General features: G+C 59.6%; 195 protein-coding genes, 3 tRNA genes, 2 rRNA genes, 1 other RNA gene and 2 pseudogenes (2 of these 203 cut by a window edge). 83 read left to right on the top strand and 120 right to left on the bottom strand.

Translation table 11 applies throughout. The annotated features are described in order from the left end of the window. On the bottom strand, positions 1-323 hold the 5' end (the start) of the coding sequence (locus AC0J41_RS02775) for a MerR family transcriptional regulator (protein ID WP_473014501.1). 637 nt of this gene lie to the left of the window's left edge; the window shows 323 of its 960 coding nt (coding positions 1-323); the start codon lies at positions 321-323; the stop codon falls past the left edge of the window. A gap of 211 nt (positions 324-534) precedes the next feature. On the opposite strand from AC0J41_RS02775, the gene AC0J41_RS02770 reads away from it, so the two are divergent. From AC0J41_RS02770 to AC0J41_RS02745, 6 genes are all read left to right on the top strand, one after another. Next, complete coding sequence (locus AC0J41_RS02770; protein ID WP_473014500.1) at positions 535-1104, top strand: antibiotic biosynthesis monooxygenase; 570 nt, start codon at positions 535-537, stop codon at positions 1102-1104. 179 nt (positions 1105-1283) lie between these two features. Beyond that, positions 1284-1994 carry a dihydromonapterin reductase gene (gene folM, locus AC0J41_RS02765; protein WP_473014499.1) on the top strand — a complete coding sequence of 237 codons (711 nt, stop codon included), beginning with the start codon at positions 1284-1286 and terminating at the stop codon, positions 1992-1994. Positions 1995-2015: 21 nt separating this feature from the next. Continuing rightward, on the top strand, positions 2016-2576 hold the full coding sequence (gene folE, locus AC0J41_RS02760; protein ID WP_025109431.1) for a GTP cyclohydrolase I FolE: 561 nt from the start codon (positions 2016-2018) through the stop codon (positions 2574-2576). Further along, the gene (folX, locus tag AC0J41_RS02755) at positions 2577-2948 is read left to right on the top strand and encodes a dihydroneopterin triphosphate 2'-epimerase (protein WP_025109432.1); all 372 of its coding nucleotides are present in this window, start codon (positions 2577-2579) and stop codon (positions 2946-2948) included. A gap of 68 nt (positions 2949-3016) precedes the next feature. Further along, positions 3017-3313, top strand: a complete 297-nt coding sequence (locus AC0J41_RS02750) for a DUF1244 domain-containing protein (RefSeq protein WP_473014498.1) — start codon at positions 3017-3019, stop codon at positions 3311-3313. Next, entirely contained in the window at positions 3306-3644 is a 339-nt protein-coding gene (locus AC0J41_RS02745; protein ID WP_128615114.1) for a HopJ type III effector protein, read from the top strand. Before AC0J41_RS02750 ends, AC0J41_RS02745 begins: the two co-directional genes overlap by 8 nt. A 105-nt stretch (positions 3645-3749) precedes the next feature. Here the strand turns inward: AC0J41_RS02745 and trxB are convergent, their stop codons facing one another. After that, positions 3750-4712: a thioredoxin-disulfide reductase gene (gene trxB / locus AC0J41_RS02740; RefSeq protein WP_003221727.1), complete on the bottom strand. Its 963-nt coding sequence runs from the start codon at positions 4710-4712 to the stop codon at positions 3750-3752. A gap of 311 nt (positions 4713-5023) precedes the next feature. Between trxB and cysZ the strand changes: the two genes are divergently transcribed. Both cysZ and AC0J41_RS02730 read left to right on the top strand, forming a co-directional pair. Continuing rightward, a complete protein-coding gene (gene cysZ / locus AC0J41_RS02735) occupies positions 5024-5776 on the top strand; it encodes a sulfate transporter CysZ (protein ID WP_025109435.1) in 753 nt (250 codons plus the stop codon). A gap of 55 nt (positions 5777-5831) precedes the next feature. Continuing rightward, positions 5832-7031 (top strand): glycosyltransferase family 4 protein, encoded by a 1200-nt coding sequence (locus AC0J41_RS02730; protein ID WP_473014497.1) that lies wholly within the window; start codon positions 5832-5834, stop codon positions 7029-7031. 122 nt (positions 7032-7153) lie between these two features. On the opposite strand, the gene AC0J41_RS02725 is transcribed toward AC0J41_RS02730, so the two are convergent. The 3 genes from AC0J41_RS02725 to AC0J41_RS02715 form a co-directional block, all read right to left on the bottom strand. Next, on the bottom strand, positions 7154-8257 hold the full coding sequence (locus tag AC0J41_RS02725) for an NADH:flavin oxidoreductase (RefSeq protein WP_473014496.1): 1104 nt from the start codon (positions 8255-8257) through the stop codon (positions 7154-7156). Positions 8258-8414: 157 nt separating this feature from the next. After that, a complete protein-coding gene (locus tag AC0J41_RS02720; protein ID WP_473014495.1) occupies positions 8415-8897 on the bottom strand; it encodes a glutathione peroxidase in 483 nt (160 codons plus the stop codon). Positions 8898-9020: 123 nt separating this feature from the next. Next, positions 9021-9506 carry an FKBP-type peptidyl-prolyl cis-trans isomerase gene (locus tag AC0J41_RS02715; protein WP_025109439.1) on the bottom strand — a complete coding sequence of 162 codons (486 nt, stop codon included), beginning with the start codon at positions 9504-9506 and terminating at the stop codon, positions 9021-9023. On the opposite strand from AC0J41_RS02715, the gene AC0J41_RS02710 reads away from it, so the two are divergent. From AC0J41_RS02710 to AC0J41_RS02700, 3 genes are all read left to right on the top strand, one after another. Next, entirely contained in the window at positions 9475-9801 is a 327-nt protein-coding gene (locus AC0J41_RS02710) for a DUF3565 domain-containing protein (protein ID WP_081794848.1), read from the top strand. The genes AC0J41_RS02715 and AC0J41_RS02710 overlap by 32 nt on opposite strands. Before the next feature lie 61 nt (positions 9802-9862). Next, entirely contained in the window at positions 9863-11962 is a 2100-nt protein-coding gene (gene pta, locus AC0J41_RS02705) for a phosphate acetyltransferase (protein WP_473014494.1), read from the top strand. After that, positions 11963-12868 carry an acyltransferase gene (locus AC0J41_RS02700; RefSeq protein WP_025109442.1) on the top strand — a complete coding sequence of 302 codons (906 nt, stop codon included), beginning with the start codon at positions 11963-11965 and terminating at the stop codon, positions 12866-12868. Between the two features lie 207 nt (positions 12869-13075). On the opposite strand, the gene cysN is transcribed toward AC0J41_RS02700, so the two are convergent. From cysN to AC0J41_RS02685, 3 genes are all read right to left on the bottom strand, one after another. Beyond that, positions 13076-14974: a sulfate adenylyltransferase subunit CysN gene (cysN, locus tag AC0J41_RS02695; protein WP_473014493.1), complete on the bottom strand. Its 1899-nt coding sequence runs from the start codon at positions 14972-14974 to the stop codon at positions 13076-13078. A gap of 9 nt (positions 14975-14983) precedes the next feature. Beyond that, entirely contained in the window at positions 14984-15901 is a 918-nt protein-coding gene (gene cysD / locus AC0J41_RS02690; RefSeq protein ID WP_008085033.1) for a sulfate adenylyltransferase subunit CysD, read from the bottom strand. A 251-nt stretch (positions 15902-16152) separates the two neighbouring features. Further along, entirely contained in the window at positions 16153-16911 is a 759-nt protein-coding gene (locus AC0J41_RS02685; RefSeq protein WP_473014492.1) for a Nif3-like dinuclear metal center hexameric protein, read from the bottom strand. Positions 16912-17014: 103 nt separating this feature from the next. On the opposite strand from AC0J41_RS02685, the gene algW reads away from it, so the two are divergent. Beyond that, complete coding sequence (algW, locus tag AC0J41_RS02680) at positions 17015-18169, top strand: Do family serine endopeptidase AlgW (RefSeq protein WP_473014491.1); 1155 nt, start codon at positions 17015-17017, stop codon at positions 18167-18169. Positions 18170-18284: 115 nt separating this feature from the next. Here the strand turns inward: algW and hisC are convergent, their stop codons facing one another. The 10 genes from hisC to AC0J41_RS02630 form a co-directional block, all read right to left on the bottom strand. Beyond that, positions 18285-19337: a histidinol-phosphate transaminase gene (hisC, locus tag AC0J41_RS02675; protein WP_473014490.1), complete on the bottom strand. Its 1053-nt coding sequence runs from the start codon at positions 19335-19337 to the stop codon at positions 18285-18287. A 2-nt stretch (positions 19338-19339) separates the two neighbouring features. Further along, on the bottom strand, positions 19340-20665 hold the full coding sequence (gene hisD, locus AC0J41_RS02670; RefSeq protein WP_473014489.1) for a histidinol dehydrogenase: 1326 nt from the start codon (positions 20663-20665) through the stop codon (positions 19340-19342). Positions 20666-20790: 125 nt separating this feature from the next. Then, positions 20791-21426, bottom strand: coding sequence for an ATP phosphoribosyltransferase (gene hisG / locus AC0J41_RS02665; protein ID WP_003221711.1), 636 nt, complete (start codon positions 21424-21426; stop codon positions 20791-20793). Between the two features lie 124 nt (positions 21427-21550). Further along, positions 21551-22816: a UDP-N-acetylglucosamine 1-carboxyvinyltransferase gene (gene murA, locus AC0J41_RS02660; protein WP_025109449.1), complete on the bottom strand. Its 1266-nt coding sequence runs from the start codon at positions 22814-22816 to the stop codon at positions 21551-21553. Positions 22817-22838: 22 nt separating this feature from the next. Continuing rightward, the gene (locus AC0J41_RS02655; protein ID WP_008070578.1) at positions 22839-23078 is read right to left on the bottom strand and encodes a BolA family protein; all 240 of its coding nucleotides are present in this window, start codon (positions 23076-23078) and stop codon (positions 22839-22841) included. A gap of 116 nt (positions 23079-23194) precedes the next feature. Next, entirely contained in the window at positions 23195-23500 is a 306-nt protein-coding gene (locus tag AC0J41_RS02650) for an STAS domain-containing protein (RefSeq protein WP_025109450.1), read from the bottom strand. Beyond that, positions 23497-24150 carry an MlaC/ttg2D family ABC transporter substrate-binding protein gene (locus AC0J41_RS02645; protein ID WP_025109451.1) on the bottom strand — a complete coding sequence of 218 codons (654 nt, stop codon included), beginning with the start codon at positions 24148-24150 and terminating at the stop codon, positions 23497-23499. The genes AC0J41_RS02650 and AC0J41_RS02645 overlap by 4 nt, the downstream gene beginning before the upstream one ends. Before the next feature lie 11 nt (positions 24151-24161). Then, a complete protein-coding gene (gene mlaD, locus AC0J41_RS02640) occupies positions 24162-24629 on the bottom strand; it encodes an outer membrane lipid asymmetry maintenance protein MlaD (RefSeq protein WP_007967220.1) in 468 nt (155 codons plus the stop codon). After that, positions 24629-25426 (bottom strand): lipid asymmetry maintenance ABC transporter permease subunit MlaE, encoded by a 798-nt coding sequence (gene mlaE / locus AC0J41_RS02635; protein WP_473014488.1) that lies wholly within the window; start codon positions 25424-25426, stop codon positions 24629-24631. The genes mlaD and mlaE overlap by 1 nt, the downstream gene beginning before the upstream one ends. Next, positions 25426-26235 carry an ATP-binding cassette domain-containing protein gene (locus AC0J41_RS02630; protein WP_003221703.1) on the bottom strand — a complete coding sequence of 270 codons (810 nt, stop codon included), beginning with the start codon at positions 26233-26235 and terminating at the stop codon, positions 25426-25428. Before AC0J41_RS02630 ends, mlaE begins: the two co-directional genes overlap by 1 nt. A gap of 275 nt (positions 26236-26510) precedes the next feature. On the opposite strand from AC0J41_RS02630, the gene AC0J41_RS02625 reads away from it, so the two are divergent. From AC0J41_RS02625 to AC0J41_RS02580, 10 genes are all read left to right on the top strand, one after another. Further along, positions 26511-27485 (top strand): KpsF/GutQ family sugar-phosphate isomerase, encoded by a 975-nt coding sequence (locus AC0J41_RS02625; RefSeq protein ID WP_473014487.1) that lies wholly within the window; start codon positions 26511-26513, stop codon positions 27483-27485. After that, a complete protein-coding gene (locus AC0J41_RS02620; protein ID WP_025109454.1) occupies positions 27485-28009 on the top strand; it encodes a KdsC family phosphatase in 525 nt (174 codons plus the stop codon). The genes AC0J41_RS02625 and AC0J41_RS02620 overlap by 1 nt, the downstream gene beginning before the upstream one ends. An 8-nt stretch (positions 28010-28017) precedes the next feature. Then, the gene (lptC, locus tag AC0J41_RS02615) at positions 28018-28590 is read left to right on the top strand and encodes an LPS export ABC transporter periplasmic protein LptC (protein WP_102356078.1); all 573 of its coding nucleotides are present in this window, start codon (positions 28018-28020) and stop codon (positions 28588-28590) included. After that, a complete protein-coding gene (lptA, locus tag AC0J41_RS02610; protein WP_025109456.1) occupies positions 28577-29122 on the top strand; it encodes a lipopolysaccharide transport periplasmic protein LptA in 546 nt (181 codons plus the stop codon). The genes lptC and lptA overlap by 14 nt, the downstream gene beginning before the upstream one ends. Further along, positions 29122-29847 carry an LPS export ABC transporter ATP-binding protein gene (gene lptB, locus AC0J41_RS02605; RefSeq protein ID WP_007967211.1) on the top strand — a complete coding sequence of 242 codons (726 nt, stop codon included), beginning with the start codon at positions 29122-29124 and terminating at the stop codon, positions 29845-29847. Before lptA ends, lptB begins: the two co-directional genes overlap by 1 nt. 188 nt (positions 29848-30035) lie before the next feature. Further along, on the top strand, positions 30036-31529 hold the full coding sequence (locus tag AC0J41_RS02600) for an RNA polymerase factor sigma-54 (RefSeq protein WP_025109457.1): 1494 nt from the start codon (positions 30036-30038) through the stop codon (positions 31527-31529). Positions 31530-31602: 73 nt separating this feature from the next. Continuing rightward, a complete protein-coding gene (gene hpf, locus AC0J41_RS02595) occupies positions 31603-31911 on the top strand; it encodes a ribosome hibernation-promoting factor, HPF/YfiA family (RefSeq protein WP_025109458.1) in 309 nt (102 codons plus the stop codon). A 12-nt stretch (positions 31912-31923) separates the two neighbouring features. After that, on the top strand, positions 31924-32388 hold the full coding sequence (gene ptsN / locus AC0J41_RS02590) for a PTS IIA-like nitrogen regulatory protein PtsN (protein WP_025109459.1): 465 nt from the start codon (positions 31924-31926) through the stop codon (positions 32386-32388). Positions 32389-32390: 2 nt separating this feature from the next. Next, positions 32391-33248: an RNase adapter RapZ gene (gene rapZ / locus AC0J41_RS02585; protein ID WP_025109460.1), complete on the top strand. Its 858-nt coding sequence runs from the start codon at positions 32391-32393 to the stop codon at positions 33246-33248. Positions 33249-33263: 15 nt separating this feature from the next. Next, on the top strand, positions 33264-33539 hold the full coding sequence (locus tag AC0J41_RS02580) for an HPr family phosphocarrier protein (protein WP_008085079.1): 276 nt from the start codon (positions 33264-33266) through the stop codon (positions 33537-33539). Positions 33540-33577: 38 nt separating this feature from the next. Here AC0J41_RS02580 and AC0J41_RS02575 read toward each other — a convergent pair whose 3' ends face one another. The 6 genes from AC0J41_RS02575 to pmbA form a co-directional block, all read right to left on the bottom strand. After that, positions 33578-34471: a ZIP family metal transporter gene (locus AC0J41_RS02575; RefSeq protein ID WP_473014486.1), complete on the bottom strand. Its 894-nt coding sequence runs from the start codon at positions 34469-34471 to the stop codon at positions 33578-33580. Between the two features lie 30 nt (positions 34472-34501). Then, entirely contained in the window at positions 34502-35113 is a 612-nt protein-coding gene (locus AC0J41_RS02570) for a superoxide dismutase (protein ID WP_473014485.1), read from the bottom strand. Between the two features lies 1 nt (position 35114). Then, entirely contained in the window at positions 35115-35555 is a 441-nt protein-coding gene (locus AC0J41_RS02565; RefSeq protein WP_025109464.1) for a hypothetical protein, read from the bottom strand. Between the two features lie 27 nt (positions 35556-35582). Continuing rightward, positions 35583-36959 (bottom strand): class II fumarate hydratase, encoded by a 1377-nt coding sequence (locus AC0J41_RS02560; protein ID WP_473014484.1) that lies wholly within the window; start codon positions 36957-36959, stop codon positions 35583-35585. Beyond that, positions 36940-37347, bottom strand: coding sequence for a FagA protein (locus tag AC0J41_RS02555; RefSeq protein WP_103521624.1), 408 nt, complete (start codon positions 37345-37347; stop codon positions 36940-36942). The genes AC0J41_RS02560 and AC0J41_RS02555 overlap by 20 nt, the downstream gene beginning before the upstream one ends. Before the next feature lie 250 nt (positions 37348-37597). Next, positions 37598-38944: a metalloprotease PmbA gene (pmbA, locus tag AC0J41_RS02550; RefSeq protein WP_025109467.1), complete on the bottom strand. Its 1347-nt coding sequence runs from the start codon at positions 38942-38944 to the stop codon at positions 37598-37600. A 108-nt stretch (positions 38945-39052) separates the two neighbouring features. Here pmbA and yjgA point away from each other — a divergent pair, with 108 nt between their 5' ends. After that, positions 39053-39577, top strand: coding sequence for a ribosome biogenesis factor YjgA (gene yjgA / locus AC0J41_RS02545; protein ID WP_025109468.1), 525 nt, complete (start codon positions 39053-39055; stop codon positions 39575-39577). Between the two features lie 51 nt (positions 39578-39628). On the opposite strand, the gene tldD is transcribed toward yjgA, so the two are convergent. The 8 genes from tldD to mreB all read right to left on the bottom strand — a co-directional run bounded on the left by tldD (position 39629) and on the right by mreB (position 50825). Then, complete coding sequence (gene tldD, locus AC0J41_RS02540; protein WP_473014483.1) at positions 39629-41071, bottom strand: metalloprotease TldD; 1443 nt, start codon at positions 41069-41071, stop codon at positions 39629-39631. A 4-nt stretch (positions 41072-41075) separates the two neighbouring features. Continuing rightward, a complete protein-coding gene (locus tag AC0J41_RS02535) occupies positions 41076-41936 on the bottom strand; it encodes a carbon-nitrogen hydrolase family protein (protein WP_473014482.1) in 861 nt (286 codons plus the stop codon). A gap of 58 nt (positions 41937-41994) precedes the next feature. Beyond that, positions 41995-45798, bottom strand: coding sequence for a YhdP family protein (locus tag AC0J41_RS02530; protein ID WP_473014481.1), 3804 nt, complete (start codon positions 45796-45798; stop codon positions 41995-41997). 75 nt (positions 45799-45873) lie between these two features. Further along, positions 45874-47331, bottom strand: a complete 1458-nt coding sequence (rng, locus tag AC0J41_RS02525; protein ID WP_025109471.1) for a ribonuclease G — start codon at positions 47329-47331, stop codon at positions 45874-45876. Positions 47332-47389: 58 nt separating this feature from the next. After that, a complete protein-coding gene (locus AC0J41_RS02520) occupies positions 47390-47986 on the bottom strand; it encodes a Maf family protein (RefSeq protein WP_025109472.1) in 597 nt (198 codons plus the stop codon). Between the two features lie 37 nt (positions 47987-48023). Then, a complete protein-coding gene (gene mreD / locus AC0J41_RS02515) occupies positions 48024-48515 on the bottom strand; it encodes a rod shape-determining protein MreD (protein WP_102356064.1) in 492 nt (163 codons plus the stop codon). After that, a complete protein-coding gene (gene mreC, locus AC0J41_RS02510) occupies positions 48515-49645 on the bottom strand; it encodes a rod shape-determining protein MreC (protein WP_473015966.1) in 1131 nt (376 codons plus the stop codon). Before mreC ends, mreD begins: the two co-directional genes overlap by 1 nt. Positions 49646-49787: 142 nt before the next feature. Continuing rightward, a complete protein-coding gene (mreB, locus tag AC0J41_RS02505; protein ID WP_002555108.1) occupies positions 49788-50825 on the bottom strand; it encodes a rod shape-determining protein MreB in 1038 nt (345 codons plus the stop codon). A gap of 211 nt (positions 50826-51036) precedes the next feature. Between mreB and gatC the strand changes: the two genes are divergently transcribed. From gatC to AC0J41_RS02475, 6 genes are all read left to right on the top strand, one after another. Continuing rightward, complete coding sequence (gene gatC / locus AC0J41_RS02500; RefSeq protein WP_007901429.1) at positions 51037-51324, top strand: Asp-tRNA(Asn)/Glu-tRNA(Gln) amidotransferase subunit GatC; 288 nt, start codon at positions 51037-51039, stop codon at positions 51322-51324. 16 nt (positions 51325-51340) lie between these two features. Then, entirely contained in the window at positions 51341-52792 is a 1452-nt protein-coding gene (gatA, locus tag AC0J41_RS02495; RefSeq protein ID WP_473014480.1) for an Asp-tRNA(Asn)/Glu-tRNA(Gln) amidotransferase subunit GatA, read from the top strand. A 10-nt stretch (positions 52793-52802) separates the two neighbouring features. Beyond that, entirely contained in the window at positions 52803-54248 is a 1446-nt protein-coding gene (gene gatB, locus AC0J41_RS02490; RefSeq protein WP_473014479.1) for an Asp-tRNA(Asn)/Glu-tRNA(Gln) amidotransferase subunit GatB, read from the top strand. Positions 54249-54396: 148 nt separating this feature from the next. Further along, complete coding sequence (locus AC0J41_RS02485) at positions 54397-54771, top strand: septal ring lytic transglycosylase RlpA family protein (protein ID WP_025109477.1); 375 nt, start codon at positions 54397-54399, stop codon at positions 54769-54771. 46 nt (positions 54772-54817) lie between these two features. Beyond that, positions 54818-55879 (top strand): calcium/sodium antiporter, encoded by a 1062-nt coding sequence (locus tag AC0J41_RS02480; protein ID WP_473014478.1) that lies wholly within the window; start codon positions 54818-54820, stop codon positions 55877-55879. Further along, positions 55876-56256 carry a carboxymuconolactone decarboxylase family protein gene (locus AC0J41_RS02475; protein ID WP_473014477.1) on the top strand — a complete coding sequence of 127 codons (381 nt, stop codon included), beginning with the start codon at positions 55876-55878 and terminating at the stop codon, positions 56254-56256. Before AC0J41_RS02480 ends, AC0J41_RS02475 begins: the two co-directional genes overlap by 4 nt. Before the next feature lie 117 nt (positions 56257-56373). Here the strand turns inward: AC0J41_RS02475 and AC0J41_RS02470 are convergent, their stop codons facing one another. From AC0J41_RS02470 to kdgD, 5 genes are all read right to left on the bottom strand, one after another. Next, positions 56374-57315 carry an AEC family transporter gene (locus AC0J41_RS02470; RefSeq protein WP_473014476.1) on the bottom strand — a complete coding sequence of 314 codons (942 nt, stop codon included), beginning with the start codon at positions 57313-57315 and terminating at the stop codon, positions 56374-56376. A gap of 170 nt (positions 57316-57485) precedes the next feature. Further along, positions 57486-59039 (bottom strand): galactarate dehydratase, encoded by a 1554-nt coding sequence (gene garD / locus AC0J41_RS02465; protein ID WP_473014475.1) that lies wholly within the window; start codon positions 59037-59039, stop codon positions 57486-57488. 11 nt (positions 59040-59050) lie between these two features. Further along, complete coding sequence (locus AC0J41_RS02460) at positions 59051-60415, bottom strand: MFS transporter (protein ID WP_473014474.1); 1365 nt, start codon at positions 60413-60415, stop codon at positions 59051-59053. Positions 60416-60514: 99 nt separating this feature from the next. After that, positions 60515-61960, bottom strand: coding sequence for an aldehyde dehydrogenase family protein (locus AC0J41_RS02455; protein ID WP_473014473.1), 1446 nt, complete (start codon positions 61958-61960; stop codon positions 60515-60517). Between the two features lie 59 nt (positions 61961-62019). Further along, positions 62020-62931 carry a 5-dehydro-4-deoxyglucarate dehydratase gene (kdgD, locus tag AC0J41_RS02450; protein ID WP_473014472.1) on the bottom strand — a complete coding sequence of 304 codons (912 nt, stop codon included), beginning with the start codon at positions 62929-62931 and terminating at the stop codon, positions 62020-62022. Positions 62932-63167: 236 nt separating this feature from the next. Between kdgD and AC0J41_RS02445 the strand changes: the two genes are divergently transcribed. Both AC0J41_RS02445 and AC0J41_RS02440 read left to right on the top strand, forming a co-directional pair. Continuing rightward, on the top strand, positions 63168-64472 hold the full coding sequence (locus tag AC0J41_RS02445) for a phospholipase (RefSeq protein WP_473014471.1): 1305 nt from the start codon (positions 63168-63170) through the stop codon (positions 64470-64472). 11 nt (positions 64473-64483) lie between these two features. Continuing rightward, a complete protein-coding gene (locus AC0J41_RS02440) occupies positions 64484-64672 on the top strand; it encodes a hypothetical protein (RefSeq protein ID WP_025109486.1) in 189 nt (62 codons plus the stop codon). A 414-nt stretch (positions 64673-65086) separates the two neighbouring features. Here AC0J41_RS02440 and AC0J41_RS02435 read toward each other — a convergent pair whose 3' ends face one another. The 4 genes from AC0J41_RS02435 to AC0J41_RS02420 form a co-directional block, all read right to left on the bottom strand. Beyond that, positions 65087-65836 carry a FadR/GntR family transcriptional regulator gene (locus AC0J41_RS02435; RefSeq protein ID WP_024164483.1) on the bottom strand — a complete coding sequence of 250 codons (750 nt, stop codon included), beginning with the start codon at positions 65834-65836 and terminating at the stop codon, positions 65087-65089. A gap of 194 nt (positions 65837-66030) precedes the next feature. Further along, positions 66031-67758 (bottom strand): ABC transporter ATP-binding protein/permease, encoded by a 1728-nt coding sequence (locus AC0J41_RS02430; RefSeq protein ID WP_025109488.1) that lies wholly within the window; start codon positions 67756-67758, stop codon positions 66031-66033. 96 nt (positions 67759-67854) lie between these two features. Further along, the gene (locus tag AC0J41_RS02425) at positions 67855-68415 is read right to left on the bottom strand and encodes a response regulator transcription factor (protein ID WP_003221630.1); all 561 of its coding nucleotides are present in this window, start codon (positions 68413-68415) and stop codon (positions 67855-67857) included. Continuing rightward, positions 68408-69670 (bottom strand): ATP-binding protein, encoded by a 1263-nt coding sequence (locus tag AC0J41_RS02420; RefSeq protein WP_025109489.1) that lies wholly within the window; start codon positions 69668-69670, stop codon positions 68408-68410. The genes AC0J41_RS02425 and AC0J41_RS02420 overlap by 8 nt, the downstream gene beginning before the upstream one ends. A 313-nt stretch (positions 69671-69983) precedes the next feature. On the opposite strand from AC0J41_RS02420, the gene AC0J41_RS02415 reads away from it, so the two are divergent. Then, positions 69984-70703: an SIMPL domain-containing protein gene (locus AC0J41_RS02415; protein WP_025109490.1), complete on the top strand. Its 720-nt coding sequence runs from the start codon at positions 69984-69986 to the stop codon at positions 70701-70703. Between the two features lie 188 nt (positions 70704-70891). On the opposite strand, the gene AC0J41_RS02410 is transcribed toward AC0J41_RS02415, so the two are convergent. Then, on the bottom strand, positions 70892-71080 hold the full coding sequence (locus AC0J41_RS02410; protein WP_025109491.1) for a hypothetical protein: 189 nt from the start codon (positions 71078-71080) through the stop codon (positions 70892-70894). Between the two features lie 703 nt (positions 71081-71783). Between AC0J41_RS02410 and AC0J41_RS02405 the strand changes: the two genes are divergently transcribed. From AC0J41_RS02405 to AC0J41_RS02365, 9 genes are all read left to right on the top strand, one after another. Next, positions 71784-73385 carry an ABC transporter substrate-binding protein gene (locus AC0J41_RS02405; RefSeq protein ID WP_473014470.1) on the top strand — a complete coding sequence of 534 codons (1602 nt, stop codon included), beginning with the start codon at positions 71784-71786 and terminating at the stop codon, positions 73383-73385. A gap of 260 nt (positions 73386-73645) precedes the next feature. Beyond that, positions 73646-75271, top strand: a complete 1626-nt coding sequence (locus AC0J41_RS02400) for an ABC transporter substrate-binding protein (protein ID WP_473014469.1) — start codon at positions 73646-73648, stop codon at positions 75269-75271. Between the two features lie 301 nt (positions 75272-75572). After that, positions 75573-77171 carry an ABC transporter substrate-binding protein gene (locus tag AC0J41_RS02395; protein ID WP_473014468.1) on the top strand — a complete coding sequence of 533 codons (1599 nt, stop codon included), beginning with the start codon at positions 75573-75575 and terminating at the stop codon, positions 77169-77171. Between the two features lie 176 nt (positions 77172-77347). Beyond that, positions 77348-78760, top strand: a complete 1413-nt coding sequence (locus AC0J41_RS02390; protein ID WP_473014467.1) for an OprD family porin — start codon at positions 77348-77350, stop codon at positions 78758-78760. A 78-nt stretch (positions 78761-78838) separates the two neighbouring features. Further along, positions 78839-80434, top strand: a complete 1596-nt coding sequence (locus AC0J41_RS02385) for an ABC transporter substrate-binding protein (RefSeq protein ID WP_025109496.1) — start codon at positions 78839-78841, stop codon at positions 80432-80434. Positions 80435-80507: 73 nt separating this feature from the next. Then, positions 80508-81518: an ABC transporter permease subunit gene (locus AC0J41_RS02380; protein WP_025109497.1), complete on the top strand. Its 1011-nt coding sequence runs from the start codon at positions 80508-80510 to the stop codon at positions 81516-81518. 10 nt (positions 81519-81528) lie between these two features. Beyond that, positions 81529-82455, top strand: coding sequence for an ABC transporter permease subunit (locus tag AC0J41_RS02375; RefSeq protein ID WP_003221608.1), 927 nt, complete (start codon positions 81529-81531; stop codon positions 82453-82455). 10 nt (positions 82456-82465) lie between these two features. Further along, positions 82466-83434, top strand: a complete 969-nt coding sequence (locus AC0J41_RS02370; protein ID WP_025109498.1) for an ABC transporter ATP-binding protein — start codon at positions 82466-82468, stop codon at positions 83432-83434. Further along, positions 83434-84414, top strand: coding sequence for a peptide ABC transporter ATP-binding protein (locus tag AC0J41_RS02365; protein ID WP_025109499.1), 981 nt, complete (start codon positions 83434-83436; stop codon positions 84412-84414). The genes AC0J41_RS02370 and AC0J41_RS02365 overlap by 1 nt, the downstream gene beginning before the upstream one ends. Positions 84415-84614: 200 nt before the next feature. On the opposite strand, the gene AC0J41_RS02360 is transcribed toward AC0J41_RS02365, so the two are convergent. The 3 genes from AC0J41_RS02360 to AC0J41_RS02350 form a co-directional block, all read right to left on the bottom strand. After that, positions 84615-84869, bottom strand: coding sequence for a hypothetical protein (locus AC0J41_RS02360; protein ID WP_025109500.1), 255 nt, complete (start codon positions 84867-84869; stop codon positions 84615-84617). Positions 84870-85026: 157 nt separating this feature from the next. Further along, complete coding sequence (locus AC0J41_RS02355; protein ID WP_473014466.1) at positions 85027-86256, bottom strand: MFS transporter; 1230 nt, start codon at positions 86254-86256, stop codon at positions 85027-85029. Between the two features lie 1101 nt (positions 86257-87357). Beyond that, entirely contained in the window at positions 87358-88941 is a 1584-nt protein-coding gene (locus tag AC0J41_RS02350; RefSeq protein ID WP_025110426.1) for a peptide chain release factor 3, read from the bottom strand. A 357-nt stretch (positions 88942-89298) separates the two neighbouring features. Between AC0J41_RS02350 and AC0J41_RS02345 the strand changes: the two genes are divergently transcribed. The 7 genes from AC0J41_RS02345 (at position 89299) to AC0J41_RS02315 (ending at position 96921) form a co-directional block, all read left to right on the top strand. Next, positions 89299-89988, top strand: a complete 690-nt coding sequence (locus tag AC0J41_RS02345) for an ABC transporter permease (protein WP_172667905.1) — start codon at positions 89299-89301, stop codon at positions 89986-89988. Positions 89989-90009: 21 nt separating this feature from the next. Continuing rightward, complete coding sequence (locus AC0J41_RS02340) at positions 90010-90903, top strand: glycine betaine ABC transporter substrate-binding protein (protein ID WP_473014465.1); 894 nt, start codon at positions 90010-90012, stop codon at positions 90901-90903. Positions 90904-90915: 12 nt separating this feature from the next. After that, positions 90916-91569: an ABC transporter permease gene (locus AC0J41_RS02335; protein ID WP_025110428.1), complete on the top strand. Its 654-nt coding sequence runs from the start codon at positions 90916-90918 to the stop codon at positions 91567-91569. Beyond that, positions 91566-92723, top strand: a complete 1158-nt coding sequence (locus AC0J41_RS02330) for an osmoprotectant ABC transporter ATP-binding protein OsmV (protein ID WP_473014464.1) — start codon at positions 91566-91568, stop codon at positions 92721-92723. The genes AC0J41_RS02335 and AC0J41_RS02330 overlap by 4 nt, the downstream gene beginning before the upstream one ends. A gap of 642 nt (positions 92724-93365) precedes the next feature. Continuing rightward, positions 93366-94529: a type III PLP-dependent enzyme gene (locus AC0J41_RS02325; RefSeq protein WP_025110430.1), complete on the top strand. Its 1164-nt coding sequence runs from the start codon at positions 93366-93368 to the stop codon at positions 94527-94529. A gap of 296 nt (positions 94530-94825) precedes the next feature. Next, the gene (locus AC0J41_RS02320) at positions 94826-95890 is read left to right on the top strand and encodes an alpha-xenorhabdolysin family binary toxin subunit A (RefSeq protein ID WP_473014463.1); all 1065 of its coding nucleotides are present in this window, start codon (positions 94826-94828) and stop codon (positions 95888-95890) included. 29 nt (positions 95891-95919) lie between these two features. Continuing rightward, positions 95920-96921 (top strand): alpha-xenorhabdolysin family binary toxin subunit B, encoded by a 1002-nt coding sequence (locus AC0J41_RS02315; RefSeq protein WP_473014462.1) that lies wholly within the window; start codon positions 95920-95922, stop codon positions 96919-96921. A gap of 16 nt (positions 96922-96937) precedes the next feature. Here AC0J41_RS02315 and AC0J41_RS02310 read toward each other — a convergent pair whose 3' ends face one another. Both AC0J41_RS02310 and AC0J41_RS02305 read right to left on the bottom strand, forming a co-directional pair. Continuing rightward, positions 96938-97714 (bottom strand): tetratricopeptide repeat protein, encoded by a 777-nt coding sequence (locus AC0J41_RS02310; protein ID WP_473014461.1) that lies wholly within the window; start codon positions 97712-97714, stop codon positions 96938-96940. After that, positions 97711-98391: a Fe2+-dependent dioxygenase gene (locus tag AC0J41_RS02305; protein WP_473014460.1), complete on the bottom strand. Its 681-nt coding sequence runs from the start codon at positions 98389-98391 to the stop codon at positions 97711-97713. The genes AC0J41_RS02310 and AC0J41_RS02305 overlap by 4 nt, the downstream gene beginning before the upstream one ends. A gap of 206 nt (positions 98392-98597) precedes the next feature. Between AC0J41_RS02305 and AC0J41_RS02300 the strand changes: the two genes are divergently transcribed. After that, positions 98598-100943: a TonB-dependent receptor gene (locus AC0J41_RS02300; RefSeq protein WP_473014459.1), complete on the top strand. Its 2346-nt coding sequence runs from the start codon at positions 98598-98600 to the stop codon at positions 100941-100943. A gap of 251 nt (positions 100944-101194) precedes the next feature. Next, the gene (locus AC0J41_RS02295) at positions 101195-103723 is read left to right on the top strand and encodes a PepSY domain-containing protein (RefSeq protein ID WP_473014458.1); all 2529 of its coding nucleotides are present in this window, start codon (positions 101195-101197) and stop codon (positions 103721-103723) included. 127 nt (positions 103724-103850) lie between these two features. Here AC0J41_RS02295 and AC0J41_RS02290 read toward each other — a convergent pair whose 3' ends face one another. The 4 genes from AC0J41_RS02290 to ptsP form a co-directional block, all read right to left on the bottom strand. Beyond that, entirely contained in the window at positions 103851-105392 is a 1542-nt protein-coding gene (locus AC0J41_RS02290) for an alkaline phosphatase D family protein (RefSeq protein ID WP_473014457.1), read from the bottom strand. 168 nt (positions 105393-105560) lie between these two features. Further along, positions 105561-107294: a PTS fructose-like transporter subunit IIB gene (locus AC0J41_RS02285; RefSeq protein WP_473014456.1), complete on the bottom strand. Its 1734-nt coding sequence runs from the start codon at positions 107292-107294 to the stop codon at positions 105561-105563. An 11-nt stretch (positions 107295-107305) separates the two neighbouring features. Further along, entirely contained in the window at positions 107306-108247 is a 942-nt protein-coding gene (gene pfkB, locus AC0J41_RS02280; protein ID WP_473014455.1) for a 1-phosphofructokinase, read from the bottom strand. Beyond that, complete coding sequence (ptsP, locus tag AC0J41_RS02275) at positions 108247-111108, bottom strand: phosphoenolpyruvate--protein phosphotransferase (RefSeq protein ID WP_473014454.1); 2862 nt, start codon at positions 111106-111108, stop codon at positions 108247-108249. Before ptsP ends, pfkB begins: the two co-directional genes overlap by 1 nt. Before the next feature lie 306 nt (positions 111109-111414). Between ptsP and cra the strand changes: the two genes are divergently transcribed. Together cra and AC0J41_RS02265 are read left to right on the top strand one after the other, a co-directional pair. After that, on the top strand, positions 111415-112410 hold the full coding sequence (cra, locus tag AC0J41_RS02270; protein WP_025110441.1) for a catabolite repressor/activator: 996 nt from the start codon (positions 111415-111417) through the stop codon (positions 112408-112410). 3 nt (positions 112411-112413) lie between these two features. Continuing rightward, positions 112414-113190 (top strand): TatD family hydrolase, encoded by a 777-nt coding sequence (locus tag AC0J41_RS02265; protein WP_025110442.1) that lies wholly within the window; start codon positions 112414-112416, stop codon positions 113188-113190. Here the strand turns inward: AC0J41_RS02265 and AC0J41_RS02260 are convergent, their stop codons facing one another. From AC0J41_RS02260 to AC0J41_RS02240, 5 genes are all read right to left on the bottom strand, one after another. Beyond that, on the bottom strand, positions 113191-113580 hold the full coding sequence (locus AC0J41_RS02260) for a hypothetical protein (protein ID WP_025110443.1): 390 nt from the start codon (positions 113578-113580) through the stop codon (positions 113191-113193). 237 nt (positions 113581-113817) lie between these two features. Then, positions 113818-114522, bottom strand: a complete 705-nt coding sequence (locus AC0J41_RS02255) for a methyl-accepting chemotaxis protein (RefSeq protein ID WP_473015965.1) — start codon at positions 114520-114522, stop codon at positions 113818-113820. A 1522-nt stretch (positions 114523-116044) separates the two neighbouring features. Further along, the gene (gene ampE, locus AC0J41_RS02250; RefSeq protein WP_473014453.1) at positions 116045-116884 is read right to left on the bottom strand and encodes a regulatory signaling modulator protein AmpE; all 840 of its coding nucleotides are present in this window, start codon (positions 116882-116884) and stop codon (positions 116045-116047) included. Further along, entirely contained in the window at positions 116881-117441 is a 561-nt protein-coding gene (ampD, locus tag AC0J41_RS02245) for a 1,6-anhydro-N-acetylmuramyl-L-alanine amidase AmpD (RefSeq protein ID WP_473015964.1), read from the bottom strand. The genes ampE and ampD overlap by 4 nt, the downstream gene beginning before the upstream one ends. Positions 117442-117505: 64 nt before the next feature. Beyond that, positions 117506-119692, bottom strand: coding sequence for a DUF1631 domain-containing protein (locus tag AC0J41_RS02240; protein WP_473014452.1), 2187 nt, complete (start codon positions 119690-119692; stop codon positions 117506-117508). A 424-nt stretch (positions 119693-120116) separates the two neighbouring features. On the opposite strand from AC0J41_RS02240, the gene nadC reads away from it, so the two are divergent. Then, the gene (nadC, locus tag AC0J41_RS02235) at positions 120117-120965 is read left to right on the top strand and encodes a carboxylating nicotinate-nucleotide diphosphorylase (RefSeq protein ID WP_025110448.1); all 849 of its coding nucleotides are present in this window, start codon (positions 120117-120119) and stop codon (positions 120963-120965) included. 51 nt (positions 120966-121016) lie between these two features. Here the strand turns inward: nadC and AC0J41_RS02230 are convergent, their stop codons facing one another. After that, positions 121017-121316 carry a DUF6388 family protein gene (locus tag AC0J41_RS02230; RefSeq protein WP_473014451.1) on the bottom strand — a complete coding sequence of 100 codons (300 nt, stop codon included), beginning with the start codon at positions 121314-121316 and terminating at the stop codon, positions 121017-121019. A gap of 276 nt (positions 121317-121592) precedes the next feature. Here AC0J41_RS02230 and AC0J41_RS02225 point away from each other — a divergent pair, with 276 nt between their 5' ends. Beyond that, on the top strand, positions 121593-122087 hold the full coding sequence (locus tag AC0J41_RS02225) for a hypothetical protein (protein ID WP_473014450.1): 495 nt from the start codon (positions 121593-121595) through the stop codon (positions 122085-122087). A gap of 6 nt (positions 122088-122093) precedes the next feature. Here AC0J41_RS02225 and AC0J41_RS02220 read toward each other — a convergent pair. The 16 genes from AC0J41_RS02220 to rlmE all read right to left on the bottom strand — a co-directional run bounded on the left by AC0J41_RS02220 (position 122094) and on the right by rlmE (position 137615). Beyond that, a tRNA-Thr gene (locus AC0J41_RS02220) sits at positions 122094-122169 on the bottom strand. Between the two features lie 129 nt (positions 122170-122298). Beyond that, complete coding sequence (gene pnp, locus AC0J41_RS02215) at positions 122299-124404, bottom strand: polyribonucleotide nucleotidyltransferase (RefSeq protein ID WP_025110451.1); 2106 nt, start codon at positions 124402-124404, stop codon at positions 122299-122301. 193 nt (positions 124405-124597) lie between these two features. After that, positions 124598-124867 (bottom strand): 30S ribosomal protein S15, encoded by a 270-nt coding sequence (gene rpsO, locus AC0J41_RS02210; protein ID WP_003221553.1) that lies wholly within the window; start codon positions 124865-124867, stop codon positions 124598-124600. A 141-nt stretch (positions 124868-125008) separates the two neighbouring features. Then, positions 125009-125926 carry a tRNA pseudouridine(55) synthase TruB gene (truB, locus tag AC0J41_RS02205; protein ID WP_217864381.1) on the bottom strand — a complete coding sequence of 306 codons (918 nt, stop codon included), beginning with the start codon at positions 125924-125926 and terminating at the stop codon, positions 125009-125011. 4 nt (positions 125927-125930) lie between these two features. After that, on the bottom strand, positions 125931-126332 hold the full coding sequence (gene rbfA / locus AC0J41_RS02200; RefSeq protein WP_007953741.1) for a 30S ribosome-binding factor RbfA: 402 nt from the start codon (positions 126330-126332) through the stop codon (positions 125931-125933). 159 nt (positions 126333-126491) lie between these two features. Beyond that, complete coding sequence (infB, locus tag AC0J41_RS02195) at positions 126492-129011, bottom strand: translation initiation factor IF-2 (RefSeq protein ID WP_473014449.1); 2520 nt, start codon at positions 129009-129011, stop codon at positions 126492-126494. Positions 129012-129038: 27 nt separating this feature from the next. Beyond that, on the bottom strand, positions 129039-130520 hold the full coding sequence (gene nusA / locus AC0J41_RS02190) for a transcription termination factor NusA (RefSeq protein ID WP_003221546.1): 1482 nt from the start codon (positions 130518-130520) through the stop codon (positions 129039-129041). A gap of 47 nt (positions 130521-130567) precedes the next feature. After that, on the bottom strand, positions 130568-131026 hold the full coding sequence (rimP, locus tag AC0J41_RS02185; protein ID WP_007915250.1) for a ribosome maturation factor RimP: 459 nt from the start codon (positions 131024-131026) through the stop codon (positions 130568-130570). Between the two features lie 138 nt (positions 131027-131164). Continuing rightward, a tRNA-Met gene (locus AC0J41_RS02180) sits at positions 131165-131241 on the bottom strand. Between the two features lie 97 nt (positions 131242-131338). Beyond that, positions 131339-131424, bottom strand: a tRNA-Leu gene (locus AC0J41_RS02175). 22 nt (positions 131425-131446) lie between these two features. Further along, complete coding sequence (secG, locus tag AC0J41_RS02170; RefSeq protein WP_016986497.1) at positions 131447-131833, bottom strand: preprotein translocase subunit SecG; 387 nt, start codon at positions 131831-131833, stop codon at positions 131447-131449. 4 nt (positions 131834-131837) lie between these two features. After that, entirely contained in the window at positions 131838-132593 is a 756-nt protein-coding gene (gene tpiA / locus AC0J41_RS02165; protein ID WP_008088336.1) for a triose-phosphate isomerase, read from the bottom strand. Positions 132594-132658: 65 nt separating this feature from the next. Next, complete coding sequence (gene glmM, locus AC0J41_RS02160; RefSeq protein ID WP_473014448.1) at positions 132659-133996, bottom strand: phosphoglucosamine mutase; 1338 nt, start codon at positions 133994-133996, stop codon at positions 132659-132661. A 16-nt stretch (positions 133997-134012) separates the two neighbouring features. Further along, positions 134013-134864 carry a dihydropteroate synthase gene (gene folP, locus AC0J41_RS02155; protein WP_473014447.1) on the bottom strand — a complete coding sequence of 284 codons (852 nt, stop codon included), beginning with the start codon at positions 134862-134864 and terminating at the stop codon, positions 134013-134015. A gap of 8 nt (positions 134865-134872) precedes the next feature. Next, positions 134873-136783 (bottom strand): ATP-dependent zinc metalloprotease FtsH, encoded by a 1911-nt coding sequence (gene ftsH, locus AC0J41_RS02150; RefSeq protein WP_025110455.1) that lies wholly within the window; start codon positions 136781-136783, stop codon positions 134873-134875. Positions 136784-136985: 202 nt separating this feature from the next. After that, a complete protein-coding gene (gene rlmE / locus AC0J41_RS02145; RefSeq protein WP_025110456.1) occupies positions 136986-137615 on the bottom strand; it encodes a 23S rRNA (uridine(2552)-2'-O)-methyltransferase RlmE in 630 nt (209 codons plus the stop codon). A 101-nt stretch (positions 137616-137716) separates the two neighbouring features. Between rlmE and AC0J41_RS02140 the strand changes: the two genes are divergently transcribed. Next, positions 137717-138025 (top strand): YhbY family RNA-binding protein, encoded by a 309-nt coding sequence (locus AC0J41_RS02140; RefSeq protein ID WP_003221534.1) that lies wholly within the window; start codon positions 137717-137719, stop codon positions 138023-138025. Positions 138026-138034: 9 nt separating this feature from the next. On the opposite strand, the gene AC0J41_RS02135 is transcribed toward AC0J41_RS02140, so the two are convergent. From AC0J41_RS02135 to grpE, 8 genes are all read right to left on the bottom strand, one after another. After that, positions 138035-138439 (bottom strand): MFS transporter, encoded by a 405-nt coding sequence (locus tag AC0J41_RS02135; RefSeq protein WP_473014446.1) that lies wholly within the window; start codon positions 138437-138439, stop codon positions 138035-138037. A gap of 28 nt (positions 138440-138467) precedes the next feature. Then, positions 138468-138944, bottom strand: a complete 477-nt coding sequence (gene greA, locus AC0J41_RS02130; protein WP_003221530.1) for a transcription elongation factor GreA — start codon at positions 138942-138944, stop codon at positions 138468-138470. Then, complete coding sequence (carB, locus tag AC0J41_RS02125; RefSeq protein WP_025110458.1) at positions 138941-142162, bottom strand: carbamoyl-phosphate synthase large subunit; 3222 nt, start codon at positions 142160-142162, stop codon at positions 138941-138943. Before carB ends, greA begins: the two co-directional genes overlap by 4 nt. Before the next feature lie 125 nt (positions 142163-142287). Further along, positions 142288-143424 (bottom strand): glutamine-hydrolyzing carbamoyl-phosphate synthase small subunit, encoded by a 1137-nt coding sequence (carA, locus tag AC0J41_RS02120; protein WP_007953761.1) that lies wholly within the window; start codon positions 143422-143424, stop codon positions 142288-142290. A 257-nt stretch (positions 143425-143681) separates the two neighbouring features. Beyond that, positions 143682-144488: a 4-hydroxy-tetrahydrodipicolinate reductase gene (gene dapB / locus AC0J41_RS02115; RefSeq protein WP_473014445.1), complete on the bottom strand. Its 807-nt coding sequence runs from the start codon at positions 144486-144488 to the stop codon at positions 143682-143684. Between the two features lie 9 nt (positions 144489-144497). Next, entirely contained in the window at positions 144498-145622 is a 1125-nt protein-coding gene (gene dnaJ / locus AC0J41_RS02110) for a molecular chaperone DnaJ (RefSeq protein WP_003221522.1), read from the bottom strand. 297 nt (positions 145623-145919) lie between these two features. Next, positions 145920-147836 carry a molecular chaperone DnaK gene (gene dnaK / locus AC0J41_RS02105; RefSeq protein WP_025110460.1) on the bottom strand — a complete coding sequence of 639 codons (1917 nt, stop codon included), beginning with the start codon at positions 147834-147836 and terminating at the stop codon, positions 145920-145922. A gap of 102 nt (positions 147837-147938) precedes the next feature. After that, positions 147939-148505 (bottom strand): nucleotide exchange factor GrpE, encoded by a 567-nt coding sequence (grpE, locus tag AC0J41_RS02100; RefSeq protein ID WP_025110461.1) that lies wholly within the window; start codon positions 148503-148505, stop codon positions 147939-147941. A 240-nt stretch (positions 148506-148745) separates the two neighbouring features. Here grpE and recN point away from each other — a divergent pair, with 240 nt between their 5' ends. Beyond that, the gene (gene recN, locus AC0J41_RS02095; RefSeq protein ID WP_025110462.1) at positions 148746-150419 is read left to right on the top strand and encodes a DNA repair protein RecN; all 1674 of its coding nucleotides are present in this window, start codon (positions 148746-148748) and stop codon (positions 150417-150419) included. A gap of 88 nt (positions 150420-150507) precedes the next feature. Here recN and fur read toward each other — a convergent pair whose 3' ends face one another. Further along, complete coding sequence (fur, locus tag AC0J41_RS02090; RefSeq protein ID WP_003221515.1) at positions 150508-150912, bottom strand: ferric iron uptake transcriptional regulator; 405 nt, start codon at positions 150910-150912, stop codon at positions 150508-150510. 97 nt (positions 150913-151009) lie between these two features. Here fur and AC0J41_RS02085 point away from each other — a divergent pair, with 97 nt between their 5' ends. Then, a complete protein-coding gene (locus tag AC0J41_RS02085) occupies positions 151010-151540 on the top strand; it encodes an outer membrane protein assembly factor BamE (protein ID WP_102358335.1) in 531 nt (176 codons plus the stop codon). 60 nt (positions 151541-151600) lie between these two features. Here AC0J41_RS02085 and AC0J41_RS02080 read toward each other — a convergent pair whose 3' ends face one another. From AC0J41_RS02080 to AC0J41_RS02070, 3 genes are read right to left on the bottom strand one after another with little or no spacing between them, the layout of a single operon-like run. Beyond that, positions 151601-151915, bottom strand: a complete 315-nt coding sequence (locus tag AC0J41_RS02080) for an RnfH family protein (protein ID WP_473014444.1) — start codon at positions 151913-151915, stop codon at positions 151601-151603. Further along, positions 151908-152342, bottom strand: coding sequence for a type II toxin-antitoxin system RatA family toxin (locus AC0J41_RS02075; protein ID WP_025110465.1), 435 nt, complete (start codon positions 152340-152342; stop codon positions 151908-151910). The genes AC0J41_RS02080 and AC0J41_RS02075 overlap by 8 nt, the downstream gene beginning before the upstream one ends. 7 nt (positions 152343-152349) lie before the next feature. Next, positions 152350-153753 carry a sodium-dependent transporter gene (locus tag AC0J41_RS02070; protein WP_025110466.1) on the bottom strand — a complete coding sequence of 468 codons (1404 nt, stop codon included), beginning with the start codon at positions 153751-153753 and terminating at the stop codon, positions 152350-152352. Between the two features lie 119 nt (positions 153754-153872). Between AC0J41_RS02070 and smpB the strand changes: the two genes are divergently transcribed. Beyond that, positions 153873-154355 carry an SsrA-binding protein SmpB gene (gene smpB, locus AC0J41_RS02065; protein ID WP_003221505.1) on the top strand — a complete coding sequence of 161 codons (483 nt, stop codon included), beginning with the start codon at positions 153873-153875 and terminating at the stop codon, positions 154353-154355. A gap of 134 nt (positions 154356-154489) precedes the next feature. Here smpB and AC0J41_RS02060 read toward each other — a convergent pair whose 3' ends face one another. After that, complete coding sequence (locus AC0J41_RS02060; RefSeq protein ID WP_025110467.1) at positions 154490-155257, bottom strand: GntR family transcriptional regulator; 768 nt, start codon at positions 155255-155257, stop codon at positions 154490-154492. Between the two features lie 261 nt (positions 155258-155518). On the opposite strand from AC0J41_RS02060, the gene AC0J41_RS02055 reads away from it, so the two are divergent. From AC0J41_RS02055 to AC0J41_RS01985, 15 genes and pseudogenes are all read left to right on the top strand, one after another. Continuing rightward, the gene (locus AC0J41_RS02055; RefSeq protein WP_025110468.1) at positions 155519-157213 is read left to right on the top strand and encodes a lactate permease LctP family transporter; all 1695 of its coding nucleotides are present in this window, start codon (positions 155519-155521) and stop codon (positions 157211-157213) included. A gap of 160 nt (positions 157214-157373) precedes the next feature. Then, entirely contained in the window at positions 157374-158198 is an 825-nt protein-coding gene (locus tag AC0J41_RS02050; protein ID WP_473014443.1) for a (Fe-S)-binding protein, read from the top strand. Next, positions 158195-159649 (top strand): LutB/LldF family L-lactate oxidation iron-sulfur protein, encoded by a 1455-nt coding sequence (locus AC0J41_RS02045; RefSeq protein WP_473014442.1) that lies wholly within the window; start codon positions 158195-158197, stop codon positions 159647-159649. The genes AC0J41_RS02050 and AC0J41_RS02045 overlap by 4 nt, the downstream gene beginning before the upstream one ends. Further along, complete coding sequence (locus AC0J41_RS02040) at positions 159649-160320, top strand: LutC/YkgG family protein (RefSeq protein WP_473014441.1); 672 nt, start codon at positions 159649-159651, stop codon at positions 160318-160320. The genes AC0J41_RS02045 and AC0J41_RS02040 overlap by 1 nt, the downstream gene beginning before the upstream one ends. Continuing rightward, positions 160317-163127: an FAD-binding and (Fe-S)-binding domain-containing protein gene (locus AC0J41_RS02035; protein WP_473014440.1), complete on the top strand. Its 2811-nt coding sequence runs from the start codon at positions 160317-160319 to the stop codon at positions 163125-163127. The genes AC0J41_RS02040 and AC0J41_RS02035 overlap by 4 nt, the downstream gene beginning before the upstream one ends. Positions 163128-163256: 129 nt before the next feature. Next, positions 163257-163535: a hypothetical protein gene (locus AC0J41_RS02030; protein ID WP_025110473.1), complete on the top strand. Its 279-nt coding sequence runs from the start codon at positions 163257-163259 to the stop codon at positions 163533-163535. A 96-nt stretch (positions 163536-163631) separates the two neighbouring features. Further along, positions 163632-164021, top strand: a transfer-messenger RNA (tmRNA) gene (ssrA, locus tag AC0J41_RS02025). Positions 164022-164208: 187 nt separating this feature from the next. Continuing rightward, positions 164209-165465: an integrase domain-containing protein gene (locus AC0J41_RS02020; protein WP_473014439.1), complete on the top strand. Its 1257-nt coding sequence runs from the start codon at positions 164209-164211 to the stop codon at positions 165463-165465. Positions 165466-165779: 314 nt separating this feature from the next. After that, entirely contained in the window at positions 165780-166526 is a 747-nt protein-coding gene (locus tag AC0J41_RS02015) for a hypothetical protein (protein WP_473014438.1), read from the top strand. A 12-nt stretch (positions 166527-166538) separates the two neighbouring features. Beyond that, positions 166539-167669, top strand: a complete 1131-nt coding sequence (locus AC0J41_RS02010; protein ID WP_473014437.1) for a hypothetical protein — start codon at positions 166539-166541, stop codon at positions 167667-167669. A gap of 18 nt (positions 167670-167687) precedes the next feature. Next, positions 167688-167915 (top strand): annotated as a pseudogene (locus AC0J41_RS02005) (integrase); the annotation flags it as partial. A gap of 1668 nt (positions 167916-169583) precedes the next feature. Further along, on the top strand, positions 169584-170984 hold the full coding sequence (locus AC0J41_RS02000) for a YfjI family protein (RefSeq protein WP_473015963.1): 1401 nt from the start codon (positions 169584-169586) through the stop codon (positions 170982-170984). Continuing rightward, positions 170968-171327 carry a hypothetical protein gene (locus AC0J41_RS01995; protein WP_473014436.1) on the top strand — a complete coding sequence of 120 codons (360 nt, stop codon included), beginning with the start codon at positions 170968-170970 and terminating at the stop codon, positions 171325-171327. The genes AC0J41_RS02000 and AC0J41_RS01995 overlap by 17 nt, the downstream gene beginning before the upstream one ends. Beyond that, complete coding sequence (locus AC0J41_RS01990; RefSeq protein WP_473014435.1) at positions 171305-172285, top strand: integrase domain-containing protein; 981 nt, start codon at positions 171305-171307, stop codon at positions 172283-172285. Before AC0J41_RS01995 ends, AC0J41_RS01990 begins: the two co-directional genes overlap by 23 nt. Beyond that, positions 172282-172587: a hypothetical protein gene (locus tag AC0J41_RS01985; RefSeq protein WP_473014434.1), complete on the top strand. Its 306-nt coding sequence runs from the start codon at positions 172282-172284 to the stop codon at positions 172585-172587. The genes AC0J41_RS01990 and AC0J41_RS01985 overlap by 4 nt, the downstream gene beginning before the upstream one ends. Here AC0J41_RS01985 and AC0J41_RS01980 read toward each other — a convergent pair. The 7 genes from AC0J41_RS01980 to AC0J41_RS01950 all read right to left on the bottom strand — a co-directional run bounded on the left by AC0J41_RS01980 (position 172543) and on the right by AC0J41_RS01950 (position 182882). Continuing rightward, the gene (locus tag AC0J41_RS01980; protein WP_473014433.1) at positions 172543-173802 is read right to left on the bottom strand and encodes a restriction endonuclease subunit S; all 1260 of its coding nucleotides are present in this window, start codon (positions 173800-173802) and stop codon (positions 172543-172545) included. The two genes, AC0J41_RS01985 and AC0J41_RS01980, sit on opposite strands and share 45 nt — an antisense overlap. Next, entirely contained in the window at positions 173803-175437 is a 1635-nt protein-coding gene (locus AC0J41_RS01975; protein ID WP_473014432.1) for an HsdM family class I SAM-dependent methyltransferase, read from the bottom strand. Next, the gene (locus tag AC0J41_RS01970; RefSeq protein WP_473014431.1) at positions 175431-178541 is read right to left on the bottom strand and encodes a type I restriction endonuclease subunit R; all 3111 of its coding nucleotides are present in this window, start codon (positions 178539-178541) and stop codon (positions 175431-175433) included. The genes AC0J41_RS01975 and AC0J41_RS01970 overlap by 7 nt, the downstream gene beginning before the upstream one ends. 28 nt (positions 178542-178569) lie before the next feature. Further along, positions 178570-178776 (bottom strand): helix-turn-helix domain-containing protein, encoded by a 207-nt coding sequence (locus tag AC0J41_RS01965; RefSeq protein ID WP_473014430.1) that lies wholly within the window; start codon positions 178774-178776, stop codon positions 178570-178572. Between the two features lie 264 nt (positions 178777-179040). Beyond that, positions 179041-179616, bottom strand: coding sequence for a primase 1D-like protein (locus tag AC0J41_RS01960; protein WP_473014429.1), 576 nt, complete (start codon positions 179614-179616; stop codon positions 179041-179043). Continuing rightward, the gene (gene dgt, locus AC0J41_RS01955) at positions 179613-181085 is read right to left on the bottom strand and encodes a dGTPase (protein WP_473014428.1); all 1473 of its coding nucleotides are present in this window, start codon (positions 181083-181085) and stop codon (positions 179613-179615) included. The genes AC0J41_RS01960 and dgt overlap by 4 nt, the downstream gene beginning before the upstream one ends. A 756-nt stretch (positions 181086-181841) precedes the next feature. Further along, the gene (locus AC0J41_RS01950) at positions 181842-182882 is read right to left on the bottom strand and encodes a DMT family transporter (RefSeq protein ID WP_473014427.1); all 1041 of its coding nucleotides are present in this window, start codon (positions 182880-182882) and stop codon (positions 181842-181844) included. 261 nt (positions 182883-183143) lie between these two features. Here AC0J41_RS01950 and AC0J41_RS01945 point away from each other — a divergent pair, with 261 nt between their 5' ends. Then, positions 183144-184550 (top strand): DUF2252 domain-containing protein, encoded by a 1407-nt coding sequence (locus tag AC0J41_RS01945; RefSeq protein ID WP_473014426.1) that lies wholly within the window; start codon positions 183144-183146, stop codon positions 184548-184550. 90 nt (positions 184551-184640) lie between these two features. Here the strand turns inward: AC0J41_RS01945 and AC0J41_RS01940 are convergent, their stop codons facing one another. Continuing rightward, entirely contained in the window at positions 184641-185213 is a 573-nt protein-coding gene (locus AC0J41_RS01940) for a GNAT family N-acetyltransferase (protein ID WP_025110517.1), read from the bottom strand. A 323-nt stretch (positions 185214-185536) separates the two neighbouring features. On the opposite strand from AC0J41_RS01940, the gene rimJ reads away from it, so the two are divergent. Next, on the top strand, positions 185537-186124 hold the full coding sequence (rimJ, locus tag AC0J41_RS01935; RefSeq protein ID WP_473014425.1) for a ribosomal protein S5-alanine N-acetyltransferase: 588 nt from the start codon (positions 185537-185539) through the stop codon (positions 186122-186124). Between the two features lie 69 nt (positions 186125-186193). Beyond that, the gene (locus AC0J41_RS01930; RefSeq protein WP_473014424.1) at positions 186194-187633 is read left to right on the top strand and encodes an ArnT family glycosyltransferase; all 1440 of its coding nucleotides are present in this window, start codon (positions 186194-186196) and stop codon (positions 187631-187633) included. A gap of 77 nt (positions 187634-187710) precedes the next feature. Here AC0J41_RS01930 and pmrG read toward each other — a convergent pair whose 3' ends face one another. Next, positions 187711-188382 carry a lipopolysaccharide core heptose(II)-phosphate phosphatase PmrG gene (gene pmrG, locus AC0J41_RS01925; RefSeq protein WP_473014423.1) on the bottom strand — a complete coding sequence of 224 codons (672 nt, stop codon included), beginning with the start codon at positions 188380-188382 and terminating at the stop codon, positions 187711-187713. 254 nt (positions 188383-188636) lie between these two features. On the opposite strand from pmrG, the pseudogene AC0J41_RS01920 reads away from it, so the two are divergent. Beyond that, a pseudogene (locus AC0J41_RS01920) lies at positions 188637-189698 on the top strand (methyl-accepting chemotaxis protein); the annotation flags it as partial. Next, complete coding sequence (locus tag AC0J41_RS01915; RefSeq protein WP_371262359.1) at positions 189693-190556, top strand: methyl-accepting chemotaxis protein; 864 nt, start codon at positions 189693-189695, stop codon at positions 190554-190556. The pseudogene AC0J41_RS01920 and the gene AC0J41_RS01915, both read left to right, overlap by 6 nt. A 245-nt stretch (positions 190557-190801) precedes the next feature. On the opposite strand, the gene AC0J41_RS01910 is transcribed toward AC0J41_RS01915, so the two are convergent. The 7 genes from AC0J41_RS01910 to AC0J41_RS01880 all read right to left on the bottom strand — a co-directional run bounded on the left by AC0J41_RS01910 (position 190802) and on the right by AC0J41_RS01880 (position 201219). Next, a complete protein-coding gene (locus AC0J41_RS01910) occupies positions 190802-191227 on the bottom strand; it encodes a hypothetical protein (protein ID WP_473014422.1) in 426 nt (141 codons plus the stop codon). Between the two features lie 142 nt (positions 191228-191369). After that, positions 191370-192743 carry a DUF1329 domain-containing protein gene (locus AC0J41_RS01905; RefSeq protein WP_025110523.1) on the bottom strand — a complete coding sequence of 458 codons (1374 nt, stop codon included), beginning with the start codon at positions 192741-192743 and terminating at the stop codon, positions 191370-191372. Positions 192744-192893: 150 nt separating this feature from the next. Continuing rightward, a complete protein-coding gene (locus AC0J41_RS01900) occupies positions 192894-194849 on the bottom strand; it encodes a DUF1302 domain-containing protein (RefSeq protein WP_473014421.1) in 1956 nt (651 codons plus the stop codon). 47 nt (positions 194850-194896) lie between these two features. Continuing rightward, positions 194897-196192: a phospholipase gene (locus AC0J41_RS01895; RefSeq protein WP_473014420.1), complete on the bottom strand. Its 1296-nt coding sequence runs from the start codon at positions 196190-196192 to the stop codon at positions 194897-194899. Between the two features lie 241 nt (positions 196193-196433). Continuing rightward, on the bottom strand, positions 196434-198002 hold the full coding sequence (locus tag AC0J41_RS01890) for an FGGY-family carbohydrate kinase (RefSeq protein WP_473014419.1): 1569 nt from the start codon (positions 198000-198002) through the stop codon (positions 196434-196436). A gap of 20 nt (positions 198003-198022) precedes the next feature. Continuing rightward, positions 198023-199618: a glycerol-3-phosphate dehydrogenase/oxidase gene (locus AC0J41_RS01885; RefSeq protein ID WP_473014418.1), complete on the bottom strand. Its 1596-nt coding sequence runs from the start codon at positions 199616-199618 to the stop codon at positions 198023-198025. A gap of 5 nt (positions 199619-199623) precedes the next feature. Continuing rightward, the gene (locus tag AC0J41_RS01880) at positions 199624-201219 is read right to left on the bottom strand and encodes an FAD-binding oxidoreductase (RefSeq protein ID WP_473014417.1); all 1596 of its coding nucleotides are present in this window, start codon (positions 201217-201219) and stop codon (positions 199624-199626) included. Between the two features lie 211 nt (positions 201220-201430). On the opposite strand from AC0J41_RS01880, the gene gliR reads away from it, so the two are divergent. Further along, positions 201431-202447, top strand: a complete 1017-nt coding sequence (gene gliR, locus AC0J41_RS01875) for an AraC family transcriptional regulator GliR (protein WP_025110529.1) — start codon at positions 201431-201433, stop codon at positions 202445-202447. Positions 202448-202622: 175 nt separating this feature from the next. Here gliR and AC0J41_RS01870 read toward each other — a convergent pair whose 3' ends face one another. The 7 genes from AC0J41_RS01870 to mdaB form a co-directional block, all read right to left on the bottom strand. Beyond that, a complete protein-coding gene (locus tag AC0J41_RS01870; protein WP_473014416.1) occupies positions 202623-202991 on the bottom strand; it encodes a glyoxalase superfamily protein in 369 nt (122 codons plus the stop codon). A 118-nt stretch (positions 202992-203109) separates the two neighbouring features. Beyond that, complete coding sequence (locus AC0J41_RS01865) at positions 203110-204567, bottom strand: N-acyl-D-amino-acid deacylase family protein (protein WP_473014415.1); 1458 nt, start codon at positions 204565-204567, stop codon at positions 203110-203112. Position 204568: 1 nt separating this feature from the next. Further along, positions 204569-205429 carry a MurR/RpiR family transcriptional regulator gene (locus tag AC0J41_RS01860; protein ID WP_105709252.1) on the bottom strand — a complete coding sequence of 287 codons (861 nt, stop codon included), beginning with the start codon at positions 205427-205429 and terminating at the stop codon, positions 204569-204571. A gap of 15 nt (positions 205430-205444) precedes the next feature. After that, positions 205445-206794, bottom strand: coding sequence for a GntP family permease (locus AC0J41_RS01855; protein ID WP_473014414.1), 1350 nt, complete (start codon positions 206792-206794; stop codon positions 205445-205447). Positions 206795-207224: 430 nt separating this feature from the next. Beyond that, positions 207225-208118, bottom strand: a complete 894-nt coding sequence (locus AC0J41_RS01850) for an NAD-dependent epimerase/dehydratase family protein (protein ID WP_473014413.1) — start codon at positions 208116-208118, stop codon at positions 207225-207227. Positions 208119-208221: 103 nt separating this feature from the next. After that, positions 208222-209133 (bottom strand): LysR family transcriptional regulator, encoded by a 912-nt coding sequence (locus AC0J41_RS01845; protein WP_025110535.1) that lies wholly within the window; start codon positions 209131-209133, stop codon positions 208222-208224. Positions 209134-209282: 149 nt separating this feature from the next. Further along, positions 209283-209873: an NADPH:quinone oxidoreductase MdaB gene (mdaB, locus tag AC0J41_RS01840; protein WP_473014412.1), complete on the bottom strand. Its 591-nt coding sequence runs from the start codon at positions 209871-209873 to the stop codon at positions 209283-209285. A 182-nt stretch (positions 209874-210055) separates the two neighbouring features. On the opposite strand from mdaB, the gene AC0J41_RS01835 reads away from it, so the two are divergent. After that, positions 210056-210370, top strand: coding sequence for a putative quinol monooxygenase (locus tag AC0J41_RS01835; protein WP_025110537.1), 315 nt, complete (start codon positions 210056-210058; stop codon positions 210368-210370). On the opposite strand, the gene AC0J41_RS01830 is transcribed toward AC0J41_RS01835, so the two are convergent. Then, a complete protein-coding gene (locus tag AC0J41_RS01830) occupies positions 210360-211124 on the bottom strand; it encodes a sulfite exporter TauE/SafE family protein (protein ID WP_473014411.1) in 765 nt (254 codons plus the stop codon). The two genes, AC0J41_RS01835 and AC0J41_RS01830, sit on opposite strands and share 11 nt — an antisense overlap. Before the next feature lie 214 nt (positions 211125-211338). On the opposite strand from AC0J41_RS01830, the gene AC0J41_RS01825 reads away from it, so the two are divergent. Both AC0J41_RS01825 and AC0J41_RS01820 read left to right on the top strand, forming a co-directional pair. After that, positions 211339-212220, top strand: a complete 882-nt coding sequence (locus AC0J41_RS01825) for a LysR substrate-binding domain-containing protein (RefSeq protein ID WP_473014410.1) — start codon at positions 211339-211341, stop codon at positions 212218-212220. Positions 212221-212485: 265 nt separating this feature from the next. Then, positions 212486-212836: a cupin domain-containing protein gene (locus AC0J41_RS01820; RefSeq protein ID WP_003221437.1), complete on the top strand. Its 351-nt coding sequence runs from the start codon at positions 212486-212488 to the stop codon at positions 212834-212836. 94 nt (positions 212837-212930) lie between these two features. On the opposite strand, the gene mmsB is transcribed toward AC0J41_RS01820, so the two are convergent. After that, a complete protein-coding gene (mmsB, locus tag AC0J41_RS01815) occupies positions 212931-213818 on the bottom strand; it encodes a 3-hydroxyisobutyrate dehydrogenase (protein ID WP_473014409.1) in 888 nt (295 codons plus the stop codon). Between the two features lie 9 nt (positions 213819-213827). Further along, entirely contained in the window at positions 213828-215354 is a 1527-nt protein-coding gene (locus AC0J41_RS01810; protein ID WP_025110541.1) for a CoA-acylating methylmalonate-semialdehyde dehydrogenase, read from the bottom strand. Between the two features lie 149 nt (positions 215355-215503). Between AC0J41_RS01810 and AC0J41_RS01805 the strand changes: the two genes are divergently transcribed. Then, positions 215504-216451: a LysR family transcriptional regulator gene (locus AC0J41_RS01805; protein WP_424798841.1), complete on the top strand. Its 948-nt coding sequence runs from the start codon at positions 215504-215506 to the stop codon at positions 216449-216451. Here AC0J41_RS01805 and yfiB read toward each other — a convergent pair. The 8 genes from yfiB to AC0J41_RS01765 all read right to left on the bottom strand — a co-directional run. Then, positions 216448-216942: an outer membrane lipoprotein YfiB gene (gene yfiB, locus AC0J41_RS01800; protein WP_025110543.1), complete on the bottom strand. Its 495-nt coding sequence runs from the start codon at positions 216940-216942 to the stop codon at positions 216448-216450. The two genes, AC0J41_RS01805 and yfiB, sit on opposite strands and share 4 nt — an antisense overlap. A gap of 5 nt (positions 216943-216947) precedes the next feature. Beyond that, positions 216948-218216 carry a diguanylate cyclase DgcN/YfiN gene (dgcN, locus tag AC0J41_RS01795; protein WP_025110544.1) on the bottom strand — a complete coding sequence of 423 codons (1269 nt, stop codon included), beginning with the start codon at positions 218214-218216 and terminating at the stop codon, positions 216948-216950. Further along, positions 218213-218788: a regulatory sequestration protein YfiR gene (gene yfiR / locus AC0J41_RS01790; RefSeq protein WP_025110545.1), complete on the bottom strand. Its 576-nt coding sequence runs from the start codon at positions 218786-218788 to the stop codon at positions 218213-218215. The genes dgcN and yfiR overlap by 4 nt, the downstream gene beginning before the upstream one ends. Positions 218789-218907: 119 nt before the next feature. Next, positions 218908-221007 carry an exodeoxyribonuclease V subunit alpha gene (recD, locus tag AC0J41_RS01785; RefSeq protein WP_473014408.1) on the bottom strand — a complete coding sequence of 700 codons (2100 nt, stop codon included), beginning with the start codon at positions 221005-221007 and terminating at the stop codon, positions 218908-218910. After that, positions 221004-224693: an exodeoxyribonuclease V subunit beta gene (gene recB, locus AC0J41_RS01780; protein WP_473014407.1), complete on the bottom strand. Its 3690-nt coding sequence runs from the start codon at positions 224691-224693 to the stop codon at positions 221004-221006. Before recB ends, recD begins: the two co-directional genes overlap by 4 nt. Then, on the bottom strand, positions 224690-228142 hold the full coding sequence (recC, locus tag AC0J41_RS01775) for an exodeoxyribonuclease V subunit gamma (protein ID WP_473014406.1): 3453 nt from the start codon (positions 228140-228142) through the stop codon (positions 224690-224692). The genes recB and recC overlap by 4 nt, the downstream gene beginning before the upstream one ends. Positions 228143-228296: 154 nt before the next feature. After that, a 5S ribosomal RNA gene (rrf, locus tag AC0J41_RS01770) occupies positions 228297-228412 on the bottom strand. Between the two features lie 159 nt (positions 228413-228571). Then, positions 228572-230686 (bottom strand): 23S ribosomal RNA (locus AC0J41_RS01765) (it continues 777 nt past the right edge of the window).

Genomic DNA, 230686 nt, shown 5'->3' with positions numbered 1-230686 from the left:
GTCACCTGGTCATCGGAAATGATGTGCGCCAGTGCCTTCAGCGGCTCGGTCTTGGCCAGAATCTTGCCAACCTTGCTGACCGCCACTCCACGGTCGATCCACTCGACAATGCTGCGCACACGCTCAATATCGGTCATCGAATACAGCCGATGCCCACTTTCGGTGCGTACCGGCTCAATCAAACCGTAGCGACGCTCCCATGCCCGCAGCGTGACCGGATTCACCCCGGTCAGCCGTGACACTTCACGAATGGGGAACAGCTCTTCACGCTCGAGCGCGACAGATGCCTGCGAGGCAGGGTTAACGTCCGTGATAACAGCCATTTGCAGGTGAGTCCGCTCGATTGATTTGGATCCCATTCTACATCCGATGCACGTCATCGGTTCAACCCATGAACAGAGACGAAAGTCTCTGAAACTGTCATCAAAATCAGGAATAATCCTTGCTTGTTGAAAAGCGCAGGCACCTACCCCCAGCCTGCGTATTGCGAAACTCCTACCCGGAGCGACGCACTCGGAAATACGGAGATACACAATGTCTACTTCCCCTGTCACGCTGATGGTTGCGCGTCGCGTCGCCGACGGCCGCTATCAGGACCTGATTGCCTGGCTGCGCGAAGGCGAACAACTGGCCACTGACTTTCCCGGTTACCTGGGTTCCGGCGTGCTCGCTCCGCCGCCCGGTGACAACGAATTCCAGATCATTTTCCGCTTCGTCGACGAGCACACCCTGCACGCCTGGGAGCACTCGGCCTCGCGCACCGCCTGGCTGACGCGGGGCAGCGATCTGTTTGCGCATCCCAAAGAGCATCGGGTCAGCGGCATCGAAGGCTGGTTCGGCGCAGCAGGCCAGCGACCACCGCGCTGGAAACAGGCCGTGGCGATCTGGCTGGCGTTCTTCCCGGTGTCGCTGCTGTTCAACTTTGTCCTCGGGCCCTTGCTCGGCGAGTTGAGCCTGTTGCCTCGCGTATTGATCAGCACGGCGTGCCTGACACCGCTGATGGTTTATTTCTTTATTCCGCTGTCGACACGGTTGCTGGCCGGTTGGCTGAACAGCGTTCCGGCACGTCGACTGCCTGTTGAACCGGTCTCTCAAAACCGTTGAGATTCCATGTGGGAGCGGGCTTGCTCGCGAAAGCGGTGTGGCATTCAACAATGCCGATGACTGATACACCGCTTTCGCGAGCAAGCCCGGCTCCCACAAAAGCACAACACCCGTCTTGCGATAGGTCGGCAACCCGCGTCGCTGTTATAGTTTTGCTCTCACCGCGACGCGAGCCGTTCATGACCACTTCTTCCGCCCCGATCCTCATTACCGGTGCCGGCCAGCGTGTCGGCCTGCACTGTGCGCGGCGCCTGCTCGAAGACGGCCATCGCGTCATCTTCACTTACCGCAGCGAACGTCCGGGCGTGCAAGCCCTGCGTGATCTTGGCGCTGTCGGGGTGTTCGCGGACTTTTCCAGCGAAGCCTCCATTCTTGCCTTCATCGAAGAATTGAAAACCCATACCGACAACCTGCGCGCCATCATCCACAACGCTTCCGAGTGGCTGGCGGAAACTGTGGACAACGAAGCCGACGCCTTTGTGCGCATGGTCAACGTGCACATGCTCGCGCCCTACCTGATCAATCTGCACTGCGCCGACCTGCTCAAGCGCTCGACGCCTGCAGACATCATCCACATCAGCGACGACGTCACCCGCAAGGGCAGCAGCAAGCACATCGGTTATTGCGCCAGCAAGGCCGGGCTCGACAGCCTGACCCTGTCCTTCGCCGCGCGTTATGCGCCAGTGATCAAGGTCAACGGCATTGCGCCGGCCCTGCTATTGTTCAATCCCGACGACGACGCGGCGTACCGTGCCAAGGCCCTGGCGAAATCCGCGCTGGGCATCGAGCCCGGCAGCGAAGTGATCTACCAGAGCCTGCGCTATCTGCTCGACAACCCCTATGTCACTGGCACGACCCTGACCGTCAACGGCGGACGGCACGTCAAATAAGCTGCTGCGCGAGGACCTCCCATGACCCGTTCCCTGCCCGAGAATTACCGCGAGATCCTGATCGGCCTCGGTGAAGACCCCGACCGCGAAGGCCTGCTCGATACGCCCGTGCGCGCGGCCAAAGCCATGCAATACCTGTGTCATGGCTACGAACAGAGTGTGGATGAGATCGTCAACGGCGCGCTGTTCGCCTCCGACAGCGACGAGATGATCATCGTCGCCGACATCGAGTTGTACTCGTTGTGCGAACATCACCTGCTGCCCTTCATCGGCAAGGCGCATGTGGCTTATATTCCAACGGGCAAGGTGCTGGGGCTGTCGAAGATCGCGCGGCTGGTGGACATGTTCGCCAGGCGCCTGCAGATTCAGGAAAACCTCACCCGGCAAATCGCCGATGCAGTACAGCAAGTCACCGATGCCGCCGGTGTTGCGGTGGTCATCGAGGCCCGGCACATGTGCATGATGATGCGCGGCGTCGAGAAACAGAATTCGACCATGAACACCTCGGTCATGCTCGGCGCGTTCCGCGACTCGAGCAACACCCGCCAGGAGTTCCTGCAATTGATTGGACGGAGCAAGTAAATGTCACAACTTCAACCGGGAATGGCGCGCATCCGGGTCAAGGATCTGCGCTTGCGCACCTTTATCGGGATCAACGAGGACGAGATCCTCAACAAACAGGACGTGCTGATCAACCTGACCATCCTGTACGCCGCGCAGGAAGCGGTGCGTGACAACGACATCGATCACGCACTGAACTACCGCACCATCACCAAGGCGATTATCGCCCACGTGGAGGGCAATCGCTTTGCGTTGCTCGAACGTCTGACCCAGGAGTTGCTGGATCTGGTGATGACCAACACCGCCGTGCTGTACGCCGAAGTCGAAGTCGACAAGCCGCATGCACTGCGATTTGCCGAGTCGGTGTCGATTACCCTCGCCGCCAGCCGCTGAGTGCGTCTGGCGCTTCAAGCGTCAGACTTTTATCATCCGCGCCACGATTTGACTGCACAGAGCCCATCATGACCGAGCAACAACGCCTCGAACTCGAAGCCGCCGCCTTCCGCCGGCTGGTCGCCCACCTGGACAGCCGCAAGGATGTGCAGAACATCGACCTGATGAACCTTGCCGGTTTCTGCCGCAACTGCCTGTCCAAGTGGTACAAGGCCGCCGCCGATGAACAGCAGATCGAGGTCAGCCTCGACGACGCCCGTGAAGTGGTATACGGCATGCCCTACGCCGAGTGGAAAGCCCAATACCAGCAAGAAGCCAACGCCGACCAACAGGCGGCGTTCGCCAAAGGAAAACCCAATGAGTGATTTGAACACCCTGCGCGCCAGCCTCAAGAGCGGCGAACACGTTTTCGCCGACACCCTGGCCTTCATCGCCGCCGGTTACGACTACCAGCCGCAAGCATTCAACAACGGCGGCGTGGAAAACGCCGCCGGGCAGAACGAAGGTTCGTGCAAGACGTTGGGTCTGGCGCTGCTGGAAGGCCTGAGCGATGAGGAAGCGCTGCTGGCATTCGGCGAGCATTACCGCTCGGTACTGGCGACGCCTGAAGGCAGCGACCACGGCAACATTCGGGCGCTGATCCAGCACGGTCTGGCTGGCGTCAAATTCACCGCCCAACCCCTGACCCGCCGCTGATTTCAGTCGCAGCCCCAATCGCCCGCTCCCACACTGGTCAGGCGGTGTAGCTGAAAATGAGGGCATAAAAAAACCGGCCGAAGCCGGTTTTTTTGTATCTGCGATTTAGAACGAAGCGTTCTGCAGACCGTCCAGGTAACGCTCGGTGTCCAGTGCCGCCATGCAGCCGGCGCCGGCCGAGGTGATGGCCTGACGGTAAACGTGGTCAGCCACATCACCGGCGGCGAAGATGCCTTCGACGCTGGTTGCAGTGGCGTTGCCGTCACGGCCGCCCTGCACCACCAGGTAACCGTCTTTCAGAGTCAACTGGCCTTCGAACAGCGAAGTGTTCGGAGTGTGGCCGATAGCGATGAACACGCCGTCGACCTTGATTTCGTCGAAGCTGCCATCGTTGTTCTTCAGGCGCGCACCGGTCACGCCCATGTTGTCGCCCAGCACTTCATCGAGGTTGGCGTTCAACTTGAGGATGATCTTGCCTTCGGCCACGCGGGCGTTGAGCTTGTCGATCAGGATCTTCTCGGCGCGGAAGGTTTCGCGACGGTGGATCAGGGTCACGGTGCTGGCGATGTTGGCCAGGTACAGCGCTTCTTCAACAGCGGTGTTGCCGCCGCCCACCACAGCCACTGGCTTGTTGCGGTAAAAGAAACCGTCGCAGGTTGCGCAGGCCGAAACGCCTTTGCCCATGAACGCTTCTTCCGACGGCAGGCCCAGGTAGCGAGCGCTGGCACCGGTGGCGATGATCAGCGCATCGCAGGTGTAGGTCGCGCTGTCGCCGGTCAGGGTGTATGGCTTGGCGGCGAAGTCCACGGCGTTGATGTGATCGAAAACGATCTCGGTTTCAAAACGCTCGGCGTGCTCGCGCATCCGCTCCATCAGTGCCGGGCCGGTCAGACCGTGCACGTCGCCCGGCCAGTTGTCGACTTCGGTGGTGGTGGTCAGTTGACCGCCAGCCTGCATGCCGGTGATCAGCAGTGGCTTGAGGTTGGCACGGGCGGCGTAGACCGCAGCGCTGTAACCGGCAGGGCCGGAACCGAGAATAATCACTCGCGAATGACGGACTTCAGACATGACCTGCTCCTGTTGACCGGGCCGAAAGACTGGCGCGGAACGCCGGACTGCCGGCGGGAATAAAAAAGGACTGTGGATAACCTTGGGGAAGGCATGAGCTCGACAGTCCTGTAAAAAGTTGGGTGCAGCGTATCGAGGGGGGCAAGATTAAGGAAATACGGTTTAACAATCCAGCTCATAGGTGGTCTCTATGCGCAGACACTGACGAGATGGACGTCTTTGTTACAGTCAATGTCGATCGCTCTGCCGCGCTTTCGCACGTGTTGCAAAGCCGGTAAGGTCGGCGCGTTTTCCCTTGCTCGGAGCACCCTATGCCCGCCCCTGTCCTGTCCGGCCCGCAATACCTGCGCGAAGGCCTCAAACTGGTCCTCAGCCCCGGCCTGCGCCTGTTTGTGTTGCTGCCGCTGGCGATCAACCTGGTGCTGTTCGTCGGATTGATCTATCTGGCCGGCCATCAGTTCAGCCTGTGGGTCGACAGCCTGATGCCGTCGCTGCCCGACTGGCTGAGCTTCCTCAGCTACATCCTCTGGCCGCTGTTCGTGGTGCTGGTGGCACTGATGGTGTTTTTCACCTTCACCATGCTGGCCAACGTCATCGCCGCGCCGTTCAACGGCTTTCTCGCGGAAAAGGTCGAAGTGGTGGTGCGCGGCACCGACGACTTCCCGGCGTTCAGCTGGGGCGAACTGATCGCGATGATCCCGCGCACCCTCGCCCGGGAAATGCGCAAACTCGGCTACTTCCTGCCGCGAGCGATCGGCCTGTTCATCCTCTCGTTCATCCCGGTGGTGAACATCGTCGCCGCGCCGCTGTGGCTGCTGTTCGGCGTGTGGATGATGGCGATCCAGTACATCGACTACCCGGCAGACAACCACAAACTGGGCTGGAACGAGATGCTCGCCTGGCTGCGCCAGAAACGCTGGCAGAGCATGAGCTTCGGCGGCATCGTCTATCTGGTGCTACTGATCCCGGTGGTCAACATCCTGATGATGCCAGCCGCTGTAGCGGGTGCGACGTTGTTCTGGGTGCGTGAACGCGGTGCGGAGAACCTCGTCACCCAGCGCTGAGCCGGTCACGGACAGCCCGGTCACAAATCCATCATCCGAACGTCACAGGCACGACATGGCCTCAGCCGACACTGAGGTCATGACGACAGCTCTACATATCACCCTGATCAGCGAAACCTTCCCACCGGAAATCAACGGGGTGGCCAATACCCTTGGCCGCTTGTGCGATGGATTGCGCGCGCGTGGGCATCAGGTGGAGCTGGTGCGGCCGCGTCAGGCGGGCGATCCGCAGCGCACCGAGGATGACGCGCTGTTGCTGTGTCGGGGTTGGCCGCTGCCCGGGTATCCGGGGCTGCAATGGGGCCAGTCGTCGATGCACAAGCTGTTGCGACGCTGGAAACGCCATCGCCCGGACGTGCTGTACATCGCCACGGAAGGCCCGCTCGGCTTGTCGGCATTGCGTGCAGCGCGGCGCCTGGGGATCTCGGTGGTCAGTGGCTTTCACACCAATTTCCAGCAGTACACCAACCAGTACGGGCTGGGTTTGCTGACGCGCTTGCTGACCCATTATCTGCGCTGGTTCCACAACCGTTCGGCGATGACTCTGGTGCCGAGTGTCAGCCAGCGCCTGGAGCTGGAGCGCCGGCATTTCGACCGCCTCGCCTTGCTCTCCCGAGGCGTGGACAGCCAGTTATTTCACCCGGCCAAGCGGCTGAACGGATTGCGTGAGCAATGGGGCCTGAGCGAGCAGGACATTGCGGTGATTCACGTAGGACGTCTGGCCCCAGAGAAGAACCTGGGCCTGCTCAAGCGCTGCTTCGACAAACTCCGCAGCACTTATCCACAGCGCAACCTGAAGCTGATTGTGGTCGGCGACGGACCGCAACGGCTTGTGCTGGAAAAGGACCTGCCGGAGGCGATTTTCTGTGGTTCGCAACGCGGTGAAGCGCTGGCGGCACACTACGCCTCGGGCGATTTGTTTCTGTTTCCGAGCATGACCGAAACCTTCGGCAACGTGGTGCTCGAAGCACTGGCTTCAGGTCTGGGCGTGGTGGCTTACGATCAGGCGGCAGCGGCGCAGCACATCCGCCATGGCTACAACGGCATGTTGGCGATGCCCGGTGATGAAGAGGCGTTCTGCGATGCGGCGGCGTGGTTGCTGGAAGAGGATGAAACGTTGCGTTGCGTGCGCCTGAATGCGCGCCAGCATGCCAGTCGCCAGGGCTGGGCGGCGATCATCGAGCAGTTTGAAAAGCATTTGCGCGGGGCTTGTGTGGGGGAGCAAGTGGTGCCGCATGCGCAGACATTGCCCTGAATCCTTGCAGACTTCAGAACCGCCTTCGCGAGCAGGCTCGCTCCCACAGGGGGATCTTCGGTGAACACCAGAGAAACCTGTGGGAGCGAGCCTGCTCGCGAAGGGGCCAGTGAAACCGCCGCTTAAACCAGCGTCATCAACGCCTCACGGCTGAACGGCAAGATGTCCTGCTCACGCCCTTCGCGGACTTTCAGCGCCCAGTCCGGATCCACCAGCAGCGCGCGGCCTACCGCCACCAGGTCGAACTCGTCGTTGTTCAGACGCTCCAGCAGTTTCTCCAGACTGGCCGGTTGCGCGACCTTGTCGGTGTTGACCATGAACTGCAGGAACTCGCCATCCAGGCCGACGCTGCCGACGGTAATGGTAGGCTTGCCGGTCAGCTTGCGCGTCCAGCCGGCCAGGTTCAGCTCGGAACCGTCGAACTCCGGCTCCCAGAAGCGCCGCGTCGAGCAGTGAAAAATATCCACACCGGCCTCGGCCAGCGGCTTGAGGAACTCACCCAACGCCTCCGGGGTTTGCACCAGCCGCGCGGTGTAATCCTGCTGTTTCCACTGCGAGAAGCGGAAGATGATCGGGAAGCCTTCACCGACTGCCGCGCGCACCGCTTGAATCAATTCGATGGCGAAACGCGAACGGTTGGCCAGGCTGCCGCCATACTCGTCGGTGCGCTGGTTGCTGCCTTCCCAGAAGAACTGGTCGATCAGGTAACCGTGGGCGCCGTGGATTTCCACGCCGTCCATGCCGATGCTTTGCGCATCCCTGGCGGCTTGTGCGAACGCTGCAATCACATCCTGAATGTCTTGTTTGGTCATGCCGTGCACCACGACCTGACCTTCCTTGAGTTTTTCCGACGGACCATAACCCGGCACGCTGGCGTCCGGCTCGGTGCCGATGCGGCGAACGCTGCCCACGTGCCACAGTTGCGGAACGATCTTGCCGCCCTCGGCATGCACCGCGTCGACGACTTTTTTCCAGCCGGCCAACGGTGCTTCACCAAAGAACTGCGGCACGTTCGGATAGCCGTTGGAGGCGATGTGGCCAACGGTGGTGCCTTCGGTAATGATCAGGCCGACGCCGGCAGCAGCCCGACGACGGTAGTATTCGATGACTTTTGAGTTCGGTACGCCGCCCGGAGAAAACGAGCGGGTCATTGGCGCCATGACCACACGGGTCGGCAGTTCGAGGGCACCGAGATGGAACGGTTTGAACAGGGCTTGAACAGGCATCGGGAAGCTCCACGAAAACGTTATCGACAGGCATGAACCTATATGACGGCGATAATATGCAGGACTGCACCCGGGCGATAGCACTATTGATCAGAATGATTAAGGCTCAAAAGGCAGGCGAAAAAAATCGCAGCCCGAGGGCTGCGATCCGCTTGTTTCAGCTCAGCGCTTTTTCAATCGCATGAACAATGCTCGGATCATCCGGCGCCGTGCGCGGTGAGAACCGCGCCAATACACGGCCGTCCTTGCCGAGCAGGAACTTCTCGAAATTCCAGGTGATGTCACCGGGGAACTCCGCGCCCTCGCCCGCCAGCAAGCGGTAGAGTTGATGGCGCTCGTGGCCGTTGACTTCGAGCTTGCTCGACAACGGAAATGTCACCCCGTAGTTGAGGCTGCAGAACGCTTGAATTTCCTGTTCTGTACCTGGTTCCTGACCGGCAAACTGGTTGCACGGCAGGCCCAGCACACTGAAACCTTTGCCTTTGAACTGCTGATAGAGGTTTTCCAGCGCCGCGTACTGTGGGGTCAAGCCGCATTTGGAGGCGACGTTGACCACCAGCACGACTTGGCCCTTGAAAGGCGCCAGCGGTAGCTCCTGACCATCCAGGGCTGTCAACTTAAGGTCGTGAAAAGCACTCATGACGTACTCCAGGATTCCCGTGTTCTACTCGAAACAGCCACTTGGCGAGACCACCAAGGACAGCCGCGGACTAAAAAGGCGCCCGCAGGCGCCTCTCCAGTACTCGAAGCTTAGCGCAGAAAATCAGTGGTGATGGCCACCTTCGCCATGGACGTGACCATGAGCGATTTCTTCCTGGCTGGCGTCACGGATATCAACGACCTTCACTTTGAAGTTCAGGCGCTGACCGGCCAGTGGGTGGTTGCCGTCGACGGTAACGTCGTCGCCGTCCAGGTCACGGATGGTCACGATCTGCATCTGGCCGTCCGGCGCCGAAGCGTGGAACTGCATGCCGACTTCCAGCTCGTCAACGCCTTCGAACATGCTGCGGCTCAGGGTGCTGACCAGTTCGGCAGCGTATTCGCCATAAGCGTCTTCCGGTTCAACGGAGACTTCCAGTTCGTCACCAACAGCTTTACCTTCCAGGGCTTTTTCCAGGCCCGGGATGATGTTGCCTGCGCCTTGCAGGTAGACCAGCGGAGCGCCGCCGGCGGAGCTGTCGATGACCTCACCAGCGTCGTTGGTCAGGGTATAGTCGATGGAGACAGCCTTATTGGCGGCGATCAGCATGGGGCGAGACCTTTTGCATAAGAATATAGAAAGGCCAAGTTTAGCGAAGCAATCGCGCGAAAGCGAACACAACCCTGACAAACGGGGTTCGACGATCGAAGGCTTCCATCAGGACGAAGACGGACACTGGGTGGCCGAGCTTTCCTGTGGCCACACTCAGCACCTGCGTCATCAGCCGCCGTGGCAATCGCGCACCTGGGTTCTGGACCCGGCGCAACGTATTGAAAAAATAGGCCAACCCTTTGCCTGCGGTTGGTGCGCACAAGGCTCGGTTAGCGATAACCTTGGCGACTGAATTTCGGTAGATGGCCAGCCATAGGGCCTTCACCATTGCCATGCACCCTTAGAGAATCCGCATGCAAACTTTTTTTATCGCGCCCACCGATTTTGGCGTGGGTCTGACCTCCATCAGCCTCGGGCTGGTGCGTACCCTGGAGCGGGCCGGACTGAAAGTCGGCTTCTTCAAACCGATTGCCCAGCCACATCCGGGCGACACTGGCCCTGAACGCTCCACCGAACTGGTAGCGCGTACCCACGGCCTGAAACCGCCGCAGCCACTGGGCCTGGCGCATGTCGAGCGGATGCTTGGCGACGGCCAGCTCGATGAACTGCTCGAAGAAATCATTGCCCTGTATCAGCAGGCCGCCATCGGCAAAGACGTGCTGGTGGTCGAAGGCATGGTGCCGACCCGCAGCGCCAGTTATGCCGCGCGGGTCAATCTGCACCTGGCGAAAAGCCTGGATGCCGAGGTGATTCTGGTCTCGGCGCCAGAAAACGAAGTGCTCGCCGAGCTCTCCGGTCGCGTCGAATTGCAGGCGCAATTGTTCGGTGGCCCGAAAGACCCGAAAGTCCTCGGCGTGATCCTCAACAAGGTCAAGACCGACGAGAGCATGGACGCCTTCGCCACGCGTCTGAAAGAACATTCGCCATTGCTGCGCAGCGGTGATTTCCGCCTGCTCGGCTGCATCCCGTTCCAGCCGGAACTCAATGCGCCGCGCACCCGTGACGTCGCCGACCTGATGGGCGCGCAGGTGCTCAATGCCGGTGACTACGAAACCCGGCGCATGACCAAAATCATTATTTGCGCGCGAACCATGCGCAACACCGTGGAGCTGCTCAAGCCCGGCGTGCTGGTGGTGACCCCGGGCGATCGCGACGACATCATCCTCGCGGTCAGCCTCGCGGCACTCAACGGCGTACCGCTGGCCGGCCTGTTGCTGACCAGCGACACCCTGCCCGACCCGCGCATCATGGACCTGTGTCGTGGCGCGCTGCAGGCCGGTTTGCCGGTGCTTTCGGTGAGCACCGGCTCCTACGACACCGCCAACCTGCTCAATGGCCTGAACAAGGAAATCCCCATCGATGACCGCGAGCGCGCGGAGATCATCACCGATTTCGTCGCCAGTCATCTCGATGCCAAGTGGCTGCACCAGCGCTGTGGCACGCCGCGAGAAATGCGCCTGTCGCCAGCAGTATTTCGCTATCAACTGATTCAACGGGCGCAGTCGGCGAACAAACGCATCGTCCTGCCCGAAGGCAGCGAGCCACTCACCGTGCAAGCGGCGGCGATCTGCCAGGAGCGCGGAATCGCCCGTTGCGTGTTGCTGGCCAAACCCGAGGACGTCGAAGCCGTGGCCCGCGCCCAGGGCATCGAGCTGCCGCCAGGCCTGGAGATTCTCGATCCGGACCTGATCCGCGAGCGCTATATCGAGCCGATGGTCGCCCTGCGCAAAAGCAAAAGCCTCAATGCGCCAATGGCCGAACAACAGCTGGAAGACACCGTGGTGATCGGCACCATGATGCTCGCGCTGGATGAAGTCGACGGGCTGGTTTCGGGCGTGATCAACACCACCGCCAACACCATCCGCCCGGCCCTGCAACTGATCAAGACCGCGCCGGGCTGCACCCTGGTGTCGTCGGTGTTCTTCATGTTGTTCCCGGAAGAAGTGCTGGTCTACGGCGACTGCGTGATGAACCCGCACCCAAGTGCCACGGAGCTGGCCGAGATTGCCCTGCAAAGCGCCGACTCCGCTGCGGCATTCGGCATTACCCCGCGGGTGGCGATGATCAGTTACTCCAGCGGCGAATCCGCCAGCGGTGAAGAAGTCGAGAAGGTGCGCGAGGCCACCCTGCTCGCCCACGAGCAACAGCACTCGCTGCTGATCGACGGCCCACTGCAATACGACGCCGCCGCCAACGCAGAAGTCGCCCGGCAACTGGCGCCGAACAGCCAGGTGGCCGGTCGCGCCACGGTGTTTGTGTTCCCTGACCTGAACACCGGCAACACCACCCACAAAGCCGTGCAGCGCAGCGCCGATTGCGTCAGCCTCGGGCCGATGCTGCAAGGCCTGCGCAAACCGGTGAACGATCTGCCGCGCGGCGCGCAGGTCGACGACATCGTCTACACCATCGCCCTCACCGCGATTCAAGCTGCCAACCGACCTATGGATGTGTAAATGCTGGATTTTCTCCCCGCACCGCTGCGCGGCGTGATCGCCTCACTGCTGTTGGCGCTCAATACGATACTGCTGTGCTCGTTTCTGTTCTGTGTGGCGCTGATCAAAGTGCTGCCCTTCGACCTCGCCCGACGCGCCTCGCTGTGGCTGATGAGCCACACCCACGAGGCATGGATCAGCAACAACAAAGCCTGGATGAACCTGGTGCGGCGCACGCGCTGGCACATCAGCGGCCTGCAAGGGCTCGACTATCAGCACTCGTATCTGATCACCAGCAACCATCAGAGCTGGGTCGACATTCTGGTGTTGCAGTACGTGCTCAACCGGCGTATTCAACCGCTGAAATTCTTCCTCAAGCAGGAACTGATCTGGGTCCCGGTGATCGGTCTGGCGTGGTGGGCGCTGGGCTTTCCGTTCATGAAGCGCTACTCCAAGGCGTATCTGGAAAAGCATCCGGAGAAGAAAGGCAAAGACCTGGAAACCACCCGCAAGACCTGCGCAAAATTTCGCGATAACCCGGTAGGAATTTTCAACTTCGTCGAAGGCACGCGCTTCACCGAAGGCAAGCATGCGCAGCAGCAGTCGCCTTTCAAATACCTGCTCAAGCCCAAGGCTGGCGGCATTGCCTTTGTGCTGGATGCGATGGGTGAACAGCTGGAATCGATCGTCAACGTGACCATTCACTATCCAGGCGGCCGCCCGGGGTTCTGGGACCTGCTGTGCGGCAATGTGCGCGACGTGGTGGTGCACTTTGAAGAACTGAAAATCCCTCAGCAATTCATCGGCAAGAACTACGATCAGGACGGCGAATACCGCCTGCAGTTTCAGGGCTGGATCAATCAGCTGTGGCAGGACAAGGATGCGCTGCTGGAACAGATGCACCGCGAATACCCGGAGCGCCGCTGACTCGGGATGATCTGTGCTGAACACCCTTGTGTATTCAATAGAGACCCCATGTCTTGCTCGCGAAAACGGTGGGTCAGCCGGCAACGATGCTGAATGACACACCGCCTTCGCGAGCAAGCCCGCTCCCACAGTTTTGACCAGGTTGGCCCGAAACAAAAAGCCCGCCGATGATTGCTCATCGGCGGGCTTTTTGTTTTCAGCTAACGCTTAGATCGCGCCACGCTTGCGCAGCAGATCCAGCACTTGCTTGACGCTTTCTTCCAGCGACAGCGACTGGGTGTCGATCACCAGATCAGCATTCAGCGGCACGTCATACGGGAAGGATTCGCCCGGAATGTTATCGCCACCGGCAGCATACAGCCCTTGCGGATCACGCTCGGCACACACAGCAGGCGAAGCCTGCACGTAGACGGTCAGCAGACGATCCTTGCCGATCAGGTCCTTGGCCTGTTCACGACCTTCAGCACTCGGCGCGACGAACGCGGCCAGGGTCAGCAGACCGGCTTCGTTGAACTGACGCGCCACGTGCGCGGCACGACGCCAGTTCTCGGTACGGCCGGCACGATCCTGTGGCAGACCTTTGTTCAGGTCGTGACGCAGGTTCTGCCCGTCGAGCACAAACACCGCACGGCCCATGTCGAACAACTTGCGCTCGACGGCGTAGGCCAGCGTGCTCTTGCCCGCGCCTGACAGGCCGCTGAACAGCACGGTCGCCGGTTGCTGACCGAAACGCTGTGCACGTTCTTCGGTAGCCACATGGGCCAGCTTGCCGTGGTGCGTGGCAGTACCGTGGCTCACAGGCTGAGCGACGATCATGCCGGCGCCGACGGTGCCGTTGGTCAAGCGGTCGATGATGATGAACGCGCCGGTGGTGCGGTTGCTGTCGTAACCGTCGAGGGCGATCGGTGCGTCGAGCGCGATCTTCACCTTGCCGATTTCGTTGAGCTGCAGTGCGCTCGCAGGACCTTCTTCCAACGTATTCACGTTGACCTTGTTGACGATGCTGGCGATGGAGCCCGGCACGTAACTGGTGGCGCGCTTGATGTCGTATTTCTTGCCCGGCAGCATCGGTTCTTCAGCCATCCACACCAGCATCGCTTCGAAGCTGTCGGTGACCGGCGGCACGTTGTCGGCATGCACCAGCAGGTCGCCCCGGGAGATGTCGATTTCGTCTTCCATGGTCAGCGTCACCGCTTGACCAGGACCGGCGTGCTCCAGCTCGCCTTCGAAGGTGACGATGGATTTCACGCGGCTGCTCTTGCCCGACGGCAGAACAACCACTTCGTCGCCCTTCTTGACGATGCCGCTGGCGAGGGTGCCGGCGAAACCGCGGAAATTCAGGTTAGGACGGTTGACGTACTGCACCGGGAAACGCAGATCGGTGAAGTTGCGGTCGCCCGCCACTTCCACGGTCTCGAGAATTTCCATCAGCGACTGACCTTTGTACCAAGGCGAGCGCTCGGATTTGTTCACCACGTTGTCGCCCTTCAGCGCCGACATCGGCACGAAGTGCATGCTGGTCGGCTTCATCTTCAAGCCTTCGGCGAACTTCAGGTAGTCGGCCTTGATCGACTCGAACACGCCTTCGTCGAAGTCCTTGAGGTCCATCTTGTTGATGGCGACAACGATGTGCTTGATGCCGAGCAACGAGGCGATGAAGCTGTGGCGACGGGTCTGAGTCTGCACGCCGTAGCGGGCGTCGACCAGGATGATCGCCAGGTCACAGGTGGATGCACCGGTGGCCATGTTGCGGGTGTACTGCTCATGGCCAGGGGTGTCGGCGATGATGAATTTGCGCTTGGCGGTGGAGAAGTAGCGGTAGGCGACATCGATGGTGATGCCCTGCTCACGCTCGGCCTGCAGACCGTCGACCAGCAACGCCAGGTCGATGTCGTCACCGGTGGTGCCGACTTTCTTCGAATCGCGGGTGATGGCTTCCAGGTGATCTTCGTAGATCATCTTGGAGTCGTGCAGCAGGCGCCCGATCAGGGTGCTCTTGCCGTCATCGACGTTACCGCAGGTCAAAAAGCGCAGCAGCTCTTTACGTTCGTGCTGGCCCAGGTAGGCGAGGATGTCCTCGCTGATCAAATCAGATACGTGCGACATGACAACCCCTTAGAAATAGCCTTGACGTTTTTTGTCTTCCATGGAGCCAGCGCCATCGTGGTCGATGACCCGGCCCTGGCGCTCGGAAGTTCGCGTCAGGAGCATTTCCTGAATGATGTCCGTCAGCGTCTCGGCTTCGGACTCCACCGCGCCCGTCAACGGGTAGCAGCCAAGGGTACGGAAACGCACTTTCTTTTTGACGATGCGGGCTTTGTCCTCGTCGGACAGGTGCTCGAGGATGCGCTCGTCGTCAATCATGATCAGCGTGCCGTTCTTCTCGATCACTTCACGCTCGGCGGCGAAGTACAGCGGCACAATCGGGATGCCTTCGAGGTAGATGTACTGCCAGATGTCCAGCTCGGTCCAGTTCGACAAAGGGAACACACGAATGGATTCGCCCTTGTTGACCTTGCCGTTGTAGACGTTCCACAGCTCAGGGCGCTGGTTCTTCGGGTCCCAGCGGTGCTTGCTGTCGCGGAACGAGTACACGCGCTCTTTCGCGCGGGATTTCTCTTCATCGCGACGGGCGCCGCCAAAGGCTGCGTCGAAACCATGCTTGTCGAGTGCCTGCTTCAGGCCTTCGGTCTTCATGATGTCGGTGTGCTTGGCGCTGCCGTGGGTGAACGGGTTGATGTTCTGCGCCACGCCGTCCGGGTTGATGTGAGTGATCAGGTCCAGGCCCAGTTCTTCGACCATCTTGTCGCGGAACTTGTACATCTCCTGGAATTTCCAGCGGGTGTCGACGTGCATCACCGGAAACGGCAGTTTGCCCGGGAAGAACGCCTTGCGTGCCAGGTGCAGCATCACGGCGGAGTCTTTACCGATGGAGTACAGCATCACCGGGTTGTCGAACTCGGCGGCCACCTCGCGGATGATGTGGATGCTTTCCGCCTCCAGCTGTTTCAGATGCGTCAGTTTGTCGACCATGGCTACTCACGAAAGCTTTCTTATGAACGGCCAGCGGGCCGTGTTCGAGCGGGGAATCCTAGCACAGCGTCCTTCTTCTAATCAGGGCGCAAGCTAGAACGAAAGGGCATATGAATATGCCTGCCAGTTCGGCCGATGAGGTCTCTGTAGGAGTGAGCCTGCTCGCGATAGCGGACCGTCAGTCACTTCTGCACTGAAGCTGAAATGGTCATCGCGAGCAGGCTCACTCCTACAGGGAAAAGGGGTGCTTTTCAGATCGGATTCGGGCAATCGATGAAAATGTGCTCAAGAGCGAAGCGCTTCGCCAGATAGTCACCCAACGCCTGCACGCCGTAGCGTTCGGTGGCGTGGTGGCCGGCGGCGATGAAGCTGATGTCGTTTTCCCGGGCGCTGTGGAAGGTCTGTTCGGAAGCTTCTCCGCTGAGGAACAGATCGACACCCGCCGCCACGCCCTGATCGATGTAGCCCTGGCCGCCTCCAGTGCACCAGCCGACCCGACGAATCATCGCGCTGCCTTCGACCAGCAGTGGCTCACGGCCCATGGCGTCTTTCACCTTGCGGGCGAAGTCACGCGGGGTCATGGGCTCGCTCAACGAACCGACCAGTCCGACAATCTTGAGGTTGTCCGGGTCCAGCGGCCCTTCGACGGTAATGTCCAACTGACGTGCCAGTTGCACGTTGTTGCCGACCTCCGGGTGCAGATCCAGCGGCAGGTGATAGGCGAGCAGACTGATGTCGTGCTTGAGCAGCGTCTTCAAGCGACGCTGCTTCATGCCGGTGATGCATGGGTTCTCGCCTTTCCAGAAATAGCCGTGATGCACCAGGATCAGATCGGCCTCGGCGTCCACCGCGGCGTCGAGCAAGGCCTGGCTGGCAGTCACACCGCTGACGATGCGCATCACCTGCGGACGACCTTCGACCTGCAAACCGTTGGGGCAATAATCGGCAATTTTTGCACTGCCAAGGTAACGGTCGGCTTCTTCGACCAGGGTGCTGAGGGCGACGGCCATGAAAGACTCCTGAAAATCCCGTTCAGAGGCGCGCGCGGCCTCGTATAATGCGCGACATTATGGGCGGTCTGACCCCGCCTGCAACTTTTCCAGGACGTGCTTAATGCTCAAGGCGCTGCGTTTTTTCGGCTGGCCGCTGTTGGCCGGCGTGCTTATCGCTCTGTTGATTATTCAGCGTTACCCGCAGTTGGTCGGGCTCCCGAGCCTCGACGTCAACCTGCAACAGGCCCCACAAACCACCAGCGTGCAACAGGGGCCCGTGTCCTATGCGGACGCCGTGGTCATCGCCGCACCGTCGGTGGTCAACCTCTACACCACGAAGGTGATTGCCAAACCGGCGCACCCGTTGTTTGAAGATCCGCAGTTCCGGCGCTTCTTCGGTGACAACTCGCCGAAGCAGAAACGCATGGAATCGAGCCTCGGATCCGGTGTGATCATGAGCCCGGAAGGCTACATCCTGACCAACAACCACGTGACCACAGGCGCCGATCAGATCGTTGTCGCGCTCAAGGATGGTCGCGAAACCCTCGCACGAGTGATCGGCAGCGATCCGGAAACCGACCTCGCGGTCCTGAAGATCGACCTGAAAAACCTCCCGGCCATCACCGTCGGCCGCTCCGACAACATTCGCATCGGCGACGTCGCACTGGCCATCGGTAACCCGTTCGGTGTCGGCCAGACCGTGACCATGGGCATCATCAGCGCCACCGGGCGTAACCAGTTGGGCCTGAACAACTACGAAGACTTCATCCAGACCGACGCGGCGATCAACCCGGGCAACTCCGGCGGCGCGCTGGTCGATGCCAACGGCAACCTCACCGGCATCAACACCGCAATCTTCTCCAAGTCCGGCGGCTCGCAGGGCATCGGTTTCGCGATCCCGGTGAAACTGGCGATGGAAGTGATGAAGTCGATCATCGAACACGGCCAGGTGATTCGTGGCTGGCTCGGCATTGAAGTACAACCGCTGACCCAGGAACTGGCCGAATCGTTTGGCTTGTCCGGGCGTCCGGGGATTGTCGTGGCGGGGATCTTCCGCGATGGCCCGGCGCAGAAGGCCGGCCTGCAGTTGGGTGACGTGATTCTGAGCATCGACGGCGAGCCGGCGGGCGATGGTCGTCGGTCGATGAACCAGGTGGCGCGGATCAAACCGACCGACAAGGTGACCATTCAGGTGATGCGCAACGGCAAAGAGCTGAAGCTGACCGCTGAAATCGGTCTGCGCCCGCCTCCGGCGCCAGTGAAAGAAGAAGAGTAAGCACAAAGCAGTGTGGGAGCGAGCCTGCTCGCGAAGAGGCCTCGACGTTCAACATGGATGTTGAATGAGAAAGCGCTTTCGCGAGCAGGCTCGCTCCCACAGGTTCAGCCGTGCTTCAGAGGTCGCCGAGGCCGTAGATCAATGCCTGATTCTGCTCCGGCGTACCGATCGAAATCCGCAGGAACTGCGCAATCCGCGCCTGCTTGAAGTGGCGCACGATCACGCCCTGCTCACGCAGCTTGGCCGCCAGCCCCGCCGCATCATGCTGCGGATGCCGGGCAAAGATGAAGTTCGCCGCCGAAGGCAGCACTTCAAAACCTTTGGCCTGCAACTGCGCAATCACCCAGTCGCGACTCTCGATGACCAGACGGCAGGTCTTGTCGAAGTACTCGCGATCTTCGAATGCAGCGGCAGCGCCGACGATCGCCAGACGATCCAGCGGGTACGAGTTGAAGCTGTTCTTGATCCGCTCCAGCGCTTCGATCAGATCCGGATGCCCTACCGCCAGACCAACGCGCAGGCCGGCCAGCGAGCGCGACTTGGACAGGGTCTGGGTCACCAGCAGGTTCGGGTAGCGGTCCACCAGGCTGATCGCCGTTTCGCCGCCAAAGTCGATGTACGCCTCATCCACCACCACTACCGAATCCGGGCTGGCCTTGAGGATCTGCTCGACTGCCTCCAGCGCCAACAGACAACCGGTCGGTGCATTCGGATTCGGGAAAATGATCCCGCCGTTGGGTTTGGCGTAATCCGCCGGGTTGATCTGGAACTGTGCATCCAGCGGCACGGCATCGAACTGGATGCCGTACAGACCGCAGTACACCGGGTAGAAGCTGTAGCTGATGTCCGGGAACAGCAGCGGCTGATCGTGCTGTAGCAGACCGTGGAAAATGTGCGCCAGCACTTCATCCGAACCGTTGCCGAGGAACACTTGATTGTTTTGCACGCCGTAGTATTTCGCGACGGCCGTTTTCAGCAGATCACTGTTCGGGTCCGGGTACAAACGCAGGTTGTCGTTGAGTTCGACCTGCATCGCGGCCAAGGCCTTTGGTGAAGGGCCATACGGATTTTCGTTGGTGTTGAGCTTGACCAGTTTGGTCAGCTTCGGTTGTTCGCCCGGCACGTAAGGCACCAGATCCTTGACGAACGGGCTCCAGAATTTACTCATGTTCAGTTCCCCTTCTGTTCGTCTTTGATGCGGTATTCGGCGCTGCGTGCGTGCGCGCTCAGCGATTCGCCACGGGCCAGCACCGAAGCGGTCTTGCCCAGCTCGGAAGCACCGGCTTCGGAGCAGAAGATGATCGACGAACGCTTCTGGAAGTCATACACGCCCAGCGGTGAGGAGAAACGCGCGGTGCCGGACGTCGGCAACACGTGGTTCGGGCCGGCGCAGTAATCGCCCAGCGCCTCAGAGGTATGACGCCCCATGAAGATCGCGCCGGCGTGGCGGATCTGTGGCAGCCAGGCTTGTGGGTCAGCGACCGACAACTCCAGGTGTTCCGGGGCGATGCGGTTGGCGACTTCAATGGCTTGCGCCATGTCTTTCACGTGAATCAGTGCACCACGGCCATTGATCGAGGTTTCGATGATGGTCGCGCGATCCATGGTCGGCAGCAGTTTGTCGATGCTCGCCGCAACCTTGTCGAGGAACTCGGCGTCCGGGCTGACCAGAATCGCCTGCGCGTCTTCGTCGTGCTCGGCCTGGGAGAACAGGTCCATGGCGATCCAGTCCGGATCGGTCTGGCCGTCGCACACCACGAGGATTTCCGAGGGGCCTGCAATCATGTCAATGCCGACCTGACCGAACACGTGGCGCTTGGCGGTGGCGACATAGATGTTGCCCGGGCCAACCACTTTATCGACTTGCGGCACGCTTTCGGTGCCGTAAGCCAGAGCGGCAACCGCTTGTGCGCCACCGATGGTGAACACCCGGTCAACGCCGGCGATGCACGCGGCCGCCAGCACCAGTTCGTTGATCTCACCGCGTGGAGTCGGCACAACCATGACCACTTCGGTCACACCCGCCACCTTGGCCGGAATCGCATTCATCAACACCGACGACGGATACGACGCCTTACCGCCGGGTACGTACAGGCCTGCGCGATCCAGTGGCGTGACCTTCTGGCCGAGGACAGTGCCGTCAGCCTCGGTGTAGCTCCAGGAATCCTGCTTCTGTTTTTCGTGGTAGCTGCGCACGCGGGCGGCGGCTGTCTCCAGCGCTTCGCGTTGCGCCACGGTGATGCGGGTCAGGGCCAGTTCCAGACGCTCGCGCGGCAGGATCAGGTCAGCCATCGAAGCGACTTCGAGGCCATCGAACTTCTGGGTGAACTCGACCAGCGCCGCGTCACCGCGCTCGCGCACAGCCTTGATGATGTCCAGCACCCGCTGATTGACCGAGTCGTCAGACACACTTTCCCAGCTCAGCAGATGATCCAGATGATGCGCGAAATCCGGGTCAGCAGCGTTGAGTCGGCGAATTGCAGTCGGTGCGGTCATAGCGAGAGCCTCATAGGAATGGCAAAAACTCAGGCGCCCTAACTTAGCAGTCGTTTCCGCTTGGGCACCTGAGATTCTGGCTATGAGGCGGATAGACGGGCGCGACTCAAGGTCGCGCAGGTACATCAGCCGCGGTGTCGAGACTCCACTGCCTTGCGCAGGGTGTCGATCAACGCCTGGATTCGGGCGTGTTGCATTTTCATCGAAGCTTTATTGACCACCAGACGCGAGCTGATCGTGGCGATCAGTTCCTGAGGTTCCAGGCCGTTGGCGCGCAGGGTGTTGCCGGTGTCGACCACGTCGATGATCTTGTCAGCCAGACCAATCAGCGGCGCCAGCTCCATCGAGCCGTAGAGCTTGATGATGTCGACCTGACGGCCCTGTTCGGCGTAGTAACGCTTGGCCACGTTGACGAACTTGGTCGCCACACGCAGACGGCCCTTGGGCTCGGCAGCGCCGATCTTGCCGGCGGTCATCAGCTTGCACTGGGCAATCTGCAAATCCAGTGGCTCGTACAGGCCCTGGCCGGTGTATTCCATCAGCACGTCTTTACCGGCGACGCCGAGGTCGGCCGCGCCATGCTCGACATAAGTCGGCACGTCGGTGGCACGCACGATCAACAGACGTACGTCATCCTGAGTGGTAGGGATGATCAGCTTGCGGCTCTTGTCCGGATTCTCGGTCGGCACGATGCCTGCTTCAGCGAGAAGCGGCAGGGTGTCGTCAAGGATGCGGCCCTTGGACAGTGCGATGGTCAACATGGGAAACGTCAGTCCTTATCAAGGTACTCATGTCCGGTCGCAATCGGCGCCAGACACACATCGAGCCGGAAACCGGCTCGACTCATAATCTCAGTGGACACGTCCCTGTGTCCCAATGCAGTGATTAGCCCGGAACGCGACGGATCTTGGCGCCCAGCATCTGCAGTTTTTCTTCGATGCACTCGTAACCACGGTCGATGTGGTAGATGCGGTCGATCAGCGTGTCGCCTTCGGCAACCAGTGCCGAGATCACCAGGCTGGCCGAAGCTCGCAGGTCGGTGGCCATTACTGGCGCGCCCTTGAGGACTTCAGTACCGGTAACGATGGCGGTGTTGCCTTCGACCTGGATCTTCGCGCCCATGCGGTGCAGCTCGTACACGTGCATGAAACGGTTTTCGAAGATCGTCTCGATCACTGCACCGGTGCCTTCGGCAATGGCGTTGAGCGAGATGAACTGGGCCTGCATGTCAGTCGGGAATGCCGGGTACGGCGCAGTGCGCACGTTCACTGCTTTCGGGCGTTTGCCGTGCATGTTCAGCTCGATCCAGTCTTCACCGGTGGTGATTTCTGCGCCGGACTCACGGAGCTTTTCCAGAACTGCTTCGAGAATGGTCGGATCAGTGTCCTTGACCTTCACTCGACCACCCGTGACCGCAGCGGCCACCAGGTAAGTACCGGTTTCGATACGGTCAGGCATGACCTTGTAGAAACACGAACCCAGGCGCTCAACGCCATCAATGGTGATGGTGTCGGTACCAGCGCCGGATACCTTGGCGCCCATGGCGTTGAGGAAGTTCGCCAGGTCGACCACTTCAGGCTCACGCGCAGCGTTCTGCAGCACGCTGCGGCCTTTGGCCAGGGCCGCCGCCATCATGATGTTCTCGGTACCGGTCACGCTGACGGTATCGAAGAAGAAGTGTGCACCGCGCAGGCCGCCTTCTGGCGCCTTGGCCTTGATGTAGCCGCCTTCGACGTCAATGACCGCGCCCATGGCTTCGAGGCCACGGATGTGCAGGTCGACCGGACGCGAACCGATGGCGCAACCGCCAGGCAGTGCGACTTCGGCTTCACCGAAACGGGCAACCATCGGGCCCAGTACCAGGATCGACGCACGCATGGTTTTCACCAGCTCGTACGGGGCGATCAGGGTCTTGATGGTGCGCGGGTCGATTTCGACGCTGAGCTTCTCGTCGATCACAGGCTCGATGCCCATGCGACCGAACAGCTCGATCATGGTGGTGATGTCGTGCAGGTGCGGCAGGTTGCCAACGGTCACCGGGCCATCGCACAGCAGAGTGGCAGCCAGAATCGGCAGGGCGGAGTTCTTCGCCCCGGAGATACGGATTTCGCCATCAAGACGAACGCCACCGGTAATAATCAATTTATCCATAAGAATCTCGACGCCCTAGGGCTCAGGTGCGCTCGGCCCAGGCCGCGCTGCTGAAAAATTTCATAGTGACCGCGTGGATGCTGCCATCAGCAATCCAAGGGTTCAAATGGGCATAGATGCTCTGCTGACGCTTGACCGGGCTTAACGCCGCCAGTTCATCGCTAATCACGTTCAGTTGGAAATTGCAGCCTTCGCCTTCAACTTCTACCTGAATTCCTGGCAGCTTCCCTTCAAGGAAGCTCTTCACTTCTACGGCCTGCATGCTCAACCTCAATCGGCGCCCTGTGCGCACGGGTCGGACATCATACAAAAAAGCCCCGCGCCTGCGAACCCCGCATTGGCAGGACTCTGACGGGGGGCTTCTTTATCGATGCGGGTTCAGGGGTGCGCCAGCAACTCGGTCAGCTCACTGACCTGAGCGATTTCGCGCATGTCTTCCGGCATCGCGCGGATGCTCACGGCCTTGCCGGCCGCCTGGGCATCGCGCATGAAGCACAGCAGCAACGACAAACCGACGCTGCTGGACTTCTTGACTGCCGAGCAATCGATCACCAGCGCTGCAGCCTTGCTGGACTTGATCAGCGCCTGGCCTTCCTTGCGCAGGTCCGGACCTGTGCGGTAGTCCAGCACTCCGCTGAGCAATAGCTCGTCGACATCACTCATACGAACTGCCGCCTCATTCATTGCGCTGGCTTCGCGGCAGCTTTGTCGGTTTCTTCCTTGGCCTTGGCGACTTCACCGGCCCAACCGTTGATGGTCTTGTCCAGATCGTTGCCATTGCGCTGCATCGCATCGGCGAACTGATCACGGAACAGCTTGCCGATGTTGATGCCGTTGATGATCACATTGCGCAGTTTCCACTCGCCATTGATCTTCTCCAGCGTGTACTGCACAGGGTAGATCGCGCCGTTGCTGCCTTTGACGGTCATGCCGACGCTGGTGCGATCGCCCGATTCGTCCTTGGCTGGATCAACCGTGATGCCCTGGTTGTTGTACTCGAGCAAGGCGTTGCCGTAGAACTGGAACAGGCCTTTCTTGAAGTTTTCCTGGAAGGTCTGCATCTGCGCAGGCGTCGCCTTGCGCGAATACTTGACCGTCATGATGCTCTTGGAAATGCCTTCGGCATCGACCACCGGACCGACAATCGTGTTCAGCGCGGCATAGAAGTCAGCCGGATCCTGCTTGTACTTCGCTTTGTTGGCCGACAGATCGGCCAGCATACGGTTCGTGGTGTCCTGAACCAGATCGTGCGCCGACTGTCCGGGCGCAGCGTTGGCCAGCAACGGCACTGCCGCGAGCAACACCAACAGGCCACGTCGCAAGGTAGAGATCATTCAAAAGCTCCTCATTTGGCGTCTTTGCTAACGGTATTGAGCAGGAATTTACCGATCAGGTCTTCCAGTACCAGAGACGACTGCGTGTCGTGGATGGTTCCACCATCCTTCAGGCGGGTGTCTTCCCCGCCTACGCTGATACCGATGTACTTCTCGCCCAACAGGCCAGCGGTCAGGATAGACGCTGTGGAGTCAGTCGGCAGGTTGTCGACCTTTTTATCCACTTGCAGGGTCACCCGACCGGTGAAGCTGTCGCGATCCAGATCGATTGCCGTGACCTTGCCGATGGTCACACCGGCCATGGTCACTTTGGCTCTGACCGTCAAACCGGCGATATTGTCGAAATAGGCATACAGTTTATACGTGTCGGTGGTCGAAGTCGGAGACAGGCCACTGACCCGCAGAGCAAGCAGCAACAAGGCCAGGATCCCTGCCAGCAGGAACAGGCCGACACCGATTTCCAGGGTGCGGTTTTGCATCAGAAATCTCCAAACATCAAAGCGGTCAGAATAAAGTCCAGGCCCAGTACTGCCAGCGAGGCGAATACCACGGTCTTGGTGGTGGCACGACTGATACCCTCGGAAGTGGGCTCACAGTCATAGCCTTGGAATACGGCGATCCAGGTCACGACGAAGGCGAAAACGATACTTTTGATGACGCCGTTGAGCACATCGCTGGTGAAGTTCACGCTGTTTTGCATGTTCGCCCAGTAGGAGCCTTCATACACTCCAAGCCAGTCGACAGCCACCCACGAACCGCCCCAGATACCCACCACGCTGAAAATCATCGCCAGCACCGGCAGGGAAATGAAACCGGCCCACAGACGCGGGGCAATAATGTATTTGAGCGGATCGACACCGATCATTTCCAGGCTGGAAAGCTGTTCGGTGGACTTCATGTTGCCGATTTCGGCCGTCAGCGCCGAACCTGCACGCCCGGCAAACAGCAACGCCGTCACCACCGGCCCCAGCTCGCGCAGCAACGTCAGGGCCACCATCTGCCCCACCGCCTGCTCCGAACCGTAGCTCGACAGAATACTGAAGCCCTGCAGCGCCAGCACCATGCCGATGAAAACCCCGGACACGACAATGATCACCAGCGACATCACGCCGACCGAGTGCAGTTGCTTGACCAGCAGGCCGAAACCGCCGCTGATGCCACCGCGACCGAGCAGTGCGTGAAACAGGAACAGGGTCGCGCGGCCAAACACCGCAACGGCGTCGATCGCCGTCTCGCCGAATCGGCGTACGCGTTCTATTAATGAAATTCTGCGCATCAGCGCTTCCCCAGAAGATCTGCGCGGTAATCCGTCGCTGGAAAATGGTACGGCACCGGGCCATCGGGGTTGCCGGTCATGAACTGGCGGATACGCGGCTCATCCGAATTCATCAACTCGTCCGGCGTGCCCTGCCCCAGCACCTGACCATCACCCACTACATAGATGTAGTCAGCGATGCTCGCGGTTTCGGCCAGGTCGTGGGAGACCACGATACTGGTGATGCCCAGCGCATCGTTGAGCAGACGGATCAGGCGGACCAGTACGCCCATGGCGATCGGATCCTGACCGACGAACGGTTCGTCATACATGAGGATCTGCGGGTCGAGTGCAATCGCACGGGCCAGGGCGACACGACGCTTCATGCCTCCCGAAAGCTCGTCGGGCATCAGCTCGATCGCGCCGCGCAGACCGACCGCCTGCAATTTGAGCAGGACGATGTCGCGGATCATCTCATCCGGCAATTGGGTATGAACACGCAGGGGGAAAGCGACGTTCTCGAAAACATCGAGATCGGTGAACAGCGCGCCACTCTGAAACAGCACGCCCATGTGCTTTCGCGCATCGAACAGATCACTGCGCGACAGCGTCGGCAGGTTCTGACCGTTGACCCAGACTTCCCCGCTGGAGGGACGCAATTGCGCACCCATCAAACGCAGCAAGGTAGTCTTGCCACACCCGGAAGGCCCCATGATGCCGGTGACCTTGCCACGCGGGATGCGAATATCGACGTTATTGAAAATGCTGCGCGCACCGCGCTTGAAGGAGACTCCCTTCAGCTCGACCGCGTAGGCGTTATCGGCACTCATCTAAACTCCTTGCGATGCAGCCTCTCACTCGGACGCCTGGCTTTCCTTGGAAAGCACATACCTCGCGGGCGGGCCGAACTGGCGGCGAACTATATCACTGCAAACGCCAAGCGCCCAAGGCCCATGCCCGTCCGCGTTCAGCGATATGACAGGCCTGACGGCACTTTTTAAGTGTTTTGGTTACGAGGAATGACAAAGCACGACGAACTTACGTGAGGCTTTTCAACATAACCGCTATAATCGCCGCCTTTTCATCGGGCTATACGATTTCTGACATGAGCCAATCCAGCGACCTGATTCAATCGGCACAACGCACCATCCGCCTCGAAGTGGAAGCCGTACAAGGCTTGTTGCCCCATATCGACGCCGATTTCGTACGCGCTTGCGAGATGATTCTGGCCAGCAAAGGCCGTGTGGTCGTGGTCGGCATGGGCAAGTCCGGGCATGTCGGCAACAAGATTGCCGCGACCCTGGCCAGCACCGGCACCCCGGCGTTTTTCGTCCACCCGGCCGAAGCCAGCCACGGTGACATGGGCATGATCACCCGCGACGACGTGATCCTGGCCTTGTCCAACTCCGGTTCGACCAACGAAATCGTCACCCTGCTGCCACTGATCAAACGCCTGGGTATCCAGTTGATCAGCGTGACCGGCAATCCTCAGTCGCCGCTGGCCAAGGCCGCCGAAGTCAACCTCAACGTGCATGTCGAGCACGAAGCCTGTCCGCTGAACCTGGCGCCGACTTCCTCGACAACCGCCGCGCTGGTCATGGGCGACGCACTGGCCGTGGCACTGTTGGAAGCCCGTGGCTTTACCGCTGAAGATTTCGCGTTTTCCCACCCGGGTGGTGCGCTGGGCCGACGTCTGTTGCTGAAAGTGGAAAACGTCATGCACGCAGGCCAGGAACTGCCGCAGGTGCAACGCGGCACCCTGCTCAAGGACGCACTCATGGAAATGACCCGCAAGGGTCTGGGCATGACCGTGATCCTTGAGGCCGACGGCAAACTGGCCGGGATCTTCACCGACGGCGACTTGCGTCGCACGCTGGATCGCAGCATCGACATCCGCAGTGCCACCATCGACCAGGTCATGACCGCACACGGCAAGACTTCACGGCCCGAGATGCTCGCTGCCGAAGCCCTGAAAATCATGGAAGACCACCGAATCAACGCCCTGGTGGTCGTGGACGAAGAAGATCGCCCGATCGGCGCCTTCAACCTCTCCGATCTGCTGCGTGCAGGAGTGATGTAATGACAACCGACCTGCTGCAGCGCGGCAAAGCGATCAAACTGGCGGTGTTCGACGTCGACGGTGTGCTCACTGACGGGCGCCTGTATTTCCTCGAAGACGGCAGCGAATTCAAGACCTTCAACACCCTCGACGGCCAGGGCATCAAAATGCTGATGAACGCCGGTGTCGAAACCGCGATCATCAGTGGCCGCAAGACCCCGGTGGTTGAGCGCCGGGCGAAAAACCTCGGTATCCCGCACCTGTTTCAGGGGCGCGAAGACAAATTGGTGGTTCTGGACGGTCTTCTGCAGCAACTGGGCCTAAGCTATGAACAGGTCGCCTATCTCGGTGACGACTTGCCAGACCTGCCGGTCATCCGCCGCGTAGGCCTGGGCATGGCCGTCGCCAATGCCGCCGATTTCGTACGCGAGCACGCCCATGGCGTCACGCGGGCCCGTGGTGGCGAAGGTGCCGCCCGCGAATTCTGCGAATTGATCCTGCGCGCCCAGGGCCGCCTCGATGCGGCCAATGCCGCGTACCTGTGAGCCAAAACATGTTTAGCAAAAAATTTCGCAACTTCCTGCTGTTCGGCTGCATCGCTGCAATGTTTGCAGCGGTCGGCTACTGGAACATCAGCCCTGAACGCTTCCTCGACAAACCCCCGGTCAAGGTCGAAGACACGGCCATCGACTGGTACGCGACCAACACGCATACCCTGCAATACCTTCCAGACGGCAAGCTGCAGTACGAAATGACGTCCGACAAGGCCGAGCACCTGAAAGCGACGGACGTGACCCTGGTCACCAAACCCGACCTGAACATGTTCCGTGGCACCGAGTTCCCGTGGCACGTGACCAGCGAGCGCGGCGAAGTCAATCCTGACGGCACCCAGGTAGAACTGATCGACTCGGTACGCATCAAGCGCACCGATGAAAAGAACCGCGACACCCTGATCACCAGCACACGCATGACGGTGTTCCCTCAGCAGCAATATGCGCAGACCGAGCAACCCGTTAGAATCGACGGTGCTGGCGGTGTATCGACTGGCGTGGGAATGAAGGCGTATTTGAAGGAAAGCAGGATACACCTGCAATCGAACGTAAGAGGACAGTATGAGGCTCGTTAAAACCCTCCCTATTTTGCTCAGTCTGGGCGCAGCACTGGGAAGCGTGAGCGCCTGGGCTCTGCCGAACGATCAGCAGCAACCTATCCGCATTCAGGCCGACGACGCCCAACTGGACGACAAGAATGGCATCGCCACCTATAAAGGTGACGTGATCATCACCCAGGGTTCGATGATCGTTAAAGGCAACACGGTGACCATCACCCGCACCCCGACCGGTGACATCGACGTCGTGACGTCGGTGGGCAACCTTGCCTACTTCGAGCAACTGCAGACCCAGGGCGATACCAAGCCTGTACAGGGCTGGGGCGTGACGATCCAGTACCACGCCGCGCAAAACCGCGTCGTGCTGATCGACAAGGCCAAGGTTGTCGACAAGGACAACAACACCACCCAAGGCGAGAAAATCGTTTACGACACGGTGAGAAAACTGGCCAGCGCCGGTCGCGCTACCGGCAATAAAGTCACCGAAACGCGTCCGCGCATCGACATGGTGATCCAGCCGAAGAAGAAAACCGACGAGAAGACCCAGTAATGGCAACTCTGAAAGCTCAGCACCTGGCCAAGGCCTATAAAAGCCGCCAGGTCGTGCGTGACGTCAGCCTGTCGATCGACAGCGGCCAGATCGTCGGCCTGCTCGGCCCGAACGGCGCCGGCAAGACCACCTGCTTCTACATGATCGTCGGCCTGGTGCAGGCCGATCAGGGCCGCGTGCTGATCGATGATCTGGACGTCAGCCACCAGCCAATGCACGGCCGCGCCAAGGCCGGTATCGGCTATCTGCCGCAAGAAGCGTCGATCTTCCGCAAACTGTCGGTGGCCGACAACATCATGGCCATCCTCGAGACCCGCACGGAACTCGACAAGGCCGGTCGTCGCAAGGAGCTGGAAAGCCTGCTGCAGGAATTCCACATCAGCCACATTCGCGACAACCTGGGCATGAGCCTGTCCGGTGGTGAGCGCCGCCGGGTGGAAATCGCCCGCGCCTTGGCCACCGCACCGAAATTCATCCTGCTCGACGAACCGTTCGCCGGTGTCGACCCGATCTCGGTCGGCGACATCAAGCAGATCATCCACCACCTCAAGGCCAAGGGCATCGGTGTACTGATCACCGACCACAACGTGCGTGAGACCCTGGATATCTGCGAAACCGCCTACATCGTCAACGACGGTCAACTGATCGCCGAAGGTGACGCCGCGACCATCCTGGCCAACGATCTGGTCAAGGAAGTGTACCTGGGCCACGAGTTCCGCCTCTAAAGCGCAATCGCATTCGGCCAGCCGTCCGAGTGCTGTAACGTTGAAGCGAAGTTTTATACGCTTTTATTGTTACAGCGCTCTAGGCAAACACGACAGTTTCAGGCATATAATTTGCTTAAGTTTGGCGCTCCGGCGCCCTGTAGTGGATGGCGCATGCGCGCCGGCGAATAAGGTGTTAAGCCCCTGCCATGAAACCATCGCTAGTCTTGAGAATGGGCCAGCAGCTGACGATGACACCGCAGCTGCAACAGGCCATCCGCCTGCTCCAATTGTCGACCCTGGACCTGCAACAGGAAATCCAGGAGGCCCTGGAATCCAATCCGATGCTCGAACGCCAGGAAGAAGGCGACGACTTCGACAACTCCGATCCTTTGGCCGACAACGCCGAACAAAAGCCCAACACCGAGATTCAGGAACCCTCCTATCAGGAAACCGCACCGACGGTGGACAACCTGGAAGATGGCGAATGGAACGAGCGCATCCCTAACGAATTGCCCGTCGACACCGCCTGGGAAGACGTCTACCAGACCAGCGCCAGCAGCCTGCCCAGCAGCGATGATGACGAGTGGGACTTCACCACCCGCACTTCCGCCGGGGAAAGCCTGCAAAGCCATCTGCTGTGGCAATTGAACCTGGCGCCGATGTCCGATACCGACCGCCTGATCGCCGTGACCCTGATCGACTGCATCAATAATCAGGGCTACCTCGACGAAACCCTTGAAGAAATTCTCGACGCCTTTGATCCGGAGCTCGACATCGAGCTGGACGAGATCGAGGCCGTGCTGCACCGCATCCAGCAGTTCGAACCGGCCGGCATCGGCGCCCGCAACCTCGGCGAATGCCTGCTGCTGCAACTGCGCCAGCTACCAGCCAAGACCCCGTGGCTGAACGAAGCCAAGCGTCTGGTCAGCGATTACATCGATCTGCTCGGCAGTCGCGACTACAGCCAGTTGATGCGGCGCATGAAGCTCAAGGAAGATGAACTGCGCCAGGTCATCGAACTGGTACAGAGCCTCAACCCACGCCCGGGTTCACAAATCGAATCGACCGAAGCCGAGTACGTGGTGCCCGATGTCATCGTGCGCAAGGACAACGAACGCTGGCTGGTCGAGCTGAACCAGGAATCGGTGCCACGCCTGCGGGTCAACGCCCAGTACGCCGGCTTCGTGCGCCGTGCCGACACCAGCGCCGACAACACCTTCATGCGCAATCAGTTGCAGGAAGCGCGCTGGTTCATCAAGAGCCTGCAAAGCCGCAACGAAACCCTGATGAAGGTCGCCACCCAGATCGTCGAGCATCAGCGCGGCTTCCTGGAATACGGCGACGAAGCCATGAAGCCGTTGGTCCTGCACGACATCGCCGAGGCGGTGGGCATGCACGAATCGACGATTTCCCGGGTCACCACCCAGAAATTCATGCATACCCCGCGCGGTATTTATGAACTGAAATACTTTTTCTCCAGCCACGTCAGCACCTCCGAAGGCGGCGAATGCTCGTCTACAGCGATCCGCGCGATCATCAAAAAACTGGTTGCAGCGGAAAATCAGAAAAAGCCGTTGAGTGACAGCAAGATCGCTGGTTTACTGGAGGCACAAGGCATTCAGGTGGCTCGCCGCACCGTCGCCAAGTACCGTGAATCCCTCGGGATCGCGCCTTCGAGCGAACGCAAGCGGTTGATGTAAGCCACGTTACAGCGTTCCAGTGGCAGGCTATTCAGCCTGCCGCTTTATGCACTGGCAACGAAGGAGAAGCTGTATGCAAGTCAACATCAGTGGACACCAACTGGAAGTGACCGAACCGCTGCGCACCTACATCAACGAGAAACTCGAACGATTGGAGCGCCATTTCGACAAGATCACCAACGTGCAAGTCACGATGTGCGTCGAAAAGCTGAAGCAGAAAATCGAAGCCACCTTGCATATTCCCGGCAGCGAAGTGGTCGCCAACGCAGAAGATACCGACATGTACGCTGCGATCGACTCACTGACCGACAAGCTGGATCGCCAACTCAAAAAGCATAAGGAAAAGACCCAGAGCCTCCTTCAGGGCGCAACAGGTCGTTAACACCCCCAACCCATGATCCGACTTGAAAGTATCCTGACCCCCGGCCGTTCCCTGGTGAACGTGCCGGGCGGCAGTAAAAAGAAAGCCCTCGAACAGATTGCCAACCTGATCGCCCGCGAAGTGCCGGATCTGGAGATGCAGGACGTCTTCGAAGCGCTGATCGCCCGTGAGAAACTCGGCTCCACCGGTTTCGGCAACGGCATCGCCATTCCCCACTGTCGCCTCAAAGGCTGCGAAGCGCCTATCAGCGCATTGATGCACCTTGATGCCCCCATCGATTTCGATGCAATCGACGGCGCACCGGTTGACCTGCTGTTTGTTCTGCTGGTCCCGGAAGCAGCCACCGATGCTCACCTGGAATTACTGCGCCAGATCGCCAGCATGCTCGATCGCAAGGAAGTGCGCGAAAAACTGCGTAGCGCACCGAGTAACGAAGCCTTGTATCAGGTCGTCCTGAGCGAGCAGAACGGTCACTAATCATGCGTTTGATCATCGTCAGCGGCCGCTCCGGCTCGGGTAAAAGTACCGCCCTGGATGTCCTTGAGGACAACGGCTACTACTGCATCGACAACCTGCCGGCCGGCCTGTTGCCTGAATTGGCCGAGCGCGCCCTGATTCACACCGAACTGGCCCAGCCGCTGGTGGCCGTCTCGATCGATGCCCGCAACCTGCCGAGCCATCTGTCGCGCTTCCCGGAGCTGTTGGAAGAAGTCCGCAGCCGCCACATCCAGTGCGATGTGCTCTATCTGGATGCCGATGAGGAAACCCTGCTCAAGCGTTTCTCGGAAACCCGTCGGCGCCACCCACTGAGCACTGCCAATCGCTCGCTGGCCGAAGCCATCAATGACGAAACCGCCCTGCTCGGTCCGATTGCCGACCTGGCCGACCTCAAGGTCAACACCACCAACCTGAATCTGTACCAGCTGCGCGACACCATCAAGCTGCGCCTGCTGAACCAACCGGAGCCGGGCACGGCCTTTCTGGTCGAGTCGTTCGGCTTCAAGCGCGGCATGCCGGTGGATGCCGATCTGGTGTTCGACGTACGCTGCCTGCCCAACCCGTACTGGAAGCCGGAACTTCGCGCGCAATCGGGTCTCGATGCACCGGTCGCCGATTACCTGGCGGCGCAGCCCGAAGTCGAGGAGATGTTTCAGGACATCTACGGCTATCTGAATAAATGGCTACCGCGCTTCGCCGCGAGTAACCGCGCCTACGTCACCATTGCCATTGGCTGCACCGGCGGGCATCACCGCTCCGTTTACCTGACTGAACGCCTGGGTCAGGCCCTGCAGAAAACCCTGAAGAACGTCCAGGTTCGCCACCGCGACCTCACTTAAAGGATTCACACCGCGATGCCTGCTCTGGAAATCGAAATCATCAACAAACTGGGCTTGCATGCCCGCGCGTCGGCCAAGTTCGTTGGCGTGGCGGGCCAGTACCCGGATTGCACCATCAGAGTGGGTCGCACCCCTGAAACCACGGTGGATGGCAAAAGCATCATGGCGATGATGATGCTCGCCGCCGGCAAGGGCACGAAAATCTATCTGAGTACTGAAGGCCATCAGGAGCAGGAAGCGCTGGATGCACTGGTGGCGTTGATCAACAACTACTTCGACGAAGGTGGTTGATTCAGTGTGTCGAGGGAGCCTGCTCCCTCTCTCATCCTTCAGCCCAGCGCCGTATCCATCACCATCATCAGACAGAAACCGATCAGCAAGCCAAGACTGGCGAGCTTGTCGTGACCATTGCGTCGCGACTCGGGGATCACCTCATGAGTCACCACCAGCAACATCGCCCCCGCCGCCAGCGCCAGTCCCAACGGCAGTAGCAGCTCTGCCAGACTGACCAGCCACGCACACAGCAGTGCAAACACCGGTTCGACCAGACCCGATGCCGCGCCGATCAAAAACGCCCTGACCCGTGACATCCCCGCCCCGGCCAGCACCAGCGCAATCACCAGACCTTCCGGCACATCCTGCAAGGCAATGCCCATGGCCAGACTGTCGGCATCCGGCATGCCACCACCAGCGGAGACACCGACCGCCATGCCCTCCGGAATGTTGTGAGCAATGATTGCGAAGACGAACAGCCAGATTCGCGGTGGAATTACCGGGTGTTCAAGGGAGCCAACAAGCGTTTCCGGTGAAGCGCCGGACAACCGCAAATCCACCAGGTAAAGGCCGAACGCACCGAGCATGATGCCCAGGCAGATAAGACCACTGGCGCCCCACGGGGTCATGCCCAGGCTTTGCGCGGCGGCAATGCCCGGCACGATCAGCGAAAACGCCGTCGCGGCCAGCATCACCCCGGCGCCAAACCCCAGCAGGGTATCGCTGAGCATCTGCGGCATCCGCCGGATCACCAGTACCGGCACCGCACCGAGCGCCGTGCCGAGTGCGCAGATCGCCCCGCCTTGCAACGCCCGGGAAAGCCTCGGTTCCAGATCCAGCCATTGCAGTCCGTGAGCGACCAGCAAGGTCATGCCCGCCAACAGCAAGAGCGACCCCACCGCGTAACGAAACATACGCCCACTTCCGATCGCCAGTGTTTCAGTGCCCATAGCCAGCCTTGGATTGTTTTTATAGAAGACTTAAACCAGTGCGGCTTTGTAGCGCGCAGCGACTTCAGGCCAATTGATCACGTTGTAGAACGCATTGATGTATTCCGGACGACGGTTCTGGTAACGCAGGTAGTAGGCGTGTTCCCAGACATCGAGACCGAGAATCGGCGTATTGCCGTTCATCAACGGGCTGTCCTGGTTGCCGCTGCTTTCCACGATCAGTTTTTTCTCCGGGGTCACGCTGAGCCAGGCCCAGCCACTGCCGAAACGGGTCAGCGCGGCTTTGGTGAACGCCTCTTTGAAACTGTCCAGACCACCCAGTTGTTCATCGATGGCCTTGGCCAGTGCGCCATCGGGCTTACCGCCGCCGCTTGGCACCATGACTTCCCAGAACAACGAGTGATTGGCGTGACCGCCGCCCTGATTGATCACCGCTGCACGGAGTTTTTCCGGCAATTGCTGAACGCTGGAGACCAGTTTTTCCACCGGCCACTCGGCGTATTCAGTGCCTTCTACAGCGGCGTTGAGGTTATTGATGTAAGTCTGGTGATGCTTGGTGTAGTGGATCTCCATGGTCTGCGCATCGATATGCGGTTCCAGGGCGTCATAGGCGTACGGCAAGGCGGGCAAGGTAAAAGCCATTTCAGTGGACTCCATGATGATGTGCGGCTGGCGCGCGGCGTGCGTTGCCGGTATCCGGGTGCAGCAGGCGCTGGGTGCGCGGGTATTCGCCGTGTTCGCTGATGAAATTCAGCAGTTCGACATAGGTCTTGCTGCTCTGGCGCAACGCCGCTTCACGCAAGGCCGGGCGCAAGCGCTCGTCCTGCATGGTCTGCAACAGCCGTTGGTGGATCGCGCAGAGATACTCGGCGCTCTCCTCCGGCTGATTCAGGCGCAGGTGCAGGTCCGCCAGGTTGTGATGAGAGATGACACAGGCCGCCACCGCTTCGTCGGCATCGGCCCAGCGCTCGAACAACACTTGCGCCAGGGCCAGGGCTTGCAGGTAAGCCTCGCGGGCATCGATCAGCTCGCCCAGCATGAAGCAGCGATTGGCCCGTTCGATCGTGCGTTTCCAGTGCTCCATGGTGAGCCTCCAAAGCAGTTGCGGTGATTACACGCCGCCGGCGGTGAGTTTCTCGGGATTGAGCAACTCTTCCAGCTGATTGCGCGACAGGTCGGTGTGCTCCAGCGCGACGTCGATCACCGGGCGCCCCTGTTTGTAGGCCTGCTTGGCGATTTCCGCGGCTTTCTGGTAGCCGATGATCGGGTTGAGCGCGGTCACCAGAATCGGGTTGCGCGACAACGCTTCCTTGAGCCGCGACTCGTTGACCTTGAAGCTGGCGATGGCTTTATCACCGAGCAAACGACTGGAGTTGGCCAGCAATTCGATGCTGCTCAGCAGGTTCTGGGCGATGATCGGCAGCATCACGTTCAGCTCGAAGTTGCCCGACTGCCCGGCGATAGTGATCACCGAGTCATTGCCGATAACCTGCGCAGCGACCATGGCGGTGGCTTCCGGAATCACCGGATTGACCTTGCCCGGCATGATCGACGACCCCGGTTGCAGACCCTCAAGCTCGATTTCACCGAGGCCGGCGAGTGGGCCAGAGTTCATCCAGCGCAGGTCATTGGCGATTTTCATCAGCGACACGGCGGTGGCCTTGAGCTGACCGGAGACGGCGACAGCGGTGTCCTGCGAACCGATCAGCGCGAACAAATCCTTGCCCGGGGTGAATTGCACATTGGTCAGTTGGTTCAACTGGCGGCTGAAACGTGCGGCGAATTCAGGATGCGCGTTGATTCCGGTACCGACCGCTGTGCCGCCCTGAGCCAGCGATTGCAGGCTTGGCAGCAAGTCCTGCAAGTGACCGATGTTGGCCTTGAGTTGCTGCGCCCAGCCATTGAGCACCTGGCTCATGCGCACCGGCATCGCGTCCATCAGGTGCGTACGGCCGGTTTTGACGTGGTGATGCACTTGCGCGGATTTCTTTTCGATCACCTGCACCAGGTGCAGCAGCGCGGGCAGCAATTGCTCGTGCAAAGCCAGGGCAGCGCTGACGTGGATGGTGGTCGGGATGATGTCGTTGCTGCTTTGGCCGCAGTTGACGTGATCGTTGGCATTCACCGGCTCGTCGAGCAGACGGCTGGCGAGGGTGGCGATCACTTCGTTGGCGTTCATGTTGGAGCTGGTGCCGGAGCCGGTCTGGAAGATGTCCACCGGGAAGTGCTGCATGAAATCGCCTTCGAGCAGGCCCTGGGCCGCGTCGCTGATGGCTTTGCCTTGAGCGGCGCTGAGCTGATTGAGTTCGACGTTGGCCCGGGCAGCGGCGGCTTTGGCAAGGATCAACGCGCGAATGAATTGGGTTGGCATCGGCTTGCCGCTGATCGGGAAATTATCCACTGCGCGCTGGGTTTGCGCGCCGTAGAGAGCGTCCACCGGCACCTGCAGTTCGCCCATGCTGTCGCGCTCAATACGTGTCTTGGTCATCTGAAAATCCTTGCACCAGTTCAATAAGAGGAATCGAGGGAAGCAGTTCGCAGGTGGCGAGCTGCCAGGTGTAGCGCTGCCAACGCTGGAGCCGGCAGTTGCACAGCGACAGGCGCTCCATTTCACGCAACGGGCGCCAGGCTTGATCGAGACAGAGGCTGCGCCAATGCCACGGCAACGCAATGTCGGTGGCCGTGTCGAGCAGCAAACGGAAGGAGGTTTCAGCGATGGTCCAGGGAGACGTTGCCGTACAGCAGGCCAGATAACGGCCTTCGGCCAGGTAGTGTTCGATCAGGCGCGGCTCGTCAGGATCCATCGCGCAACGGATCTGGCGACTCATCCAGCGCCAGCTTTCGAGGTACGGCTGCTCGTGCAAGGCAGAACTCATGATCCGGGACTCGTTCGCAGATGAGATTTATTATTAGATGATAATGAGAACCAAAACAAGCGTGGCGAGTTACGAAGAGTCCATTGTGGGAGCGAGCCGGCCCGCGAAGGCGTCGTGTCAGTACCCCTGCGGTCGGCAGTCAAATCGCTTTCGCGAGAAGGCTCGCTCCCACATGGTTTTGTGTGCGGCCAATAAAAAAGGCGCGCCATCCGAGGGGATGGTGCGCCTTTTTGCGTAACGGAATCGGGGCTTAGCTGCCCGCGACCGTCATCCGCTCGATCAACACCGAGCCCGTACGAATGTTGCTGCGCAGCTCCAGATCATTTCCGACCGCAACAATCTGCTTGAACATGTCGCGCATGTTGCCGGCGATGGTCACTTCCTGCACCGCGAACTGGATTTCGCCGTTCTCGACCCAGAAACCCGCCGCTCCGCGCGAATAGTCGCCGGTGACCATGTTCAAGCCATGGCCCATCAATTCGGTGACCAGCAGCCCACGGCCCATACGGCGCAGCAGCGCCGCCTGATCCTCATCGCCGTGCGTCACGAACAGGTTGTGCACGCCGCCAGCGTTGGCGGTACTCGGCATGCCGAGTTTGCGTCCGGAGTAGGTGCCAAGAATGTACGACACCAATTCGCCCTTCTCGACGAACGGTTTGGCGTAGGTCGCCAGGCCATCACCGTCGTAAGACGCACTGCCCATGGCGCGCATCAGGTGTGGACGTTCGTCGATGGTCAGCCACTCCGGAAACAGCTTCTGCCCCAGCGTGCCTTCCAGGAACGACGATTTGCGGTACAGACTGCCGCCAGACACCGCCGACAGGAAGCTGCCAAACAACCCGCCCGCCAGCTCTGCGGAAAACAGCACCGGCACTTCGCAGGTCGGCACAGGACGCGCGCCCAGACGGCTCGCCGCCCGTTGCGCGGCACGTTGGCCGATGCTCACCGGATCGGCCAGCAAATTGCCCTGACGGCTGACGTCGTACCAGTAATCGCGCTGCATCTGGCCGTCGGCCTCGGCGATCATTACGCAGCTGAGGCTGTGCCGGGTCGACGCATAGCCACCGATGAAACCGTGACTGTTGCCATACACACGGCAGCCCTGATGGGTGCTGAGGGTGGTGCCGTCGGCGTTCTTGATCCGCGCATCGGCATCAAACGCGGCGGCTTCACACAGCAATGCCTTCTCGATCGCCTGCTCCGGAGTGATGTCCCATTCGTGGAACAGGTCGAAATCCTGCTGATCCCTGGCCATCAGTGCCGCATCGGCCAGGCCCGAGGCTTCATCTTCAGAGGTATGCTTGGCGATGGCCAGCGCCGCCGCGACCGTTTCGCGAATCGCATCAGGCCCGGTGGCAGACGTGCTGGCCGAGCCTTTGCGCTGACCCACGTACAGGGTGATGCCAAAGCCCTGGTCACGGTTGAACTCGACCGTCTCGACCTCACGCTGGCGTACTGACGTCGACAGCCCCTGCTCCAGCGACACCGCTACTTCGCAGGCACTGGCGCCCTGGCGCTTGGCTTCGGCGATGATCTGCTCGACCTGTTCCTGCAGTGCCGGCAATGCCTGCGGGCCGACGCTTTGAACTGCACTCATGCTCATCTCCACTCAAATTCTGCTTTCGGCTGGGGTCATCGAGCGACCGGGCCGGACAAGCGGCCCCCGACTGGTTATCATGGCGGCGTTTCTTTGCGGACTGCCACCATGGTTGATTCTTACGACGACTCCCTCGATACGGGAGAAAAAAGCAAATCTCAGGTCAAACGCGAGCTGCATGCTCTGGTTGACCTTGGCGAGCGCCTTACAACACTCAAGCCCGACTTGCAGGCAAAACTGCCATTGACCGACGCTTTGCGCCGAGCCTTGGCCGATGCGCCCAAGCACACCGCGAACATCGCGCGTAAACGGCACTTGCAGTTCATCGGCAAACTGATGCGCGATCAGGACACTGACGCGATTCTGACGTTGCTCGATCAACTCGATGCCTCCACCCGTCAGTACAACGAGCGTTTCCACAACCTCGAACGCTGGCGTGACCGCCTGATCGCCGGTGACGATGCCGTGCTGGAGAAATTCGTCGTCGAGTACCCGGACGCCGATCGCCAGCAATTGCGTTCCCTGATCCGTCAGGCTCAGCACGAGGTTGCGCAAAACAAACCTCCTGCTTCCAGCCGCAAGATCTTCAAGTACATCCGTGAGCTGGACGATACCCAACGCGGCCTGCGTTGATATTCGCCATCGGGTGGCCGCACTGTGCGCCACCCGCAGCTCCATCCCCGTTTATGCGCCCGTGCCGCCCACGGTGATCGCATCAATCTTCAGTGTTGGCTGACCAACACCCACCGGCACCGACTGTCCGTCCTTGCCGCACGTGCCCACACCGCTGTCCAGCGCCAGATCGTTACCGACCATCGACACCCGGCTCATCGCCTCGGGGCCATTGCCGATCAACGTCGCGCCCTTCACCGGAGCGGTAATCTTGCCATCCTCGATCAGGTACGCCTCGCTGGTGGAGAAGACGAACTTGCCGCTGGTGATGTTGACCTGACCGCCGCCGAGGTTGGCGCAGTAGATGCCTTTCTTCACCGAAGCAATGATTTCCGCCGGATCGCTTTCGCCACCGAGCATGTAGGTGTTGGTCATGCGCGGCATCGGCAGATGCGCGTAAGACTCGCGGCGACCATTGCCGGTACGGGCCACGCCCATCAGACGCGCGTTGAGCTTGTCCTGCATGTAGCCCTTGAGCACGCCGTTTTCGATCAGCGTGGTGCACTCGGTCGGGGTGCCTTCGTCGTCGACGCTCAGCGAACCGCGACGACCACTCAGGGTGCCGTCATCGACGATGGTGCACAGCTTGGAGGCAACCATTTCGCCCATGCGCCCGCTGTAGGCGGAGCTGCCCTTGCGGTTGAAGTCACCTTCCAGACCGTGGCCGACCGCTTCGTGCAGCAACACGCCAGACCAGCCAGAACCCAACACCACCGGCAAGGTACCGGCCGGTGCAGGAATTGCTTCCAGGTTCACCAGCGCCTGACGCAACGCTTCCCGGGCATAGCCCATGGCGCGGTCTTCGGCGAGGAAATAACGATAGTCGGTCCGCCCGCCACCGCCATGTCCGCCGCGCTCGCGACGGCCATTCTGCTCGACGATCACGCTGACGTTGAAGCGCACCAGCGGGCGCACATCGGCGGCCAGGCCACCGTCGGTGGACGCCACCAGAATCCGCTCCCAGACCCCGGCCATGCTCACGCTGACCTGCTGAATACGTGGATCAAGGGCGCGGGTGGCAACGTCGATGCGCTTGAGCAGCTCGACTTTTTCGGCGCGGCTCAGCACTTCCAACGGGTTGTCCGGCGCATATAACTGCGCGACATCCTGGGTGCTGAACGCCTGCACCGTGCCGTTCTGCCCGGCACGGGAGATCGAGCGCGCGGCACGGGCCGCAGCGCCGAGGGCTTCGAGGGTGATCGCGTTACTGTAGGCGAAACCGGTTTTTTCACCAGACTGCGCACGCACGCCGACGCCTTGGTCGAGGTTGAAACTGCCTTCCTTGACGATTCCGTCTTCCAGCGACCACGACTCGGAGATCTGGCCCTGGAAATACAGATCGGCAGCATCGATGCCCGGGCCTGCCAGATCGCCGAGCACGCCTTGCAGGCTCTCGATCGTCACGCCGCCGGGCGCCAACAGGTGATCACTGACTGAGGACAACAACTCGCTCATAGGTTTACGCCTTAAATTCATGTTCTGAAGCAGGCCGCTGTGCGCCCTGCGAGAAAAACCGCCGATGACTCGTCACCGGCATTCGCGCCCTGATAGACGCTTGTTCATCACTGTCGCGTTCGGCCAACAACACCGCTTCGCCTTGATCCTGATGCGCCAGCACACGGCCCCACGGGTCGATGATCGCCGCGTGACCGAAGGTTTCCCGTGGCCCCGGATGGGTTCCGCCCTGCGCTGCCGCCAACACATAACATTGAGTCTCGATGGCGCGGGCGCGAATCAGCACGTCCCAGTGCGCCGCACCGGTCACCGCGGTGAAGGCCGACGGGGCGGTGATCAACTCGGCACCGGCAGCGCGCAACTCGCTGTACAGCTCCGGGAAACGCAAGTCGTAACACACCGTCAGACCGACTCGGCCGACCGGCGTGTCCGCCACCACGACGCCGCTGCCATAAGCATAGTCATCGGATTCACGATACCGCCCGCGATTGTCCGCCACATCGACATCGAACAGGTGCAACTTGTCATACCGCGCAACGATTTCACCCTGATCGTTGACCAGCAGCGAGCAGGCGTGGGACTTGGCATCCGGCTGCCCGAGCGGCGGCAACGGCAACGTGCCGGCCACTATCCATAACTTGAGGTCGCGGGCGGCCTGTTTCAACCATGGCAGGATCGGCCCATCGCCGAGCGCTTCGGCGCGGCCGATGTCGGCGATGTCGCGACGGCCCATGGCGGCGAAGTTTTCCGGCAGCACTGCGAGCTTCGCCCCGCCGGCCGCAGCCTGCTCGAGCAGGCGTCGGGCCTGGGCCAGATTGGCCAGCACATCGCTCTGGCTGACCATTTGAATCACCGCTAAAGACATGGCGCACTCCGCAACAGGTATGCGGCCATGCTACTCCATAGGCTCGGGATGTGGCTGTTCAAAAAGGCTTGTCGAAGGTGATTTTCGGCTCTTTCCACGGGCCTTTGACGGTGTATTTGACGCTGGCGAAGCGCGCCACGCGGTCGCCGATCAGCTTGTCGATCAGGAACAACGCCCCGCCGACCGCCGGTGCGCCGACGATCAACGCGGCAATCGGCAGGTTGTTGGTCACCGGCAACGTCACCAGCAACTTGGCATCGACCTGTTCACGGACCAGATCCAGCGTGCCGTTGAGCTCAATGTTGCTCGACGGCCCGGTCAGGCGGATCGGCTCGCGGGTGTCATAGACACCGGCGTTGGCCACCAGCAGGCCCTTGACCCGGTCATAGCTCAAGCCCTTGCCAAACAGGTCGGAGAAGTCCAGACGCAGACGGCGGCCGATGGAGTTGAAGTTGAGCAGACCGAACACCCGCAGTGCCTGCGCGCCGCCCTCAACTTCGACGAACTGACCTTTATTGAGCGAGGCATCCAGCGTGCCGGAGAAGCGCTTGGTCGCCAGCCATGCCGGCGAGCCTGGCCAGCGGCCATCGACGTCCATATGGAATTCTTCGCTGGTCACGCTCGGTGCGAACCCCCAGCCCTTGAGTACATCGGCGAGGTTCTTGCCACTGATCCGCCCCTTGAACCAGCTGTTGGTCGAGCCCGGCGCACCTTCCCAGCCGCCATTGCCCTGCAACAGGATGCCCTTGAGGCCCATGTCGAGGTTGTTCAAGGCGATGCCTTTGGCGGTCGGGCGGACCTTCAGCGACCAGCCACCGACCAGATCCTGGCCCTGGTACAACTGATTGATGGTGATATCCAGCGCGGGAATCTTCGTCGGGTCGACGGAAACCAGCGGGTCGGGCGAATTCTCGTCGGCCTGCACCGTCGGATCCGGCGCCGGAAGCCGCACGTATTGCAGATTGACCGCAATCGGTGCGCCTTTGGCATCGGGAAGGCTGGCCGAGCCCTTGGCCTGCTGACTGTCGAGCGACAGATTCCATGCCCATGGCTTGCGATTGACCTGCACTGCGGCCTGATCAAGCGTGGTGCCAAATGCGGTGAGCTTGCCCACTTTGAAGTCGGCGCTGTTAAGCAGTTGCTTGGCGCTGCCCCCCGGATCGTTACCGGCGTATTTATTGACCAGATCCTGCCACGGCGCGACGTCCAGCTCCGACAACACACCGCGTATGCGCAGGCCTTTGGCGTCCGGCAGGACCGCGTCGCCGGTGCCGAGGAACAGCTCGCCCCGACCATCGGCGATATTGCTCGGCGGCGCGGCGAAGGTGAAGCTGGCCAACTGATCGTAACTGACCCAGTAGCGCCGCTCCGGGCCTTGCAAGGTCATGCGGAACACCGTGTCACGCCCCTGCTGGGCCGACATGCCGAACGGTGCCGGCAGATCCACCGCAACACCTTTCATGCTGGAACTGACCGTCAGTTGACTGTCAGTGCCGTCCAGGTTGACCTGCAACTGATAGGGAATAGTCCCTGACACCGGCAACGGCTGGGTCACACCCAGCCAGTCAGTGAGCTTCTTGACCTCGACCTGCCCGGAAGCCGCGACCCGAGTCTTGAGCCTGTTCGGGCTGCCATCAGCGAAAATCTGCGCCGTCACTGGCTTGTCGAAAGCCCTGGCGGCGATATTCTGCCCGCTCAAACCCTTGGCACTGTCGAAGCGGAAATCGCCCTTGAGCTGGCTCAGTTCAAGCTTCGGCTCGGCCAGTTTCAGGCGCGCATTGGCAGTTTTGAAGTCGACGAGAATCTTCGGCAGATCGCCCTTTTCCAGCGGAATGTCGAGTTTGACCTTGCCCTGCAGATCGCCCTCGCCTTCCCATCCGGCAAAGGTTTCGCCAGTACCGATCGGCGCGGTCTGCAAAATTTTCAAGCCATCGCCCAGCCCGCCGGCAAACCCGCCATCGAGGAACAGATGCGTATGTTGCCCGGCCGGCACATGGGGAATGTTGACGAAAACATCGCTGACCCGGGTGTCGAGCAACTGGCCCTTGTCAGCGACAATGCGAACACCGTTGTCCTCGATGAACACGTCGCCGCTGACCTTGCTCACGTGCGGCCAGCCCGGCTGGAATGCCAGCTCGGCGTCATGCACCTTGAAGAACAGACTGATGCTGCGATCGACGTCTTTGGCGTTCTTGTTCAGCGAGCCCTGGTACTGGAAAAAGCCCTGATCCACCGCGCCCTTGAGGATTGCCGTGCGCAGCCACTCGTCGAGCGCCGGGCTGAGGACTTCTGGCAGATACTTGGCGGTGTAGCGTCCGTCGCCATCGACCAGGCCGACGCGCAGATCCATGTAGTCTTCCTGGGTATGATCAAAGTGCAGGCGGATCAGGAAGTCGCCGGCAATCTTGCCTTCTTCGCCCAGCACTTTCAGGTACGGCGCGATCAGGGTGAAACCGTCTTTGTCGAGTTTCCAGGTCAACCGGGCGTTGGCCTGAATGTATTGCCATGGCTTGGCGAAGATCGGGTCCAGGTGCAGGACGAAATCCTTGCTGTCCATGCGCAACTCGCCACCGTCGAGGTTGCCGCTGAGACTGCCACTGACGTTTCGCGCCGCCGGGGCACCGTGATAGGCATCGAACCCGACCTGATCCAGATTGGCAGCGAAGCTGAATTTCGAGCCGTCGGTGGCATTGGGACGAAAATCCAGCAGCACGTTGCGCAGCCCACCCGTCACCTGCAAGTGCTCGACGACAGTGGCGAAGCCTTCCGGCAGTGGCCCCAGCGCATTGAGCAGCGGGGTGATCGGCGTCAGATCGAGGCGGTCCGCCTGCAGATGCCAGAGTTCGTCAACTTTATCGGTGACCGCCGTCTGCTTGAGCTGCACATGGGATTCCCAACGGGTCTCTCCGAGGTTCATTGCCAGTGAGTCGAGGGTCACCGTCGCGCCGTCATCGTCGCGCTGGTAATAACCGTTGAGCGCCAGATTGTTGATCCGGATCGGCTTGCGTTCGGCGTAGGCGCCGGTCAGTTGTGGCGCGTTCAAACGAATGGCGGCGCTCTGCAGGGCGCCGTCATTCCAGTTCACCCAGAGCTCGCCGCCGGCCTTGATCTCGGAAAAATTCCACTGCTGGGTCAAACGCTCGGGCAACCACTTGGACCAGTCGCTTTGCGGCAGGCTGACATAACCTTCCACCGAGCTGTCCGGCAACTGCTTGGGGCGAATCCGGGTGCGCAGGCTCATGGCCACAGGCTGCCCATCGGGCAAGGTCAAACGCGCATCGAGACGCTGACGACTGGCCCCGGTTTTCAGATTGAGGCCGACGTAGGTGAAGGTCATCGGGGCCTGATCCAGCGGCTGCAAGGTCACCTGACTGTCGAGCACCGACAGCTGCTGAATCATCTGCGAGCGATCGAACAGTTGCTCGGGATCCAGCGGCTGATCGTTCTGCACCGGCAAACCTTCCAGCGCCCAGCTGCCATCCTGCGCTTCCTTGAGGCTGATTTTCAGGCCGTTCAATTCCAGATGGGCGATACGCACTTCGCGCGCCAGCAGGCTGCCCCAGAGGTCCGGCACCGCGCGTACCCGGTCCAGACGCAAGGCATTCGCGCCATCGCCGACCATCACGTCATGGGCCAGAAGGATCGGCGCAAATCCGCTCCAGTTACCTTCCAGCTCGCCGATGCGCAGCGGCATGCCGAGGGCCGCACTGGCCTTGTCTTCGATGTCGGTGCGGTACTCCGCCACCAGCGGCGTCAGTTCCCGACCGAGGCTGACGTACAACGCCATCAACACCAGAACCAACGCGCACAGGCCCAGCCCCCAGCGGGTGAGTGCGGCCAAAATGCGTGTCAGACGCTCCATGTCAGTTGGCTCCCATGGCGAAAAAACTGCGAAAAGCTGAGGCCAGCCGTTGTGGATTAAATGTGCCGCAGGGGATCAGAGCAGCACCACATCATATTGTTCCTGGGAATACATGGTTTCGACCTGAAAGCGTATGGTGCGCCCGATGAATCCTTCAAGCTCGGCGACGTTACCGGATTCTTCATCGAGCAGTCGATCCACAACTTTCTGGTTCGCCAGGACGCGATAGCCCTCGGCCTGATAGGCGCGGGCTTCACGCAGAATCTCGCGGAAGATCTCGTAACAGATGGTTTCCGGGGTCTTCAGCTTGCCGCGCCCCTGGCAACTGCTGCATGGCTCGCACAACACTTGCTCCAGACTTTCGCGGGTGCGCTTGCGGGTCATCTGCACCAGGCCCAACTCGGTGATGCCGATGATGTTGGTCTTGGCGTGGTCGCGCTCCAGCTGTTTTTCCAGGGTACGCAGCACCTGGCGCTGGTGCTCTTCATCTTCCATGTCGATGAAGTCGATGATGATGATCCCGCCCAGATTGCGCAGCCGCATCTGCCGGGCAATCGCGGTGGCGGCTTCGAGGTTGGTCTTGAAAATGGTTTCTTCGAGGTTGCGATGACCGACGAACGCCCCGGTGTTGACGTCGATGGTGGTCATGGCTTCTGCCGGATCGACCACCAGATAACCGCCGGACTTGAGCGGTACTTTGCGCTCAAGGGCTTTCTGGATTTCATCTTCGACGCCGTACAGGTCGAAAATCGGCCGTTCGCCCGGATAATGTTCCAGACGGTCGGCGATCTCCGGCATCAGCTCTGCGACGAACTGCGTGGTTTTCTGGAAGGTTTCCCGGGAGTCGATGCGGATTTTCTCGATCTTCGGGCTGACCAGATCGCGCAGCGTGCGCAGGGCCAGGCCGAGGTCTTCATAAATCACGCTCGGCGCGCCGATGGTCTGGATCTGCGCGTTGATCTGATCCCACAGGCGCCGCAGGTAGCGAATGTCCATGAGGATTTCATCGGCCCCGGCGCCTTCGGCGGCAGTACGCAGGATGAAGCCACCGGCCTCTTTGATCCCTTCCTTGGCCACGCAATCGCTGACCACCTGCTTGAGGCGCTCGCGCTCGGCTTCGTCCTCGATCTTCAGGGAAATGCCGACGTGAGCGGTGCGCGGCATGTACACCAGATAGCGCGAAGGAATCGACAGCTGTGTAGTCAACCGCGCGCCTTTGGAACCGATCGGGTCCTTGGTGACTTGCACCACCAGGCTCTGTCCTTCGTGCACCAGCGAGCTGATGCTCTCGACCGCCGGCCCTTCGCGCAGGGAAATTTCCGAAGCATGAATGAACGCCGCGCGATCCAGACCGATGTCGACGAAAGCCGCCTGCATGCCCGGCAGCACACGCACGATCTTGCCTTTATAGATGTTGCCGACGATCCCGCGTTTTTGCGTGCGCTCGACGTGGACTTCTTGCAGCACACCGTTTTCGACCACCGCCACACGCGATTCCATCGGCGTGATGTTGATCAGAATCTCTTCACTCATGGCAGGGTCTCGTTCAGGCATGTTCACGATAATGGCCGCATCTTGATTCGTACGACGCTCATTGCGCGTGCAGGTTTTGCCAACAGGGTATGCCGAAATGGCCCAACAGTTCTGCGGTTTCGCAAACCGGTAGCCCGACCACGGCCGAATAGCTGCCATTGAGGCCCGCGACAAACACCGCGCCCAGGCCCTGAATGCCATAACCGCCGGCCTTGTCCCGAGGCTCGCCGCTGGCCCAATAGGCGGCGGCTTCGTCGCGGCTGATCGGGCGAAAGCGCACCAGGCTGCGCACCACTCGCGACTCACAACGCTCGCCTTCGAGCACGGCAATGGCCGTCAGCACTTCATGCTCCTTGCCGGACAACATCATCAGCATGGCGCATGCCTCGGCTTCGTCCACCGGTTTGCCAAGAATTTTGCCGTCGAGCACCACGGCGGTGTCCGCCCCCAGCACGCAAAACGCCGCGGCAGATGCGAGCGTGCGCCGACCGGCCTCGGCCTTGCCGCGCGCCAGGCGCTCGACATAGGCCGAAGGCGATTCTTCGGCTAGCGGGGTTTCATCGATGTCCGCACTGATGGCGGAGAACGGCACGCCGATCTGCGTGAGCAATTCACGCCGGCGCGGCGATCCTGAGGCGAGGTACAGCGGCTTCATCAAAACATCTCCCTGTTCAGTGCCCAGCCTCACCGGATCAATTGATTTTGTAGCGCCGGCGCAATCCACGCAAAGCGAAGCTGACCCAAGGCCAGAGCAGCGCGCTGGTCAATGCCGGCAACACCAGTGCCAGGGTCGGTTGGCGGTTGCCGGTCAGGGCACTGAGCCACAGCTGAACCAGTTGCGCGAGACCGAAGATGACCAGGATGACCAGGCATTGCTGCCATATCGGGAACATCCGCAGGCGTTGCTGCAATGACAGCACCAGGAACGTGATCAGGGTCAGGATCAAGGCGTTCTGACCGAGCAGATCACCCTGCAGCACGTCTTCGGCCAGCCCCAGGCAAAACGCCGTGACCATGCCGACCGTATGCGGCATATACAAGGCCCAGAATGTCAGGAGCAAGGCCAGCCACAGCGGACGCAGGATTTCCATGAAAATCGGTAATGGCGACACACTGAGCAGTATGCCAATCAGAAACGTCAGCCAGACAATCCAGCCGTTACGCGATGCGGTAGCCCCGACCATTATTCTTGTCTCCCGGTAGTTGCCGGTGCGGTGACAGGCGGTTTGGCCGCCGGTCGGGCAGCAGGCTGACTCGCCGGTGGCTTACTGGCTGCAGGTGGTTTTGCAGCAGCGGGCGGTTTGCTTGCAGCGGGCTTGGCCGGTGGAGTACTGGCAGCAGGGGCAGCCGCTGGCGTCGCCGTGGCAGGCGTGATTGCGGCGGCCGGCGGGGTCACGGTTTTAGGCACTGTTGCGGGAATCACCGGGCCACCGCCCTGCGCATCGAGGTTTTCCTGGGCCTGCGCCGCATCGTTGGCACGCTCTTCGGCCGTGCGGTTGTCGCTGAACACCAGCAGCATGTAGCGGCTGCGGTTCAGCGCAGCCGTCGGTACGGCACGAACGATGGCAAACGGCTGGCCGGAATCGTGGATCACTTCCTTCACGGTCGCGACCGGGTAGCCTGCCGGGAAGCGTTGTCCGAGGCCGGAGCTGACCAGCAGATCGCCTTCCTTGATGTCAGCCGTGTCGGCGACATGGCGCAATTCCAGGCGTTCAGGGTTGCCGGTGCCGCTGGCAATCGCCCGCAAACCGTTGCGATTGACCTGCACGGGAATGCTGTGGGTGCTGTCAGTGAGCAGCAGCACGCGGGAGGTGTACGGCATCAACTCGACTACTTGCCCCATCAGACCACGCGCATCGAGCACCGGCTGACCGAGGACCACGCCATCACGCTCACCTTTATTGATGATGATGCGGTGGGTGAAGGGATTGGGGTCCATGCCGATCAACTCGGCCACTTCAACCTTTTCGTTGACCAGCGCGGAGGAGTTGAGCAACTCGCGCAGCCGAACGTTCTGCTCGGTGAGGGCGGCAAGCTTCTGCATGCGGCCCTGCAGGAGCAGGTTTTCGGTCTTGAGTTTTTCGTTTTCGGCGACAAGCTCGGTACGACTGCCGAACTGGCTGGCGACGCCTTCCCACAAACGTCCGGGCAGGTCGGTGATCCAGTAGGCGTCCATCAGCACCAGCGACATCTGGCTGCGTGCTGGCTTGAGCAGACTGAAACGGGCATCGACCACCATCAGTGCAACCGATAACACGGCCAGCACCAACAGGCGGACGCCCAACGAAGGGCCCTTGGCGAAAAGCGGTTTAATAAGCCGCTCCTCCCAGGCAAATGTTCTGTTTATTCATACGGCATCAAACCGGCCTGGATGAAGACTGACAGAAGATAAACGCCAACAGGCAGCACTACAAAGTGCTGCCTGCGCGCTCACCCACGTATTGCAAACCGGCGAGTTATTCGCTGGAGAGCAGGTCCATGGTGTGTTTGTCCATCATTTCCAATGCACGGCCACCGCCGCGAGCAACACAGGTCAGCGGGTCTTCGGCAACGATCACCGGCAGACCGGTTTCCTGGGCCAGCAACTTGTCGAGGTCACGCAGCAGCGCGCCACCACCGGTCAGCACCAGGCCACGCTCGGCGATGTCGGAAGCCAGTTCCGGCGGCGACTGCTCCAGCGCACTTTTCACGGCCTGAACGATGGTTGCCAGGGACTCTTGCAGAGCTTCCAGCACTTCGTTGGAGTTCAGGGTGAATGCGCGTGGAACGCCTTCGGCCAGGTTGCGGCCGCGAACGTCGACTTCGCGAACTTCGCCGCCCGGGTAGGCCGTGCCGATTTCCTGCTTGATGCGCTCGGCAGTCGATTCACCGATCAGGCTGCCGTAGTTGCGGCGCACGTAGGTGATGATCGCTTCGTCGAAGCGGTCGCCGCCAACGCGTACGGATTCGGCATACACCACGCCGTTCAGGGAGATCAGCGCGATTTCAGTGGTACCACCACCGATATCCACGACCATCGAGCCGCGAGCTTCTTCGACCGGCAGGCCGGCACCGATCGCAGCGGCCATTGGCTCTTCGATCAGGAACACTTCACGAGCACCGGCACCAAGGGCCGATTCACGGATGGCACGACGCTCAACCTGAGTGGATTTGCATGGAACGCAGATCAGCACACGAGGGCTAGGCTGCAGAAAACTGTTTTCGTGAACCTTGTTGATAAAGTATTGCAGCATCTTTTCGCAGACGCTGAAGTCGGCAATGACGCCGTCCTTCATCGGACGAATGGCAGCAATGTTGCCCGGCGTACGGCCGAGCATGCGCTTGGCTTCGGTGCCGACAGCAACGACACTTTTCTGGTTACCGTGTGTCCGAATGGCCACAACCGATGGCTCATTCAGGACGATACCGCGCTCGCGCACGTAAATAAGGGTGTTGGCAGTGCCCAGGTCAATGGAAAGATCGCTGGAAAACATGCCACGCAGTTTCTTGAACATGGGAAAGGGACCCTAGGCAACGCGTGGGTAAAAAAGTGCGGCAAACTCTAACAACGACAGGGATTTTGGGCAAGGCGCCAATATGTTAAATTGGCCGCTTTTCTGTGCACCAAGCCCCACAATCGCGGCCTTATGACCGTAGAAGTGCGGTAGTGTTCCGACAATCTAACACACGGACGCCGTCCGTTCTGTTTTCCACAGGAGAATCCCGATGGCGCTAGAACGCTCCGACGTGGAAAAAATCGCACATTTGGCCTGCCTTGGCCTCAATGATGCCGATCTTCCACACATTACTTCCGCCCTCAACAGCATTCTCGGGCTGGTCGACGAAATGCAGGCCGTCAATACCGACGGTATCGAGCCTTTGGCCCACCCGCTGGAAGCCAGTCAGCGCCTGCGCGCCGACGTCGTGACCGAGACCAATCACCGCGAGGCTTACCAGTCCATCGCACCAGCGGTCGAAAACGGCCTGTATCTGGTTCCGAAAGTCATCGACTAAAGGGAAAGAGCCTGCAATGCATCAAATGACTCTGGCCGAGATCGCCCGCGGTCTCGCCGATAAAAAGTTTTCCTCCGAAGAGCTGACCAAAGTCCTGCTGGCGCGTATTACCCAGCTCGATCCGCAGCTCAACAGTTTCATCAGCCTCACCGAAAAGCTGGCCCTCGAGCAGGCGAAAGCCGCCGACGCACGCCGGGCCAACGGTGAGAGCGGCGCCCTGCTCGGCGCGCCGATCGCCCACAAAGACCTGTTCTGCACCCAGGGCATTCGCACTAGCTGCGGCTCGAAGATGCTCGACAACTTCAAGGCGCCCTACGACGCCACCGTGGTTGCGAAACTGGCCGCTGCCGGCGCTGTGACCCTGGGCAAGACCAACATGGACGAGTTCGCCATGGGTTCGGCCAACGAGTCGAGCTGGTACGGCGCGGTAAAAAACCCGTGGAACCTGGAACACGTACCGGGCGGCTCGTCCGGCGGTTCGGCGGCGGCCGTTGCCGCTCGTCTGTTGCCGGCGGCGACGGCTACCGACACGGGTGGTTCGATCCGTCAGCCGGCGGCATTCACCAACCTCACCGGCCTGAAACCGACCTACGGTCGCGTTTCGCGCTGGGGCATGATCGCTTACGCCTCCAGCCTCGATCAGGGCGGCCCGTTGGCGCGCACGGCCGAAGACTGCGCAATTTTGTTGCAAGGTATGGCCGGCTTCGATCAGAACGACTCCACCAGCATCGATGAGCCAGTGCCGGATTACTCCGCCAGCCTCGGCGATTCGCTGCAAGGCCTGCGCATCGGCGTGCCGAAGGAATACTTCAGCGCCGGTCTCGACCCGCGCATCGCCGAGCTGATCCAGAACAGCATCAAAGAGCTGCAGAAGCTCGGTGCCGTGATCAAGGAAATCAGCCTGCCGAACATGCAACACGCAATTCCTGCGTACTACGTGATCGCGCCGGCAGAGGCCTCCTCGAACCTGTCACGTTTCGACGGCGTGCGTTTCGGCCATCGCTGCGAGCAGCCGAAAGACCTGATTGACCTGTACAAGCGTTCTCGTGGCGAAGGCTTCGGCCCGGAAGTCCAGCGCCGGATCATGGTCGGTGCCTACGCCCTGTCCGCCGGTTACTACGACGCCTACTACCTGAAAGCGCAGAAGATCCGTCGCCTGGTGAAGAACGACTTCATGGCTGCCTTTAATGAAGTCGACATCATCCTCGGCCCGACCACGCCAAACCCGGCCTGGAAGCTCGGCGCCAAGAACAGCGACCCGGTCGCTGCCTATCTGGAAGACGTCTACACCATCACCGCCAACCTCGCGGGCCTGCCGGGCCTGTCGATGCCGGCCGGTTTTGTCGACGGTCTGCCGGTTGGCGTGCAGTTGCTCGCTCCATATTTCCAGGAAGGCCGTTTGCTCAATGTTGCGCACCAGTATCAGTTGAACACTGACTGGCACACCCGCACCCCAACCGGCTTCTGAGGAGACACACATGCAATGGGAAGTCGTGATCGGGCTGGAGATTCACACTCAGCTCACTACCCGGTCGAAAATCTTTTCCGGTAGTTCCACCACGTTCGGTTCCGAGCCGAACACTCAGGCCAGCCTGATCGACCTGGGCATGCCTGGCGTTCTGCCGGTGCTGAACCAGGAAGCCGTGCGTATGGCGGTGATGTTCGGTCTGGCGATTGATGCCGAGATCGGTCAGCACAACGTGTTCGCCCGCAAGAACTACTTCTACCCGGACCTGCCGAAGGGCTATCAGATCAGCCAGATGGAATTGCCGATCGTCGGCAAGGGCCACCTGGACATCGCGCTGGAAGACGGCACCGTCAAACGTGTCGGCATCACCCGCGCGCACCTGGAAGAAGACGCCGGCAAGAGCCTGCACGAAGAATTCAACGGTGCCACCGGCATCGACCTGAACCGTGCCGGCACGCCGCTGCTGGAAATCGTTTCCGAGCCTGACATGCGCAGCGCCAAGGAAGCCGTGGCTTACGTCAAGGCGATCCACGCGCTGGTACGCTACCTGGGCATCTGCGACGGCAACATGGCCGAAGGCTCGCTGCGTTGCGACTGCAACGTGTCGATCCGTCCCAAGGGCCAGGTCGAGTTCGGCACGCGCTGCGAGATCAAGAACGTCAACTCGTTCCGTTTCATCGAGAAGGCGATCAACTCCGAGATCCAGCGTCAGATCGAGCTGATCGAAGACGGCGGCAAAGTGATCCAGCAAACCCGTCTGTACGATCCGAACAAGGACGAGACCCGTCCGATGCGTTCGAAAGAGGAAGCCAACGACTACCGTTACTTCCCCGATCCGGACCTGCTGCCAGTGGTCATCGAAGAGTCGTTCCTGGGTGAGGTGCGCGCCACCCTGCCGGAACTGCCACCGCAAAAACGCGAGCGCTTCCAGAGCCAGTTCGGTCTGTCGGCCTACGACGCCAACGTGCTGGCCACCAGCCGTGAGCAAGCGGACTACTTCGAGAAAGTCGCAGCCATCGGCGGCGACGCCAAACTGGCGGCGAACTGGGTGATGGTCGAGTTGGGCAGCCTGCTCAACAAGCAAGGCCTGGACATCGACGAGTCGCCGGTTTCGGCTGAACTGTTGGGCGGCATGCTGCAGCGCATCAAGGACAACACCATCTCCGGCAAGATCGCCAAGGTGGTGTTCGAGGCGATGGCCAACGGCGAAGGCAACGCAGACGAAATCATCGCCAAGCGCGGCCTCAAGCAAGTGACCGACACCGGCGCGATCTCCGCGGTGCTGGACGAAATGCTCGCGGCCAACGCCGAGCAAGTTGAACAATATCGTGCGGCTGATGAAGCCAAGCGCGGCAAAATGTTCGGCTTCTTCGTCGGCCAGGCCATGAAAGCCTCCAAAGGCAAGGCCAACCCGCAGCAAGTGAACGAACTGCTGAAAAGCAAGCTCGAAGGCTGATGTAAATGGAGCCAGCCTTAAAGCCTGGCGCCATCCCTTGTAGGAGTGAGCCTGCTCGCGATAGCGATTTGACAGTCACTTTTCCGGTGTCTGACATTGCGCTATCGCGAGCAGGCTCACTCCTGCATTTGATTCGGAAATCCTTTGAATGAAGCGTCTGTTCAGCCTTTGCGCCCTACTCTCTTTACTGGCGGGTTGCGCCAGCAACGACATCATCGACCCGCACGGTTACGACCAGACCGGCGTCGCCTCCTATTACGGCGCCAGACACCACGGTAAACGCACCGCCAGCGGCGAAGCGTTCAACCAGCATTCCCTGACCGCCGCCCATCGCCAACTGCCGTTCGGCACGCGGGTGAAGGTCACCAACCTGAAAAACGACAAATCCTGCATTGTGCGCATCAACGATCGCGGACCGCACACCCGCGGCCGCCTGATCGATGTCTCGCGTGAGGCGGCCGAGCGTCTCGGCATGCTCGGCAGCGGCACGGCGCGGGTTCGCATACAGGCTCTCGACGACTGATGGAGCGCTGACTATTTTTGCTCTGGCCGATTTACCGCTGATCAACGTGATCGAACTGCTCAGCGGCCTGTTTCTGCTGATCATCGGCGCCGAACTGATGGTACGCGCCGCCGTGCGTCTGGCTGCGCGCTTGCATGTGCGCCCGCTGATCATCGGCCTGACCATCGTCGCTCTCGGCAGCAGCGCCCCGCAAATGGCCGTCAGCCTGCAGGCGACACTGGCACACAACCCCGACATCGCCGTCGGCAGTGTGATCGGCAGCAGCATCTTCAACATCCTCGTGACCCTCGGTCTGTCGGCGCTGATCATTCCGCTGCGCGTCTCGCGGCAACTGGTGCGTTTGGACATCCCGCTGATGATCGGCGCCAGCCTGCTGGTGTTCGTCCTCGCGTGGAATGAACAGATCGGCCGCCTCGACGGCATTCTGCTGCTCGCGGCGCTGGCGCTGTATCTGGGCCTGCTGCTGCGCCAGTCGCGGCACTCGGCCCGGCCGCATTCCGAGTTACCGCACACGCCGCACGCATCGTGGTTCGGCAGCTTGCTGATGATCGCCGCCGGCCTGGCGCTGCTGGTGTTCGCCGGGCATTTGCTGCTGGGCGCAGCGGTGGCGGTGGCGACCGACCTGGGCTTCTCCGAGCGAGTGATCGGCCTGACCGTGGTCGCGGTCGGCACCTCACTGCCGGAACTCGCCACCTCGCTGATCGCCGCATTGCGCGGCCAGCGTGACATTGCGGTGGGCAACGTGATCGGTGCCAACCTGTTCAATCTGCTGGGGGTGCTCGGCATCACCGCGCTGATCGCGCCGACGCCATTATCGGTGTCGCCCAACGCGCTGGATTTCGACTTGCCGGTGATGCTCGGCGTCGCGGCGCTGTGCCTCCCCGTGTTCTATTCCGGCTACCGCGTGACCCGCGCCGAAGGTTTGCTGCTGCTGGGTTTGTACCTGGCGTACGGGTTGCATGTGGTGTCGTTCACCACCGGTATGCCGCTGGCCGGCAAACTTGAAAAACTGATGCTGTTTTACGTGCTGCCAACGCTGCTGGCGTTCCTGTTGTTCACGTCCATACGCGCCTGGCGCCGCCAACACCACAAGAGGGATGTGCCATGACCGATTCGAAGAAATCCGGGGTTGAAATCCGCCGTCAGGTAATGGGCGATGCGTTCGTTGATCGCGCGCTGGGCAATGCCACCGAGTTCACTCAGCCGTTGCAGGATTTCGTCAATGAACACGCCTGGGGCGGCGTGTGGAATCGCGAAGGCCTGCCGCTGAAAACCCGCAGCCTGATCACCCTGGCAGCACTGACGGCATTGAAGTGCCCGCAGGAATTGAAAGGCCACGTGCGCGGTGCGCTGAACAATGGCTGCACAGTGGAAGAGATCCGCGAGGCGCTGCTGCACTGCGCGGTGTATGCCGGGGTGCCGGCGGCGATTGATGCGTTTCGCGCGGCGCAGGAAGTGATCGATACCTATCAGAAGCCTGAGTGATTTGGCGTCTGTGAAATAGCTATCGCGAGCAGGCTCACTCCTACAGGGAAACGCATTCCAAATGTAGGAGTGAGCCTGCTCGCGATGGGGCCGGTCCATTCCCTACAAACCCCAGAGTCAGATCCAGCCACCCCACTGCAACACAAAGATCCCGACATTGGTGGTCACCGCCGCCATCAGCGTGGTCAGCACAATGATCGCCGCCGCCAGCTCATGATTGCCCTGCGCCGCCCGGGCCATGACAAAACTGGCCGCCGCCGTCGGGCTGCCGAAATACAGAAACAGAATCCCCAGCTCCGCCCCGCGAAAACCCCACAGCCACGCCCCCAGTGTTGCCAGCACCGGCAGGCCGATCATCTTCAGCAGGCTGGAGCTGAGCGCCATGCTGCCGCTCTGGCGCAGCGCCGCCAGCGACAACGTGCCGCCGATGCAGATCAGCGCCAGCGGCAAGGTGGTCTGCGCCAGATACTGGCCGGAGGTTTCCAGCCAGCCCGGCAGGCTGATCTTGAACCAGGCAAACGGCGCCGCGGCAATCACGCTGATGATCGGCGGGTTGCTGAACACGCTTTTGCAGATGCTCCACGGATCGGACTTGATCACCGGGCTGTACACCGCCAGCACGATGGTCGACAGGGTGTTGTAGAACAGGATCACCAGCGCCGCGAGAATCGCCCCGAGGGAAATCCCGTAGTCGCCGTACATGCTCGCCGCCAGCGCCAGGCCGATCACTCCGTTGTTGCCGCGAAACGCGCCCTGGGTGTAGATGCCGCGATCCTCGCGCGGGCAACGGAAAATCGCCCAGCCCCACGCCAGGGCGAAACTCGCCAGCGTGGCGAGCGCGAAGTAGATCAGCAGTGCTGGTTGCAAAGCAGCGTGCAGATCCGCATGCAGGATCCCGAGAAACAGCAGCGCCGGCATGCTGACGTTGAACACCAGCGACGAGGCGGTGTGAATGAAGTTGTCGTTGATCCAGTCGATGCGTTTGAGCAACACCCCGAGAAACAGCATGGCGAACACCGGCGCGGTGATGTTCAGGGTTTCGAGGAAGATTGCCAGCATGCCGTGGGAGCCTTTGGGTGAGCGTTCGTCAGGAGGCTAATGATAAGCCAGCCGATCCTTCGGCGTCTGTGAGAACGCTTTCGCGAGCAAGCCCGCTCCCACAGGGATCTCATTTACACCGCAGATCAAATGTGGGAGCGGGCTTGCTCGCGAAGAACCATGACACGATGTCAGGTAATCGGCGCCGGGTTGAACAGGGTGATGTCGTTATGCAGCTTGTGCTTCTCCGTCCAGGTCTGCTGCTTGCCGCTCGCCACATCCAGGTAGTAGTGAAACAACTCCCACCCCAACTCCTCGATGGACGCACGCCCGGTCGCAATCCGCCCGGCGTCGATGTCGATCAGATCCGGCCAGCGTTGCGCCAACTCGGTCCGGGTCGAAACCTTGACCACCGGCGCCATCGCCAAGCCATACGGCGTGCCGCGCCCGGTGGTGAACACATGCAGGTTCATCCCCGCCGCCAGTTGCAACGTGCCGCAGACAAAATCACTGGCCGGCGTCGCGCAGAAGATCAGGCCCTTGCGCTTGAAACGTTCGCCCGGGCCGAGCACGCCGTTGATCGCGCTGCTGCCGGATTTGACAATCGAGCCCAGCGACTTCTCGACGATGTTCGACAACCCGCCCTTCTTGTTGCCCGGCGTGGTGTTGGCGCTGCGGTCCGCTTCGCCCTTGGCCAGGTAACGGTCGTACCAGTCCATCTCGCGCACCAGTTCCTCGGCAACGGTCCTGGTTTCGGCGCGGGAGGTCAGCAGGTAGATCGCATCGCGCACTTCCGTGACTTCGGAAAACATCACCGTCGCCCCCGCACGCAACAACAAGTCCGAGGCGTAGCCCAGCGCCGGATTGGCGGTGATTCCGGAAAACGCGTCACTGCCACCGCACTGCATGCCGAGGATCAGCTCGGAAGCCGGCACGGTTTCGCGGCGGCGCTGGTCGAGCTTCTTCAAACGGACTTCGGCCAGCGCCATGATCTGCTCGATCATCTCGGTGAAACCGTGACTGGAATCCTGCAGGCGATACAGCCACGGCTCGCTCAGATCGACCGACGCATCGTCCTCGTGCATCACCTGCCCTGCCTGCAACTTCTCGCAGCCGAGGCTGATCACCAGTGCTTCGCCGCCCAGGTTCGGGTTGCGCGCCAGGTTGCGCACGGTGCGGATCGGGATGTACGCATCGGTAGCGGTGATCGCCACGCCGCAGCCATAACTGTGGGTCAGTGCCACCACGTCATCGACGTGCGGATATTTCGGCAGCAGCTCGTCCTTGATGCGTTTCACCGCGTGATCGAGCACGCCGGTGACGCACTGCACGGTGGTGGTAATCCCGAGAATGTTACGCGTGCCGACGGTGCCGTCGGCATTGCGATAACCCTCGAAGGTGAAGCCTTCCAGCGGCGCCTGTGCGGCCGGTACTTCGGTGGACAGCGGCAGGCTGTCCAGCGGCGGCGCGGTCGGCATGCGCAGTTGATCTTCCTTGACCCAACTGCCACGCGGGATCGGCTGCAACGCATAGCCGATGGTCTGGCCGTAGCGAATCACCTGGCCGCCCTCGGGAATGTCTTCGAGGGTGACCTTGTGGCTCTGCGGCACAAAGTCCACAGTCAGCAGACCGTCCGGGAATTCGGTGCCGGCCGGCACGCCCTGGTCATTGACCACAATCACTACGTTGTCCCGCTCGTGTAGGCGGATGTAGCGCGGCGAGTCGGAATGTTCAATCAACTGCATGACGCCGCTCCTCAGGAATGCGCTTGAGACAATTTGCCGGTGATTTCAGAACCACCGTTGGTTGGCGGCTCTTTGAGCACCACCCGTTTGATCGGACCGACGATTACCAGATAGCTGAACACCGCGACCAGGGCGTTGGCGCCAACAAACACCAGCGCCCATTTGAACGAACCGGTGGAGCTGATGATGTAGCCAATAACGATCGGTGTGGTGATCGACGCGATGTTGCCGAACATGTTGAACAGACCACCACTAAGGCCGGCGATCTGCTTCGGCGACGTGTCGGAAACCACCGCCCAGCCCAGCGCACCGACGCCTTTGCCGAAGAAGGCCAGGGCCATGAAGCCGACCACCATCCATTCGATATCAACATAGTTGCAGGCGACAATACTGCTCGACACCAGCAAGCCACCAATGATTGGCGCCTTGCGAGCGAAGGTCAGCGAATGGCCCTTGCGCAGCAGGTAATCGGAAATCACCCCGCCGAGCACGCCACCGATGAAACCGCAGATTGCCGGCAGCGAAGCAATGAAACCGGCTTTGAGAATGGTCATGCCGCGCTCCTGCACCAGGTACACCGGGAACCAGGTCAGGAAAAAATAGGTAATGCCGTTGATGCAGTACTGGCCCAGATACACGCCGAGCATCATGCGGTTGGTCAGCAACTGACGGATGTAGTCCCACTTCGGTCCATCAGACTTTTTGCCTTGTTTCTGGTCCATGTTGACCATGCCGCCGTTGTCAGCGATGAACTGAACTTCGGCGTCGTTGGCCATAGGATGTTGACGCGGGCTGTGGATAACCTTCAGCCAGATCAGCGAGAAGACGATGCCGAACACGCCCATGACGATGAACACGTGTTCCCAGCCGAAGGTGTAGACGATCCAGCCCATCAGCGGAGCGAACAGCACGGTGGCGAAGTATTGCGCCGAATTGAAGATCGCCGAGGCGGTGCCACGTTCTGCGGTCGGGAACCAGGCGGCGACAATACGCGCGTTACCGGGGAACGATGGCGCTTCGGCCAGGCCCACCAGAAAGCGCAGCATGAACAGCGCGACAATCGCCGTGGACATGCCGAACTCACCGACAAAACCTTGCAGCACGGTGAACAGTGACCAGCAGAAGATGCTCAGGGCATAGACTTTTTTCGAGCCGAAGCGATCGAGCAGCCAGCCACCGGGAATCTGCCCGGCGACGTAGGCCCAGCCGAATGCAGAGAAGATATAACCGAGGGTGACCGCGTCGATACCGAGGTCTTTTTGCAGGCTGGAACCGGCGATGGCGATGGTCGCGCGGTCGGCGTAGTTGATCGTGGTCACCAGGAACAACATGAGCAGGATCAAATAGCGGACGTGAGTCGGCTTGGACGATTGCATGTAGATGTACTCCCACTGATTATTTTTATGCGCGGGTGAATCTTCTTGGGTCTGTCATCTGTGGGGGCTGCAAGCCAGCCCCCACAGCTATTGCAGCTATCAGGAGCCGATGTAGGCAGTTTTCACAACCGTGTAGAACTCTTGCGCATAGCGGCCTTGCTCACGTGAGCCATAGGATGAACCCTTACGGCCACCGAACGGAACGTGGTAATCGACACCGGCCGTCGGCAGGTTGACCATCACCATCCCGGCCTGGGAATGACGCTTGAAGTGGTTGGCGTATTTCAGCGAGGTGGTGGCGATACCGGCCGACAAGCCGAACTCGGTGTCGTTGGCCATCGCCAGCGCAGCGTCGTAATCGGCGACGCGAACAATGTTGGCCACCGGGCCGAAGATCTCTTCACGGCTGATGCGCATCGACGCTTCGCTGTCGGCAAACAACGTTGGCGCGAGGAAGTAGCCTTCGGTGTCGCAGGTCACCAGACCACCACCGCTGACCACGCGCGCACCTTCGCTCTGGCCGATGTCGATGTACTTCAAGTCCTGTTCCAGCTGCGCCTGCGAGACCACCGGACCGATGTCGGTGCCGGACTTCAGCGCGTGGCCGACCTTGATCGACTGCATGCGCTCAGCCATCGCTTCGACAAACTTGTCGTGAATCCCGGCGGTGACGATCAAGCGGCTCGACGCCGTGCAACGCTGGCCGGTGGAGTAGAACGCGCTCTGCACCGACAGCTCGACCGCTTGTTTGAGGTCAGCGTCGTCGAGAATGATCTGCGGGTTCTTGCCGCCCATTTCCAGCTGCACCTTGGCTTGGCGCGAGACGCAGTTGACCGCGATCTGCCGGCCCACGCCCACCGAACCGGTGAAGCTGATGCCGTCGACTTTCGGGCTGTTGACCAGCGCTTCCCCCACCACCCGACCGCTGCCCATCACCAGGTTGAACACGCCGGCGGGGAAGCCTGCGCGAGAGATGATTTCGGCCAGCGCCCAGGCGCAACCCGGCACCAGATCCGCTGGTTTCAGTACCACGCAATTGCCGTAGGCCAGGGCCGGAGCGATTTTCCATGCCGGGATCGCCATCGGGAAATTCCACGGGGTGATCAGGCCGACCACGCCAAGGGCTTCGCGGGTCACTTCAACGTTAACGCCGGGGCGCACCGACGGCACGTAGTCGCCGGACAGACGCAGGCATTCACCGGCGAAAAATTTGAAGATGTTGCCGGCGCGGGTCACTTCGCCGATGGCTTCGGGCAGAGTCTTGCCCTCCTCCCGGGCCAGCAAAGTGCCAAGTTCTTCGCGACGGGCGAGGATTTCCGTGCCGACTTTATCCAGCGCATCGTGACGGGCCTGAATGCCCGAGACCGACCAGGCCGGGAACGCCGCACGCGCAGCATCGATGGCCGCGTGCACCTGAGTCAGGTCAGCCTTGGCGTAGTCGCCAATGGTGTCGCTCAACTCGGACGGGTTGATGTTGGCCGAGTAATCGGCACCGGCGACCCATTCACCGTTGATGTAGTTGTCGTAACGCTTGGAATCAGCCACAGAACATTCTCCTCTGTACGCAAAAGCCGCTGATTGCTCAGCGGCCTTGTGGGTCGGTGTTATTGCGCGCCTTGTTTGTCGATCAGCGCGGCGAGCATTTCGTACTCTTCGCCGGTCAGGTCAGTCAGCGGCGCCCGCACCGGGCCTGCGTCATAGCCGGCAATTTTTGCCCCGGCCTTGACGATGCTCACGGCGTAGCCGGCCTTGCGATTGCGGATGTCGAGGTACGGCAGGAAGAAGTCGTCGATGATCTTGCCGACGGTGGCGTGATCTTCACGGGCAATCGCGTGGTAGAAGTCCATCGCGGTTTTCGGGATGAAGTTGAACACCGCCGACGAGTAAACCGGCACGCCGAGGGCCTTGTACGCGGCGGCATAGACTTCAGCGGTCGGCAGGCCGCCGAGGTAGCTGAAGCGGTCACCCAAGCGACGACGGATCGACACCATCAACTCGATATCGCCCAGGCCGTCCTTGTAACCGATCAGGTTCGGGCAGCGCTCGGCCAGACGTTCCAGCAGCGCCGCGTTCAGACGGCAGACGTTGCGGTTGTAGACCACCACGCCGATGTTCACCGATTTGCACACCGCTTCAACGTGGGCGGCAACGCCGTCCTGGCTGGCTTCGGTGAGGTAGTGCGGCAGCAGCAGCAAACCTTTGGCGCCCAGGCGCTCGGCTTCCTGTGCGTACTCGATGGCCTGCCGGGTCGAACCGCCGACACCGGCCAGAATCGGCACGCTGGTGGCGCAAGTATCGACCGCGGTCTTGATGATTTGCGAATACTCGCTGGCCGCCAGGGAGAAGAATTCGCCAGTGCCGCCCGCCGCGAACAAGGCCGAAGCACCGTACGGGGCCAGCCATTCCAGACGCTTGATGTAACCGGCGCGGTGGAAATCGCCCTGGGCGTTGAAATCGGTGACCGGGAACGACAGCAGACCGGCGGAGAGGATGGACTTCAGTTCTTGTGGATTCATTTTTCGAACACCCTGGGTAGCAACATTTCTTGTGAGTTTTATCGTTCAGCCAGCGCTGAAGTTGTAGGTCATCGTACAACCTAAAAAATAACCGTCAACTGCATTTCATCGTCGCCCGGCATTTTTTGTCAGACAAGATTCTTTCTTGACGTAGGAAAAATCTCGTCTAGGATCGATTTAGCTGTATGTATATACAGTTAAATTGAATCCACCGACGACATATCAAGGAGAAAGAAATGTCCGGACTGCACCCCAAACCACAGGAAAGACCCAAGCCGGTTATCGCCCGTTTCGATGATCTGTTCACCCCAACCGGCATCCACTTCAGCGCCGACAACCCGCATCTGGTGCTGCACATTGCCGATGCTCACAGCGATGTCGAACCGGCCACCGCCGTACCGGGCAAACCGTTCAAAGGCAAACCGCAATTACGCTTCGAAGGCGGCGAGCACACGGCCATTGGCGACAACACACTGCTGCGCTTCGTCGAAAACGCCGAACCGATCCGCGCGCAAAATGTGCAATTGCACTTGCCTAACGGCCTCGCCCTGACTTACGGCCAGGTCGTGGCGCTGGCCGGAGATTTCTACGCCGTGGTCGACCGGCCGATCAACGAAGGTGCGACCCCGGCCGATCGCCTGAACCGCTTCAACGCTGCATTCGATTCCCTCGCGGTGCTGCCGGCCTCCCGCGCCGAGGCGCCGCAGATCCTCGCGGTCATGCAAAAAGAGATCGACGCAGTTAAACAGGCGATCAAGGATGGCAAACAACCGCACGAAGCCTACGATGCACTGGGAGATACGTTGTCCGAAGAGTGGAACAAACTCACCGGCGGCGGCAGTTTCGTCTCCGCGCTGTTCCCCCTTGGGCGTTACCTGAAACTGGCGGCGAACAACGCCGATCACTTCGGCGAATGGGCAAAACTGGCTTACATCGCCGGCCATACCGCTGCATTGCAGACCGCCGTCGCGGCCCGCGCCAATCACGATGAACAACAACTGGAACGGGCCTACGCAATGAACGCGTTCGCCGACCACTTCCTCACCGACCTGTTCTCCTCCGGCCACCTGCGCGTGCCACGCAAAGAGATGGCCGCGGTGGTGACCCCGAGCGATCTCGGCTCGCTGGTGACTCGTTTCATGCACGACGAAGACAGCAAATTCGGCCTCAAGGTGCGCAATGCTCATGGCGATCAATGGCGCGCCTATGGTGACAAACGCTACTTCGAGGCCAGTGATGCGGACAACCGCACCCAGGTCAATCTGGCGGTGCAGGCCTCGGCGGATGAGATCTTCGCCGCCTACCTCAGCGGCAACGTGCCCGCGCCTTCGGCGTTCGCCGCGCTGCAACGGCTGCCGGACCTGACGGCGGTACTGAATCTTTCCGGCAACTTCTCGCCGCTGTTCCGCGTCGAGGGCGGCAAGGTGCTGCGGCGCAAAGACGTGAACAACCTCAACGATACCGCCACCATCGACGACTGGTGGGGCTGGAGCACGTACCTGCTGCTCAAGGACTACCACCCGACCGGTAACGTCAATTAAGGAGAATCACCATGACGATCAAATTGAAACTGGAACTGGCGTCGGGCCAGTCGCTGCAAGGTGCACCGCTGGAGTTGCTGGCCGACGGCAAGCCGATTGCGCGAGGGGTTGTGGATAAATCGGGAGAAGTGGCGTTTGCTGCCAAGCCTGGTAACGCGAAACTGGCAGTGAGGGTGGATCGTTCGATATTGCCGCGCTGAACTCACCGGCCCCTTCGCGAGCAAGCCCGCTCCCACACTTGAAATGCATTCCAAAGTGAAAGCGGGCTTGCTCGCTTTGAATCTCAACTACTTCCCACAATCTGGGGTCGCCGAGAGTCCAAAGTGGGAGCGGGCTTGCTCGCGAAGGCGGTGTATCAGCAACACATGGCTCAGATCTGCAAACTCCTGCATTGAATCTCGGCTGCCTCCCACAATCTGGGGTCGCCGAGAGTCCAAAGTGGGAGCGGGCTTGCTCGCGAAGGCGGTGTATCAGCAACACATGACTCAGATCTGCAAAATCCTGCATTGAATCTCGGCTGCCTCCCACAATCTGGGGTCGCCGAGAGTCCAAAGTGGGAGCGGGCTCGCTCGCGAAGGCGGTGTATCAGCAACACATGACTCAGATCTGCAAACTCAACCCCGCTGCGCCTGCGCCTCTTCATGCGCCTGACGTAACCGTTCACGGCTATTGGTCAGGTGCAGACGCATCGCCGCCCGCGCCGCATCGGAATCCTGGCGGGCAATTGCCTCGTAGATTTCCTCGTGCTCACGGCTCAGGCGGTTCATGTAGTGCTGCTGATCATCATGGGCCAGCCGCGCCGAATTCAGCCGCGTACGCGGAATGATGCTGGTGCCCAGGTGAGTCATGATGTCAGTGAAGTAACGGTTGCCGGTGGACAGGGCGATTTCCAGGTGAAAGGCGAAGTCCGACGCCACCGCATCACTGGCGTGCGCGACGCTGTCGTTCAGCGCATCGAGGGCCGCGCGCATGGTCGCCAGTTGCTCGGGGCTGCGACGTTGCGCGGCAAGGCCGGCGGACTCCACTTCCAGGCTGATGCGCAATTCCAGAATCGCCAGCACGTCGCGCAGGGTGACCACCGTGGCCGGGTCGATGCGAAAGCCGCTGGGGCTTGGCGTATCCAGCACAAACGTGCCGATACCATGACGGGTTTCCACCTGGCCTGCAGCCTGCAAACGGGAAATTGCCTCGCGCACCACGGTGCGGCTGACACCATGCTCCTGCATGATCGCCGACTCAGTGGGCAGCTTGTCGCCACGCTTGAGCAGACCGTCGCGGATCTGCTCGGTCAGCACCGTCACCAGCTCCTGAGCCAGGCTGCGGCGCTTGCGCGGGAGGCGAGGGGTGTCGATCGGGTTTTCCATGGTCAACGTCTGGTCTCGAAAATTCGGCTTGGTTCGCATCATAGCGCAGGCGGGTTGTACGATCACTGTCGAGTCACAACAGCGCTCCTTGCAGGAGTGAGCCTGCTCGCGATTGCGGTTTCACATTCAACAAAGATGTCGACTGTTGCGCCGCTATCGCGAGCAGGCTCACTCCTACAGAGGCATGGTGGTGATCAGGCGGTCACGGCCTGTTCGACCAGATGCCCGCTGTCGATCCGCACATGCCGCGGATGGAAACGCTTGAGGCTGCTGCGATGGCCGACGCTGACAATGCTCAGCCCCGGCAACTGATCGATCAGCGCCTGATACAGCGTCGCTTCATCCTCTTCATCCATCGCCGATGTCGCTTCGTCCATGTACAGCCATTGCGGTGCGTAGAGCAGCGCGCGGGCGAAGGCCAGGCGTTGCTGCTCACCCGGCGACAGCATGCGCTGCCAGTGATTGGCTTCATCCAGACGCGCGACCAGGTGCGGCAGACGGCAGGTTTCCAGCACCTCGACGTAACGCTGCGGCGCGTAAGTGTCGCCCGGTTGTGGATAACTCAACGCCTCGCGCAGGGTGCCGATCGGCAGGTACGGTTTCTGCGGCAGGAACAGATACCGCGCCGCCGGCAAGCGGATGTTGCCGTGGCCCGCGGGCCACAAATGCCCCATCGCCCGCAACAGAGTGGACTTGCCGCTGCCGGATCGGCCGCTGAGCATCACCCGGTCGCCTGGCTCCACCGTCATGTCGGCATTGGTCAGCAGGTGACGACCGTCGGCCAGGTCCAGGCCAAGGTTGTGCACTTTCAGCGCGCTGCCCTGATTCTGCACATCGATGGCCGGGCTGCGGTCTTCATTGTCGGTCATGGCCTGACGGAAACTCAGCAGACGATCACAGGTAGCGCGCCAGGAGGCGAGGTTCTGGTACGCACTGATGAACCAGCTGAAGCTCTCCTGGACATTGCCGAATGCCGAGCTGATTTGCATCAGCTCACCGAGTTCGATCTTGCCGGCGAGGTAACGCGGCGAGGCCACGATGAACGGGAAGATGATGGCTGCCTGGCTGTAACCGGCGGTGAAGAATGTCAGACGCTTGGACACTTTCATGATGTCCCAGAAGTTATGCCAGACATTGCCGAAACGACCGCTCAAACGACGATTTTCGTTCGGTTCGCCGTTATACAACGCGATGCTCTCGGCATTTTCGCGAATCCGCACCATGGAAAAACGCAGGTCGGCTTCAAAGCGTTGTTGTTGGTTGTTCAGGCCGATCAAGCGACGACCGATCAAGTGCGTCAGCCAGCTGCCCACCACCGCATAGACCAGCACGCACCAGAACATGTAGCCGGGAATAGTGATGCCATAGACTTCGATACTGCCCGACACACCCCACAGAATGATCGAGAACGACACCAGGCTGACGATATTGCGCAGCAGGCCGATCCCCAGCTCAAGGGTGTTGGAGGTGAAGTTGTTGAGGTCTTCGGAAATCCGCTGATCCGGGTTATCGGTATAACCGCCCTGCTCCAGCTGGTAGTAGTTCTTGTCCGCTAGCCAACGGGAGAAATGCTTTTCGGTCAGCCAGGCCCGCCAGCGAATCGTCAGCATCTGGGTCAGATAAAGCCGGTACACGGCACCGACAATCGCCACCGCTGCAATTGCGCAGAAATACAGAATCAGCTGCCAGAAAGCCGCTTCATCTTTCTTCTGCAGCGCGTTGTAGAAATCCTTGTACCAGGTGTTGAACCACACCGAGATCCCCACGCTGAGCAACGACAGCGCGATCACTGCAATCAGCAATGTCCAGGCCTTGCCCTTCTCTTCGCTGCGCCAGTAGGGCGTGATGATCCCCCACACCTTGCGAAAAAACTGCCCGCGCACAGCATCGTTGACCGCGGAATATTCAGCGTTCTGATTCATGGAAAAGGCTCGATAAAGAAAAGAACAGACACGCACCGATCATAGTTGATCGGTGCGTTTTATCGCGAGGGCTGGCGATGGCCGTTCAGCGCAGGTTCAGCGACGAACCGGGCGCTTCTGCAGTTTGCGCTGCAGGGTGCGGCGGTGCATGCCCAGGGCGCGGGCAGTGGCGGAGATGTTGCCTTCATGCTCCGTGAGCACGCGCTGGATGTGCTCCCATTGCAGGCGATCGACCGACATCGGGTTTTCCGGCACCAGACTGTCGAGGTCGGCGTGTTCGGAGAGCAGCGCAGCCAGTACGTCGTCGGCGTCGGCCGGTTTGCACAGGTAGTTGCAGGCGCCGCGCTTGATCGCTTCGACCGCCGTGGCAATGCTCGAATAGCCGGTGAGGATCACCACGCGCATTTCCGGGTCCAGCTCCAGCAGCTTGGGCAGCAGCACCAGACCGGAGTCGCCGTCCATTTTCAGGTCCAGCGCGGCGTAATCAGGCAGATCGGCCTGGGCGATGGTCAGGCCTTCTTCGGCCGAACCTGCGGTGCTGACGCGAAAGCCACGGCGGGCCATGGCACGGGCCATCACTCGGGTGAAGGTCGCGTCGTCGTCGACCAGCAGCAAATGCGGCAGTTCTTCGCCTTCGACTTGGATTTCGTCACTCATGTTGGTCTCCTCGGGCGCCGTGAGGCAGGCGCAGCTCGGTGAGCGTGCCGCCTTCCTCATGACTATAGAGTTTCACTGAGCCGCCAGCACGTGTCACGCTGGCCTTGCTCAAAAACAGGCCCAGGCCGAAACCTTTGCCCTTGGTGGTAAAAAATGGTTTGCCGATCTGTTCGGCGATGGCCAGCGGCACACCGGCGCCGTGGTCACGAATACTGATGGTGAGGTTTTCCGCATCCCAGTCCAGCGTCACCTGGAGGTTTTCCGGGCAGGCGTCGGCAGCATTGTTCAACAGATTGAGCAACGCCTGGGTCAGATCCGGCGGCGGCGCCATGCGCGGCACGCTGCCCTGGCCGAGACGGTGGAAGCGGTAACTGGCTTCCGGACGCATCAGGTGCCAGCGGTTCAGCGCCTCGTCGAGCCATTGGGTGACATCCTGCATTTCTACTGCCAGACGTCGGTTGGCCTCGGCGGCGCGCACCAGTTGTTGCAGGGTTTCCTTGCACAGTTTGACCTGATCCTGCAGCACCTTCAGATCGTCCTGCAGCATCGGGTCGGGATGGTCCTGCTGCATCTCCTTGAGCAACACGCTCATGGTCGCCAGCGGTGTGCCCAGTTCGTGCGCGGCGCCGGCCGCCTGAGTGGCGACCGCGAGCAACTGCTGATCGCGCAGGCCTTCTTCACGGCGAATGGCCCGCAACTCTTCCTGGCGGCGCAGCTCTTCGGCCATGCGTGCGGCGAAGAAGGTGATGACCGCTGCCGCGAGGGCGAAGCTCAGCCACATGCCGTACACCTGCAGGTTCTCACGGGCGATCGGCAGGGTTTCCAGCGGATAGAAACGCGTCAGCATCACCGTGTACAGCGCCAGCGCGATGCCGGACAGAACCACCGAATAACGCCATGGCAGCGTCACTGCCGCAATGGTCAGGGGTACCAGATAATAGGAAACGAACGGATTGGTCGAGCCGCCGGAGAAATACAGCAGCGCACTGTGGATCACCAGATCGCAGGCCAGTTGCAGCGCATATTCAAGCTCGGTCACCGGCCACGAAGTGCGCAGGCGCACGGCGGTGAAGACGCACAGCAGCGTCGAGCAGCCGAGGGTCATTGCCAGTTGCACCCACGGCAACGGCAGCAGTTGCAGCCAGTAGGCCAGGCCCACGGAGCCCGCCTGCGCGGCCAGCACCAGAGTGCGGATAAAGGTCAGCCGCCAGAGGTTCTGGCGAGTGGCGGAAGTCAGTTGTACGGGGGCGAGCATGAGCTCTCCTGATGAGCGCTCCAGGCGGATCGCACGGAGTATAACCAAGCCACGGCCTTGAGAGGCGAAAGTGCGGCAAACGACCACATGGCGAAAAGAGTTCCGGCAGCTATAAGGGCGCCTTCGCGAGCAGGCTCGCTCCCACCTTTGAAATGCTTTCCCCTGTTGGAGTGAGCCTGCTCGCGAATGGCTGCGCAGCAGCTCCGGCGATCTGTATAGAAGTTGTAACTGGGCGAACCGGATCACAGAAGCTAGAGTCTGATGGTTTCACGCAGGGACGAATCAACACCTGCGCATTATTCAAGGAGCCTTCATGCACACCTTTCGCCGCAGCGCCGCCCTTCTCGCCCTGACCGTCGGCAGTGTCGCCAGCCTTCCGGCCCTGGCCGCCGATGAGCTGCACTACAACCAGATTTCCCTGCGCGCCGAAGTCAGCCAGGAAGTGGCCCGCGACCTGATGATCGTGACGCTCTACACCGAAGAGCAGAACACCGACCCGGCCAAACTCGCCGCCGACGTCAGCACCACCATGAACAAGGCACTGGCCCAGGCCAAGCAAGTCAAGGACATCACCCTGCGCCAGGGCAGCCGCAACAGCTACCCGATCTACGACACCAAGGGCCAGAAGATCACCGGCTGGCGTGAGCGCGCCGAACTGCGCCTGGAAAGCGCCGACTTCGCCGCCCTGTCCAAACTCACCGGCGAACTGCTGACCGACCTGAAAATGGGCGGCATGGACTTCGCCATCGCCGAGCCGACCCGCAAGGCCAGCGAAGACAAACTGCTCAAAGAAGCCGTCAGCGCCTTCAAGGCCCGCGCCCAACTGGCTACCGATGCACTGGGCGGCAAAGGCTACAAAATCGTCAACCTGAACCTCAACAGCAACGGTTATCCACAACCGTACATGCGCGCCCCGATGATGATGAAGGCTGCCGGCATGGCGGATTCGGCACCGGTCACGCCTGACGTTGAGGCGGGCACCAGCCAGGTCAGCCTGACCGCCGATGGCTCGATCGAAGTACTGATGCAGTGATTTGATGTGGACTGAATGAGAAACCGGCGATCAGTGAATGATCGCCGGTTTTTTTGTGCCCGGATTTTGTACTGAATGATCTGCCGCCGTCGCGAGCAGGCCCGCTCCCACAGTTTGAAATGCAATCCCCTGTGGGAGCGAGCCTGCTCGCGAAGAACGATAACGCGGTGCCCCTGCGAAGCAGAGCATCAATGGTTGTATTGATCACTCGAAATCACATCGACGGCGTGCTGCCAGGCCTCGCCTTCCGTCCCGAACCGCTGACCGTCCAATTTCGTTCCATTACGGTAAACCTGCCACCAGGAGTCGCTGGTCGCAGAGACATGTAGAACTTCGTAGCCACGTCGCTGTGCATCGCTCTTTTGTTCAGGAGTCATGAGTATGTGTCCTTATAAGGATTGGCGTTCCGTTAAAGCCAGGCGCCTGGCGCACATCATGCTCAGCGACAAGCCAGAACCATGCTCAATCAATCGGCGCGGTATATCTACTGTCAAACCTGACAGGTATAGGCGACAGCAATTCTTGCAGGCCAGCCCCCCACTGGAGGCGATTTTTTGTAGGACGGTTCTGGTGACTTGAAACGACGTTAAACAGGCCAATGTTATTGGGTGACTGGGCGGGCCTCTTCGCGAGCAAGCCCGCTCCCACAGTGGGATTGCGTGTGGTCTGTTAGAGATTGGTCGGCTGGCAGGCTAGCTGGCTGGCTGGCTCCCACAGATTTGATTTGTCTAAACCCATGCGGCGCAGCCGCCCCACTCAACAGGATGAGCGCAAGCTCGGCTGCAGCTCTTGATCTTGATCCACGGGCGACGTCGGCAGGCTGAGCAGCGAAGGGACCCCGAGCCCCAGCGAGCGGGCCGCACGCAGGAGCAAGCCTTTTTGGTTACTTTTTCGGCGTCTGGAAAAAGTCACCCGCCGTAAGGGCGCAACCCCAAGCCGCCGTTACCGCAGCAACGGATATGTACACACACCCCAGATATACCGAGATAGACACCCAAACAAGAAAAACGATATTTCCGAAGCCCCCCAAATCCCCGCTACCCTGAAAATACAACTACCGCCAATCTACCCGGGGACTCCATGCCAAGATCCACCCTTAAACCGCTCCTGATCTCCCTGGCCCTGGCCGCAACCACCCCCATAGCCCACGCAGCCACCACCCTGGTCTACTGCTCCGAAGCCAGCCCGGCCGGCTTCGACCCCAGCCAATACACCAGCGGCACCGACTTCGACGCTTCCGCCGAAACCGTCTTCAACCGCCTCACCCAATTCCAGCGCGGCGGCACCGACATCGAGCCTGGCCTGGCGACCAAATGGGACGTCTCCCAGGATGGCCTGCAATACACCTTCCACCTGCGCCAAAACGTAAAATTCCACACCACGGACTACTTCACCCCAACCCGTGATTTCAACGCTGACGATGTTCTGTTCACCTTTCAGCGCCTGCTCGACCCGGATAACGCCTTCCGCAAGGCCTACCCCGCCGAGTCCCCCTACTTCACCGACATGGGCCTCAACACCACGATCAAATCGGTGGAAAAACTCGACGACAACACCGTGCGCTTCAACCTCAATAACGTCGACGCCGCATTCGTGCAAAACCTCGCCATGAGCTTCGCCTCGGTGCAGTCGGCCGAATACGCCGCCCAGCTACTAAAGGAAGGCAAAGCCGCCGACCTCAACCAGAAACCGGTGGGCACCGGCCCGTTCGTGTTCAAGCGTTACCAGAAGGACTCGCAGATCCGCTACGCCGCCAACAAGGCCTACTGGAAACCCGAAGACGTGAAGATCGACAACCTGATCTTCTCGATCACCCCCGACGCCGCCGTGCGCCTGCAGAAACTCAAGACCGGCGAATGCCAGGTCAGCGGCTACCCGCGCCCGGCCGACATCGAAGTGATGGAAAAGGACCCGAACCTGCGCGTGCTCAAGCAGGCCGGTTTCAACCTCGGCTTCCTCGCCTACAACTCCACCCACCCACCGCTCGATCAGCTCAAGGTCCGCCAGGCGCTGGACATGGCCATCGACAAACCGGCGATCATCAAAGCGGTCTACCAGAGTGCCGGCCAACTGGCGCAGAACGCCTTGCCACCGGCGCAATGGTCGTATGACCCGAGCATCAAGGACGCACCGTATGACCCGGTCAAAGCCAAGGCGCTACTCAAGGAAGCCGGGGTTGCACCGGGCACCACCATCAATCTCTGGGCGATGACCGTGCAGCGCGCCTCCAACCCGAATGCGCGGATGTCGGCACAGATGATCCAGCAGGATTGGGACAAGATCGGCATCAAGGCCAACATCGTCAGCTACGAATGGGGCGAGTACATCAAGCGCGCGAAAAATGGCGAACACGACGCGATGATCTATGGCTGGACAGGTGACAACGGCGACCCGGACAACTGGCTCGGCGTGCTCTACAGCTGCGCGGCGGTCAAGGGCAGCAACTACGCCAAGTGGTGCGACCCGGCCTACGACAAACTGGTGCAACAGGCCAAGGTGACGAGCGACAAGGCGCAACGGGTAAAACTGTATCAACAGGCGCAATTGATCCTTAAACAGCAGGTGCCAATCACCCCGATCGCCAACTCCACGGTGTTCCAGCCGCTGCGCAAGGAAGTGACTGACTTCAAGATCAGCCCGTTTGGCCTGACGCCCTTCTACGGCGTGGGTATAAATAAGTAACACCGAGCCCCAAGGCGGCGCGCACAACGTGACCAATGCACCGTTTTGGGGCTCCATTTGCACCGTAAAAAACGGCCGCAAACGGTCAAATGCGTCAACTATTATACAAATGCGACATTAAGGTACGTTCGTGCCACGCTTTGAGGCCGGCAGTCGCTCTGGATCTTGCATTGGGTATGGCCCCTGCATAAGTATCCGCAGGCACGACTCACGAGGTCGTACCTCAATATTAAAAAATGACAACAAATCATGAGGCCAACATGCTTAAACACGCGGTCATTCCGTTTTTAGTCGGCGCAGGCTTGTTAGCCTCCGCACCTTTCGCATCCGCTGCGACTAACCTGGTGTTCTGCTCCGAAGGGAGCCCGGCCGGTTTTGATCCAGGCCAGTACACCACCGGAACCGACTTCGACGCCTCAGCCGAAACCATGTTCAACCGTCTGAGCCAGTTCGAGCGTGGCGGCACCGCCGTTATCCCGGGCCTGGCCACCAGTTGGGACATTTCCCCGGACGGCCTGACTTACACCTTCCACCTGCGTGAAGGCGTCAAGTTCCACACTACCCCGTATTTCAAGCCGACTCGTGAGTTCAACGCCGACGACGTGCTGTTCACCTTTAATCGCATGATTAACAAGGATGACCCGTTCCGTAAGGCATACCCGACCGAATTCCCGTACTTCACCGACATGGGGATGGACACCAACATCACCAAGATCGATAAAGTCGACGACCACACCGTCAAGTTCACCCTCGCCCAGGTTGACGCCGCGTTCATCCAGAACATGGCCATGAGCTTCGCCTCGATCCAGTCCGCCGAGTACGCTGCCCAGCTGCTCAAGGAAGGCAAGGCTGCCGACATCAACCAGAAGCCGATCGGCACTGGCCCGTTCGTGTTCAAGAGCTACCAGAAAGACTCGAACATCCGTTACACCGGCAACAAGGACTACTGGAAACCTGAGGACGTGAAGATCGACAACCTGATCTTCGCCATCACCACCGACCCGTCGGTGCGTATCCAGAAACTGAAAAAGAACGAGTGCCAGGTCACTCTGTTCCCGCGTCCGGCGGATCTCGCGGCGCTCAAGGCCGACAAGACCCTGAAGATGCCTGACCAGGCCGGTTTCAACCTGGGCTATATCGCCTACAACGTGATGGACAAGGTCAAGGGCAGCAACGAGCCAAACCCGCTGGCTGACCTGCGCGTGCGTCAGGCGCTGGACATGGCAGTGAACAAGCCACAGATCATCGACTCGGTTTACCAGGGCGCTGGCCAGTTGGCCGTCAACGCCATGCCGCCGACCCAGTGGTCCTACGACACCACCATCAAGGACGCCAAGTACGATCCTGAAAAAGCCAAGCAACTGCTCAAGGAAGCTGGCGTCAAGGAAGGTACCGAGATCGTTCTGTGGGCGATGCCGGTTCAGCGTCCGTACAACCCGAACGCCAAGCTGATGGCTGAAATGCTCCAGTCCGACTGGAAGAAGATCGGTTTGAACGTGAAGATCACCAGCTACGAGTGGGGCGAGTACATCAAGCGCTCCAAAGGTGGCGAGAACCAGGCCATGATCATTGGCTGGAGCGGTGACAATGGTGATCCGGACAACTGGCTGAACGTGCTGTTCGGCTGCGACTCGCTCAGCGGCAACAACTTCTCCAAGTGGTGCGACAAGAAGTTCGACGGCCTCGTCAAAGAAGCCAAGCGCACGACCGACCAGGCCAAGCGCACCGAACTGTACAAACAGGCGCAACACGTCCTCAAAGATGCAGTCCCAATGACACCTATCGCTCACTCGACGGTGTACCAACCCATGCGCGCCAACGTGCAGGACTTCAAGATCAGCCCATTCGGCTTGAATTCCTTCTACGGCGTCAGCGTCAGCAATTAAGCCATTGCAACGGCGACGTTCATGACGTCGCCGTTGTTTTAGCTGCCGGGAAGTCAGGAATTTGCCTACAGCCAATTCCGCTGCAGATGACTGCAGCGGCAGAGGACGTGTCGCCTTTTCCTACGAGTTTTAAGGCAATTACGCATTTACTGCCAGACCCACGGCCCCTACCGTCGGGTTCTGACCAGTCTCTGTGTGGGCCACCGGCTTGCCGTACGTACTGGATTGAGCTCAATGCAACCTCAACTTCCCTGGACGGGATCGCGGTGCATTGGACAACACTACAAAAAGAGGGAGCGTCATGCGCCATACCTTGGTTTTTTCCGCATTGCTGGGTGCCGGTCTGTTGGCCGCCACCTCCGCCAGTTACGCCGCCAGCAAGAGCCTGGTGTTCTGCTCCGAAGGCAGCCCGGCGGGTTTTGATACCGCGCAATACACGACGGCGACCGACAACGACGCCGCCGAGCCGCTGTACAACCGCCTGGTCGAGTTCGAAAAAGGCGCGACCAACGTCGTACCGGGTCTGGCAACCAAGTGGGATATTTCCGAGGATGGTCTCAAGTACACCTTTCACCTGCGTGAAGGTGTGAAGTTTCATACGACGCCGTACTTCAAACCGACACGCGATTTCAACGCCGACGACGTGCTGTTCACGTTTAACCGCATGCTCGATCCGCAGCAGCCATTCCGTAAGGCTTATCCGACAGAATTCCCGTATTTCAACGGGATGAGCCTGAACAAGAACATTGCCAAGGTCGAAAAGACCGGGCCGCTGACCGTGGAGTTCACGCTCAACAGCGTCGACGCCGCGTTCATCCAGAACATCGCCATGAGCTTCGCCGCCATCCTGTCCGCCGAATACGCCGACAAGCTGCTGGCCGAAGGCAAGCCGAGCGACATCAACCAGAAGCCGGTCGGTACCGGGCCGTTCGTGTTCAAGAGCTATCAGAAAGACTCGAACATCCGTTACACCGGGAATAAACATTACTGGGACCCGAGCCGGGTCAAACTCGACAATCTGATCTTCGCGATCAACACCGATGCGTCGGTTCGCGTGCAGAAGCTCAAGGCCGGCGAATGCCAGATCACCCTGCATCCGCGCCCCGCCGATGTTGAAGCCCTGAAAGCCGACCCGAAACTGCAACTGATTTCCAAGCCGGGCTTCAACCTTGGTTACATCGCCTACAACGTACGCCACAAGCCCTTCGACCAGCTCGAAGTGCGCCAGGCGCTGGACATGGCGGTGAATAAACAAGGGATTCTCAACGCTGTTTATCAAGGCGCCGGGCAACTGGCCGTCAACGCCATGCCGCCGACCCAGTGGTCCTACGACGACAGTATCAAGGACGCCACCTACAACCCGGAAAAAGCCCGCGAGCTGCTCAAGGCTGCCGGCGTCAAAGAAGGCACCGAGATCACCCTGTGGGCGATGCCGGTACAACGTCCCTACAACCCGAACGCCAAACTGATGGCCGAAATGCTCCAGGCTGACTGGGCGAAAATCGGTCTGAAAGTGAAGATCGTCAGCTACGAATGGGGCGAATACATCAAGCGCACCAAGAATGGCGAACACGACATCAGCCTGATCGGCTGGACCGGTGACAACGGGGACCCGGACAACTGGCTGGGCACCCTGTACAGCTGCGACGCCATTGGCGGCAACAACTACTCCATGTGGTGCGACCCGGCGTACGACAAGCTGATCAAAGAGGCCAAGGTCGTCACCGACCGCGACCAGCGCACCACGCTTTACAAACAGGCTCAGCAGTTGCTCAAGCAGCAAGTGCCGATCACGCCTGTCGCCCACTCGACGGTCAACCAGCCGTTAAGCGCCAGGGTTGAAGGGTTCAAAGTCAGCCCCTTCGGTCGCAACGTATTCTCGGGCGTCAGTATCGATTAACCCAACCGATTAGCCGCAACGCTGAGGGGGGCCGTCTATCCCCCTCACGCAAGCGCTTTGCCGAAATTCGCCGATCCGGCCTTTTGCAAACGTTTGCGATGTGTGAATGAGTTCTAAACCAATAACCGGCCAACCCAAAAAAGCCGGCATAAAAAGAAAGTAAAGGAGCTTCACCCATGAAACTGAGCAGCACCGCGATACTGGCCTTGGCCATCAGCAGCATCACCGCCTCGGCTTATGCCGAGGAACAGAGCCAGGCGTTCACCCCGGTGACCGTCAACGAGAAAAGCGCCCAGGCTGACGCCACCGGTTTCCTCGAAGGTTCGACAATCAGCGGCACCACCCGTAACTGGTACGCCAACGAGCAACTCAAGCGCGGTGGCAAGTTCACTTACCGCAAGGACGGCGTCGCCACCCCGACTGACCGTCGTATCAACTGGGTGCAGGGCACCATCGTCAACTTCAACTCTGGCTTCACTCAGGGCACCGTCGGTGTCAGCACTGAAATAGCCGCCTACAACGCCGTGGCGCTGGAGCGTGATCGCAAGGATCTGGCCTCCAACAACGGTGGTGCACCGGGTTCGCGTCCGGGCGCGGGCAACAACCGTACGCTGACCAAAGAAGGCGGCGACGCTGAAGGCCAGTGGAGCAAACTGGGCCTGGCCAACGTCAAGTTCCGTGTGTCGAACACCACTCTGACCGCCGGTCGCCAGAACTTCAGCACCCCGATCGTCGACACCATCGGCAACCGTGCGCTGCCTTCGAGCTTTGAAGGTGTGAGCCTGCACAGCGAAGAACTGAACAACCTGTCGTTCGACGCCGGCAGCTTCGACCGCGTATCGCCGCGTACCGAAGAGAGCCTGTCGAAGTTCCGCTCCGAGTACACCAACAACAAAGCCGAGACCGATCGCGTAAGCATCGTCGGCCTGAACTACCAGCCGCTGAAAAGCCTGAAGACCAGCCTGTACGCCTCCAAGGTAGAAGACTTCTGGAACCAGTACTACTTCGGCGCCACCCATGAACTGGGTGACAGCAACATCGTGAGCCTGACCACCGGCCTGAACTACTACAAGACGGTCGATACCGGCAAAAAAGAGATGGGCGAAATCGACAACGACACCTACTCGCTGTCGTTCGGCCTGACTCACCAGGCCCACAGCCTGACCTTCTCGTACCAGGCCATCAACGGCGACGAGTACTTCGACTACCTGCACGAAACCAACGGCATCTACCTGGCCAACTCCCTGCTGTCCGACTTCAACGGCCCGAACGAGAAATCCTTCCAGGTCGCCTACGGTCTGAACATGGCCGAATACGGCGTGCCAGGCCTGAAGTTCAACATCTACCAGGCGCGCGGCTGGGGCATCGACGGTACTCACTACACCGGCACCGCGTACGACGTACGCAACATGGACGGTGAGCACCACTATGAATACGGCATCGGTGCTACCTATGCGGTACAGAGCGGTCCACTCAAGGCGACCACCATTCGTGGCACCTACACCGCTCACCGCGCCAGCGAAAACCAGGCTGACGGCAGCATCAACGAGTTCCGTCTCGTGACCACTGTTCCATTCAACATCCTGTAAAAAACGCCAACCGACGGCTGACTCATGAAGAGTCGGCCGTTCGGTTTTTTGTCTTCAACCGATTGCAGAGGGTTATCGATGAAAATGCTTCCCCTACGTGCGGCCGTCGCGGCTGCGTTGTTGAGCGCCGCCATCGGCGTCTCGGCCAAACCCTTGGTGGTCTGCACCGAAGCCAGCCCGGAAGGCTTCGATATGGTCCAGTACACAACTGCAGTCACGGCGGACGCTGTGGCCGAAACCATCTTCAACCGTCTGGCGGACTTCAAGCCCGGCACCACCGAAGTGATTCCGGCACTGGCCGAATCCTGGGACATCAGCGAAGACGGCCTGACCTACACGTTCCACCTGCGCAAAGGCGTCAAGTTTCACACCACCGAATACTTCAAGCCGACCCGCGACATGAACGCCGACGACGTGGTCTGGAGCTTCCAGCGTCAACTGGACCCGAATCACCCGTGGCACAAACTGTCGAGTGTGGGCTTCCCGTACTTTGAGAGCATGGGCTTCAAGGAACTGCTGAAAAACGTCGAGAAAGTCGACGACAACACCGTCAAGTTCACCCTGACCCGCCGCGAAGCGCCATTCCTGGCCGACATCGCGATGGCGTTCTCCTCGATCTACCCGGCCGAATACGCCGACCAGTTGCTCAAGTCCGGCAAGACCGGCGACCTGAACAACAAGCCTGTCGGTACCGGCCCGTTCATCTTCCAGCGTTACGCCAAGGATGCGCAGGTGCGCTTCAAGGCCAACCCGGACTACTTCCGTGGCAAGCCGCCAGCCGACGCGCTGATTCTGGCGATCGCCACCGACAACAACGTACGCCTGCAGAAGCTCAAGGCCAACGAGTGCCAGGTTGCGCTGTATCCGAAACCGGATGACATCCCGAGCATCAAGAAAGACAGCAACTTGAAAGTCGATGAGCTGGACGCGATGACCGTCTCGTACATCGCGATGAACACCCAGCACAAATACATGAGCGACGTGCGCGTGCGTAAGGCCATCGACATCGCCTTCGACAAGGAAGCCTATGTCAACGCGCTGTTCGGCAAAGGCAACGCCTCGGTGGCGGTCAACCCGTACCCGCCGACGCTGCTGGGCTACAACCACGACCTGAAGAACCCGCCACGCGACCTCGACAAGGCCCGCGCCCTGCTCAAGGAAGCCGGCGTTCCGGAAGGCACCGTGTTTACCCTGTTTACCCGTAACGGCGGTGGCCCGACCAACCCGAACCCGATGCTCGGCGCACAGATGATGCAGGCCGACCTGGCGAAAGTGGGCATCAAGGTCGACATCCGCGTGATGGAATGGGGCGAGATGCTTAAACGCGCCAAGAACGGCGAGCACGACATGGTGTCGGCCGGATGGGCGGGCGACAACGGCGACCCGGATAACTTCCTGACGCCTATGCTCAGTTGCGAGGCGGCCAAGAACGGCGAAAACTACGCTCGCTGGTGCAACGAGAAATTCCAGGCGCTGCTGGACGAAGCACGGGCTAAAGTAGATCCGGCCGAACGCGCGAAGCTCTACGAACAGGCCCAGGTGTTGTTTAATCAGGACCAACCGTGGATCAGCATGGCCCACACCCGGATGTTTACCGCAATGCGCAACAACGTAGAGGGTTATCACATCAGCCCTCTGACAACCAATAACTTCGCCACCACCCAGGTGAAGTAGATAAGAAACTCCCGGCCTCCCTGATCCCAGGGTCGCCGGGCACGCCTAACCGGCTGATGAGGTACCACACAAGATGTTTAGTTTTATTGCCCGCCGACTGGGGTTGTTGATCCCCACGTTTTTCGGCATCACCCTGCTGACTTTCGCGTTGATTCGCATGATCCCTGGCGACCCCGTGGAAGTGATGATGGGCGAACGTCGGGTCGACCCCGAAATGCACGCTCAGGCAATGGAACGCCTTGGTCTGAACAAGCCGTTGTATGCCCAGTACCTGGACTACATCGGCAAACTGGCCCACGGCGATCTCGGCGAGTCCCTGCGTACGCGTGAGAGCGTATGGACCGAGTTCACCTCCCTCTTCCCGGCGACCCTGGAACTGTCCATGGCCGCCCTGCTGTTCGCCGGTGTCCTGGGCCTTCTGGCCGGGGTGATTGCGGCACTCAAGCGAGGATCCCTGTTCGACCATGGGGTGATGGGCATCTCCCTGGCGGGGTATTCGATGCCGATCTTCTGGTGGGGCCTGATCCTGATCATGTTCTTCTCGGTGAGCCTGGGCTGGACCCCGGTTTCCGGGCGGATCGACCTGCTCTACGACATCGAGCCGCGCACCGGCTTCATGCTGATCGACACGCTGCTGGCCGATGACATGGGCGCGTTCCTCGACGCCCTGCATCACCTGATCCTGCCGGCCATCGTGCTCGGCACCATTCCGCTGGCAGTGATCGCGCGGATGACCCGTTCCTCGATGCTCGAAGTACTGCGCGAAGACTACATCCGCACCGCACGGGCCAAAGGCCTGTCGCCGTCGCGCGTGGTGTTCGTGCACGGCCTGCGCAACGCGCTGATCCCGGTACTGACCGTGGTCGGCCTGCAAGTCGGCACACTGCTGGCCGGCGCGGTCCTGACCGAAACCATCTTCTCCTGGCCCGGCATCGGTAAATGGCTGATCGAAGCCATTGGCGCCCGGGACTACCCGGTCGTACAAAACGGCATCCTGTTAATCGCCTGCCTGGTGATTCTGGTCAACTTCGTAGTGGACATCCTCTACGGCTTTGCCAACCCACGCATCCGTCATCAGCGCTGAGGTCCATATCATGAGCACTCCAACATCCTCAGTAGCCACTTCCGCCCCGAGCGCGGATCAAAGCCTGCTGTACCCGTCACCGTACAAAGAATTCTGGCAAGCCTTCTCCAAGAACAAGGGCGCGGTTGCCGGCCTGTTGTTCATGCTGCTGGTGATTTTCTGCGCGATCTTCGCGCCGTGGGTCGCGCCGCATAACCCGAGCGAGCAATACCGTGACTTCCTGCTGACGCCACCGGCGTGGCTCGAAGGCGGGCAGATGCAGTTCCTGCTCGGCACCGATGAACTGGGTCGCGACCTGCTGTCGCGCCTGATCCAGGGTTCGCGCCTGTCGCTGCTGATCGGTCTGTCGTCGGTGGTGATGTCGCTGATCCCGGGGATCCTGCTGGGTCTGTTCGCCGGTTTCTTCCCGAAAATGATCGGCCCGACCATCATGCGTCTGATGGACATCATGCTGGCCCTGCCGTCGCTGCTGCTGGCCGTGGCGATCGTCGCCATCCTCGGCCCTGGCCTGATCAACACCGTGATCGCCATTGCCGTGGTATCGCTGCCGTCCTACGTGCGTCTGACCCGTGCCGCCGTGATGGGCGAACTGAACCGCGACTACGTGACCGCCGCGCGCCTGGCCGGTGCCGGTCTGCCACGCCTGATGTTCATCACCGTGCTGCCCAACTGCATGGCACCACTGATCGTACAGGCGACCCTGAGCTTCTCTTCGGCGATTCTCGACGCTGCGGCGCTGGGCTTCCTCGGCCTTGGCGTACAACCGCCAACCCCTGAGTGGGGCACCATGCTGGCCTCGGCCCGCGACTACATCGAACGCGCCTGGTGGGTAGTGAGCCTGCCGGGTCTGACCATTTTGCTCAGCGTGCTGGCAATCAACTTGATGGGCGACGGTCTGCGCGATGCGCTGGACCCGAAACTCAAGAACGCCGCCTGAGGAGATTCCCATGTCACTGCTAGAAATCAAGAATCTCAACGTCCGCTTCGGCGACAAGAACGCGACCCCGGTGGTCGATGGCCTCGACCTGAAGGTCGACAAAGGCGAAGTACTCGCCATCGTTGGCGAGTCGGGTTCGGGTAAATCCGTGACCATGATGGCGCTGATGGGGCTGATCGAGCATCCCGGCATCGTCACCGCTGACTCGCTCAGCTTCGACGGCAAGGACATGCTCAAGCTGAGCAATCGCCAGCGTCGGCAGATCGTCGGCAAAGACCTGTCGATGGTCTTCCAGGACCCGATGACCGCGCTCAACCCAAGCTACACCGTCGGTTTCCAGATCGAAGAAGTGCTGCGCCTGCACCTGAAAATGTCCGGCAAGCAAGCGCGCAAACGTGCGATCGAACTGCTGGAAAAAGTTGAAATCCCGGGCGCTGCCAGCCGTATGGATGCTTACCCGCACCAACTGTCCGGCGGCATGAGCCAGCGTGTGGCAATTGCCATGGCGATTGCCGGCGAACCGAAACTGCTGATCGCGGACGAGCCGACCACCGCACTCGACGTGACGATTCAGGCACAGATCATGGATCTGCTGCTGGCGTTGCAGAAAGAACAGAACATGGGCCTGGTGCTGATCACTCACGATCTCGCGGTCGTGGCTGAAACCGCCCAGCGCGTGTGCGTGATGTACGCCGGCCAAGCCGTAGAAGTCGGTCAGGTACCGCAACTGTTCGACATCCCGGCGCACCCGTACAGCGAAGCGCTGCTCAAGGCGATTCCCGAGCACAGCCTGGGCGCCTCACGCCTGTCGACCTTGCCGGGCATCGTTCCGGGCCGTTACGACCGTCCGCAGGGTTGCCTGCTGTCGCCGCGCTGCCCATACGTGCAGGACAGCTGCCGCGCGCAGCGTCCAGGCCTGGATCCGAAAGCCAACAGCCTCGCCCGCTGCTTCTACCCGCTGAACCAGGAGGTGGCGTAATGGCCGTCGTACTTACCGCCCGCGACCTGACCCGTCACTACGAAGTCTCCCGTGGCCTGTTCAAGGGCCACGCGACCGTGCGCGCCCTCAACGGCGTATCGTTCGAGCTGGAAGCCGGCAAGACCCTCGCGGTTGTAGGCGAATCAGGCTGCGGCAAATCCACCCTGGCTCGTGCCCTGACCCTGATCGAGGAGCCATCGTCCGGCTCGCTGAAAATCGCCGGCCAGGAAGTCGCCGGTGCCGACAAGGCCCAGCGCAAGCAACTGCGCAAAGACGTGCAGATGGTGTTCCAGAGCCCGTACGCGTCGTTGAACCCACGGCAGAAAATCGGTGATCAACTGGCCGAGCCGCTGCTGATCAACACCAACCTGTCGGCCACCGAACGTCGCGAGAAAGTTCAGGCGATGATGAAACAGGTCGGCCTGCGTCCCGAGCACTACCAGCGCTATCCGCACATGTTCTCCGGTGGTCAGCGCCAGCGTATCGCCCTGGCCCGGGCGATGATGCTGCAACCCAAAGTGCTGGTGGCGGATGAACCGACCTCGGCGCTGGACGTGTCGATTCAGGCGCAGGTGCTGAACCTGTTCATGGATCTGCAGCAAGAGTTCAACACCGCTTACGTGTTCATTTCGCACAACCTCGCGGTGGTGCAACACGTGGCGGATGACGTGATGGTGATGTACCTCGGTCGCCCGGTGGAATTGGGTCCGAAAAACGACATCTACGAACGTCCGTTGCACCCTTACACCCAGGCGCTGCTGTCGGCGACTCCGACCATTCACCCGGACCCGAACAAACCGAAAATCAAGATCGTCGGCGAACTGCCTAACCCGCTCAATCCGCCAGCTGGCTGCGCGTTCCACAAGCGCTGCCCGTATGCCACCGAGCGTTGCAGCACTGAAGAGCCGGCATTGCGCCAGCTCGACAGCCGGCAGGTGGCTTGCCACTACGCCGAACAGTTCCTCGACGGCGCCGCCTGATAACGGCGGACGAAATTGTGGGAGCGGGCTTGCTCGCGAATGCGGTGTGACAGTCGAAGATGAACGTGACTGATTCACCGCTTCCGGGAGCAAGCCCCCTCCCACAAGAGACTTGAGTTGTAGCCAAAGCGTTAACCAAGCCCCTTCGCCCTCGATTGCGCATCAGTCGGGGGAAGAAGGGGTTTTCTTTTGCCTGCGATTTACGACTGGCTGTCGCCATCATCATCGTCGGTGTCTGGCTCGTCAGTGGTCGAATCATCATCGTCCTTGCTGCCACCCTGATCCTGATCACCTGGTTCGGATTCGGACTTGGCCAGCACGATCACACCACCGTGCCCATGCGCTGCATTGAAACCCTGCTGAGGACTGGCGGTACTCGCCCAGGCTGCAGACGTACCCAGTGACAGCATCACCAAAACCTTAAGCAACAGCACAATGCGTTGAAAAATGCTCATAGCTGATTCCATCCTTTCGTGGTTGTAGCCTGGGGTGCCGATCCGGCGCTGAATGAAATCTAGTTCCGATCAGCCCGGTTCACCAGATAGGACGCTAACGAGCCCCCGGAAATGCCCCGGTTTGGCAGATCACTTGTGAATAATCGCTATAACCGAATCAGCTAAGCGAGGTCACGCCTTTGCGGACAGCGAGCGCCTTGGCCCGGGTTGATGAGCGTGTCGCAAGGTAGACCAACGGCAAGGTCATCAGCGCCAGCGTCGCACTGGCAAACCACACGCTGTGGCCGCCGAAGTGCCCATACAGCTGACCACTCAACACCGGCGACAGCAATGCGCTCGCACTCCAGCTCATGAAAAACAGGCCAAAATACTGGCCGCTTTTACCGCCCTGCGCATGCTGCATGACCAGTACATTCATCGGCGGCATGAAAAAAGCTTCACCCAATGTCCAGATCACCGTCGACAAACACACATAAAACAATCCAGAGCCAAACGGCAACATTCCCAACCCGACGGCCAGCAACACACAACCCGCCAGCAATTGCCGACGCAAGCCCCAACGCTCGCCCCAGTGCGTCAGTGGAATTTGCAGCGCCACTACCAGCATCGCATTGAGCCCGAACTGCCAGCCGATGGCCTCGGTGCTCAAGTGGTAGTAGTCGCGTAGATAATTGCCTAGCGTGCTGTAGACGGTATCGAAGGCCATCCCGAGCAACACCGCCGCCGCCAGTAGCCAGAGAAACGCCGTGTCGCGCAACGGCACGCCAGTGCCAGCCTCGGGAACCTCATCGGGCTCGAGTACCGCGCAGCGCCAGGTAGTACGCACAAACCAAAGCAACGCCAACAGCGTCATCGCCGCACTGGCAAAAAACACCCAGCGGAAATCCGTCTGCGCCAACACCCCGCCGGCAATACCGGCGGCGGCCATGCCAAGGTTACGCGCCACCCGGCTCAGGGCTTGAGCGCGCGGGCGCTGCGCAGGCTCGCAATACTCCATGATCAAGCGCTGGTGCAACGTACGAATCGCGCCATCGACGGTGCCGCTGAGCAACAGCAACCCCGCCAACAGCGGCACCTGCGTCACCAGCCCGAGCAGAATCAGCACCCACACGGAAACGAAAAACAGCGCCGCCGTCAACCGCGCCGTCCGCACATGGTCACTGAGCAGCCCGCCGAGCATCGAACCGACCAACAACCCCGCACCGTAAGCCGACAACAGCCAGCCAACCGTCTCGATCGCCAGTCCCAGCTCCTGACGCAGATACAACGCCATGAACAGCTTGACCATGCTGCTCAGCCGATTGATGAACAGCAACGCCGCGAGCACCCAGGCCATCAGACTGAAATAGCCGTTGGGGCGAAGCAGATGGACGAGGTTGCGCGTCATTCCATTGACCTCTCAAAGCGACTTGCGTGGACCTGGAACACTAACGGTCAACGACCCGGTTGTCGCGCTCAAGAACATCGTAAACACAAAAAACAGAGCCGCCCTACAAGCCCCTGTAGGAGCTGGCGCAGGCTGCGATCTTTTGAAGATCAAAACATCGTAGCCTTCGGTCGCTCAATTCGATTGAGAGCTCTCAGTTGGAAAATGGCTGGCTGTTGGGCGGCTTTCGTGAGCAGGCTCACTCCTACAATTGGATTGGGTGTGTTCAGGTGGGGATTGGTCGGCTCGTAGGCCGCCATCGCGAGCAGGCTCGCTCCCACAGTGGGAACGGGTGTGTTCAGTTGGGGATTGGTCGGCTGTCGGGCCGCCTTCGCTGGCAGGCCAGCTCCCACAGTTGGATTGGGTGTGTTCAGGTGGGGGGTGGTCGGCTCGTAGGCCGCCATCGCGAGCAGGCTCACTCCTACAGTTGGAGTGGGTGTGTTCAGTTGGGGGTTGGTCGGTTCTCAGGCCGCCTTCGCTGGCAGGCCAGCTCCCACAATTGGATTTGGGTGTGTTCAGGTGGGGATTGGTCGGCTCGTAGGCCGCCTTCGCGAGCAGGCTCGCTCCCACAGTGGGAATGGGTGTGTTCAGTGGGGGATTGGTCGGCTGTCAGGCCGCCTCCATGCGGCAAAGCCGCCCCACTCAACAGGATGAGCGCAAGCTCGGCTGCAGCTCTTGATCTTGATCTGCAAGGCCCCTTCGGCAGGCTGAGTGGAGGGGTTTATCCGGGGGTGGGAGCGCAGCGACCGTTTGGCGCAGCCAAACACATCGAGAGGAGGTGCAGCGAAGCAAACCGTAGACGATGCCCCCGGATGAACCCCGTAACGAAGGAACCCGAGCCTAAGCGAGGGCCGAACGCCGGGGCCCAGCCTTTTGGTTACTTTTTGGCGTCTGAAAAAGTGACCCGCTGTAAGAGCGGAACCGCCACCCGCCCCACCCACAGAAACGGATATACCCCCACCCCCCAAGAACATGGTCGGCCCAAAGGCCGCCAAGACAAACAGCCCCAAAAAAACCCCCAAGGCATACACCTCAGGGGTTTCAGACAAAACACCTCAACGCTTAATGATGCTCACGCGTCGCACGGAACTTCACATCCGGCCAACGCTCCTCCATCAACGCCAGGTTAACCCGCGTCGGCGCAAGATAGGTCAGGTGACCACCACCATCCAACGCCAGGTTCTCCACAGCCTTGTTAGAGAATTCCTCAAGCTTCTTCTTGTCAGCGCATTCAATCCAGCGCGCAGAGTACACAGTGATCGGCTCATACGAGCACTCGACCTTGTATTCCTCTTTCAAGCGGCTGGCGACCACATCGAACTGCAGCACACCGACGGCGCCGAGGATGATGTCGTTGCTGCGTTCCGGGAAGAACACCTGAGTGGCGCCCTCTTCAGCCAGTTGCTGCAGGCCCTGACGCAGTTGCTTGGACTTCAGCGGATCACGCAGGCGCACGCGGCGGAACAGTTCAGGGGCGAAGTGCGGGATACCGGTGAAGCCGAGGACTTCGCCTTCGCTGAAGGTGTCGCCGATCTGGATCGTGCCGTGGTTGTGCAGACCGATGATGTCACCGGCGTACGCCTCTTCCAGTTGCTCACGCTCGGAGGAGAAGAACGTCAGGGCGTCGCCGATGCGCACGTCCTTGCCGGTGCGCACGTGGCGCATCTTCATGCCTTTTTCGTACTTGCCGGAGCAAATGCGCATGAAGGCGATACGGTCACGGTGTTTCGGGTCCATGTTCGCCTGGATCTTGAAGATGAAGCCCGAAAACTTCTCTTCGACCGGCTCGACGGTACGCTCGTTGGCGACACGGGCCAGCGGGCGCGGTGCCCAGTCCACTACCGCGTCAAGCACGTGGTCGACACCGAAGTTGCCCAGTGCAGTACCGAAGAACACCGGGGTCAGTTGACCGTCGAGGAACTCCTGCTGGTTGAACTCGTGGCAGGCGCCCTGCACCAGTTCCAGCTGTTCGAGGAAACGGTCGTACTCGTCGCCCAGGTGCGCACGCGCCTCGTCCGAGTCGAGCTTCTCGATGATCTTGGTTTCGGTGCGTTCGTGACCGTGACCGGCGGTGTAGACAATGATGTAGTCGTCGGCCAGGTGGTACACGCCCTTGAAATCGCGGTAGCAACCGATCGGCCAGGTGATCGGCGCCGCCTTGATCTTCAGAACGGCTTCGATCTCGTCGAGCAGTTCGATCGGGTCGCGGATGTCGCGGTCGAGTTTGTTGATGAAGCTGACAATCGGCGTGTCACGCAGACGGCAGACGTCCATCAGCGCAATGGTACGCGGCTCTACACCTTTACCGCCGTCGAGGACCATCAGTGCCGAGTCCACCGCCGTCAGGGTGCGGTAAGTATCTTCGGAGAAGTCTTCGTGGCCCGGGGTGTCGAGCAGGTTGATCATGTGTTCGCGATACGGGAACTGCATGACCGACGTGGTAATGGAAATACCCCGTTGCTTCTCCATCTCCATCCAGTCGGATGTCGCATGGCGATCGGATTTACGGGATTTCACCGTACCGGCCACCGCAATCGCCTTGCCCATCAACAGGAGCTTTTCGGTGATCGTGGTTTTACCGGCATCGGGGTGGGAAATAATGGCGAAAGTGCGGCGTTTCGCGACTTCGGCGGCCTGGTTGGTCATGGGAAATCGCCTGGCGGTGATTCAAAAAAGGGCCGCGATTATAGCCCAAGTCGATGCAATAACCGAACCGTTGAGCACATTAAGGGTGGCCAAATGCTGCCCCGGATGGGAACCTTTTAAAGCACGGAGACGTCCATCCCCTGTTACGACATTTCGTCAGGGGCTGAAAAATCAGCAAGTTAGCCTGACGAGGCTGCGCTCATGGCTCGCTTTCAGACCGCTTTGCCGGCTCTGAAAAACGGCTACTTTTCGCGAACGACTCTCCCGGCAGCCATGTACGGCATGCCACACGGGACTGCGCTCGCCGACTATAAAAAAAGGAGTCCGCCTGTGGCTATCCGCTATGGCAAAGGGCTGATGGGAGGTGCGGTGGTGATCGCGCTCCTGGCCCTGCTGGTCCACTGGATCGGCATCAACACGATCGAACACTACCGCGACGATTTGTTGTTTTACCTGCAAGCTCATCTGATTCTCGTCCTCGCTTCAATGCTGGCCGCCCTTGTCGTGGGCATCCCCGCTGGCATCTTCCTCAGTCGCCCGACCATGGTCGGACGTGCCGAACGCTTCATGCAGATCTTCAATATCGGCAACACCGTGCCACCGTTGGCCGTGCTCGCGATTGCCCTGGGCATTCTCGGCATCGGCAGTGGCCCGGCGATCTTCGCTCTGTTCCTCGCCTCCCTGTTGCCGATTGTGCGCAACACCTACGAAGGCCTGAAAAACGTGCAGGGCTCGCTGAAAGAAGCGGCCGTCGGCATCGGCATGACCCCGCGCCAGGTGCTGTGGAAAGTCGAATTGCCCAACGCCGTGCCGATCATCGTTGGTGGTGTGCGTGTGGCGCTGGCGATCAACGTCGGGACTGCGCCACTGGCGTTCCTGATCGGTGCCAACAGCCTCGGCAGCCTGATCTTCCCTGGCATCGCCCTGAACAATCAGCCGCAACTGCTGCTCGGCGCTGCGTGCACCGCACTGCTGGCCCTGCTGCTCGATGGCGTGGTCACCCTCGCCAGCCGTCTCTGGCTGGAACGCGGTCTGCGCCCGTCTTAAGGCTTTTGCGAAGGAATGAATATGAAACGACTTAGCTTGATCCTAGGCTGCGTCCTGCTGTTTGCAGGATTGGCGCAAGCCGCCGAGAAGCCCGTGATCCGCCTCGGCGCCCGGGTGTTCACCGAGCAGACCCTGCTCGCGGAAATCACCGCGCAATACCTGCGCAGCAAAGGCTACGACGCGCAGATCACCGGCGGGCTGGGCAGCAACCTTGCCCGCAGCGCCCACGAAAGCGGGCAACTGGACATGCTCTGGGAATACACCGGCGTATCGCTGGTGGCCTACAACCATGTCACCGAAAAACTCGACAGCGAACAGTCCTACGCCCGAGTCAAACAACTCGACGCGAAAAAAGGCCTGGTCTGGCTGACCCCGTCGAAATTCAGCAATACCTACGCCCTCGCGCTGCCGAAAAACGTCGCCGAGGAATATCCGCAGATCACCAACATCAGCCAGTTGAACGAAGTCCTGCGCGCCGAGGCCAAGACCAATCATCTGGTGGCTTTGGACACCGAGTTCGCCAACCGCTCTGACGGGCTGGTCGGCATGGTCGATCTCTACGGCATGAACCTGACCCGCAAGAACATCCGCCAGATGGACGCGGGGCTGGTCTACACCGCGCTGCGCAACGGCCAGGTGTTTGCCGGTCTGGTCTACACCACTGACGGTCGTCTCAACGCCTTCGGCCTGAAACTGCTCGACGACGACAAGCACTACTTCCCCGACTACACCGCCGCGCCGGTGGTGCGTCAGGCGTATCTGGATGCGCACCCGCAACTGGCCGAGCAACTCAAACCGCTGGCCGGACTGTTCGACGACGAAACCATGCGCCAGCTCAACGCCCGGGTCGATGTTGATCATGAGAGCCCATCGAAAGTGGCCGCCGATTTCCTGCGTCAGCATCCACTCAACTAAGGAGGAAAAGTCATGGAATTTCTGAACGCCTTTTCCCACCTCGACTGGCAACAGGTGATGCACCTGACCTGGCAGCACATCACCCTGGTCGGCATCGCAGTGACGCTGGCGATCCTCATCGGTGTGCCGCTGGGCATTCTGATGACCCGGTTTCCGGCCCTCGCCGGGCCTTTGCAGGCCAGCGCCACGGTGCTGCTGACCGTGCCGTCGATTGCGCTGTTCGGCCTGCTGCTGCCGTTCTATTCAAAGTTCGGCCAGGGCCTGGGGCCGATGCCGGCGATCACCGCAGTGTTCCTCTATTCGCTGCTGCCGATCATGCGCAACACCTACCTCGCCCTGACCGGCGTCGAACCGGGCATCCGTGAAGCCGCACGCGGTATTGGCATGACCTTCGGCCAGCGCCTGCGCATGGTGGAGTTGCCGATTGCGGTGCCAGTGATCCTCGCTGGCGTGCGCACCGCCGTGGTGATGAACATCGGCGTAATGACCATCGCCGCGACCATCGGCGCCGGCGGCCTCGGCGTGCTGATCCTCGCCTCCATCAGCCGCAGCGACATGTCGATGCTCATCGTCGGCGCGCTGCTGGTCAGTCTTCTGGCGATCTTCGCCGACCTTCTCCTGCAGTGGCTGCAACGTACGCTGACTCCAAAAGGACTCCTCAAATGATCGAACTTCAAAACCTCAGCAAAACTTTCCAAAGCAACGGCAAAGATGTCAAAGCCGTGGACTCGGTAAGCCTGACCGTCAATGAAGGCGAAATCTGTGTGTTCCTCGGGCCATCGGGTTGCGGCAAAAGCACCACGCTGAAAATGATCAACCGCCTGATCAAACCGACTTCGGGCAAGATCCTCATCAACGGCGAAGACACCACTGATCTCGACGAAGTGACCCTGCGCCGCAACATCGGCTACGTGATCCAGCAGATCGGTCTGTTCCCCAACATGACCATCGAAGAGAACATCGTCGTCGTGCCGAAACTGCTCGGCTGGGACAAACAGAAGTGCCACGACCGTGCTCGCGAATTGATGAGCATGATCAAACTGGAACCCAAGCAGTATCTGCACCGCTACCCGCGTGAACTGTCCGGCGGCCAGCAACAGCGCATCGGCGTGATTCGCGCACTGGCGGCGGATGCGCCGCTATTGTTGATGGATGAGCCGTTCGGCGCGGTCGATCCGATCAACCGCGAGATGATCCAGAACGAATTCTTCGAGATGCAGCGCGCGCTGAACAAGACCGTGATCATGGTCAGCCACGACATCGACGAAGCGATCAAGCTGGGCGACAAGATCGCGATTTTCCGCGCCGGCAAACTGTTGCAGATCGACCACCCCGACACCCTGCTCGCGCATCCGGCGGACGACTTTGTCAGCAACTTCGTTGGCCAGGACAGCACCCTCAAACGCCTGCTGCTGGTGAAAGCCGAAGACGCCGCCGACAACGCGCCATCGGTCAATCCGGACACCCCGGTGGCCGATGCGCTGGAGTTGATGGACGAGCATGACCGCCGCTACGTGGTGGTTACCTGCGCCGAGAACAAGGCGCTGGGTTACGTGCGTCGTCGCGACCTGCACCGTCAGACCGGGACTTGTGCGCAATTCCTGCGCGAATTCAACGCCACGGCGGCGTACGACGAGCATTTGCGCATCCTGCTGTCGCGCATGTACGAGTTCAATCGTTCGTGGCTGCCGGTGATGGATGCCGAGCGGGTGTTCCTCGGCGAGGTGACGCAGGAATCGATTGCGGCTTATCTGAGTTCGGGGCGTTCGCGCGGGATGAAGACCAATATCGTCTCGCCGGCTGAGGCCGTGGTCGCGTAAAAACGCAAAACCGTGGGAGCGAGCCTGCTCGCGAATGCGCAATATCAGTCAGCAATGATGCTGGCTGTGAGAATGCTTTCGCGAGCAGGCTCGCTCCCACAGGAATTGTGTAATTTTATGGTCATTCGCAGGGCGGAAAAAAATCTCAACAGCAGCGTCCGCAGAACCTCTGCAAACAGACCTTCCCAAACAGCCAAAATCCCCCTCACACCCTCGTCTCGCCGCCAACGTCGCCGATGTTGATGCCATCACACTTACCCACGAGTTAGCCGGCAAAAGCCGCGAACGTGCAGGTATTTTTAACACTTTAAAAATCTCTGGGAACATCTGCCCGTCATCTCGGTCGGCTACAAAGAGTGATATCCGCGACGCACGTCAGAAGCGTGCAAAAACGCGACATTTTTAGTTGATCTCAGGCCCCTCACGTCCTAAAGTTCGCGCCGAACGTCCATGCTGGAAACGATCCATCCGGCTCAAGTACTGACGACGAGACAGCAAGGCCAAGGGAAAGAAAGCTACATTTCCCATGGCCTTTTTGCTTTCGGCGACATGCCTTGGGAAGTAGGCGAACCAAAGTGGGGATACGGAGGACGTTCATTTGCACCCATTGATTAACGACGTTTGCCACTAGGAGTCCCAAGTATGTCGATCCAGGTCGAAGACTATTTCGCGCGCGCTACATTCGACAAAATGAAGGCGTTTGCCGACAAACAGGAAACCCCGTTCGTGGTGATCGACACCGCGATGATCGCCCAGGCCTACGATGACCTGCGCGCCGGTTTCGAATTCGCCAAGGTCTACTACGCGGTCAAGGCCAACCCGGCCGTCGAGATCATCGACCTGCTCAAAGAGAAAGGTTCGAGCTTCGACATCGCCTCCATCTATGAGCTGGACAAAGTGATGGATCGCGGCGTCAGCGCCGACCGTATCAGCTACGGCAACACCATCAAGAAATCCAAGGACATCCGCTACTTCTACGAGAAGGGCGTGCGTCTGTTCTCCACCGACTCCGAAGCCGACCTGCGCAACATCGCCAAGGCGGCGCCGGGTTCCAAAGTCTATGTACGCATCCTCACCGAAGGTTCGACCACCGCCGACTGGCCACTGTCGCGCAAGTTCGGTTGCCAGACCGACATGGCCATGGACCTGCTGATCCTCGCTCGCGACCTCGGCCTGGTGCCGTACGGCATCTCGTTCCACGTGGGCTCGCAGCAGCGCGATATCAGCGTCTGGGACGCGGCGATCGCCAAGGTCAAAGTGATCTTCGAACGCCTGAAAGAAGAAGACGGCATTCACCTGAAGCTGATCAACATGGGCGGCGGCTTCCCGGCCAACTACATCACCCGCACCAACAGCCTGGAAACCTACGCCGAAGAAATCATCCGTTTCCTGAAAGAAGACTTCGGTGATGACCTGCCGGAAATCATTCTGGAACCGGGCCGTTCGCTGATCGCCAACGCCGGCATCCTGGTCAGCGAAGTGGTACTGGTTGCACGTAAATCGCGCACCGCCGTCGAGCGTTGGGTGTACACCGATGTGGGCAAGTTCTCCGGCCTGATCGAAACCATGGACGAAGCGATCAAGTTCCCGATCTGGACCGAGAAGAAAGGCGAGATGGAAGAAGTGGTGATCGCCGGCCCAACCTGCGACAGCGCCGACATCATGTACGAAAACTACAAGTACGGCCTGCCACTGAACCTGGCGATCGGTGATCGTCTGTACTGGCTGTCGACCGGTGCCTACACCACCAGTTACAGCGCCGTGGAGTTCAATGGCTTCCCGCCGCTGAAATCGTATTACGTGTAACCCGCACCGATTGAAAAAAGGCCCATGTTTCCATGGGCCTTTTTTATTTGCGCCACGATTATTTATCTACATGATCATCCCGGGCGCGAATCAATCAACGTCACCCGCCAACTTACTGCAATAAACAGCCACATCAAGCCACTAAATACAAAAAGAAAATACACGCAAGCCTTTCATTCAAAACATTCCAAAAAATAACAAATAATAAACAACAACAAGTCACACTCAACACATATACCCGAAAGCATGAATAGTTTTAACCTAAGGACTCAAACACAACCCCAAAGGAACTGAAAGTGCAACCGAGTCCAAATCCGCTTATCACCAAAGACGACATCCGAAAAATAAAAAACTATATCACCTCCGCCAAATCATTGCCGCGCAGCATAGAGGATGTAGAAAAACAATTAAAAACAAAACACACCGGAATTATCGGCCTTGAGCTATTTGATATAGTCGAGCTCAATCACACAATTATTAACAATGCCAGCGCCTGGACAGAAATCGAATATTCGATGAAGCGTGTGGCCGGTAGCCTCGCAACTTTCTCGGAAGATCTGGAAAGTTTCGGTCAGGACATCATCGATGCGATCGTGACGATGCCGGGCTACATAAATTATCTGGGCACTATCGACTCGCTGACCGAGGAGGAAATAAACAGTCTCCCGCCACTGGAGATCGGCAAGACCGAGAAGAGCCGCTTCGGCTCCATCCAGGAATCGCTGGCGTTCATCGCACGATCGATCGGCGAGAAAAAACTCAGCAGCCAGGACGTCAGCGAGCGGCTTAAATACTTTAGGACTGATCTCAACGACAAGGTTTCCACCAAGCTTGGCGCAAAACTTAAGTTGGCCAATGATGAACAAATCAATCGACAGCTTACCGAGCTGAATGTCTCCATCGATCTCGCTCAGCAACGTATCGATGAAAAGACCAGGGAGACCAATCCCAATTTTTTCGAGCATTTCCTTGGGTTTATCAGTATTCACAACGGCGTTGGATCGGTTTGGTACCAGCACCTGGAACGTCAACAAGCAATACATTTACGCCCACTGATTGATCAACGAGATTTGTTGACTGAGCAGGTCAAGCAGAAAAGCATTCTCGCCGGCACGCTCATGGAGTTTCAGGCCGGATTGAGCAGCATGTCGATCTATGTAGAGGGCGCTCTCCAGAGTACCTCGCAACTGGAGACGCTCTGGATCTCCATCACGGACTACATCAGCGCCTCGGAAAATAAAGTCATGGGCATGACCGAATTCCTGAGCCTCAGAAGTTTTGTTTCCAGCTTCAAGGTTGTTCTTAAAAACTGGAAAACTGTCCAGAACAACTCGAACCAACTTATCAGCGCATTCAATTAATAACCCCCTTCATTCGAGAGAAATTTACCATGGCAAACGCCAACTATGCTCAGCCGGACCTCGGCCGTATAAAAGAAAGTCGCGAGGCGATTCGTTATCAAGCGATCATCGGCTCCGCCAATCTCTATATCAAAGCCCTGAGCGATGAATTGATCAGTCTGAATGCTGCCGTCAGTGACTTGGATCTAACGGTGGCCAACACCATCAACTCGGCAATTACAGCCCTGGATGCCGACGACCTGAGTGAAAACCTGCAAGCCCTGGCCAGTCTGAAAGTAGATGCGTCGAACGGTCAGGTTGAAAACGCACGCGAGCGGTATTCGAAAATCGTCACGCAACTGATCAAGTTGTGCACCGAACAAATGACCAGGCTGCACTTGTCGCTGCATAACGACGTGTTCGGTGTGCAGAGCATCACCATCAGCAACAACCGCTTCAGGCTCGAAGAACTGGCCACCGCTAAAATAACTCTGGATCGGGAATACAGCGCCGAGAACATCCCGCTGGCTCAACTGAAAGACGACGAAGCGGTTCTGAATCTGGCGATTACACAGTTTGAAAAACTGACATTCATAGATCGAATCAAGCCTTTGTTCGAACAACTGAAGGCGATGATTGGCAACAAGCCAAAAACCCCTGAAGCCGCGGCACTGGAAGCAGGACTGATTGTCGCCAACAAGTTTCTGGACGAAGCCAACGAGTTGATCAAATACAAGGACCTGATCCGGGCGCGACAAATCATCCAGATGCGCCTTGCTCAGCGCGAGGAGCGCGTGGCTTCCCTGGCAAAACAACGGCAGGACAACGACGACAAGAGCCGTCAGTTGAACGATACGCAGAAGGTCGTGCCACACCAGCAAGCGTATGTCAGCGAAACCGGAAAATTGACCGATGCACTGTCAGCGTTCCTCGGCGCAGTCAGGGCTACACCGAACGAAGACGTCCTGCTGTGTGGCGAGCGAATGCTTGAACACAGCCAGGCGTTGCGCAATTACCTGATCCCACTGCAGGGACGCTGGTTACGAGGCTGATCGCTGCCCCTGCCCTTCATTGCCAATGAAGGGCAGGAACCTCGCCGCCGAGGGCAGACAGTCGCTGATGGTACTCGGCGCCCATGGCGCGTATCTGCCGGTGCGGGGACGCGAGCAGCGACTCGCTGCTGACCTGCAAGAACTTCACATTGCCGATCACCAGCGCCTTGGCAAGCCATTGCAATGCTTCTTCGATTCGCCCCGTTTCGGCCAGGATTGCTGCATGACTGAACTGCCCGCGAAAGTCCCCGCCCTCAGCCGACCGTCGATACCAGTCGTGCGCCGCGGTCCGATCCATCGGGCACGCCCGCCCCTCTTCCAGATAACGGCCGAGCAGATTCATCGATTTGGCGTGCCCGACTTCAGCGGCGCGCCGATACAGAGCAAGTGCCTGAGCCTGGTCCTCAGACACACCGCGTCCGGTGGCCAACAGATTCGCCAGGTTGTACATCGACCAGTCAAACCCGCTGTCCGCAGCGATTCGATAATGCTGCGCGGCAATCGTGGCATCCGCCACACAACCCCATCCATGTTCATGACAACGGCCGAGCATATTGCGCGCCATCAGATGCCCTTGCCCGGCAGCGATGCCGAACCAGCGCAGCGCCAGCGGCAGATCCTGGGCGATGCCGCGGCCGTCGAGCAGAATTTGTCCGAGCAGCGCCTGCGCTTCGACAATGCCCTGGCCGGCCGCGAGCAGAATCGCCTGCGCGGCACGGGCCGGGCTTTCTTCGAGCATGGCGCTGAGCTGCGTGCCGTCGAGCACTTCTTCGCGCCGCAGTTGGTAACTCATACCTCGACCCAGCGCCGCAACAGATTGTGATAGGTGCCGGTGAGGCGGATCAGCGACGGGTGATCGGGCATGTCTTGCGTCAGTTGCTGGATCGCCCCGTCCATTTCGAACAGCAGCGCACGCTGGCTGTCTTCGCGTACCAGGCTTTGCGTCCAGAAGAACGACGCATAGCGCGCACCGCGGGTGACGGCGTTGACCTTGTGCAGGCTGCTGCCCGGGTACAGCACCATGTCGCCGGCGGGCAGCTTCACTCGCTGGGTGCCAAAGGTGTCCTGGATTTCCAGCTCGCCACCGTCGTAATCCGCAGGCTCGCTGAAAAACAGCGTGGCCGACAGATCGGTGCGCACCCGCTCGATACTGCCCTTGGGCTGGCGCACCGCATTGTCGATGTGAAAGTCGAAACTGCCACCGGCCGTGTAGCAGTTGAGTAACGGCGGGAACACTTTGTGCGGCAGTGCAGCGGACATGAACTGCGGGTTTTTCCACAGCCGTTCGAGCATCGCAGCACCGATTTCCTTGGCCAGTGGATGGCCTTCCGGCAACTGCAGGTTGTGCTTGGCCTTGGCCGATTGAAACCCGGCCGTGATCTTGCCATCGGCCCAGTCGGCCTGTTCCAGAGCCTCGCGGATGCGCCGCACTTCGTCTTTCGCGAACAGAGCGGGGATGTGCAGCAGCATGTCGAAGTCACCTGATGGCAAAGAGGCGGCAATGGTATTGATTCTTATTGGCTGTGTAAAACCCGCTAGACGAATGAACTGGCAAAAACCGTAAGGTTAAATTGTAAAGAATGTAAATTCAGTACGGATAGCAATGTTTCGCAATTGATACGAATACCTGTTTACCCTATATTCCGCCCCCTCAAATCCTTGGGGAGGGAATAAAAATGGCACGTCAACACGCACAATTACCGGTCAGTTCACCACGTCTGCTCGCTTCCGCCATCGGTGTGGCAATCACCGCCGGTTCCGCTGGCCAGATGGTGTTCGCCGCCGAGAAGACCGACAGCAAAGCCTCCGGCAATGCCATCGCCCTGGACGCTACCGCCATCACCGGCCAAGCCCAGGACTCGACGTCCTATCAGGTCGAAAAAGCCTCCTCGCCCAAGTACACCGCACCGCTGGTCGACACACCGCGCTCGGTGACCGTGATCCCGCAACAAGTTTTGAAAGACACTGGCGCCCTGAACATGCAGGACGCGCTGCGCACCGTACCGGGCATCACTTTTGGCGCCGGTGAAGGTGGCAACCCGCAGGGTGACCGTCCGTTCATCCGTGGTTTCGACGCCCAGGGCGACACCTACCTCGACGGCGTGCGTGACACCGGTTCGCAGAGCCGCGAAATCTTCGCCGTAGAAAACATCGAAGTCAGCAAAGGCCCGAACTCGGCTATCGGCGGTCGCGGCGCGGCCGGTGGCAGCATCAACCTGGTGAGCAAGAAAGCGCACCTGGGCAACTCCTTCGACGGCGGCTTCACCTGGGGCTCCGACCAGACTCAGCGCTACACCCTGGACGGCAACTACCAGTTCAGCGACACCGCTGCCGGCCGTCTGAACCTGATGAGCCACGAGAGCAACGTCGCCGGGCGTGACAGCGTCGACTATGACCGCTGGGGTATCGCCCCGTCCCTGGCGTTCGGCCTTGGCACCGACACCCGCGTCAATCTCGATTACTACCATCTCGAAAGCAACGACACCCCGGACTCGGGCATTCCGTACACCATTCCGGCCGGTGGTTCGGCTGCACGCACCAAGTCCAACCCGGACAAACCGTACTCGGGTGGCGATCACAGCAACTTCTATGGACTGGACGGTCGCGACTTCCGCAAGGGCCGCACCGACACCGCGACCTTCGCCATCGAGCACGACCTGAGCGACTCGCTGACCATCAAGAACACCCTGCGCCACGGCACCAGCATGCAGGACTACATCCTGACCCAGCCGGACGACAGCAAGGGTAACGTCAACAACGGCAGCGTCTGGCGTCGTGCGAATACTCGAGTGAGCAACACCGAGACCACCACCAACCAGACTGACCTGTTCGGCAACTTCTACGTCGCCGGCTTCAAGAACAGCTTCTCCACAGGTGTCGAATACACCTACGAGGAAAGCAAGAAATCTTCGTACAACGTCAACACTGACACGACGCCGCGCTCGGCTGGCAACTCCAGCAGCAACTGCACCCCGTCGATGATCGGCGCGTCCAGCGGCTACAACTGCACTTCGCTGTCGAATCCGAACCCGGGTGACCCGTGGAACGGCGCAATCTCGCGCAACTACGCCGGTACCGACACCAAGGCCAATACCTACGCCCTGTATGCGTTCGACACCCTGGAGTTGTCCGATCAGTGGCTGGTGAACATGGGCCTGCGCTATGACCACTTCGACACCAAATACCGTACCTACGATGGCTCCGGCGCGACCGTCGTGACCAAAGGTATTGAATCGAAGGGCAAGGACACCAGCGAGTTCGTCACCGGCCAGTTCGGCGTGGTCTACAAGCCGGCGCCAAACGGCAGCATCTACGCCTCGTATGCCACCTCCGCCACACCACCGGGCAGCACCCTGGGTGAAGGCATGGACGGCAACCCGTTGGGCGGCACCACCGATCGCAGCGGCAACCTGCTGAGCAGCGACATGGAGCCGGAAACCACCAAAAACTACGAAATCGGTACCAAGTGGGATTTGCTCAATGATCGCCTGTCGCTGACCGCCGACATCTTCCGCACCGAGAAAGACAACGCGCGCGTTCAAGTCGATACCACCTCGTACGAAAACGTCGGCAAGACCCGCGTGCAAGGTATCGAGCTGTCGGCCAGCGGCAAGCTCACCGACAAGTGGCAGGTGTTCGCCGGTTACGCCTACATGGACAGCGAGCAAGTGGACGGTGGTGACCTGCCGGCCAACAAAGCCAACAACGGCAACGAGCTGCCTAACACGCCGAAAAACAGCGCCAGCCTGTGGACCACCTACCAGGTCACGCCAAAGCTGACCATCGGTGGCGGTGCGTTCTATGTCGATGACGTGTTCGGCAGCGTGGCCAACACCACCATGGTCGACTCGTATGTGCGTTACGACGCCATGGCGGCCTACAAGCTGACCAAGAACGTCGACCTGCAACTCAACGTGCAGAACCTGACCAACGAAACCTACTACGACAAAGCCTTCGCGACCCACTTCGCCAATCAGGCGGCGGGCCGTACGGCGCTGTTGAGCACCAACTTCCACTTCTGACCGATGTTGTAAATGTGCGAGAACCTGTAGGAGTGAGCCTGCTCGCGATGAGGTCGTGTCAACCAGCGAATGGATTGACTGATCCACCGCTATCGCGAGCAGGCTCACTCCTACAAAGGCATGCGCCGCGAGATCATGGCCCCGTTCATTCATTTGAACGGGGCCTTTGTGCGTAATCAAAGAAGCTCTCGACAACCCACGGCATAATGCGCGCCGTGATGACATATTTTCGAACGGACAAGGCGAGCGACGTGTTGAAGAAAACCCTGTTCCAGCTGCACTGGTTTTTTGGCATCACTGCCGGGCTGGTGCTGGCCCTGATGGGCATTACCGGTGCCGCCTATTCGTTTCAGGACGAAATTCTGCGGGCGCTGAACCCGTCGGTATTGCAGGTGGAAAAACAGGTCGCCGGCGTCCTGCCTCCAGTCGAGCTGGTAGAGCACATCGAAGCAACCTCCGGCAAAAAGGTCTCGATGCTCTGGGTCGAGACTGACAGCGGCAATGCTGCGCGCGTCTACTTCACCCCGCCCAAAGGCGAGCGCCGTGGGGAGATGCGCTATTTCGATCCGTACACCGGCGAGTTCATGGGCGACGCCGTAGGCCAGGATTTCTTCGGCCTGATGTTGCAACTGCACCGCTTCCTCGCCATGGGCGATACCGGGCGCAACATCACCGGCGCGTGCACCCTGACCCTGTTGTTCTTCTGCCTCTCCGGGCTGTACCTGCGCTGGCCGCGACAGTGGAACAGCTGGCGCGTGTGGCTGACCCTCGACTGGAAGAAAAAGGGCCGCAGCTTCAACTGGGATTTGCACTCGGTGGCCGGCACCTGGTGCCTGCTGGTGTATCTGCTGCTGGCATTGACCGGGTTGTCCTGGTCGTACGAGTGGTACAACAAAGGCCTGACCAAACTGCTTTCCGATGCGCCGCAAAACGAGCGGGTGCGCGGCGGTCGCGGCCCGGCGCCGGAAGGCCCGGCACCAACCGCCGACTACGCGGCAATGTGGAGCAGCATCTACAGCGCGGCCGGCCCGGGCCTGTCGGCCTACAACATCCGTATGCCGCCAGTGGCCGGGCAACCGGCGACCGTGTTCTACCTGCTCGACAGCTCACCGCATGAGCGCGCCTTGAACCAGATCACCCTCGACCCGGTCACCGGCATCGTCAAACGCGTCGACCGCTACGCCGACAAGAGCTTCAAGGCGCAGTTGCTGACCAGCATTTACGCGCTGCACGTCGGCAGCTATTTCGGGCTCGCCGGACGGATCATCGTCACCCTCGCCGCCTTGTGCATGCCGCTGTTTTTCATCACCGGCTGGTTGCTGTATCTGGATCGTCGGCGCAAGAAAAAGCAGATTCAGGACGCGCGCAAAGGCCTCGAACAACCGGCTGGCAATGCACCTGGATGGCTGATCGGTTTCGCCAGCCAGAGCGGTTTCGCCGAGCAACTGGCGTGGCAGACTGCCGGACAATTGCAGGCCGCCGGGTTGCCGGTCAAGGTGCAGCCATTGGCGGATGTCAGCGCGCAGGATCTGTGTGAATCGAACAACGCGCTGTTCGTGGTCAGCACCTTCGGCGACGGTGAAGCACCGGACAGCGCTCGCGGCTTCGAACGCAAAGTCCTGCGCAACGCCGCGAGCCTCGATGGCCTGAACTACGCGGTACTGGGTCTGGGTGACCGTCAGTATTCGCACTTCTGCGGCTTCGCCCGACGCCTGCATCAATGGTTGAGCGAGCACGGCGGCAAGACCCTGTTCGCCCCGGTCGAAGTCGACAGCGGCGACCCGTATGCCCTGCGTCACTGGCAGACTCAACTCGGGCTGCTCACCGGGCAAACGCCAGTCGACACCTGGCAAGCGCCGAGTTACGAAAACTGGACGTTGGTGCGCCGCGAACGGCTGAACCCCGACAGCAGTGGTTCGCCGGTTTACCTGTTGGGCCTGAGCGCACCGAGCACCAGCAGCTGGCTGGCCGGCGATCTGGTGGAAGTACTGCCGCGCAATTGCGCATGGGCGGTCGAGCATTTCCTCGACGGCCTCGGCATTCGTGGCGAAACCAGCGTGAAGATCAACGGCCTCGAAGAGCCGCTGGAAGTCGCCCTCGCCTCGCGTCAGTTGCCGGAGCACCGCGCCCATCTGGTCGGCCTGCACGCGCAGGCGCTGGTCGATGCGATGGTGCCGCTGGCGATGCGCGAGTACTCGATTGCGTCGATCGCCGCTGACGGAGTGCTGGAGCTGATCGTGCGTCAGGAACAACACAGCGATGGCAGCCTGGGCATCGGTTCCGGCTGGCTGACCGAGCATGCCCCGGTCGGCGGCAGCATCAGCCTGCGCGTGCGCCGCAACAGTGGCTTCCACCTGCCGAACCAACCGGTGCCGATGATTCTGCTGGGTAACGGCACCGGTCTTGCCGGGTTGCGCAGCCTGCTCAAGGCGCGCATCGCCGACGGCCAGCAGCGCCACTGGCTGCTGTTCGGTGAACGTAATCGTCAACACGACTTCCTCTGCCGGGCAGAGCTGGAAGAGTGGTTGATCAATGGCGATCTGGCCCGACTGGACCTGGCGTTTTCACGGGATCAGGCGCAGAAGATTTACGTGCAGGATCGCCTGCGCGAATCCGCTGACGAGCTGAGGCAATGGCTGGCCGACGGTGCGGTGATCTACATCTGCGGTAGCCTTCAGGGCATGGCCGCCGGCGTGGATCAGGTGCTCAACGACATCCTCGGCGCCGCCGAAGTCGAACGCCTGATCGAACAGGGCCGCTACCGCCGCGACGTTTACTGAGATTACTCACCCTCCTGTGGGAGCGGGCTTGCTCGCGAACGCGGTGTGTCAGCGGAGTCGATGTCGACTGACACGACGTCTTCGCGAGCAAGCCCGCTCCCACAAGGAAGTTGCAGTGCCGGTTAAATCACACCGGTTGCAACTTCTGTTCAAACACGCTCACCCCATTCAAATCCCGCAACACCACGCTCATCTCCCCGCTCTGCCCCTCAATATTCACCTCGCCAAAAAACTGAAAGCCGGCAAACGGTGAGGCGTTCTGGGTGGGCGGTGCCTTCTGGAACACCACTTCCGGGCCAAAGGTCTTGTCCAGCGGATTGGGGCCGAAGCTCCCGGCATTCAACGGCCCGGCGACAAACTCCCAGAACGGTTCGAAATCCTGAAACGCCGCACGGTCCGGGTGGTAGTGATGCGCCGCGCAGTAATGCACGTCGGCGGTGAGGAACACGAAATTGCGCACTTGCTGCGCCCGCAGAAAACCGAGCAGCTCGGCAACTTCCAGTTCACGCCCCTGAGCCGGGCCGGGATCGCCGTTGGCCACTGCTTCCCAACGCGCCACGCCCGGACTGACTTCACCGTCCGGCACACCGAGGCCGATCGGCATGTCGGCGGCGATGACCTTCCACTGCGCCTTGGAGTGCTTCAGCCCACGCTTGAGCCAATCCAGTTGCGCACGCCCCAGGAACGGTTTCGCCGCGCCGAGATTGTCGTCATTGGCGCCGCGATAGCTGCGCATGTCGAGCACGAATACGTCGAGCATCGGCCCATAGCTGAGCTTGCGATAAATCCGCCCGCCACCGTCGGCCGCCTGCAGGCGCATTGGCGAATATTCGAGCCAGGCTTTGCGCGCACGGCCAACCAGGGTGTGGATATCTTTTTCCTGATAACGCTCGTCGAGTTGTTTGCCCGGCGACCAGTTGTTGACCACTTCGTGGTCGTCCCACTGCCAGATCTGCGGCACTTCGGCGTTGAAGCGGCGGATGTTTTCGTCCATCAGGTTGTAGCGGTAGTTGCCGCGATAGTCGTCCAGCGTCTGGGCGACTTTGCTCTTGGCTTCGGTGGTGAGGTTGCGCCACACGCGATCACCTTCGGTGGTCAACTGCGCCGGCACCGGGCCGTCAGCGTAGATGGTGTCGCCGCTGTGGATAAAGAAGTCCGGCAGGCGCAGGCGCATGGATTCGTAGATGCGCATGCCGCCGATGTCCGGGTTGATGCCGAAGCCCTGGCCAACGGTGTCACCGCTCCACACAAAGCGGATGTTGCGCCGCGCGGTCGGTGCGCTGCGCAAGTGACCGAGCCACGGTTCGCTGGCGACGCCGGTTTGTGCGTCCTTGAAATACACCCGATAGAAAATCGCCTGATCGGCGGGCAGCCCAGTGAGTTCAACCCGTGCGGTGAAATCCGTGTGCGCATCGGCCAGTGGCGAGACCACACGGCGCGGGTGGCGAAACTGGCTGCGGGTGTCCCACTCGACCACCATCCGCGCAGGGCGGTCGCTGCGGCTCCAGATCATCGCGCGGTCACCTTGCAGGTCGCCGGACTGCACGCCGTCAGTCAGTTGTGGTCGATCCTTGACCGACGCGATCACCGCCGGCGCCAGCCCCGGCATCAACAGACCGGCACCGACCACTTGCATGACGCGCCGCCGACCCGGATTGAAATCGCTCATGGTGTTCTCCCTGAAAAAAGGAAAACTTAAGCACGGGATGATGAATCCGGCATGACAACACCTCCCCCTGTGGGAGCGGGCTTGCTCGCGAAGGCGTCGTGTCAGTCGATATTTCTTTGACTGACATACCGCTTTCGCGAGCAAGCCCGCTCCCACAGAGGATCTGTGTCAGGCTTTGGCAGGTTCCATCGCCAGTTCCACGGCTTCCGGGCGTTTGACTGTCGCGTAAACCACCGCCGTCAACAGACTCCCCGCCACAATCGCCAGCAGATACAACAACGCATGATTGATCGCATTCGGAATCGCCAGCACAAACAGACCACCGTGTGGCGCCATCAGTTTGCAGCCGAAGTACATCGACAACGCCCCGGTCAACGCACCACCGGCGATGCTCGCCGGGATCACCCGCAACGGGTCTTTGGCGGCAAACGGAATCGCCCCTTCGGAGATGAAGCACAGTCCCAGCACCAGCGCCGCTTTACCGGCCTCGCGCTCGGTCTGGGCGAACTTGCGCCGGGCGATGAAGGTGGCGATGCCCAGCCCGATCGGCGGCACCATCCCGGCGGCCATGGTCGCGGCCATCGGCGCGTAACTCTGCGACGCCAGTAGCCCCACCGAGAACGCATACGCTGCCTTGTTGATCGGCCCGCCGAGGTCGACGCACATCATGCCGCCGAGCAACACGCCGAGCAGGATCGCGTTAGTGGTGCCCATGCTGTCGAGGAAATGTGTGAGCGCCGCGAGCATGCCGGCGACCGGTTTGCCCACCACGTAAATCATCACCAGCCCGGTGATCAGGCTGGCGAACAACGGGATGATCAGGATCGGTTTCAGCGCTTCGAGGCTCTGCGGCAATGCCACGTAACGACTGATCAGCCTGGCCGCATACCCGGCGATAAACCCGGCGACGATACCGCCGATGAAGCCGGCGCCCAACGTGCTCGCGAGCAAGCCGCCGATCATCCCCGGCGCCAGGCCCGGACGGTCCGCAATCGAGTAGGCAATGTAACCGGCCAACAACGGCACCATCAGCTTGAACGCAGTCTCGCCGCCGATCTGCATCAGCGCCGCCGCCAGCGTGCCCTCTTCCTTGAACGCGGTAATGCCGAAGACGAACGACAACGCGATCATCAAACCACCGGCCACCACCATCGGCAGCATGAACGACACCCCGGTCAGCAGGTGTTTGTAGACCCCGGTTTTCTCTTGCCTGGCCGGCGCCTTGCCGTCATTCGCCGCGCTCTCCACCTGAGCGTCGGCGAGGGCTTTTTTCAGCGTCGCTTCAGACTGCTTCAACGCAATGCTGGTGCCGCAGCGATAGATTTTCTTGCCGGCGAAACGTTCGGTGGCGACTTCGATATCCGCCGCCAGCAACACCACATCGGCCTCGGCAATCGCCGTCGCGCTGAGCGGGGTTTTCGCGCCGACCGAGCCTTGGGTTTCGACGTGCAGTTCATAGCCCAGACGCTTGGCGGTTTGCTGCAACGCTTCGGCGGCCATGAAGGTGTGGGCGACACCGGTCGGGCACGCAGTGATCGCAACGATGCGCGGCGCACGTTGCGCAGCGGCTGCCGGGGCGGCGTTGGTGGCAACGTATACTTGCGCCTCTTCGGCACCACGGCGCAGCACAGCGTCGATGTCCTGCAGCGCCTGCGCCGGGGCAATACGGAACACCCGTTTGCCGACAAAACGCGTCATGTTGACGTCGCCGGTGGTCACCAGCAACACCCACTCCGCCGCGGCGATGGTGGCGGCTGACAGTTCACGTTCCGGGTGCGCCGCATCCACCACCTCGACGCTGGTGCTCCAGCCCTGACGCTGAGCCGCGGCGTCGAGCAGACGGGCGCACAGCACACTGGTGACCATGCCGTTCGGGCAGGCCGTGACAATGGCTAACTTCATGACAAACCCTCTTATTGTTCTGTCAGGGGACGCACGCGTACGCCCTGTTCGAGCTGCGCCAGTTGCGCGGCGTCGTTGATGCCGAAACCAATCTGCGTCACCGCCATCGCGGCAATCGCCGTGGCGCTGCGCAAGGTTTGCTCGGGCGTGTCGGCGCTGAGCAAACCGTGAAGCATGCCGGCCAGCAACGAGTCACCGGCACCCACCGTACTGGCAACCGTGACCTTGGGCGGCGTGGCATGCAGCGCCGAACCGACGCTGAACCAGTTCACACCGTCAGCGCCGTGGGAAATCACCACATGCTCGATACCCTTGGCATGCAGGCACGCCGCTGCCTGTGCTTCGGCGGCGTGCGAAACCACATCGCAATCGAGCGCATCGGCGAGTTCTTCGGTGTTCGGCTTGATCAGCCACGGGCGCGCTTCAATGGCTGCGCGCAAGGCTTCACCGCTGCTGTCGAGGGCGACTTTCATGCCGAGCCCGTTCAGCCGTTCGATCAGTTCGCGCAACCACTGCGCCGTGACGCCACGCGGCAAACTGCCGGCGACCACCACCGCGTCATGCCCCGGTGCAATCTGCACCAGACGCTCAAGCAACGCTTGCTGCGCCGCCGCGTTGACCACCGGCCCCGGGCCGTTGATGTCGGTGATGCGGCCGTCGCGCTCGGCGACTTTGATGTTGCTGCGCGTCTCCCCCGGCACACGGATGAACGCGTCGACAAAGCCGCGCCGGGCGAACAGGGTTTCGAACGCCTGCAGATTGTCTTCGCCGAGAAAGCCGCTGACCGTCAGTTGATGCCCGAGGTCAGCCAGCACCTGCGCAACGTTCACGCCCTTGCCGGCGGCATGGGTGTGCATCTCGTCGCTGCGGTTGACCTGACCGGCCTCCAGACGTGACAGCTCGACCGTGAGGTCCAGCGCCGGGTTGAGGGTCAGGGTGAGAATCTTGGCCATTACAGGGCCTCCACTAATGCACGCACTTCGTTCGCGCTGCCCACGGTGAGGGCTTGTTGAGCAAGGGTTTGCGCCTGGGTCAGGCTGAGTTCGCGGATGCGTGCCTTGACCTCGGCGATGCTGCGCCCGGACACACTCAGCTCATCGACGCCGAGGCCGATCAGCACCGGCACTGCCAGCGGGTCCGCCGCCAGTTCGCCGCACACGCCGACCCATTTGCCATGGGCATGCGCGGCGCGCACGGTGATGTCGATCAGTTGCAGCACCGCCGGGTGCAGGCCATCGGCCTGAGCCGAGAGCGTCGGGTGCCCCCGGTCGATGGCCAGGGTGTATTGGGTCAGGTCGTTGGTACCGACGCTGAAGAAGTCGACTTCCTTGGCCAGTACCGGCGCCAGCAACGCGGCGGAAGGCACTTCGATCATGATCCCCAGTTGCAGATCAGCGACCGGAATTTCCACACGCAGACGCTCGGTCATGTCGCGGGCCTGACGCCACTCTTCAACGCTGCCGACCATGGGAAACATGATGCGCAATGGACGGTTGTCCGCCGAACGCAGCAAGGCGCGCAGTTGCGCTTCCATGATCTGCGGACGCTGCAACGTGAGGCGAATGCCGCGCACACCGAGGAACGGGTTTTCTTCCTTGGCGATCGGCCAATACGGCAGCGGCTTGTCGCCGCCGACATCCAGCGTACGCACCACCAGCGGCCGCCCGGCGAGGCCGTCAAGGACGCGGCGGTATTCGGCTTCTTGAGTCGCTTCGTCCGGCGCCTGCGGGTGAGCCATGAAAATCAGTTCGGTGCGCAGCAGACCAATGCCTTCGGCGCCCTGCTCTACCGCAGCGGTGACACCGGCGCTTTCACCGATGTTGGCGAACACTTCCACGGCATGACCGTCTGTGGTGTGCGCCGGTTGATGACGTTGTTCGGCGGCAGCCTTGAGGCGTTGCTCGCGGGTGTCGCGCTCTTCAGCAGCGCGTTGCAGGGTTGCGGCATCGGCGTCGACGTGCAGGCGACCGCGCTGGCCGTCGAGCAGCAACGGCGTGCCCGACTTCAGCAGCAGCACCGCCGCGCCGGCGCCCACCAGCGCCGGAATCCCGAGGGCACGCGCGACGATTGCACTGTGCGCCGTGGCGCCACCACGAGCGGTAAGAATCCCCGCCACGCGCGTCGGATCGAGCCGTGCGACGTCCGATGGCCCGACTTCGTCCATCACCAGAATGTACGGTTGCTCCGGTTCGCTCGGCGTCTGCACACCACACAGCTGCGCCAGCACCCGGCGACCGATGTCCCGCAGGTCCGCCGCCCGTTCAGCGAGCAACGCGTCCTGCAGCGATTCCTGTTGTCTGGCCGCTGCCTCGATCACCGCCATCCACGCGGCTTCGGCGCTCTCGCCCTGCTTGAGGCGAGTGTCGACTTCGTCGGTGAGCTCCGGGTCGTCGAGCATTTCCTGATGGGTGATGAAAATCTCGCGGATGGCTTTGGCTTTACTGCGTTCGATCAAACCCTGAATGTCGCTGCGCACATCGCTCAGCGCTTGCTTGAGGCGCTCGCGTTCGATGGCGGCGGACTCGCCGCGCAACGGATAATCGAGGGTTTGCTGCACCTGAATATGCGCAGGCCCGATGGCAATGCCCGGCGCCGCGGGGATCGCCTGCAACTGAGCGCCAGACGCCGGTGCGATCAGCACTTGAGCGATATCGGCAATGACTTCGCGCGGCTGGCTCACCGCTGGCAACGGCTCGACTTCTTCACCGAGGCCTTCTTCGATAGCGGCCAGCAGGGCCGGCAAGGCGTCGGCGGCGATGCTCGGTTCGGCGATCAATTCCAGCACCTGGCCACGACGGGCTCCGAGGCTGAGCAGCTTGCTCAGGCTCTTCACCGACACGGCGCTGTCCTGGCCGTCGACGATGCGCAGGCGAATTTCGCCGTCAAAACTCTTCGCCAGTTGCGCGAGGATCTTCGCCGGGCGCGCGTGCAGACCGTGCGCGTTGGCCAGTGCAATACGGGCGCTCGGCCAGTCGGCCGGCAGTTCACCGCCGAGCACTTCGAGGACTTTGCGGCTGCTGGTGGCGCGGCCCAATTCATGGCCGCGACCTTCAATCAGCAACGCGCACAGACGTTCGAGCAGCGCCTGATGCGCTTCACCGAGACTGGCCAGGCAGAACAGACCGCTGAGCGGCTGGCCGAGGTAGCGCATCGGTTTGTCCGGGGTGACGAACGCCAGGCCTGGACGCTTCACGGTCTGCTCGCTGTGCAGCCACCACAGGCCATCGCCCAACGGCAACGCTTCGACTTGCTGCAACACAGCGGCAAAGCCGTTGCTCACACAATCGGCCTGACGCAACAGACGCGCGCCACGCCAGACCAGCTCTTCGAAATCGTCAGCCGACACACCGAGGCCAATCATCTGCGCATCGAGCGCCAACTCCTGCGGTGCGCCTTGCAGCAGTTTCAGCAGTGCCTCAGGGGAGCTGGCGCGACGCAGGGCCTGGCCCAGATCGGTCTCGCCGAGGGCGCGGGTCAGCAGTTGCAGCAGGCGCAGGTGTTCGTCGGATTTGGCCGCGATGCCGATCGCCAGATAAACGATCTGCCCATCCCCCCAATCCACGCCCTCGGGAAACTGCATCAGGCGCACGCCGGTGGCGAATACCTGATCACGGGTTTCCGGAGTGCCGTGGGGGATGGCAATACCTTGACCGAGAAAGGTCGAGCCCTGGGCTTCCCGGGCCTGCAAGCCGGCGAGGTAGCCATCGGCAACCAGACCATCGGCCACCAGATGATTGGCGAGCAATTGCAGGGCGGCGGGTTTATCCACAGCCGACTGGCCCATGGATATCTGCTCTATAGTGAGCTCGAGCATGCGATCTCCTTTTTGGCGCCTGATGACGCCAGGTATTGTTTTGAATTGTTTGCAGCTTAGGCGCTGTGGGCCATCCTTTTCAGGGGCAGTTTTGGCGGTTTCACGGCAGAACCGGCCAAAGGCGTCTAAAACGTAGAAAATACGCTTGCTGAAACGTTTAATCTAGATTGATCGGCACGTTACTCGATAATGTCTCATCCTTGAAGTCCAACTTGTCGGATGCGCTGCGACAATAGTCGTCTGCCCTAATCGGGTAGGATTGGCGAAAATGTCGGGGCTAGCTCGAAAAAACAAGGAAATACCGGGTTGAAACTCAGTGATATCGCGCGGTTGGCCGGAGTGTCCGTGACCACCGCCAGCTACGTCATCAACGGCAAGGCCGAACAGCAGCGCATCAGCAACGCCACGGTCGAGCGGGTGCGTGCAGTCGTCGAACAGCACGGCTTCACACCCAACCCGCAAGCGGCCGGACTGCGCAGTCGGCACACGCGCACGTTGGGCTTTATTCTGCCGGATCTGGAAAACCCCAGTTACGCGCGAATCGCCAAACTGCTGGAGCAAGGCGCACGTGCGCGCGGCTATCAGTTGCTGATCGCCAGCTCCGATGATGCCCCGGACAGCGAACGCCAGTTGCTGCAACTGTTCCGCGCCCGCCGTTGCGATGCGCTGATCGTTGCCAGTTGCCTGCCGGCCGGTGATGACAGCTACCGCCAGTTGCAGGCCAAGGGCTTGCCGATCATCGCCATCGACCGGGTCATGGAGCCTGAGCATTTCTGCTCGGTGATCAGCGATGACCGCGAAGCCAGCCTGCACCTGACCCAGAGCCTGCTCGACCCGCAGCCCAAGCAGATCGTGCTGCTGGGCGCGCGCCCGGAACTGAGCATCAGCCAGGAACGTGCAGCCGGGTTCAAACAGGCCCTCGTCGACTTCAAAGGCGAAGTGCTGGTCGAACACGCCGAGTCCTTCAGCCGTGAATGCGGCAAGCAGTTGATGGAAGAACTCCTGCAGCGTCTGGGGCATTTGCCGGACGCACTGGTGACCACCTCCTACGTGCTGCTGCAGGGTGTGTTCGATGCGCTGCATGATTTCCCGCTCAAATCCCGGCCGCTGCGTCTCGGCACCTTCGGTGACACGCAGTTGCTGGACTTCCTGCCGTTGCCGGTCAACGCCATGGCCCAGCAGCACCAGTTGATCGCCGACAAGGCGCTGGAACTGGCGCTGGCCGCCGTCGAGCAATCCGAATACAAGCCTGGCGTGCAGGCCATCGCCCGTACGTTCAAGCAGCGCATTCACCGGGACTGAGCCGTGGAGCTGATCGACAGCCACACCCACCTCGACTTCCCCGACTTCGACGCCGATCGCTCGGCGTTGCTCGTCGAAAGCCGCGCCCTGGGGGTGCGGCGGATGGTGGTGCTGGGGGTCTATGAGGGCAACTGGCAACGGGTGTGGGATCTGGTGCAGAGCGATGCCGAGCTGTACGCGGCATTCGGTCTGCACCCGGTTTACCTCGATCAGCATCGTGCGCAGGATCTGACCACGCTGGGCGACTGGCTGACCCGCCTGCGCGGCCATCGGCAGTTGTGTGCGGTGGGCGAGATCGGCCTGGATTACTTCATCGAAACCCTCGACCGCGAGCGCCAGCAGGCGCTGTTCGACGCGCAGCTGCAACTGGCGGCGGATTTCGATCTGCCAGCGCTGATCCACGTACGCCGCAGCCACGCCGCGGTGATCGCCACACTCAAGCGCTACAAACTCAAACGCGCCGGCATCATCCACGCCTTCGCCGGCAGCCGTGAAGAGGCACGGGAATACATCAGACTCGGTTTCAAACTGGGCTTGGGCGGTGCGCCGACCTGGCCACAAGCGCTGCGCATGCATCGGGTATTAGTGGATCTGCCGCTGGATTCGATCGTGCTGGAAACCGACTCGCCGGACATGGCTCCGGCGATGTTCCCTGGCCAGCGCAACAGCCCCGCTCACTTGCCGGCGATCTGCGCGGCACTGGCCGAGTTGATGAATATCAGTGCAGAGCAACTGGCGGCAGCCAGCACGGCCAACTGCGGCGAAGTGTTCGGCTGGTAATCAGTCGGCGTGGGCCTTGGCGGTGTCGAGGACCAAGGTCATGTGCTGGCGATGGTGAACAAAACGCAGCAGCGCGAAGTACACGAAAAGCACGATCAGCGAGGCATTCAGCTGTTCAGTCACGCTGAGCAATCCGATCCACTCCATGACCAGCGCCACCAGTAACGCGGTGCACACCGTTACCGACGCACTGAAGCGCAACAGTCCCAGCGAATCGAGGGACTTGAAGCGCTTGATCTGTTTCGGGCAGCGCAGCTCCAGGCTTTTCTGGCAGTGCGCGCAGGTGAACGGTTCATTGATTGCAATGGCATTGAGTTGCCACGGTTTGAGCAGTTGCGTGGTCTGGCAATGAGCACAACGGCCCTGGACTCCCAGGGTTGCAACGGACATGAGCGGCCTCCTCGACGCAATCATCGGAACTGGGATACTGGCTCATTAATGACGAAACGCCAGCCGCCGAAAGAAAACAGGATTTGGCTTACAAGCGTAAGTATCAAAGCATTACAAAATGTTCTGACATTACCGCCCTTGCAGGCGTGAGCCTGCTCGCAATAGCGGTGTATCGGCCGACAACGGTGCCTGCGACAGATCGCATTCGCGAGCAGGCTCGCTCCCACAGGAGGCAACTCAGACGCGGAAGGCGCTGATCAGTTGCTTGAGCTCCACCACCTGCGCCGACAGCGCCCGGCTGGCGTCCTCAGTCTGATGCGCGCCATGGGCCGTACGCTCGCCGGCGCGGTTGATCTCGACGATGTTCTGGTCGATATCGTGCGCCACAGCGGTCTGTTGCTCAACGGCAGCGGCGATCTGCTGGTTCTGATCGACGATCATGCCCACCGCACCCAGGATATTTTCCAGCGCCTGCTGAACCTTTTCCGACTGCCCGACCGTGCCGTTGGCCATCTGATGGCTGACGCCCATGGCCTTCACCGCAGCACCGACGCCACCATGCAGCTTGGCGATCATCAGCTCGATTTCTTCAGTCGATTGCTGGGTGCGCTTGGCCAGGGTACGCACCTCGTCCGCCACCACAGCGAACCCCCGGCCCTGCTCACCGGCGCGGGCCGCTTCGATGGCCGCATTGAGCGCCAGCAGGTTGGTTTGCTCGGCGATGCTCTTGATCACTTCCAATACACGGCTGATCGACTGGCTGTCACTGGCTAACTGGTTGATCACCAGCACTGACTGATCGATCTCGCTGGCGAGCGCGGCAATGCTGCCCTGCTGCGATTCCACCAGTGTGCGGCCACTGATGGTTTCGTCATTGACGCTGTGCGCGCTGCTCACCGCTGCCGCCGCGCTGCGCGCCACTTCCAGCGAGGTCGCCGACATCTGGTTCATCGCGGTGGCCACTTGCTCGATCTGCGTGCGCTGTCCGGCCACGGCCTGATTGCTTTGCGCGGAGACGTTCTCCACCTGCCCGGCCTGACGCTCGACTTCACCCACGGTGTGGCCGACCCGCTCGATCAGATCGTGGATCTTTCTCACGGTGCCGTTGAACACCTCGCCCAACTCGCCCAGTTCATCACGACTGTGGGCGACGAAATTGACCGTCATGTCACCGGCCGCGACCTTGTCCATCATGGCGCCCAGACGCTTGAGCGTGGTGCGGGTCGACGCGTAGAAACCACCGTAGAGATAGAAAATCAGCACGAATACCACCGACAACGCCACGGCCTGCAGGACCATGTGCGTGCGGTTCTGCGCCAGGCGCTGCTGCAGTTGAGTATCGAGAAACTTCAGGGTCGCGTCATTGAGCTGATAAGTCTTCTCCATCAGCCCGGTGACCTGGTCGTAGAACGCTTGCCATGGAGTATCGAGGGTTTCAGCCACCACGACTTTCTCTTCAAACAGTTCACTGGCCTGTTTGAGCGAAGCCTTGCTGCTGTCGGCCTGCGCACTGAGGCCTGCGCGCGCAGCTTTGCTGGAATCGAGGGCATCCTGCAGTTTCAGCGCGTATTCGGCCTGGAGCTTTTCGATCTGTGCCAGCAACTCGTCAAACCGGGTGCTCGACGAACTGTTGAGAAAGCCCTGGCCCAACGAATAGGAACCGATGGCCCGGCCTTCACCGAGAGTCTGGGTCACAGCGGGGGTAATGGTGGTGACCAGCTCGCTGAGCTGACGGATGTCGCCCTGATTGTCACGGCTCAGACCGGCTTGACTGGCGATGATCTGGCTGAAGATCTGCGCGTTGCCGAGCAGCTTGCCGATCATAGCGCTTTTGCTTTGCAGGGAGTTTTCCGCCTGCTGGGCCTTGAACGCGCTGATCATTTCATCGCGTTTGCCGTCAAAAACCTTGATCTGCTCGGGATCCTCGGTCGTCGCCTTCAGGCTTTGCAGACGTGAAAGGATGGTTTGTTCCAGGCTGTTGATCTGCGACTCGAGATCGTCGGCCTTGCCGGACTGGCCGAGGATGACGTTGATCTGCACCCGGTTATTGAGGGTTTCCAGATCCCGGCGCAGGGTCAGGCTGCTGCCCAACAGGTCGAGGCTCTGCAACTCGACCCGGGTGCCCTGGAATTCGCGATAGGAATCGCGCACCAGATAGAAATTGGTCACCAGCATTGGCACCAGGAACAGCACGCTGATCAGGCTGAACTTCATGCCGAAGCTCAGACGGTTCATCAGCGAGACGGCGGGATAGAGCAAGCTCTTCACTGGAAGTCTCCCTTGGCTTTTCTTGTTTTTATTGGCAGGCGCAGGACGACAGCAGATAGCCACTATCGGGCGCTGTCTCTGTATAGCTCAAATCGAGGGGAGGTTTTGTAACTTAAGGTTAACGGCTACGCGGCGCGGGCCATACACCTGCGCAGAGGGGGCAAGCCCCTCTGCACAATGCACTTCATTGAAGGAATCAGTGAACCAGCACTGTCCACAAGGCAAACCCGGCATACCACAAGACTGCCGCGCGCAGCAGCAGTTCCCACAGGCAATCGAGGGTGTTGATGCCTTCAGGCCCGACCACTGGCGGCGGGATCTCACCGGCGGCCAGCCCGACCTTGTTGATCAGTTGCGCAGCACTGATGTTCCAGTTCAGCAGCTCATGCAACATCACCCGGCTGACCGCAACGAAGTTGCCGACCAGAGCCAGACTGGCAGCGAGCAAGCGCACCGGCACCCAGTCGAAGGCGTGGCGCAGCTGCCCCGCTCTTTCCACCAGCGCCGGATTCTGGCCGTGCTCTTGTGCCAGCGCCAGCAAGCGATAAGCCAGCGCCGCCACCGGACCGAGCACGAAATACCAGAAAATCACCGCGAAGAAGCTCTGATAGGCCTCCCACAACAGATGACCCTGGACCCGATCCAGCAACTGCTCGCCGCTGTCGGCGCAGATATCCAGATCACGCTTGGCCACATGCGCGGCGGCTTGCAGGTCTTCGCGGCGCCAGGCATCACGAAACGGCCCAAGCCCACCCAGCAGATCACCCCGGCCCAGGGCGTAAATCACCACCAGCACGTGCACCGGCAAGGCCAGCAAACCGTAAGCAACCGGCTCCAGGACCAGCAGCAGCAAGGCGAGCAGCGCCACCGGCAGCAACACCAGAATGGTCAGCACCAGCCATGGCCGCTTGGCCAAACGCTCGCTGGTTTCGAGTTTGTGCAGTTCGCGGATCCATCCGCCATCGCGTTGAACCCGATGGCGCAGGGCCGAGAATTTCTCGATCCAGACCGCCAGCAGTAACACCAGAAAACTCATTGTCCTTCCTCTTGTGCCAGGGCTGCGCGGTAACGCGCCCAGTCGAATGCCGGGCCAGGATCGGTCTTGCGCCCGGGTGCGATGTCGCTGTGCCCGCAGATACGAGCGCCGGTGATAGCCGGAAATGCGCCTTGCAGCTGACGGGTCAGCGTGGTCAACGCTTGATACTGCGCATCGGTAAATGGCAGATCATCGGTGCCTTCGAGCTCAATGCCCACGGAAAAATCGTTACAGGTTTCGCGGCCTTCGAAAATCGACACGCCAGCATGCCACGCCCGTTCAAGACAGGAGACAAACTGGGTGACCTTGCCGTCACGTTCGATCAGAAAATGCGCGGAGACGCGCAAGTCGGCGATCCCTGCAAAGTACGGATGCTCGGTGACATCCAGACGGTTCTGGAAAAATTCCTGCACCTTGCCGGTGGCGAACTGCGCCGGCGGCAGGCTGATGTTGTGGATCACCAACAGGGAAATTTCGCCCGCAGGGCGTTCATTGAAGTTGGGCGATGGGCAGACCTGCACCCCGTGACACCACCCGCTAGCGGGATCCAACTGCATACCGATTCCTTCAACGCCGACTGTGTTGACGCCCAGTATGCCGTGATCGGCCCCCGGCGCGCGATCACTTGCCGCGATTGAGTCGCCGCAGATTGCCAAGCACCGACTCCAGCGCCCGGTCGAACAGCAAGGTGTCGTCCAGCGCCCGCACCGCGCCGCGGCGGAACTCCATGGCCAGGTCGACGCGGCTGCGCTCCAGCACTTTCATCCCGGTGCGGTCGACGAATACGTATTTGCCGGTGGTTTCAATGATGGCCGCCAGCTTGCAGCGCAGACTGTGCTCGTCGTCCTCCTGGAACGCGACCCAACTGCCCAGGCGCAATTGCTCAACCTGCCGCAGCCCTGCGTCATCATGGGCAAGGCCCGTCGGGTTCAGGCTGTTAGAACCTTCGTCAGCGATTCGCAAGGTAATACGCTGCGACACCTCAACTACCGCCGGTGCGTTGACCGGATCCTGATCGGCAGCGGGTTCGAGTACCTGCACATGCAGCGCTTCCAGTTCGCTGAAAAATTCGCTGGTGGCGAACGGATCGAACGCCGAACTGCTCAAGCCGTCACGCAGTGACTTGAGCAACCCTGGTACCAGCGCCAGCAAACGCAGGCCGGCGTCCGCCTCGTCATGGCGCTGAACGCTCCAGACCAATTGCTCCAGGGTCTGTACGTCCGCCTGCCATTCAGCGCAGTGGTCGCCATGCTTGAGGCATGTCAGCAGCAACACCTTGCTCCAGGCATCGCGCGCGAACGTCACCACCGCCGGCGGCAGGATTTTACCCAGCAGCACCTGATTCAACGCCTGTTCGACTCGCTGGCGCGCCAGTTCGGTTTTCGCCCGGCCCTCTTCGGCATCACGCAAACGCTGCTCAAGCAATTCACTGCGTCGACGCTCATCGCCGGTGAAGGCCAGGAAGTCGGCGAGCAATTCGGAGAAAATCGCCGGATCGTCGACAAAATCGCTCAGCAAGCGCTGCACCACTTGCTCGATGCGCAGGTACAGGCTGTCGCGCGCCTCACCGCTGCAGTCGCCCCAGCCCATGGCCGCATCGGCGATTTCATTGAGCAGGCGTCGCGCCGGATGGCTGCTGCGGCTGAAAAAGCTTTTGTCGAGCACCGCCACCTTGAGCATTGGAATCTGCAGACGGGCGATCAATGCCTTGAGCGAATCAGGCAGGTTGCGGTCCTCGAGGATGCAATCGAAGACCATCGCAATCAGATTTATCACGTCCTCGTCGGCGCCGTCGACGATGCGCGACTTGCCGCTCCTGACGCTGACCCGCGTCAGCAACTGCTCAAGCTGATTGCGCAGATCGAAGTCGTCCTGCGCCGTCAGCGCCGGGACATATTGCTGCAGGTGCGAAAGCAGGCGCAGCAGGTCGCGGGTGCTGATCGGTTGCGTCGCAACGCTCGGCTCCAGGGTCGGCGCGACGCTGCCACGCACATGCAAGAGCAGCTCCTGCAACGCGGCGAAGACTTCCTGCACACCTTCGTCGGCGGGCGCAGGCTCATCGCTTTCTTCGCTGCTGATACTGGCCGCAGCACGCTCGATAGCCCGCCGCGCCGGAGGCGGCTGCAGCTCGGGCAACACGCCGGTAGCGATCAGCAATTGATTGGCCTCGGCGTACAACTGCTCGGTGTCGGCCAGCACATAGCGCTCGAACAGCTTGAGCAGGATCAGCTTGACCTTGATCTCCACGCCCAGGTTACGTCCGGCCTGCAGAAAATACTCGCAGAGCATCATCGGGCCGAGCGGGTTGTGCTGATCGTCGATGTGTTTGCCGAGCAGCGCGTTAAGCCGCGCCGTCAGTTGATCGAGGGCAAAGCGGTCACGCTTGAGCACCCGGCCGACCATGGTCTCGACCGCCACGCTGCGCTCCATGTCGTCGGTACGCGGTGCCGATTCCTCGAACATCAGCGTATCGGGCAGTGCGGGCTGTCCGACGTCGTATTGAATGAGGCCGACAAAGGCTTCGAAGAATTGCTCGAGAAAACCGCGCTCGATGTTTTTACGCTTCAGGCGCAGGTCGCGCATGGCTTCGAAAAAGATGTTCTGTTCGACGTCGTTGCGCGCCCGGTCGGCCATCTCGAACAGGGTGTCGTCGGCGTTATCGAACAACTCCTGCAAACCATGACGCAGTTGCTGGGCAGCCTTGTCGCGGACCTGAAGCAGAATCACAGGCAGGCGGGCGAGCGGCGAGTGATTCGCCTGATCGGTAGCGGCCTTGTGCAAAGGCACTACATTCCCGTCTTTGTGCATCCAAGCCTCCTGAAACGGTGATCCCGCTGGTCGCAAACATCGAGTGCACCGACCACAACACACTTGCCGTGAACCAGCGCAAATCCCTGTAGGAGTGAGCCTGCTCGCGATAGCGGTGTGTCAGTCGCACCAATGTCGCTGCCAGAATTTCGCGAGCAGGCTCGCTCCTACAGGGGTGAATAGGGGAGCCAGATGAACGTCAAAGCTATGACGTCAAATGCAAGGCGGATTATCTTGTAAAACCTGCCTTGGGCGCCAGAGGCGTCAGGGTTTCCCCTATGCCTGCAACACCTTCCAGTGACCACAAATAACGCTGCATTGCTCACGGAAAATCGACCAGATGCAGTCACGCACGCGCGTTCTCGCCTTGGGTTGGCTCCTGCCATACCCCTATAATCGGCGCACTTAGTTTGTGGAGCCCGTTATGCCGAATCTACGTCTCGCCGATTTGACCGCCGAAATCGAAGCCAACGTGCGCCGTGCGTTGCTCGAAGACGTCGGCAGCGGCGACATCACCGCGCAACTGATCCCCGCCGAACGTCTGGCCAAAGCCACCATCATCACCCGCGATGACGCCGTCATCTGCGGTACGGCCTGGGTCGACACGGTTTTTCGTCAGCTCGATCCGCGTGTTGCGGTGCATTGGCAGGTGCGTGACGGTGAACGGGTCAAACCCAACCAGCCGCTGTTTCATCTGGAAGGTCCGGCCCGTTCGCTGCTGACCGGCGAGCGCAGTGCGCTGAACTTCCTGCAACTGCTGTCCGGCGTGGCAACGCGTGCGCAGTACCTGGCAGACTTCGTGGCGCAGACTCAGGTCAAGTTGCTGGATACCCGCAAGACCCTGCCGGGCCTGCGTCTGGCGCAGAAATACGCAGTGACCTGCGGCGGTTGCCACAACCACCGCATCGGCCTCTACGACGCGTTCCTGATCAAGGAAAACCACATTGCCGCCAGCGGTGGCATCGCGCAGGCCATCGCCGCCGCGCACAAGATCGCGCCGGGCAAACCGGTGGAAGTCGAAGTGGAAAGCCTGCAAGAGCTGAAGGAAGCGCTGGCTGCCGGTGCCGACATCATCATGCTCGATGAATTGAGCCTGGACGACATGCGCGAAGCCGTACGCCTGAACGGCGGCAAGGCCAAACTGGAGGCCAGCGGCGGGATCAACGAAAGCACGCTGTTGCCGATCGCCGAAACCGGGGTGGATTACATCTCGATTGGCGCGATGACCAAGGATGTGAAGGCGGTGGACCTGTCGATGCGCCTGAGCCTCTGAGGCCGTCACGCAATAAAAAACGCCAGCCCGGTTGAGGCTGGCGTTTTTGTTTCAGACCACCAGATTGTTCATCTCGCAGTACTCTTCCCACTCGACACCCAATACTTCGGCCGCCTCCTTGTGCAGTATCAGACGCTGCGCCTCGAACTCTTCAGGGGTGCTGGTGTACTTGAGCGTCAACTCCCATGGTTGCAGGCCCTGGGCTTCGGCTTCGTCTTCGAACGCCCACTGGATCTGGTCTTTCTGATCATCGGGACTGAGATCCTTGATCTCTTCCAGCAGTTGGGGCGCATCGAGCTTGTACTTTTCCAGCGCTTGTTCGTGGCGTTGTTCTTGAGTTAATTCGGTCATGGCGTTCTCGCTGATCGTAAGAATGGAAGATGGATCTGGATCATCAAGGATCTCTCTGACGCGGATTGTCCGGCCTTCGGAACCATTCGGGATCATCTGAAAACTGCTAAGCGATGCTCATGCAGGCATCGAATATAGGACGTTTGCATGACGAATTACACGGCTCTTTACATCTCTCGCACAAAAAGTTGACCTGCGGAACATAAATCAGGATTCCAAGTCATAGCGTTGTGCCACTTCGGCACCCACCCTCGCTGTTCACAAGGAAAACCAGTGATGCGCAGCTTTTCGAAGATTTGTTCCGTCGTGTCTGCCAGTACCTTGCTCGCCGCTCTGCTGCTACCGGCAAGCGCCATGGCGCTTGAACTGAGCTCCAGCAGTTCGTCCTATGGCGACAAGGTTTCGCTGATTCACAACGATTACGGCAAGGATGTGGTCATCAAAAGTGATATCAGCATCGATGAACTGCAAAAGATCCGCGATACCGTCCGCGACCAGTCACGCCAGATTGAAGACCTCAAACGCAGCAGCGGTTCGAATTCGAACTCCAGCAGCAAGGAAATCGACGACCTGAAGAACAAGGTCAAGGATCAGGACCGTCAACTGGATACTCTCGGACGCCAGGTCGAAGACCTCAAGCGCAACAGCGGCTCGAGTTCGAATTCCGCCAGCAGCGAAATTTCCAGCCTGAAGCAGAAAATCAACGATCAGGATCGCGCCATGGATCAGCTCAAACGTACCGTCGAGGACCTGAGCCGCAAGGTGAAATAAGGGATATGGTGCCCGAGACAGGAATCGAACCTGCGACCTTCGCGTTACGAGTGCGCTGCTCTACCGGCTGAGCTACACGGGCGGTGGGCTAAACCTAGCACCGGTCTCGCCGTCCGGCAACTTCGCAGAATGTCTCGATATTTGCGAGACAAAAAAATGCCCCGCCGTTTTCACGGTGGGGCATTTTCATTGCGCTAAAGCTCTGGGGTGATTAAACGCCCGAAGCCTTGGCCGCTGCCACGTCTTTGATGGACAGCTTGATACGGCCGCGGTTGTCCACGTCCAGTACCAGCACTTCCACTTCCTGGCCTTCTTTCAGGATGTCGGTCACTTTCTCTACGCGAGCGTCGCTCAGCATCGAGATGTGCACCAGACCATCCTTGCCTGGCAGGATGTTGACGAATGCGCCGAAGTCGACGATGCGTTCAACCTTGCCGACGTAGATCTTGCCGATTTCAGCTTCTGCAGTGATGCTCAGAACGCGCTGACGAGCAGCTTCTGCAGCTTCCTTGGTTTCGCCGAAGATCTTGATCGAGCCGTCATCTTCGATGTCGATCGAAGCCTTGGTTTCTTCGCAGATCGCACGGATGGTCGCGCCACCTTTACCGATAACGTCACGGATTTTGTCGGTGTCGATTTTCATCGCGATCATGGTCGGAGCGTTGGCCGACAGTTCGGTACGCGACTGGCCGATGATCTGGTTCATCTGACCGAGGATGTTCAGGCGCGCTTCCAGGGCTTGGCCCAGAGCGATTTCCATGATCTCTTCGGTGATGCCCTTGATCTTGATGTCCATCTGCAGCGCAGTAACGCCTTTGGCGGTACCGGCTACTTTGAAGTCCATGTCGCCCAGGTGGTCTTCGTCACCGAGGATGTCGGTCAGAACAGCGAATTTCTCGCCTTCTTTAACCAGACCCATGGCGATACCGGCAACCGGCGCCTTCATTGGAACACCAGCGTCCATCAGGGCCAGGGAAGCGCCGCAAACGGAAGCCATCGAGCTCGAACCGTTGGATTCGGTGATTTCCGAAACCACACGGATGGTGTACGGGAACACGTCAGCGGCTGGCAGCATGGCCGAAACCGAACGACGGGCCAGACGGCCGTGACCGATTTCACGACGACCAGCACCACCCATGCGACCACACTCGCCCACCGAGAACGGAGGGAAGTTGTAGTGCAGCATGAACGGGTCTTTTTTCTCGCCTTCCAGGGTGTCCAGCAGCTGTGCGTCACGGGCGGTGCCCAGTGTTGCAACTACCAGAGCCTGGGTCTCGCCACGGGTGAACAGAGCCGAACCGTGGGTTTTCGGCAGAACGCCCACTTCGATGTTCAGCGGACGTACGGTGCGGGTGTCGCGGCCGTCGATACGCGGCTTGCCGTTGACGATGTTTTCGCGAACGGTGCGGTATTCGATTTCGCCGAAAGCCGCTTTGACTTCGCTGGACGAAGGCTGGCCTTCTTCACCGGACAGTTTGGCAACAACCTGATCCTTCAGCTCACCCAGGCGAGCATAACGATCGGCCTTGATGGTGATGGTGTAAGCCTGGGAGATCGCGTCGCCGAACTCGGCACGGATCGCGCCCAGCAGTTCGGTGGCTTCTGGAGCAGGAGCCCAGGTCCAGGTTGGCTTGGCAGCTTCAGCGGCCAGTTCTTTAACCGCGTTGATCACAACCTGGAACTCGTCGTGAGCGAACAGTACCGCGCCCAGCATCTGGTCTTCGGTCAGCTCTTTGGCTTCCGATTCAACCATCAGTACGGCGTCCGAAGTACCGGCAACGACCATGTCCAGGCTCGAAGCTGCCTGCTGCTCGTAAGTCGGGTTCAGCAGGTAGCCGGTGCTTTCGTGGAAAGCAACACGAGCGGCGCCGATCGGGCCGTCGAACGGAATGCCCGAGATGGCCAGGGCAGCCGAGGTACCGATCATCGCAGCGATGTCCGGATCGGTCTTCTTGCTGGTGGAAACGACGGTGCAGACAACCTGCACTTCGTTCATGAAGCCTTCTGGGAACAGCGGACGGATCGGACGGTCGATCAGTCGGGAAGTCAGGGTTTCTTTCTCGGAAGGACGGCCTTCACGCTTGAAGAAACCGCCAGGGATCTTACCGGCAGCGTAAGTTTTTTCCTGGTAGTGAACGGACAGAGGGAAGAAGCCCTTGCCTGGATCGGCTTGCTTGGCACCGACTACGGTCACCAATACGCTGACGTCGTCGTCAACGGTGACCAATACTGCGCCGGAGGCCTGACGGGCGATACGGCCAGTCTCGAGGGTAACGGTCGACTGACCGAACTGGAATTTTTTGATTACCGGGTTCACGGTGTCCTACCTTCTTTGTGGCTCTTGGGGGAACTGGTTTCTTGCGAAATTCTTGGGCAATGTCGGGAATCGGCCCGTTGACTGTCCGGGTAAAACGGTAGTGCAGATAAAACTTGAGGCTGGGAGCCTGCCAGCCACCAGCGGAAAACCGCTGATGCCTGACAGACAACCAACCTCATAGCGCAATCGCTGATTAGCGACGCAGACCCAGGCGGCCGATCAGAGCGCTGTAACGGCTCAGATCCTTGCCTTTCAGGTAGTCCAGCAGCTTGCGACGCTGGTTTACCATGCGGATCAGACCACGACGGGAGTGGTGGTCTTTACCGTTGGCCTTGAAGTGACCTTGCAGTTTGTTGATGTTGGCGGTCAGCAGTGCAACTTGCACTTCTGGCGAACCAGTATCACCAACAGCTTGCTGGTAGTCGGCAACGATTTGAGCTTTTTCTTGAACGTCGAGAGCCATGAGGCAATCCTTTTATCAGGAAACTGTTTCAAAAACAGTTTCAACAGGCCAGGGACAAATCCCTGTATCTATAAATGAGTCGTGACCGTGCCTGTTAACAGCCACACTCGCCGGCCCGCTGTTACACGGACCGGTTTCCGGTCATTCTGACCGAATCAGTCGACGTGGCGCGATGCGCCCGTCTTCGCTCACTTCACCGATACCGATGAAGCGACCGTTGTGATCCTGTACCCGTACCATGCCAAACTTCGGAGCATCCGGGGCACGTACCGGCTGGCCGTTGAGCCAGTAGAACGCGCTCGCTTCGGAGAAGTGCAGCAGCGGCCAATCCTGCAGGCCACTGTCCGATGGCATCAGGAAGCGGTCGACCGCTTCGTTGCCGCCTTCGGCATGTACCGCTTCCAGCTCTTCGAGGGTAACGGTCTGCGCCAGGGTAAAAGGCCCGGCCTGGGTACGACGCAGTTCTGCGACGTACGCACCACAACCGAGTTGCCCACCGATATCCTCCACCAGGGTGCGAATATAGGTGCCCTTGCTGCAATCCACCGCAAGACGCGCAGTATCGCCTTCGAAGGCCAGCAATTCCAAGCGCGCAATAGTAACAGAACGCGGTTCGCGCTCCACTACTTCGCCTGCACGGGCCAGCTTGTACAGCGGTTGCCCGTCACGCTTGAGTGCCGAGTACATCGGCGGTATCTGACTGATTTGCCCACGAAATTTCGGCAGAACCGCTTCGACATCGGCGCGACCAACGGTCACCGGGCGCTCCTGCAAAACCTCACCTTCGGCGTCTGCCGTGGTAGTGGTCTTGCCCAGCTGCGCCAGGGTTTCATAACCCTTGTCGGAATCGAGCAGGTATTGCGAGAACTTGGTTGCCTCGCCAAAGCACAGCGGCAATACACCGGTGGCCAACGGATCGAGACTGCCAGTGTGACCGGCCTTCTCGGCGTTGAGCAACCAGCGAACCTTCTGCAACGCGGCGTTGGAGGTGAACCCCAGCGGCTTGTCGAGCAGGATGATACCGCTGACGTTACGACGGATACGTTTGACCTGAGCCACCGAATTACTCCTTGGTGTCTTCAGGTTCAGCGGCGGCCACGTGCTGATTATCCTCAGCCACGGCGCGCTCGATCAGCGCCGACAGGTGCGCACCACGCACGACGCTTTCGTCGTAGTGGAAGTGCAATTGCGGCACGCTGCGCAGCTTCATTTCACGGGCCAGTTGCATCCGCAGGAAGCCTGCGGCAGCGTTGAGCACCTTGATGCTTTGCGCGATATCTTCGGCGTTGTCCTGCCCCATCACGGTGATGAAGATCTTCGCGTGACCGACGTCACGACTGACTTCCACAGCGGTAATGGTGACCAGGCCAACACGTGGATCTTTGACTTCGCGACGGATCAGCTGGGCCAGCTCACGCTGCATCTGATCGCCGATACGTTGGGTACGGCTGTATTCTTTTGCCATGACTTGTTACCTGTTACTGCCCCACGGTGAAACCCGCAAGGTCTGAAAGCGGCAAACGCCCGGCCTGACAAATGCCAGACCGGGCGTTGCGTTTAGAGTCCGGGTGATGCGCCACACAGTTGAGTGCGGCCGGCCATCACGGCTCCTGAAGTGCGCGAGTTAGAGGCTGCGAGCAACCTGAACCTTCTCGAAGACTTCGATCTTGTCGCCGACTTTGACGTCGTTGTAGCTCTTCACGCCGATACCGCATTCCATGCCGGCACGTACTTCGGAAGCGTCATCCTTGAAGCGGCGCAGGGATTCCAGCTCGCCTTCGAAGATAACGATGTCTTCACGCAGTACACGGATCGGACGGTTACGGTGCACAACACCTTCGATCACCATGCAACCGGCGATCGCGCCAAACTTCGGCGAACGGAACACGTCACGCACTTCGGCCACACCCAGGATGTTCTCGCGAACATCGCTGCCGAGCATGCCGGTCAGGGCTTTCTTGACGTCTTCGATGATGTCGTAGATCACGTTGTAGTAACGCATGTCCAGACCTTCCTGCTCGACGATCTTCCGTGCGCCAGCATCGGCACGCACGTTGAAGCCGAACAGTACAGCGTTGGAAGCCAATGCCAGGTTGGCGTCGGATTCGGTGATACCACCGACACCGCCACCGACCACGCGCACTTGCACTTCGTCGTTGCCCAGGCCGTTCAGAGCGCCCTGCAAAGCTTCCAGCGAACCACGGACGTCGGACTTGAGGACGATGTTGAGCGTCTTCTTCTCTTCCTGGCCCATGTTTTCGAAGATGTTTTCCAGCTTGCCGGCGTGAGCGCGAGCCAGTTTGACTTCGCGGAACTTGCCTTGACGGAACAGAGCCACTTCACGGGCTTTCTTCTCGTCGGCAACCACGCTCATCTCGTCGCCAGCGTCCGGAGTACCGTCAAGACCCAGGATCTCGACCGGAATGGCCGGACCTGCTTCCTTGATCGGCTTGCCGTTCTCGTCGAGCATGGCGCGCACGCGGCCATAGTTCGAGCCGACCAGCACCATGTCGCCTTGACGCAGCGTACCGTCCTGAACCAGCACGGTGGCTACCGGGCCACGGCCCTTGTCCAGACGCGATTCGACAACAACACCACGGCCAGGAGCCGATGGAGTGGCGGTCAGTTCGAGCACTTCGGCCTGCAGCAGAACGGCTTCGAGCAGTTCGTCTACGCCGGTACCCATTTTCGCCGAAACCGGTACGAATGGAGTGTCGCCACCCCACTCTTCGGAAGTCACGCCGTGAACCGACAGTTCGCTGCGGATGCGATCGAGGTCGGCACCCGGCTTGTCGATCTTGTTCACCGCAACCACCAGAGGAACGCCAGCCGCCTGAGCGTGCTGAACGGCTTCGATGGTTTGTGGCATCACGCCGTCGTCCGCCGCAACCACGAGGATCACGATGTCGGTCGCCTTGGCACCACGAGCACGCATTGCGGTAAACGCGGCGTGACCCGGGGTGTCAAGGAAGGTGACCATGCCGCGTTCGGTTTCAACGTGGTACGCACCGATGTGCTGGGTGATACCGCCGGCTTCGCCAGCAGCTACCTTGGCACGACGGATGTAGTCGAGCAGCGAGGTCTTACCGTGGTCAACGTGGCCCATTACGGTCACGACCGGCGCACGAGGAACCGCTTCACCTTCGAACTTCAGGGACTCGGCCAGGGAATCTTCCAGGGCGGTGTCGCTGATCAGGGTCACTTTGTGGCCCAGTTCTTCAGCAACCAGTTGGGCAGTTTCCTGATCCAGTACCTGGTTGATGGTGGCCGGGGTACCCAGCTTGAACATGAACTTGATGATTTCGGCAGCCTTGACCGACATCTGTTGAGCGAGATCGCCAACAGTGATGGTTTCGCCGATCTTCACTTCACGCACGACAGGGCCGGTTGGGCTCTGGAAACCGTGAGCGTTGCGTTTCTTCAGCTTGGCCTTGCCGCGACCACCACGACGGAAGCCATCGCTCTCTTCGTCGGTAGTGCGTGGCGCCACACGTGGAGCCGGCGCTTTTTCTTTGACCGACGCACGATGCGGAGCGTTTTTGCGCTCGCCATCACCACTACCGCGACGATTGTTATCGTCAGCACGTGGCTTGTCCGGACGACGCTGTTCGTCGCGCTTGCGAGTGTCCGCAGCTGGCGCAGCAGCAACAACCGGCGCAGCTTCGCGCACAGGTTCGGCCACTGGAGCAGGTGCTGCAACAGCTTCGGCAGGAGCATTCGACGCAGCAGCAGGCTGGCGACGCGCTTCTTCTTCAGCGCGCTGCTTGGCTTCTTCTTCAGCCTTCTGACGGGCAGCATTTTCTACTGCGCGACGCTCTTCCAGTTCACGCTGGCGCTCGGCTTCGATTTCTTCCGGGCTACGCTGTACGAAAACTTTCTTCTTGCGAACTTCTACGCTGATGCTCTTGCTACCAGCTACACGCAGGGTGCTGGTGGTTTTACGCTGCAGCGTGATCTTGCGTGGTTCTTCCACTTTCGCCTTGTGGCTGCTTTTCAAGTGAGTCAGCAGGGATTGCTTCTCACTGTCAGTCACATGTTCTTCGGCGGCGGTGTGCGGCAGACCTGCCTCACGCATCTGCTGCAACAGGCGCTCTACCGGTGTTTTGACCTCATCGGCCAGTTGTTTCACCGTGACTTGCGTCATGCACTTCTCTCCTCAGGCCGCGCCTAATTACTCGAACCAGTGGGCTCGGGCGGCCATGATCAACTTGCCGGCACGATCATCGTCAATGCCGTCGATGTCGAGCAGGTCGTCAATAGACTGCTCGGCCAGGTCTTCGCGGGTAATTACGCCGCGCACCGCCAGTTCCATCGCCAAATCCTTGTCCATACCCTCAAGCGAGAGCAGGTCTTCGGCCGGATGGGCGTCTGCCAGCTTTTCCTCAGTAGCGATGGCTTTGGTCAACAAGCGATCCTTGGCACGAGCGCGAAGCTCGTTGACGATGTCTTCGTCAAAGCCGTCGATGTTGAGCATTTCTTCCAACGGTACGTAGGCAATCTCTTCCAGGCTGGTGAAGCCTTCATCAACCAGCACCTGAGCCAGCTCTTCGTCGACTTCCAGCTCGTCGATGAAGTTGCGCAGGATGTCGCCGGTTTCTGCTTGTTGCTTAGCCTGGATGTCCGATTCGGTCATCACGTTCAGGGTCCAGCCAGTCAACTGGCTTGCCAGACGCACGTTCTGACCACCACGACCGATGGCCTGAGCCAGATTGTCTGCGCCAACGGCGATGTCCATTGCATGGGCATCTTCGTCAACGATAATTGCCGCAACCTCGGCCGGGGACATGGCGTTGATCACGAACTGAGCCGGGTTGTCGTCCCACAGGACGATATCAACGCGCTCACCGCCCAACTCACCCGACACGGCCTGGACGCGCGAACCGCGCATACCGATGCACGCGCCCTGCGGGTCGATGCGTTTGTCCTTGGAGCGGACAGCGATCTTGGCACGCGAACCCGGATCACGGGACGCTGCCATGACTTCGATCAGGCCTTCAGCGATTTCCGGCACTTCGATACGGAACAGCTCGATCAGCATTTCCGGCGCAGTACGCGACAGAATCAGCTGCGGGCCGCGGTTCTCGGTGCGGATTTCCTTGAGCAATGCACGCAGACGTACACCGACACGGAAGGTTTCGCGAGAAATGATGTCTTCACGGGCCAGCAACGCCTCGGCGTTGTTACCCAGATCGACGATCACGTTGTCGCGGGTCACTTTTTTCACGGTGCCGGAGATGATCTCTCCCAGGCGCTCGCGATAAGCGTCGACCACTTGAGCGCGCTCGGCTTCACGCACTTTCTGCACGATGACTTGCTTGGCAGTCTGTGCGGCAATGCGGCCGAACTCGATGGATTCGATTTTTTCTTCGACGACGTCGCCAACCTTGGCGCCAGGATGCGTTTCGGCAACCTTGCTCGGCCAGGTTTCGATGGCCGGATCGTCAAGATCATTCTCTTCGACGACCGTCCAGCGACGGAAAGTTTCGTAGGAACCGGTGTGGCGGTTAATTTCCACACGCAGGTCAACTTCGTCTTCAAAACGCTTTTTGGTAGCAGTGGCCAGGGCCAGCTCCAGCGCTTCAAAAATTACGCTTGCCGGTACGCCCTTTTCATTGGATACCGACTCAACAACCAGCAGTACTTCTTTGCTCATCGTACGCCTCGCCTTTCGCAAGCCATTGGATCCGCGGGATCCGCGTCTCAGTCAAAACTGGGAATAATGTTGGCCTTGTCGATCATGTCGATCGGCAACAGGAATTCATGGTCATCTACCTGCACCACGACGTCCTGCTCTTCTACACCGCGCAGAAGGCCCTGAAAGTTGCGTCGCCCTTCAAAAGGCGAGCGCAGCTTGATCTTTACTTGTTCACCGGCAAATTTTGCAAACTGCTCAAGAGTGAACAGCGGGCGTTCCATGCCAGGCGAGGAAACTTCAAGGGTGTATTCAACGGAGATCGGATCTTCAACATCCAGCACACCGCTGATCTGACGGCTGACGATGGCGCAATCATCCACCAGCACGCCGCCTTCTTTATCGATATAAACGCGCAACATTGAGTGGCGACCTTGAGCCGAAAACTCAATACCCCAGCATTCATAGCCTAGGGCCACGACCACCGGGGCCAACAAGGCCTGCAACTCTTCTAGCTTGCTCGACACCTGAACCCCCTCGTGCATGTATGTGCATGCTATGCAAAATAAAAAAATGGGCGAAACGCCCATCCTTGAAACGCCGTCGAACAGCGGCGTAGAAAGTGTCCAGCTAACAAAAAGCCCCTTAAAAGGGGCTCCTTAAACTGGTTGCGGGGGCCGGATTTGAACCGACGACCTTCGGGTTATGAGCCCGACGAGCTACCAGACTGCTCCACCCCGCGACAAAGCTGGGGCGGAAGTATACGACCGATCCCTTATAGGGTCAATGTAACCTTCCACCTGCAAGAAAGCCCGCAACAGCGGGCTCTCCTGACTAATTGGTACCGAGAAGGGGACTCGAACCCCTACACCCTATGGGCACAACCACCTCAAGGTTGCGTGTCTACCAATTCCACCACCTCGGCAAAACTACGTTTGAAACCCTTCTTACTTCTGCTCTTGAGCTGGAGGTACGTCAGTCGCTGGAGTAGCCGACTTTTGCTCTTGAAGCACCGGGACATCATCAGAAGCCGGTTGTTGTTGCTTAGGCACTTCCAACACTGCCGGGTTTGGCAAACCTGCCTGAGTCAGCTGATGAGCCTTCTCTTTAGCAAAGTAACCTAACCCCAAGCTGGTTATGAAGAAACCGGCGGCAAGTATAGCAGTAAACTTACTAAGAAAGGTAGAGGAACCTTGGCTTCCGAACACAGTATTTGAAGCACCTGCTCCGAAAGACGCGCCAGCATCCGCACCTTTACCCTGCTGCAGCAAAACCAGAGCAACTACGCCCAATGCACCCAGCAGATGAAAAACGACTACGACTGTTTCCAGCATTTTTTCAGTTTCCCGCGGCGCGACAAATCGCACCGAACTCATCTGCATTCAGGGAAGCTCCACCAATGAGCCCCCCATCGATATCCGGCATGCCGAACAGTTCGACCGCATTGGCCGCCTTCACGCTGCCGCCGTATAGAAGCCGCACACCTCGTGCGACTTCAGAATTCTCTGCCGCCAACTGCTCGCGAATGGCTTTGTGCACATCCTGCGCCTGTTGCGGCGTTGCAGTCAGTCCGGTACCAATGGCCCAGACCGGCTCGTAAGCAATGACTGCCTTGGCAAAGGCACCAACACCCAGCTCCTCGATGATGCTGCCCAGCTGACGCCCGACAACCTCAAGAGTTTTCCCGGCTTCGCGCTGCTCGAGGGTTTCCCCTACACACAACACCGGAATCAAGCCACATGCCTGTGCCGCTGCGAACTTGCGATTCAGCATCCCGTCTCGCTCGCCCATTATCTGGCGGCGTTCGGAGTGCCCGACAAGCACCAGGGAACAACCCGCATCCACCAACTGACTCGGCGCAATCTCACCGGTCAATGCACCTTGCATGGATTCCACCGCAGAGTTCTGCGCGCCGACCGAAATCGACTTGCCTTTCAAGCCATCAATCACTTGATTGATATGCAAGCAAGGCGGGAATACCGCGACATCAACACCGCTTGGCAAGGCCAGATGACGAAGACCGTTGATCAGCTCAGCGACGCTGGCGCGGGTACCGTGCATCTTCCAGTTACCAGCTACCATAGGGCGACGCATGCTGTACCTCGTCGGTCAAAGTGGGCGCAGATGTTACCCAACACAATCATGGCTGGCAAGCCGAATCAGGCAGAAACTTCACTTACCAGTTTTGCCAGTTCTTCGGCATAGGCGCGAACCTGAGTTTCATCCTCACCTTCGACCATCACACGCACCAGCGGCTCTGTGCCGGACTTGCGCAAAAGCACCCGACCACGACCCGCCATTGCCTGGGTGACACGCGCACTGGCTTCCTTGACAGCCGGATGCTCAAGCGGACTTTCGCCACCACCGAATCGGACGTTGATGAGCACCTGAGGGCACTTGCGCAGAGCCTGACGAGTTTGCGCCAGCCCTTCATTACGTGTCTTCAATGCCATCAGCACCTGTAACGCTGCGATGATCGCATCACCGGTAGTGGTGTGATTGAAGCAGACGATGTGCCCGGAATTTTCACCCCCCACCAGCCAGTGGCGCTCCAGCAGCTCGGCGATCACATAACGGTCGCCTACGTTGGCACGAATGAACGGTATCGAAAGCTCGGCGAGCGCCAACTCAAGCCCAAGGTTGCTCATCAGCGTACCGACGACTCCCCCCTGCAACTTGCCACGCTCGTGCAGATCGCGGGCAATAATAAACAGCAACTCGTCTCCATCAACGATGGCACCGGTGTGATCGACCATCAGCACCCGATCACCGTCACCATCGAAGGCGATACCCAGGTCGGCGTGCTCAGCCAGCACGGCAGCCTGCAGTTGCCCCATATGGGTCGAGCCGCAATTGTCATTGATGTTCAGACCATTGGGCTGGGCCGACAGCACGACCACTTCAGCACCCAACTCACGAAAGACACTCGGAGCGACCTTGTAGGTTGCACCGTGCGCGCAGTCGATAACGATCTTCAGGCCAGAAAAACTGGTGCCAGTCGGCACACTGCTTTTGCAAAATTCGATGTAGCGACCGGAGGCATCGTTGATTCGCGATACTTTGCCGATCTTGCTCGACTCAACGACAGTCATTGGCGCATCGAGCAACTCTTCGATCATCAACTCCAGCTCGTCGGGCAGCTTGGTGCCTTTCCCGGAGAAGAACTTGATGCCGTTATCGTCATGTGGATTGTGCGAAGCGCTGATCACGATCCCGGCTTCAGCCTGGAATGTGCGCGACAGATAGGCAATGGCCGGTGTCGGCATCGGGCCGAGGAGCATCACGTCGGCGCCCGCCGACGTCAGGCCTGCCTCAAGCGCCGACTCGAACATATAGCCAGAGATTCGCGTGTCCTTGCCGACCAGCACCTTGCAGGCGCCCATCTTGCGAAACGCCATCCCCGCCGCCCAGCCGAGCTTGAGCATGAAGTCAGGGGTGATCGGATACTCACCAACACGACCACGAATACCGTCAGTGCCAAAATACTTCTTGCTCATAAGTGCTCCATCATTCTTATTCGGCTGATTCCACGGCCGCGAGCATGCTCACCACGTCTACCGTTTCCGCCACATCATGGACGCGCAATATACGCGCTCCTTTCACCGATGCCAGTGCTGCCAGTGCCAGCCCGCCATACAGACGCTCGCCCACGGGACGATTCAGCGCCTGGCCGATCATGCTTTTGCGTGAAACGCCAACCAACAGCGGACGACCCAGCGCATGCAGGGCTTCCATATGTTTGAACAAGCTTAGATTGTGCTGCAGGGTTTTGGCGAAACCGAAACCGGGATCAAGAATGATCCGCTCGGCAGGAATGCCTGCCGCCGCACATTGCGCCATACGCTCAGACAGAAAATCGCTCACTTCGCGAGTCACGTCCTGGTAGTGCGGATTGTCCTGCATGTCACCCGGCTCGCCGAGCATATGCATCAGACAGACCGGCAGGCCGGTCGCCGCTGCGGCATCCAGCGCGCCATCACGACGCAGCGAACGCACATCGTTGATCAAGCCGGCGCCGAGGCGCGCAGTTTCGCGCATCACCGCAGGTGTCGACGTATCGACCGAGATGACCACATCCAGTTCGCGATTGATCAGTTCCACGATCGGCGCTACGCGCTCCAGCTCTTCCAGCGGCGAAACCGCGCGGGCACCTGGGCGGGTCGACTCACCACCGACGTCAATCAGCGTCGCGCCGGCCGTGACCATAGCCTCGGCGTGGCGCAAGGCCACGTCCCGCTGGCTGTAGCGGCCGCCGTCGGAAAAAGAATCAGGGGTGACATTGAGAATGCCCATGACATGCGTCCGGGCCAAATCAAGAACCCGGTTGCCGCAAGGCAACCGGGTCAGGGACTGTACAGAAGTCATTTCAAACCTTAAACGTCAGCAGCCGGACCGCCAATCGGTGTTTCCGGACGCTCATCCTGAACCACTGGAGGCGGCGTACCGGTGCCGGTACCGCCCGACCAGTCGCGTGGTTCACGAGGTGTACGGCCCGCCATGATGTCGTCGATCTGCTCGGCATCAATCGTTTCGTACTTCATGAGCGCATCAGCCATGGCATCCAGCTTGTCGCGGTTGTCCGTGAGAATCTGTTTCGCGGTGCCGTAGCACTGGTCGATAATGCTGCGCACTTCCGAGTCGATCAACTTGGCCGTCTCACCGGAGAAACTTGCATTCTGACCACCGCCGCCGCGACCGAGGAACACTTCGCCCTCTTCTTCGGCGTACATCAGCGGACCGAGTTTTTCCGACAGACCCCACTTGGTCACCATGTTCCGTGCAATCTGGCTGGCACGCATGATGTCGTTGGAAGCACCGGTGGTTACACCGTCGAAACCAAGGGTCATTTCTTCGGCGATACGGCCGCCGTACAGCGAGCAGATCTGACTGATCAGTGCACGCTTGGACAGGCTGTAGCGATCCTCTTCCGGCAGGAACATGGTCACACCCAGCGCACGACCGCGCGGAATGATCGAGACCTTGTAGACCGGATCATGCTCAGGCACTACGCGACCAACGATGGCGTGGCCAGCTTCGTGATAAGCGGTGTTCTGTTTTTCTTTCTCGGACATGACCATCGATTTGCGCTCGGCGCCCATCATGATCTTGTCTTTAGCCAGTTCGAACTCTTTCATTTCAACAATGCGCTTGCCGCTGCGCGCAGCGAACAGCGAAGCTTCGTTGACCAGGTTGGCCAGGTCCGCACCAGAGAAGCCTGGAGTACCACGCGCGATGACTGCCGGAGCAACGTCGTCACCCATTGGCACTTTGCGCATGTGAACCTTGAGGATCTGCTCACGACCACGGATATCCGGCAAACCAACCACCACCTGACGGTCGAAACGGCCCGGACGCAGCAGCGCAGGGTCGAGCACGTCAGGACGGTTGGTAGCAGCAATCACGATAATGCCGTCGTTCATCTCGAAGCCGTCCATCTCCACCAGCAATTGGTTGAGAGTCTGCTCGCGCTCGTCGTGACCGCCACCCATGCCGGCGCCACGGTGGCGACCGACGGCGTCGATTTCGTCGATGAAGATGATGCATGGAGCGTGTTTCTTGGCTTGTTCGAACATGTCGCGAACACGGCTCGCACCGACACCCACGAACATTTCAACAAAGTCGGAACCGGAAATGGTGAAGAACGGCACCTTCGCTTCGCCGGCGATCGCCTTGGCAAGCAAGGTTTTACCGGTGCCCGGAGGACCGACCATCAGCACGCCGCGTGGAATGCGACCGCCCAGACGCTGGAACTTGCCCGGGTCACGCAGAAACTCAACCAGCTCGCCAACTTCTTCCTTGGCTTCGTCGCAACCGGCAACGTCAGCCAAGGTAGTTTTCACCTGGTCTTCGGAAAGCAGGCGCGCCTTGCTCTTGCCGAAGCTCATCGGTCCGCCCTTGCCGCCCGCCCCGCCCTGCATCTGGCGCATGAAGAACATGAACACCGCGATGATTACCAGGATCGGGAAGCTGGCCACCAGAAGCTGGGTCCAGATGCTTTGCTGCTCAGGCTGCTTGCCTTCGACCACAACGTGGTTGTCGACCAGATCGCCGATCAGGCCATTGTCCTGGATCGCCGGACGAATGGTCTTGAAGCTGTCGCCGTCGTTGCGTTTGCCGGTAATCACATAGCCGTCAACGGCTACGCGCTCGACCTTGCCATCCTTGACCTGCTGGATGAAGTCGGAATAGTTGAGGGTCTGCGGCTCGTTAGGGCTGGAGAAGTTGTTCATCACCGTCACCAGGACTGCCGCGATGATCAACCACAGGATCAGATTCTTTGCCATATCGTTCAATTAACTACCCTCTGAAGCAAGCTCCGCTACTGGCGCGCGCTTCGCATGATATTCACCGGCCTAACTTACTACATTACCTACAGCTCTGGCAGGCGCCGTCTGTAACCCTTTGTGAAACACTTTCTACACAATATTCGCTTATGCGCGCGGGGCGAAATACGAAATACCTATCACCCCGCCGAAAAACCTCGTTTTACTCACTACGCCCGCGGTACCCCCAAGCCAGCATGTATTGCTCGCGGGAACTGCCACGGGACGAATCCGGCTTGATCATCTGGATCTTGTCGAATTTTTTGCGAGCGTCCTTCAGGTAAACATCAAACCCTTCGCCCTGAAAGATCTTGATCACGAAATTACCGCCCGGCTTGAGAATCCGCTCCGCCAGATCAAGCGCCAGCTCGCAAAGGAACATGGCTTTTGGCATGTCCACTTCAGGCGTACCACTCATATTGGGGGCCATATCGGAAATCACAAGGTCCACCTGCGAATTACCCACGGCTTCAAGGATCCGCGCGAGCACTTCGTCCTCGGTGAAGTCACCCTGGATGAAATTCACGTCCGGGATGCTGTCCATTTCCAGGATGTCCGAGGCGATCAGACGCCCCTGGCCACCGATCAGCCGGCTAGTGACCTGCGACCAGCCACCCGGCGCCGCACCCAGGTCGACAACGCTCATGCCGGGACGGATCAGCTTGTATTTCTCCTGGATCTCCAGAAGCTTGTAACTTGCACGCGAGCGGTAGCCATCCTTCTGCGCCTGCTTCACATAGGGATCGTTGACATGTCGTTTCAGCCAACCAAGGCTTGTCTTGGAACGCGCCATTGGGCACCTCGATGATAAGGGTCGTGATTAATTGGGCGGATCCACGAACCCTCGGGTAAAATGGCCGCCATTTTACAGAATCCAGACGAAAGGGTCAGATTATGCCGCTCACTCCAGAGCAGAAGAAACAGTACAAATCCATTGGCCACCATCTGAAACCCGTTTTGACGGTGGCGGACAACGGTTTGACTGAAGGTGTGTTAGCCGAACTTGAACGCGCATTGGCGGATCACGAGCTGATCAAGATCAAGCTCAACATCCTCGATCGCGAGTCGCGCCTGGCGCACATTGCAGAACTGTGCAAGGTCGGCAAAGCGGACCTGGTTCAGGTCATCGGCAAGATGGCACTGGTTTACCGCAAGAACTTCAGCGTCAACAAGCAGCTGTCGAACGTTCATCGCTTCAAGTGATGACAAGGGTCAAGGGTGTGCTTCGCGCACCCTGCCACTCCATCCCGGCACTGGTTGCAGCACCAGCACCAGACCTGAGAAGCCCAACACCAGAAAACTGAATTCCTGCCAGCGCTGCGCATCCGGCCAGCCGACACGCACGGCGACAAACATCGCACACGCGTACAACGCCATCAGCAGCACCTGCCCGCGAAAATCCCGCCATAGACAGACAAGGCCCTCGGCCTGTACCAGCACCAAAGCCTGAAAGATCACGCACGCGAGGGCAAAACTCACCACCGGCACTGCAAACGCATCGGCGATCTCATCGACCAGCAACGGTGCCAGACCAATCTTGCCCAACACCGCTCGCAAACCGAGATGAATCAGCCAGAAGCCGCCGACCCACAACATCTGGGCCAGCTGCCAAAGCATGGCGCCCGCACGTAGCGGGCGCCCTCTTTCAGATGTGACGGACTTCGACAATCTCGTACTCGATAACGCCGCTTGGCGTTTTCACGGCGACTACATCGCCCTCTTCCTTGCCGATCAAGGCACGGGCCAGAGGCGAGCCAACCGAAATCTTGCCGAGTTTGAAGTCAGCCTCGTCCTCACCCACGATGTGGTAAGTCACGGACTCATCAGTCTCGACGTTGGCGATTTCGACGGTTGTACCGAAGATCACCTTGCCGGTATGAGGAATAGTCGTGACGTCGATGATGACCTGATTCTGAATCCGGCCTTCGATGTCACGAATCCGCGCCTCTACCATGCCCTGCTGTTCGCGGGCGGCATGGTATTCGGCGTTTTCCTTCAGGTCACCCAACTCGCGAGCCGTACCGATGTCCTGGCTGAGCTTCGGACGAACGACCTTGGTCAGATGAGCGTGTTCTTCTTCCAGGGCTTTCGCGCCCTGGACGGTCATTGGGTATTTGATCATGCCTTCAATCCTGCGTGTAGATCCTGCAAGCGGCGCACGGTCTTCTCGGGACCGAACTTCAGCGCTTCACAGATAGCTTCGCCCGCCGCAATGGTGGTAGTGCAGTAAATCTTGTGCTGCAGGGCATTGCGACGAATGGAGTAGGAATCAGCAATCGACTGACGACCTTCAGTGGTGTTGATGATCAGGGTGACTTCGTCATTCTTGATCATGTCGACCACGTGCGGACGACCCTCGGTCACCTTGTTCACGCGGCGCACTTTCAGGCCTGCGGCTTCGATCAGCTTGGCAGTACCGGCAGTGGCGACCACTTCGAAGCCCAAGTTGATCAGATCACGGGCCACGCCTGCAACCAGTGGTTTATCGTCGTCACGCACGCTGATGAACGCGGTACCGCCGGTCGGCAGCACTTCGCTCGCGCCCATCTGGGCCTTGGCGAACGCTTCACCGAAGGTGTCGCCGACGCCCATCACTTCACCGGTGGACTTCATCTCTGGGCCGAGGATCGGGTCAACGCCAGGGAATTTGGCGAACGGGAACACCGCCTCTTTCACGCTGTAGAAGTTCGGGATGATTTCCTTGGTGAAGCCGATTTCCTTCAGGGTCTTACCGGCCATGACGCGAGCGGCGATCATTGCCAGGGACACACCGATGCACTTGGACACAAACGGTACGGTACGGGAAGCGCGCGGGTTGACTTCGATGACGTAGATGTCTTCGCCTTGCAGCGCCAACTGTACGTTCATCAGGCCGACAACGCCCAGTTCCAGGGCCATTTTCTTGACCTGTTCGCGCATCTCGTCCTGGATGTGCGCCGGCAGCGAGTAGGGTGGCAGCGAGCACGCGGAGTCACCGGAGTGAACGCCCGCTTGCTCGATGTGCTGCATGATCGCGCCGATCACCACATCTTTGCCGTCGCATACCGCATCCACGTCCATCTCGATGGCGCAGTTGAGGAAGTGATCGAGCAGCACCGGGCTGTCGTTGGACACTTGCACCGCGTCACGCAGGTAACGCTTGAGTTCGTCTTCCTTGTAAACGATTTCCATCGCGCGGCCGCCCAGTACGTAGGACGGGCGCACCACCAGCGGATAACCGATTTTGGCGGCAGCACGAACAGCTTCGTCTTCGCTGCGCACGGTGGCGTTTGGCGGCTGACGCAGGTTCAGGCGCTCAACCATTTGCTGGAAGCGCTCACGGTCTTCGGCGCGGTCGATTGCGTCCGGGCTGGTGCCGATGATTGGCACGCCCGCAGCTTCAAGGGCACGAGCCAGTTTCAGCGGAGTCTGGCCGCCGTACTGGACGATCACGCCTTTCGGCTTCTCTACACGGCAGATTTCCAGCACGTCTTCCAGAGTCACCGGCTCGAAGTACAGACGGTCGGAAGTGTCGTAGTCGGTGGAAACGGTTTCCGGGTTGCAGTTGACCATGATGGTCTCGTAACCGTCTTCGCGCAGTGCGAGGGCTGCGTGCACACAGCAGTAGTCGAACTCGATGCCCTGGCCGATACGGTTCGGACCGCCACCCAGAATCATGATCTTGTCGCGACCGGACGGCGCTGCTTCGCACTCTTCCTCGTAAGTCGAGTAGAGGTAAGCGGTGTCGGTGGCGAACTCGGCAGCACAGGTGTCAACGCGCTTGTAGACCGGGAACACTTCCAGCTTTTGACGGTGAGTACGCAGGTTCTTCTCGGTCACACCCAGCAGCTTGGCCAGACGCTGATCGGAGAAGCCTTTGCGCTTGAGCTTGTACATCAGGTCGCGGTCGATAGCGGACAGACCGAGGGTCTTGACCTTCTCTTCGTCCTTGATCAGATCTTCGATCTGTACCAGGAACCACGGGTCAATCATGTTCATGCCGAAGATTTCTTCGACGGTCATGCCGGCGCGGAACGCGTCCGCCACGTACCAGATACGCTCGGCGCCCGGCACGGTCAGCTCACGCTTGAGCACGCTCATGCTTTCCGGGTTGCTCAGGTCGAGCTTCTCGTCCAGACCGCAAACACCGACTTCCAGACCGCGCAGGGCTTTCTGCAGGGATTCCTGGAAGGTGCGACCGATGGCCATGACTTCACCCACCGACTTCATCTGGGTGGTCAGGCGCGCGTCAGCCTTGGCGAATTTCTCGAAGGCGAAACGTGGCAGCTTGGTCACGACGTAGTCGATCGACGGTTCGAAGGACGCCGGGGTCTTGCCGCCGGTGATGTCGTTCGACAGTTCGTCGAGGGTGTAGCCCACCGCCAGCTTGGCGGCGACTTTGGCGATCGGGAAACCGGTGGCTTTCGAAGCCAGCGCCGAGGAACGCGATACGCGCGGGTTCATCTCGATCACGACCATGCGGCCAGTGTTCGGGCAGATACCGAATTGAACGTTGGAACCGCCGGTCTCGACGCCGATCTCGCGCAGTACCGCCAGGGAGGCGTTACGCAGGATCTGGTATTCCTTGTCGGTCAGGGTCTGCGCTGGAGCCACGGTGATCGAGTCACCGGTGTGCACGCCCATCGGGTCGAAGTTTTCAATCGAGCAGACGATGATGCAGTTGTCCTTTTTGTCGCGGACAACTTCCATTTCATATTCTTTCCAGCCAATCAGCGATTCGTCGATCAGCAGCTCTTTGGTCGGCGACAGGTCCAGACCACGGGCGCAGATTTCTTCGAACTCTTCACGGTTGTAAGCGATACCGCCACCGGTGCCACCCATGGTGAAGGACGGACGGATGATGCATGGGAAGCCCAGGGTCTCGAGGACCGCGTTGGCCTCTTCCATGCTGTGGGCGATACCGGAACGCGGGCACGCCAGGCCGATGGATTTCATCGCCTTGTCGAAACGCGAACGGTCTTCAGCCTTGTCGATGGTGTCGGCGTTGGCGCCGATCATTTCTACGCCGAACTTTTCCAGAACGCCTTCGCGCTCCAGGTCCAGGGCGCAGTTCAGAGCGGTCTGGCCGCCCATGGTTGGCAGCACCGCATCCGGACGCTCTTTTTCGATGATCTTGGCAACAGTCTGCCACTTGATCGGCTCGATGTACGTGGCGTCGGCCATGTCCGGGTCGGTCATGATGGTGGCCGGGTTGGAGTTCACCAGGATGACGCGATAACCCTCTTCGCGCAGGGCTTTGCAAGCCTGGGCGCCGGAGTAGTCGAATTCGCAGGCCTGGCCGATAACGATCGGGCCAGCGCCGAGAATCAGGATGCTTTTAATGTCTGTACGTTTTGGCATGGGTTTGTCACTCAAATCCGCAGGTCAGTCGGCAAGCCGTCTTGATCGATTTCTGAAGTCTCGAAGGGGCCGCCGGTGCCGGGGCCGCCCTCGAGGGCTTCTCTCTACAGTCTCAAGACGAACGCTTAGCGTCGCTTGGCCATCTCGTTGATGAAGCGGTCGAACAGTGGCGCGACATCGTTCGGGCCCGGGCTCGCTTCAGGGTGGCCCTGGAAGCTGAACGCGCTCTTGTCGGTGCGCTCGATGCCCTGCAGGGTGCCGTCGAACAGCGATTTGTGAATCGCGCGAACGTTGGCGGGCAGGGTTTCTTCGTCTACCGCAAAACCATGGTTCTGGCTGGTGATCATCACGACACCCGTGTCCAGATCCTGCACCGGGTGGTTCGCACCGTGGTGACCGTGGCCCATTTTCAGGGTCTTGGCGCCGGAGGCCAGGGCCAGCAGTTGGTGGCCGAGGCAGATGCCGAACACCGGAATTTCGGTTTCCAGCACTTCCTTGATCGCCTTGATCGCGTAGTCGCAAGGCTCCGGGTCACCCGGGCCGTTGGACAGGAACACGCCGTCCGGCTTCAGCGCCAGCACATCGGCGGCCGGAGTCTGGGCTGGCACCACGGTAACGCGGCAGCCGCGCTCGACCAGCATGCGCAGGATGTTGACCTTGACGCCGTAGTCGTAGGCAACCACGTGGTATGGCAGCTCGGAGGCTTCGATGGTCGCGTGGCTGTCGGTCTTCAGATCCCAGACAGTCGAGCGCCATTCGTATTGGGTCTTGGTGCTGACGACTTTTGCCAGATCCATGCCCTTCAGGCCAGGGAAGCCTTGCGCCGCGGCGATTGCCGCTTCTTCGGAGATGTTGTCGCCGGCCATGATGCAGCCGTTCTGTGCGCCTTTTTCGCGCAGGATGCGAGTCAGGCGGCGAGTGTCGATACCAGCGATCGCCACAACATTGTTGGCTTTCAGGTAATCGGACAGGGACATCGTGTTACGCCAGTTGCTCGCTACCAGCGGCAGGTCACGGATGACCAGGCCAGCGGACCATACGCGGTCAGACTCGGCGTCTTCCGGCGTGGTGCCGGTATTGCCGATGTGCGGGTAAGTCAGGGTAACGATCTGTTGGGCGTAGGAAGGATCGGTAAGGATTTCCTGATAGCCGGTCATTGCGGTGTTGAACACCACCTCACCAACGGTTTGACCGTCGGCTCCAATGGCTTCGCCGCGAAAAATGCTGCCATCAGCAAGGGCAAGTATGGCTGGCTTAGTCAAGAAGACCTCCCGTAAATAACGCATGAAAGGGCGATCGCAGGTTGTAAAAAAGCGGAGTGACGTATGGACACGTCACCCCGCTTCTTCACTGAATTATTCTGCGCGCTTTTAGTGGACACACTAAAGCTGTAGCTTACAGAAAAAGGCTTTTTTGGTCCACCGCTAAAGAGCCTAAAAGGCCGGAGAATGCGACAGGGCGTCGCGCGGCGAAGAAAAACCAGCGCAAACAGGGCGTTTGCGCTGGGTAAAACAGTCAATCAATGCAGTTCGAGCACGTCCTGCATGTCATACAGACCTGGCTCGCGAGCATCCAGCCACAACGCCGCACGCACCGCGCCCTTGGCGAACGTCATGCGACTGGAAGCCTTGTGCGTGATCTCCAGGCGCTCGCCTTCGCAGGCGAACAGCACGGTGTGATCACCGACCACATCACCACCGCGAACAGTGGCGAAACCGATGGTTTCGCGCTCGCGCGCACCGGTGTGGCCTTCACGACCGTAGACTGCGACTTTCTGCAGATCACGATCCAGCGCCTCGGCGATTACTTCGCCCATGCGCAATGCCGTGCCCGACGGAGCATCGATCTTGTGCCGGTGATGCGCTTCGATAATCTCGATGTCGGCATCATCACCCAGCACCCGAGCAGTCATCTCGAGCAGCTTGAGCGACAGGTTGACCCCAACGCTGAAGTTGGCCGCGAAGACGATCGGAATATCCTTGCCCGCCTCTGCCAGCAACTGCTTCTGCGCCGTGTCCAGCCCAGTGGTGCCGATGACCATGGCCTTGCCGGCCTTGCGACAGAACGCGAGGTTTTTCAGCATGACTTCCGGCAGGGTGAAGTCGATCAATACGTCGAACTCTTCCGCCACCGATTCCAGATTGCCGGACAACGGCACCCCGATGCGCCCCAATGAAGCCAGTTCACCGGCGTCCACCCCGATCAGCGTACTGCCGGGACGAACGATCGCAGCGGTCAGGCCAGTCAACGGCGCGCGCTGTTGCACGGCCTCGACCAGAATCTTGCCCATGCGCCCGGCGGCGCCCATCACAGCTATACGTCGCATGCCGACTCCTTACAGATCGCCGAAGAAGCGCTTCACGCCATCGAACCAACCGGTGGTTTTCGGCGAGTGACTGTTGTCGTCCGCCAGCGAGCTGCGGAATTCTTCGAGCAATTCGCGCTGGCGACGGTTCAGGTTGACCGGGGTCTCGACCGCGACGCGACACATCAGATCGCCCGCACCACCACCACGTACCGGCGCCACGCCTTTACCGCGCACACGGAACTGCTTGCCGGTCTGGGTGCCTTCGGGGATTTTCAGTTTGACGCGACCGTCGAGGGTCGGAATTTCCAGCTCGCCGCCCAGCGCCGCATCCACAAAGCTGATCGGCACTTCGCAAAACAGATGCTTGCCATCACGCTGGAAGATGTCGTGTTCGCGCACGTTGATCACAACGTACAGGTCGCCAGTCGGGCCACCTTGAGTACCCGCCTCACCTTCGCCGGACAGACGAATGCGGTCGCCGGTATCAACACCAGCCGGCACTTTCACCGACAGCGTCTTGTACTCTTCGACACGGCCGTCGCCGTGGCACGAATCGCACGGGTCGGAAATGATCTTGCCCTGGCCATGGCAGCGCGGGCAGGTCTGCTGCACCGAGAAGAAGCCTTGTTGCATACGCACCTGACCGATGCCGCCGCACGTCGGGCAAGTCGATGGCGACGAGCCTTTCTTCGCACCCGAACCATCGCACGGCTTGCAGTTGACCAGTGTCGGGACGCGGATATTCACGGTGGTACCGCGCACCGCTTCTTCCAGATTCAGCTCCAGGGTGTAGCGCAAATCGCTGCCACGCTGAGCGCCGCCACGGGAACCGCCGCGACCGCCGCCGAAGAAATCACTGAAGACATCGCCAAAGATGTCAGAGAAATTCTGCCCACCGAAACCGGCGCCGCCGCCACCCATGCTCGGGTCTACACCGGCATGGCCGTACTGATCGTACGCCGCACGCTTGCTGGAGTCGGACAATACTTCGTAGGCCTCGTTGGCCTCTTTGAACAGTTCTTCCGACGCTTTGTCATCGGGATTACGGTCAGGGTGATGCTTCATCGCCAGGCGACGGTAAGCCTTTTTCAGGTCTGCATCGCTTGAGCCACGCTCAACACCCAACACTTCGTAATAGTCACGCTTTGCCATAAGTCTTTTGCACTCTTGAGGACGTTCGGCAAACCCCTCCTGAGGATGGCCAAACTCGTTGAGCCCCAATACAGGCCCGGACCCAACTCACGTCAATTCAACGATCCTGGTCTTTGTTTCATGCGGTACTTGCGGCGCGAAAAGCAGGAGCATTTCCGGCCATACCAGCAACACGCGAGGCTTGTCGCATGCTGTAAAAATTCGCGTATTCCAGATACGCCAACGCGGGAGCAAGCTCCCGCGCGGCGACATCCTACCAGTCACCGCCCAAAGGCAGTCAACCGGCCGACCAACAACTTACTTGTGGTCTTTTACTTCTTCGAACTCGGCATCAACAACGTCGTCAGCCTTTTCAGCCTTCTCGTCGTGTGGCGCTGCGCCTTCGGCAGGCTGAGCCTGTTCGGCGTACATCTTCTGGGCAACCGGTGCCGAGACTTTCGACAGCTCTTCAACCTTGGCTTCGATGGCAGCCTTGTCGTCGCCTTTTACAGCGGCTTCCAGTGCAACCACAGCAGCTTCGATCGCGGTCTTCTCTTCGGCGGTGACTTTGTCGCCCGCGTCAGCAACCATTTTGCGAGTCGAGTGAACCAGTGCATCACCCTGGTTACGGGCAGCGGCCAGCTCTTCGAACTTGCGGTCTTCCTCGGCATTGGCCTCGGCGTCACGCACCATGCGCTCGATTTCTTCGTCGGACAGACCGGAGTTGGCCTTGATCACGATCGACTGGGTCTTGCCGGTTGCCTTGTCTTTCGCGCCGACATGCAGGATGCCGTTGGCGTCGATGTCGAAGGTCACTTCGATCTGTGGCACGCCACGTGGAGCTGGTGGAATGTCGGCCAGATCGAACTTGCCCAGGGACTTGTTCTGCGCAGCTTGCTTACGCTCGCCTTGCAGGACGTGAATGGTCACGGCGCCCTGATTGTCGTCGGCAGTCGAGAACACTTGCGATTTCTTGGTAGGAATCGTGGTGTTTTTCTCGATCAGCGCGGTCATCACGCCACCCATGGTTTCGATACCCAGGGTCAGCGGGCTGACGTCGAGCAGCAGAACGTCTTTCACGTCACCCGCCAGAACGGCGCCCTGGATTGCAGCACCCATGGCAACAGCTTCGTCCGGGTTAACGTCTTTACGAGCTTCTTTACCGAAGAAATCAGTAACCAGCTTCTGTACCAGCGGCATACGAGTCTGACCACCGACCAGAATCACGTCGTTGATCGCGCCAACATCCAGGCCAGCGTCTTTCATGGCGATGCGGCAAGGTTCGATGGTGCGCTGAACCAGGTCTTCAACCAGAGCTTCGAGCTTGGCACGCGAGATCTTCACGTTCAGGTGCTTAGGACCGGTGGCATCTGCAGTGATGTACGGCAGGTTGACGTCGGTCGACTGAGCGGACGACAACTCGATCTTGGCTTTCTCAGCGGCTTCTTTCAGGCGCTGCATGGCCAGCGGGTCACCCTTGAGGTTCATGCCGCTTTCTTTCTTGAATTCGTCAACGAGGTAGTCGATCAGACGAATGTCGAAGTCTTCACCGCCCAGGAACGTGTCACCGTTGGTGGCCAACACTTCGAACTGGTGCTCGCCATCAACTTCAGCGATCTCGATCACGGAAACGTCGAACGTACCGCCACCCAGGTCATAAACGATCACGGTGTGATCGCCCTTGGCCTTGTCCATACCGTAAGCCAGAGCCGCTGCGGTTGGTTCGTTGATGATACGTTTTACGTCCAGACCCGCGATGCGGCCGGCGTCTTTGGTCGCCTGACGCTGGCTGTCGTTGAAGTACGCCGGAACGGTGATTACCGCTTCGGTCACTGGCTCGCCGAGATAGTCTTCGGCGGTCTTCTTCATCTTCTTCAGGATTTCAGCCGAGATTTGTGGCGGCGCCATTTTCTGGCCGTTCACTTCTACCCAGGCGTCATTGTTGTCAGCCTTGACGATCTTGTAAGGGACCATCTGGATGTCTTTCTGCACAACTTCTTCGTCGAAACGACGACCGATCAGACGCTTTACTGCGTACAGGGTGTTGTGCGGGTTGGTCACTGCCTGACGCTTGGCCGACTGACCTACCAGGATTTCGCCATCGTTGGCGTAAGCGATGATCGACGGCGTGGTGCGCGCGCCTTCAGCGTTTTCAATAACTTTGGCTTTGCCGTTTTCCAGCACGGAGACGCAGGAGTTGGTAGTCCCCAGGTCGATACCGATAATTTTGCCCATGTTCACTCTCCCGAAACTTTGGATTTTTTTGCCGCAGCAGTGGTGGCTAACTGCGGTAATACTTAAACGCTTGACTTCTAAATGGGGGCCTTGCGGCTAATTTCAAGCCTTCTCGTCAATCGAAGGCGAAATTGGCGCCGGCGCCTTGCTCACCACAACCATGGCCGGACGCAACAGGCGCCCGTTGAGCTGATAGCCCTTCTGGAACACCTTCAGAACGCTGTTCGGTTCTACGTCGGCACTTTCCTGCATGGCCATCGCCTGATGGTGAACGGCGTTGAACGGCTCGCCATGCGGATCGATCGCTTCAAGCTGGTAGCGCTTGAGGGTGTCGTGGAACATCTTCAGCGTCAGTTCGATGCCTTCACGCATCGGACGGATGCTTTCGTCGTCCGGGTTCGACAGCTCAAGGCCGCGCTCCAGGCTGTCGACGATCGGCAGCAAGTCGCTGGCGAATTTTTCCAAGGCAAACTTGTGGGCCTTTTCAACATCCTGCTCGGCACGGCGGCGGACGTTCTGCAGATCGGCAGCTACGCGCAGAGACTGATCCTGCGCGGCGGCCAATTGCTCTTCGAGCACTTGTACACGGGTCGCCAGGTCGTCACCCGAAGTCTCGGGCGCCTGATTGGCTTCTGGATTTTGCGTATCTACTGTCTGTTCGTCAGCCATAGAATTCTCCTTTCAATTACGTCCGCGAGCTCGACTCGCGCTTCTGCCCCGATATATGGGGCCGTAAAATCAGGCTTCAAGGGCCTGCAATGATTACCCCTACAAAAAAGTGCTGCATTGTCATTCCCGGCCGGACTAAGCATTTGATCGGATCAAGCAAATCGAGCTAAGCGAGGGCATTGTCAGGCCGAAACAAAACACTGTATAAATAACCAGACCTAAAGCCTGGGAGCGGCCTTTATGCTGGTGCACCTGTCCGTACACAACTACGCCATCGTTGAACATCTCGATCTCGAACTCGATCGCGGGATGAGCGTGATCACAGGGGAAACCGGCGCCGGCAAGTCGATCATGCTCGACGCGCTGGGCCTGACCCTCGGCGATCGCGCCGACAGCGGCGTGGTTCGCCCGGGCGCCGACAAGGCCGACATCCTTGCCACCTTCGATCTGGTCGACATTCCTGAAGCCCATGCCTGGCTGGCCGAGCGCGACCTCGAAAATGACGGCCCGTGCATCCTGCGCCGGGTCATCACTGCCGAAGGACGTTCGCGCGGCTATATCAACGGCACCCCCTGCCCGCTCGGCGACCTCAAGGCCCTCGGCGAACTGCTGATCGATATCCACAGCCAGCACGAACACCAGTCGCTGCTGAAGACCGATACCCATCGCCGCCTGCTCGATGAATACGCCGGTGCTACCGATCTGGCGCGCCAGGTTCAACTGGCTGCTCAGCGCTGGCGTCAAACCCGTCAGGAACTGGAGCGACTCTCCAATTCCGGCGACGAACAACGTGCTCGCCATCAATTGCTCAGCTACCAGCTAGAAGAACTGGAAAACCTCGGCCTCGGCGAAAACGAGCTGGAACAGCTGGAGCAGGAACACAAAAACCTGACCAACGCCGAAACCCTGCTCGGCATTTGCCGACAAGTGGTCGAGCAATGCAGTGAGAGCGACTCCGGCAACGTGCTGAACGCGCTGACCGCCAGCCTCAATCGCCTGTCGAGCGTGAACAACTCGATTGGTGCACTGGGCGAGGCCAGCAGTCTGCTCACCAGCGCCCAGATCCAGGTCGAAGAAGCGGTGGGCGAGCTCAATCGTTTCCTCGATAACTTCGATGCCGATCCGGCGCGCCTGCAATATCTGGAAGAACGCCTCGACGCGATCTACACCCTGGCGCGCAAACACCGGATCCAGCCGACCGAGGTCGGTGAAATGCAGCAGAAGCTGCTGGATGAAATCGAAACGCTCAACGCCAATGACGAATCCATCGAGCGTCTGGGCGAAGAACTGGCTTCTTATGCCCGCCATTATCAAGAGAAGGCACGAGAACTGAGCGACTTGCGTCATCAGGCATCCGGCAGCCTCGCCAGCGCCGTGGAGCAAGAGATCCAGCGCCTGGGCATGCCGGGAGGCCGTTTCACTATCGAACTGCGCGCCAACAGCAGCGACGAACTGCTGCCCAACGGCCTGGAACAAGTGGAGTTGCTGGTCAGTGCCAACCCCGGGCAACCGCTGAAGGCCCTGGCCAAAGTGGCATCCGGTGGCGAGCTGTCGCGGATCAGTCTGGCGATTCAGGTGATCACCGCGCAGACCTCGCGAGTGCCGACCCTGGTATTCGACGAAGTGGACGTGGGCATTGGCGGGCCGACGGCGGAGATTGTCGGCCAGTTGTTGCGACGCCTGGGTGATCGCGGGCAGGTACTGACCGTGACGCACTTGCCGCAGGTCGCGGCGCAGGGGCATCAGCATTTATTTGTGCACAAGGTGCGCGGCGAGCAAGCAACTCACACCGCCGTGTCCAAGCTGAGCAAGAACGACCGCATAGAGGAAGTGGCGCGGATGCTGGGTGGCATCGATCTGACCAAAGAGTCTTTGGCTCACGCGAAAAAGATGGTCGTCACCGCCAAGGCCTGACCTCAGGTTTCATGCACAACAGAAAGCACGAAGGCGACCCTTGGGTCGCCTTCGTTCGTTTCGCGAACCTGAAATTCGCGCGACATGCTTACTTTTTTTTGCGTACGTACAGCACCAGATTGTGATCTACCAGATCAACACCGTGCTCCTCGGCAATTGCCTTCTGAAGCTTTTCGATTTCCGGGCTGACGAATTCGACGACTTCACCGGTTTCCACGTTGACCATATGGTCGTGGTGTCCACCATCAGCCAATTCGAATACCGCGTGGCCACCGTCGAAGTTGTGACGGACCACGAGGCCAGCGGCTTCGAACTGGGTCAGAACACGGTAAACCGTGGCCAGACCGACGTCCTCGCCAGCTTCCATCAACGCCTTGTAGACGTCCTCGGCACTCATGTGACGCTGCTCGGTAGAGTCGAGCATTTGCAGGATCTTGACCCGTGGCAGGGTCACTTTGAGGCCGGCTTTGCGTAGTTCGCTATTTTCAACCATGGTCAGCTTTCTCGCGATGCTGCTTCGCAGCTTCTCTTAATGCGGGTATGATCGGCGTTTACGTTGTCCCAGCCAAGATAGTGGAAGTCGCCCACCGATGCAAAACACCAAGCTCTTGCTAACCAGTTTCACCTTTGTGGGACTGCTCGCACTCGCCGGTTGTTCATTCCCCGGGGTTTACAAAATCGACATCCAGCAGGGCAATGTCGTCACGCAGGACATGATAGACCAGTTACGCCCGGGAATGACCCGTCGGCAAGTACGGTTTATCATGGGTAACCCTCTGCTGACCGACACGTTCCATGCCGATCGCTGGGATTATCTGTACAGCCTGCAACCTGGTGGCGGTGAACGTCAGCAGGAACGCATGAGTGTTATCTTCAACTCCAACGACCAGCTTGTCAGCCTGTCCGGTGACTTCATGCCGGGCGTAAGCCGTGACGAAGCCATTCTGGGCAAGGACAGTGGCACCAGCGTGACCGCGCCTGCTACCGAGAACGCCGAGAAGCCGAAGCCGGAACAACCAGCCAAACCAGGCTCCTTGCTGGATCAGATCCAGAAGGACGTGGACGGTGTTGAAACCGTTCCGGTTCCGACGCCTGAGCCACTGGACACCTCGCCGCAATAATTTGCGACGCAATAAAAAACCCGGAAATTCCGGGTTTTTTATTGTCTGCGATTTGACCAACTACTGATTTCGCGCTTTGGCCTCGGCAGCCTTGGCCGCCCGCAAGCGTCGCACCTCTTTCGGATCCGCCAGCAATGGCCGGTAGATCTCGATGCGCTCCCCCGCCTGAATCGGGCGAATCTGTGGATCAGCAACCACTTTGCCGAAGATCCCCAGCGGGCACCCGCTCAAGTCCAGCTCCGGGAACTCAGTCCCAATGCCGGATTTCAGCGCTGCCTCACGCACTGTCGTACCTTCAGGGAGGCTGACAGCGCGCAAGATCTGACGATCCACGGCGGCATACACCACTTCTATCTCGATCACCGGCTCAACCATGCATCTGCTTGGCGCGCTGGCAAAACGCATCCACCAGCGTATTCGCCGCCTGATTGAACAACGGGCCGAGTGTCGCGCGCACTATCGGACCGGCGTAATCGAACGACAGATCAAGGCTGATCTTGCAGGCCTTTTCACCCAGCGGCTTGAACACCCAGACGCCGTGCAACTGATTGAACGGACCTTCTTCCAGATTCATTTCGATCGATTGCCCGGGCACCAGCGTGTTGCGCGTGACGAAATGCTGACTGAGACCGCCCTTGGCCACTCCGACGCTGGCACGCATATGCTCAGGTGAGCTTTCCAGCACCTCGGCAGACGAACACCAAGGGAGAAACTCCGGGTAACGCGCCACGTCGTTGACCAGGTCATAAAGAAATTGCGCCGGGTATGGCAGCAGCGCTGATCGTTGAATATGTGTCGTCATGTAAGCGTCACTTCCAGAGCTGGGTGGCAAACACTACAAGAATGCCGATGGGCGCCACATAGCGCATCAAGAACAAGGACAGGGTAAACAGCAGCGGATTACGGATCGACAACTCTTCACGCACCGCATCACGCCCCATCACCCAACCGGCAAACAGCACGAAGCACAAGCCACCGAGCGGCAACATGATCCGCGAGGTGAAGAAGTCGATCACACCGAAGAAGTCCAGACCGCCCGCGGCACCCCATTGGTAGAGATGGAACAGCCCGCCTTCGTTCACGAAAAATTTGGCTTCCTTCCAGATGTTGAAGGAGAACACGGTGCCCAGACCGACGAACCAGCAGATGAATGCCAGCCAGAAAGTCACCCAGCCGCGACTGATTTTGGTGCGTTCAACCAGATAGGCAACCATCGGCTCAAGCAGGGAAATCGCCGAGCTCCAGGCGGCAATCGCTACCAGAACAAAGAACACCACGCCCATCAACTGGCCGAAAACCACGTTACCGAAGGCAAATGGCAGGCTGACGAACATCAGGCCCGGGCCTTCGCTAGGGTTCAAACCGCCGGCAAACACGATCGGGAACAACGCCAGACCCGCCACCAGCGATACAAAGGTATCGAGCAACGCCACACCCACCACGGTGCCGGATAGTGAGGCCTCCTTGGTCATGTAAGCGCCATAGATCATGATCGAGCCAACGCCTACGCTCAGCGAAAAGAACGCGTGCCCCATGGCCGGCAGCAAGCCGTCGAGGACTTTTTCCGGGTGGAAGTCGAACATGAAGTGGACGCCCTCCATGAAATGCCCGGTGGTCATGCTGTAACCCAGGAGTACCAGCACCATCACGAACAGCAGCGGCATCATGATTCGCAGGCTGCGCTCAAGCCCGGCGACCACGCCTTTGGCGATCACCACGGCCGACAACAGCATGAAAACCGTGTGCCAAAGTGTCAGACGCCAGGGGTCGGAGATGACATTGCCGAAATAAGCGCCAACCTGATCCGCCGTGGCACCCTGGAAGTCTCCGCGCCCCATGTCGATGATGTAATCCAACGACCAGCCGCCGACCACACTATAGAAAGACAGGATCAGCAACGCGGTGATCATTCCGGCAAATGCGCCCCACGACCACTTGCCCGAATGCCCGGCTTCCAGCGCCAGCACCTTCAAGGCGTTCGCCGGACTCTGCCGTGCGCGCCGGCCGATCAGGGTTTCAGCCAGCATGACCGGGACTCCGATCAGGGCGATGCAAGCCAGAAACATCAGCACGAAGGCGCCGCCACCGTAGACCCCAACCATGTAGGGGAATTTCCAGATGCTGCCCAGTCCCACGGCCGAACCGGTCGCGGCGAATATGAAAACCCAGCGGCTAGCCCAACTGCCGTGGACAGAAACCTTGTCTGTCGACATCGAATATCACGCCCAAGCATCAGAAAAAGAGGCCGCATTGTCCGGGATTCACTCAACCTGCTCAAGCACGCAGCATCACCGTAGCCGAGGACCGTTTATCTCCATATAATGCCGCCCCTATGGCTAAACAGAAGAAACACCCTACAGGGACCATCGCGCAGAACAAAAAGGCGCGACACGATTACTTCATCGAACATCGGTTCGAGGCTGGTCTGGTCCTGGCCGGCTGGGAAGTAAAAAGTCTGCGGGCAAGCAAGCTGCAACTGGTCGACAGTTACGTGCTGCTCAAGGATGGCGAAGCCTGGCTGCTGGGCAGTCACATCACGCCGTTGATGACCGCCAGTACCCACGTCATCGCCGATCCGACCCGCACCCGCAAACTGCTGCTCAACAAGCGCGAGCTGGAAAAACTCGCCGCTGCCGTGCAACAGAAAGGCTACGCCTGCGTCTGCCTGTCCTTCTACTGGAGCAAGCACATGGTCAAGTGCGAGATCGCTCTGGGCAAGGGCAAGAAGGAATACGACAAGCGTGACACCGAGCGCGAACGCGACGCCGGTCGTGAGTTGCAGCGCGCCGTGCGCAACAAGGGCAAGGAAGAATAATTTCTTCTGCCTTTAAAGCGTATTCGCGAGCAGGTCGAAACGTCGCACCGTCGCTCCCACCTTGGAATGTATTTCAAATGTGGGAGCGAGCCTGCTCGCGATAGCTATTGCAGCATCAACACACAAACAACTGATCACATCCCCTTGCGCCGCTCCGCCCGAGCCATGCGCTGAACCTCTTGGCGCACTTCTTCCAGCACCTCCTGCACATACAGAATGTGTCGGCTGGAGACTTCCCGCGCCTGCTCCGCGCGCCCTTCGATAATCGCCAGGTACAGCTCGCGGTGCTGAGAAATCAGCATGTCGCGGGTTTCCGTGCGCTGCTTGTACATGCCACCGATGTTGGTCACCACGTTGCGCTTGAGCAAATCGAATAGCCCGCGAATGGTGTGCAGCAGCACCGCGTTGTGGCTGGCTTCGGCAATCGCCAGATGAAACTTCGCATCCGCCGCGCCCTCCTCCACCCGACTCACTTCGTCATGCCGCGTATAGCAATCCTGCAGCTCGTTGAACGCTGCTGTCAGGCGCTCGCGATCCACGTCGGTAGCGCGCAATGCTGCGTAATAGGCGCACGATGCCTCCAGAGTGTGCCGAAATTCCAGCAAGTCACGCTGCGCCTCCGGATTGCTCTCGAGCAGCAGTAACAGCGGATCGCTGAACGTCGAACCAAGGGTTTCCACCACATAGTTGCCACCGCCCTGGCGACTGACCAGCAAACCCTTGGCCGCCAGTTTCTGAATCGCTTCGCGCAATGACGGTCGCGATACGCCGAACTGCTCGGCCAGCGCTCGCTCAGCCGGAAGCCGTTCACCGGACTTCAGCGTGCCCTCGAGGATCATCCCCTCGAGTCGCTCGACAATATCGTCAGACAAACGGCGCTGACGAATCTGATCAAACCCCATAACTCATTTCTCCACGATCCCGACCGCTCGCCGGGCTCTCTATTCTGGCCTATCAGCGCCTCGCCGACACCTGTCAGACAGCATTTGCCCGACCGGATCAGATGACATCTGCACCGCTCATTCGACAAAAGTTTCAGGGCGACAAATTGACACACCGTCATCAAGGCTTTTACCCTAGCCAACAGCGATTGTAAATTGGTATTACCAATTAACCAAGAACGCTGACAGTGCCTGACCAACAACAATTAGGGGCCACCCCATATGCAAACCTGGCAACAGCTCTACACCCCGCTCGGCAGTCTCGGCGTCTCCGCACTTGCGGCCGTCATTCCTATCGTTTTCTTCTTTCTCGCTCTGGCGGTGTTCCGCCTCAAGGGCCATGTGGCCGGCAGCATCACGCTCGCCCTGTCGATCGCCGTAGCGATTTTCGCCTTCCACATGCCGGTCGACATGGCCTTCGCCGCGGCTGGATATGGTTTTGCCTACGGTCTGTGGCCGATTGCCTGGATCATTGTTGCAGCGGTATTTCTCTACAAACTGACGGTCAAGAGCGGTCAGTTCGAGGTCATCCGCAGTTCGGTGCTGTCGATCACCGACGACCAGCGCCTGCAGGTGTTACTGATCGGTTTCTGCTTCGGTGCGTTCCTGGAAGGTGCCGCCGGTTTTGGCGCCCCCGTGGCGATTACCGCCGCGCTGCTGGTCGGCCTCGGGTTCAACCCGCTGTACGCCGCTGGCCTTTGCCTGATTGCCAACACCGCGCCGGTGGCCTTCGGTGCCTTGGGGATTCCGATCATCGTGGCCGGCCAGGTCACCGGTATCGACGCGTTCAAGATCGGCGCCATGACCGGTCGCCAACTGCCACTGCTGTCGCTGTTCGTGCCGTTCTGGCTGGTGTTCATGATGGACGGCCTGCGCGGTGTGCGTGAAACCTGGCCGGCAGCACTGGTTGCAGGCTTGAGCTTCGCCGTGACCCAATACTTCACGTCGAACTTCATCGGCCCGGAACTGCCGGACATCACCTCGGCTCTGGCCAGCCTGATCTCTCTGACTCTGTTCCTGAAGGTCTGGCAGCCAAAACGCACCGCGGGTGCGCAAATCGCCGGCGCCACGTCGAGTGCAGCAATCACCGCCAGCGTCGGTGGTTTCGGCCAGAAGCGCACCACTGTGGCTTCGCCTTACAGCCTCGGGGAAATATTCAAAGCCTGGTCGCCGTTCCTGATTCTTACCGTGCTGGTGACCATCTGGACGCTGAAGCCTTTCAAAGCGATGTTTGCCGCCGGCGGCTCGATGTACAGCTGGGTGTTCAACTTCGCGATCCCGCACCTTGATCAATTGGTGATCAAAACCGCGCCAATCGTGGCTGCTCCTACGGCCATCCCGGCGGTGTTCAAACTCGATCCGATTTCCGCGACTGGCACCGCAATTTTCTTCTCCGCGCTGATCTCGATGCTGGTGCTGAAGATCAACTTAAAAACTGGTCTTACCACTTTAAAAGAGACTTTCTACGAACTGCGCTGGCCTATTCTGTCGATCGGTATGGTGCTGGCCTTCGCCTTCGTCACCAACTATTCGGGCATGTCTTCGACCATGGCCCTGGTGCTGGCAGCCACCGGTGCCGCGTTCCCGTTCTTCTCGCCATTCCTTGGCTGGCTCGGCGTGTTCCTGACCGGCTCCGATACTTCCTCCAACGCGCTGTTCAGCTCGCTGCAAGCCACCACTGCGCACCAGATCGGCGTCAATGACACCCTGTTGGTGGCGGCCAACACCAGCGGCGGTGTGACCGGCAAGATGATCTCGCCACAGTCGATCGCCGTGGCCTGTGCTGCGACCGGCCTGGTGGGCAAGGAATCGGATCTGTTCCGCTTCACCCTCAAGCACAGCCTATTCTTTGCCACGATCGTCGGCCTGATTACTTTGGCCCAGGCCTACTGGTTCACCGGCATGCTGGTGCACTAAACCTGCAAGAGCCTACAAGCAGCATGGAAATAACCGACGCCGGTTCGTGATGCCGGCGTCAGCAATTCACACCCCGGTCTGTAAGGCTGCTGAAAGCCACACGCTCTATATTCAGCAGCCTCAGCGGACGGATAACCGGGACCACCCGGAGACACGCCTGATGAGCGAGCTTTTTTACAACGCAGTGCCAAACGCGACCCGTGTTGCACCGCCACTGCCCGAACCTCGGCAATACCCCAGCGAGAAACCGTCGCGGGTCTACCTGTTCGGTACGTGCGTGGTCAACCTGTTCTACCCCGAAGCCGGGATGGACGCGATCCACTTGCTGGAGCGCGAAGGGATCACGGTCGAGTACCCGCAAGGGCAGAGCTGCTGCGGGCAACCGGCCTACACCTCGGGTTACACCGAGCAGGCGCGGACGGTCGCGCGCTCGCAACTGGCGCTGTTTGCCGGGGATTATCCGGTGGTGGTGCCGTCGGGTTCCTGCGCGGGCATGCTGCGCGAGCATTACGCCGACTTGTTCAAGGACGAGCCGCAAACGTTGAAACAGGTGCAGGCCTTGGCGGCCCGCACCTATGAACTGGCCGAGTTCCTGCTGTTTGTCTGCAAGGTGCAGCTCAAGGACAGCGACGAGCCGGTCAAAGTCGCGCTGCACACGTCGTGTTCGGCACGGCGCGAAATGAATACCCACCTGCACGGCCGCGAGTTGTTGGCGCAGTTGAGCAACGTGGAGCGGGTCAACCACGATCACGAAAGCGAATGCTGTGGCTTCGGTGGGACATTCAGCGTCCGTATGCCAGACATATCCGGCGCGATGGTGGCGGACAAGACCAAAGCGTTGAAGGACTCTGGCGCACATAAGGTATTGAGCGCCGACTGTGGCTGTTTGATGAACATCAACGGCGCATTGGAGAAACAAAAGGAAGCGCTGCGCGGGCAACATCTCGCCAGCTTTCTGTGGCAACGAACCGGAGGTGCGCAATGAGCACTTCCGCGATTATTCCTACGGTCGCCGTAGAAGAGGATTTCCGCACCCGGGCACACAATGCCCTGGGCGATGCGCAGTTACGGAACAACTTCCGCACTGCCATGGATTCACTGATGACCAAGCGGGCCGCGGCTTTCAGCGATGCCCACGAAAGAGAACACTTGCGCGCCCTGGGCAACTCGATCAGGGCACGCGCACTCTCCAAGTTGCCCGACCTGCTCGAGCAACTGGAACAGAACCTGACCCGCAACGGTGTGACGGTGCACTGGGCGGAAACGGTGGACGAGGCCAATGGCATCGTCTTGTCGATCATCCGCGCTCACGAGGCGCGGCAAGTGATCAAGGGCAAATCGATGGTCAGCGAAGAGATGGAGATGAACCATTTCCTCGAGGCTCAAGGTGTTGAATGCCTGGAGTCCGATATGGGGGAGTACATCGTCCAGCTCGACCACGAGAAGCCTTCACACATCATTATGCCGGCGATCCACAAGAATGCCGGTCAGGTCGCGTCCTTGTTCCACGACAAACTTGGCGTGGAATACACCAAGGACGTTGACCAACTCATTCAGATCGGTCGCAGAGTCCTGCGGCAGAAATTCTTCGAAGCGGACATCGGCGTCTCCGGTGTCAACTTCGCCGTCGCCGAGACCGGCACCCTGTTGCTGGTGGAAAACGAAGGCAACGGGCGCATGACCACCACCGTGCCCCCGGTGCACATCGCCGTCACCGGCATCGAAAAAGTCGTGGAAAACCTGCGCGACGTGGTGCCGCTGCTGTCGCTGCTGACCCGCTCGGCGCTGGGCATTCCGATCACCACCTACGTCAACATGATCTCCGGCCCGCGCAAGGAACATGAACTCGACGGCCCGCAGGAAGTGCATCTGGTGCTGCTCGACAACGGTCGCAGCCAGGCCTTTGCCGACAGTGAACTGCGTCAGACCCTGAACTGCATCCGCTGCGGCGCCTGCATGAATCATTGCCCGGTCTATACCCGCGTCGGCGGCCACACCTACGGCGAGGTTTACCCAGGCCCCATCGGCAAAATCATCACCCCGCACATGGTTGGCCTGGCGAAAGTTCCGGATCACCCGAGCGCTTCGTCGCTGTGCGGTGCCTGCGGTGAAGTGTGCCCGGTGAAAATTCCGATCCCGGCAATTCTGCGCCGACTTCGCGAAGAAAACGTCAAAGCCCCGGACGCGCCGCATCAAGTGATGCGCGGCCAGGGCAGCAAGTATTCGCGCAAGGAACGCTTCATCTGGAATGCCTGGGCGAAACTCAACAGCTCGCCGACCCTGTATCGACTGTTCGGCTTCTTCGCCACACGCCTGCGTGCGCTGACACCAAGTAATGTCGGACCGTGGACGCAAAACCACAGCGCACCGAAACCCGCTGCCCGCTCACTGCACGACATGGCCCGCGAGCATCTGGCCAAACAGGGAGACCGCTGATGAGCGCCAAGCAAAATATCCTCGCCAAGCTACGGAAAAGTCTGACCGGCGCCACACCGATTGCCGACGACTTCGACGTCGACCTGGTGACGCAGCCTTACACCTACAGCGCCGAACAACGCATCCCGCAACTGCGCAAACTGATGGAAGCGGTGCACACCGAAATCCATCTGACGACTGGCGCAGACTGGCCGGCGCTGCTCGCGCAATTGCTGCGTGATCGCCAACTGCCAAGCCTGCTGATCGCACCGACGACGCCCCATGGTCAACGCATCACACAACACTGGGCGAACAATCCCGATCTGCCGGCACTGAAATCCTACGACCGACCGATGGAGGAGTGGAAAGCCGAGCTGTTCAACGACACCCCGGCCAGCGTCACCGGCACCCTCGGTGCCATCGCCGCGACCGGTAGCCTGATCCTCTGGCCAACCCGCGAAGAACCGCGGTTGATGAGCCTGGTACCACCGGTGCATTTCGCCCTGCTCAAGGCCAGCGAAATCCGCGATAACTTCTATCAGGTGCAACAGGAATTCGAGTGGGCGCAAGGCATGCCGACCAATGCGCTGTTGGTGTCCGGCCCGTCGAAAACCGCCGACATCGAACAAGTGCTGGCGTATGGCGCACACGGCCCGAAAGACCTGGTGGTTCTGATTCTGGAGGACCAATGACGTTACCGGCGACTTTCCTGCGAGATGCGCAACAACTGATCCCGGCCGAGCGCCGTTTTGATGACCCATTGTCGACCCTGGCCTTCGGCACCGATGCCAGCTTCTATCGGCTGATTCCCAAACTGGTGATCCGCGTCGAATCCGAAGACGAAGTGGTGGCGTTGCTGAAACTGGCCCAGCGCGATCAGGTTCCGGTGACCTTTCGCGCCGCCGGCACCAGCCTTTCCGGGCAAGCGATCAGCGACTCGGTGCTGATCGTGCTTGGGGATAACTGGAACGCCCGCGAAATTCGCGGCCAAGGCATGCAAATCCGCCTGCAGCCGGGCGTCATCGGCGCGCAGGCCAACGCATGGCTGGCACCGTTCGGACGCAAGATCGGCCCAGACCCGGCATCGATCAACGCCTGCAAGATCGGCGGCATCGTCGCCAACAACGCCAGCGGCATGTGCTGCGGCACGGCGCAAAACACCTATCACACGCTGGCCGGGATTCGTCTGGTGCTGGCCGACGGTACGCGACTCGACACCGAAGACGCCGCGAGTGTCGCAGCCTTTCGCGATAGCCACCGCGAACTGCTGGAGCGCCTGGCAACGTTGGGCCGCGAGACCCGCGCCAATGCCGAACTGGCCGCCAGAATTCGCCACAAATACCGTCTGAAAAATACCACCGGCCTGTCGCTCAATGCGCTGGTGGACTTCGATGAGCCTGTGGATATCTTGAGTCACCTGCTGGTCGGCTCCGAAGGCACCCTTGGATTCATCAGTGCGGTGACCTACGACACGGTGATCGACCCCCCGAACAAGGCTTCGGCACTGATCGTCTTTCCCGATGTGGAAACCTGTTGCAACGCCGTTACCGTGCTGAAAAGCCAACCGGTCTCCGCCGTGGAACTGCTGGACCGACGCAGCCTGCGCTCGGTGCAGGACAAACCGGGCATGCCTTCTTTCGTACAACAGCTGTCGGACAATGCCTGCGCCCTGCTGATCGAATCCCGCGCGGCCTCCTCCGCTTTGCTACAGGAGCAACTGGCGCAGATCATGGCATCGCTCAGTGGTTTCCCGGTCGAAAAGCAGGTCGACTTCACCGAAGACCCGACTGAGAACGCCAAACTCTGGGCGATCCGCAAAGACACCTTCCCCGCGGTCGGCGCCGTGCGCAAAACCGGCACCACGGTGATCATCGAAGACGTGACCTTCCCGGTCGAGCAACTGGCCATCGGCGTAAACCGCCTGATTGCACTGTTCGATAAACATGCCTACGACGAAGCGATACTTTTCGGACACGCACTGGAAGGCAATCTGCACTTCGTCTTCACTCAAGGCTTCAACAGCCCGGAAGAAATCGTACGCTATCAGGCGTTCATGGACGACGTCGCGCAACTGGTGGCGGTGGAGTTCGGCGGTTCGCTGAAGGCCGAACATGGCACCGGGCGCAACATGGCGCCGTTCGTTGAACTGGAATGGGGTAGCGACGCCTATCAGTTGATGTGGCAGCTCAAACGCCTGCTCGACCCCAACGGCATCCTCAACCCGGACGTGGTGCTCAGCGAGGATCCGCAGATCCACCTCAAGCACCTGAAACCGTTGCCAGCGGCTGACGAGATCGTCGATAAATGCATCGAATGCGGCTTCTGCGAACCGGTCTGCCCGTCGAAAGGACTGACCCTCAGCCCACGCCAACGCATCGTGATCTGGCGCGACATTCAGGCGAAAAAACGCGCGGGTGTCGACACCACCGAGCTGGAAAAAGCCTACGAATACCAAGGCATCGAAACCTGCGCAGCGACTGGCCTGTGCGCGCAGCGTTGCCCGGTCGGCATCAACACCGGTGAGTTGGTGAAAAAGCTTCGCGCCCGTCACGCCACGCATCAGAAAACCGCTGACTGGATCGAAGGAAATTTCGCCAAGACTCTGCAAGGCGCACGCTTCACCCTGCACGTGGCCAACGGCGCACGGATGCTGCTCGGCGCACCGCGTCTGGGCAAACTTTCGGCGACGCTGACGCGCTTGTCCAAAGGCCAGGTGCCGCTGTGGACCAATGCGATGCCGCAACCGGAAAAAGCCATTCGCTTCAGCCCGAGTGTCTCCGATGAGCGCCCGCGCGTGGTGTATCTGGCGGCGTGCGTATCGCGGGTCATGGGCCCGGCGGCGGGTGACAAGGAGCAGATGTCGCTCTACGACAAGACCCGTGGTCTGCTGGAAAAGGCTGGTTACCAGGTGGTCTTTCCGGACAATCAGGACAACCTCTGCTGCGGTCAGCCCTTCGCTTCCAAAGGCTATACCGAACAGGCGGAACACAAGCGTCAGGAACTGATCGGCGCGCTGCTTCACGCCAGTCGCGGCGGGCTTGATCCGATCTATTGCGACACCAGTCCGTGCACCCTGCGCCTGGTTCAGGACGTGGGAGATGTGCGCCTGGACCTGTACGATCCGGTGCGCTTCATCCGTACGCACCTTCTCGATCGCCTGGATTTCACCCCGCAGGAAGCACCGATTGCGGTTCACGTGACGTGCAGCACGCAGCATCTGGGCGAGAGCCAGGCACTGATCGATCTGGCGCGCAAATGCAGCAAGACCGTGGTCATCCCGGAAGGCATCCATTGTTGCGGGTTCGCCGGTGACAAGGGTTTCACCACGCCGGAGCTGAACAGCCATTCGCTGCGTACGCTCAAAGATGCGGTGCAGCATTGCAGCGAGGGGATTTCCACCAGCCGCACCTGTGAGATCGGCCTGACGCAACACGGCGGGATCGACTATCACGGGCTGGTCTATCTGGTGGATCGGGTGACCCGGACCAAGGCCTGCTGAAGAAAAATAGAACCCTTGCGCGCCACCGTAGTCCACAGAACAGGCCCCGAAAATCGGGGCTTTTCCTCCACTCGGTTGCCCGTCCTGACGGCCAGCGAAGTCTGGATCCCTCAGTTCAAGGAGATACACATGAAACGTTCTGTACTGTTAGGTCTGTTCGTGACGGCCTCGATGCTGGCCTCCACCTCGTTCGCCGCCGACAAACCTGCCGACCTGTGCGATGCCAATATCCAGACCATCAACAATGCGAAGGGGCAGCTGTCAGCGAACCCGGAACTCAGTCAGCGTGCAGAAGCCAGCGTGAGCAAGGCTCAGGCGCTCAAAGCCCAGGGCAAGATCGACGACTGCGTTGCGGAAACCTCGCAAACCATCCTGGAGCTGCGCAAATCCACCGGCACCAACAATTGATTCACGCCCGGGCCAACCTTCGGGTTGGCCTTGCAGGCCGTTTGGCGTACACTGCACAGGCTTGTTGCCTCACATGATGTACGAGGCAATGAGTTCGGGGCCGATTAGGATTCGACGCCGGTGACGAAACTTTAGGTGCATGCCGACTTGGTAACAGAAGTCGTAAATCCACTGTTGCAACTTCTTATAGTTGCCAATGACGACCAATACGGTGCTGCTCTCGCTGCTTAATTGCAGCTGACATGCACTCCTGGTGCCTTCGGGCCCAGCAATCATCAGGGGATGTCTGTAAACCCGAAATGATTGTCATATAGAACAGAATCGCCGTGCAGTACGTTGTGGACGAAGCGGCTAAAACTTACACAACTCGCCCAAAGCACCCTGCCCGTCGGGTCGCTGAGGGTTAACTTAATAGACACGGCTACGCATGTAGTACCGACAGCGGAGCACTGGCGGACGGGGGTTCAAATCCCCCCGGCTCCACCACTTCATCATCTAAAGACGTCCACGGACGTCTTTTTTTGTGCCTGAAATCCAGTAAATACGGGGGTTTCAGGGCTATTGGTGGCTTTCGAGGTTTTTTGAGTTCCAGACGATTTGGTATTCCCAATGGTATTCCCGGCTACCCGAGGCTAATCTTGGGAATACCAAAAAGTGTCATGGAGTACATCTCATGTGCGCTCAAACCACCCGCCTCTCCGACCGCCAGCTCAAGGCGATCAAACCGAAAGACAAGGATTACGTCCTCACCGATGGCGACGGGCTCCAGCTGCGAGTTAGGGTCAATCGCTCGATGCAGTGGAATTTCAACTACCGGCATCCCGTCACCAAAAATCGAATCAACATGGCACTCGGCTCTTATCCCGAGGTTTCTCTTGCGCAAGCTAGGAAGAAAACCGTTGCGGCCAGAGAGCTGCTTGCACAGGGTATCGACCCCAAAGCTCAACGCAATGAGCTACAGGAAGCTAAACGAGCGGAAACGGAACATACGTTCGAGAACGTGGCCACCGCCTGGTTCGAATTGAAGAAGGATTCCGTCACACCAGCGTATGCCGAAGACATCTGGCGCTCGCTCACACTGCATGTTTTTCCAAGTATGAAATCAACGCCGTTATCGGAAGTGAACGCCCCGATGGTCATCAAGCTGCTTCGTCCAATTGAGGCCAAAGGCAGCCTCGAGACGGTTAAGCGAGTGAGCCAGCGCCTTAACGAGATCATGACCTACGGGGTCAACTCCGGAATGATCTTTGCCAACCCTCTCAGCGGCATTCGAGCGGTGTTCAAGAAACCCAAGAAAGAGAATATGGCCGCGCTACCACCTGATGAGCTTCCGGAGCTCATGATGGAAATCGCGAACGCCAGCATCAAGCGGACGACCCGCTGCCTGATCGAATGGCAACTTCATACCATGACCCGCCCTGCCGAGGCGGCCACCACTCGATGGGCAGACATCGACTTCGACAAACGCATCTGGACCATCCCTCCGGAGCGAATGAAAAAGCGTCGTCCGCACACAATCCCGCTGACCGAACATGCACTCTCGTTATTGGAGACGCTTAAGCCCCATAGCAGCCACAGGGAATATGTGTTCCCGTCAGATAGAAACCCGCGCACCCACGCGAATAGCCAGACAGCCAACATGGCGTTGAAACGCATGGGCTTCCAGGACCGCTTGGTCAGCCACGGCATGCGCTCCATGGCCAGCACCATCCTGAACGAACATGGGTGGGATCCGGAGCTCATCGAAGTCGCACTGGCGCATGTCGACAAGGATGAGGTGCGGAGCGCCTACAACCGAGCCGACTACATCGAACGCCGGCGTCCGATGATGGCTTGGTGGAGTGAGCACATCCAGAAAGCGGCCACTGGCAGCCTGTCGGTAGCTGCCATCAATGACACTAGGAACCGCAATGTCGTGCCGATACGGTGAGCGGTCACCTGTTGGCGACAGCGGCGACAACCCGCGTAATCCGTAGCGCGCAGCATGGCGACAGACATGGCGACTGTCGCCAAGTACACCGCTGCTCTTACCCCAAAATCAAAGGCTTGAAATACCGGTAGTTGCAGAGGTGCTTAAGACTTGTTTAGTCAGGCCGATAAGCAAAGAAATTGAAGCCTCGCGTCAGGGCTTCACGCGTCTCGATCACTTCGGCTTCACTGTGAAAATGATCGATTAAAATTTATATTAATCAGAGTTACGCACCTGCAGAGATTTCAGGGCCTGCACGAAAGAGGGAGTAGCTCGTGGCGTATGAAGAAGATGTGGTCAATGGTGATAAGGATTTGCTATCGCTTTTTCAGGTGGCAGATGCTGCAGATGTAGGTTCACTCGTGGACTTTCTTACTGATTCTGGTGACGGGCGCCTGGCAATGGCTGCCGATGTCCGTAAAGCGCTGGTAGCCGCGAAGCAGAAGAACAAATACTCACGCGATACTCTGTTGCTACTGATCCGCGAACTCCAGCTCTTTGGAGGAAACAGCATTGCTAACTTAATCCGCCGGACTGGCGTCCCGTACGCAGAAATTGTGCGGGATGTCCTGAAATACGTCGGTGGCAGCGTAACGGGGAATGAGTCAGTCGAGACGCTTGAATTGAAGGTTTTGGAGAAGCTCGTAACCAAGGTCTGGGAGAAGATGAGCGCTCAAGAGCGTGCTGACTTTGCGCGGAAATTCCATGACACCAATGGCGCGATTGATATAGGGCTGGCGGCAATACTCGCGGCAATACGCGGTGGAGGGCTCGGTGCGGCCAAAGCGGGCTTTATAGGCGTAAGTGGCATTGGCGCTTTGTTAGCTGAAGGCGCTTTCTCAGTAGGAGTGACTACGGTTACTGGACGAGTAGCGACTGGGTTATTGGGCCCGGTCGGCGTGGCGCTGGCGGGGGCTGCCGGTGTACATCTTGCGGCCAAAGAGGCGTACAGAGTCACATTGCCATGTGTCGCGCAAATTGCGTACATTCGACAAAAGCACGCGGGCGCGTCCGCTGGGTAAGGGAAGGCAGACATGAAGTCAGTAAACGAATCCCCGCACTGCTCATTTGCAACCGATGTGGTAATCATCGGTGTGGATGGGGACAAGCCTTTGGTGACCCTGAGGTCATTGGATACCATACCCAAAGGCTCTACATCCATCGATAGATCCTCACTAGGCATCGATAAACTTTCGCCGCTATTGCAGGCTATCCCCAGTGCAGCGGTAGCCACAGAGGTTGCACAGTCGCGTCTGATGGAAGTTGTAATTGACGGCCCGCTTGCAAAGGTGGCCAACGGAGAGGGCTTCCGCGCTTTTACAATCGAGGGCGGCAAGATCAAAGAACATGCGAGCTTATTCGAGCCGGAGCGTCTTCAAAATCTGGTCAATTCCGCCGCGCTATTTCAAATCGCGTCGGTAGTCGTGGCGCAGAAGCACCTTGCCGATATCAGCGCCAAGCTCGACGAAATAAAAGCCGGCATTGATTCCATTGCGTCTTTTCTTGCAGATCAACGTAAATCCGAAATCACTGGATCGTTGAAGTATCTTCAGCAGGTCGCGGCCATGCTTCAACATGGGGAACGGGATGACGCTGCTCGCGCTCAGTTGGAGGCGATTGAGCTTAAGCTCAGCGGTATCAATGATCATCTCAGCCTTGAACTGCTCGGACTCAAGAGGAAGGTGGTCGAGTTTGATTCTCCAGGGCTGTTTGACACGTCATCTGGCTTAACGGCCAAATTGGCAGCTGAACAAGAAAAAGCCGAACGACTCGTCGAGGAATGGAAGCTGTGTATGAGCGGTCGATGGGTCGCTTGTAGCCTTCTTGGGAAGATCACGGGCAAGACTTCACTGTTAGCTAAACGTCAGCAGGATCTCGAAGCAGAGGTGCAGGCCTTTTTCGGCTCTAACGGCCCCTTGGAAACGTTCAAGGACGCCGTGGACAAGCGTATCGATACGCTGAGTGCTGTCTGGGAATGGCAGTCCACACTCCAGCTCAAACGCATCGAGTTGCGTCAATGGAAAGAGGAAAGGTTGCCTGAGCTGAAGAATAACGCCCAGACTGAGATCCATCGAGCCCAGCAACTGCTGCTAGAAAGAGAAGCAAAGGTCACGCTCACTATCGAAATGCTTGATGGTCAATGCGTGGGGGCTTATCAGCTTTGATTCACAGCTCTGACGAACAGCACCATCTTGAATGAGCATGAGTGCGATCCGGAGCTGATTGAAATCGCGCTAGCGCATATCGACAAAGATGAAGTTCGGAGCGCCTACAACCGGGCGGATTACATCGAACGCTGGCGTCCAATGGTGGCCTGGAGGAGTGAGCATATCCAGAAGGCGGCCACCGGCAGCCTGTTAGCATCTGCGTTCAATCAAACCAAGGACCGCAACGTCGTGCCTATACGCTAAGAGTCTCCCAGATAACGCCGGTATGGGGATGCCACCCAGCGTGATCAGCGGCAGGCTCATCAATTGCTTCAGAGATGAAAAAACCCGCCGGGGCGGGTTTGATTGCTAAATAGGATCACCTGTCGAGTTGCGCTTGGGCTTCCTGCTCTTGATCGATGCAACCTGACAATATTTGGTAACTCCCGCCTACTGCTTTCGCTACTCGATCACAGTAAGCCAGTATCTTTGGCGAAGCGTTCTTGGCCGGGATCTCAGCCCGGGCATCTGCTTCTTGCTCTCGACAGCCGAGCTCAATCTGAGCGCTACCGCCCACTGCATCCGAAACTTTTCCACAGTATTTTTTTATATCGTAATCAGCCGCTTGAGAGAGAGCAGGCAGGCAGCTAAGGCACAATATCAGGGAAACTTTGCGGTACACAGTTGGAATCCTTTCGTTGGTGATGCCAGACAGTGCCATCATTCGGCTGGGCATTTCAATGACCAGCTTATGACCTCACAGAAAATGCATTACGCGGGCATCCCACCTGGCCACTGATGGTGTCGGCTGCCTTGCCCCAATCGGTCATCTTGACACTCTCACATCCAGACAGACTGATGACCGTTCCGCCCAGCAAAGAGTTGCCAGCCTGATCCGGCGCCCCGGCATGCAAAACCAGCCGCAAATGACGCCCCAGATGCTATGGCAGTTCTGTTGGCGACAGCGGCGACACCGGCGACAACCCGCATAATCCGCATAATCCGTTGCCTGCAGCATGGCGACAGAAGTGGCGACTGTCGCCGTTGCAAGCTTCGCGTTTGGGCCTTGTTCGGCCAAGCCCATGCGGGCGGGAAGGCTCCGCATTCCCGCCCGCATGGGCTCACATTAAAATCCGACGAACGACCACCCGGCCATGGAATGCCACCGATTTCCAAGATCTTCCAGCGCTACCGATTGGCGCAGAGTCGCATCAAAAAGACTGTTGACCGCGAGCAGAGCGAGCGCTACACCAGAACCGTACCAGCGCTGTCCTCGACAGCACCCAGGTAGCCAGAACCTTTGAGGCTACGCCACATTGTGGTGGTTCTCCCCAAGTGCGATTAGCGTCCGGCGGCTCGCACGGTCGCAGCGATGTGATGGATGCCCAATCTTCCAGAATGCCCACTGCGGCAACTCATGCCCCCTCCTGGCTGCTCTGCAGCAACTTATCCGCTTGGCTATTTCTTGCGCCAACCTTTTGCCCGTCTCTTTGCCCCCTAAAGAGACGGGCGCATATCACACTGCTGCAGCCCTGCTCGCACGGGCCTTTGCGGCTTTCCCCCTCGTGACAATCGGCGTGACAAACACCGAATGCTCACTCGCCACAGCGATGCCGATGATGGTGCCGCAGCCCATGAAATGGACTGCACCTGACTGACAGTCAGGCATGCCCCGGTCATCGCTTCACTGCCTTCACCCGACTCAGGATCTCGCGGTGCCGGTTTCGTCAGCCAGTGCAGCCTCCACCCGCCCACCGCTATCGGTGTTCAGGAGGCCAGATCATGAGATGCCCAAGCTCCCGGCCGTAAGGAGCCGTCAGTCCCGCGTTAGTGGACAAACCTCACAGGTCGCAGGGGCCTTGATCCCTGATAACACTCAACAACCGTGGCGGGATGAGTGAGGACGAAGTCGATAATCTCAGGAGAATTGCGATGCAAGTGTGCGAAGCGTTCGAGCCACCACAACCATTGCTGGAATATCAACAGGCGCCACTGCCCTACCCGGTCGAAGCACTGGGGGATCTGTTGGGCCCTGCGGTCAAGCGGCTGGCCGAGGTGATCGGCGTGCCCTGCGCCATGGCCGCGCAATCGGTGCTGGCTACTGCTGCCCTGGTGAGCCAGGGTCATGCCAATGTCCAACTCGACGGTCGAACCTATCCGCTGTCCCTCTACCTACTGACGGTGGCGTCCTCGGGTGATCGTAAAAGCGCGGTGGATCAGCTGGCACTGAAGGCGGCGCGCGACTGGGAACGACAGCAGTGGACCCTGTATGCGGAAAAGCTCAAAGCCTATCGCGCAGCCACCAACATCATGGCCAAACCCAAAACCTCAACGGAGCGTGCCGAGGCGAAAGGCGGTGAACTGTCCGAGCCAGTTCCGCCGAGACTGATCATTGCCGAGCCCACCATTGAGGCCCTAGTCAAAAGTCTGTGCCATGGCTTGCCCAGCATGGGCTTGTTCAATGATGAAGGTGGACAGTTCTTGGGTAGCAGCACCATGAGCAAAGAGAATCTGCTCAAAGCGATCACCACCTTGTCGACACTGTGGGATGGCAGCCCTATCGACCGGGCCCGCTCTATGGCCGGAGAAAGCCTGCGCGCCTATGACCGCCGCCTCAGCCTGCATCTGATGCTGCAGCCCTACCTGGCCAACCAGTTGTTCAAAGACCGGGTAATCAATGGCCAAGGTATCCTCGGCCGTTGTCTGATCAGTTGGCCCGAGCGCCTGGCCGGCCAGCGGCTCTACAAGGCGATCGACCTGACCCGAGATGCCAAGGTCCAGCGCTACCAACAGCGGATCACCGCCCTGCTGCAAAAGCCCTGGTCACTTCACCAGGATGGCTCACTCAATCCCGCCACGCTCGAGCTGACCGCCCGTGCCCGTCGTGCCTGGATTGATATTCACGACACCATCGAGTGCCAGTCTGGCGAGTTCGGCGAGCTAGCCGGCGTCCAGCCTTTCGCGGGCAAAGCCCCGGCGAATGTGCTGCGCATCGCGGGCGTGCTGGCCATGGTTGAAGAGGCCAGTCAGTTGGATGAAGCACACATCCAGCGCGCCTCCACGTTGATGGATTACTACCTGGCCGAGATCCAGCGCCTGACCGAACAGGAGCCAGTCAATAGCCGACGCGAAGAGGCGGATCGGCTGTTGCGCTGGCTGGTGCAGAAAGGCTGGACCCACTTCAGCATCCGAGACGTCAATCGCAACGGCCCTCGTTTTGCCCGCAAGAGCGCTGACCATACCGCCTCTTTATTGGTCGTACTGATCACTCATCGCTGGCTGAGCAGTCGCGATGGAAGAACCTTCGAGGTACGCCATGTTCCGCCTCAATGACGCGGTGCGCCGCTACCAAGCGCAACATCAACCACAACCTGAATCGAGGTGTGTCGCCGCCTCTGTCGCCACCCTGTCGCCACGCGCCAGGCCAGAAACGACGCGGGTTGTCTCCACTGTCGCCGCTGTCGCCACACCACCCTTGGACCCTGCCCTCCTCGCCCGGCTGATCGAGCAACTGCGTGAGGAAGGGGCACTGCTGCAACACCACGAGAACACCCTCCTGATCCGCCCGACACACTGGCGGCAAGTGGACAGGCTCAGCCCCCACTGGAAAGCCCTGCTGCTCTTTCTGCAAACAAGCGAAAACGGTGAAAATAATGGCTCTGGTCAGTCGGCGTGATGGTCGCAACTTTGGCTACGGCCGCCATCTGAGCTACGCCGGCCCACAAGCGCTAAAGGATCTGTTTGCCGGCGGCCACTTCGCCACGGTCAAAGCGCATAGCGATCGCTGGCAAGCGTTCGTGCGCTGGTGTCGATCAGAGGATGGCCCCGGTTACAACGATGCGCGTCAGATCGATCGACGGACGCTGCAAGACTACGTCGCGTATCTGCGCCAGCAGATCCAGCAAGGTGAACTCTGCATCGCTACCGCGCAGAACCGCCTGAGCAGCGTCAACCGCACCCTCGCTGCGCTGCGCGGTGATCAGGACGTGAGGATCGCAAGTCCGAGCCAGGCGTTGGGACAGAAGCGCTCGAGCGTACGCACCCGCGCGCCGGATGGCCAAGACTACCAACAGGTGCGGCGAGTGATTGAGGTGCTTGGCAAACAGCAACACGATCGGGTGGCCGCGATTGTCCTATTGGCCCGAGCAACCGGCATGCGCCTGCGCGAAGCAATCCTAGCTGACCTGCCACGACTGCAAAGCGAAGCCGAACACTTAGGTCGCATCAACATCCAGGACGGCACCAAAGGCGGTCGCTCAGGCGCTTCCGCACCGCGATGGATCGTGGCCAATGAAGAGGTGAAGGCGGCACTGCATTTGGCTCGTCATGCCTCGCCGACCCGCAGCCGCAACTTGCTGACCCGAGACGAAAGCTACGCCGCGTTCCTGCAACAGACGGTGCTCCCCACCCGCGAAATACTGCATGAGCATGGGCTAAAGGGTTTCCATGAATTGCGAGCGGCCTACGCGTGCGAACGTTACGAGCAGCTCACTGGGCACGCCGCACCGGTCAATGGCGGTCACTGCTATCGCATTGACCGCGACCTTGATCAGCAGGCGCGGCAACAGATCAGCGTGGAGCTCGGACATAACCGGATCGATGTGGTTTCGGCCTACATTGGAGGTCGAGCGTGAGCAAGCCGTTCGATATGGCGCTGTTCCTGAGCGGCGTACTGACTGGCTCGAAGGCGACTCAGCAACGACACCTGCGGCAAGCTCGGATCATACAAGCGGCTATCCAACAGAGATGGCAGCGAGACAATCCCTGGAGTTGGCAGCTTAAGCATGTCCATTGGTTTTTAGCTCACCACCTCCAGGCTCATTCTGATGCAACCCGGTATTACTATCACCTCACTGCTCTGGTGATTTGGAAGCGAATGGGCAAAAGCCAGTTATTGCTGATCGGTTTCCGTCACCGTGACCTGGCCGTTCATTAGCATGGGCAGTAACCAGTCGCGAAGCTGAATGAGTTGCTGATTTTCTTTGGTGTTGTTGGCGATTTTCTCGAACGCGGGCTCAGCGAATTCTGCAAATTTCTCGATCAGATTCTTCGGCGGAATTGCCAGCTTGGTCAGTTCAATATCATTCGAGACAATAGAGTCGAAGACAGAGCCGGAGGATTTAACTTGTAGATGATGGATCAATTCTTTGGCGAGAAAAAACAGAAATGAGTGACTGACCCCTGGCTTGGCTCGCAGAGCGTAGCAGGATTGATTCATCGCCATATCGACTCCAGCCAGCACCAGCTTGCCGACGGATCCACGTGCCGTAATGAAAACGGTATGTTTACCAAACAGCTTGGTGCTACTACTCTTCAGGCCTTCCAAAGTGATGTAATCTGCCGTCGAAAATTTGAAGATGACACCGTCCGCATCGGTTGGAGTGAAAAAGGGAATATCTCCGCCCCAATATTCAGGTTTCTTTTTCGTGGGCGTACCGCCGCCAAGTAGATCAGCGACAGCCAGAATACTTGATTCTGTCCACCCGCACGGAATCTCACGTTTCAGTATGGTGTTGTAGACCATCCTTCCACCGGAGATTTTGTAGGGATTGCCGTTAACGTCGGGAAAATCAAACTGCGAAAACCAATAGTCGTACAGAGTCTTGGCCATCGATTCAAGCTCAGCGTTGATGCGATTATTGCAATCAATTTTAGAGTCGATGACAAATAGGACGCGGGCGATCTCGCTTTGCTTCGATTTATCTATATCAGGAAAAACAATTTCCTTAGCAGCACCAATATTAAAATGTTTTTGTATAGCACCAACAAGCTGGCCTTTTACTTGAGATCCGGTAATTGAATTTATGTAATAGGACACGAAATACGGATCAAGTTTTTCTCCGCACTTTATAATCACCAAATCGGAGCAATTTGCCTCTTCGAGAAAATCCGGTATAACACATGACGCCCCAGGCTTCCCCGTTCTAACAACAACCACATCCCCCGGACTTATAGCTGATTTCTTAATTTTTTCATGAAATTTCTTTGATACAAACTTTAGATCAGATGGATCAAACAAAAACGGACGAACATTCAACGAGCGTAGAAATGGAATTCCGCTATCGACGTACTCGCATGCCATCGACCCTACGTAACCAACGGTTATTTTTTCTGCTAGCTCTCCGAGGGGCTTACTTTTTTTGGCCAACATTTACATAAGCCCCAACGATTTTATTTTCGAAAATATTTGCGTCTCCAGAGACTTGGACTCAGAAAATAAGCCGTCTAGATTTTTACTAAACCCTTGTAGCTTTTCGCGGAACTGGCTCGGCGTCAAATCGGCGTACTCTATGTTCACCTCAAAGTACTGACCGGCACCGAAGCTGTAATTTTTGGTAGCGATCAGCTCATAGTTAACTACTACCGAAAAATCTTTTATCTCCTTCTTTCCATTAAAGGCGACGATAATTTGATCCTCTTCGGACTCGGAAAGGAGGGTTTTCTGGTTCTTACCGTCCTTGACTTTGGTACCAAGACCGGATGCGTCGATCAGAACCACTTCATCTTTATTAGCGGCATCAATGAACAAAATTGACACATTAGTTCCAGTTGTGGCGAAGATGTTGCTGGGCATGGAAACTACGCCAGCTAGCATTCTATTATCGACCAAATGCTGGCGAATTTTCTTGTCTATACCGCTCTGCGCAGTAATAAAGCCCGTGGGCACGACCACAGCGGCTTTGCCGCCTGGCTTGAGCGAATGGATGATATGCTGTAGAAACAGCTGATAGATAGCCATCTTGTCGACAGCTTGCTTAGGGACGCCCGGTACTCCGGCGAAGAAACGCTCCTGATATTCCCTAGTGTCCAGCTCATTACGGAAATCACTGAAATCCATCTTGAACGGTGGATTGCTGACAATGTAATCGAATTTTTTAAGCGCCTTACCCTCCCGATGATAAGGGTGAAGCATGGTGTTACCCTGGATGATGTGAGGTATGGAATGTACTAGGTTGTTGAGGATTAAATTTAGACGCAGTAGGCTTGATGATTTTTGCGAAATATCCTGCGAGTAGATGCTGCAACGTTGCTCACCGATAGCGTGGGCAATATTCATCAAAAGAGTGCCGGAGCCAGCGGAAGGGTCGTAGCAGCTCACATTCCTGATTTTGCCACGCACATTAAGCGGTACCAGGATGGCAGCCATAATCTTCGCCACCGAGTGTGGCGTGTAGTACTCGGCGTATTTACCGCCACTGTTGCTGTTATAGTCTTTTATCAGATATTCGAAAAGCGAGGCGTAAAAGTCGTATTTCTGAGTAAAGATACGCTCGAAGCTAAACTCCACCAATTTGTTAATTAGCGCACGGCAGAAGTCGTCGCGTTTTGACGGGTCGGAAATGTATTCGCTGACGCGATCAAACAGCGTGACCTTGGCTCCTCCATCGGTTTTCACCGCAAAGATATCATTGTTGGTAATGGCTATGTCACGCAGGGTGTCGTCAAACAGTTTTGCAAACTCAGGCTCGTTCTGCCTACCAAACAGATGGGCGAGAAAGTGCTCCGGCTTCAGGCGGGCGGTATCCGCCCCCATCTGCAGTTGCAACATTTCGAGTTCGTCAGTAGTAAGGCTGGTAATGGCCTGTTCCCAAGTGAGCGCTTGACTTAACTCGGGACGAATTTTCTTGGCTTCGAAGGTAAATTTGTCATTGAGGAACTTATAAAGAAAGACCTGGGTGATGATCTTGAATTCGTTACCATCGTTGCCCAGACCATAGGCAGCGCAGATGGCCTTAAGACTGTCGATCAGACGTCGAGTGCGTTGTTCAAATTCCTGCGTTACCACGTACGTGTTCCTATTCGGGTGCCTGAGGCAAATTCATTTATGTACTCGGCCACCACCAACTGATTGATGGTGTGGGAAGCAGCTGGGGTGAGCTGGATTTTCTGGCGGTTTTGGAACTCGCCAATCACCAGTGGCATCATCATCCGCACGAAATAGCTTTCGTTGTTCACAAGCTGGGTATTCTGCAACACCTGCTCATCGGCCTGCTGTTTGACGCCTGAAAGCGCTTCAAATAGACGACGCTCGGTTTGGGTGAGATCGCCACGCTCGTTCAGGCGCTTGTGGATGCGAGTGTATTTGGCATCGCCCTGGTACTTAGCGCGGAGCTGGTTGTTTTGCCGGTTTAGCTCTTTGACCTGGTCATGAATATCCCTAAGCGCGCCTATGTTGGCAGTCATTTCCTCTTGAGTGACTTCGTTGAGCTTCTTTTTCTTGAACAGTAGCTCCAGCGCTTCTCTGAGAGTAATGAACTTGGGGTCTTGCTGGTCGAAATTGTCAGCCAGAGCCTCGCGAGTCTGTCGCAGGGTGTTTTTGAGCTTGTCAGCCAGAACCAACTCATCTTCTCGGACCTTGGTGAACATGAACAGCACATCTTCCAGCGCGAGGTTGAGCAGATTACTGGTATCAGTACTGGATTCGATGCTCTCTTTCAGGTTGAGCAGGTCGAGGTGGTTACAGGTTTCTCGGTAGAGCTGGTTGAGCTTCTGGAAATCAAGCTGCTGTAGAAACTCGTAATCACCCTGCAGGCGGATCAGGTTGTAGAGGCTGCGGGCGTCAGCCAGCGCCTTCTTGAGCGCCAGAACCGTGGCTCGATCCTGGATTTGGGTGACCTGCCTCGAAAACTCTTCGGCATTTGCGATGTTGAAGCTAAACAGGATGTCCTTGATCGCTTCGATTTCCTCGGCGATTTCTTCAGCGGATTTGAACAGATTTGAATAGTGTTCGACCTCATCGCCGAGCTCTGCCTGCAGCTCGTCAAAATAGGCCCTGTTGGTGGCGTCGAACTCCTGGCGAATATCGGCGAAATCGACCACGTAACCGTAGCGAAAATCTTTGTAAGTACGATTGACGCGGGTTAGCGCCTGCAGCAGGTTATGCGAGCGGATCACGCGGCCGAGGTAGAGCTTTTTCAGGCGCTTGGCATCGAAGCCAGTGAGTAGCATGTTGTAGACGAACAGCAGGTCAATCTTGCCCGCCTTGAAGTCTTCCACCCATTGCTTGCGCTCTTCCTTGCTGCCGACGTCGTGCAGGATCAGTGCAGCACTTGTGATGCGGTTCTCTAGCAGTCTACGCGCGGCATAACTGTCGGGCCGCGCGGCAGCGATCAAGACCTGTGAGGAGTCCTGCAGGTTATGGCTGGGCTGACCGTGTTTGGCATAAACGGCGTTGAAGATTTCAAACATCTGCCGGGCCTGCTCGGCGCTATCGCAGATCACCATACCGCCGATGCTCGCGTCGGCCAGCACACCGCGGCTCTTTTCGAAGTCACGCACGATGTATTCGAGCATGGGCTCGACGAACTTCGAATGGGCGTAAATGAGCTTGCGGTCGATGTCGCCCTGTTGCAGCTCTACGGCGGCCAGCGCTTCCTGAAGGACAAGCTTGTAGTTGGTAGCAATTTCTTCGCGGATCAGCCTCAGGGTATAGCCGTCGGCTATGGAAGCATTGTAGTAGTACTTGTGGATGTAGTCGCCGAACAAGGCGCGGGAATTGTAGTCGTCACCTAGCAAAGGGGTGCCGGTAAGGCCAATCTTAATGGCAGTGCGGTCCGATTGGCTCAGGTTGGCGAGGAAGCTACCCTGCGGGTTGTAGCTGCGATGCACCTCATCAAGGAAGTAAACACGCTGGATGTTGACATCGTAGTCCTCAGTACGCACCACGTCCGGGTCATCCTGGAATTTCTGGATGTTGACCACGGTGATCTCTGACCTGCCGCTGTGGTTGTGCAGCACCTGGGTGGACTTGATGTCTCGAGCGAAGGCTTCACGACTGTCGATGCTGTGTACGATCAGCCCCCGCCCAGTAAATTCGCGCTGTGCCTGGGTAAGCAGATCGAGCCGGTCGACAATGAAATAGAACTTGGGGATGATGCCCTGGCGCTGGAAGTAGTCCGTCAGAAAGCGGGTATTGTAATAGGCAAGCGCGGTTTTACCGCTGCCCTGGGTGTGCCAGATGATGCCCTTGCGTACGCCTGCATCGAGCTTTTTCTCAATTGCCTTAGTGGCGAAAAGCTGCGGGTAGCGCATGACGTGCTTTTGCAACCCGTCAGCCTCGTTGACATAGACGAGCGCAAAACGCAGCAGAAACGCCAGCCGTTGTCGGCTGAACAATGACGTGCATATGCGGTTGGTCGGTGCATCGGGATCTTTGTTACTGAGAAACTCAGGGCTGTGCTTGATGACGTTGAGATTGTTGTCGCGCAGCACTGCGTTCTCGACGTCGTCATCTTCTGCAACCAGCAGCTCGGCCAAATTCAACGCTTCCTCTTCACGGAAGTAGTTGAAGATTGGCAAGTCATAAGAAGGGCTAGCATAGAAAGCACCTTCGATTGGCTGCGGCGAGCCGTCTTCATACTCCATGTTGTTGGAGAAGACCATCAACTGGGTGATATTGATGAAGCGACGGAACCGCAGATTGCGACAGCGCGTGATGATACGGTTACGCTCGGCCAGCACACCTTCGCGGTTGTTGGGCTTCTTGACCTCGATAAAGGCCAGCGGCATGCCATTGATAAGCAGGGTGATGTCGGGCCGGAACTCATCATCACCATTTCGACATGGAAGCTCGGTCACAACGTGAAAACTGTTGTTATCGAAATTCTCGAAGTCGATCAGCCTGATGCCAGAGCGCTCGGTGAGCTTGTCGTAGAAAGCCTTGCCGAGATCTTCGTTGTCCAGCAAGAGCTTAACTTCAGCCAGCAGGCGATCGATGTCGTCGGCTTCCACACCAGGGTTGATTCTGGCCAGCGAAGAACAAAAAAGCGCCGGAAAGATATTGGTTTGCTCATCCCAGAAAGCCCCCTTTAGCGAGAGGTAGCTGTAGCCCAGGCGAACCAGATGCAAGATGCATGGGATCTTGACGCGCGAATCTTCACTGAAAACCATCAGGTGTGCTCTCCCTTAATACAATGCGCTAGCTGTGTTGCACCACGATGTCAGAGGCATCATCCGCCCCACCAGCCCGCACCCATTCGTCCACCTCGGAGAGCTGGAACTTCCAGAGTCTGCCAATGCGATGAGCCGGCATGCCCCGTCGCTCACGCCAGCGATAAACCGTGTCTTTGGCCACTCCTAAATGAAGGGAGACCTGCTCAGCTGTGACCCAAGGCTCGGTACTCATAAAACAACCTGACACGCTTATAGTCGATTAAAATCGGCTGAAGTCTACCAGTGCGAGCTACTCTCGCACAGGCCTGAAACTGGCCCTTACAGCCACCAACGCCAAGTACTAGGGGGGGAGCCCCCACAAGACGACCGCTACAGATGCTCACCCACCATACTTTGATTGGAAAGCGGGAAGAATTAGGCCGTTGGATTGGTGACCTCGGCTGGCTCGCCTCGCCTTAAGCGATGCCGGGAGCAAGCCGGGCGGCGTGGATTACTTCTACACCGGAAAAACTCGACGAGGGATGTCCGTGTATTGGGAGGTATTCTTCGTCCATCGAAGAGCAGCATATCCGGCGATTAGACGATGGCCGACCCATCGCGGATCTACCGTTGGCGGCATTCCAATCTGGTTAGCCAAGAGCAGCCGTCCCATTAAGTCTATGAGCTCCTCGGAGTTGATGAACCTCCCCCCGTAACCATGATACGACCGACCGCTTTTGAACCATGCAAATCCTTCGAAATCCTCATCGAGGAACGGCCTGAGTTTGGAAAGGTGAGCCGCCGCCGCCGTTGACAGATCAATCATTGGAATATGCTTGATTTCGCCATTCAGCATTTTTACTCTGGAATGAATCGCTACCTCCGCTCCTGCCGGACAGCTTTTTATTAATCTCTCCATATAAATCAAGTCCAAAAAATTCTCTACCCCAACGGTCACCACATGCCTTGTATCGGTCAATGATTGAGGTAGGTAGTGATAGAAGCTTAACTCTACCGCCTCAACTGGCTGGGAATTTAAGACAACCATCGCCGCCACATGCCAGTAGGGATGATCCTTGGAGCGTAATATCACAATTTTATTCCAGACAGAGTTTGATAGGTATCAATCGAGAAGTCATCTGTCATACCGGAAATGAAATCAGTAACCAGATGAGCCCTCAGCACCCATTCTTTTACATGGAAACTTTCGTCTCTAGAGAGCCTGGCCAGATCATCACGATAAGCCTGAATATATCTTTTTGGAAAGAGTGATAACAATTTAGATTCGATAACAATCTTATGACCTTTCTCATCTTTCTTTTGACCATCCAAAGCCAGAGCAAAACGCCCCTCGCCAATTTTAAGGATGCACGAGAATTGCTCAAGCAAGCCAGATATTGCCTTATAGCCAGCCAGCTCAATCTTCTGGACGCTCTCGTGGCAGTATACCCGGTCCCGGCAATAATCTTTCAAAAGCTCGAGAATTTTTCCGTAAGCCGACTCCGCAGAAATTAACGAGGACATCGCCCCGCTCAGCACCTCGTCATGATGGATGATGTACTGTTCCGCAGCATGATTAACCAACGCCCGATTCAGGTTTGTACGGAAATCCGTGAACGTATATGGCTTCCCATCTGGTTTCTCACCATTGGCGGCGTTAGTAAGCGCCGCTGTGATGATACTTGAGAACTCTAATTTATCGTAACCAGCGCTCCGCCATTGGCTGTCGATATCAGACAATGCAGAAGACTGGTTCAACAACCCCTTTTCAATCGAGTCTTCGAGATCACTGATACAGTAAGCGATATCATCAGCAGCCTCCATGATATATGCAAGAGGATACCGCTGCGGGCTATTGTAGCCGAACTCTCGCCAGACACTCTCGACGATGTCTACCTCCGTCGAGAAGTAACCACACTTTTTAACAAACGGAGAGTAAACTTCTTCCGGCTTAATGCCGCTGGTACGCACATACTTCAGGTAGGCTGCTAACGTGGTTTTGGTTAGATTCAAACCAAACTCATCATTATTCCGCTGGAGCTTAGTGACAATCCTTATCCCTTGGGGATTGCCGTCAAACTCAATAAAATCAGCAAGCGCTTGGTTTTTATATGTCTCAGCCCCCGCTACACCTGACGCTTCAAACGCGCATTTCAGCGCATCTACACCATTAATCTTGAACCACTCAGAAATTGCGAACTCACCGAAATGGCCAAATGGAGGATTTCCAATGTCATGCATCAAGCACGCCGTCTCGACGAATGTTGTCAAAGCAGCACATTCCTCTTTCTCGGCAAGCTTCTTCTCCATAAGCTGTATGGAAATCTGATCAGCAATGTAACGGCCAACCTGAGCAACTTCTAAGGAATGCGTCAACCGGCTCCTCACCGAAGCGTTGGACTCCATCGAAAAGACTTGTGCCTTTTGCTGGAGCCTCCTGAAAGCCGGACAGAACAAAAGCCGTCCCCTGTCGCTTTCAGCCTCCAATAAAATATGACGATCGGAAACTTCGGAGGTTCGGAATCGAGTATTTGAAAGAATCTTGGTGTATACGGTAGTCACGATGCGTCCTAGCTGGCTTGGTAATTATGAAAGTTGAACATCGTTGAACCCTGGCGCAGAGCCGGTAGAGCTCGCTTGCCTCACAGCAGATCAGAGCTGATGCCTGAATGAAACGTTGCTCATTTCCCCGGCGCTAATTCTGAGATGCCCTGCCTGGAGTGAGCCTGCCGTCACGGTCACGCCATTCCCAGATGCCTACACGCGAATGTATCCGCCAAGCGTTAGCGCGAGCAAGCTGAGTAAGCTCACATGTGCTGGAGCGACGTATGTGCGTCGGTGCAACGGACGAGAGGCAACGTCAAAAGCACCTAGAAACCGAAATGTAGGATATGGCTTCAGAGGATGGACGCCCAACAACCGTAGACTCCGCCTTCTGGTGATTCGATTCAACGAAGGAGGCGCATAGGCCTGATTGAATCGTCCCTTGTTTCGTAGACGGGATGGCTCGCCGCTGTGGTCAGTTATTTACCAATTATGATTACGAAGCGAGCTGGTCAACTCCGTTCCAATCGGTAGTCAGATCGAATTCAAACGGGGTGGGCAAGTGGCGTGCGATTTCGCATGGTATTCCAATTGGTATTCCCGGCAAAAACAAAACAAAAAATTATTCATATAAATCAATATGCTACCTAACAGATTCAACTTACCCCGGCCCACCAACTCTCAACGACAAAGCCCGCCTAGTGCGGGCTTTGTCGCATCTGACCGTCCCACTCCAGCGCTTACCGCCGAAAACCAATCCCCCGACACACCCGATCAATGCTCATGCCGATGATGCACATCCGGGAAATGTGCATGACTGTGCCGCATCGGCGTATGCACATGCGGATGGCTATGCGGCGCCACCCCATCCCACTCAAACCCATGCGTATGCTGGTGATGCTCATCGTGTGTATGCCGATGATCATGCTCAAGCGGTTCGTGCTGATGCTCATGAGCATGGTTTTCCATCAGATGAATCGATACCCCGAAGACCATTAATGCGGCCGCGAGCAGGAACATCAGCGATACCGACTCGCCGAGCAGCAGAATCGAGATGCCTGCCCCCAGGAATGGTGCGGTGGAAAAGTACGCGCCGGTGCGCGCGCTGCCCAATCCGCGCAGGGCGAGGACGAACATAACCAGGCTGACGCCGTAGCCGAGAAAGCCGACCAGCATGATCGGCACCAGCGAGCTGGCGGCGGGCAGTTGCGTGCCGATGAACAAGGCCAGGGCGCAGTTGACCAGCCCCGCCACCAGGCCTTTGCTACCGGCGATGAACAGTGCATCCGAGGCAGAGACTTTGCGCGTCAGGTTGTTGTCGATGGCCCAGCAAAAGCAGGCGAAGGCGACAGCCAGCGGCCCGCTCCAGTCATGCGCCGACATCGCCTCCTGCGGCCATGACAGCACGACACCGCCGGCCACGATGGCAAGCATGCCGATCACGATGCGCCGGTCGGCGCTCTCCTTGAACACCACCCACGCCAGCAGTGCCGTGAGCACCGATTCCAGATTGAGCATCAGTGACGCGCTGGCGCCGGACGTTCGGGTCAAACCGAACATCAGCGCCACCGGTGCCAGCACCCCGCCGAAGCCGATGGCGCCGATCAGCCACGGCCATTCACCATTTTGAAGCCCGCAAGGCTGCCAGCCTCGATCGCGGGCAAAACGCAGGACGGTCAAGCCCAGACCGCTGCCCAGATAGAGCAAGCCGGCGAGCAGAATCGGCGAAGTCTGTAGCCCCAACAATTTGGCGAGTGGCGTACTGGCGCCGAACAGCGCCGCCGCAATCAAAGCGTAGAGAACACTCATATTCATGATGGGAACACTCGCTCGGGGCGATGGAATACCGGCAGTCATCATCGCGCAACACAGGTGAGAATTGTGTGAACAGCTCCCTGAAGATCGGACATCCAGGAAGCCGAGACCAAACAGGCGTAACCCGAATACCGCCAAGAAGCCCGGCTGAATGCCGGGCTTTTTTATGTCTGCGCTGTTGCCCACATCGTGCAACGTCTGCGGATAAACCCCCAAAGCACTTCTACACTCACACCGCCCCCACTGCCACGACGAGTCCCCATGACCACCCTCCAAGACCGCATGAAGCAAGGCAAGGACGCGCGCAAGCAATGCTCGCGCGGTTCGCAGGCGACCACCGGCAAGATGAATCGCGATCCGATTCCGCTGATCAAGGCCTCAAGCCAGGGCCGCGTCGCGTCGTTGGTGGAGCTGCGTTATGGGCGGATGCTGGTGTCGCCCTTCACTTTCTTTCGCGGTAATGCGCTGGTGCAGGCGCATGACTTGTCGGGCACGGCGAACATGGGGCTGGTCGGGCCGATCTGTGGTGATGCGCATTTGATGAATTTCGGTGAGTTTGCCACGCCGGAGCGCAATCTGTTGTTCAGCGTCAATGATTTCGACGAGGCGCATCCCGGCCCCTGGGAATGGGATGTGAAGCGCCTGGCAGCAAGTTTTGTGGTGGCGGCGCGGGATCTGCGCCATGGTGAGTCGGTTGAAGAGGACGTCTGTCGGCAGATGGTCGGCGCCTATCAGGCAACGGTGTTGGAGTGCGCCGAACAGAGTGCGCTGGAAACCTGGTACGAATCGATCAAGTACGAAGACTTGCTCGATCAGGCGCGCAAAAGCGCGCTGGAACATGTGCAGCGTGCCGTCGAAAAAGCCGAGCGGCGGACCCATGCCGAGTTGCTGCCGAAAATCAGTGAGCGCGACGCCAACGGGCGGCTGATCATTCGCGACGACCTGCCGGAAATTTTCCACCTGCACAAGAACACCACGCTGCTCGACGCCGATGATGACTGGTTGCGGCTGGCGGACTGGCGGCCGTTGTTCGACACGTTCATGCGGGATTACCGAACCACGCTGCAGGCTGACCGGCGGGAATTGCTGTCACGGTTTCACGTGCAGGACCTGGCGTTCAAGGTGGTGGGTGTCGGCAGCGTCGGCACGCGGTGTCTGGTGGCGTTGCTGACCGACGATCAGGAGTTTCCGTTGTTTCTACAGTTCAAGGAAGCGCGGCGCTCGGTGCTCGCGGATTATGTGAAAGCCAAATCCCGAACCCGCCATGAAGGTCAGCGTGTGGTCGAAGGACAACGCCTGATGCAGTCGGCCAGTGATCTGTTTCTCGGGTGGACCACCGGCCCCAACGGTCGGCATTTCTATGTGCGGCAATTGCGCGACATGAAGACTTCCGCCGAGCTGGAAAACTTCGACGCCGAAACGTTCGCCGCTTATGCCCGGGTCTGCGGTCGCGCCCTGGCCCGCGCTCACGCCAAGGCCTCGGGCAATGCGGCGCTGATCAGCGGCTACATCGGCAAAGGTAATGCCTTGGCCGACGCGCTGTTCAAATATGCGCGCAGTTATACCGCGCAGAACGAACGCGACTTCGAACGCTTTCAGGAGGCCTGTCGCAAGGGCCGCCTGCGGGCACGTTCGGAAGCCGATTTTGCCGCGGATCACTTGCCTTGAAGGGTTCCAGCGCCGTCGCCGCCGAGATGAATTTTTCTTCACTGCTCCGGTTCGATCAACACGGTACAGTCCGCTCGCTCATTCAAGAAACTACGGTTCGCCCGCGCTCTCCCGCGGGCTTTTTTTTGCCCGTCGTTCGGCGCCGAAGCGATACACCCAAGTGTCCTGCACGCCATGCTGTGGCGACTGCCGCGCCCGCCGGTGAACCCTGATCAGCGCAAACCCCGCCGCTTCAGCCAGACGCTGACTGCGGGTGTTGGCCGATGAGGTGGTCAGGTAAAAGGTGAAATCAGGCCAGCGCCTGACCAATTGCGTCAGCACTTCGCGCATGTAGCCCTTGCCGGCAAACGCGCTGTTGGCCCAATAGCCGACGACGTAGCGCTGGCGCCGACGCGGTATCAGACCGATGCAGCCAACGACGGCTCGACCGTCTTCGGTCACGATGAACAGCCGCCGCTCACCGGACTCGCTGGCGAAATCTTCCCGTGCTTGCAACATCGACGACAGTGCCCGCTCTTCACTGGTATGTTCGACCGCCCACTCCAGAAAGGGCGCATGCTCGCGGTAACTGGCGTTCAACGCCTCGCGCACCGGGGTGACCAGCGCGGGGTCCGGCGAGCGAACACGCAGCGCCAGCCCGTGCACCGTCAATGCAAATTCCATTGCTTGTTCCTCCAATTGCAGAAATGCCGCACTCGATACCACCCTGTGCACTCAACCAGAGAAATTTACAGGGCGCCAGCGCGGTTAATGCCGATCAGTTAAACGAACTCAATGCTCAAAGCCACGAAGATCAATTGTGGGAGCGGGCTTGCTCGCGAAGACGTCGGCCCAGCAAACATTGATATTGACTGCCCCACCGCTTTCGCGAGCAAGCCCGCTCCCACAGGGGATCTGCGCTTAACTGATCGGCATTAGCCAGTGCGGTTTGTTTTTTTCCACCCTGTGGGCAATCCTGTCCCTGACCTTGCCAACCGGAGCGCCCGATGTCACTGCTGAGCCTGCCCTGCCAACGTCTGACGCTCGCCATCCTGGCCCCCGGCCAGGCCGAACTGGAAAGTGACTTCTATGCACGCAACCAGCGCCACCTCGCGCCTTGGTCGCCGATTCGCACCACCGAATACTTTTCCACCGAACAGATTCGCCGACGCCTCGAGGTTCAGGCCAGTGCCTACGAGGCCGGGCTGGCGATGCATTTCGCCCTGCTGACGCCGGACGGCCAACAGATGATCGGCGCGTGCAACTTCAGCGGGATCATTCGCGGTGCGTTTCAGGCCTGTTATCTGGGTTATCACATCGACCACGCACATCAGGGCCAGGGCCTGATGCAGGAAGGCCTGGAAGCTGGCATCGGCTACATGTTCGACACCCAGAACCTGCACCGGATCATGGCCAACTACATGCCCGGCAACGAGCGCAGTGCACGCCTGCTGGAGCGCCTGGGTTTCGAGCGCGAAGGCTACGCCAAGGCCTACCTGAACATCGCCGGCCGCTGGCAGGACCATGTGCTGACGGCGCTGGTCAATTCGTTGTTCGAGACGCCGGACCAGCGCTGGTCGCGCCGATTAGCGTGAGTTTCACAATTTGTTAAGCATTGGCGAAGTATGCTCAGGGTTCCTGCCCTTTCCGGTTGCCTGAAACCCATGCCGCGTGCCGCCACTTCGCTGTTTCTACTTGCCGCCCTGCTGTTCTTTTTCGCCCTGGGCAACCACCAGTTGCAAGGCTCCACCGAGGCCCGCGTGGCCGGGATCGCCATGGAGATGCACCTGGACGATGACTGGGTGACGCCGCGCCTGTTCGGCGAGCCCTTTCTGGAAAAACCACCCCTGAGCCTGTGGCTGGACGCCGGCGCCATGCGCGTGTTCGGTGTTTCGCCGTGGGCGGTGCGGCTGGCGTCGGCGGTGGCCGGGCTGCTCAGCGTGATGCTGCTGTACGGCATGCTGCGCCGCTTCGGACGGCCGAAAGCGGTCGCGTGGACGGCGGGGATTCTGCTGGCGACCATGGCCAGCTACTGGAGCAACGTGCGCGGGGTCGGCGAGGATGCGCTGCTGGCGCTCGGCGTGACCACGGCGCTGCTGGCGTTCTTTCAGGCGCAACGCGCACCGAACGCGGGCAACTCGCTGCTGTTTATCGTCGGGATTGCCATCGCCACCTTGAGCAAAGGCGTGCTCGGACTGGCAATGCCGGGGGTGGTGATTTTCGCCTATCTGCTGGCCGACAACCTGATCGACAAACGCCTGAAGATCGGCGCCTGGCTGCGTCCCGGCCTGCTCACGGCCGTGGGCCTGATTCCGTTGCTGATCTGGCTCGCCGTGCTCTATCAGCGCGGAGGCTCGCACGCCGTCGCTGAAGTGCTGCTGACCAACAGTGTCGGTCGCTTCAGCGGCTCGTTCGTCGAAGCCGGCCACTACGAGCCGTTCTACTACTACCTGGCCAAACTGCCGGAAGCGTTCCTGCCGTGGAACATTCTGGTGTACCTGGGCCTGTGGCATTTTCGCAAGGAACTGAAAGCCAACCGTTACCTGCTGTTTTTCAGCCTGTGGATCGTGGCGCAGTTCATCATGCTGACGCTGGCCTCCAGCAAGCGCACGGTGTACCTGATGTCGATGACCCCGGCCGCTGCGGTGATTGCCGCCGAGTACGCGCGGGTGCTGTTCGATCGCTTGCAGGCGCATGAAACGGCCAACCGGTTTATCGGAAAAGTCGCCCGCCATCGTCAGGCGATTGCTGCTGGCTTGCTCACCGTGGTGATCGCCAGCTACCTGGGCGCCGCACAGTGGGCCTTGCCCAACGCCGATAAGGAACTGTCGTTCCTGCCGCTGACCGAACACATTCAAACCCTGCAAGCCAACGGCCAGCAGGTGGCGCTGTTCCAGGCCAATGAGCGGGTCGGCGGCGCCAGCGTGTTCTACACACAGCGCGTGCTCAAAGGGCTGGATACCGACGCGCAACTGCACGAATTCCTCAGCGCCTCACCGTCGAACGTCGCGGTGATCTCGGCAGACAGCGAACCCGCCGCGCCACTCAAAGTGCTCAAGACCATGATGGTCGGACGGCAGGCGTACTACTTCGTCGGCTACTGAAACCCTAAACGCCAGACAATAAAAAACCCGCCGTCACTGGCGGGTTTTGTTTGTGCTGACGGGATGGAAACGTCAGTTCATCGGGTGGTGACTGAGTGCCAGTCAGAGGCTTCGATGAAACCCAGCATGCGCGGGGCCGCTTTATTCGCGGCGGAAATGAACAGCGAAGAACCATAGCCAGGGTCGGAAACCGGTACGTCCAGGTCCTTTTCCAGCTCCGCCATGCATTCGCTGTGGGTCACCAGGATCAGATTGCGGCCCGGGAGCTTGTGCGCCAGCGCTTCCTGCAAGATGCGGCCCTTGCAGCTGATCAGCCAGTCTTCGCCGGTGGCCGCACGGTTGAACATGTAACCGGCGGTCTGCACGGTGCGCAACATCGGGCTGTTATAGATATCGGCGTGGTCCAGGCCCAGATGCTCGAACTGCGCGCCGACACTGACCGCAACGCTGCGCGAGCGGTCGGTGATGCCGTCATCGCCGCTCAGGCACGGCGCCGGGGAGTGGTCGCAGCGCTCGACATGACGCACCAGCACAATCATGTCGCCCTTGGCCCACCCGGCCGCCAGCGCCTTGGCACCGGAGACGTTGCCATGGGCCAGGTCCGGCACCGCTGCCGGGGCGAGCAGCCACAGGGTCAGCGGAATCACCAGCAGCAAGGCGCCGAGCACGACCCAGGTATTGCGATATCGGGTCAATCCGCTCAGGGAGATCGAGCGTTTGACGCCGAACAGACTCAGTCTCAATTCCACATCGGGCCGCCTCGCCGGCATGCATCACAGTCAATACGATGCGGCGAGGGTAGAGAAGCGCACGTAAGTGGTCGGTGAAACGATTGTGAAAAAAGTCTTGAGGAGCCTTGTTACAAATTCCGTCGGACAAAATCCTTTCAGCTCTCGTGTTTGCGGCCGATACAGTCCTGCTAACACCCTTGCTGGCTCAAAAAAACAACAATCTTCCAGCCTGACAGACGATCAAGAAGCTCTACGTTCCTGGAGGAATTGTGATGAATAGCTGGTTCGGCAACATCAGCGTGAACATGAAATTGGGTCTGGGCTTCGGCCTGGTACTGGCCCTGACCTGCGTCCTCGCCCTGACCGGCTGGACCAGTCTCGGCGGTCTGATCGACCGCAGCAACTGGATGAGCGACATCACCCAGCTCAACGCCGGCCTGACCAAGCTGCGCGTAGTCCGCCTGCAATACATGCTGACCAACGGCGACGAAACCGCCGCGCAGAATGTACAAACCACCCTCGAAAGCTTTGCCGCGCAACAGCAAGCGCTGATCAACAAGTTCAAGAGCCCGGAAAACGTCAAACTGCTGAAAGAGCAGGCGGCGACCATCGCCGAATACCAGACGTCGCTGAACAAGATGCGCAACGCCTACCGCACCGGCAACAGTGCGCGCGACGTCATGAGCACCAATGCCGAGACCGCTTACAACCTGATCGAGTCGATCAGCAACCGCGTCCGACAGATGGACATGAGCGAACAGCGTTTCGAACAGTTCCAGGCCATCACCGAAGCCAAGGAAGCGTTCATCCTGGCGCGCTATGAAGTGCGCGGCTACACCGCCACCACCAACGCCGAAACCGAGCAGAAAGCCGTCGGCCAACTGGACGTGGCGATTGCCAGCCTCAAGCAACTGAACGTGCATTTCGCCGCGACTCAACAGGACGCCCTGCGTCAGCTGGAAACCGCCCTGAGCAACTACCGCAGCGCGTTGCAGGCGTACAAGAACGCCAACAGCGAAGCCGTGCAGGCGCGTAAAGAGATGACCGATCAGGGCGCCGCGATCGTCACCACCAGCGAGCAGCTGTACCAGATCCAGCTCGACCGTCGCGACATCGAAAGCGCACAGGCCCGTACTTTCCAGTTGATCAGCACCCTGCTGGCGCTGCTGGTCGGTGTGATTGCCGCCGTGATCATCACCCGTCAGATCACCCGTCCGTTGCAAGAAACCCTGGCCGTGGTCGAGCGCATTGCCAGCGGCGATCTGACCCAGAACGTCACCGTCACCCGCCGCGACGAACTTGGTGTGCTGCAACAAGGCATCGCACGCATGGGCGTGACCCTGCGCGATCTGATCAGCGGCATCCGCGACGGCGTCACCCAGATCGCCAGCGCCGCCGAAGAACTCTCCGCCGTGACCGAGCAGACCAGCGCCGGCGTGAACAGCCAGAAGGTCGAGACCGATCAGGTGGCGACCGCCATGCACGAGATGACTGCCACCGTGCAGGAAGTCGCGCGCAACGCCGAAGAAGCCTCGCAAGCCGCTGCCGCCGCAGATGGCGAAGCCCGTGAAGGCGACAAGGTGGTGAATGAAGCCATCGCGCAGATCGAGCGCCTGGCCAGCGAAGTGGTGCGTTCCACCGAAGCCATGAGCGTGCTGCAACAGGAAAGCGACAAGATCGGCAGCGTCATGGACGTGATCAAGGCCGTGGCCGAACAGACCAACCTGCTGGCGCTCAACGCGGCGATTGAAGCAGCACGCGCCGGTGAAGCCGGTCGTGGTTTTGCCGTGGTCGCCGACGAGGTCCGTGGCCTGGCCCAGCGCACACAGAAGTCCACCGAGGAAATCGAAGGCCTGGTCGCCGGTCTGCAGAACGGTACTCAGCAGGTTTCGGCCGTGATGAACAACAGTCGCGCCTTGACCGACAGCAGCGTGGCCCTGACCCGCAAGGCTGGCTTGTCACTGGAAAGCATCACCCGCACGGTGTCGAACATCCAGTCGATGAACCAGCAGATCGCCGCCGCTGCCGAACAGCAAAGCGCCGTGGCCGAAGAGATCAGCCGCAGCATCATCAACGTGCGCGACGTGTCGGAACAGACCGCCGCTGCCAGCGACGAGACCGCAGCCTCCAGCGTTGAACTGGCGCGCCTGGGCGGTCAGTTGCAGCAGATGGTCAGCCACTTCCGCGTCTGACCTTCGCTTTGCGGTGAATGAAAGATCGATTCGCGAGCAGGCTCGCTCCCACAGGTACGGCGTTGATCACAGATTATGTGAACAACGCCAATCCCCTGCAGGCCTTCGCCGGCTCGCGATGGCGTCAGTCCAATCCCCCCCAGACTCACTGCCCCGACGCTCACGCCTCCCACGGCTTAATCACCTCCACCCCTGAAAGCTGAAAGTCCTTCACGTGTCGAGTGGCAGCAATAGCATCAGTAACTTCAGGTCATTTCACCCATGCCATCGATTGCATAAGTGACATCGACCTTGAAGTACCTGCCGTCAAACTGATCTGTGGTGAACGTCAGTTTACCGTTGATCCTGACTTCAGCCGGCGCATGGTTCTGCAGCACCACGATACCTTGGCGAGCATGATAAACATGGCCACCCAAAGTATTGGAATACCAGATTCTTTTGACTTTTCCTCCATCCTTCGGGAATTCAAAGGTGCCACTTGGCTGGTCTTTATCAACCAGGTTGAAGCCCATGCCTATCTGCCTGGGCGAGGTCATATCACCATAGACTTGCATGTCTTCGTAATCGAGTCGCCCCACTCGACTCGACACAAAATCCAATGTGGCAATCAGCTCATTATCAGTAAGTCGATATTCTTCGATCCGGCCCTTCATGGTGCCATTGACGGCCATGATGCGTACCTCCCGTTGACTCTCAACCGAATGGTTGGAATCGGCTAAGCATGCAGCAGGCCCCTTCATAAAAGACCTGTCATAAATGACAGGTCTTCAGACTCGATAGTAATTAAAGCGCCCGTAATAGGCTCATTCTGGATTACCGCGTGCCGCGCTGGCGCAACGCCGACGGCATGAAGTACGCGTCTTCCGGCACTGGTTGCGAGAAGTCCACGGTGGAGGCTTCTTCGTTGTCGAGGTTCTGCACGTAGTAACGTCGCGCCTGCAGGTCGTGGAACACGTCCAGCGCGCTCCAGGTGGTCGGCAGGTCGTAGAAGTTTTTCAGGTAGGCCATCGACACCCGCCACAACTCCCCACGCCCGTCGTATTGATCGACCAGCGCCGCGCCCCAGCTGTCCTCGTCGAGAAACAGCACGCGCCTGGAATAGATATGCCGCGCACCCGGCTTGAGGTTGCCTTCGACCACCCACACGCGGTGTAGCTCATAACGAGTGAATTGCGGGTTGAGGTGGCCTGGGGTGAGCAATTGCGCGTACTTCACGTCGGGGCTGCCGACTTTGTAGTTGTTGTAGGGGATATAGATTTCCTGCTTGCCCTTGAGCTTCCAGTCGTAGCGGTCCGGCGAGCCGTTGAACAGGTCGGTGTCATCGGCGGTGCGCAGGCCATCGGACGAGGCAATCGGCGTGTCATACGCAAGGTTCGGCGCACGGCGCACCCGGCGTTGGCCGGCGTCATAGACCCAGGCCTGACGCGGGTCCTTGAGCTGATCGAGCATCTCGTGCACCAGCGCCGCACCGCCGGCCAGTCGCGCCGGGCTTTTCACGAAGGCGAGGTAATAGAACAGGATATTTTTCAGGTCGGCGTACTGGCCGCCAGGACGGTAGAAGTTGAACAGCGCTTCCTGCTGCGAGGTGACCAGCGCAAAGCTGCCGTTGCGCTGCACCGGGGCTTCGGACGCGCGGCGTACCACGTAGATGCCGCGATAACGGGTGATGTGGTTCCACAGCACTTCGACGCCGTCCTTGGGCACCGGGAACGGCACGCCGCCGTAGGCATCGGCGAACCCGCTGCCGCCCTCCAGCAGCTTGGCCGAGGTCGCGTTCTTGAGGGTGTTGTCGTACAGCCACTGCGGCGCCGAACCCGAACGACGCGACGGATAGACCGGCATCTGGAACGTGTCGGGGTAGCTGTTGAACAGCGCGATCTGCCCGGGACTGAGATGGGCTTTGTACTGATCCAGATTGGCCTTGGTGATGACAAACAGCGGCTTGTCCGCGGCGTACGGGTCCGGGTGGTGCTGACCCGGTTTGTAGCCGGCCGGCGCCTGAGTGATGCCACCGGTCCAGGCCGGAATGGTGCCGGCGGCGTTGCCCGCACGCTCGGCGCCCATCGGCGTGAGGGTGGTTTTCAGTTGTTCGGCTTGTTGCGGGGTGATCGCGGCGAGGGCGCTGCCGGCGGTCAGGCCCAGAACAAGCGCCAGCGAAATCCGGGTCATGCTTGAAGTGTGAAACATGATCTTCTCCAAAGTACAAAAACCTGTGGGAGCGAGCCTGCTCGCGAAAGCGGTGTATCAGTCGACATCAATGTTGAATGTGCCTGCCTCTTCGCGAGCAGGCTCGCTCCCACAGGGGGGATGAGGTGTTGCTGAAATCTCGTGTAGAACTCACAAGAAATACTTGAGGTTGAACCCGACGTTGTCGCGGTCACGAATGCCGTTGTTCTGCCCGCCGCCCCAGAAGTTGGTGTATTGCACCTCGGCCTCGAGCTTGTTCTGGTAGTTGGCCTTGACCCCCAGGGTGTAGGCCTTGCGCCCTTCGATGGTGTTGCCGGCCTGATAGCTGTTGCCCTTGAAGTCGTCCTTGTAGACGACATAGGGCGAGACGTTGACCCCGGCATACACGTCGTTCCAGGTGCCGTTGAACATCACCGTGTAGCTGTAGGAGTTGCGGTTGACCTGATCGTCACGATCACCGCCAGAGACATATGAGGTGTTGCCGGTGCCCGCGTAGTAACGCGTGCTGCCGTCATAGGCGGTGTATTGCAGGCTGCTGCCGCGCAGGTGTTCGGAGGCCAGTTCGAAGATGCCGAACATCGAGTCGAACGACAGCGTCGGGCCGAAGTTGTAGATGCTGCCCAGCGAGGTGTTGAATGCTTCGACGCGTTCGGCGTTGTTGATCTCGCTGTCGAGGGTGACCATCTGCCCACCGACATTGACTGCCTTGCCGGTCACCGCTGTAGCCGCGCCGTTGGCCAGGTCGCCGATCAGATCGTTGGTCGCGGCAATGCCGATCGGCAGGTTCGGTCGATAGGCAATTTCGCCGAACACCGAGGCCTGGCCCAGGGTGGTGTTGAAGCTGAAGCCGTACATGCGGATGTCTTCGGCATAACGCCGATGCGCCTGGATGTTGCCCATGACGTCGGCGGTGGCGAGACCGTTGGCCAGTGCCCCGGCCTGACTGCCGGCAACGCTGGACAGCATGTTGGTCAGGGCATTCATGTCGATACCCTTGTAGCCACCGAGGTCAGCGGCGATGGTCGGTTCCTTGGCATGGTAGTTGACCATGTACAGGCCGAACTCGGTGCTGTTGAGTTGCTCGGCGATGTAGCGAAAGGCAAAGCCGAACTGGCCATCGTTGCGCGCGTTGTAGTCCTTGCCGATCGACGCCACCTTGAGCGTGTTGCCATAGGCCGGGGTCACGCCATTGGCGTAGAGGCCGGTGCTTTTCAGCGCCGGACCGAGCAACGGGTTGTTGCCCAGTGCGCTGTACAGGCCGATGACGTTGCCAAAACCCGGCACCGGAGTATCGAGCGCCGTGCCGCTGAAGTTGTTGTAAGCGGTATTGCCGCCATCGGCGAACAGGTCGCTCTGCGAGTAGAAGGTGCCGACCGGATCGATGCGGGTTTCCTTCCAGTTGGTCTGGTAGAAACTTTCCATGGTCAGCGAATCGGTGAGGCCGATGTTGAAGCTGAGCGCTTCCACCGGCATCAGCACTTCCTTGACCTCGGCGCCCGGCAAACGGTACTTGGCGGCGTCCACCGGGTTGGTGGTGTTGATCCCGCCGCGATAGAAAATCCCCTCGCCCCAGTTGAACACCTGGCGCCCGACCCGTGCGGTGACCGGCATCTGCGCGACGTCCCAGTTGCCGTAGACATAAGCGTCGAGCATCTCGATCCGGCTGCCGGCGATGTCGCGGGTCTGGCTGGTGAAACGGTCGTCCTGCGGGTAGCTCTGGCTCGGTTGCGACGGGTTGTTGTTGCGGTAGTAATCGTTGCGCTTATCCATCAACTGCGTGTCGTAGAACGCAGTGCCGCGCAGGAACATCCCATAGTTCTGATAGTTGGCTTCCAGCTCCGAGGTGATCTTGTACACCTCGGAAACCAGCCCGGTGTCGAAGTTGCGATTGCCGTCGTTGGTGTTGACGTCATCGTTGTTCTTGTCGCGGCCCTGCACCCGCCACAAACGGCCATAGGACAGGGTCGTGTCGATCGAGCCGGTGACCTGATTGTCCAGCACGCTGAACTCTTTGGCCTGCACGCCATCGACTGCGCACAGTTGCAGCAGCCCTGCCAGACCGACGCCGGGGAGCGCTACGCCAGACAGGCGAAATCGAGCTTTCATGATCAGTTCCTCTTTCCCTGGTTTTATTGTTGTGGGGTGCAATACCGCTATGGCCGGGGCGCCAGTCCGGCGCTCACATACATCCGGCTGTGCGCGCCGAAATGCCCGAGCAATCTGAACAACTGCTGATTGAGCGCCGGATGCTCGAACGTCTCGCGCTGCAACTGATTGCCGCTGCTGAAATCGCTGGTCACCGGCGCCGTCTCCAGCCATTGACCGATGGCTGCATCAAACGCGGCGGCGTCGTCGACCGACTCGGCGCTGACCACGTCGCGCAAGTAGTCCACCGAGTACGGCGGATACCTTTTGTCTTGCGCCACGTCGGCGTAAGCAGCGAGCATCGGATGCGGCTGACCGGCTCGTAGCAGGCGCCGCAGCCAGGTCGCCTGGTACTTCTCGATTTCCATGTGGCGGGTGGCGACGCGTTCGATGGAGGCTTGTTTGTCATCCGCAAAACCGGCCAGCGCCTTGCCTTCCAGCAACAACAGGCTGGGCAGCTCGACCCCGGGCAATGGCTTGGCGTGATAGGGCTGAGTGAGGTCCTGCACGTGGTGCACGCCCCAACCAAGAAAGCGGTAGCCCCAGTAGGGATGACCCGTGGCAAAGGCCAGTCGCGCCAAGCCCATGTACTGATAGGCACGCCAGTCGGGCCAACTGCGCTGAAGAAATCCGGCGGCTGCATACACCACCGGGCTCTCATGGAAAAAGCCCATGTGGAACGGCGCCTGCGAGCTGTACTGAAAACGCGCATCGCCAAACGGCTGTGGGCCGAAGCCGTACAGCGCGCCGACCTCGCCGGGGTTGTCACTGAACAGGTTGATGTCGTGGCCGTAGTCCGGCTCGTCGGCGGCACTCGCCAATACCGCCAGCGCCGCGACTTTTTCGCCGTCCACCACGCGTATGAAACGCTGGCGATTCCACGGCGATAACGTCTGCTCGACCATCACCTGATCGGCCGCCAGATGTTCACGCTCGGGCAGATCCTGACCCGGCAGCGGCTGAATGACCATCGCCAGATGAATGTGCGGATTGAGGCGCAACGCGGTGAGAAAGGCGTGGCGCAGATTGTCACCCGGCACGGCGGGCAGCTGCAGATTGTCGGGGCGCGGCGGGTACTGGGCGAAGTGCTCGCGGGCGAAGCTTTCCTGTTGCTCCAGTAGTGCCACCACGGCTGGATACTGCTCGGTGAGAAAGCGCTCCAGTGGTTCAACTTCAACCGGCGGCGCATCGCGCAGGGCCGGCAGCGCCTGCAACGCCAGATAGCTGCCCACCGTGTGGTTCGACCAGCCCCACGCCGTCGGGGCCACTGCACAAAGCAGCAACAGGAGAAATGTCAGCTTCATTGCTTTTAATTCTTATTGGATGTGCTGTGGGGGTTGAGCCTAACAACCACCCCCGGCGCTGGCACTGTCCAATCTCACCAGAAAAAGTCTCCGATAGCGCCACGCCTCGATCCGAAAGACACCACTGTGCCCTGTGGGAGAGGGCTTGCTCGCGAAGGCGGAGTGCCAGTGACATCAAGGGTGACTGACGTTACGCCTTCGCGAGCAAGCCCGCTCCCACAAGGAACTGCGTGGTGTTTTGTCAAGCGGGGTAACCGGTGATCTTGCGGATGCTCTGGTACAACGGTTTGAGCTGGCGGTACATGCGCAGGTAGACGTCTTTGTACAGCTGCTCGTAGATTTTTTGCGCCTCGGGTTGAGGGGTGAACACCGCGCCGACTCGAGTCATCGCCGCGATCGCGCTGGGGAAATCCGCGTACACCCCCAACCCCACCGCACAGCAGATCGCCGCGCCCAGCCCCGACGCCTCGTACACATGCGGACGCTCCGCCGGCAGGCCAAAAATATTCGCCGTGAGCTGCATCGCCGCATCGCTCTGCGAGCCGCCGCCCGCCACCCGCAGACGCTTGATCGAGACTTTCGAGCGCTTCTCGATCTTCTCCATGCCCTGACGCAAGGCATACGCCAGTCCTTCCAGAATCGCTCGGTAAATGTGCGCGCGGGTGTGCACATCGCCAAAGCCGATCATCGCGCCTTTGGCCTCGATACCCGGCTCACGAATCCCCGGCGACCAATAGGGTTGCAGCATCAAACCCATCGACCCTGGCGGTACTGCCTCGACCAGTGCATCGAACAGTTGCTCGGGTTCAATGCCCTGCTCTTTCGCCTGCTGCATCTCACGCAAGCCGAACTCGTTCTTGAACCAGCTGACCATCCAGTAACCGCGATAAATCATTACCTCGCAGTTGTACTGATCCGGCACCGCCGACGGATACGGCGGAATCAGCGGGACGATTTCCAGATAGCGCGAGCGCGTGCTGGTGATCGTCGCCGTAGTGCCGTAGGACAGGCACACGGTGCTCGCATCGACCACGCCGGAACCGACCACTTCGCACGCCTTGTCGGCGCCCGCCGCAATCAACGGCAAGCCCTCGGGAATCCCGGTGTGGCGGCTGGCCTCAGCGCTGATGTAGCCAAGGGTTTCGCCGGGTTTGTACAACGTCGGTAATTGCTCCGGACGCACTGCCAGCGCCTGCCATTTCCAGTCACTCGGCGCGGCCCATTGCAGACGCTTGAAATCGAACGGCAGGTAGCCGACGCAACAACCGACCGAGTCGACAAAGCGTCCGCACAGACGATGGGTGAGAAACCCCGAGAGCAGCAGAAACTTGTCGGTCGCCGCCCACAGCTCAGGCTGATGCCGCGCGATCCAGTTGGCCTCGGCCTGGGCGCGAAAATAATCCACAGTGGCCTGCGCACCGACCAGTTTGAACAACCAGCCCCACGGCCCCTTGATCCCGCCCTCGACTTCGCTCTGGCGCTGATCGAGCCACAAAATCGCCGGACGCAGCGGTTTGCCCTCGGCATCGACATTGATCACCGTGCCGCGCTGGGTGGTCAGCGAGACGCCGGCAATCTGCGAACGATCAATCCCGGTTTGCGCCCACACCTGCTGGCAGGCCTCGCCGAGTTTCGCCCAGTAGTATTCCGGATCCTGTTCGGCCCAGCCCGGTTGTGTCGAGTAGTACGCCTGCAACTCGACCTTGCCTTTGCCGAGCAGATTACCCTGCAAATCGAAGAGCAATGCACGCACGCTCTGGGTGCCGTTGTCGATTGCCAGCAGGTAACGCTTGTTCGGGTGGTTATCCATGGAGCTCTCTTCAAGGGGCATCAAGGCGTGGCATCCGGCAAACCGTGATGGCGTTGCCACAACGCCCGGTAACGCTGCAGCTCTTGCTGCCAGTGTGCATCGTCCCAGCCCAGCCGTGGCTGGCAGAGTTTGCCGATGGCGGCGAAGTGATCTTCGCCACCGCGCGCCAGCAACAGACCCAGACGGGTGCGACGCAGCAGCAGATCATCGAGGTGCAGGACCATTTCCGCTTCACAGGCGAAGGCCAGTTCTGCCCACAAGGTGTCGGTGCTGCCGACGGTATCGTGGCCCAACTCGGCGATCAGTTGCGCCAGCCTCGGCAGGTCACGGCCATGTCGTCCGGCCAGGCGTCGCCATTGCTGAGGGCTGAGTCCGGGAATGCTCAGCGGCGCAACGCCAGCGAACACCGGCGCCGCATCATCCTCGAAATGACGGCCGAGCATGCCGGCACAAGCCTTGAGCACTTCGATGGCTTGCGGGCGAAAGGTCGTCAGTTTGCCGCCGGCCAGGGTCACGCAACCCGGCTCCTGCCACAGCACATGTTCACGGGTTTCGTTCGACGGCTTGCCTTGCTGCTCACCCGCCGCGCTGCCCACCACCGGGCGTACGCCCGACCAGGTCGACAGCACATCGGTTGCCGTCACTTCGGCCCCGGGAAATTGTTGCCTGCAAGCCGCCAGCAGATAGTCGAGTTCTTCCGCACTGATGCTCGCGCTCTGGTCCAGATCCTCGCGATGATCGAGGTCGGTGGTGCCCACAACCGTCGCCCCTTCCCAGGGAAAAACGAACACCGGCCGACGGTCGCGCTCATGCAGAAAAGTGAACGCCTGCGCCACCGGCAGACGCCAGCCCGGCAGCAGCAAATGACTGCCGCGCAATGGCCGAAGTTGTCGCGGTGACTCAGGCAAACGCAAGCGCTCAGCCCACGCACCGGTCGCCACCGCCAGCACGCCGCAGCGCAATTGCAGCGATCCACCGGCTTCGCAGTCATCGATCTGCACCCCGCACACCCGCCCGTCTTCGCGCGGCAACCGTTCGACGCGCACCCCGTTGAGCACCACCGCGCCATCGGCCCGCGCTTCGCTCAGCACGCGCATCACCAGCCGTGCATCATCGGTCAGCGCATCGACAAAACAGGTGCCGCCGAGCAGGTCGTCTTCCTTGACCCCCGGCGCCATAAAACGCAGTTGTTGCGCGTCATGAAAACGATGGCTGCGCCGTCCGGCCAACGCGTCGTAAACGGACAACAAGCCACCGAGCACACGCGGCCCGGGAAAGCCGCCGCGATAGTGCGGCATCATGAAACTCATCGGTTCCACCAGCCCCGGCGCTTCGTCGAGCAGGCGTTGACGTTCGCGCACCGAGTCGCGGGTCAGGCGCCACTGGCCCTTGGCGATGTAGCGCAAACCGCCATGGACCATTTTCGACGATCGACTGGAGGTGCCCCAGGCGAAATCCCGTTGTTCCAGCAACAGGCAGCGCCAGCCACGCCGCGCAGCTTCGCGCAGGATGCCGGCACCGCTGATGCCGCCGCCAATCACGATCAGGTCCCAGGTTTCGGCGCCCAACGTTGGCAGAATTTGCTCGCGCCACGCGGCGTTCCAGTCAGGATTCATGGTGGTCACTCCGGCAACAGCGTGCCGGGATTGAGGCGCCCGGCCGGATCGAAGTGCTTGCTCAGCGCCTGCAAAGTGTCCATCGCCAGCGCACCTTTTTCGCGCAGCAGATACGGCGCGTGATCCTTGCCGACACCATGCTGGTGACTGATGGTGCCGTGGTTGTCGACGATGGTCTGGCTGGCCGCATGCTTGAGGGCCTTCCAACGCGCCAGCGTCGCGGGATAGTCCGCCGCCGGGCGAAACACGTAGGTGGTGTAGATGCTCGAACCTTCGCCGTAGACGTGGGACAGATGGGTGAACACGTGTACGCGTTCGCCTTCGGCGGCCAAGGCATCGCGCAGGCTGTTTTCGATCAGGTTGAGCAGGTGGTCGACGTTGCTCCAATCGGTGGCGGTTTCGAGGGTGTCGACCACGTAACCGGCGTTCCACAGGTTCTCGCGCAGGTAGGGGAAACGGAAGCGGTTCTGCGCCCACTTCTTGCCAAGCAAAGTGCCGGTGAACACGCCGCCAAAGGCTTTCAGATGCTGCCGGGCTTGCGTCAATGACAGCGCGTTCTGCCGACGATTGCCGGTCACGCCGAAGGTCAGCAGGCACTTGCCCTCACCGGCGCCGCGCAGGCTCAGATACTTTTCCAGCCAGGCGATCTGCTGCGGATGGCCGGCCAGCGCCAGCTGAGTTTCAGTCTCCACCGCATTCGACAGACGCAGCATCGACAGCGGTACCCGCGCCTGCGCCAACTGGCGGATCGCTTGCAGCGCCTTGCTCCAACCGGGCAGGAACACGCCGTAGAAACGCTCATCGGCGGGCAGCGGACTGACCCGCACCTTGACCTCGGAAATGATCCCGAAACGGCCTTCACAACCGAGCACCACTTCACGCAGATCAGGCCCCGCCGCCGAAGCCGGAAAGGTCGGGATTTCCAAGGGGCCGGCGAAGGTTTCCAGCGTGCCGCCGGCGAACAATTGCTCGATGCGCCCGTAGCGCAACGACTGCTGACCACTGGAGCGACTGGCGACCCAACCGCCGAGCGTCGACAGTTCCCACGACTGCGGGAAATGCCCGAGCGTGTAACCCTTGGCGCGCAGTTGACTTTCGACTTGCGGGCCACTGGCGCCGGGGCCAAACGTCGCCAATTGGCTGGCCTCGTCGAGGTCGGTCAGGCGATTCATCCGCGCCAGCGACACCGTCACCACCGGCCGCGCCGAGTCCGGCGGGTTGATGTGCCCGGCCACCGAGGTGCCGCCGCCGTAGGGAATCAGGCACAGGTCCTGCTCATGGGCGAGTGCCAGTAATTGGCGGATCTGCTCAGCCGTTTCGGGAAACGCCACCGCGTCGGGATAGTTGCCCGGCACGCCTTCGCGCAGTGCCAGCCAGTCCGGCAGGCTCTGGCCCCGCGCATGCAACAGACGGTCATGAGCGTCGACGCTGTACAAGGCGTGCTGCCCCAGCCGCGAGACCGGCACCCGCGCCAATGCCTCCTCCAGCGTGGCATCGGGCAGCGCGCGCCCGGCCCCCAACCGTTCATGGAGAAAACTCGCGCCCTGGGCCGGCAGTTCGACCACCGTGGTTGCATCTCCCCAGCCGTTCCAGCGTCGCATGCGTGTGTCCTTCTTATGCAGTCTGATCAGTGATGTGGCAGGCCTCCATACTAGTCAGCGGCCGAAAAGTGTCACGGTCGCATCCGGCCAGTTCGAGTAGCCAATTGAGTCAAACGTCGCGCAAGTGCCAGCCATTTACTTTAGCCGTGGTTTCAAATTACCTTTCAGGCATTCATTCGCTCATGCAGGCCTTGATCAAGGGATTTGGATCATGCAATCGCTCGGCTTCACCTCTGTTCCGCCGCTGCTCAAATACGTGCGCCATGCCGAACAACTGGGCATGGCCATCGAGCCCGCGTTGGCGGCGGCCGGGTTGCAGGCGCAGCAACTGAGCGACAACAGCCTGCGTCTGCCGGGCGAAACCCATGAACGCCTGCTCGATTACTTCTGCGAGCACTCGGGCGATCCGCTGTTCGGCCTCAATGCCGCGAACTTCGTCTTGCCCAATTCCTGGAGTGTGCTCGGTTACATCACCATGAACTGCGCAACCCTGGGCGATGCCATGAGCCGGATCATGCCGTTCGAAAAACTGGTGGGGGACATGGGCGTCAGCCGCGCCGAGGTGCAGGACGGCCACGTGCATCTGATCTGGAGCTGCCGCTACGAGCGCCCGCGGATCCGTCGGCATCTGGTGGAAAACGTCCTCGGCTCATGGCTGCAATATGCACGCTGGATCGCCGACACGCAGATGTCGCCCGCCGCCGTGTGGCTGGAACACCCGCGTCCGGTGGATACCACGCAGGCGCAGTACGAACGGTTTTTCGATTGCCCGGTGCTGTTCGAGCAGCCGTATTCAGCGCTGATCGTGCCGCTGCCGTACCTGCAATTGCCGTTGCGCCAGGCCGATGCGCAATTGCTGCGCACCCTGGAAGAACACGCGATGGGCCTGATGGCGACGCTGGAGGACGCATCGTTGGAGCAGAGGGTCAAAAGCATCCTGCGCCAGTTGCTCAAGGAAGGCTTGCCGCGCAAGGAACAGGTGGCCGAGCAACTGGCGGTGTCGGTGCGTACGTTGCAGCGCCAGTTGCATCAGGCGGGGACGTCGTATCAGCAGATTCTCGATGACCTGCGTCAGGAGTTGGCCGAGCATTACCTGTTGAACAGCACACTGCCGATTCAAGACATTGCGCAGTATCTGGGGTTTACCGAGCCGAGGTCGTTTCACCGCACGTTCAAGAGCCGGCGCGGGATGCCGCCGGGGGAGTTTCGGCAGACGCATCGCGGGTGATGGTTCCGGCCTCTTCGCGAGCAAGCCCGCTCCCACAGGGGATTTATGTCGTACACAAAATCCATGTTCGCTGACGATCCAATGTGGGAGCGGGCTTGCTCGCGAAGGCGTCAGCAGCCGCACAACGTCCCACAGATAAATCGCGCTGACTGGGCCGCGACTTGTTCAGCTCGATTCAGAGACTGATCGCGTTGGTAAACACCAGCCGATTGCCGAACGGATCCGTGATCGTCATGTCCTGACTGCCCCACGGCATCGCCTGGATCCCCGGGTTCGAGAACTTGTAATCCTTGGCCACCAACTGCTGTTGAAACGCCTCCAGCTCATCGGTCTCGATGCGCAACGCCGAACCCGGCGTTGCATCGCCATGATGCTCGGACAAATGCAACACGCACTCGCCACGCGACACCTGCAGATACAACGGGAAATCGGCCTCGAAACGGTGCTGCCAGTCGACCTTGAAGCCGAGGAAGTCAACGTAGAATTCCAACGCCTTGGCTTCATCGAAGATCCGCAGGATCGGGGTGGTTTTACCGAAGCTCATGGGGTGCTCCCTGACTGTTTGGCCCAAGAGTGTAGCTGGGCTGGATGTCAGCAATTCGGCTTGGCGATGGCTTTCTTTAATTGCAATGTGCCATCACTGTGACGCACTCCGCGAAATGTCAGCGAAAGTTGTTGCGCAAATCACCCTGCCGGGCCAGAAACCGCCCTTCCCGGCGGCCATTCGCCTGGCCGTCGCGATAGCTCAACACACCGTTGATCCACACGCCATCAATGCCCTGCGCCGCCCGCTGCGGGTCATTGAAATCCGCCACATCACGCACGGTCGCTGGGTCAAACAACACCAAATCGGCCCAATAACCTTCACGAATCTCGCCGCGCTCCGTCAAACCGAAACGCGCCGCCGACAGCCCGGTCATTTTGTGTACCGCAGTGTGCAGCGGAAACAGCCCGACATCGCGACTGAAATGTCCCAGCACCCGTGGGAAAGCGCCCCACAGGCGTGGATGCGGGAACGGGTCTTCCGGCAGTCCGTCAGAACCGACCATCGACAATGGATGCGCGAGGATTTTTCGGACATCCGCCTCGTCCATGCCGTAGTACACCGCGCCAGCGGGTTGCAGGCGTTTGGCCGCTTCGAGCAGGGGCACGTTCCATTCGGCGGCGATGTCGATCAGGTCGCGCCCGCTGACGTGCGGGTGCGGCGTCGACCAGGTGATGGTGATGCGGTGGGCATCGGTGACTTGCTTCAGATCCAGCGTCGACGAGCTCGCCGCGTAGGGATAACAATCGCAACCCACGTGCTGGGCTTTCGCTGCTTCTTCCAGCGACGCCAACAATTGCGGACTACGCCCCCAGTTACCGGCACCGGCACATTTGAGGTGGGAAATGATCACCGGAGACCGTGAATGGCGTCCGATGCTGAACGCCTCCTCCATCGCCTCCAGCACCGGTTCGAACTCACTGCGCAGGTGCGTGGTGTACACCGCACCGAACGCGGTCAGCTCTTCGGTCAATTGTTTCACTTCATCAGTGGAAGCATTGAACGCGCTGGCGTACGCCAGCCCTGTGGATAACCCGAGCGCACCCGCTTCAAGGCTTTCGCGCAATTGCTCACGCATCGCGCCGATCTCGTCTGGCGTGGCGCTGCGGAACAAGTCGTCGAGGTGATTGCTGCGCAGCGCTGTGTGACCGACAAGCGCGGCGACGTTCAGCGTGGTCTTCGCCGCTTCGACCGCCGCGCGGTAATCGCTGAAACGCGGGTAAACGAACGCGGCCGCCGTACCGAGCAGGTTCATCGGATCCGGCGGATTGCCCTTCAACGTCACCGGCGACGCACTGATCCCGCAGTTGCCGACAATCACCGTGGTCACGCCTTGGCTGAGCTTGGGCAGCATTTCGGGTTGGCGGATAACCACGGTGTCATCGTGGGTGTGCACATCAATGAAACCCGGCGCCAGCACGCGACCGGTGGCGTCGATTTCCTCAGTGGCACGAGCATCCTGCAGGTCGCCAATGCGCTCGATGCGGCCATTTAAAATCGCCACATCGGCGCGGTAACCGGGCGTGTTGCTGCCATCGATGATCAGGGCGTTGCGAATCAGCGTGTCGTACAGCATGTCAGTCTCCCAGCGGCAGGTGATCGTCGCCGCCACGGTATTCGTCGAGGGCGAGTTTGATCCGCCGCAGACGCTCTTGATTGTCTTCAGGGTTGGCCAGCGCCAGCTCGGTGGCGAGCACGTCGATGGCGAGCAGCATGCCGTAGCGCGCCGCGGTCGGTTTGTAGATGAACGAGGTTTCCGCGCCTTGCAGCGGCAGGACGATGTCGGCCAGTTCGGCCAGCGGCGAATCGGCGCGGGTGATGGCAAGGATGCGGGCGCCGTAGTTGCGCGCCAGCTCGACGGTTTCCAGCAACTCCGGGGTGATGCCGGTCAGCGAGCAGACGATCACCACTTGTTCGGCATTCAGGCTGGCGGCGGTGACGCGCATCATCACCGCGTCGTGACACACCGCAATCGGGTAGCCGAGGCGCACCAGCCGTACCTGCAACTCGTCACTGCACAGGGTCGAGCAACCGCCCATGCCGAACGCATGAATCATCCGCGCCTGGCCGAGCAATTTCACCGCGTCGGCGAAGCGTGATTCGTCGAACCCGGCCAAATGCTGACGCAGGGTGGTTTCGATATCACCGACAATCTGCCCGTAAAACGCTGACTGCTCAGGCGTGCCCGCCGGGTCGAGAAAACGGCTGCCGACGCCACTGGCCTGAGCCAGTTGCAGGCGCAGATCACGCAGGTCGCGGCAGCCCACCGTGCGGGCAAAACGCGACAACGTGGCGGTGCTGACCTCGGCCCGTTGCGCGAGGTCTTCGAGGCTGGCGCTCGCGGCGAAACCGACGTCGTCGAGCATCAACCGGGCGATACGCCCTTCGCCGGCGCTGAAGGAGTCCTGACGGGCGCGGATCTGATAAAGGATGTCCATGGCGACTGGCTCCGGTTACAACAGGTATGAAAGGCCGACGGTCAGGCCGAATGCGACCAGCGAGATCAGCGTCTCGAGCACGGTCCAGGTCTTGAACGTCTGCGCGACCGTCATGTTGAAGTATTCCTTGATCAACCAGAAGCCGCCGTCGTTGACGTGGGAAAAGATAACCGACCCTGCACCGGTCGCCAGCACCAACAGCTCCGGGTGTGGATAACCCAGACCAATGGCCACCGGCGCGACCACGCCCGAAGCTGTGGTCATCGCCACGGTTGCCGAACCGGTGGCGACCCTCATCAACGCGGCGAACAGCCAGCCCATGATCAGCGGCGACAGGTGAAATTCGTGGGCCAGGCCGACGATCTGATCGGTGACACCGGCGTCCACCAGAATCCGGTTCAGACCACCGCCGGCGCCCACCAGCAAGGTGATGCTGGCGGTTGGTGCCAGGCACTCGTTGGTGAACTTGAGGATCGATTCACGGTTGAAACCCTGGACGATGCCCAGCGTCCAGAAACTCAGCAAGGTCGCCAGCAACAGCGCGATCACCGAGTTGCCGATGAACAACAGAAACTGGTTGAAGCCGCTGCCCGGCGTGGATATCAGGTTGGCCCAGCCCCCCATCAGCATCAGCACCACTGGCAACAGAATGGTCGCCATGGTGACGCCGAACCCCGGCAGTTTGTCGCGGGGTTCGCGGTCGAGGAACTGCTTTTCCAGCGGATTATTCGCCGGCAACTGAATACGCGGCACGATGAACCTGGCGTACAGGGGGCCTGCGATGATCGCCGTCGGAATACCGATGGCAATCGCATACAGCAAGGTCTGCCCGACCGACGCCTGATAGGCCTGCACCGCGAGCATCGCCGCCGGATGCGGTGGCACCAGCGCATGCACCACTGACAGGCCGGCGACCATCGGCAAACCGACCATCAGAATCGACACGCCCACCCGCCGCGCGACGGTGAACGCAATCGGCACCAGCAATACAAAACCGACTTCGAAGAACAGCGGCAAGCCGACCAGAAACGCGATGCAGACCATCGCCCAGTGTGCATTCTTCTCGCCGAACCTGGCGATCAGCGTGCGCGCCATCTGCTCCGCGCCGCCGGACTCGGCCATCATCTTGCCGAGCATCGTTCCCAGCGCCACCACCAGCGCAATATGCCCCAGCGTCTTGCCCACCCCGGCCTCATACGCCCCCACGACCCCTGACGGCGGCATCCCCGCCACCAACGCCAGCCCAATGGAAATCAGGGTGATGACAATGAACGGGTTGAGCCGGTAACGGGCGATCAACACGATCAGCGCGATGATGGCGACGGCGGCATAAACCAACAGCCAATAGCCGAAGGAAGGCGTCATGCGGTACTCCTCGAAAGGGTCACGTTCGAATGGGTTGTGAAACTCATAAATCATTTCGAGATCGAGTTTTCAAACCGCATGAAAGTAATTTTCGTGGAGAGGTAAGGCGTGTCGCTGATGGGTATGTCTTGTCGCGATTAATGAAAATCGTGGGGCCGGATTTACATCCCGCTCAGGCAAACACAAATCAAACTGTGGGAGCAGGCTTGCTCGCGAAGGGGCCGATACATTCAACATTTCTACCAACTGACCCAGCGCTTTCGCGAGCAGGCTCGCTCCCACAGGTTGATTGCATTCCGTCAGTCAGAATGCGGCCTAACTGTGGGAGCGGGCTTGCTCGCGAAGGGGCCGTTACATTCAATATTTCTACCAACTGATCCAGCGCATTCGCGAGCAGGCTCGCTCCTACAGGTGGTGGGTGTTCGATGAGTTACACCATTTCGTTACGAATCCAATCCACCACCGACGTGCGCTTCGGCGCCCAGCCCAGCAGTTCACGGGCGTGTTTGCCGCGTACACGGCTGTTGGAGCCCAGACCGTAGTTGGCCATTTCGTAGCCCCATTCGGCTTCGGCGTCTTTGAGCGGCCAGTCTTGTGGCTCGCCGAGGTTCAAGGCTTGGGCCGTGGCGGTGGTCATGTCGATGAACGAGGCTTCGCCGCTTTCGACGAAGTAGAAGGTGCCCGGTATGTTCCTGGTCAGCGCCAGCAAATACAGCGCGACGACGTCTTCGATGTGAACGTTGGACCAGATGTTCTGCCCAGTGCCGACGTGGCGCACCACACCGCTTTTACGTGCCTGCTTCAGCAGACGCGGCAACTGCACGCTGTCGCGATGCACACCCAGGCTGTGGCCGTAGATCAGGGTGTTGCAGATCACCGCCGAGTTCACCCCGTCCTTCGCCGCTGCGAGGATCAGGTTGTCGATCGCGACGCGGGCAGCCTTGTCGACAGTCGGCTCCGGCAGATTGTCTTCGTAGTAGATGACGTCGCTGGACTTGCCGCCCGACGCATCGCCGACGATGCTCGAACCGCTGGTGTGCAGGAACACTTTGTTCGAACCGCGCAGGGCATCGAGCAACGCTTCGACCGCACCGCGATGGTCACTGCTCGCAGCATTGATCACCGCATCAGCGGCGCGGGCCTGTTCGGCCAGCAGCGCACTGTCTTCGAGAGTGCCGATCACTGCGTTGATGCCCAATGCCTTGAGTTCATCAGCCTGCTCGGCGCTGCGCACCAGGCCCGTGACATTGTGCCCGGCCTGGACCAGACCGGTGGCGATCGAGCCGCCGATGAATCCGGCGGCGCCGGTGATGAATACGTTCATGAAGAAACTCCCTGCGTGAGTAAGTGATGCAGCGAGTATCGACCGCTGACCCGGGTGGAAAAACCCGTCCTCACCCAATTCACTCTTGCGCAGAGGTCACGAATCAACCCTTGAAATCAGCGCTGGCGTAAGCCGCGAGTTTGCTCTGGATGAAGTCGAGGAAGCACTGAATGCGCAGCGCCAGTTGCGAGTTACGGTAGTAAACGGCGTTGATCGGCTGGCGATACCCGCTGTTGAACTCCGCCAGCAGCACCTTGAGGCGTCCGGCGCGGATGTCGTCGATGGTCATGAAATGCGACAGGCAGGCGATACCCTGCCCTTCCAGCGCCAGATGGCGCACGGTCTCGCCACTGGAGGCGCTGATCGCCGGGGTGATCGGCCAGCGGTCACCGTGCACGTAACGCAGCGGCCACTGGTTGAGGCCTTCGTTGTGGGTAAAACCGAGCAGGGTGTGTTCGCTCAGCTGCGCTACTTGCTGCGGTGCACCGTGCTTGTGCAGATACGCCGGACTGGCGACGATCAGCAGCGGACTGCAACCCAGTGACCGCGCATGCAACGTGGAGTCGGCAAGGGTGCCGATGCGGATGGCGACGTCGGTGCTTTGTTCCAGCAGGTCAATGATCAGGTCATTGCTGTTGAGTTCAAGCTGGATGTCCGGATATAGCCGCCTGAACTCGTCGATGTACGGCACGATGGCGTGCAGCATGAAGGGCGATGCGGCGTTGATCCGCAGGCGTCCGGACGGGGTTTGCTGGCGTGACGACAGACGCTCTTCGAGCGCGTCCATCTGATCGAGAATCAGCTTGGCCTGCTCGAAGAAATACTTGCCCTCTTCGGTCAGGTCCATGCGCCGTGTGGTGCGGTTGATCAGCGTGGTGTCGAGTTTGGCCTCCAGCCGCGACAACGTGCGGCTGACCGCCGACGGCGTCTGCCCGACCTGCTCGGCGGCAGCGGAAATAGAACCGCACTCGATCACGCAGACGAAAATCTGCAACTCATCGGATCTGGCTTTCACTGATATTCTCTAATCGAATGCATATTCATTGTGGTGAGGGAGCTGCCCCCGCTTTACCTCAAACGTAGGGGCGCGCTGCGCACTCCAGCACGAGCAAGCTCTTTCGCCACAGGATTTGTCGAAGCTATTCGATAGTAGCTTGAATCACTTCAAGCCTTGAGGCCGAACACCTCTTTCAGATGCTGCTCATAGCGCGCCACATCGTTCTCGATGTTCGGACGCTTCATCACATCCACACAGAGGAACGTCGGCAAACCGCTCATGCCGAGGAACTCGTTGGCCTTGTGGAACGGGAAATACACCGCGTCCACACCCTTGGCCTCGAAAAAGTCTGTCGGGTCATCGAAGGCTTGTTGCGGCGCATTCCAGGTCAGCGACAGCATGTATTGCTTGCCCTGGATCAGGCCGCCGCTGCCGTACTTCTGCGACGAGTCGGAACGGGTACGACCATCGCTGGCGTAGAGGCTGCCGTGGCCTTCGGTGAAGACCTCGTCGAGGTACTTTTTCACCGTCCACGGCGCGCCCATCCACCAGCCTGGCATCTGATAAATGATCACGTCGGCCCAGAGGAACTTGGCGACTTCTTCAGCGACATCGTAGCCCTCATCGATGCAGGTGGTTTTGACATCAACGCCGCCACGATCGAGCACGCTCAGCGCGGTTTCGTGCAGGGTGGCGTTGTAACGACCGTCGGAGTGGGCGAATTTTTTGCCGCCATTGAGCAACAACACTTTTTTCATGAGAACGCCTCGGTGCAGCCTGGGGCTGGAGGAAGATGGGAAAAGGAATGGCGGCAGGTTAACCACCCATCTCGCGCGGAATAAGCCGCGCCGGCGCAAAATACATTTGATCAAAAAGCACGAATCAAATGCCGATTGTTGCAATAGCATTCCCGGCGATCTGCATTTGAGGAGTTGTTTCGATGAGTGAACGCTACGGTTTCATCCTGCACGCCAAGACCCGCCCGGAGAAATCCGAGGCCTTCGAGGCACTGTTCCGCGCCTGCGTCGAGCCGAGCCGCGCCGAGCCCGGCTGCATCGAGTACCACATGCTGCGCGACAAGGAAGACCCGACGTTGTTCATCTTCTACGAGATCTGGGAAAGCCAGGCGCATCTGGACGTGCACTCGAACCTGCCGCACATGCGTGAATTTTTCGAAAACCGCATGGCGTACCTGGAGCGCGATTTCGATATCCGGCAGATCGACATGCTCAGTGCGTCGTCGGCTAACCGCTGATCAGCAGATGGGCGCCGAGCGCGCCCAGTCCGACAAAAAACACACGCTTGAACAGCACGGCGCTGATCCGCTGCCGCAGCCACTGCCCCAGCCACATGCCCAACATCGCCGGGATCAGCGCCAGCAGCGAGGCGCTCAATTCGCCCCCGCCCAGCGCACCGCGCCAGAACAAACCGGCGGCCAGCGCCAAGGTCGAAACCGTGAACGACAGGCCCAGCGCCTGCACCAACTGATCACGGTTCAAACCCAGCGCTTGCAGATACGGCACTGCCGGGATCACGAACACTCCGGTGGCCGAGGTGATGACGCCGGTGATCACCCCGCACACCGGACCAAGCCACGCTTCATGCCGAGGGTCGACCTGCAGCGTCGGCAGCAGTAATCCGCTCAACGCATAGAGCAGCAACGCCGCACCCAGCCCGCGCACCACCCAATGCCCGCCCGCCATGCCGATCGACAACGTGCCGAGTGCGGTGCCAAGGAAGATCATCAGCAGCATCGGCCACAGGCGCTTGATCAACCCGCGCAAATGTCCGCCGAACGCCAGTTGCCAGACGTTGGTCAACGTTGCCGGAATGATCAGCAGTGCCGCTGCCTGTGACGGTGCCATAGCCAGACCGAGCAGGCCCATGGCGACAGTGGGCAGGCCGAGGCCGATCACACCTTTGACCAAGCCGGCCATGACGAAGGTAGTCAGGACCAGCAAAGACAAGGCCAGGCCGAGGTTTTGATAGAAATCTGCGAATGCGTTCATGGCGCTACTGTGCGCCTTGGGCAGAGGGTTGAAAATCTGCCATATACTGAGGTTGCCTCTGCCAATGCAAGAGGCTGAAAATTGTTTTGCGGCTCATGGCTCTTTCGCGAGCAAGCCCGCTCCCACACTGGATCGGCGGCGAACACTGAACCTGTGGGAGTGGGCTTGCTCGCGAAGAGGCCAGTCCAGACATTACAAAAACCACAGGCTGCCCATGCACTTCGACCTCACCGACCTGCGCCTCTACCTGCACATCCTCGACACCGGAAACATCACCGCCGGCGCCGCCCGCAGCCATCTTTCGCTTGCCGCCGCCAGCGCGCGCATTCGCGCCATGGAGGCCTCGCTGGGCACTGCCTTCCTGCAACGCGGGCGCCGTGGCGTGACCCCGACACCGGCCGGCAAGGCACTGGCGCAGCACGCACGCATCCTGCTGCAACAGGCCGAACGCATGCAGCAGGACCTCGCCGACTACGCCCAGGGCGTCAAAGGTCAGGTGCGGCTGTTGTGCAACACCACGGCAATCACCGAATACCTGCCGGAGGTACTCGCCGACTTCCTGCGCAGCCATCCCAACCTCGACATCGATCTGCAAGAGCTACCCAGCGCGCGCATCACGCATGCCTTGCGCCAGGGCGCAGCGGATCTCGGGATCGTCTCAGATGCCGTGGACACCACCGATTTGCAGACTCAGCCGTTTCGCGACGATCCATTGCTGCTGATCGTGCCGCTCGCTCATCCGCTTTGCGACGCCGCCGACGTCAGTTTCAGCGACGCTCTGCACCACGACTTCGTAGGTTTGAGCACCGACAGCGCACTGGCGATTTATCTCGAAGAACAGGCGTTGCACAGTGGCTCGCGGATGCAGGTGCGCATTCGTGCTGACGGTTTCGACGGGGTGATGCGCATGGTCGCGCGGGGTGCCGGGCTGGCCATCGTGCCGCTGGCGGCCATCGAGCGCGCGCCAATGCGCTCATTCAAAAGCGTTGCCCTGAACGAGCCATGGGCGCGCCGTACCCTGATGCTCTGCGCCCGCGATTTCAGCGCTCTGCCGGGTTATGCCAAAGCCTTGTTGCAGGCCTTGACTCTGCCCTGAGGGGCAGACTTCATCCTTGGCGTTTTCAGCGGCAAGGAACATGACCATGGGCAAACGCATTCTGCTGATTCTCGGCCACCCCGGCGCAGCTGGAAGGTTTCGAAATCGAGCTGGAGCGGGCGCGGGTCGAATGTCCGCTTAAGAGTCTGTAACGGTTTGCGCGTTTCTGAGCAGCTCGATGTCGAGTACAGACAACTGAGCGGCGACCGGGCGCTATAGGGTGTGACTTGGTTTCTTTGCCATCCGCCCACTGCCCGGAGTTCTCATGACCGCGACCGCCCCCATCACCGTTCTGCGCGACACCCACCCGCTGCCGGTACTCGATGCCTGTAAATGGGAAAAACTCGAAGGCGATCCGCACACCGTCAACCTCAACGCCTACACCAGCGAAGACGGCAGCAAGATCATGGGCACTTGGATCTGCACGCCGGGCAAGTGGCGGGTCGACTACGTGAAGTGGGAGTACTGCCACTTCCAGGAAGGCTACTGCATCATCACCCCGGACGGCATGGCGCCGATTCACCTGCGCGCCGGCGACATCTTCGTGGTTGAGCCGGGGATGAAAGGCACTTGGGAAGTGGTCGAGACCGTGCGCAAATATTTCGTCTTCGCCTGATGCAAAAAAGCCGGGAAACCACCCGACGTGATTTCCCGGCAACACCTGCTGCATTCCGATTGGCACCACCGCTGTGGTGCCGGTGAAACTGTGATTACTGCGGCTTTCGATAGCTGTTGATGATCGCCGAGAAATCCTTGCCACCTTCTCCGCGCTGGCTCATCGCCTGATACAACTGTTGCGCCACCGCACCGAGCACCACCGGTTGGTGCGCCTGACGCGCCGCTTCAGTCGCCAGCCCCAGATCCTTGAGCATCAGTTCAGCACCGAAACCGCCGGTATACCCGCGCGAGGCCGGCGCCGTTTCGACGATGCCCGGCCACGGGTTGTACATTTCCGAACTCCAGCAACGCCCGGTCGAACTGTTGATGATGCCGGCTAGCACCGAGGTGTCGATCCCCAGCGCATCGCCCAGCGCCATGGCTTCGCTGACGCCGACCATCGAGATCGCCAGCAGCAGGTTGTTGCAGATTTTGGCGATTTGCCCGGTGCCGACTTCACCGCAATGCACGATGTTGCGCCCCATCTGTGCCAGCACCGGTTGCAGGGTGGTGAACAGCGCTGGCGTCGCGCCGACCATGAAGGTCAGCGTGCCCGCGGTCGCGCCACCGGTGCCACCGGAAACCGGTGCATCGGCCATGGCCACGCCTTGGCTGGCTGCTGCGGCCGCGACATCGCGAGCAGTCTGCGGATCGATGGTGCTGCAGTCCACCGCCGGCACGCCTTTGCCGATGCCGGCGAGCACACCGTCCTCACCGAGCCAGACGCTGCGTACATGCACCGCCGCCGGGAGCATGGTGATCACCAGTTCGGCGTCTTCGGCCGCTTCACGGGCCGAGGCGCGAATGGTCCCGCCCAGTAGCTCCAGCTCGGCCAGCACAGTCTTGTTCAGATCCACCAGGTTCAGCGAATGGCCGGCCTTGATCAGGTTGCGCGCCATCGGCGCACCCATGTTGCCCAGACCGATAAATGCGATTTTCATGGCCAGTCCTCAGCGCAGGTTGATGGTGGTGTTCACGCCGTCGTTGACGCTGTCGTCATCGAACCAGCGCGCCGTAACCGTTTTGGTCTGCGTGTAGAACTGCACCACTTGTTTGCCATACGGACCGAGGTCGCCGAGTTTCGAACCGCGCGAACCGGTGAAGCTGAAGAACGGCACCGGCACAGGGATCGGAATGTTGATACCGACCTGGCCAACATCGATTTCGCTCTGGAATTTACGCGCCGCTGCACCGCTCTGGGTGAACAGGCCCGTGCCGTTGCCGAACGGGTTGGCGTTGACCAGTGCAATCGCCTGATCAAGGGTATCGACTTCCAGCACCACCAGCACCGGGCCGAAGATTTCCTGGGTGTAGATCTGCATGTCGGTAGTCACGCCCGAGAACAGGGTCGGGCCAACGAAGTTGCCTTGCTCGTAACCCGGCACCTTGATGTCGCGACCGTCCAGCTCAAGCTTGGCGCCTTCCTTGATGCCGCTTTCGATCAGGTCGAGAATCCGCGCCTTGGCTTTCTTCGAGATCACCGGGCCAACATCCGTGCCCGCCTCGCTGCCGGCGTTGACCTTGAGTTTCTGCGCCAGCGCTTTCAGGTCCGGCAACCATTGTTTCGCTGCACCGACCAGCACCACCACCGAAGTGGCCATACAACGTTGCCCGGCCGCACCGAAACCGGCACCGACCAAGGCATTCAGCGCTTGCTCGCGATTGGCATCCGGCAGCACCACGGCGTGGTTCTTCGCACCCATCATCGATTGCACGCGTTTGCCGTGTTTGCCGGCCAGGTCGTAAACGTGGGTGCCGACCGCAGTCGAACCGACGAACGATACCGCCTTGATGTCCTTGTGGGTGCACAGGCCATCTACCACGTCTTTACCGCCGTGAACCACGTTGAGCACGCCTGCCGGAACGCCGGCCTCGATCGCCAGCTCCACCAGCAGCATGGTCGACAGCGGATCCTGTTCCGAAGGCTTCAAGACGAAGGTGTTACCGCAGGCAATCGCCATCGGGAACATCCACAGCGGAATCATCGCCGGGAAGTTGAACGGGGTGATGCCGGCGCACACGCCGATCGGCTGGCGCAGCGTGTAGGTATCGACGCCGCCCGCGACGTTTTCGGCGAATTCGCCCATTTGCAGCGTGCCGATGGAGCAGGCGTGCTCGACCACTTCCAGGCCACGGAAAATATCGCCCTCGGCGTCGGCAATGGTTTTGCCCTGCTCGGCGCTCAGGACTACGGCGATGCGTTTGGAATGCTCGCGGATCAGCGCCTGCAGCTTGAGCATGATGCGCATTCGTGCGCCGATCGGGGTCAGTTTCCAGGTCTGGAACGCGCGATGTGCGGCACTGATGGCGGCATCGACTTCAGCGGCAGTGGCGAACGGCACCTTGGCCAGCACTTGCTGGGTCGCCGGGTTGACGATGTCATGCCACTCGGTGGTCTGCGATTCGACCCACTCGCCGTCGATCAGCAGCTTGACCTTCTGGACCGTGGTTTCGTTGGGCGTAAGCGATGCGTTCATGCTGGTCTCCGAAACTTGTTTTTATCGTAGGAGCCAAGGCGAAAGGTTCGCCTTGAGATGAGGCGTGTGTCACGAATTGGTTGTCGGACTGTTTTTGGAGTATAGATGTGCAAACTTCTAATAAGAACGCACATATAAGCCCGTCCATCATGCAAAAAAACATCACCTCTCTGGGGTCTCTGAACTGGGATGACCTCAAGTTTTTCCTCGAAGTCGCCCGCACCCGCAAGGCCAGCACCGCGGCCAAACGGCTCGCCGTCGACTACACCACCGTGTCGCGACGCATCAGCTCGCTGGAAGCGGCATTGGGCACACTGCTGTTCGAGAAGTCGCGCACCAGCGGTTTCGTGCTGACCACCGAAGGCCAGCGTCTGCTGGGTTATGCCGAGTCGATTGAAAGCACGCTGCACATGGCTTGTGAACAGGTATCAGGCTCCGGCGTGGCACTATCGGGGCATGTGCGCATGGGCTGCACCGAGGGCTTCGGCAGCTTTTTCATCACCCCGCAGCTGAGCCATTTCGTCGACGCCTACCCGGCGATATCCGTGGACATCCTGCCGCTGCCGCACTTCATCAGCCTGTCCAAACGCGAAGCCGATATCGTCATCGCCCTGGAGCGTCCGGAACACGGGCCGTACGTCTGCTGCAAACTCTGCGACTACCGTTTGCAGCTCTATGCAACTCAGGACTACCTCGACAAACACCCACCGATCCGCCGCCCGGCAGACTTGGGCAAGCATCAATTCATCAGTTATGTGGATGACCTGGCGTTCAGCTCGGAGCTGCTCTACCTGGCTAACGTGCTGCCGGGCGCCAACGCACATCTGCGCAGCACCAGCGTGATCGCGCAGTTCGTCGCGGCACAGCAGGGCCGTTCTCTGGCGATTCTGCCGTGCTTCCTCGCCGCGCAGGACCCGCGCCTGCTGCCGGTGTTGCCCGAAGAAATCGACATCACCCGGCAGTTCTGGATGTACTGCCGGGAGGATTTGCGCAAGCTCAAGCGGATCACCCTGTTGTGGGATTACATCCGCGAGGTGACCGAGCGCAATCAGGGTCTGTTGATGGGACAGACGCGGGAGATGCGGTTTGCCGATTAATCGGCGCTGACCACAATCGACACCCGGCGGTTTTCGGTGCGTCCGGCGGAAGTGCTGTTGGACGCCACCGGCTCGCTGCTGCCCAGCCCCTGCAACTGGATGTTTTCTTCCTTCATGCCGACCGTGGTCAGCACCTTGGCCACACTCTTGGCCCGGCGCAGTGACAGTTGTTGGTTGTAGGTTTCCTTGCCCGACGCATCGGTGTGGCCGTCGACCCGTACCCGTTCGATGCCGACACCGACCAGTGCCTTGCCGATTCGCTCGACAATATCGGTGCTCTGGCGGTTCAGGCTTTCAATATCGCTGCCAAACAGCACTTTGCCCGACAGGCCAAACTCCCAGCCCTCGTCGGTCGGCTCGAAGCCCTGTTGTTTGAGTACGGCGATCTGCGCAGGCGTCAGGCCTTTTGGCGGTGCGGTCTGGCAACCGGTCAGCGCCAGTACGGCGATCATCAGCAAGGTGGAAAACAATCGAGCGGGAAATGTAAACACGGGTATTAGCTCCTGGTTTGAAGATTGACGACCGGGTTCTCCGACCCGGCAGTGAATTGAGCGCCGCGCGACAGGCGCTTGGCCTGGTACATCGCGGCGTCGGCGGCATTGAGCAAGGCACCCGGTGTGACGCCATGATCGGGGAAAACCGCAATGCCGATACTGAGCGACGTCACCACACTGGTGTCACCCGGCAGCGCGATGGGCATGTCCATGCTGGCGAGAATCTTGTCGGCAATGCGCTCGGCGTCTTCGATCTTGTGCAGCGGCGCGAGCAGCACGGCGAACTCATCACCGCCCAACCGTGCCACCAGATCTTCCTCGCGCAGTTGCGCGCGCACCCGATTGGCGACCGCCACCAGCACTGCATCGCCGGCGGCGTGACCGAAGTTGTCATTGATGCCTTTGAAGCGATCGCTGTCGAGAAACAGCACCGCCACCCGCTCGTTGAGCTTGCTGGCATGACGCAAGGCGCGAATCAGCCGGCCCTCGAAAAATGCCCGGTTCGGCAAGCCGGTGAGACTGTCGTGGCTGGCCTGATGGGCGAGGGTTTCGTTCTCGCTTTGCAGATGGGTCTGCCAGGATTCGAGTTCGTCGAGCAGGGCATTGAAGTCGTTGCCGAGGTTATCGAGTTCGGCGATCTGTGCCGGCGGTACGCGTCGATCCAGCGCGCGCTCGCTGCGGGCAGCGTGGGCCACCGCCGCGAGACTGCGCAACGGTCCGGTAATACCACGTAATTGCCGGCGCGCCAGATACAGCGCGACCCAGGCACTGATCGCAGTACAGAGGACGATCCCCGCCAGACCGCTCAGCAAGAAGCGCATGAGGCTGCCGCCATGACCGACCAGCAGAATGTGTCCGATCTCGCGATCCTGATGCACGATCGGCAGGCTGACCGGTTTTTCCAGAACGGTGCGCGTGATCTGCATTTCCAGCTCGGAGAACAGACCGTTCTCGGGCCGCTGCCAACGCGCCAGCAACTGGCCCTGCGCATCAAAAACCTGCGCGTCCGCCACCTCTTCGGTGGAAGCGATCAAGGCCAGCGCTTCAGTCGCGGCGGCCTTGTCGTTGAACACTACCGCCGCTTCCACGGTGTAGCTGATCGAGCGCGCAATGAGCTGCAGGTTGTGGTCGGCGTAGACCCGCAACGCGAGAACGCCCAGCAGGGTCAGCGACACGCTGGCCATCGCCACGGCCACCAGCGCGACAGTCAAATGTCCACGGCCGATGACCGATCCCAGCGTCGGGCGGCTTCTGGAACTGAACAGTTTCATGGCGCCGCCGGTTTGCGGCGCGACAACTGCAGTACGCTCGGGTGGATGCGCACACCACTGCGGGCGACGGAGTCGAGATTGACCTCGAAGGAAACCTGCTCATCGCCGACCCGCAGGCAGAACAGGCTACCGACCGTGCACTGATCACCACCTTCACTGATACTCAGCACCGGATGACCGATCAATGATGCGAAAAGCCTGCTGCGCTCATCGGCCGTGAGCTTGCCGATGTACACCGCATCGCATTCGCTGACGATGGCCGGGTTGTCGGCCAGCAGTCGACGTACCGCGACCGGCCGACCAGTGGCCTGCGTTGTACCTTTGACCAGATCGTCGGTGTATTCCGTGGGGCCGACAATGCACAGGCGCAATTGCGCAGGTTCAACCGGCCAGCGTGCGTAGCTGAGGATGCCAAGCACGACCTGCGTCACTGCCTGGGCGCGTTGTTCGGCCAGGCCCGCCGGCGTTTGTGGCTGCGCGATGGCAGCGTCCGTCAGCAAACAGAGCAGACCGACAAGCAATGCGTGCTTGCAGCGAACCACGCGCTCTGTCGCCCAGACAGCCACCTTCATGCAGGGATTCTCTTGGATCGTACCGAAATGATGCCGCAACGATAGCACAGCGGAGTAACACCAGCGAGACAGCGCCCTCTGACCGACTGGTCAGTAATCGGCACCAAACGCCTGTCTTTTCATCCTTGAGCCTCGCCGCCCTCCTCCAGTTCCAGCATCAGTCCGCTCAGGCGCTTGACCTTGCGCTGCACCGCCTCCTCGAACACTCCGGCCCGGGGTTCAATCAAGGTGAACCAATGCTTGGCCCGGGTAATGCCGGTGTAGATCAACTCCTTGGTCAACACCGGATTCAAGGCATCCGGGAGGATCAGCGCCGTATGGGCGAATTCCGAGCCCTGGGATTTGTGTACGGTCATCGCGTACACCGTTTCAACGTCGTTGAGTCGGCTCGGCAGTACGAAACGCACGCCGCCCTGACCATCGTTGCGCGGAAAGGCGACGCGCAGTACCGGTTTTCCAGCCTCTGGGCCTTCGCGCTCGGGCAACTTGAGGGCGATGCCGATATCGCCGTTCATCAGGCCCAGACCATAGTCGTTACGGGTCATCAGCACCGGCCGGCCTTCGTACCATTGCTGGTCATGCTCAATCAGGCGCGCCTTGAGCAGGGCTTCGGTGATCCGCAGATTCAGCCCTTCAACGCCCCAGGGTCCCTTGCGCACGGCGCACAACAACTGGAAAGTATCGAACGCCTGCAACACATCCCGGGCCCAGTTGATCCAGTCCGGATGCTCCAGCGGCCTGCCTCCCGGCGGGCGTTGATTGCGCAGCACGTTCAGGTAGTGGCGATAGCCCTGCGGACCATCACCATGACCTTCAAGCACAAGGCGTTCAAGCTTGTGGTCGTACTCGCCATTGAGCCGCAGCGAAAATACATCGTCGAAGTGACCGGCCGCCAGCAACTGACGCGCCTCATCGGGCAACTGCTGATTGACCCGACGCGCAAGCTGACCAATGCCGCTGCCTTCACCGAAGCGCCGGGAATGACGCAGCATCACCAGTTGCTGGGCCAGCGGATGTGAGCCGTCGCGATCCTCTTGCAGGCCACTGCCCTCCAAGGACTCTCCACTGACCGACTCCAGCCACTGCCGGGTCTGCGGGTTGTACCAGCCTGCCTCGGCATCGCGGCACAGATCACCCAGCACCGCGCCGGCCTCCACCGAAGCGAGCTGATCCTTGTCGCCGAGCAACACCAGACGCGCATGCGGTGGCAACGCGTCGAGCAGATTGGCCATCATCTCGAGGTCGATCATCGAGGCTTCATCGACCACCAGCACATCCAGCGGCAAGCGGTTACCGGCATGGTGACGGAAGTGTCGGGTCCCCGGACGGCTGCCCAGCAGGCGATGCACGGTGGTCACATCGCAGGGGATTTTCTCGCGCACGGCTTCGGCGACCTTCAGCGACTGCACTTGCTGACTGATGGACTCAGTCAAGCGCGCCGCGGCCTTGCCGGTCGGCGCCGCCAGACGAATGCGCAACGGCTGACCGGCTTCCACCGCCGGAGCCTGAAGCAGCGCGAGCAGGCGCACCACCGTGGTGGTCTTGCCGGTGCCCGGCCCCCCCGTGATGATGCTGAAGGCTCCGCGAGTGGCAAGGGCACAGGCGAGTTTCTGCCAGTCGATCACTGCACCCGACCGGGCGGAGCCGAACAACTCGTCGAGACGCAGGGGTAGATCATCGGGTGGCGTTTCGCCTTGAGCCAGACGTGTGCGTAACGCTGCATCGATACGCCGCTCATACGCCCAATAGCGTCGCAGATACAAACGCTTGCCGGACAGCACCAACGGACGCTGGTGCGCCGTGGCGCTGTTGTCCGCTGCCAACGCAACCAGAGCGCTGCTAGCCAACGCCTTGCACCAGTGAGCGCCATCCAGCGTTTCAAGCAACTGCGACGGCAGCAGCAATACGCCACTCTGCACATCGCCTTCGGGAGGCAGCGACAGGGCAAAATCCGGTGCCTTGAGGGTTTCGAACACGTCGAGGCAAACATGCCCGTGACCCAGTTGATGGCTGGTCAGCGCAGCCGCGAGCAACACCAGCGGATCTGACTCGGGCGCGAGCTCGTGCAGAAAACCGACGAAGGCTTTGTCCAGCGAACGAAGCCAGCCACGATCGACCCAGCGATCGAGCAAGATCAGCAGATCTGAGGCACTCGTCAGCGGCGCCAGGCTCGACGGATTGTCGACTCCAGCTGACAGATCGGCGAAGGTACGGTTCATAGCAGGACTCCCTGTTCCCATGCGGGCTCGGCCTTGGGTTCCGGTTTGCCCTGGAACAGGCGATCCAGACGCTCGATCAGCTCTCGTGGCGGGCGCGCAAAATACACGCCGCGACTGTCTGCCCGAGTCCCTCGCAGAAACACATACAACGCACCACCGACATGTCGATCGTAATCATAGTCAGGTAGTCGCGCCTTCAACTGTCTATGCAACGCCAACAGGTACAGCACGTATTGCAGGTCGTAACGGTTGTCGAGGATCGAGCGCTCCATGGCTTGCTCGGTATAGGCCGCATCATCGACGCCCAGCCAGTTGGATTTGTAGTCGGCCACGTAATAACGGCCCTCGTGTTCGAAGGTCAGGTCGATGAAGCCTTTGAACATGCCGTTGAGTTGCACAGGCTCGGCGGCCACCCGTGCCACGCCATTGTGGGTGTACTGGCGCACCCACTCGTCAAGTTTGAGTACATCGACCCTGTGACTGGCAAACCAGAACTCCATCTCGACGCGGTACTGCTTCAGTTGCTCGAGAACCACCGGAGGCTGCCCACCACCTGTCGGCAACGAAGATTTGAGCAGGTGGTGCAGCCACTCACTCAGGGTGGTAATCCAGCCCTCCCAGCCGCGCAGGTTGCAGCGCCGGCCAATCGCATCCTTGAGCGTCTCGAAGGAGACGGCGAAACCTTCATCCCCGGCCCACTCCAGCAAGCCATGGAGAAAAGTGCCCGGGTTAGGTCCACGGGGGAATCGATGAATATCGGCACCGCCGGCGATGATCTCATGCGGTGCATCCGGGTCGAGACGTTCATCATCGAACAGCTTTTGCGCCTGTGGACTGTCAGGCGCCTCATCACTGCCGACGCTCAGCACGTCGCTGATGCGCAAGGCACTGTAGGAGGCAATCCACCAGTTCTCACTGGCTTTGCGCTTGGGTACCAAGGTGGCACTGAGGATCGCCTCGTTGCGCTCGGGGCGATAAAACCCGTCTGTAGCTTGCGGCATCTCCCCCGTGCATATGGCCGCACAGTCCTGCTGCAGGTCCAGCAGCCAACGGCTCAGGCCGATTGATTCACCCAGTGTTTCACCGCCACCCAGCAAATAACCAAGCGCCGAAAGGTGAAGTACCGAACTGTTGTTATTGCCGCGTTTGAGATCCGCGACACCCAGCCAGCAGGCATGTTGCGCGCGAGTCAGGGCGACGTAGAGCAGGCGCAGATCTTCGGCCAGACGCTCAGCGTCCGCCAGGGCGATCAACTCGGCAGTCGGCTTCAGGCTCACCTGAGCCTTGCCGGCGGGATCGTGGTAATGCAGTGGCAAGCGGCTGCCATCCACAGGTTTTGCCGAGCAGATGAAAGGCAGGAACACCAACGGATACTCAAGCCCTTTCGACTTGTGGATAGTCACCACCTTGACCAGTTGCTCGTCACTCTCAAGACGCAATATCTGCTCTTCACCGGCCTGACCGGACAACGCCAGCAATTCTCCCAGATGACGAATCAGCGCCTGCTCGCCATCGAGTTCTGCTGCGGCCTGTTGCATCAGTTCCGACAAGTGCAAAAGGTTGGTCAGCACCCGTTCGCCATCACTGCGTGCGATCAGCGTCTGCGGCAAATGGAAGTCGTGAAGCAGGCGCCGCAACATCGGCAGCACACCTTGCTTGCGCCACAGTTCGCGATAACCACGGAACTGCATGACCCGGGCTTCCCAGACCAACTCGTCCTGATTCAATCGCTCCAGTTCAGCCAACGGCAGATTGAGGGTGATGCAGGCCAGTGCAGCCTTCAGCGAACGCTCGACATCCGGCTCGGCGCAGGCCTTGAGCCAGGACAGCAGGTCATGTGCTTCCTGAGCGGCAAAGACCGAGTCCTTGTCCGACAGATAAACACTGCGCACCCCACGGCTGGCGAGCTCTGCGCGTATGGCCTGGGCCTCTTTGCCGTCGCGTACCAGAATCGCGATATCGGAAGGCCGCAAGCCTCTGAAGCTTTCTCCTTCCTGAACGAATCCCACCGCACCGGTTTGTCCGCCATTGAGCAATACAGTGATTTCGCTGGCACAGGCCGCCGCCAACTGCTGGCGATAGACTGCGCCTGAGAGAGGCTGGTCCGTCCGCAGGTGCCAGACGTTCAACGCCGCGACATCCTGGCCGGCAATCTGCAGCCGTTCTTTGCGCCCCTGAGACTCAACTGGCTGGAAGGGCACCGGGTTTTCCCCGTTTTTTTCCCGAAACAAAAACGCGCCGCGTCCCTGCTCACGGGACTCGGCGCGTTCAAATACATGATTGACCGCGTTGACCATGCCATGGCTGGAGCGGAAGTTGGTGCCCAGCGTATGCAGGCGGCCGGTGGTGGCCTGGCGCGCACGCAGGTAGGTGTAGATATCGGCGCCACGGAACGCGTAAATCGCCTGTTTCGGGTCGCCGATCAGGAACAGACCGGTGTCTGGACTGTTGTCTTCGATGCGGTAGATGCTCTCGAAGATCCGGTATTGCACCGGGTCGGTGTCCTGAAACTCATCGATCAACGCTACCGGAAACTGCTCGCGGATCACCGCTGCCAAGCGCTCGCCGCTGTCCGATTGCAACGCCGCATCGAGGCGCAACAGCATATCGTCGAACCCCATCTCCGCACGGCGCCGCTTCTCTTCCTCAAAGCGTGCGCCCACCCATCTTGCCGCGTGCTGCAGAACAGCAGCGTCGGGGGTCGGCAGTGCATCGAGACGCGACTTGAGGCCTGGCATCGCGTCCAGACCCGGATGGCTCGGTGCCTGGCCCTTCCAGGCTTCGGCCATCCCGTCAGGGGTCAGTCGGGTGAAACCGGTGCCGATGTCCAGTTGCTCCATGGCCTCGTCTTCGGCCCAGGCCTTGAGCTTCTCGAACCAGGGCTCGAAGTAGCGCGCCTGCATCTTGCGCCCGTCGACCGCTTTGCTCGCAACGCCCTCATGACAGATCACCAGCAGCTCGTCTGCCCACTGACGCCATGGCATCTTCAGTTCGAGCAACGCAGCACGCCGTTCCTGCAGGCAATCTTCGATCAACTCCGCAGGTGACTTGCCTTCATCGTTGTCGCGCTCACTGCCAAACAAACTGCGCACCCGTGGCAACAACGCGGCCGGCCCGCCCCAGTTGCCACGCACCCAGTTCAGCGCATCTCCCTGCATCGGGTAACAAAACAGTCGCCAGTAATCGCGCAACACTTCCCCGAGCAGATCGCTGTGATCGGTTTCCAGGGACTGGGTAAACAGGCTGCCACTGTCGAACGCGTGTTCGCGCAGCATGCGCTGGCACCAACTGTGAATGGTCGAGACAGCCGCTTCATCCATCCATTGCGCGGCGATGTCCAGACGATTGGCGCAGCCGGGCCATTGTGCAGGGTCGAATTGCTCACGCAGTTCGTCGATCAGTCCGTCCGGTGCAGGGGTCTCCTCCCGGAAAAATCGCGCGGCCTCGGCTAGCCGTGTACGGATTCGTTCACGCAGTTCTTTGGTGGCGGCATCGGTGAAGGTCACCACGAGAATCTGCGGTGGTAGCAGTTCTCGGCCAAAGCCGTTCGACTCGCCGCCGTGCCCAAGGATCAGACGCAGATACAGAGCAGAAATGGTAAAGGTCTTGCCGGTACCGGCGCTGGCTTCGATGAGCTGACTGCCGTGCAGCGGGAATGCCAGGGCCAGAGGTGTCTTGCCGCTCATGTGCGTGCCCCTTCGCTGGTCAATGAGCGCCAGGGCGCTTCGTACAAGGGGCGATACAACGCGTCGCACCAACCGGAGAACGTTTCGTCGGCAATCAATGCATCGAAGTCGGCGAATTGTCGGGAAAGCGCAGGGCTCTCGCGGCGCTCGCCTTCGCTGTTCTGGCCGTCGCCTTCGTAGGCTTTTCGGGCAGCAGCGTCGGCCTTGAGCGGGTCAGTCTGCGCAAGCCAGGCGAAGGCGGTCTTTACCGCAACCGGCAGTGGCTGGCGCATACCGGCCTGCCAGGCGAGCAGCAGATCACCAAGGAAACGCACAGCCCTGTCCTGCTCCATCGGCTCAAGCAGCAACGTATCGTCACTCGCCACCAACGCCGTGCTCAGCGTGAGCCCGCTCGCGCAAGCCACCAGGTGATTGACCCAGGGTTTGGTCAACCGATGCCATTTTCGACTTTTGATCGAGCCGATGCTGTTGGGAATGGTCGTGACCGACAACACCTCACCGTCCGCTCGTTGATGCAAACCGGCAAGCCAACCTTCAACGCGTACACCCTGCAATTCAAGATTGACCGGGATCGCACTGGTCAAGGGCGTTGGCCACAACGCCAGAAGCTGTTGGTAACGTTGCAGCAAGTCCGGTAACGGCTCGATCAACTCCCTCTGGAGACATTCACCGAAACCGGCCATGGGCAGCAAGCCACTGTTTTGCAGACGCCGGGCCTGATCCTCAAGCGCACGATCGACATTGTGTGGCTGCCTGAGTGCGGCTTCGAGCAGGCTGTCGCTCAGTGTGTAGCGCTGCAACGCATCGAGCACAAAAGGTTCTTCGTCAGCCAGCGGGGCCTCAGCGGCCTCGAAATACACTTTGAGTCGCTGAGTGAAAAAGTGCCGGATCGGATTACGCAGGAAGTCCTGCAGCAAGGCCAGGCTCAATGGTTCTTCTTGAACATGCGGCGCCAGTAATTGCGCTTCGTGTTGCGACTCATGGAGTTGGTGTAAAACCTGCCATTCACGGGCATAGCTGAACAGCTGATCGCCTTCATGGAAATAGCGTGAGCTGAACGGTTGCAGTGGATGCTCCTCGGTCATGGCGCTCAACAGATCCTGCTGTTCATCGAGCAACCGCCAGCCGCTGGCAAGGTGGTCGCGCAACTGGCCGATCAGCACCGACGCGGGACGCTCACTGTTGTCGCGAATACTGCGCCCGACCCAACTGATGTACAGCTGATCACGTGCAGACAGCAGCGCTTCGAGCAACAGATAGCGATCGTCTTCACGCCGCGAACGGTCCCCTGGACGGTAATCACTGCCCATGAGGTCGAAGTCCAGCGGCGGTTGCGCCCGGGGGTAGTCGCCATCGTTCATCCCCAGCAAACAGACGAGTTTGAACGGGATCGCCCGCATGGGCATCAGCGTGCAAAAGTTTACCGCACCGGCGAGAAAACGCTGAGAGAGGCGCCCTTGATCCAGTCCCGCGAGCCAGGCTTCTCGGACCACCGTCAACGGCAGTTCATCGACCAACCCTACGGACTCGCAGGTTTTCAGCCAGGTCTCGCGCAGCTCTTCAAGTTGCGTCAGCAGATAATCGTCGTGCTCGTTACTGGCCTTGAAAAACAACTGCATCAGGACTTGCAGACGCAGGCCCCACGCCTTGGGCTGAGCGGCCTGAGTGAGCTCGTGATGGGCCCGTTCCAATGCGTCGAGCAAAGCAACCAAGGGCCCGATCAACGCAGCATCAAGACCACCGATCTCATCATAAGGCTCAATACCCGCGCAGGCGCTGGAGCTGCCGACGGCGTACCCCAGCAGCATTCGCCGCAGGCCGAAATGCCAGCTGTTCTGCTCCAGCTCATCCGGCAGGCCCAGACCGGCACGCTGTTCGGCGTTCATGCCCCAGCGCACCCCCGCCCCTTCGATCCAGCGATGCAGCGTTGGCAGATCACGCTCTTGCACGCCAAAACGGGCGCGTAGTGCGGGAACGTCAAGCAGGTCGAGGATCTCACTGACCGGGAAACGACTGTCCGGCAATTTGAGCAGGTGCTCGACTGCAATCAGCAATGGGTCCCGGCCGCGCTGCCCTTGGTCGGCCAAGGTGAAAGGGATGAAGCGTGGATCATGCCGATCCAGTTGACCAAAGACTGCCCGAATATGCGGTGCATAGCTGTCGACGTCCGGCACCATCACGATCACATCGCGTGGACGCAGATCCGGATTGGCGCTGAAGCGTGCGAGCAACTGATCGTGGAGGATCTCCACTTCACGCTGAGCGCTGTGGGCAATGTGAAAGCGGATGGACTCGTCGTGTTCGAGATCAACAGCAGGCCAGTATTCACGTGTTTCGTTGAGTGGCCGCAATTCGAGGATATCGTCCTGAAGCTGATTGAGCAGGTTCTGTGGCTGATTCTCACTGAACAGGTCGATACGCCCATCGCGAAAAGCAGCGCGATAGCTGTTGGGGTCGTCATAACTGTCGAGCAGGTTGATGTAGTCGCGACCTTGCTTGCCCCACGCGGCAAGTAGCGGGTGGGCGTGTTGATGCAACGCATCGGGATCGAGTACCGCTGGCATTCCGGTCTTGCGACTTTGGCGCTTGTATTGATGGCGCAGCAGATCCTTGTCCGCGACGATATCGGCCCAATGATGCCGGCAAGGGTTATGCACACACAGCAGCACCTGGCTGAAACGCGCAAGTCCCGCCAACGCTTCGAGCACTTGGGCCGGCAATGAAGATATGCCGAACACGATCACCCGCGATGGCAGTCCCGCAGGTGCCTGCTCGAGGGCGTTTATGCGCTCGATAAATCGCTGGTGAACGCCGGCCCGACTCTGCGCCATGCCCTGTTCACCCACGTCCTCCAACAGCGCACGCCAGAGTTCAGCCTGCCAACAACTGACGGGGGGTAGTGGCTTCACCTCGCCTCTGACATTGCGTAACTGGTGCCGGCCTTCAGCCCAATCTTCGAGCCAATCAGCCCGATACACCTGGTATTGGTCAAAGAGGTCCGCCAAGCGTTCGGACAACTGGTAGCGCTTGCGCAAATCGGTGTCATGAGTAAGGAAGCGTTGCAACGGCTCAAAATGCGGGCGATCAATCACCTGCGGCAACAAGCGCATCAGTCGCCAGGTCAACGGGGCTTTGTCGAGCAGGGATGTGGCCGGGATTTCGTCGCGGCCCAACACCATACGGTAGAGCTGCCACATGAAACTGCCAGGGAGTTGCACATCGATGGCAGCGGCTATCCCGCAGCCACCGAGGTCATCCTCTTCAGGGTCTTCAGCCAGAGCCAGTTTCAGCCACTGGGCGATACCGTTGCTCTGCACCAGAGCGATTTCATTCTCCAAGGGCGCCAATGGATAGCGCCGCATGATGCTGACCACCAGGCTGCGTAGTTCGTCCAGGCTATTGCTCTGGACCACCATGAATGCAGCGTTGAGGGACGAGGCGTCCGGCATAAAAGCTTCCTTGGAAAAGTACAAAAGCCAGGGCAGAACCTTAGCACTGTCGGCAGGCTGTGACAGCCGGAAGGGGCACCTGCATGTCGTAGGAACTTTCCTGCGGGCAAAACAAAACCCCAACTGCTTTCGCAATTGGGGTTTCGGAATTTAATCTTGACGATGACCTACTCTCACATGGGGAAACCCCACACTACCATCGGCGATGCATCGTTTCACTTCTGAGTTCGGGATGGGATCAGGTGGTTCCAACGCTCTATGGTCGTCAAGAAATTCGGTGTGCCGACTCGTCTTTCGACGCTTCAGCAAATTGGGTATGCGATAGTTTGTGTGTTTCTCTCGAACTTTCGGTTCGTTTCGTCTTCACACACCGCAATCTGGTGACCTTTCGCTTTTCAGCTCAAAGCCTGCAAATTGCTTGGGTGTTATATGGTCAAGCCTCACGGGCAATTAGTATTGGTTAGCTCAACGCCTCACAGCGCTTACACACCCAACCTATCAACGTCGTAGTCTTCGACGGCCCTTCAGGGAACTCAAGGTTCCAGTGAGATCTCATCTTGAGGCAAGTTTCCCGCTTAGATGCTTTCAGCGGTTATCTTTCCCGAACATAGCTACCCGGCAATGCCACTGGCGTGACAACCGGAACACCAGAGGTTCGTCCACTCCGGTCCTCTCGTACTAGGAGCAGCCCCTCTCAAATCTCAAACGTCCACGGCAGATAGGGACCGAACTGTCTCACGACGTTCTAAACCCAGCTCGCGTACCACTTTAAATGGCGAACAGCCATACCCTTGGGACCGGCTTCAGCCCCAGGATGTGATGAGCCGACATCGAGGTGCCAAACACCGCCGTCGATATGAACTCTTGGGCGGTATCAGCCTGTTATCCCCGGAGTACCTTTTATCCGTTGAGCGATGGCCCTTCCATACAGAACCACCGGATCACTAAGACCTACTTTCGTACCTGCTCGACGTGTCTGTCTCGCAGTCAAGCGCGCTTTTGCCTTTATACTCTACGACCGATTTCCGACCGGTCTGAGCGCACCTTCGTACTCCTCCGTTACTCTTTAGGAGGAGACCGCCCCAGTCAAACTACCCACCATACACTGTCCTCGATCCGGATAACGGACCTGAGTTAGAACCTCAAAGTTGCCAGGGTGGTATTTCAAGGATGGCTCCACGCGAACTGGCGTCCACGCTTCAAAGCCTCCCACCTATCCTACACAAGCAAATTCAAAGTCCAGTGCAAAGCTATAGTAAAGGTTCACGGGGTCTTTCCGTCTAGCCGCGGATACACTGCATCTTCACAGCGATTTCAATTTCACTGAGTCTCGGGTGGAGACAGCGCCGCCATCGTTACGCCATTCGTGCAGGTCGGAACTTACCCGACAAGGAATTTCGCTACCTTAGGACCGTTATAGTTACGGCCGCCGTTTACCGGGGCTTCGATCAAGAGCTTCGCGTTAGCTAACCCCATCAATTAACCTTCCGGCACCGGGCAGGCGTCACACCCTATACGTCCACTTTCGTGTTTGCAGAGTGCTGTGTTTTTAATAAACAGTCGCAGCGGCCTGGTATCTTCGACCGGCATGAGCTTACGGAGCAAGTCCTTCACCCTCACCGGCGCACCTTCTCCCGAAGTTACGGTGCCATTTTGCCTAGTTCCTTCACCCGAGTTCTCTCAAGCGCCTTGGTATTCTCTACCCAACCACCTGTGTCGGTTTGGGGTACGGTTCCTGGTTACCTGAAGCTTAGAAGCTTTTCTTGGAAGCATGGCATCAACCACTTCGTCACCCAAAGGGTAACTCGTCATCAGCTCTCGGCCTTAAGATCCCGGATTTACCTAAGATCTCAGCCTACCACCTTAAACTTGGACAACCAACGCCAAGCTGGCCTAGCCTTCTCCGTCCCTCCATCGCAATAACCAGAAGTACAGGAATATTAACCTGTTTTCCATCGACTACGCTTTTCAGCCTCGCCTTAGGGACCGACTAACCCTGCGTCGATTAACGTTGCGCAGGAAACCTTGGTCTTTCGGCGTGGGTGTTTTTCACACCCATTGTCGTTACTCATGTCAGCATTCGCACTTCTGATACCTCCAGCAAGCTTCTCAACTCACCTTCACAGGCTTACAGAACGCTCCTCTACCGCATCACTTGCGTGATACCCGTAGCTTCGGTGTATGGTTTGAGCCCCGTTACATCTTCCGCGCAGGCCGACTCGACTAGTGAGCTATTACGCTTTCTTTAAAGGGTGGCTGCTTCTAAGCCAACCTCCTAGCTGTCTAAGCCTTCCCACATCGTTTCCCACTTAACCATAACTTTGGGACCTTAGCTGACGGTCTGGGTTGTTTCCCTTTTCACGACGGACGTTAGCACCCGCCGTGTGTCTCCCATGCTCGGCACTTGTAGGTATTCGGAGTTTGCATCGGTTTGGTAAGTCGGGATGACCCCCTAGCCGAAACAGTGCTCTACCCCCTACAGTGATACATGAGGCGCTACCTAAATAGCTTTCGAGGAGAACCAGCTATCTCCGAGCTTGATTA

Source organism: Pseudomonas sp. Arb-4-2C (assembly GCF_055755015.1).
Note: the sequence above shows the minus strand (reverse complement) of the source record. Positions and strands in the feature narration are given on the sequence as shown.

Bases quoted from the DNA above. Each gene is read 5' to 3' on its own strand.
- ptsN (WP_025109459.1), top strand. From the start codon at position 31,924: ATGATCCGACTTGAAAGTATCCTGACCCCCGGCCGTTCCCTGGTGAAC.
- AC0J41_RS02485 (WP_025109477.1), top strand. From the start codon at position 54,397: ATGAAGCGTCTGTTCAGCCTTTGCGCCCTACTCTCTTTACTGGCGGGT.
- AC0J41_RS02045 (WP_473014442.1), top strand. From the start codon at position 158,195: ATGAGCACTTCCGCGATTATTCCTACGGTCGCCGTAGAAGAGGATTTC.
- AC0J41_RS02750 (WP_473014498.1), top strand. From the start codon at position 3,017: ATGACCGAGCAACAACGCCTCGAACTCGAAGCCGCCGCCTTCCGCCGG.
- AC0J41_RS02380 (WP_025109497.1), top strand. From the start codon at position 80,508: ATGTTTAGTTTTATTGCCCGCCGACTGGGGTTGTTGATCCCCACGTTT.
- secG (WP_016986497.1), bottom strand. From the start codon at position 131,833: ATGCTGGAAACAGTCGTAGTCGTTTTTCATCTGCTGGGTGCATTGGGC.
- AC0J41_RS01950 (WP_473014427.1), bottom strand. From the start codon at position 182,882: ATGAATATGAGTGTTCTCTACGCTTTGATTGCGGCGGCGCTGTTCGGC.
- AC0J41_RS01890 (WP_473014419.1), bottom strand. From the start codon at position 198,002: ATGGATAACCACCCGAACAAGCGTTACCTGCTGGCAATCGACAACGGC.
- AC0J41_RS02070 (WP_025110466.1), bottom strand. From the start codon at position 153,753: ATGTCGACAGACAAGGTTTCTGTCCACGGCAGTTGGGCTAGCCGCTGG.
- AC0J41_RS02075 (WP_025110465.1), bottom strand. From the start codon at position 152,342: ATGACGACACATATTCAACGATCAGCGCTGCTGCCATACCCGGCGCAA.
- lptC (WP_102356078.1), top strand. From the start codon at position 28,018: ATGTTTAGCAAAAAATTTCGCAACTTCCTGCTGTTCGGCTGCATCGCT.
- rlmE (WP_025110456.1), bottom strand. From the start codon at position 137,615: ATGGCGCGTTCCAAGACAAGCCTTGGTTGGCTGAAACGACATGTCAAC.
- mlaD (WP_007967220.1), bottom strand. From the start codon at position 24,629: ATGCAAAACCGCACCCTGGAAATCGGTGTCGGCCTGTTCCTGCTGGCA.
- AC0J41_RS02255 (WP_473015965.1), bottom strand. From the start codon at position 114,522: ATGTCGGCGACCTCGCTGGAAGTGGCGCGCAGCGCGGCGGCAGCGGTG.
- pmbA (WP_025109467.1), bottom strand. From the start codon at position 38,944: ATGAGTGCAGTTCAAAGCGTCGGCCCGCAGGCATTGCCGGCACTGCAG.
- AC0J41_RS01810 (WP_025110541.1), bottom strand. From the start codon at position 215,354: ATGAACGCATCGCTTACGCCCAACGAAACCACGGTCCAGAAGGTCAAG.
- AC0J41_RS02570 (WP_473014485.1), bottom strand. From the start codon at position 35,113: ATGGCTTTTACCTTGCCCGCCTTGCCGTACGCCTATGACGCCCTGGAA.
- kdgD (WP_473014472.1), bottom strand. From the start codon at position 62,931: ATGAATCCACAAGAACTGAAGTCCATCCTCTCCGCCGGTCTGCTGTCG.
- pfkB (WP_473014455.1), bottom strand. From the start codon at position 108,247: ATGGCCAAGATTCTCACCCTGACCCTCAACCCGGCGCTGGACCTCACG.
- AC0J41_RS02715 (WP_025109439.1), bottom strand. From the start codon at position 9,506: ATGCTGATCGCCGCCAATAAGGCTGTCTCCATCGACTATACCCTGACC.
- AC0J41_RS02745 (WP_128615114.1), top strand. From the start codon at position 3,306: ATGAGTGATTTGAACACCCTGCGCGCCAGCCTCAAGAGCGGCGAACAC.
- AC0J41_RS01860 (WP_105709252.1), bottom strand. From the start codon at position 205,429: ATGGACATCCTTTATCAGATCCGCGCCCGTCAGGACTCCTTCAGCGCC.
- AC0J41_RS02445 (WP_473014471.1), top strand. From the start codon at position 63,168: ATGTCCGGACTGCACCCCAAACCACAGGAAAGACCCAAGCCGGTTATC.
- AC0J41_RS02435 (WP_024164483.1), bottom strand. From the start codon at position 65,836: ATGGAAAACCCGATCGACACCCCTCGCCTCCCGCGCAAGCGCCGCAGC.
- AC0J41_RS02580 (WP_008085079.1), top strand. From the start codon at position 33,264: ATGCCTGCTCTGGAAATCGAAATCATCAACAAACTGGGCTTGCATGCC.
- AC0J41_RS02425 (WP_003221630.1), bottom strand. From the start codon at position 68,415: ATGAGTGACGAAATCCAAGTCGAAGGCGAAGAACTGCCGCATTTGCTG.
- AC0J41_RS01900 (WP_473014421.1), bottom strand. From the start codon at position 194,849: ATGAAAGCTCGATTTCGCCTGTCTGGCGTAGCGCTCCCCGGCGTCGGT.
- AC0J41_RS01945 (WP_473014426.1), top strand. From the start codon at position 183,144: ATGACCACCCTCCAAGACCGCATGAAGCAAGGCAAGGACGCGCGCAAG.
- AC0J41_RS02710 (WP_081794848.1), top strand. From the start codon at position 9,475: ATGGAGACAGCCTTATTGGCGGCGATCAGCATGGGGCGAGACCTTTTG.
- hisG (WP_003221711.1), bottom strand. From the start codon at position 21,426: ATGTTGACCATCGCACTGTCCAAGGGCCGCATCCTTGACGACACCCTG.
- AC0J41_RS01850 (WP_473014413.1), bottom strand. From the start codon at position 208,118: ATGAACGTATTCATCACCGGCGCCGCCGGATTCATCGGCGGCTCGATC.
- folP (WP_473014447.1), bottom strand. From the start codon at position 134,864: ATGACTTCTGTACAGTCCCTGACCCGGTTGCCTTGCGGCAACCGGGTT.
- mdaB (WP_473014412.1), bottom strand. From the start codon at position 209,873: ATGAAAAAAGTGTTGTTGCTCAATGGCGGCAAAAAATTCGCCCACTCC.
- AC0J41_RS02430 (WP_025109488.1), bottom strand. From the start codon at position 67,758: ATGAATCAGAACGCTGAATATTCCGCGGTCAACGATGCTGTGCGCGGG.
- AC0J41_RS02010 (WP_473014437.1), top strand. From the start codon at position 166,539: ATGAAGTCAGTAAACGAATCCCCGCACTGCTCATTTGCAACCGATGTG.
- AC0J41_RS02530 (WP_473014481.1), bottom strand. From the start codon at position 45,798: ATGGAGCGTCTGACACGCATTTTGGCCGCACTCACCCGCTGGGGGCTG.
- AC0J41_RS01820 (WP_003221437.1), top strand. From the start codon at position 212,486: ATGACCGCGACCGCCCCCATCACCGTTCTGCGCGACACCCACCCGCTG.
- AC0J41_RS02410 (WP_025109491.1), bottom strand. From the start codon at position 71,080: ATGACTCCTGAACAAAAGAGCGATGCACAGCGACGTGGCTACGAAGTT.
- AC0J41_RS02600 (WP_025109457.1), top strand. From the start codon at position 30,036: ATGAAACCATCGCTAGTCTTGAGAATGGGCCAGCAGCTGACGATGACA.
- AC0J41_RS01930 (WP_473014424.1), top strand. From the start codon at position 186,194: ATGCCGCGTGCCGCCACTTCGCTGTTTCTACTTGCCGCCCTGCTGTTC.
- AC0J41_RS01910 (WP_473014422.1), bottom strand. From the start codon at position 191,227: ATGGCCGTCAATGGCACCATGAAGGGCCGGATCGAAGAATATCGACTT.
- gatA (WP_473014480.1), top strand. From the start codon at position 51,341: ATGCATCAAATGACTCTGGCCGAGATCGCCCGCGGTCTCGCCGATAAA.
- AC0J41_RS02645 (WP_025109451.1), bottom strand. From the start codon at position 24,150: ATGATCTCTACCTTGCGACGTGGCCTGTTGGTGTTGCTCGCGGCAGTG.
- AC0J41_RS01915 (WP_371262359.1), top strand. From the start codon at position 189,693: ATGGGCGTGACCCTGCGCGATCTGATCAGCGGCATCCGCGACGGCGTC.
- cysZ (WP_025109435.1), top strand. From the start codon at position 5,024: ATGCCCGCCCCTGTCCTGTCCGGCCCGCAATACCTGCGCGAAGGCCTC.
- AC0J41_RS02470 (WP_473014476.1), bottom strand. From the start codon at position 57,315: ATGCTGGCAATCTTCCTCGAAACCCTGAACATCACCGCGCCGGTGTTC.
- yjgA (WP_025109468.1), top strand. From the start codon at position 39,053: ATGGTTGATTCTTACGACGACTCCCTCGATACGGGAGAAAAAAGCAAA.
- greA (WP_003221530.1), bottom strand. From the start codon at position 138,944: ATGATCAAATACCCAATGACCGTCCAGGGCGCGAAAGCCCTGGAAGAA.
- AC0J41_RS02040 (WP_473014441.1), top strand. From the start codon at position 159,649: ATGAGCGCCAAGCAAAATATCCTCGCCAAGCTACGGAAAAGTCTGACC.
- ampE (WP_473014453.1), bottom strand. From the start codon at position 116,884: ATGAGTTTTCTGGTGTTACTGCTGGCGGTCTGGATCGAGAAATTCTCG.
- recC (WP_473014406.1), bottom strand. From the start codon at position 228,142: ATGCCGGACGCCTCGTCCCTCAACGCTGCATTCATGGTGGTCCAGAGC.
- ftsH (WP_025110455.1), bottom strand. From the start codon at position 136,783: ATGGCAAAGAATCTGATCCTGTGGTTGATCATCGCGGCAGTCCTGGTG.
- rbfA (WP_007953741.1), bottom strand. From the start codon at position 126,332: ATGGCAAAAGAATACAGCCGTACCCAACGTATCGGCGATCAGATGCAG.
- mmsB (WP_473014409.1), bottom strand. From the start codon at position 213,818: ATGAAAATCGCATTTATCGGTCTGGGCAACATGGGTGCGCCGATGGCG.
- AC0J41_RS02770 (WP_473014500.1), top strand. From the start codon at position 535: ATGTCTACTTCCCCTGTCACGCTGATGGTTGCGCGTCGCGTCGCCGAC.
- AC0J41_RS02535 (WP_473014482.1), bottom strand. From the start codon at position 41,936: ATGTCTTTAGCGGTGATTCAAATGGTCAGCCAGAGCGATGTGCTGGCC.
- mreB (WP_002555108.1), bottom strand. From the start codon at position 50,825: ATGTTCAAGAAACTGCGTGGCATGTTTTCCAGCGATCTTTCCATTGAC.
- AC0J41_RS02290 (WP_473014457.1), bottom strand. From the start codon at position 105,392: ATGAGCGATTTCAATCCGGGTCGGCGGCGCGTCATGCAAGTGGTCGGT.
- AC0J41_RS02730 (WP_473014497.1), top strand. From the start codon at position 5,832: ATGGCCTCAGCCGACACTGAGGTCATGACGACAGCTCTACATATCACC.
- AC0J41_RS02415 (WP_025109490.1), top strand. From the start codon at position 69,984: ATGCACACCTTTCGCCGCAGCGCCGCCCTTCTCGCCCTGACCGTCGGC.
- AC0J41_RS02260 (WP_025110443.1), bottom strand. From the start codon at position 113,580: ATGTCCGTTGCAACCCTGGGAGTCCAGGGCCGTTGTGCTCATTGCCAG.
- nusA (WP_003221546.1), bottom strand. From the start codon at position 130,520: ATGAGCAAAGAAGTACTGCTGGTTGTTGAGTCGGTATCCAATGAAAAG.
- AC0J41_RS01805 (WP_424798841.1), top strand. From the start codon at position 215,504: ATGCAAAAAAACATCACCTCTCTGGGGTCTCTGAACTGGGATGACCTC.
- AC0J41_RS02055 (WP_025110468.1), top strand. From the start codon at position 155,519: ATGCAAACCTGGCAACAGCTCTACACCCCGCTCGGCAGTCTCGGCGTC.
- AC0J41_RS02405 (WP_473014470.1), top strand. From the start codon at position 71,784: ATGCCAAGATCCACCCTTAAACCGCTCCTGATCTCCCTGGCCCTGGCC.
- gliR (WP_025110529.1), top strand. From the start codon at position 201,431: ATGCAATCGCTCGGCTTCACCTCTGTTCCGCCGCTGCTCAAATACGTG.
- AC0J41_RS02520 (WP_025109472.1), bottom strand. From the start codon at position 47,986: ATGAAGCCGCTGTACCTCGCCTCAGGATCGCCGCGCCGGCGTGAATTG.
- AC0J41_RS02080 (WP_473014444.1), bottom strand. From the start codon at position 151,915: ATGGTTGAGCCGGTGATCGAGATAGAAGTGGTGTATGCCGCCGTGGAT.
- tpiA (WP_008088336.1), bottom strand. From the start codon at position 132,593: ATGCGTCGCCCTATGGTAGCTGGTAACTGGAAGATGCACGGTACCCGC.
- rapZ (WP_025109460.1), top strand. From the start codon at position 32,391: ATGCGTTTGATCATCGTCAGCGGCCGCTCCGGCTCGGGTAAAAGTACC.
- AC0J41_RS02700 (WP_025109442.1), top strand. From the start codon at position 11,963: ATGCTGGATTTTCTCCCCGCACCGCTGCGCGGCGTGATCGCCTCACTG.
- AC0J41_RS01855 (WP_473014414.1), bottom strand. From the start codon at position 206,794: ATGACGCCTTCCTTCGGCTATTGGCTGTTGGTTTATGCCGCCGTCGCC.
- AC0J41_RS02420 (WP_025109489.1), bottom strand. From the start codon at position 69,670: ATGCTCGCCCCCGTACAACTGACTTCCGCCACTCGCCAGAACCTCTGG.
- lptA (WP_025109456.1), top strand. From the start codon at position 28,577: ATGAGGCTCGTTAAAACCCTCCCTATTTTGCTCAGTCTGGGCGCAGCA.
- AC0J41_RS02330 (WP_473014464.1), top strand. From the start codon at position 91,566: ATGATCGAACTTCAAAACCTCAGCAAAACTTTCCAAAGCAACGGCAAA.
- rimJ (WP_473014425.1), top strand. From the start codon at position 185,537: ATGTCACTGCTGAGCCTGCCCTGCCAACGTCTGACGCTCGCCATCCTG.
- AC0J41_RS02375 (WP_003221608.1), top strand. From the start codon at position 81,529: ATGAGCACTCCAACATCCTCAGTAGCCACTTCCGCCCCGAGCGCGGAT.
- AC0J41_RS02460 (WP_473014474.1), bottom strand. From the start codon at position 60,415: ATGCAATCGTCCAAGCCGACTCACGTCCGCTATTTGATCCTGCTCATG.
- AC0J41_RS02340 (WP_473014465.1), top strand. From the start codon at position 90,010: ATGAAACGACTTAGCTTGATCCTAGGCTGCGTCCTGCTGTTTGCAGGA.
- garD (WP_473014475.1), bottom strand. From the start codon at position 59,039: ATGCAGTTGATTGAACATTCCGACTCGCCGCGCTACATCCGCCTACAC.
- AC0J41_RS02000 (WP_473015963.1), top strand. From the start codon at position 169,584: ATGCAAGTGTGCGAAGCGTTCGAGCCACCACAACCATTGCTGGAATAT.
- AC0J41_RS02325 (WP_025110430.1), top strand. From the start codon at position 93,366: ATGTCGATCCAGGTCGAAGACTATTTCGCGCGCGCTACATTCGACAAA.
- AC0J41_RS02335 (WP_025110428.1), top strand. From the start codon at position 90,916: ATGGAATTTCTGAACGCCTTTTCCCACCTCGACTGGCAACAGGTGATG.
- AC0J41_RS01825 (WP_473014410.1), top strand. From the start codon at position 211,339: ATGCACTTCGACCTCACCGACCTGCGCCTCTACCTGCACATCCTCGAC.
- AC0J41_RS02365 (WP_025109499.1), top strand. From the start codon at position 83,434: ATGGCCGTCGTACTTACCGCCCGCGACCTGACCCGTCACTACGAAGTC.
- lptB (WP_007967211.1), top strand. From the start codon at position 29,122: ATGGCAACTCTGAAAGCTCAGCACCTGGCCAAGGCCTATAAAAGCCGC.
- AC0J41_RS02625 (WP_473014487.1), top strand. From the start codon at position 26,511: ATGAGCCAATCCAGCGACCTGATTCAATCGGCACAACGCACCATCCGC.
- ampD (WP_473015964.1), bottom strand. From the start codon at position 117,441: ATGCAGTTGGATCCCGCTAGCGGGTGGTGTCACGGGGTGCAGGTCTGC.
- murA (WP_025109449.1), bottom strand. From the start codon at position 22,816: ATGGATAAATTGATTATTACCGGTGGCGTTCGTCTTGATGGCGAAATC.
- dgcN (WP_025110544.1), bottom strand. From the start codon at position 218,216: ATGAAACTGTTCAGTTCCAGAAGCCGCCCGACGCTGGGATCGGTCATC.
- ptsP (WP_473014454.1), bottom strand. From the start codon at position 111,108: ATGCTCGAGCTCACTATAGAGCAGATATCCATGGGCCAGTCGGCTGTG.
- cysD (WP_008085033.1), bottom strand. From the start codon at position 15,901: ATGGTCGACAAACTGACGCATCTGAAACAGCTGGAGGCGGAAAGCATC.
- AC0J41_RS02620 (WP_025109454.1), top strand. From the start codon at position 27,485: ATGACAACCGACCTGCTGCAGCGCGGCAAAGCGATCAAACTGGCGGTG.
- AC0J41_RS02315 (WP_473014462.1), top strand. From the start codon at position 95,920: ATGGCAAACGCCAACTATGCTCAGCCGGACCTCGGCCGTATAAAAGAA.
- hpf (WP_025109458.1), top strand. From the start codon at position 31,603: ATGCAAGTCAACATCAGTGGACACCAACTGGAAGTGACCGAACCGCTG.
- AC0J41_RS01830 (WP_473014411.1), bottom strand. From the start codon at position 211,124: ATGAACGCATTCGCAGATTTCTATCAAAACCTCGGCCTGGCCTTGTCT.
- AC0J41_RS02560 (WP_473014484.1), bottom strand. From the start codon at position 36,959: ATGACCAAGACACGTATTGAGCGCGACAGCATGGGCGAACTGCAGGTG.
- recD (WP_473014408.1), bottom strand. From the start codon at position 221,007: ATGAACCGTACCTTCGCCGATCTGTCAGCTGGAGTCGACAATCCGTCG.
- AC0J41_RS02370 (WP_025109498.1), top strand. From the start codon at position 82,466: ATGTCACTGCTAGAAATCAAGAATCTCAACGTCCGCTTCGGCGACAAG.
- AC0J41_RS02310 (WP_473014461.1), bottom strand. From the start codon at position 97,714: ATGAGTTACCAACTGCGGCGCGAAGAAGTGCTCGACGGCACGCAGCTC.
- AC0J41_RS02685 (WP_473014492.1), bottom strand. From the start codon at position 16,911: ATGGCCGTCGCCCTCAGCACCCTGGTCGAAGAAGCCGACCGTTACCTT.
- AC0J41_RS01885 (WP_473014418.1), bottom strand. From the start codon at position 199,618: ATGAATCCTGACTGGAACGCCGCGTGGCGCGAGCAAATTCTGCCAACG.
- pta (WP_473014494.1), top strand. From the start codon at position 9,863: ATGCAAACTTTTTTTATCGCGCCCACCGATTTTGGCGTGGGTCTGACC.
- folX (WP_025109432.1), top strand. From the start codon at position 2,577: ATGTCACAACTTCAACCGGGAATGGCGCGCATCCGGGTCAAGGATCTG.
- AC0J41_RS01905 (WP_025110523.1), bottom strand. From the start codon at position 192,743: ATGTTTCACACTTCAAGCATGACCCGGATTTCGCTGGCGCTTGTTCTG.
- AC0J41_RS02225 (WP_473014450.1), top strand. From the start codon at position 121,593: ATGCGCAGCTTTTCGAAGATTTGTTCCGTCGTGTCTGCCAGTACCTTG.
- smpB (WP_003221505.1), top strand. From the start codon at position 153,873: ATGGCTAAACAGAAGAAACACCCTACAGGGACCATCGCGCAGAACAAA.
- AC0J41_RS02355 (WP_473014466.1), bottom strand. From the start codon at position 86,256: ATGACGCGCAACCTCGTCCATCTGCTTCGCCCCAACGGCTATTTCAGT.
- cysN (WP_473014493.1), bottom strand. From the start codon at position 14,974: ATGTCGCACGTATCTGATTTGATCAGCGAGGACATCCTCGCCTACCTG.
- AC0J41_RS02440 (WP_025109486.1), top strand. From the start codon at position 64,484: ATGACGATCAAATTGAAACTGGAACTGGCGTCGGGCCAGTCGCTGCAA.
- rpsO (WP_003221553.1), bottom strand. From the start codon at position 124,867: ATGGCTCTCGACGTTCAAGAAAAAGCTCAAATCGTTGCCGACTACCAG.
- infB (WP_473014449.1), bottom strand. From the start codon at position 129,011: ATGACGCAAGTCACGGTGAAACAACTGGCCGATGAGGTCAAAACACCG.
- dnaK (WP_025110460.1), bottom strand. From the start codon at position 147,836: ATGGGCAAAATTATCGGTATCGACCTGGGGACTACCAACTCCTGCGTC.
- AC0J41_RS01980 (WP_473014433.1), bottom strand. From the start codon at position 173,802: ATGTTGGCCAAAAAAAGTAAGCCCCTCGGAGAGCTAGCAGAAAAAATA.
- AC0J41_RS01865 (WP_473014415.1), bottom strand. From the start codon at position 204,567: ATGCTGTACGACACGCTGATTCGCAACGCCCTGATCATCGATGGCAGC.
- AC0J41_RS02285 (WP_473014456.1), bottom strand. From the start codon at position 107,294: ATGAAGTTAGCCATTGTCACGGCCTGCCCGAACGGCATGGTCACCAGT.
- AC0J41_RS02050 (WP_473014443.1), top strand. From the start codon at position 157,374: ATGAGCGAGCTTTTTTACAACGCAGTGCCAAACGCGACCCGTGTTGCA.
- AC0J41_RS02720 (WP_473014495.1), bottom strand. From the start codon at position 8,897: ATGAGTGCTTTTCACGACCTTAAGTTGACAGCCCTGGATGGTCAGGAG.
- trxB (WP_003221727.1), bottom strand. From the start codon at position 4,712: ATGTCTGAAGTCCGTCATTCGCGAGTGATTATTCTCGGTTCCGGCCCT.
- AC0J41_RS02030 (WP_025110473.1), top strand. From the start codon at position 163,257: ATGAAACGTTCTGTACTGTTAGGTCTGTTCGTGACGGCCTCGATGCTG.
- folM (WP_473014499.1), top strand. From the start codon at position 1,284: ATGACCACTTCTTCCGCCCCGATCCTCATTACCGGTGCCGGCCAGCGT.
- AC0J41_RS02060 (WP_025110467.1), bottom strand. From the start codon at position 155,257: ATGGGGTTTGATCAGATTCGTCAGCGCCGTTTGTCTGACGATATTGTC.
- AC0J41_RS01870 (WP_473014416.1), bottom strand. From the start codon at position 202,991: ATGAGCTTCGGTAAAACCACCCCGATCCTGCGGATCTTCGATGAAGCC.
- AC0J41_RS01835 (WP_025110537.1), top strand. From the start codon at position 210,056: ATGAGTGAACGCTACGGTTTCATCCTGCACGCCAAGACCCGCCCGGAG.
- mreD (WP_102356064.1), bottom strand. From the start codon at position 48,515: ATGGTCGGGGCTACCGCATCGCGTAACGGCTGGATTGTCTGGCTGACG.
- dapB (WP_473014445.1), bottom strand. From the start codon at position 144,488: ATGCGACGTATAGCTGTGATGGGCGCCGCCGGGCGCATGGGCAAGATT.
- AC0J41_RS01990 (WP_473014435.1), top strand. From the start codon at position 171,305: ATGGCTCTGGTCAGTCGGCGTGATGGTCGCAACTTTGGCTACGGCCGC.
- gatC (WP_007901429.1), top strand. From the start codon at position 51,037: ATGGCGCTAGAACGCTCCGACGTGGAAAAAATCGCACATTTGGCCTGC.
- AC0J41_RS01895 (WP_473014420.1), bottom strand. From the start codon at position 196,192: ATGAAGCTGACATTTCTCCTGTTGCTGCTTTGTGCAGTGGCCCCGACG.
- AC0J41_RS02630 (WP_003221703.1), bottom strand. From the start codon at position 26,235: ATGAGTGCCGATAACGCCTACGCGGTCGAGCTGAAGGGAGTCTCCTTC.
- AC0J41_RS02305 (WP_473014460.1), bottom strand. From the start codon at position 98,391: ATGCTGCTGCACATCCCCGCTCTGTTCGCGAAAGACGAAGTGCGGCGC.
- mlaE (WP_473014488.1), bottom strand. From the start codon at position 25,426: ATGCGCAGAATTTCATTAATAGAACGCGTACGCCGATTCGGCGAGACG.
- AC0J41_RS01970 (WP_473014431.1), bottom strand. From the start codon at position 178,541: ATGGTTTTCAGTGAAGATTCGCGCGTCAAGATCCCATGCATCTTGCAT.
- tldD (WP_473014483.1), bottom strand. From the start codon at position 41,071: ATGAGCGAGTTGTTGTCCTCAGTCAGTGATCACCTGTTGGCGCCCGGC.
- AC0J41_RS02230 (WP_473014451.1), bottom strand. From the start codon at position 121,316: ATGACCGAATTAACTCAAGAACAACGCCACGAACAAGCGCTGGAAAAG.
- AC0J41_RS02085 (WP_102358335.1), top strand. From the start codon at position 151,010: ATGCAAAACACCAAGCTCTTGCTAACCAGTTTCACCTTTGTGGGACTG.
- AC0J41_RS02020 (WP_473014439.1), top strand. From the start codon at position 164,209: ATGTGCGCTCAAACCACCCGCCTCTCCGACCGCCAGCTCAAGGCGATC.
- AC0J41_RS02390 (WP_473014467.1), top strand. From the start codon at position 77,348: ATGAAACTGAGCAGCACCGCGATACTGGCCTTGGCCATCAGCAGCATC.
- AC0J41_RS02035 (WP_473014440.1), top strand. From the start codon at position 160,317: ATGACGTTACCGGCGACTTTCCTGCGAGATGCGCAACAACTGATCCCG.
- AC0J41_RS02400 (WP_473014469.1), top strand. From the start codon at position 73,646: ATGCTTAAACACGCGGTCATTCCGTTTTTAGTCGGCGCAGGCTTGTTA.
- recB (WP_473014407.1), bottom strand. From the start codon at position 224,693: ATGAGCGGCAAGACACCTCTGGCCCTGGCATTCCCGCTGCACGGCAGT.
- AC0J41_RS02360 (WP_025109500.1), bottom strand. From the start codon at position 84,869: ATGAGCATTTTTCAACGCATTGTGCTGTTGCTTAAGGTTTTGGTGATG.
- AC0J41_RS02650 (WP_025109450.1), bottom strand. From the start codon at position 23,500: ATGAATGAGGCGGCAGTTCGTATGAGTGATGTCGACGAGCTATTGCTC.
- AC0J41_RS02575 (WP_473014486.1), bottom strand. From the start codon at position 34,471: ATGGGCACTGAAACACTGGCGATCGGAAGTGGGCGTATGTTTCGTTAC.
- AC0J41_RS02725 (WP_473014496.1), bottom strand. From the start codon at position 8,257: ATGCCTGTTCAAGCCCTGTTCAAACCGTTCCATCTCGGTGCCCTCGAA.
- AC0J41_RS02135 (WP_473014446.1), bottom strand. From the start codon at position 138,439: ATGCTTTGGCAGCTGGCCCAGATGTTGTGGGTCGGCGGCTTCTGGCTG.
- nadC (WP_025110448.1), top strand. From the start codon at position 120,117: ATGCCGAATCTACGTCTCGCCGATTTGACCGCCGAAATCGAAGCCAAC.
- AC0J41_RS02555 (WP_103521624.1), bottom strand. From the start codon at position 37,347: ATGAGTTCTGCCTTGCACGAGCAGCCGTACCTCGAAAGCTGGCGCTGG.
- glmM (WP_473014448.1), bottom strand. From the start codon at position 133,996: ATGAGCAAGAAGTATTTTGGCACTGACGGTATTCGTGGTCGTGTTGGT.
- dnaJ (WP_003221522.1), bottom strand. From the start codon at position 145,622: ATGGCAAAGCGTGACTATTACGAAGTGTTGGGTGTTGAGCGTGGCTCA.
- AC0J41_RS02345 (WP_172667905.1), top strand. From the start codon at position 89,299: ATGGGAGGTGCGGTGGTGATCGCGCTCCTGGCCCTGCTGGTCCACTGG.
- folE (WP_025109431.1), top strand. From the start codon at position 2,016: ATGACCCGTTCCCTGCCCGAGAATTACCGCGAGATCCTGATCGGCCTC.
- AC0J41_RS02655 (WP_008070578.1), bottom strand. From the start codon at position 23,078: ATGCAGGCCGTAGAAGTGAAGAGCTTCCTTGAAGGGAAGCTGCCAGGA.
- AC0J41_RS02140 (WP_003221534.1), top strand. From the start codon at position 137,717: ATGCCGCTCACTCCAGAGCAGAAGAAACAGTACAAATCCATTGGCCAC.
- AC0J41_RS02300 (WP_473014459.1), top strand. From the start codon at position 98,598: ATGGCACGTCAACACGCACAATTACCGGTCAGTTCACCACGTCTGCTC.
- carB (WP_025110458.1), bottom strand. From the start codon at position 142,162: ATGCCAAAACGTACAGACATTAAAAGCATCCTGATTCTCGGCGCTGGC.
- AC0J41_RS01940 (WP_025110517.1), bottom strand. From the start codon at position 185,213: ATGGAATTTGCATTGACGGTGCACGGGCTGGCGCTGCGTGTTCGCTCG.
- fur (WP_003221515.1), bottom strand. From the start codon at position 150,912: ATGGTTGAAAATAGCGAACTACGCAAAGCCGGCCTCAAAGTGACCCTG.
- AC0J41_RS02565 (WP_025109464.1), bottom strand. From the start codon at position 35,555: ATGGAGCACTGGAAACGCACGATCGAACGGGCCAATCGCTGCTTCATG.
- AC0J41_RS01965 (WP_473014430.1), bottom strand. From the start codon at position 178,776: ATGAGTACCGAGCCTTGGGTCACAGCTGAGCAGGTCTCCCTTCATTTA.
- yfiR (WP_025110545.1), bottom strand. From the start codon at position 218,788: ATGAAGGTGGCTGTCTGGGCGACAGAGCGCGTGGTTCGCTGCAAGCAC.
- gatB (WP_473014479.1), top strand. From the start codon at position 52,803: ATGCAATGGGAAGTCGTGATCGGGCTGGAGATTCACACTCAGCTCACT.
- AC0J41_RS02395 (WP_473014468.1), top strand. From the start codon at position 75,573: ATGCGCCATACCTTGGTTTTTTCCGCATTGCTGGGTGCCGGTCTGTTG.
- recN (WP_025110462.1), top strand. From the start codon at position 148,746: ATGCTGGTGCACCTGTCCGTACACAACTACGCCATCGTTGAACATCTC.
- AC0J41_RS02350 (WP_025110426.1), bottom strand. From the start codon at position 88,941: ATGACCAACCAGGCCGCCGAAGTCGCGAAACGCCGCACTTTCGCCATT.
- rng (WP_025109471.1), bottom strand. From the start codon at position 47,331: ATGAGTGAAGAGATTCTGATCAACATCACGCCGATGGAATCGCGTGTG.
- algW (WP_473014491.1), top strand. From the start codon at position 17,015: ATGCTCAAGGCGCTGCGTTTTTTCGGCTGGCCGCTGTTGGCCGGCGTG.
- AC0J41_RS02385 (WP_025109496.1), top strand. From the start codon at position 78,839: ATGAAAATGCTTCCCCTACGTGCGGCCGTCGCGGCTGCGTTGTTGAGC.
- hisC (WP_473014490.1), bottom strand. From the start codon at position 19,337: ATGAGTAAATTCTGGAGCCCGTTCGTCAAGGATCTGGTGCCTTACGTG.
- hisD (WP_473014489.1), bottom strand. From the start codon at position 20,665: ATGACCGCACCGACTGCAATTCGCCGACTCAACGCTGCTGACCCGGAT.
- AC0J41_RS02475 (WP_473014477.1), top strand. From the start codon at position 55,876: ATGACCGATTCGAAGAAATCCGGGGTTGAAATCCGCCGTCAGGTAATG.
- AC0J41_RS01995 (WP_473014436.1), top strand. From the start codon at position 170,968: ATGTTCCGCCTCAATGACGCGGTGCGCCGCTACCAAGCGCAACATCAA.
- AC0J41_RS01880 (WP_473014417.1), bottom strand. From the start codon at position 201,219: ATGCGACGCTGGAACGGCTGGGGAGATGCAACCACGGTGGTCGAACTG.
- grpE (WP_025110461.1), bottom strand. From the start codon at position 148,505: ATGGCTGACGAACAGACAGTAGATACGCAAAATCCAGAAGCCAATCAG.
- AC0J41_RS02240 (WP_473014452.1), bottom strand. From the start codon at position 119,692: ATGCACAAAGACGGGAATGTAGTGCCTTTGCACAAGGCCGCTACCGAT.